This is a genomic window from Zhongshania aquatica (genome assembly GCF_027257955.1).
GTDB lineage: Bacteria > Pseudomonadota > Gammaproteobacteria > Pseudomonadales > Spongiibacteraceae > Spongiibacter > Spongiibacter aquatica.
Genome location: NZ_JANZNQ010000007.1, coordinates 1 through 220,496 on the forward strand (window position 1 = coordinate 1; position 220,496 = coordinate 220,496).

Below are 220,496 nucleotides of genomic sequence, written 5' to 3' on the forward strand. Positions count from 1 at the left end.
CCAATCCCTTGCTGACCCTCATCCTTGAGATTACCTTCCATGCTGTAGACTCATCCAGAGCCTGTAGAAAACTATAGGTGCATTATCTGAGTTTGCAAATAATTAATTAGGTGGGGTTTGTTGAGCGCTTACCGGTAGTCCGCACAACGTAGAAGTTCACTGCCGCACAGGCAGCTTAGAAATGGTATACGTCGTCAGTCCCACCGGAGCCCGCGTTCACTGCCGCACAGGCAGCTTAGAAATGTTTTCGCGCCTAGCTCGGCGGCTTTGGTGTGTTCACTGCCGCACAGGCAGCTTAGAAAAGAAGACAACAATGCAATAATGGCTTTGTTCGGTTCACTGCCGCACAGGCAGCTTAGAAAAGTGCGCTTAACGGTGTAGAAACCGACGTAAGGTTCACTGCCGCACAGGCAGCTTAGAAATGTTCGCGGGTCAGAGTCCCAATCAACTTGATGTTCACTGCCGCACAGGCAGCTTAGAAATTCAGCAGCGCTTCGCTGGGATAGAGATACCGGTTCACTGCCGCACAGGCAGCTTAGAAACCACATTACGTGGGCCATGCCTGGCTTTTGTCGTTCACTGCCGCACAGGCAGCTTAGAAATTCCTGCATTTTCCGCGACACCTGACACGACAGTTCACTGCCGCACAGGCAGCTTAGAAATTTCATGCCCTGCCCCTTATTTCAATTTTGTCGTTCACTGCCGCACAGGCAGCTTAGAAATACAGCAGCTAGGCCATTATCCGGCCTTGACTGTTCACTGCCGCACAGGCAGCTTAGAAACTTGGGAAGAGCGCCACGCCACGAACGCGGCTGTTCACTGCCGCACAGGCAGCTTAGAAATCGTATATTTTGCGTGCTTGGGCCTCTGTCATGTTCACTGCCGCACAGGCAGCTTAGAAATAATCCGCTATCAACCACGATATTTTCTGTAGGTTCACTGCCGCACAGGCAGCTTAGAAAATCATACGCAGAATCGTTTGGCATCATTCCACGTTCACTGCCGCACAGGCAGCTTAGAAAATTATTGTGGCCAAAATTAAAGATAACTACATGTTCACTGCCGCACAGGCAGCTTAGAAAAATATTGTATTTTCCTAGCGTCTGCGTACATAGTTCACTGCCGCACAGGCAGCTTAGAAAGTATTCATTTGCTGTTTCTGCATCGGCGTCAAGTTCACTGCCGCACAGGCAGCTTAGAAAAAAATACCGCGTGAGCGCGTCCGGCGAGTGGGGTTCACTGCCGCACAGGCAGCTTAGAAACGAGGCGGCGAGCGCGTCCGCCTTTTTTCACGAGTTCACTGCCGCACAGGCAGCTTAGAAATACAGACAATGATGGTGAGCCGCAAACTCAGAGTTCACTGCCGCACAGGCAGCTTAGAAAGATTGTGAAACTGATCCATTCAAAGTTAACGAGTTCACTGCCGCACAGGCAGCTTAGAAACGAAACAGAGGAAGGGCCATGTGGCTATTAGAGTTCACTGCCGCACAGGCAGCTTAGAAAACTCCAAATTAATGACCACTCTAGCGGTAGGTGTTCACTGCCGCACAGGCAGCTTAGAAAAACAACGGTAAGGCCAGGTATTATCTCTTCGCGTTCACTGCCGCACAGGCAGCTTAGAAAGTTTCGGTGTACAGGGCGCCCACGTTGTTACGGTTCACTGCCGCACAGGCAGCTTAGAAAGATAACGACAAGGGCGAAATAAACCCGCATGTGTTCACTGCCGCACAGGCAGCTTAGAAAAAACAGGATAGCTTAGGCTGTCTTTTGCTCTTGTTCACTGCCGCACAGGCAGCTTAGAAAGGTAAATAGCGCCCCGCCGCCCGGGTCGCCTTGTTCACTGCCGCACAGGCAGCTTAGAAAGCTAAATGCTCGTGAAGTGCTCACGTCTAGCCGTTCACTGCCGCACAGGCAGCTTAGAAAACTCAGCTCACCGGCAAAGGCTTAGACAGCGTGTTCACTGCCGCACAGGCAGCTTAGAAATGTTTCGTCAGTAAGAAATGGGTTATCCAACGGTTCACTGCCGCACAGGCAGCTTAGAAATCATCAACCACCAATAAATCTATTTCTCCCAAGTTCACTGCCGCACAGGCGGCTTAGAAAACTAGGCGCAAGAGACGCCGAACCAAAAACAGGTTCACTGCCGCACAGGCAGCTTAGAAAACACCAGCGCGAGCTTGAAGAGGTCTTCAAAAGTTCACTGCCGCACAGGCAGCTTAGAAACGTAAAAATGGCCAAGTGGGCAGGTGAGGAAATGTTCACTGCCGCACAGGCAGCTTAGAAAATTTGACCAGTTTCCACCAGAGATTTAATGACGTTCACTGCCGCACAGGCAGCTTAGAAAATAATAGAACGGCGCAAATTTATCATAAAAAGGTTCACTGCCGCACAGGCAGCTTAGAAATTGTACACTCTCGCATATCCATCCAGTTTTACGTTCACTGCCGCACAGGCAGCTTAGAAATTTATCGTCCCTCGCCGGTAAAATCGGAATAAGTTCACTGCCGCACAGGCAGCTTAGAAAATTGTAATACCGGGTAAAGGCGCGCCGCTTGGGTTCACTGCCGCACAGGCAGCTTAGAAAGTGAATGAAAGCGCTTGATTTGAAAAAAGTGCGTTCACTGCCGCACAGGCAGCTTAGAAATCTCGAAGTAGGCGTAGCGCCCTGCCACCGCCGTTCACTGCCGCACAGGCAGCTTAGAAAAGCATGCATGAAGACACTGTTCAGATAATACTGTTCACTGCCGCACAGGCAGCTTAGAAATTCTTGACGATCAGTAGCGCAGCCACACCCGCGTTCACTGCCGCACAGGCAGCTTAGAAAAGCTTCTTTGCGCGGGGTGGTGTACAGGTTATGTTCACTGCCGCACAGGCAGCTTAGAAATGTCTGCAAATACTTAGACGTTGAAGGATTCGGTTCACTGCAGCACAGGCAGCTTAGATATTCTTGTTTGATGTACTTCAAAAGTTTAAAAGGATAAATTGTGTAGTTATAGAAGGGGCTTGCGTACTGCGCATTAATACTCTTTAGAGGTTGTTGATATGCTAGTAACTACTATTCGCATACAGACAGAGCTAGAGATGCCGTTGGAGGCGCTTTGTAAAAAGTTTAACAGAAGTAAAAGCTCTTTAATTAACCAGGTGCTTAAGGAGTTTATAGCTCAGGATCCGTTAGCTGAACTGCAATGGCAAAAAACTGAGCCTGCTTTAAGGTCTATGAAGTGGGGGAACGGTGTTCCCGCTGAGAAAGTTTTTAAGTGGATGCGGAGTTGGAGTGCGAATGAGAAGTTGCCAAGACCTAAATGTTGAAATTCTCTGTTGAAGATTTTTGTGAATATGTGTTGTAAAAAATTACCTTTTTGCAGTGGGTCGCTTGGTGTTTTAAGAAGCCGTTTTTTTATGTTTGTTGGGCGCGTTAATAATTTTATGTTGTCTAAATTCTGTGTTTAAACATATCCGTTTTGCATTAGTCGATCTCGAAACCACCGGTGGGCAGCACGCACATGACGAAATCATGGAGGTGGCTGTTCGCTTAGTTGGCGAGGGTGTGGATGATAGTTGGGAGTCTTTGCTTGATCCTCTTTGTTCGGTGCCAACCTTTATTCAAGGCTTGACGGGAATTTCTCAAGCCATGCTTAGGGGGAAGCCGACATTCGCAGCGGTGCAGGATGGGCTTTGGGATTTATTGCAGGATGCGGTGTTAGTGGCACATAACGCGCGATTTGATGCTGGATTTTTGCGTGCAAATTTTGCGCGTTATGGTCGCCAATATAGTCCGCCAGTGCTGTGTACGCTAAAGCTTGCGCGCACCCTTTATCCGGACTGGCCTAAGCATGGCTTAGAAGCCATCTGTCACCGGATTGGCTTTTATTCAGAGGTTCATCACCGCGCGATGGCGGATGTTGATGCGATGAAGGCCTTTCTCGACTACGCACGGAAGGACAAAGGCGCGGCGATATTTAATTTTGAGGTGGGCTTGCAGCTCGGTATTCCGGTGTTGCCGCCGTCAATTAGCCAAGAAGATATCGACGCCATTCCTTGTCAGCCCGGTATTTATCGCTTATTGGGTGAAGCCGGTGAATTGTTGTATATCGGCAGCGCGACATCACTGCAAGCTCAGATACTTGCGCATTTTAAAAATACGGCGGGTGACAGTAAGGCGGCGAAATTGGCTCGCAGGGTCGGCGGTGTTCAATGGCAGATGCTGGCGGGTGAGTTGTCTGCTGGGCTTCATGTCAGTTTCGCTCTGCGTCACGAAAAACCACAAATGCAGCGCCGTATAAAAGCGGCGGGCAAACCGTGCTGTGTACGATTTGTGGCTAATGACAAGGGTGACATACAACTGCGCTTGCGCTCTGGGCTACCTGCTAATATTGTGCAGACAGGCGAGATTGTTGCGCTATTTCGGGATCGTAAACAGGCGAAAGCACGCATTATTGAATCTGCGAGTCATTCTGATCTGTGCCTAAGCCGACTTGGCGTGTTGGCGGTCGGCGAGCATTGCGTGTGCAGTGTCTGTGACGCGCTAGCCGATTTATCTTTGCCCGCATCCACGGTGTCTGTGGCCGAGCCGGCTGCGTTTAATGCGGGTGTCACTGCCGCTTTCGCCGAATATGCTTATAGCCCATGGCCTTTTGATGAGCCGGTATTGATTCGTGAACAAAATGAGGCTGGCCATGAGGAGTGGCATTTAGTCGATGACTGGCGTCACTACGGCAGTTTTCATTGGGATACTAATCACCAGCGGTTAACTGAATACGCAGTTCATGGGGTAGATAATCGTACATCGATAAGTTTATTGGATGCACGGCGTCGCTGCGAACAAAGCAAAGACTTCCAATACGAGCATTACCGTTTGTTGCGCGCTTTTTTAAACGACTTGGAATGGCGGCGTTTATCCGAATTTTCAGCTGATATGCCGATATAAGCTCGGTTTCTAACAATCGAGAGTATTCGGGTATAATCACCGTCAACTTTACCGGCCCTATTTATTATTGCTTCGGTGCTATGGGTCTTAGCGGCAGATTTGTGAGATTTTATTATGGCAATTTCCTCTTTTCATCCTCCTCGTCGCACGCTGATGGGCCCCGGTCCTTCGGACGTACATCAACGTATTCTTGACGCACTTGGTCGTCCTACCCTGGGTCATCTTGATCCCTTGTTTATTGGCATGATGGATGAGACCAAAGCACTGCTTAAATACGCGTTTCAGACGAGCAATGAGCTGACCTTGCCAATTTCTGCGCCGGGTTCCGCTGGTATGGAAGCTTGCTTTGTGAATTTGGTTGAGCCCGGCGACAAAGTATTGGTCTGCGTAAACGGTGTTTTTGGTAACCGTATGATTGAGAACGTAACGCGCTGTGGTGGCATCGCTGTTCGTGTTGATTTCCCCTGGGGAGTCGCGGTTGATCCGACGGCTGTTGAGGCGGTCTTAAAAGAGCAGGGCGATATTAAGGTGTTGGCATTTGTTCATGCCGAAACCTCTACCGGTGCATTAAGCGATGCGAAGATACTTTGTGGCCTGGCGAAAAAATACAATGCCTTAAGTATTGTCGATGCGGTAACGTCGATGGGTGGTGTGCCCTTGCTGGTTGATGAGTGGCAGGCTGACGCCGTGTATTCAGGTAGTCAAAAGTGTTTGTCATGCACGCCGGGCTTGTCGCCAGTGACCTTTAGTGACGCTGCGGTGGCCGCTATTAAAGCGCGCAAGCATCCTGTGCAAAGCTGGTTCTTGGATATGAACTTAATCCTAGGGTACTGGGGCGAAGGCGGTAAACGCGCGTATCACCATACCGCGCCGGTGAATGCTTTATACGGTTTGCACGAATCGCTTGTGATGTTACAGGAAGAAGGCTTAGAAAATTCATGGCAGCGCCATGCCACTATGCATAAAGCCTTGGCGGATGGGTTAGAGGCATTGGGTATTCGCTTTGTGGTTGCGGCGGGGCAGCGACTACCGCAGCTTAATAGCGTGTATATTCCAGAGGGCGTTGATGATGCGACTACCCGTCAGTATCTACTTGCCAAGTTCGATTTAGAAATTGGTGCCGGCCTAGGCGACCTCGCTGGAAAAGTGTGGCGAATTGGTTTGATGGGATATAGCGCTAGGATGGAAAATATCACCTTGTTACTGAATGCCTTGGCTGAGGCAATGGGCGAGCAGGGTTATAGCTGCGACGCGGCTAAGGCCGTCGCCGCCGCAGAGGCGGTTTTGGCATAACTCCATCCGGTTGCTAGATTGGCAGTGATTTAAAACCGAGGCATCTTATAAATGTCTCGGTTTTTTTTCGTTTGCACATAAGTATTTTTAACACTAATAGTCTGGCGGAGCATCTGCTAGTCTTCTTCTCATGTCTAATAACGAGCGCGTTGATGTGTCTTTAAGTAATCCGCTAATAGAACAGGTACGGCTTGATTTATTAGAAGCTATTGAAAATGACTCGATAGTCTTACCGACCCTGCCAGAGGTGGCGCTAGAGATTCGCGAGGCGGCTAGCGATCCGGATGTGAATGTCGGTATGTTGGCCAATATTATAGAAAATGACAGCTCTATCGCGACGCGCATTTTACGTATAGCCAACAGCTCTTTGTTACGCGGTTTTCAGCCGATACCGGATGTTAAATCCGCTATTGGCAGAATAGGGCTTGGTTACACCAGCACGCTGGTTACCACCTTGGCAATGCAGCAAATCTTTTTGTCGACCAAAGAAGCGCTTAACCAGCGCATGCGTGCAATATGGATGCACAGCACTGACGTTGCCGCTATTTGTAATACCCTTGCTCGGTCTCATACAAGACTCAATCCAGAAATGGCCACACTGGCGGGGATTGTTCATCAGGTGGGGGCGCTCCCTGTGCTGTCTTACGCTGTTGGACGTGGTTTTTTACGTGACCATCCAGATTTACTCGATCAAATTTTAATCAGTCTAAGTCCGGAGGTGGGGAGCCGTATTCTTGAGGCGTGGGGCTTTGCGGATGAGCTTGTTATGGTGCCAACCGAGCATATGGATTTTGACCGCGAAGTGCCGGAGGCGGACTATGTGGATTTAGTCATGGTGGCTAATTTGCATAGCTACGTAGGCTCTGAACACCCGCTTGCCAGTGTTGACTGGTCTACGGTCAGTGCCTTTGAGCGCTTAGGTTTGCCGGTAACATTAGATGCTGATGATGGTTATCACCAGCAGATTGAACAGATGCAGAGTTTACTAAGGGGCTAGCCTTTACGCTTTTCCCTTTTCCTTTTCTAATTTTAGGACAAATAACCGCCGTCGACTGTTATGCAGCTTCCGGTAGTGTAGCTTGATGCGACTGACGCCAAATACAGCACCGCGCCAGCCATTTCGTCTGGCTGGGCGACTCGGTTTAGCGGTACATCCTTTAAAACGCTTGTTTTGATCGCTTCGTTGCTTACCAGCGCCGATGCAAATTTGGTGTCTGTTAAACCTGGTAACAGCGCGTTGACCCTAACACCCATCGATGCACATTCTTTAGCAAAGGCTTGGGTCATTGAAATTACTGCCGCTTTGCTGATCGAATAAATTCCCTGCAGTGCGCCGGGTTTAACACCGTTAATCGACGCCACATTGATGACGCTACCGCCGCCGTTTTTCGCCATCAGCTTTATACCGATAGACGACATGAAAAAGTAACCGCGAATATTCACGTCGACGGTTTTGTTGAACGCCGCTAAGTCAGTGTCGGTGATGTGGCCAAAATAGGGATTCGTCGCCGCATTGTTGACCAATATATCTAAGCGGCCGTGCTTGCTTTCTATGCTCTTAAAGACGGACTCAATTTGATCTAATTCACCAATATGGCAGGCCATGGCTTCGGCGCTGCCGCCTTCTTGACGAATTTCTTCCGCAACTTTTTCACAGTCCGCCGCTTTGCGGCTAGCTACAATAACGTGTGCTCCCTGCGCAGCAAGTAACTTACAAATACTTCTGCCGATGCCGCGGCTACCACCGCTGACTAGGGCCACTTTATTGCTTAGATCAAAAAGCGTGTCGGCGTTAGTGCTCATTTTATTTTTCCTTTACCTTGGCTTGTTTGTCGATGGCGGCGTTACCATATTTAGCTGCCGTTTTTTATTTTGGCTGCGCGTCGAACTGCTGACCGTTTACCTCGTTACTAGCGTCACTCATTAAATACAGGTAAAGAGGCATAATGGCTTCTGGCGGTGGGTTGTCCTGCGGATTTTCACCGGGGTAGGCAGTGCGTCTCATCACGGTTTGGGTGGCGCCTGGATTGATACTGTTGACACGGGTTTTGTTCAGTTCAAATTCTTCATCGGCCAAAATTTGCATCATGCCCTCTGTGCCAAACTTAGACACCGAGTATGCTCCCCAAAATGAACGGCCTTTGCGCCCAACACTGGACGAAGTAAAAATTATCGACGCATTCTCCGCTGCCGCTAACATGGGTAGCAAGGCTTGGGTCATCATGAATGGCGCTGTTAGGTTGACGTGCAGGACTTCGTCCCAGCTATCTACTGTTGTTTGCGCGAGGGTACGGCGCTGGCCAAGAACGCCTGCGTTGTGAAGCAGACCGTCAAGGTGGCCAAACTCTTTTTCAATGGTATTTGCCAGATCTTCGTAATCTTTCATCGCTGCGCCGCGCAGATGCATCGGGTAAATGGCAGCCTGCGGATATCCCGCTGCTTCAATTTCATCATAAACCGCTTCGAGCTTGCTCACTGTGCGACCAAGCAATATCACGGTGGCGCCGTGTTGCGCATAGCTAAGCGCTGCGGCGCGACCGATGCCATCACCGGCCCCAGTGACCAGAATAATTTTGTTTTGTAGGCATTGTGGCTCGGCGATAAATTCTGGGGGAAGGGTTAAAGGCACGTAAAATCCTCGGGTTTAAGACTGCTGGAGTTTGTTTATTAACGGAATGAGATCGACGGCGGTGTCGACAATGTAAGTCGCGCCCCAATTGTCTGCGCTGTCGTTTTCCAAAATATAGCCATAGCGACAGGCCACAGTTCTCATATTTGCGTTACGGCCTGCGTCGATATCGCGTTTATGGTCACCCACATAAATCGTATTTGCTGGTAGGCAGTCGATCTCTTTGCAGGCCAAGTAAATCGGTTCGGGATGGGGTTTTCGATTTGTCACGTGATCTGGGCAGATCGCCGTTGCGCAGCGCGCCGACAGTTGCATAGCCTTTAGTAGTGGCTCGGTATAGCGCGAGGGCTTATTGGTAACGATTCCCCATTTCAAACCCAGGGATTCGATATGGGTAAGTACCTCGTCCATGCCCGGAAAAAGGGTGGTGCTAATCGAGAGTTGTGCTAGGTAGCGATCGAGAAATTCATTGAGTAAATCTGCGAAACCATCACTACCTTCAGCTTGCTCAAAGCCGAGGCTGACCACCGCACGGGCACCATCGGAAACCCGTCTGCGCACTGCGTCATAGTTTTGTAGCGGACGATTGTGCTCTGCCAGCATGCTATTGAGCACAGCTGTAAAGTCGGCGGCTGTGTCTAGTAAGGTGCCGTCTAGGTCGAATAAGACTGCGTGCAGCATCAGGCGGGTTTCTTCACGTGAATCATATAATTTACGTCAACGTCTTTTTCATTCAGCCGATAAGTGCGCAACAGCGGGTTATAGGTCAGGCCTGTCATATGCTGCATTTGCAAACCGGCTTCGCGAATCCAGTTACCGAGTTCCGCCGGGCGAATAAAGCGGCTGAAGTCGTGGGTGCCTTTGGGCAGCATTTTTAGTAAGTATTCCGCACCGACGATCGCAAACATAAAGGCTTTGGGATTGCGGTTGATGGTGGAAAAGTAAATGTCGCCACCCGGTTTGCACAATGCCGCACAGGCACGAATAACGGAAGAGGGATCGGGAACGTGTTCCAGCATTTCGAGGCAGGTGACAACGTCGTAGGTGCCTGCTTCATCTGCCGCAAGTTCTTCCGCGGTGGTTTGAAAATACTCAACCTTAGCGCCAGATTCCAATTGGTGCAGTCGGGCCACGCTGAGTGGTGCTTCGCCCATGTCGATACCTTTGACTCGGGCGCCGCGCTGATACATGGCCTCGGAGAGAATGCCGCCGCCGCAGCCGACATCTACAACGCGACGTTCGGCCAGTGGCGAGCGCTCGTCAATATAGTTAACGCGTAGCGGGTTGATGTCGTGCAGGGGCTTGAACTCGCTGTTGCGATCCCACCAGCGATGCGCCAGTTCTTCAAATTTGGCGATCTCCGCTGGATCAACATTGTTTCTATTTTGTTTGTGCGATTCCGCGTGCTGCATTTTATTCTCCGCTAATTCTTGAGCGCCAGAGTTCTGCGCGAGCAATAATATCTCGGCGATCCAGCGTGGTCAGTTCGCCATTATCCAGTACCTTACGGCCCATGATCCAGCTATAGCGAACCTGATGGCTGATATTGGTGTACACCAATTGGGATACTGGGTTGTAAATCGGTTGTTGTTCTAAGCCGGATAAGTCGATGGCAATCACGTCGGCTTGCTTGCCAATCTCTAAGCTGCCGACTAAATGATCTATGCCAAGGGCTTTGGCGCCGTTTAATGTCGCCATGGTCAGTGCGTAGTGGTCGGGCAGTGCGCTGGCGTCACCGGCAACGATTTTGCCTAGCAGTGCCGCGCTTCGCATTTCACTGAATAGGTCGAGGTCGTTATTGCTTGCTGCGCCGTCAGTGCCAATGGCGACATTGATGCCTGCGCTGCGCATTCTTTCAACGGGAGAGAAACCGCTGGCTAGCTTCATATTCGATTCTGGACAGTGAATGGCATGGCAGCCGAAATTAGCTAGCGTCGCGATATCTTCGTCATTTAATGCCGCGAGGTGCACGCACTGGGTTTTTGGTCCAAGCAAGCCCAGATCGGCAAGGCGCGCGATGGGGCGTTTGCCAGTTTGGGCGACAGCGTCGTCTATTTCCTGCTGGGTTTCATGAAGATGAATTTGAATCGGCGCGTCTGCCTCGGCAGCGAGGGTGGCCACCCTTTGCATGGCGTCGTCGCCGACGGTGTAGGGCGCGTGGGGCCCAAAGGCGACGGTAATGAGTTTGCTGTGTTTTAGCTCGTCCCGCAGGGCGAGGCCCTTACGTAAATAATCGTCGGGGCCGCTACCCCAGGCGGAGGGGAAGTCAAATATAGGGAAGCTGAGCTGGGCGCGAATGCCCGCTTTGCGAATGACGGTGGCAGCGGCCTCTGGAAAAAAGTACATATCGCTAAAGGTGGTCGTGCCGCTGCGGAGCATTTCTGCAATGGCTAGCTCGCAGCCGTCGCGGACAAAGGCCTCGTCTACCCAGCGACCTTCTGCCGGCCAAATGTGGTCGTTCAGCCAAGTGTGCAGAGGTTTGTCGTCCGCCAAGCCGCGAAATAGGCTCATTGCTGCATGGCCGTGTGCGTTAATTAGTCCCGGCATCAGCACGTGGCTGTCTAATCGCAGTACTTCGTTGGCCTCGATATTTTCAGCGTCTACGGCGGGCAAAAGTGCGCAGATTTCGCCGTCGCGGATAGCTAGTGCGTAGTTGTTTAGTGGTGTGCAGTTAGGTGCGACGGGAATAATCCAGCGCGCAAATATCAGTGTATCAACGGGGTCTGAGCTTTGGGCAGGCATGGGGCTGTCCGTATCTGTTTATGCAAAGGCGCAAGTATACCTGTTAACACGGCCGCTGTGGTCGCCTTTTGTTGCGGTAGTACATTGATTTGCGGCGATTTTGAACTGTCTACGGGCTTGAGATTTATGCTATCATTCTCGCTTTATTTTCCGCTTAGACCAGCTGCGCCGTCGGCGGAGACGGAAGTAGTGGTGAGTTAAATACCGGATAAGGCCGATTTCGAGGCGACACTGCCGCGTGACGACTATCCATAATAAGGAATTACCCTGTTCATGGCTGATATAGCTAAAGAGATTCTGCCGGTAAACATTGAGGACGAGCTTAAGCAGTCCTATCTTGATTACGCAATGAGTGTCATCGTAGGTCGGGCGCTTCCCGATGTGCGTGACGGTCTAAAACCTGTTCATCGCCGCGTATTGTTCGCTATGAGTGAGCTGGGTAATGACTGGAATAAAGGCTACAAGAAGTCTGCCCGTGTGGTGGGTGACGTTATTGGTAAATACCATCCCCATGGTGACTCTGCGGTATACGACACCATCGTTCGGATGGCTCAGCCGTTTTCACTGCGCTATATGCTGGTTGATGGCCAAGGCAACTTCGGTTCTATCGATGGTGATAACGCGGCGGCTATGCGTTATACCGAAATTCGTATGCGCAAGATTGCCCATGAAATTCTCGCCGATCTAGACAAAGAAACCGTTGATTGGGTGCCTAACTACGATGGCACCGAGCAAATTCCGGCAGTAATGCCTACTAAAATACCGGCGCTATTGATCAATGGCTCATCAGGTATTGCGGTGGGTATGGCAACAAATATCCCACCACACAACTTAACCGAAGTGGTTAATGGCTGTTTGGCTTTGCTTGATGATCCAGATATTACTGTTGACCAGTTGATGGAGCATATCCCTGGTCCAGACTTCCCGACGGCGGCAATCATTAATGGCCGCGCCGGTATTGTTGAAGCCTATAGAACGGGGCGTGGTCGTATCTATGTTCGCGCTCGCGCAGAAGTTATCGTTGATGAAAAGACCCATCGCGAAACTATTCTTATTCACGAGCTGCCTTATCAGGTAAATAAGGCGCGCTTGATCGAGAAAATTGCCGAGCTAGTTAAAGAGAAGAAAATAGAAGGCATTTCTGAGCTGCGAGACGAGTCTGATAAAGACGGTATGCGCGTTGTTATTGAAATGAAGCGCGGCGAAAGCGGCGAAGTCATACTGAACAATTTATATGCACAAACACAGCTGCAAAATGTGTTTGGTATCAATATTGTGGCTTTGGTAGATAATCAGCCGCGCATTCTTAACCTCAAACAGCTACTCGAATACTTTATTCGTCACCGCCGTGAAGTTGTTACTCGTCGTACTGTGTATTTGCTGCGCAAGGCACGGGAACGCGGTCATGTACTTGAAGGTTTGGCGGTAGCGATCTCTAATATCGACGAGATTATCGCGACCATTAAAGCGTCTGCAACCACCCAAGAAGCGAAAGATAGCTTGATCTCGCGCCCATGGAAGTTGGGCGATGTGGCCGGAATGTTGGAGCGCGCCGGCGAGAATGCCTGCCGTCCAGATGATCTTGAAGATCAGTATGGCATGCGCGATGGCCAGTATTATTTGTCGCCTGTGCAAGTTCAGGCGATTCTCGATCTGCGTTTGCAAAAACTGACTGGTTTAGAGCATGAGAAGCTATTGGGCGAGTACCAAGAGCGTCTGCTGGAAATTGCGGAATACTTAAATATTCTGGCGAATCCCGATGTACTGATCGCCGTTATTCGTGGTGAATTAGAGCAAGTAGTTGCCGATTACGGCGACGAGCGTCGCAGTGAAATTGTGGCCTCACAGCTTGATCTTAATCACGAAGATTTGATTCCTGAAGAAGACCGTGTAGTGACTATTTCCAATGGCGGTTATGCCAAGTCGCAGCCTTTAGATACCTATCAGGCGCAGCGTCGCGGCGGCATGGGTAAATCTGCTACCTCGGTTAAAGACGAAGATTTTGTTGAGCACTTATTGGTGGTGAATACGCACACCACCATTCTGTGTTTCAGTAATATCGGTAAAGTATATTGGTTACGTGCCTACCAGATTCCCGTTGCGGGTCGTAATTCGCGCGGTCGGCCGATGGTGAATTTATTACCGCTGGATGAGAATGAACGTATCACCTCGATTCTGCCAGTAAACGAGTATACCGAAGGCTATTTCATATTTATGGCCACCGGTTTTGGTACGGTTAAAAAGACACCGCTAGAGGCGTTTTCGCGTCAGCGCAGTGTTGGTTTGCGCGCCATTGAGCTTGATGAAGGTGACGTACTTATCGGCACCGCAATCACCAATGGCGAAAACGATATTTTGTTATTAACCAGCGCTGGTAAAGCGGCTCGCTTCCCTGAAACTGCTGTTCGCGCCATGGGGCGTACCGCACGCGGCGTACGCGGTATTCGCATGGATGAAGGCCAATCCGCTATCGCGATGATTATTCCGCAAGAGGGTGGTCGCGTATTGACCGTCTCTGAGAATGGTTATGGCAAACGTACTTTGGTGGAAGATTTCCCGGCGAAAGGCCGCGGAAATCGTGGTGTTATTGCCATGGCCATGAGTGAGCGTAATGGACCCTTGGTTGGCGCAGTTCAGGTCTTTGAAGGTGACGACCTGATGCTGATCAGTGACCAAGGTACTTTGGTTCGTACTCGCACAGATGAAGTGTCTATTCTCAGCCGTAATACCCAGGGTGTTCGTGTTATTCGTTTGAAAGAAGACGAGCATTTAGTGGGTGTTCAGCGCGTCGAGGAAGAAGATGAAAAATTGCCAGAAATTGATGAAGATGCAGAAATAGCATCAGCTGATGATGTGATTGCTGGCGAAGCAGCTGTTAGTGACGATGATGCAGGTGCCTCTGCAGACGATAGCGCTGAGGAGTAATCCCACGCGCGGTAGTTTGTTTAGATTTGCAGATAAATAGTATGAGTAGCGGCGCCGCTGGCGCCGTTTGTTTTTTTATTTTTTAACTTTCGGAGTGGCGATTCAAGATGGCGCGTCGTTTTAATTTTTGTGCAGGTCCGGCTTCAATTCCTGAATCAGTGTTGGCAGAGGCTAGCGAGCAGCTATTAGATTGGCAGGGTCGTGGTTTGTCGGTCATGGAAATGAGCCACCGCTCCGATGAGATGGTCGGAATTGCCAATGAGGCCGAAGCCGATTTGCGCGAGCTGATGGGTATTTCTGACGACTATGCCGTGCTGTTCTTGCAAGGTGGGGCAAGCAGCCAGTTTTCTGCCGTGCCCTTAAATTTGATGGGCGAAGGCAAGGTTGTTGATTACGTCAACACCGGAGAATGGTCTAAAAAAGCCATCAAAGAAGCGAAACGCTACGCGACAGTGAATGTTGTTGCGTCCTCTGAAGATACCAACTTCACCACAATTCCGGCGTTTGACAGCTGGAAATTAAGTGATGATGCGGCCTATTTGCACTACACACCAAATGAAACTATTGGTGGCTTGGAGTTTTTCTGGACACCAGAAAGCAAGGTGCCACTGGTTGCCGACATGTCGTCTACTATTTTGTCACGCCCAGTTGACGTGAATAAATTTGGTTTGATTTACGCGGGTGCGCAAAAGAATATTGGCCCTGCCGGTTTAACGATAGTGATCGTTCGCAAAGATTTATTGGGTAAAGCCAGCGCGATTACGCCAACGATGTTGGATTACAAAACTGCTTTCGATAATGACTCTATGTACAACACGCCGCCGACGTGGGCGTGGTATTTGGCAGGCTTGGTATTTAAGTGGCTCAAAGCTCAGGGCGGTCTTGAGGCGATGGAAGTGGTAAACCGTCGCAAAGCTGAGAAGTTGTATAGTTACATTGATGCTAGCGGCTTTTATAGTAACCCTGTTGAAATTGCCAGTCGTTCTTTAATGAACATTCCTTTTGTATTAGCGGACGCGAGCCTGGATAAGGCATTTCTTGCTGGTGCAGAAGAAGCCGGTTTACTTAATTTGAAGGGCCATCGTTCAGTGGGTGGTATGCGTGCCAGTGTTTACAATGCGGTGCCTGAAGAAGCGGTAGACGCGCTAATCGCTTATATGAAAGATTTCGCACAACAACACGGTTGAGATTATGAGCGAATCCAACACGCCGCCAATTACTCTTGATGATTTGCGTCAGGACATCGACAGCATCGATACGCAGATTCACGATCTGCTGAATCGTCGTGCTAGCTGTGCTCAGCAGGTTGCCGAGGTAAAGCTTCGGGAGTTTGCCGCTGCCCAGCAGTTTGAGTCGAATGCTGATAGCAGTAGTGCGCAGCAATTACTGTTTTATCGTCCAGAGCGTGAAGCTCAGGTATTGGCGCGGGTGAAGGCAGCGAATAAAGGCCCCTTGGCAGACGACACGGTAGCCTTTATTTTTCGCGAAATTATGTCGGCGTGTTTGGCCTTAGAGAAGCCGATGGAAGTGGCCTATTTAGGTCCAGTGGGCACCTTTAGTCAGGCCGCTGCGCTTAAACATTTTGGCCATGCTGTCGTTAGTGTGCCGCAAACATCTATTGATGAGGTTTTTGCAAAGGTCGCTAACGGGCAGTGCCATTACGGCGTTGTGCCAGTCGAAAATTCAACCGAGGGTATGGTTTCAAATACCTTGGATGCCTTTATTAATTCTCCGCTAAAGATCTGTGGTGAGCTGGAACTGCGTATTCGTCTGCATTTATTGGTGGGTAAAGACGGTAAAGATAAGCCGATTACGCGTATCTGTGCGCATCAGCAAGCCTTGGCGCAAAGCCGCCGCTGGTTGGATGCTAACTATCCCGGTGTGGAGCGTTCTGCGGTAAGCAGCAACGGTGAAGCTGCCAGAATGGCGGCGGAAGAAGAGGGCGTGGCCGCTGTCGCTGGTGATATAGCAGAACAGCAGTATGGCTTATTGCAGGTGGCTGGCAATATTGAAGATCAGCCGGATAATACCACGCGCTTTTTAATTATTGGCCGCGAAGATGTAGCGTCCAGTGGTCGCGATAAAACGTCCTTAGTGGTGTCTGCCCGAAATCGTCCTGGTGCGTTGTTTAAATTGCTCGAGCCGTTTCAAAAAGCCGATGTCATGCTTACCCGAATTGATACGCGACCATCGCGAACAGAGCCTTGGACATACGTGTTCTTTATCGAGTTTGAAGGCCATCGCGATGATGCCATTATCGTTGATATTCTCAATGACATTGAGCAGCACTCCATTATGTTTAAAGTATTAGGGTCTTATCCCAAGGCCGCAATCTAGTTATGTTGTTTGGCCTATTTTGTGAGGGTGTAGCAAGTGACGTGTGATGTATTTGCGCTGGCAAATGTCGGCGTTCAGGGTTTACATCCCTATCAGCCGGGTAAACCTATTGAAGAGCTGCAGCGTGAGCTGGGCTTGGACAATATAGTTAAACTAGCGAGTAATGAAAACCCGCTTGGCCCGTCGCCGATCGCGATGGCTGCTGCGCAAGCGTCGTTGAAACAAATGCATCTCTATCCCGATGCCAGCGGCTTTGAATTAAAGAAAAAGCTCGCTGCTAAACTGGGTGTGGGCGAAAACCAATTTACCCTTGGCAATGGCTCCAATGATGTTTTGGACTTGATTGCGCGCACCTTTTTGGGCGCGGGTAGTTCTGCTGTATTTTCGCAATACGCTTTTATTGTTTACCCCATTGCCGTTCAGGCTGTCGGTGCTCGCGCTATTGTTGCGCCAGCAAAAGATTGGGGGCATGACTTACTTGAAATGGCGGCGGCTATTGAGGCAGATACCAAAGTTGTTTTCATTGCCAATCCAAATAACCCCACTGGAAATTACCTTGATCGCGAATCCCTGAGCGCATTCTTAGCCAAGGTTCCTGAGCACGTTATTGTTGTTCTTGATGAGGCTTATGTGGAGTTTGCGGGTGTTGATGATTTTCCTGACGGACTAACATTTTTAAACGATTACCCCAATGTTATTGTGACACGCACCTTTTCTAAGGCTTATGGTTTGGCTGGTTTGCGAATTGGCTATAGTATTAGCAGCCCGCAAATTGCCGATTTGTTAAACCGCGTGCGTGCGCCATTCAATGTCAGTATTCCCGCGATGTCGGCGGCTCTTGCAGTATTAGATGATCGAGATTATTTGCAACGTAGCCAGCAGGTCAATAGCGCGGGTATGGGTCAACTATGTGCTGGTTTCGATGAGTTAGGGCTGACTTATATTCCATCGGTCGGAAATTTTGTTGCTGTTGAATTACCCTGTGATGCGGTGCCTGTATACCAAGCCTTACTTCGCGAGGGCGTTATTGTTCGTCCCGTTGGTGTTTATCAAATGCCAAATCATTTGCGCGTATCAATTGGTTTGGAACACGAAAACGCACGTTTTCTTAGTGCCTTAAAAAAGCTGATAAATGAGGGATGTTTTGATCAATAAACTCACCATTATTGGTCTAGGCCTAATGGGGGGCTCATTGGCCAAGGCCTTAAAGGCGCAGGGTGCTGTTGGCCAAGTAGTCGCAACAGGGCGCCGTGCGGAGTCGCTTGAGCGAGGCCTGCAGCTTGGGGTGATAGATTCCTATACCCTCGATATGGCCGAAGCCGTCGCTGGTGCCGACGTAGTAGTGATCGCGACGCCGACATTAATCGCCGAAAAAGTCATGGCAGAAATAGCACCGTTGATGACCGCTAATATGGTGGTGACTGATGTTGCTAGCGTAAAAGGTAATATTCAAAAAGCAGCCGAACGAATATTTGGTGACGTGCCGGCGAATTTTGTGCTCGGTCATCCCATCGCGGGTTCAGAGCAAAGTGGTGTTGACGCATCGGCAGTAGATTTGTTTGTTGATCATCGAGTGATATTAACGCCCTTGGCAAACACTTCTGATTCGGCGCTTTCGCTGATTCAGTCAATGTGGGAAACCTGCGGGGCCGAAGTGGTGTGTATGGATGTGGAGGAGCATGATGCCGTTCTTGCGGCGACCAGTCATCTGCCCCATGTTTTGGCCTACACCCTAGTTGACGCGCTTGCTCAGAATGGCGCGGCGGCAGATATTTTTCGATTTGCGGCTGGCGGGTTTCGCGACTTCACTCGTATTGCGTCAAGTGACCCAACTATGTGGCACGACATTGCGCTGGCGAATCGCGATGCAATATTGCAGGGTATCGATACCTTTTCAGCGCATTTAAGCACTGTTCGAGAGGCGATTGCCGACGGCGATGGCGACGCTATTTTTGCCACCTTCGATCGCGCTAAGCACGCGCGTGATGAACATTTTTTGGGGCAGTATCTCGCCCGTCAAAAAAAACCTCTTTCATCGTAACTTCATATTTTCCTGATTAAATTAAAGAGAAATATTATCGTGGATTTCCTTTTGCAACCCGGTGGCCAAATGCGCGGTACTGCCCGTGTCCCAGGTGATAAGTCTATTTCCCATCGCTCTATTATGTTGGGCGCCATCGCAGACGGTGTTACCACCGTAGACGGGTTTCTAGAGGGCGAAGATGCGCTTTCTACTCTCAATGCATTTCGCGCGATGGGGGTAGAAATTGAAGGGCCAGAAAATGGTCGCGTGGTGATTCATGGTGTTGGGCGAGACGGTCTAAAAGCACCCGTTGGTGATGTGTATGTGGGCAACTCAGGTACCTCTATGCGCTTGCTTGCAGGTTTATTAGCAGGGCAAAAATTCGATGTCACGATGACCGGCGATGTGTCGCTGAGTAAGCGCCCAATGGAGCGTGTTGCTGCGCCATTAAGGCTAATGGGAGCGGTAGTAGAAACAGCAGAGGGTGGCCGCCCACCGCTAACATTACGCGGTGGACAATCACTGAAGGCTATCGATTACGTATTACCAATGGCGAGTGCGCAGGTGAAGTCTTGTGTGTTGTTGGCGGGCTTATATGCGGAAGGTGACACGCGTACCACTGAGCCTGCACCGACCCGAGATCACAGCGAGCGCATGTTGCGCGGTTTTGGTTATGCGGTAGATGTAGATGGGCCGGTAGCCAAGCTGACTGGCGGTGGTCGTCTAAGCGCAGTACATATAGATGTGCCGGCTGATATTTCTTCGGCGGCCTTTTTTATGGTCGCGGCGAGTATTACGCCAAATGCAGATTTAACTCTGGAACACGTTGGCATTAATCCAACGCGCATCGGGGTAATTAATATTCTTCGCGCCATGGGTGGCGATATTACAGTATTTAATGAGCGTGAAATCGGCGGCGAACCGGTTGCCGATATTCGTATACGTTATGCTCAGCTCAAAGGTATCAATATTCCTGAGGACCAGGTGCCGTTGGCGATTGACGAATTTCCTGTGTTATTTGTGGCTGCAGCCTGTGCCGAAGGGCAAACAGTATTAACGGGTGCCGAGGAGTTGCGCGTTAAGGAAAGTGACCGTATTCAGGTCATGGCTGATGGCCTGCAGGCAATGGGTATTAGCGCTGTACCGACTGAGGATGGCATTGTCATTCAGGGGGGGCAAATTACCGGCGCAACGGTTGAAAGCCATCATGATCACCGCATAGCCATGTCCTTTGCGGTCGCTTCGTTGCGTGCGAGCAAGCCAATCACGGTGACGGGCTGCGATAATGTGGCGACGTCATTCCCTAATTTTGTCAGTTTGGCCGCCGGACTTGGAATGAATATAGAGGTGCAGGTTTGAGTAATTTTGATTCCATGTTAGCCGCGCCGGTGATCGCCATAGATGGCCCAAGTGGTTCAGGTAAGGGTACCTTGTGCCAAAAGCTAGCAAGGCATTTGGGTTGGCATTTGTTGGATAGTGGCGCGCTTTATCGTTTAGTTGGCATGGCTGCGGATAAACATGGCTGCGCCTTTGATGACGAGGCTGCCATTGCCAAGTTGGCGGCAAATCTTGATGTTGAATTTATTGCGGGAGAGCCAGGAGAGCCGACACTTGTGTTTCTCGAAGGTGAAGACGTTAGCGGAGATTTACGTACAGAAACGACGGGTATGTTAGCGTCTAAAGTTGCTGTTCTTCCTGCTGTACGAAGAGCGTTATTAGGTCGCCAGCGAGATTTTGCTAAAGCGCCGGGTTTGGTCGCTGACGGTCGCGACATGGGCACGGTGGTGTTCACTACTGCGCCGGTCAAGATATTCTTAACCGCAAGTGCCGAGGAGCGTGCCGAACGACGCTACAATCAGTTGAAATCAAGCGGTGATGATGTTAACCTCGCGACCCTTTTAGGGGAGATACGCGCCCGCGATAAACGTGATTCCGAGCGTGAATTAGCCCCCTTAAAGCCCGCAGACGACGCTGTGCACATTGATAGCAGTGGTTTGGGCATAGAAGAAGTGTTTAACCGAGTGCTGGCGGAAGTCAACGCTCGTCTTGTTAGTTTGTAAAAAGACTAACTAAAAACCGTCGCATGCAGCGCAAACACCAGCTGGCGTTGTATTGAGGCAATATGAATTGACCCGTGTAAGCTGGATACGCGGCGATACGGTGGCGTTGCCACTACTTAATACTCAGGTAATGACTAATGAGCGAGAGCTTTGCTGATCTATTTGAAGAAAGTTTAAAAACCATTGATATGAAACCCGGTTCGATCGTAACCGGCGTTGTAATTGATTTTGATAGTGATTGGGTTACTGTTCACGCAGGCCTGAAATCTGAAGGTGTTATTCCCCGCGAGCAGTTCTTAAGCGACAGCGGTGAATTCACTCTGTCTATCGGTGACGAAGTGCAAGTTGCTTTGGAGTCGGTAGAAGACGGTTTCGGTGAAACTAAATTATCACGTGAAAAAGCCAAGCGCGCTGAAGCGTGGACTACTCTTGAAGCAGCGTTTGAGGCTGAAGAGTCTGTTATTGGTATTATCAATGGCAAGGTCAAAGGTGGTTTTACTGTCGATATCAACAGCATCCGTGCCTTCCTGCCCGGTTCTTTGGTAGATGTTCGTCCAGTTCGCGACACTGCGCACTTGGAAGGCAAAGAGCTTGAATTCAAAGTCATTAAGCTGGACCAAAAGCGCAACAACGTCGTTGTTTCGCGTCGTGCTGTTCTTGAGAGCGTAAACAGCGAAGAGCGCGAAGCGCTGCTGGAATCTCTGCAAGAAGGTATGGTTGTTAAAGGTATTGTTAAGAACTTGACCGACTACGGTGCTTTCGTAGATTTGGGTGGTATTGACGGTCTGTTGCACATCACTGACATGGCTTGGAAGCGTATTAAGCACCCAAGCGAAATCGTTGAAGTGGGTCATGAAATTGACGTTCGTATTCTTAAGTTCGACCGTGAGCGCAACCGCGTATCACTGGGTCTTAAACAGCTTGGCGAAGATCCATGGGTTGCTATCAAAGCGCGTTACCCTGAGAACTCTCGCGTTAAAGCTAAGGTCACTAACCTGACTGATTACGGCTGTTTCGCAGAGATCGAAGAGGGCGTTGAAGGTCTGGTTCACGTTTCTGAAATGGATTGGACTAACAAAAACATCCACCCATCTAAAGTCGTTCAAGTTGGCGATGAAGTGGAAGTGATGATTTTGGACATCGACGAAGAGCGTCGTCGTATTTCTCTGGGTATCAAACAGTGTCAACAAAACCCATGGGATGCATTTGGTGGCCAGTTCACTAAGGGCGACAAGATCAAGGGCGCTATCAAGTCAATCACTGACTTCGGTATCTTCATTGGTCTAGACGGCAACATCGACGGTCTGGTTCACTTGTCAGACATTTCTTGGAATGAAACTGGCGAAGAAGCCGTACGTAAATTCAAGAAAGGCGATGAGATCGAGACTGTGATTCTGTCTATCGATCCTGAGCGTGAGCGCATTTCTTTGGGCATCAAACAGCTTGAAGATGATCCGTTCTCTAACTACGTTGCTGAAAACGACAAGGGCGCCATTGTTAATGGTGTTGTTAAAGAAGTCGATGCGAAAGCCGCTATTGTTGTACTGAGCGAAGAAGTTGAAGGCGTGTTGAAAGCGTCTGAAATCAGCCGCGACAAAGTTGAAGATGCACGTAACGTGTTGAAAGTGGGCGATGCTGTTGAAGTTAAAATCATCAGTGTAGACCGTAAGAATCGTGCAATGACCTTGTCTATTAAAGCCAAGGACGTTGACGACGAGAAAGAAGCAGTTAAGTCACTGCGTGAGAAAGAAGTCGAAACTGCTGCTCCGGCAACAATCGGCGACTTGATCAAGGCTCAGATGGAAAATAAAGACTAAGGTCTTTAATCTGAGTCTAGGTTACGGGCATTTACTTTGAGTAATTGCCCGTAACTATCTGGCTTATATGCAAAAAAATGCTAAGCTAGGCTTGGGTGTTGGAAACAACGGGAACAAGCAATGACTAAATCTGAATTAATAGAGTTGATTACCGAGCGTCAGCCGCAGCTGTCTCATAAGGACGTTGAGCTGGCGGTTAAAACTATGATCGAACATATGTCGACGGTTTTAGCCACGGGTGATCGAATTGAGATTCGAGGATTTGGTAGTTTTTCTCTGCATTATCGAGAACCTCGTATGGGGCGTAATCCCAAAACGGGCGATACTGTCGAGTTACCCGGCAAGTTTGTTCCCCATTTTAAGCCAGGCAAAGAATTACGCGAAAGAGTGAATTTGAGCCTGCAGTCAGGCACTTAGCAACACTCACTGCTAGCGTTATGATTAAAGAAACGGTATGGTCTTTGACCATGCCGTTTTTTTTTTGGAAAAGGTTAGATGCGTCTGATCCGTTCGATTTTAGTGTTCCTCTTGTTACTCCTCGTGCTAGCTGTGGGGCTTCTGTTTACTATTCAAAATGATGTATTGGTGCCCTTAAATGTGCTCGTTGCAGATTTACCGGCTCAGCGCTTGTCAACGTGGGTTATTTTGGCATTCTTCGTGGGCGGGTTAGCGGGTTTGGCTGCAAGCTCCATAGTGATAATACGTATACAGGCCTCGCGGCTTCGTTTGCGTCGCCTCCTAACGTCCCAGAAAACCAAGATTGCACGCAGCCAGACGACAAGTAGTTAATCTGGAATGGGTGTTGAGCTAATACAATTTCTCTTGGTTCTCGCAGCGGTGGCCAGCGGTTGGTTGCTGGGTTATTTCTACCGCCCTAAAAAGCGAAGCCATAGCAGTGATGACAATGCTAGCTCTTACTATAAGGGGTTGAATTACCTCTTGGGCGAGCAGGCGGGCGCCGCGGTCATGACGGTGATCAATGAATTGCCGGTCAATATCGAAACTCTGCCGACACACCTAGCATTAGGTAATCTGATGCGCAGCAAGGGTGAAGTTGATGGCGCTATTCGCATTCATCAGAACTTATTATCGCGGCCGAGCTTGCCCAAAGAAAAGCTGTACCAAGTGAATCTCGAATTGGCGAGGGATTATATTTCTGCAGGCCTATTTGATCGAGCCGAACGTTTACTTCGAGACGTGGTGGATGAATCCCCGCAGTACCGTAGTGATGCCTTGGAGCATTTACAGGGTATTTATCAAAGCGAAAAGGAGTGGGATCAGGCTATCGCGGTAGCGTTGTTACGCCTGCCTCAGAGACGGTGGTTAAAAAAGTCTGCAGCGCCAACTGCCGCTGAGCGCGCGGTAGAGTGTTCTTTGAGTCATTATCACTGCGAGAAAGCTCAACCGTTGCTGGCCGCTCACGATATTAAATCCGCGTCTAAAGAATTGCAGATGGCACGCAGCTACGATAACGACAATGTACGCGCCTATTTACTTTTAGCTAAGGTTGCCATCACGCAGAAAAAACCACAGCAAGCTTTGGAATTACTGCATTCGGTCATTGAGCGGCAACCAGCTTTCGCTAAAGAGGTTTTACCTTTATTTCGTGAGGCATTTGTCGATTTTGGAAATCGAGCTGGTTATCTTGATGCGCTTAAGCGGATTGCGGAAAAAGTCAGCAGTACTGCGTTTATTACTGAGTGTGCTTTGCAGCTGGCAGAGCAGGCGAGTTCGGAGTCCGCATTAAGTTATTTGTATGATGCGGCGAGGAAGCGCCCGACCATTGTTTTACTTTTGTCTGTTCTCGATCAGCAGGATTCCGACGTAGGACAAAGTGCCGTATTAGTAACGCAGTTACTAGATCAGCTAAAAGCTGAGCGGCCAATTTATCGGTGTCGGCACTGTGGTTTTTCTGGCCAAAAGCTGCACTGGTTATGTCCCAGTTGTGAGCAGTGGGGTACCATTGCGCCAATCCGAGGAATACAAGGTGATTGAATTAAATTATGACTGATAAATCTCCACTCATCGTCGCGTTAGATTTTGCCGTGCGCGCCGACCTTGACGCCTTAGTAGATAGGCTGGATCCATCCTTATGTCGTTTAAAAGTAGGTAAAGAATTATTTACTTTGTATGGCCCCGAAATAGTTAAGGATTTGCACGCTCGCGGTTTTGAGGTTTTTTTAGACTTGAAATTTCACGATATTCCGAATACCACGGCGGCGGCGGTAGCGGCGGCAGCGGAGCTGGGTGTGTGGATGGTGAATGTTCATGCGTCCGGCGGTATGAAGATGATGTCTGCTGCAAAAACTGCTTTGCAGCCCTATGGTAAAGACGCTCCGCTACTTATTGCAGTAACGGTACTTACCTCAATGCAAAGTGAAGAGCTGGCGGCGATCGGTGTCCGTGATGATGCGCCGACACAGGTGAATCGTTTGGCATCGCTAGCAGTGGATTGTGGTTTAGATGGTGTGGTGTGTTCGGCTCAGGAGGCGCCGATGCTTCGTGGCCCTGTACCCGATAACTTTTTACTTGTGACGCCAGGTATTCGCCCAGAGGGCAGTGAGCAGGGCGATCAGCAAAGGATCGCAACGCCGAAAGAAGCGATGACCATGGGGAGTAACTATTTAGTGATCGGTCGGCCTATAACTCGCAGTGCAGATCCTTTGGCGGCCCTGAAGAAAATTAACGCGTCACTAGGTTATTAAGCAAATTTATAAAGACTTAGCAAAAAGGAATTAGTGGTATGGCAGTTATTGATGTATTCAACGGTGACGCTGATGGACTATGTGCCCTCGTTCAGCTGCGTAATGCAACACCCAAAGACAGCTTGCTTGTGACGGGTGTAAAGCGCGATATTAATTTACTCGATAAAGTAACAGCGCAATCAGGGGATCAAGTGACGGTACTTGACGTGTCGCTGGATAAAAACCGCGATGGCCTGCGTGCAGCTTTAGACGCTGGTGCAGAAGTGGTTTATGTCGATCACCATTTTGCTGGTGATACTCCTGAACATGCTAATTTGACTGTAAACATAAACCCAGCCGCAGATGTGTGTACCAGCTTATTGGTTAATGGCATGTTGAAAGGGCAGTTTGCGGAGTGGGCGGTAGTCGGTGCCTTTGGCGATAATCTGCGCAATAGCGCGATGTCAGTCGCAAAAACCTTAGAATTAACTGAGGAAGAACTAACGCAGTTAGAAAGCTTGGGTATCTATCTCAATTACAATGGCTACGGTGCCAGCATTGACGATCTGCATTTTGATCCCGCCGAGTTGTATCGCCGCATGGTGCCCTTTGCTAGCCCGCGGCAATTTATGAAGGACGCCGCCGATACGTTTTCACAATTGGAAGAAGGCTATACCAACGATATGCGTGCGGCGAGCCAATTACCTGCGGTACATGCTGACGAGGTAAGTGCCGTGTTTATATTGCCGGATGAGCGCTGGGCAAGACGTGTTAGCGGCGTTTATAGCAACGATTTAGCCAATGATTTTCCGGATCGTGCGCACGCTGTATTAACTGAAAAAAATAACGGTAACTATCTAGTAAGTATTCGCGCGCCGCTTAATAATAAGCGTGGCGCAGATGAATTTTGCCGGCAATTTCCTACAGGTGGTGGTCGAGCCGCCGCTGCTGGCATAAATGATTTACCGGTAACAAGTCTTAATAGCTTTGTTGAAAAATTCCAAGAGTTCTATCGGAGCTTGTCGAACTAATATGTTCACCCTTGATGCATGGATTGCCCTGAGTGTTATTGCAGGTTGTTTACTAGCGTTGATTTTTACCCGGCGGCCACCCGATATTATTTTGTGCGGTGGTGTTGTGATTTTACTCTTACTTGGTGTTCTCTCGCCTAAAGAAGCGTTGGCGGGTATGGCTAATGAGGGTATGGTCACTGTCGGTATATTATTTATTGTAGCGCAGGCGCTGTCTGAAACCGGTGCAGTGAGTTGGATTTCTCTGAATGTATTGGGCCGTCCAAAGTCCGTGCGCATGGCTCAGTTTCGGCTAATGGCGCCGGTCGCAGCATTCAGCTCGATATTAAATAACACGCCCGTGGTGGCAATGATGATTCCCGCAGTGCGAGATTGGGCCAAGCGCAATAATTTGCCGGTATCGCAGTTGATGATTCCCCTGAGCTATGCGGCCATTGTTGGTGGTACATGCACCTTGGTGGGAACCAGTACCAACCTGGTTGTTAACGGCATGATGTTGGATAGCTTGCCCGAGCAAACGTTGGGCATGTTTGACTTAGCGTGGGTTGGTTTACCCAGCGCGATTTTGGTTGTCGCGTTTACCATCGTAATGAGCCGCTATTTGTTGCCGGCGAGCAACGGTAAGACAGAGCGGTTTGGTGATACCCGTCAGTATATTATCGAAATGTTGGTTGAGCCCGGCAGTCCAATGATTGGGCAATCTATTGAACAGGCTGGCTTGCGGCAGTTACCGGCGATGTTCTTAATTGAGATTGTCCGCGACGAACGATTGATGACGGTAGTTTCACCCAAAGAAATTCTTATGGGTGGCGATCGGTTGATCTTTGCTGGAGATGTGCGCTCGGTTGTCGACTTGAAAAATTTTCATGGTCTAAGATTGGCTGAGGATCAGGCCTTCAAACTTGGCGATAATAATTTATCTCGCTGCTTAGTCGAAGTGGTGATATCACCCAACTTCCCTCATTTAAGTCGACCGGTGCGCGAAATGCGTTTTCGCAATAATTACGGTGCGGCGATTATCGCTATCTCTCGTAATGGCGAGCACCTCAAGGGACGAATTGGTGATCTTGAGTTAGAGCCAGGTGATACCTTGTTGCTTGAGGCCTATGAGGACTTTGTTCCCAATCAGCGTTACTCGCGTGATTTCTTGCTGGTCAGTGCTATCGAAAATTCACGCCCTGTGCGTCACGAGCATCGTGGCCGTGCTGGCATCATCATGGTTGCAATGGTGTTGGTGGTGGCAGTAGGTTGGCTATCAATGTTAAAGGCGGCTTTCTTGGCTGCGGGTCTAATGGTAGTGACAAGGTGTATTCGTGCTGCGGATGCAAGGCGTAGCGTTGATTGGCAGATCTTGTTGGTTATTGCCGCGTCTATCGCCCTGGGTGGATCATTGGAGTCCACGGGGGCGGCTTCGGTTATTGCTGGTAGTATCGTCGGCGCGGCTGCCGGGTCCCCTATGGCGACATTGGCTGCAATTTTCGTGGTTACGACCTTATTTTCCGCTGTTATATCGAATTTGGCGGCTGCGGTAATCGTATTTCCCATCGCACTGGCTGCAAGTCAGCAGCTTGATGTGAGCATGCTGCCCTTTGCTGTGACCTTGATGATGGCAGCGTCAGCGAGTTTTGCGACGCCAATTGGCTATCAAACCAATCTGATGGTTTATGGGCCGGGGGATTATCGGTTTAGTGATTTTTTCAAAATTGGTATACCGCTAACGGTAATAGTGGGTGTTGCTACCGTGCTAATAGCCCCACTTATTTGGCCGTTTTAGTTTATTCACACTGAACCTCTGCAAGCTGCGACCAGGTGTTGTGGCTTCGCAGTTCACTTTGATCAAAAATAATAATATTCACTTTTTGCGTCGAGAAACCATTGGCATTTAGAAAGCCACACACTTGTTTTGCATATTTCTTTTCGTTTATTGCGCCTTTTTCAACAGCGATTAATAAGGCGTTGTGACGAACCCAAATGGCATCACTGCCAGGGAACCCCGCGGAGCCTTCCAGTGCGCGCTCAATCTTTCTATGTGCAGCGCTGAAGTCTTGGGTTTGGGCGTGGATTGCTCCACAAAAGAAAAGTGTTAGTGAAATTGCAATGCCAGTGATTCTAACGCTCATATTTTATATCCGTTTTGCGGTCGGCAATGGTGCGCACCGTGATGTGTATGCGGAGTAGGGGTAGTATAGCGTGAGTTTCTGAATTTAAAGCGGCAATTTGTTGATGCGAAAAAAAAGGGCTTATGTTTGCACATAAACCCTTTTAGATATGGCTCCACCTGCTGGGCTCGAACCAGCGACCCAATGATTAACAGTCATTTGCTCTACCAACTGAGCTAAGGCGGAACAGCTTTAACAGCTGAGGACGCGCATATTAAGGATGTTTTTTCGGGGCGTCAACCCCTGGCGACAGATTTTCTTGTTTTGGCGATTTTGTGAACAATTTCCAGTGTTTAGGGTGTTTTATAAGAACTTGGCGGGCGCTTTGCGGCTAAGGTCTGCGCGCGTTACTATGGGGGCTTTTGCAGCGAGTATATCTGATGGGTAAGCCGTTTCAGGTCGTGTCGAAGTTCGCTCCAGCGGGAGACCAACCTGCGGCTATTGCAGGCTTGGTCGAGGGTGTGAATGCTGGTTTGCATGCGCAAACCTTGCTTGGCGTGACCGGCTCAGGGAAAACCTTCACGATCGCAAATGTTGTTGAGGCATTGCAGCGGCCAACCATCGTCATGGCGCCGAATAAAACACTCGCTGCACAGCTCTACGGTGAATTTAAAGAATTCTTCCCCAATAATGCCGTTGAATACTTTGTTTCTTATTACGACTACTACCAGCCTGAAGCCTATGTGCCTGCTTCAGACACATTTATTGAGAAAGATGCCTCGATTAATGATCACATTGAGCAAATGCGATTGTCGGCGACTAAGGCGTTAATGGAGCGCTCTGATGCGATTATCGTGGCGTCGGTATCCGCAATCTACGGTTTAGGTGATCCAGAGCAGTATTTCAAAATGATCTTGCATTTGGTGCGTGGGGAGCGCATTGATCAGCGCAAGCTTCTTCGCCGTTTAGCGGAGCTGCAATACACTCGCAATGACATTGCCTTTCAGCGTGGCACTTATCGTGTCCGTGGTGATGTGATTGATATTTTCCCTGCCGAGAGTGATAAGAATGCGGTTCGGGTGGAGCTGTTTGATGACGAAATAGAGTCAATTACAGGATTTGACCCCCTCACCGGAGAATCCTACGGCAAAATTCCACGCATCACTATTTATCCCAAGAGTCATTACGTAACACCGCGCGAAACTTTGTTAAAAGCGGTCGACTTCATTGAAGAGGAACTCGTCGAGCGCTTGGAGCACTTGCGCAGCAATGAGTTGCTAGTTGAAGCCCAGCGTCTTGAGCAGCGCACGCGCTATGATATTGAGATGATTCGCGAGTTAGGCTATTGCAACGGCATCGAAAACTACTCTCGTTATTTATCTGGTCGAGATCCTGGTGAGGCACCGCCGACTCTTTTTGATTATTTGCCCGAAAATGCCTTAGTCGTGATTGACGAATCCCACGTGACTATTCCGCAAATAGGCGCGATGTATAAGGGCGATAGATCTCGCAAAGAAACCTTAGTCCAATATGGCTTTCGTCTGCCGTCGGCGCTCGATAATCGGCCGATGAAATTTGATGAGTGGGAGCGCTTGGTACCACAAATTATTTTAGTATCTGCCACGCCTGGGAATTACGAGGCAGAGAATTCCGCCCGCGTTGTTGAACAGGTGGTAAGGCCGACGGGCTTGATTGACCCAGAGATAGAGGTGCGGCCGGCGAGTACTCAGGTAGATGATTTGCTGTCAGAAATTGTGTTGCGCACGGCGGTCGGCGATCGCGTGCTGGTGACGACGTTAACGAAACGCATGGCGGAAGACCTGTCTGAGTATTTGGATGAGCACGGCGTAAAGGTCCGCTATTTGCACTCGGATATCGATACCGTCGAGCGGGTTGAGATAATTCGTGATCTGCGCCTGGGTAAATTTGACGTCTTGGTGGGAATAAACCTGTTGCGTGAAGGTTTGGATATGCCAGAGGTCTCGCTAGTCGCCATTTTAGACGCGGACAAAGAGGGCTTTTTGCGATCGGAGCGCTCACTGATTCAAACCATTGGCCGTGCTGCGCGAAACTTGAATGGCAAGGCGATTCTATATGGCGATCGAATTACCGGTTCTATGCAGCGAGCCATAGACGAGACCACACGACGCCGAGAAAAGCAGATAGCGCATAACCTCAAAAATAATATCATTCCCATTGGCGTTATAAAGTCAGTGGAAGATATTCTCGACGCCGGCGCGATACCGGGTTCCAAGAAAAAGCAGCGTGGCAATATGCAGAAGGTTGCTGAGCCTTCAGGTGACTATTTGTTAGACGCGGCGGGTATGTCGAATGCCGAGCTGGCAAAACTGCTGAAAACCCTAGAGCAAGATATGCAGAAGCACGCTAAGAATCTTGAGTTTGAAGCGGCGGCGAATGTAAGGGATAAATTGTCAGAGATAAAGCAGCGCTTCTTTGCTAGCTGAATCGGCAATGTATTAATCTGGGTTAAAACCTTGTGCTGATGTAAGCGCGTGATTATAATGCGCGTCCTTGTTAGGCAAGCGATTCGACGATTGCCAGCACGCTTTGTACGACCGTAGCTCAGTTGGTTAGAGCATCACCTTGACATGGTGGGGGTCGGTGGTTCGAATCCACTCGGTCGTACCAATTTTATTTGAGTTCAAATTTAGGCTGCTCGCACTAGAGGGTGGGTAATATTTGTTCGCTATCAAGTCCCAGTAATTATTTCTACTCGTTTCTACCTGTGTGTTCTAGTTTCTACGCGTAGTTGCGCTGAAGTTTGATTTTCCTGCATCTCATCTTTCGATATAACTGTTATACTCGTCACCGAAATAACAACGACCCAGCCTGCCTCGGAAAAGGGATTCCCGACTCGCTTTTTTATTTATTAAAGTCGGGATTACACCAATTAAATTAGGTCAAGTTAGTAAGAGTTTTGTAGCTAGTCTCGCCTGCTTCTTGTGCGCTTTCCTCGTAACTATTGGCCTCGGTGCCGCCGAGTTTGGCAGCGCAACTGTGGCGGAAGTGCGTACTATCTACGACGGAGATACCTTTCGGGTAAATATTGCTGGTTGGCCGTCGGTGGTTGGCGAGAGTATGCCAGTGCGAATAAAAGGGGTTGATACGCCAGAGTTGCGCGGCAAGTGTCAGTCGGAAAAAGACGCGGCGCGAGCCGCCAAGCAGTTCTCGGTTGGTCGGCTTAGGGAGGGGCGAGTCATTGAGTTGCGCTCTATCGAGCGGGATAAATATTTTCGTCTACTGGCCGAGGTTTGGATAGACGGCATGAGTCTTGGTGATCAGTTAATAAGCGAAGGATTTGCGGTGCCTTATACTGGCGGCAAAAAGATCGTCTGGTGCTGAGTGTTAGTACCTTTTGTTAAAATTAGCCTTGCGGTGAGTGGGATTTATGGAGTTTGAAGCGGACTTTTGGTGGGATAGCAAATTTAGCGGTTTGAAATTTGCGGGTTCTATTCACGGTAAGCGCTATGTGTTTGCGATATCACGGACTGCATTGGTAGATTTTTTCCAGACCGCAGATACGGTTGAGCAGGCGATTGAGAACTTTGAGCAGAATCGACCTCGCTTTGAGAGTATGGTTGAGCGATTTGTTCTTGGGGAGCGCTTACCTCACGATGATGGTCCTGTCGTGGTTACCTTATTGCGATGCATCGAGTATCAACTTTAGCGGCGTCGGTTTGTCTGGATAAGCTTGCAGCTAGCAGCCACAATCCGCATAATAGTCGACCTAAAATTTCTATGATTTTCAATTACTCACGTGGCCTTTAGTAGGGGTCACCACTGAAAGGAAAGTGCAATGCCCGTAATTACCCTTCCTGATGCAAGTCAGCGTGTTTTCGATGCCCCCGTTTCTGTTGCCGATGTCGCCTTTGATATAGGTCCTGGTCTAGCTAAGGCTGCACTCGCTGGCCGGGTAAATGGCAAGCTTGTTGACACCAGTTTTGTGATTACTGACGATGCCGAACTGGGAATTATCACTGAGCGTGACGAAGAAGGTGTTGATGTTATTCGGCATTCGACCGCGCATTTGTTGGCGATGGCTGTGCAGGATTTGTTCCCTGGCGCACAAGTGACCATCGGCCCCGTTATTGAAGACGGCTTTTATTACGACTTCGCATACGAGCGCGCGTTTACCCCAGAAGATCTGGAGAAAATTGAAACGCGAATGACCGAGCTTTCCTCTGCGGACTTGGCGATATCTCGTGTAGTGATGAGTCGCGAAGAAGCAGTAAAAGCATTTAGCGATTTGGGTGAAGAGTACAAGGTAGAGATAATTAAAGATCTGCCTGGTAGCGAAGACATCTCTGTGTATAAGCAGGGCGACTGGATGGACTTGTGTCGCGGTCCTCATGTGCCAAGCACTAGTAAGTTGAATGCCTTTAAGTTGACCAAGGTAGCAGGCGCCTATTGGCGTGGTGATCAAGCTAACGCCATGTTGCAGCGTATCTATGGCACGGCGTGGGGTAATAAAAAGGCACTTAAGGCTTATTTGAATCGTATTGCCGAAGCGGAAAAGCGTGATCACCGCAAAGTGGGTAAGAAGTTGGATCTCTTTCATATGCAGGAAGAGGCGCCGGGCATGGTGTTTTGGCACCCAAAGGGCTGGAGCATATATCAGGCAATTGAACAGTATATGCGCGAAAAACAGCGCAAAAATGATTACCAAGAGATACGTACGCCGCAGGTGGTGGATATTTCCCTGTGGGAAAAATCGGGTCATGCCGATAAATTCAGTGACGGTATGTTTACCTTAACAGCGGATGAGCGCAATTTCGCCGTCAAGCCAATGAATTGTCCTTGCCATGTTCAGGTGTTTAATCAGGGTTTGCGCAGCTACCGCGATTTACCGTTGCGTTTGGCTGAGTTTGGTTCCTGTCACCGCAATGAGCCCTCGGGTTCGCTGCACGGCATAATGCGAGTGCGTGGCTTTACCCAAGACGACGCACATATTTTCTGTACTGAAAATCAAATTCAGCCAGAAGTGGCCTCGTTTATTGACTTCTTACATGAGGTCTACGAAGACTTTGGTTTTGATGAAGTTATTTATCGCCTATCGACTCGCCCTGAAAAGCGCGTAGGCAGCGAAGAGGATTGGGACCGTGCAGAAAAAGCCTTGGCCTTGGCGCTAGATAGCAAAGGTTTACCGTGGGAATTATTGCCCGGCGAAGGCGCTTTCTATGGCCCTAAGATAGAATTCTCCTTAAAAGATTGTATCGGTCGAGTATGGCAGCTAGGTACGATTCAGGTCGATTTCTCAATGCCGGGCCGTCTCGGTGCGCAATATGTTGATGAAGCAGGTCAGCGGCAAACGCCGGTAATGTTGCATCGCGCAATTTTGGGTTCTTTCGAGCGTTTTATTGGAATTTTGATCGAGCATTACGAGGGCGCATTTCCGCTCTGGTTGGCACCGATTCAGGCTGTGGTTTGTAATATTACGGACAAACAGGCTGATTATGTGACTAAAGTACAAGATTTATTGCGAGATAGTGGCTTTAGGGTCGATGCGGACTTGAGAAATGAGAAGATCGGCTTTAAAATCCGCGAGCACACAATTCAGAAGGTTCCGTTCTTGTTTGTCGTAGGTGACAACGAGGTCGAAACCCAGACTGTTTCGGTACGTGCACGTAGTGGCGAAGATTTGGGATCAGTAGCACTTACTGATCTCAGTAAACTCCTCGCAGACAGCGTAGCTAAACGCAGCCGCGCAAATTCGGAGAACTAGCAATTAAACGCGATAACGCAAAAGGGCGCAGCAAAAGAGCGCCGATAAACGAAGAAATTGAAGCTAATGAAGTTCGCTTAATTGACGCAGAGGGCAACCAGGTTGGTGTTGTTCCCCTTGCAGAAGCGCTGAAAGCCGCGCAAGAAGCGACATTAGACTTAGTTCAGATCACAGATTCAGACCCGATCGTCTGTAAAGTGATGGACTACGGTAAACATGTTTTCGAAGCCAAAAAGCAGCAAGCTGCGGCTCGAAAAAACCAAGTTCGAACTCAGGTAAAGGAAATGAAGTTCCGCCCGGGTACGGAAGATGGGGATTATCAGGTAAAACTGCGCAACCTGATACGTTTCCTTGAACACGGGGATAAAGCCAAGGTGACCTTGCGTTACCGCGGTCGTGAGATGGCCCACCAGGAATTAGGTATGCAGCTGTTGAAACGGGTTGAAGAAGACCTTGTTGAATATGGTGCTGTAGAGCAGTTCCCTAAAATGGAAGGCCGTCAATTGACTATGGTGATTGCCCCGAAAAAGAAAAAGTAGTGAGCTCTTAGGGCCTACTTGATTTAATTTACATTGTGAATGCGGAGTATCTAACGATGCCAAAGTTAAAAGTACACAGCGGGGCGGCAAAACGCTTCAAAAAAACCGGTAGCGGTTATAAGCGTAAAAGCGCTCATAAAAGCCACATCTTGACCAAGATGACCACTAAACGTAAGCGTCAGCTACGTGGTACTAGCGCTGTCCATAAGTCGGACAAAGTTCTAGTAGACCGCATGTTGCGCGCCATCTGATAAACGTCATCGAGATTAAGAGGAATATACTATGCCCCGCGTAAAACGTGGTGTGACCGCACACCGTCGTCATAAAAAGATTCTGAAACAAGCCAAAGGTTACTACGGCGCTCGTTCACGTATTTATCGTGTAGCGAAACAAGCGGTAATTAAAGCAGGTCAATATGCTTACCGCGACCGTCGTGCCAAGAAACGTGTATTCCGCGCATTGTGGATCACTCGTATCAATGCAGGATCGCGTGCTAATGGCTTAAGCTATAGCCGTTTGATTGCTGGCTTGAAAAAGGCTGAAATCGGTTTAGACCGTCGCGTATTGGCTGATCTAGCTGTACACGACAAAGAAGCCTTTGCTGTGATCGTAGAACGCGCGAAATCAGCCTTAGCTTAAAAAGCGTTTGACCGTTGCGTAGCGGTCATATTGCTTAGTTTTATTATAGGGAAAGGGCTTGCGCCCTTTCCCTATTTTGTTTTTAAGACACTAATTTACGTCGCCATGTTAATGCTATTAGGGCGGGAACAGGGTGGCAGCGGCGCAGAGATTGGGAGCGCGGAATGGAAAATCTTGAAGGTTTAGCGGCTGAAGCAGCGGCAAAAATAGGTGCCGCCACAGATGCACAGACGCTAGATCAAGTGCGTGTGGAGTATCTTGGTAAAAAAGGCCACATTACGGCGTTATTAAAAGGACTGGGTGGCTTATCCGCAGAAGAGCGGCCGGCAGCTGGTGCGGAAATTAACCGTGTTAAAGAGGCCTTATCTGAGCAGATTTCAGAATGTAAGCTTCGTCTTGATCAGGCTGCTGTTGATGCGCGGCTTGATGCTGAAAAAATTGATGTCACCCTGTCGGGCAGAGGCCAACACGCTGGCGGATTGCATCCGGTAACTCGCACAATTGAACGTATTAGCGCATTTTTTGGCAGCATCGGATTTGACGTCGTCGAAGGTCCTGAGATTGAAGACGACTATCATAATTTTGAGGCGCTAAATATTCCGGCTCATCATCCCGCGCGAGCCATGCATGACACCTTCTACGTTGATGAGTCAACTGTACTCCGTACTCATACTTCGCCAGTGCAAGTTCGGGTAATGGAGAGCAGTGAGCCGCCCATGAAGCTCATATGCCCGGGTAGGGTGTACCGCTGCGATTCTGATTTAACCCACACGCCAATGTTCCATCAGGTCGAGGGTTTGTTGATCAGTGAAGATACTAGCTTCGCCGATTTAAAAGGCATGCTCGAGTCATTTTTGCGTAGCTTTTTTGAGAAAGAGCTCAGCGTGCGTTTTAGGCCATCGTATTTCCCCTTTACCGAGCCCTCCGCAGAAGTCGATATTCAATGCGTGATGTGTGGCGGTGAAGGTTGTCGCGTGTGCAGTCAAACAGGTTGGATTGAGATATTGGGTTGCGGCATGGTGCATCCAAGTGTGTTTGCCGCTTCAAACATCGACGCTGAACGCTTTACCGGCTTTGCCTTTGGTCTTGGCGTTGAGCGCCTCGCGATGTTGCGTTACGGCGTGAATGATCTGCGGTTGTTTTTTGAAAATGATCTGCGTTTTCTCGGCCAGTTTAAATAAGCCAGCTTCCGTCAAGCTAGACAACGGAAGCGAGTATTGCCCAAAAGATTTAAGACGGAAAGAATATGAAATTCAGTGAGCAGTGGTTGCGAGAGTGGGTTAACCCAGCGGTAGATACCGAGCAATTAGCGGCGCGGTTGACCATGGCTGGCCTAGAGGTTGATGCGATAGACCCAGTTGCCGGCAAATTTACTGGAGTGGTGGTGGCAGAGATTGTGTCTGCAGAGTCACATCCAGATGCCGAGAAGTTGCAGGTATGCGGCGTTAATAATGGATCGGAGGTGGTTCAGATAGTCTGCGGTGCGGCCAATGCCCGTGTGGGTATAAAAGTTCCTCTTGCTACCTTGGGCGCGGTATTGCCCGGCGATTTTAAAATTAAAAAGGCCAAGCTGCGCGGTGTAGAATCCTTCGGCATGTTGTGCGCAGAGCAAGAACTTGGCTTGGCAGAGAAATCTGATGGCCTAATGGAACTGCCAGCTGACGCGCCCTTGGGTGTTGATATTCGCCAATACTTGGATTTAGACGATACGGTCATCGAGCTGGGTTTAACACCTAACCGTGCTGATTGTTTGAGCGTTCGCGGTATCGCGCGTGAAACTGCCGTATTGAGTGAGTTACCGTTTGTTGAAACACCGGTAGCGGCGGTTTCTGCAAGCATTGATGACATACTACCAATCACCGTAGCGGCTACCGAAGATTGTCCTCGCTATGTGGGGCGGATTATTCGTAATGTCGATGTCTCCAAGCCTAGCCCATTATGGTTGCAGGAAAAGCTTCGTCGCTGCGGTTTGCGCAGTATTGATGCGGTCGTCGATGTAACTAACTTTATTTTGTTAGAGCTCGGTCAGCCGATGCACGCTTTTGATTTAGATAAAATTCAAGGCGGTATCGTAGTTCGTCATGCGCAAGCGGGTGAATCCCTTACTCTGCTCGATGGCCAGACTATCGACGTCCGCGAAGGCTCACTTTTAATAGCGGATGAAAAACAGGCCTTGGCCTTGGCCGGTATTATGGGTGGCGAACCCTCGTCAGTTACCGATGCGAGCCAGCATTTGTTCCTAGAAGCCGCATTTTTTGCCCCGGATAAAATTGCCGGTCGTGCGCGTAGCTATGGCTTGCACACAGACTCTTCCCACCGCTTTGAGCGTGGTGTTGATTTTGAATTACCTGCGCGCGCTATCGAACGTGCGACAGCGCTGATTATTGAAATCTGTGGTGGTCAAGCTGGCCCGCTATCCAGTGCTAACAATCAGTTGCCGGCGCGTGATCCCATTATGTTGCGCGAAAAACGTATTGAGAAGCTGCTGGGTATGGCGCTGACTCAAGATGAAGTCGAGTCGATTTTGCGTGGTTTAGGCATGGCGGTGAGCGCGATTGATGGTGGCTGGTCAGTGACGGCGCCTAGCTGGCGTTTTGATATCAGCATTGAGGTAGATTTACTCGAAGAGCTGGCGCGGGTTTATGGCTATAACCGTCTACCGGTCACGCCAATGAGCGATACCTTAACCATTCGTCCGGCGCCAGAAAGTCTGCGCGGTATGCCGCAAGTTCGTCAGCAGCTGGTTGCTCGTGGCTATCAAGAAGCGATCACCTACAGCTTTATTGACCCAGTGATGCATCAAGCCATGTCAGAAGGGGAATCGGGCGTTGAATTGCTTAATCCGATCTCTGCGGATATGTCGATTATGCGCACAAGCCTGTTACCGGGCTTGTTAAAAACCGCGATGCATAACGCAAAACGCCAACAATCTCGTATTCGCTTATTTGAATCCGGTCAGCGGTTTATTAAATCTGATACGGGCTTGAAGCAAACTCCGACGCTCGCAGCGCTGTTAACCGGTCGCCGCGAGCCTGAAAGTTGGAGCGAAAGTGGCGAATTAGTCGATTTCTATGATTTGAAGGCAGATTTAGAAAGTCTCTTGTCTGTATCGACCGCTGCAATTTCCTTTGTGCCTGCGAAATACACTGCCTTACATCCAGGGCAGACCGCTGACGTTTATTGCGATGACAAGCGTATTGGTCGCATTGGTGCGCTTCATCCGAGCTTGCAAGCCCGTTGGGACTTTGTAAATCCGGTCTATCTATTTGAGATAGATCAGCAGCCTTTACTGCAGCGCGGTGTTCCCGTGTTTTCTGAGCTATCACGCTTTCCAGAGGTTCGGCGAGACTTGGCCTTAATCGTTGATCGCCAGTTAGCTGCGGCAGATGTGTTAACAGCGGTGAGAAATTCTGCAGGTGAACACCTTAGCGACTTGAAGCTATTTGATATTTATCAGGGTAAAGGCATTGATCCTGAACGAAAAAGTTTGGCGCTGGGCTTGACCTTCCGTCATTCATCGCGCACCCTTAACGAAGAAGAGGTGAGTCAATCTGTTGACGCGGTTGTTCACACCTTGAAGGAGGCATTTGGCGCAAGTTTAAGGAACTAGTGTGATGACGTCCCTCACCAAAGCAGAAATGGCTGAACGATTGTACGAAGAGCTGGGCTTTAATAAGCGCGAGGCCAAGGAGTTGGTCGAGCTGTTCTTCGAGCAAATTCGTCATTGCTTGGAAAATAACGAACAGGTCAAAATCTCCGGTTTCGGAAATTTCGATTTAAGGGATAAAAGTCAGCGTCCCGGACGTAACCCCAAAACCGGCGAGGAAATTCCCATCTCCGCGCGTCGCGTGGTCACGTTTCGGCCAGGACAAAAACTGAAATCCAGGGTAGAGGACTATGCTGGAACCAAGTCATAACGATGAATTACCCCCCATACCGGGAAAGCGTTACTTCACCATTGGTGAAGTGAGCGATTTATGCTGTGTTAAACCCCATGTTCTTCGCTATTGGGAGCAGGAGTTTCCGCAGCTAACACCGGTAAAGCGTCGGGGCAACCGCCGCTATTATCAGCATCAGGATGTGCTGATGATTAGGCAAATTCGCAGCCTGCTTTATGAGCAGGGCTATACCATTGGTGGTGCTCGCCAGCGCATGTCCGGTGAAACGGCAAAAGATGAATCATCACAAACTCGGCAAGTGATCCGGCAAATGCTAGGTGAACTAGAGGAAGTCGCTAAACTACTGAAAAGATAGTTCACTCAACAATCATCTTGGGGTATCATGCAGCCCCTCAAATCGGGGCGTAGCGCAGTCTGGTAGCGCACCACACTGGGGGTGTGGGGGTCGCAGGTTCGAATCCTGCCGTTCCGACCAGTTTAATAAAAAAGGCCACTCAATTGAGTGGCCTTTTTTATTTCTTGCAGAAAATACCGTAACCTCAGTTTTACGGGGCCTTTTTGAGTAGCGTTGGCTAAGTTTAAGTGTTTATTTTCACCAATTTCCGTTGTTAGCCTAGTCAAATGGACTGTATTGAAGCCGTCAGTAGCCTCCCGTATTTGTTTTGTATTTGGCCTTATTGATCAGTGTAAAGTGTAATTATGTCCTAGGTTTAGGTGTGCTCGTATCGAGTAGTATTGTCTAAGTGTCTGTAATGTCAACACTATTCCTTGTTGGCTGTTTTTAGAGAAACGCTAGACATTTGCTCTGGCAGCTTTTATTCTTCGCCGTGATATAAATATAAAAATAGCGTGGGTGCTTACTTCAAAGTATGACTTTCGATTTTAACTGGATCGCTGCTCATTCATTGTGTCAGTGATTGCTGTTGAACGAAAAGTGATACGCAAAATAATAAGAAGAGCTTTATGGTTCAAATGGGTGTGTCTCGCACTGTTGTGCGGGGGTTTTCTATGCAGCGTGTTATTGCCCTGTTAGCTATTACATTGGCTTTAGGTTTAATCACATTTCTATTATGGAAAACCTTGCGTAATCCCCTAGAAACGGGGCTGCATATAATTCGTCTCGAACAGCTGGATACAGCGGCAAAGGCGGACGCGGAGCTTAATCAGCAGATTGCACGCGGACGTTTGTCCCTTGACTCCGGCCCCCAGCAGTTGGAACTGGCACGCGACCGTTTTACTGTGGCGCAGGAAGCCATCAGCAGTGGTAAAGCGAGTTTGGCGGGCTTGTCTCAAGCGATTAGTGCGGCTCTCGATAAATACAATAGTGTGGCCTCCGCAAAACTCAGTTTACTGAATGATTACTCCGCAAAATTAGCGCGATTGGCTCAGCATTTCACTGTCTTACGGGTTGCTGGTATATCGCTTTTAAATGCCCCATCGGTGAATGATTCAGACGAGCTGCGTCAAAATATCATGTCTGTTCTCCGAGAGGCGACAGCCTACGGAATCCAGTCTGCGCCAACAAACGGCAGTTATATCGATGAGCTGGGTCGTGATCTTGTTGCCGCTGAGGCCCAGCTTGATTCTGACGCGGAGCGAGGTGCTCTTCGTCACATATTGAATACCGTTGATGCGCTGCGCAGTGCCTCGGATCAGTTGCAGGAGCTAACTGAGCAATTTGATACCTTGCCAACGGGCGGCGCGCTATACGATTTGCGTACCGCTTATGAAAACCACTTCCACAATTTGCAAAGTACGGCGCGTAGCTATCGGCAAACCCTCGCGGTTTATGCGGTGGCATTATTACTGGCCTTTGGTGTGATCGCTATCCGCCTTCGCTCAAGTTTTGCGGCACTAGATACACTGAACAGTGAGCTGCAAAACTCCAACGTGAATTTGGAGAAGATAGTCGATAAGCGCACCCAAGCATTGAGTAAGGCTCTTGATGATTTAAAAATGCAGCAAGGGCAATTGATTCAGTCAGAAAAAATGGCCTCCCTCGGGCAAATGGTCGCGGGCGTTGCCCATGAAATTAATACTCCCCTTGGGTATGCCTCAAGCAATGTTGAAATTGTCCGAGAGTCGATGCAGGCGATGGACGGAGAGGTGGATGCCGAGAGTGTCGCTGAATTTGACATGTTGCTAGCCGATACTGAATACGGCTTAAAGCAGATTGCCGAGTTAGTTATGAGTCTTAAGGACTTCAGTCGGGTGGATCGATCCCAGTCGCAGCTGTTTGATTTAAACGAAGGCATTGAGACGGCGCTTAAAATTTGTAATAGCCAGCTTAAAGATGGTGTGAAAGTGACACGGATGTTTGCAGACCTTCCTGAGATTAGCTGCGCGCCATCGCAATTAAACCAAGTCTTTCTCAATCTGATTACCAATGCTGCCCAAGCGATGGATGGCAAGGGGCAGATTTGCATACGAACTAGTATCGAAAACGATAATGTACAAGTCGCGATCAGCGATACCGGTAGCGGCATGGACGAAGAAACCCGTGCCCATATATTTGAACCGTTTTTCACCACTAAGCCAGTTGGTAAGGGAACCGGGCTAGGTTTGTCGATTGTGTTCCGAATTATTGAGGATCATGGCGGCACTATTAGAGTTGAGTCCGAAGTTGGCAAGGGAACGGAGTTCTTTATTAGCTTGCCGGTGGCAGGTGTGAATAAAAACACAGCCAGTTCATCGGAGCAGGATGTTGTCGTACTTGGAGACGCATAAAGTATGAATACCACCGTAGATAATCCGGCGGAAGAGCCCCGCGCGCGAATTTTGTTTGTCGATGATGAGCCGCGGATTCTTATCGCTTTAAAGGCGTTATTTAGACGGGATTACGACGTGGTTACCGCCGCGTCAGGCGAGGCAGCGCTCGAGATCCTGCGTCAGGGTGATGTTGATGTGGTCGTTAGTGATCAGCGTATGCCAGAAATGACAGGGGTGGAGGTTTTGCGTTTGGCAAAGGATCTTCGGCCTCGCGCGATTAGAGTGTTGTTGACGGGTTATTCTGATCTGAGTGCCATTCTCGCGGCAATCAATGACGGTGAAATCTTCCGTTTTATTAACAAGCCCTGGTCTAACGTCGATCTGCGGTCAACTATTGCGGCCGCTGTTAAAGCGTCGGCGATTGATTATGTGAAAGAAACAGTTGCTCCAGAAGAAGACTTGACGGCGCGGGTTCATGTGCCCGGCGTCGACGATGTCGGCACATTAATACTTGATGATGATGAAAAGACCCGCACTACCTTGCAGCGGGTGCTAGGTGCTGAGCGTTCAGTTTTCACCGCCTCAAATCTCGATGAAGGTTTGGATCTGTTGGAGCGCCACAAAATAGGGGTTATTGTTACCGAGATTGCCGTGGGGGGTGAAGTGGTTACTGATTTGTTGAGTGCCTTGCGTCAGCACCATCCAAGTTTGGTGGCAATCGTATTAACGGCGCAGTCAGATGCCGAGCAGGGCATCGATCTCATTAACCGTGGCCAAATATACCGTTTCCTCAGTAAACCGGTCAGCGAAGGCTTGCTGCGGGGCAGTGTAAATTTGGCCATGCGTCGCTTTGAAATACTGCAAAAACACCCCGCACAAACTCTGCGGATTGCAGCAGAGGCCACAGCGCCCCCGCCACCAGAAGCAGATCGACGCGGAATGTTCCAACGCATTGGACGTTTGTTTGGTTTGACGGCATGAGCACTGTGAGGGGGTGGCTGAATGAATGATGCGGTTGGCACACTGGAGCGTAAGCAGGGGCCTGGTCAGTCTGCCGAGTCTGTTATTGCGATTGCCTTGCTATGTGTATGCGCAGCGGCGGGACTAGCTGCTTGGTTATTGTCAGGCGATGATGCGCCAACGTTTACAGCTGAAAAAAATTCGGTCTCAAACGTAGCGTCGGTGCAGGGAGATGAAAAGCTGCAGTCAGAAGAACAGGCCGTTCTTGCTGAGTGGCAGAGCCGTTTGGAGGGGGAGTTTAGTCAGCGCGAGCAAAATTTACGTCAAGAAGCGCAAATGGCGACAATGCAGCAGCAGTCTGAAGCCTTGGCTTTAGCGCAAGCGGCGGCGCAGGCGGCAGCGAGGGCGGCTGAGGTGGCCGAAGCCCGAGCGCAAAATGCGGAAAAAGAGCGTCAATTGGCGCTGGCGACGGTTCGTGAAAAGGTCGCGAAAGTGAATGAGCCTACTATCGATTCACAGAAGTCGGTCGCAAAACCCTCATCTGCGAAAGAGTCGGCATTAGTGGTCGTGCCAGCAAGTATAGATTGGAATAGTTGCGAGCGACCTGAGTATCCAGAGGAGTCGGTGAGATTTGGGCAGCAGGGTACAGTAACAATGTCGTTTTCTGTTGATGCCGAGGGTAAGCCCAGCGATGGCGAGATTGTTGAGAGCAGTGGTACCCGTCGGCTGGATTACCGCGCCTTGTCGGCAATATCCCGCTGCCAATTTGAGCCCGCGAATCGAAATGGTGAAGCGGTACCTTCTTTAGCGCAGGTGCGGTTTACTTGGCGACTAAAGCGGTAACAGCATTCTTAATAGTTTGCTGGTATTTTATCTTTTAAGCGGTAGGCGAAGGCGATGATTTCGGCTACCGCGATATAGAGTTCCCTCGGTATTTCATTATCCAATTCAACCCGCGATAGCAATTGTATCAATTGGCTATTCTGATAGATTGGTATGTCGTGTTCGGTGGCAATTTCTAGTATTTGACGTGCAATCTCTCCCTCACCTTTGGCGCTAACAACCGGCGCATTGTGGCCGTCGTAATGCAATGACACGGCAATTTCACCTGGCTTGTTACTCATGCTTGGGTATCCAGTAGTGATTGAGAGTAAGAGGGTGATGAATCAACACTTATCGGTTCGCTGCGACATTCAATTTTTTGTGCGTTTATTCCCTGATCCTCTAATCGCTGTACGAGTTCATGGCATTGTGATTTTATGAGTTCAGTGGTATTTGAGCTATCCGCGCTAAAATGAATATTTAAATCAGGTTGCTGAGAGACGCGAGCCCGAAACGGACCAAGTCCGGGTAGATCGAAGCTCAGTGTTATCGTCCAGTTATGCTGGTCTTGTTTGTCTTTTTGAGGGGTATCTGGCGCATTTTGATCATCTTCTGCATGGCTAAACTTTTGAAGATGGAGTTGCCAAACATCAATACCGTCGCTGCCACGTACTGGCAGTTCAACCATATATTGGGTTTGTTGCTTGTCGCTTTGTTGCAAGTGCAATAGCTGATGAGATTCCTGTCTTGCGATAGTGCCGCGCACGTCGCGTAGAATTTGTTGCAGTATTTCAATGTCAGAATCGGAGTTGTTTAGGCTCGCGACCTGCCTGCCTTGGGGGTGAAGTTGGCCCGGCAGTTCCTCGCTCTTTGGTTTAGCTGTGGCGCTTTGCACGTAACTTTCTACTGCGGTCTTTGTTGCCATATGTTCGCTGGGTAGTGGCGCTAGACGTGTTTGCGGTGAGTATTCTTTGGCTAGTGGCGGGTGTTTGGTATCGGCTTTCTCGATATTGGTTTCGCTCTTTGCACCGTCTAATTGCTGACTAATTTGGTGGCTTAGACGGAGCAGGGCTCGCTTTAAATCTCGGTTAGACAGGGTATCTTTTATAATTTGGCTTTCTAAGAAGAGGCCGCTCTGCATTATCGCTTGGCGAAGACCGGCTGGGTCGCTTAATTGGGCTTTGTCAGGCAGAACGCCAATGAATTCTTTACCAAGCCCAGCGAGTGATTGTTGCTGCGGCATAGTGCTTAGTTTACTGAGATTGGCTAAGAGTTGGTTTGCGCTTTGTTGTTGTGGCAGTGTTGCACGCAATTGACTGTTAACTAAGCCAGTCTCTGCTTTTAAGATTTGTAGCTGCGGCCGTTGTTTGTGGTCTTTGCCAGTAACTTGGAGAAGTAGTTTTTCACCGTGGCGAAGTGCCGTTTGGCTTTCTGCCATCATTCGGAGATTACCGGAAGCCAGCTCATAGAGGTGCTCAGCGCGTTGGCCAACAACCACCGCTGTTAGTACTCTGTCTATTGCCAGCACGGGCGCGGGCCCAGAAGGGCGGTTGAGCGCAGCGGGTTGGGTGGCAAAGCTGGGATTAATAATAACCATACTGGATTGTGCGTCCAAAAACCGTGTGTGTCAGCTAGGTATATACCTTATCGACAAAGTATCTCCGTGCTTGAGTACTAATTTAATTATATCGTGCGCGATATAATTGCGTGAGATAGAATATTTTGCTTTAATGGCGATAGGCGGTAAGTGATTTTGCCCAGATAAACTTCAATATTGGAGACGGATATGACAACACTATACGATTTTGAGATATCTAGCTTGCAGGGTAAGCCTTTAGATTTGTCTGCTTATAAAGACAAGGTTGTACTTGTAGTAAACACAGCGAGCAAATGCGGCTTAACACCACAATATGAAGGGTTGCAGGCGTTGTATGACAAATATCAGGATAAGGGATTGGTAATACTGGGTGCCCCGTGTAATCAATTTGCCAACCAAGAGCCCGGCGATGCCAGCGCCATCGAAGGTAGTTGCCTGATGAATTATGGCGTCAGTTTTCCGATCACTGAAAAAATTGATGTTAACGGCAAGAACGCCCATCCATTGTTTGCTTATTTGAAAAAGGCGGCACCAGGTACTTTGAGTAATGCGGTGAAGTGGAACTTTACTAAGTTCTTAGTCGGTAAAGACGGTGTTGCTATTAAGCGTTTTTCGCCTACGACAAAGCCAGAAAGCATTGTTGCAGACATTGAGGCTGCGTTAGCCGCATGAGTGCAGAGGCTTCGGGGACGATACCGCCGCAGCTTCAATTGGATAATCAGCTGTGTTTTCCTTTGTACGCGGCGTCGCGAATGATGACCCGTTTGTACCAAGATAAATTGGCGCCATTGGGGCTAACGTACCCTCAGTATATTGTCATGATGATTCTCTGGGAGCGTGCGCCATGTGCTGTGAAAGTGGTCAGTGAGCGCGCCATGTTAAACACCAATACGCTGACGCCGCTATTAAAGCGGTTAGAGCAACAGGGTTTGATTGCCAGACGCCGCGATACGGCTGATGAGCGGGTTGTGGTGCTTTACCTTACCGAGTTAGGAAGAAGGCTGCGGGATGATTGCGAGTGTATTCCAGAGGCCTTATTGAGTAGCTTGGCGGTTCAAGAGGGCGATTTACTGCAGCTTAAGGAAATACTGCATCGCTTATTACCCGCATTGAGTGGTCAAGTAGACGAGGGTGTGGAGTAGAGCCTGCAATTTTTAGGGCAAAAAAAACGGGCTCCTAGGAGCCCGTTTTTTTCTAAGCTGAGCTTAGTTAAACGCTTTAATAATATTGCCTAGCATTTCTTTTGCATCACCGAACAACATCCGCGTGTTCTCTTTAAAGAATAGCGGGTTGTCGATACCAGCAAATCCAGATGCCATTGAACGTTTCATAACGAATACATTGCGTGCCATGTCGACGTTAATGACCGGCATGCCGTAAATTGGGCTGCCTTCCATTTCACGTGCGGCGGGGTTAACAACGTCGTTGGCGCCGATAACAATCGCCACGTCAAAGGTTTCCATGCGCGGGTTTATTGCGTCCATTTCAAGCAGCAGGTCATAAGATACGTCGGCTTCTGCAAGCAGAACGTTCATATGGCCAGGCATGCGGCCAGCAACAGGGTGAATAGCGTACACCACTTCGGCGCCATTCTTTTCGAGAAGCTCTTGCAACTCTTTTACCACGTGCTGTGCCTGTGCAACTGCCATACCGTAACCGGGTACGATGACAACGCTAGCAGCCGCTTCGAGCACGTAGTAGGCGTCTTCTGCGGTCATGGCCTTGGCTTCGCCTTCGATCTTAGCAGCTGCGCCACCTGCAGACACGGCGCTGAAGCCGCTGAACAAGACATTGCTCAGCGAGCGGTTCATCGCCTTACACATGATTTGCGTCAGGATAATACCGCTGGCACCAACCAGTGCACCGGCCACAATCAAGATGATGTTGTTGATCGCGATACCTGCCGCGCATGCCGCCAAACCTGAATAGCTGTTCAGAAGCGAAATAACAACCGGCATATCGGCGCCGCCGATAGGAATAACCAGCATGATACCGAGCAGCAACGACAAACCAATAACTAGATACAGGTAAAGGTGCGATTCTGGGTAAATAGTAAACATCGCTGACGACGCAATAATTGCGACAATCAAAAGGATGTTAAACACGCGCTGGCCACCAAATACCATTGGTTTACCAGAAATGCGCTCACTGAGTTTACCCCATGCCACCATGCTGCCGGAGAAGGTCACACCACCTATCAGAATCGACAGGATAATAGTGATCATCTCAAAGACATTGGCTTCAAAGCCATAAAGCGCGGCCCAGCCAACGAGTAAGCTGGCAACGCCACCAAAGCCGTTGAATAGGGCAACCATTTCGGGCATGCCGGTCATTTCAACACGACGGGCGATAACCGCGCCAATCAGACCACCAACCACAATACCGGCGAGAATCCATTTGTAATCAATGATGCTTTGATCGAGCAGCGTAATTACAACCGCGATAAACATACCTAGTGCAGACACTAAGTTACCTTTACGGGCGGTCGCTGGAGAGCCCAGCATTTTAAGACCAAAAATAAACAGAACGGCCGCGACCACATAGGCCAGGTTAACTAGTAATTCAATACCCATTACTTAGCGCTCCCTTTTTTCTTGAACATTGCCAGCATGCGGTCGGTAACCATATAGCCGCCGATAACATTGATGGTTGCCATTGCAACTGCAACGGTGCCAAGAATAGTGGCTAGACCAGAGTGCTCAGCACCTGCGGATGTTAATGCGCCGACGAGGGTAATACCCGATATGGCGTTAGAACCCGACATTAACGGCGTATGCAGTGTTGCGGGGACTTTATTGATCAGCTCAAAGCCTAAAAATATAGACAGCATTAAGATGAAAGCGAGAAATACTATTTCCATCATCTTCTCCTAGTTAATCAGGTTTTTAATGGTTTCGTTAACGATCTCGCCGCCGTGGGTAATCACACAGCCTTGCAGAATATCGTTTTCCATGTCGATAACCATTTTCTTGTCATCGCCGTTCCAGCCTTCATCAACGAGGTTGAACAGGTTGGCGGAGTACATTTGGCTTGCATCGCGGCTAACAAAGTTGGACCAGTTGCCGTCACCGATGATGGTCACGCCATCAACTACTACGGTTTTGCCGGCTACTGAGCCTTCAACGTTGCCACCACTTTCCGCCGCCATATCGACGATCACGGAGCCGGGTTTCATGCCCTTGATCATGTCGCTTGTGACCAGCACGGGTGGCTTGCGGCCAAATAGCTGTGCGGTGGTAATAACGATGTCAGATTCGGCAATTTGCTTTTTCTGACCTTCCAGCTGCAATTTCATCTGCTCGTCAGTCAAGGCGAGGGCATAACCATCTTTGGTTTGTCCGGTTTCGCCAAGATCGATTTCTAAGAATTTGCCACCTAGCGAGCGCACTTGCTCGGCAACGACAGAGCGCGTATCGAACGCCACAACCTTAGCGCCAAGACGTTTTGCTGTTGCAATCGCTTGCAAGCCAGCAACACCAGCGCCAATGATGAACACTGTAGACGGCTTCAAGGTGCCGGCTGGTGTCATCATCATCGGTAGGATGCGAGGCAGTTTAGTGGTGGCGAGTAATACCATCACGTAGCCGGCCAAGCTGGCTTGCGAGCTCAGTGCGTCCATCTTTTGCGAGCGGGTACTGCGTGGAATCATTTCCATGCTGATTGCGCTAACGCCGCCATCACGGAAGGCTTTGATCAAGCTGTGCTCGTTGAACGGATCTAAATAGCTGATGTGGATACAGCCCGATTTCATCTGTCCAATTTCGTCTAGTGTTGGCTTGCTGATACGTAAAATAATATCAGCACTGGCCAGCACGGCGTTGCGGTCAGCGGTAACAGTGGCGCCAGCTTCGATGTATTCCTCGTCGCTAAAGCCGCTGCCTAAGCCCAAGCCTGCTTCGATTTGAATCGTTGCGCCGGCTCTGATTAGCTTTTTGGCATCTGTCGGAATGATCGCTGCACGGTTTTCACCGCTCGCGAGTTCTTTTGGGATTCCTATGAGCATCTTTGTAGATCCATTGTGGTTAACAATTTGATTTTGGGTAAAGCCGCGTAGGATATTACAACTAGCCTAAAGATGCGATTAAAGTGTTGATTGACTGAGGGCTCAATGAGGATAAAACTGCTATAAATTAGTATGATAGCGCTATATCTTGGCGTGATAGTTGGCTTGTTAGAGCGCTTCTTAGGCAGATCTACTTATGGTTAAGTGCGGGGTTAGAGCACTAAACTGCTGCGGTAAAAGAATAAACGATTATTTGATCCGAGAGCACAAAATGTGTCGATATAGGATTTTGGCTAGGGTTCTGATAATGGGGTGTGCACTTTTAACGTCGGTGATGAATGCCTAGTGTTAAGTACGTCTCTATAGTAATTCTTGCTGCAGCATATTTTTTGTGCGGCAAATTGGCACTCCTACTTGCCATTCCCCCAGGTTACGCAACCGCAGTCTGGCCTGCGGCTGGAGTCGCTTTAGCTGCCATTTTGTTGCGCGGCTATGTACTTTGGCCCGGCGTTTTGCTTGGTTCATTTTTTGTTAATTTAAATGCACCGCCAGATACATCACAGTCCTTGCTCACACTATTGTCCGGATTTGTTGTACCAATTGTTATTGCCTCTGGAGCCGCCCTGCAAGCTGTCACAGGCGCATACTTAGTCAGGCGTTATGTTGGGTATCCCCTCTGTCTTGATAGTGTTCGCGACGTATTAAAATTTACGCTATTCGCCTGCGGATTTGGTTGCGCAGTGAACGCTTCAGTTGGCACCGTAACATTACTCCTTGCCGGATTATTACCCGCTGAGAATTTTATTTTTAACTGGCTAACTTGGTGGGTTGGTGACGGGCTGGGCGTAATGATTTTTGCCGTACTGATGTTTGTTTATTTTGCTGAACCTCGTGAAATTTGGCGAACTCGGAGTCGAATCTTACCGCTTGCCTTGGTCGGCGCCTCAGTACTTGTCGTCGCCTTGTATATATTGGGAAGCCGTTGGGAACTCGGTCGGCAACAAGACGAATTTAGTCGTTACAGTAGTCAGATAATCCACCGGGCACAGTCAGTTATAGATACCCACATTGAGAATTTATACGCGGTTAAATCGCTATTGGAGGTCTCGGACAAGGTCACAGCGACTGAATTTGAGGCTTTCACGAAAGGATTTTTAGAGCGCAATAAAGGCTTTCAAGCTATCGCCTGGACTCCTAGGGTCTCTTCCGCGAATAGATCAGCCTTTGAGTCGCTGATGAGCGAGGAGCGGGGTAGGCCAGTCATTATTACTGGCCGTAATAATGAGCAGAATCTGGTTCCGCAGCACAATAAAGAAGATTACGTGGTAATTCGATATATCGAACCAATGGCCAGCAACGCGAAGGCTTTAGGGTTTGATATTAGTTCGCGGGATACGGTTCGTAGTGCGCTTGCAAATGCCACCATCGGAAATCGGCCGGCAACCACCGCGCCAATTCACTTAGTTCAAGATCAACAAGACCAGTTAGGTTTGGTGGTGTACTTACCGGTCGTTAAGGTTGCTTCTGTCGATACGCCAGCGCTGCATGGCTATGTCTCTGGTGTGTTTCGTGTTCCTGATTTAATGAGCGTCTTGCTGTCAACGGAATCCTTAGGCGATATCTCAGCGTCGATATCTATCGTTGGTGGTGGACGCCTATTTGAAAAAAATGCTGATTCAGCAAGGCAAGCATTGTTTTCAGACGCAGCGGTACTGCATTTTGCAAATGCAGAATGGCTTCTTGAGTTGACGGCCGATCAGCGATTCATTGTTGGGAGTCGCTCAATGGTGCCGTGGATTTTGTTGGTTTCAGGATTATTGTTTACGGGGCTCTTGGGCATGGCGTTGCTGGTGCTGACAGGGCAAAAGTACGAGTCTGAATCTGCAAGGAAGCGGCTAAACGAGATGTTTTTAAAGCTTCAGGAGGCCCAAGACCATTTGATTGAATCGGAAAAAATGGCTTCGCTGGGTGGGCTTGTCGCCGGCTTCGCCCATGAGTTAAATACGCCCCTAGGCATCGCCATTACAGCTGAGTCTACGCTGCAAAATGATATTGCGAAATTGAACACGCTATTGCTAGATAGCGAAGCCCCCACTTCTGCAACTGAATTATTGCTGCGAATGCGAGATGCTTCGCACATAGTGTTAACAAACGTACAGCGTGCAGGCACGCTTATAAGCAGTTTTAAACTGGTCTCAGTGGATCAGGAGACAGTAGAGGCTAGGGCAATCAATTTACACGATTACTTGGCCGATGTTTTCGTGCATGTGGCACCTAGTTATCGTAAAAGTGGCCACGAAGTTATATTGGAGTGCTCTCCTGATATAACTATTCGAACGGTGCCTGGCGGCCTCGCTCAGGTAGTAATTAACTTGCTAAATAACAGTCTTATTCATGCCTTTGCTGACGGTCAGAATGGGCATGTAAAGCTTCAAGTCAGTCGTCACTCAGATGAGGTGGTGTTGCGCTTTAGCGATGACGGTAAAGGAATTCCAGTCCTGGACCAAAAGAAAATATTTGAGCCCTTCTATACTACGCGGCGTGGCAGTGGTGGAACGGGTTTGGGTTTGCACGTGGTATACAATATTGTGCGGCGACAATTGCGGGGACGTATTGCGGTGACCAGCGAGCCTGATCATGGCACGTGCTTTAAGATCACATTACCTGCAGCAATCTCTGAATGTAAGGAGCAGAGTGAGTCCGTGCCGGTGTCTGTGTAGTTTGTTAGGCAGGTTCGACTAGGGTTTTAGGCCGTCCAATAATAGGTCTAAAGACGCCGTCACATATTCCGTTGATAATCCCGGCGGGGGTGTGCTTAGGTGGTGATGGAATAGGCCGACGATGTGCGTACGAACGTGAATGGCTAAGCAGTGGGGGTTGAGTTCTGATTTGATCAGGCCAGCTTGCTGCGCATTACTTAGAAAGCGAGTGAGTCTGACAATGGCTAAGTCGCGGTCCCGGTTTATCCGAATGGTCAGTGCCTCTGTTTCATTGCAAAGGGAATAACGGAATACAAAACGAGTAATTTGTTCGAGCGCAGGGAGTTGATTTGTTCGTTCAAATGCATCGATTATGATGTCTCTTAGGCTGCTAAGAGACAATATCTCTGGGTTGTCTGTGTTACTGAGTGCCTCTAATGCGGCGTCAGTCGGCGCACCTACGCTGTCCATCATCGCTTCAATTAATGCTTCTTTATCTTTGAAGTGCCAATAGATCGCGCCTCGGGTTACACCAGCGAGGGTCGCGACATCACTTAATCTTGTGCGAGCGATTCCGTGGCTTGCGAAGAGCTTGCCAGCGGCATCGAGGATGCGAATGCGTGTTACTTTTGCGTCAGCTTTCGAGCGTCTCATTTTTTGGGCCTGATTTTATATTGTTCGCACAGCCTAATTTCTAATAAGCGCTACTTTACATACATACCTGTATGTATGTAAAGTAGCGCTTATTAAACCTTGCTCACGAGGCATATACTAGTGTCGGTATTTCCTTCCTCTTTTCGCTCTTATTTTATTTTCGCAACGATTCTTGCTGCAGTGACTTTAAGTGCCTGCGATAAAGAGGGCGTTGTTCAAATGAAAAACCCTCCCTTGGAGGTGAATGTTGTTAGGGCGGTAGAGCATTCGGTTCCTATCGGTGGCCAGTATCCTGGCCGAGCGGTAGGTTCAAAAGAGGTGCAAGTTCGCGCCCGTGTAGAAGGAATTCTTCTGAGTCGTACTTATACAGAAGGGCAGGCGGTGGCCGTTGGTCAGCCGCTATTTGAGATTGACGCGGCGCCGTTTAAAGTGGCGCTCAACCGCGCTAAGGCGCAGCTGGCTCAGGCAAATGCCAGTTTATCTGCGGCCAAACGCCGTTGGCAGCGCGCACAGGAATTGATCAAAACCAATGCCATCAGCGTTCGTGAGCGAGACGATACTGAATCTGATCTAGATTTTGCAAAAGCGGCGGTTCAGCTAGCGGAGGCCGAGGTGCAGGCCGCACAAATTAACCTTGATTATACCCATGTAAAGGCGCCAATTAGCGGCATAACAAGTCGTGAGGCCGTTTCTGAGGGAAGTTTGGTTGGTCCTGAAAATAGTCTGTTAACGACGATAACTCAGCTAGATCCTCTCTGGGTTAATGTATCCATACCTGACAAATTAGTGTTGGGCGTGCGTCGAATGATTGACCGCGGCGAGTTTGCATTTGAAGAGGGCAGTCGCAAAGTTGAAATACTGTTAGGGCAGGATGAACCCTACCCGTATATGGGACAGGTTAATTTTACCGAAAGTGCTATCGATCGCAGAACGGGTACAGTTCAGCTGCGCGCAATTATCCCCAACCCAGATGGTATTCTTTTACCCGGACAGTTTTTACGGGTTCAACTGCATGGTTTGATGAGCTTAAATTCCATCGTTGTGCCAGCGCGTGCAGTATTACAAGGCGCTCAAGGTAGTTACGTATACAAAGTTACCGAAGATAATCGTGCAGAAATCGCAAATGTGACCTTGGGCATGGAAGCGGCTAATGGTGTCATTATTGAAGAGGGCGTTAAGCCCGGCGATTTGATCGTTGTTGACGGGGTAGCCAGAATTCAGCCAGGCGCAGAGTTAGCGCCGAAGGAGCTTCCCGTTGAGGAAAGTCCGAGCAATGTCGAACCGCAGCTGATCAGTAAAAGCATTGACGTAGAAAATAGCGACACTGAAAAAGCGTCTGATATCGAGGGTGACGGCAAGTGAGTGCGCGCTTCTTTATCGATCGTCCGGTACTGTCTATTGTTATATCGTTGATGATTTTACTAGGCGGGGCTACTGCCATTGGTAGATTGCCCGTCGCCCTTTATCCAGAATTTTTGCCACCGGAAATTATTGTTTCGGCGACATACCCTGGTGCAAATGCCGAGACCATCGCTGAGACTGTTGCGGCGCCTTTGGAGCAGCAAATCAATGGGGTTGATGGCATGTTGTATATGTCTACCCAGGCATCTGCATCGGGTACGGTGAGTATTAGCGTGGTGTTTGCGACTGGCACCGATCCAGATCAGGCGGCAATAAACGTCAGCAACCGAGTTGCGGTAGCAGAAAATCGATTGCCTGAAGCTGTTAAACGTTTGGGTATTCAGGTCAGTAAACGTTCTACCAGCATTTTGATGATTTATGCGTTGACCTCAGACTCTCCACAGTATGATTCGATTTATCTAAGTAACTACGCGCTCTTAAATATTGTTGACGAATTACGGCGTTTGCCCGGTATTGGTGATGCGCGGTTGCTTGGCGCGAAAGATTATTCAATGCGTATTTGGCTGCAACCCGATCGTTTGGCGGAATTTTCTTTGACGCCTGCGGATGTCGCCCAAGCTGTTACAGAGCAGAATGCAAACTTCGCGGCGGGTAAATTTGCCGCGGAACCAATGGCAAAGGAGGCACCATTCACCTATACAGTCACGACTCAGGGGCGATTAGAGACAGTTGCCGAGTTTGAAAATATTATTTTGCGCACTGATAACTCGGGCGCAACCTTACACCTTGGTGATGTCGCGAGGGTTGAGTTGGGCGCAAAGGATTACGCATTTCAGGGAGCGTTTAATGGGCAGCCTGCGGTGCCAGTGGCAATGTATTTGCAACCCGGAGCGAACGCACTAGAAACAGCCGAGCAAGCTCAGAAGGTACTTGAAGAAGTTCGTCAAAAATTGCCCCAAGGCATTAAGCTATCTCTCGCATTTGATACAACTGTTTTTGTAGAGCATTCGATAAAAGAAGTTATTGTGACCTTCTTCGAGGCCCTGGTTCTCGTTGTGTTGGTTATGTTTATTTTTCTGCAGAATATTCGTGCCACTATTATTCCTTTGCTTGCCATTCCGGTATCGATTATTGGCACCTTTGCCGGGCTGTACGTGGTTGGCTTTTCTATTAATTTATTGACCTTGTTTGGCCTGATTCTCGCCATCGGTATTGTGGTGGATGACGCAATTATCGTTATCGAAAATGTTGAGCGAATAATGGAAGAGCAGCACGTCGACGCGGATACTGCGGTGAAGAGGGCAATGGAAGAGGTGGCAGGTCCACTTGTCGCAATTGTGCTGGTATTGTGCGCGGTATTCTTGCCGGTGATTTTCATGGATGGTTTAACAGGAGAGATGTATCGCCAGTTCGCCGTCGCTATTTCAGTCTCAGTAATATTATCCGGTGTTGTGGCATTAACTCTGACGCCAGCACTATGTTCTATGTTGCTCAAAAGTAAGGTTCATGCGCCCACGGACAAAGGCTTCTTAGGTGCTTTTAATCGATGGTTTGCTGTGCTTCGCAATGCCTATGTCTCGGCAACCAGTGCAATCTTAAATCACCGGTTCATAGGTCTTGGTGTGTTTGCCGCCTTGATGGGCGTGATGTGGTATTTATTCCAAATCGTACCTAGTAGCTTGGTACCTAGCGAAGATCAGGGCTACGTTATTATGGCTTATAAAACGCCGCCGGCCGCGTCTTTGTCTAGAACGGTGGCAGTGACCGATGTCATGAATAAGCGAGTTCTTGAGCAGGATGATGTACGCAGCTTGATGACATTTTCTGGTTTCGATCTATTGGCATCTGCGCAAAAAACGAACTCTGGTGTGTCGTTTATTATGCTAAAGGATTGGGATGAACGTATTAAGCCTAGTCAGAGCTCTGCGGAGCTAGCACATACCTTACCTAGGCTCGGTAGTGATCTCTTAGACGGCCAAATGTTTGCATTTAATCCACCCCCCATTATTGGGTTAAGTACCACCGGTGGGTTTGAGTTTTATGTTCAAAATCGTGGAGGTAGCGATTTTGCTCAGATGGATAAGCAGTTGCATGCTTTTATTGCACTGGCGAACAAGCAGCCGGAGCTTAGGGGGGTGAATACGACTTTTGATATTAGCACCCCTCAGTATCGTCTGATTCTGGACCGTGAAAAGGCTCTGAGTTTGGGTGTGCCGGTAGCTGATGTATTCAGCACTATGCAGGCAACGTTTGGCAGCCTTTATGTAAATGATTTCACCTTGTTTGGGCGTAGTTTTCAGGTCAATTTGCAATCTGAAGAGAGCTTTCGTAGCTCGCCAGATGATTTAGGAAAAGTCTATGTTCGCGCCGACTCTGGAAGCTTGGTACCGCTTCGCTCGCTGATACACGTTGAGCGTATTGTTGGGCCAGATACTGTTAGCCGATTTAATGGTTTTCCCGCAGCGAAAGTACTGGGCAACCCGGCGGAGGGCTATAGTTCAGGAGACGCCTTGGCAGCCTTGGAGCGCGTCGCGCTAGAAGCGCTTGGTCCAGAATTTAGCCTGGGCTGGGTAGGTAGTTCTTACCAAGAAAAAGCATCGGGTGGTTCCGGAAGTCAGGCATTTATTCTTGCCGTGTTGATGGTATTCCTAATTTTGGCGGCGCAATACGAGCGCTGGATTATTCCCGCAGCAGTTATTCTCGCCGTGCCATTTGCCTTGCTGGGCGCAATTTTGGCGACGTGGATGCGCGGTTTAGAAAACGATATTTACTTCCAAATTGGCTTGGTTTGCTTGATTGGTCTGGCGAGTAAAAATGCGATATTGATCGTTGAGTTTGCCATGCAAAAACAACGTCAGGGCATGTCTATCGTCGATTCTGCCGTCGAGGCTATCCGTCTGCGTTTTCGCCCAATTGTGATGACCTCCTTGGCATTTACCTTGGGCTGTTTGCCTCTGGCATTATCAAGTGGTGCTGGTGCGGCTAGTCGGATGTCGCTGGGTACGGGTGTGATAGGCGGTATGTTGTTGGCTACGTTTTTGGCGACGGTTTTTGTGCCGCTATTCTATGTGTTACTCGCGACCCTAAGGCAGAAATTAAACCGCAGTAAATAGATCTTAATTTTCATCAATACGCCTGCGGGGTAATTAATTACCCTGCATACGCTCGCTGTAGTTCCAAGTTGTCATTGTCTTTATTTTGAGTCGGACTGCAAATTCGTCTGCGCTGCGACTCAGCAACCACTTCGATAAGCCCGGCTGGGAGTCTCCAACATAGCGCTCTAGCAATTTACTGAGCACGAATCCGTCTGAATCGCTTTCAAGCTCTGCAATAGCTTTTCCTCGAACGCCTTTATACGGCGATTCGTTAACCGAAACCTCAAAGGCGCAATTGGGGTTTTTCTTTAGTACTTTTATTATTTTCGCTGAGGCATGGCTGGCGCAAAGCAGGTCTTCGCCGTCGACAATAAACCACAGAGAACAGACAATTGGAAAATTGTCATCGTCTATAACGGCAAGTCGTATTGGGCTACATTGTGCGTTTAAAAATGCGAAAGCATCCATTGATCTGTCCTTTGCTGCCATGCTGTTTATGCCTTGAGAACGAGAATCATCAATTGATTAAACGTATCCCGTCTTTCTCAATACTTATACGTTGTTGCTTGTAAAGACGACCAAGTGCTTGCTTGAAAATTTTCTTACTTACACCAAATTGAGCATATATTTTTTCCGGTGGGCTTTTATCCCCAACGTCTAGAAAACCGTTGTTGGCTTCTAGCTGGCTGATGATTTTACTTGAGATATCAGTGCCGCCTGCGGCAATTATCGGTTGAATACTCAAATCGACGCGACCGTCATCACGCACTTTTTTTACATAGGCGGTAAGTTGCTCACCTTTTCGAATAGGACGAACGAGATCACTGTCGTAAAGTAATCCCCAATACTCATTTTCTATTACCGCCTTAAATCCTAACTCGGTTTTGTTAGCGACCGTAACGACAAAGGATTGTCCGCGTTGCAAATGTGCGGCGGTGTCTTCAATGAACTCATCGAGTTTCATTGAAGCTACGATACGATAGCTTTTGTCGAGATAGATTTTAACCAGTACAGTTTTGCCAGCGGTAACTTCGCCCATATGCTCGGCATAGGGCAGAAGTAGTTCTTTGTCTAAGCCCCAATCTAGAAACGCGCCGGTGTCATTTACTTGTGAGACCTTCAGCGGCAAGACATCGCCTAGCTGCCCCCGGGGTTTTTGGGTGGTCGCGATCAAACTGCCGTCGCTATGGTGGAGCACAAATACGTCTAGATTGTCGCCAAGCTTGCAGGTTTCTGGTGCGTTTTTGCGACTCAAGAATATGTCGCCTAACTTTCCGCCGTCTAAATAATACCCTGCCTGAGTGTTGCGGGTAACTTTAAGGCTGCTAATACGACCGATTGCGGTCATGTGGTAGTCCTCATAACAGAGACAATAATAATGCGCGATTATACGCTAGGAGGCGATGTTAAATATGAAAATAGAAGGGGAAGTGCAGGGATGCTCGACCAGAGAGAATTCTGGCCGAGCAGGGCAGTTTACTTAAACCAGTTCAATGGCGACTGCTAGTGCCTCACCACCGCCAATACACAAAGAGGCAATACCGCGTTTTTTGCCGTACTGCTGGAGTGCATACATAAGGCTAATAATAATACGCGCGCCAGTAGAGCCTACTGGGTGGCCTTGGGCGCAAGCACCGCCGTGGACATTGACCTTTGCATGGTCAAGTTCAAGGTCGCGTATAGCCAGCATGGTTACCATGGCAAAGGCTTCGTTAATTTCCCAAAGGTCTACGTCGTCTTTACTCCAGCCAGTTTTGGCCAGCAATTTTTGCATCGCACCAACGGGGGCGGTGGTAAATAGCGCAGGCTCTAAGGACTGGCGGGTATGAGCAACGATACGGGCCATTGGTTTTGTGCCGGTTTCATTAAGTGCTTTTTCGCTCATCAATACCATTGCAGATGCGCCGTCAGAGATTGAACTGGCGTTAGCTGCGGTAATCGTGCCGTCTTTGGCAAAGGCTGGGCGAAGGTTAGGGATTTTTTCGATAGAGGCTTTTAGTGGCTGTTCATCGTCGCTGACAATGGTTTCGCCGCTACGTGATGTCACGGTTACCGGCGCAGTTTCTGCTTTCAATGAGCCGTTCTTAATTGCAGTGCAAGCACGATTAAGCGACTCAATGGCGTAGGCATCCATGGCTTCGCGGGTGAATTCGTTATCATCGGCAGTTTGTTGTGCAAAGCTACCCATCATGCGGCCAGTATAAGCGTCTTGCAGACCGTCAAAGAACATATGGTCTTCAAAGCTTTTGGCCCCAGTGCCAACGCCTTTCCGTGCGTTCAATACTATGTGTGGCGCATTGGTCATGCTTTCCATGCCGCCGGCAACAATAATGTCGCAGCTTCCGGCTTTAATTTGGTCGTGTGCATAAATGGTTGATTGCATGCCAGAGCCGCACAGTTTATTTACGGTAACTGCACCAGTGGATTTTGGAATACCGGCTGCGATTGCGGCTTGGCGAGCAGGCCCTTGTTTTAGGCCTGCGGGAAGCACGCATCCCATGATCACGTCTTCTATTTTATTCGGGTCGATATTGGCGCGTTTAACGGCTTCAGCAATAGCGGTTGTGCCGAGTTCTACTGCGGTCAATGAGCTTAATGAGCCCAGCATGCCGCCCATTGGTGTACGTGCACCGGAGACAATATATACGGAATCAGACATAGGATGTTCCCTGTTGGTGAGCCATTTCGGCGCGAAACTTACGCGATCTTGGGGCGTAATAGTAAAAAAAGGATTTTTAAGAGGCGGCATATTTAGCCACGTAAAGGCCGATTTTTCAAGGTTTCGCGCCATTTTCGAGACTAATAGCAGGTATCAGGATTTGTTTACTTCGAATAATTTTCGGCGAACTGCGCGACGATACTCGCCGGGGCTGGTGCTGCAGTGTTGCTTAAAGAGCCGACAAAAATAACTTGCGTCGCTGTAGCCACATTGCTGGCCAATTTCCTCAACGCTAAGGTTGCTGTTTTGCAATAGATCTTGGGCAAGTTCAACACGTAGCTTCTGTAAATACTGTAGTGGCGCTAGGCCTGTAACGAGACGAAAGCGACGGTGGAAACTACGTTCGCTTAAGCCGCTCTGTTTGGCCAACTCTGGAATGTTGAGTGGCGTTGCAATATTGCGCGCTAACCAGTTTTGCGCCAGAACAATAATTTCATCGCGGTGCAGATCGCTGCGGTTGACGCGGTAGCTGTTTCGTGAAAACGGCCGTCGACTTTCGGGCGAAAATTGTTGGGCGACGCGATTGGCGATGGAGGCACCCCAGTAGCGGTCTATGAGGTGAATAACAAGGTCTGCTGCTGAGTTAACACTGCCGGTGCAGTAAATATTATCGGCTTGGGTGATGAGGTAGTCTCGATGCAGCGCAACCTGTGGGTAGCGGGCGGCGAAATCGTCAAAATAATGCCAATGGGTGGTTGCGACTCGATCATCTAGCAAACCCGCTTCCGCTAGGAAATAACTGCCGTTACCGACAGCGCAGATCGCGGTGCCCCGTGCTTCGTGAGCGCACAGCCATTGTTTGACGTCGGCTCGCGCGGGCGCCCCTCGATGCGGATGCCGCCAGCGGCTGGGAATAATAATTAGATCGTAGTCGACCCCGCTATTTAAGTCTGCATTAGCCAGTATCTCAATGCCTCCCGACACGTTTATAGGGGACGGATCAAGGCCGACAATATCAGATTGAATAATAGTCTTGCGGCTGTCTCGTTGCGACACGCTATTTGCCGCCATTAACAGTTCATTTGGCAGGCTAATGCTGGTGGCAAGGGCATCATTAAAGGCAAGCAGGGCGACGTGTTTCACGGTTGGCGTAATCATCTTGTTTATTGGCAGTAATATTCTATTTCAATTTACTTAACGTCGATAGACTAGCGCACTAATAGATTTTGTCGCGTGTTAAGGATTTTCTGTGAGTAAGTTACCAGTAATAGTCGGTTTTGGTGGCGTTAATGCCGCTGGGCGTAGTTCATTCCACCATGGTTATCGTCGTACGGTTTTGGATGCTTTGCCCGGCGAAAAAGTGTCGCGTACTTATCGCAGTTTGGCGGCGATCATGGGTATTCCCGCCGATCAGGTAAATTCCGATGTGCAGCGTCAGTATATGCGTGATCACACGCTGATCCGCAAAATTGAAGGCAATATTTTCGATGTCGATAATGTGCCCTGGAACAAACGGATGGCGCTAAGCGGTGCCGAGGGTGTGTTGCAGTTTGTCACCCGTGCCCGGGATCTGCCAGATACCTTGCCCAGTGGCTGGGTGGTTAAAGAGTTGGGGGCGGGCAAAGTTTCGGTAAGCATAAACGAAGATTGTAATATGTTGCTGCCAACAACGCGCAAAATTGAAGTCTCAACAGCTGGCCAATTGCCTAGTGGTTTCGATCCATCAAGTTTGTATGCGTCTAGAAATCACCCTCGCGGTCTACAAATGGCTATCTGCGGTGCATCTGATGCCTTGAAATCTATTGGCTTAGAATGGCAAACGGTGATGGATAGCATCAGCCCAGACCAAATGGGGGTATATGCCAGCTCTGCCATGTCGCAGCTTGATGACAATGGTTTTGGTGGATTGCTAGGCGCACGCGCTAACGGCTTGCGGGTAAGTTCAAAACAGATGGCTTTGGGTTTACCCGATATGCCTGCTGACTTTGTCAGTGCCTATGTATTGGGGAATGTGGGTACCAGTGGCCCAAGCTTGGGCGCATGTGCGACGTTTTTTTATAATCTGCGGCAAGCAGTCAATGATATTCGCTCTGGCTCGGTTAAGGTTGCTGTTGTTGGTGTGGCGGAGTCGGGTGTTGACCCTCGAATTATCGACGGTTATTACACCATGGGTGCCTTGGCGTCCGACGCAGACTTACTTAAATTGGACGCTGATAAAGGCTTGTCTGAGCCTGATCATCGCCGTGCGAGTCGGCCGTTTAGCAGTAATTGTGGATTTACAATCTCTGAGTCTTCCCAGTTTATTGTGCTGTTTGATGATGAGCTGGCAATGCAGTTAGGTGCTCAAATACACGGCGCTGTGCCCAATGTATTCACTAATGCGGATGGCTATAAAAAGTCAATTTCCTCCCCTGGCGTGGGTAATTATTTGACCGTGGCAAAAGCGGTTGCCGCCGCCGCGGCCATTATTGGTGACAAGGCGATAAAAACCCGTAGCTTTGTTCAGTCTCACGGTACCAGCACTCCGCAGAATAGGGTTACCGAATCTCATATTTTAAATGAAACTGCTAAGTTGTTTGGTATCGAAAAATGGCCTGTTGCGGCCATAAAAGCCTATATCGGTCACAGTATTGGCGCCTCCTCCGGCGATCAGCTCGTGGCCAGTCTCGGTGTATGGAATGACAATATCGTGCCGGGAATAGCAACAATTGACCATATTGCAGATGACGTTCACTGCAGTAACTTGCGTTTGCAGAAAGAACATATGGAAGTTGAGCCAGAGAGCTTGGATGTTGCCATACTTAATGCCAAGGGCTTTGGCGGTAACAATGCCAGCGTCGCGCTGCTATCACCTTCGTTAAGCGAGAAAATGCTAAAGGGGCGGCACGGCGACAAAGCTTGGCAGGCATACCTAGCGCGTCGCGAACAAGTGCAGGCTGTGGCTTCGGCCTATGATGACGCCGCCTGTGAAACGGGATTTAGCGTGCATTATCAGTTTGGTGAAAACGTGCTCGACGGCGGCGATCTTGAATTAAGTCGTGATGGCATTGGCATAAAGGGCTGGGCGTCTAAGGTCGCTCTAGATTTTAAATCACCGTACGCATCATGGTTGCCAAGCGAAGACTAGTTTGCATTAGCTGTCGTCTTGCTTTGTAAGTTGACTTGAGCACGGGTAAATACGGATAGAGATGGATTTCTTTGCGTGCTCAAATTAAAGGTGGTTTGGTAATCAGCAGCACATGGAGAGCAGCGATGAGAGAATTTGTCCGTCACCCTAGCGATATCCCCGTCGCCGTCAAAGTGGCAATGGAGGCAGGCTCTCGCCGTGGTTACTTGCGTGATGTGAGTATTGCTGGGTTGTCTTGTGACGTCGCCAGAATAATTGATGTTGGCAGCCGAATTGAATTTTTTGTGCCTTCTTTGGCTGATGAGTCTGTTGGGCGCGGCAGAGTGGTGTGGTGTCGCCCACTACGAGCCAGTTATCGCATGGGTGTCGAGTTTGAATGTGAACAAGATGCTTACCGCACAAAAATGGTGGAGCAGGTTTGCCAGATTGAGAGCTATCGTCGCGAAGTACAGGAAATGGAAGGCCGTGAACTAGGCGCTGAAGAGGCGGCAGCAGAGTGGATTGAATCTCACGCGGCAGAGTTTGATCGTCGTTTTTCATAGTTCTTAGTCACCCAGATCATCGTTAGCGTTTTTTCAAGTCGCGACAGTTTTACGAATTCATGGTTGAATAGATCCCCCGCATGTTCGGGGGATTTTTTTTGCCCAGAGGAAATGGACGATGAAACATGAGGCGACCGCGCGAGTCGTTATAAATATGCCTAGGGAAGACGCGTGGAACTTGTTAAAAGACTTGTCGCTAGCGCATCACTACGTGCCAGGCATTACTCGCACAGAAATCACTACCGATAAAGCTGAGGGGCTAGGCGCTAGTCGCCGTGTGTATCAGGCCTCCGGTAAGGGTTTAGACGAAACCGTTACGGAGTGGAACGAGGGACACGGTTTTCTCATTCGCCTGCACAAAGACGACAAAGGCGCGCCGCCGCCTTTCGCTAAGGCCGCGTTTCGTTATCGTATTGACGATGCCGGTCACGATTGCACCGCACTGACTACCAGCCTAATGTTCGATATGCGCTGGGGCGTTGCAGGGCGACTTTTATATGAGCGCCTATTACATAAAGTTTTTCGGGGTGTTATCCGCGATGTCGCACTCAGTATGAAGCAATATTACGAAACAGGAGAGTCTGTGAGTCCAGCGCAATTAAAGCAACTCCGCATTGACGCCACACAGGGGGCTTAATGGACGCGATTACTTTACTTAAAAGCCGTAATTCGGCAAGTCGATTATGCGCGCCGGGCCCTGATGACGCGGCGCTAGCAGAAATTTTTGCGGCCGCAAGTCGAGCACCTGATCATGGTCGTTTACGCCCTTGGCGTTTTTTGCTGGTGCGAGAAGAAAGTTTAGTCTCCCTGGGTAATTTGTTTGCCGAGGCCGCCAAACAACGGGATCCGCAGGTGAGTGAATCCGACTGCCAGCGCTTTCGTCAGCAGCCACTGCGGGCGCCATGCATTATGGTGGTGATTGCGCGTATAGAAGATCACCCCAAAATTCCTCTAATTGAGCAGCGTATGTCTGCGGCCTGCGCTGCCTACGGTGCCTTGTTGGCGGCCGAAGCTCTGGGTTATGCCGGTATTTGGCGCACGGGTATAAATGCCTTCGACGCCACAGTTAACAATGGTTTAGGCCTGGCTGATAATGAAGAAGTGACCGGTTTTCTTTACGTAGGCACCCGAGACGGACAGGCAAAGCCACTTCCCGTCATAGCGCAATCAGATTTTATGAAAGAATGGAGAAAATAATGAATAGCGTCATTCCCCCGAGCTACACAACGCTGCAAGTCCAGATGGAAGATCATGTTGCATGGGTTGCTCTGAATAGGCCCGACAAGGCCAATGCGATGAACGAAGCTATGTGGCAAGAATTGCAGCTTTGTTTCGAATGGTTGGATCAAGAGCCAATTGTGCGAGCCGTGGTGTTGTGCGGAGAGGGGCGCCATTTCTGTGCTGGCATTGATTTGGCGATGTTTGCCGGCTTGGCGTCAACCGCAGAGGGTATGGAAAAGTCGCGATTTGTTGAGTGGTTCCGCGCGGTTGTTTTGCGATTACAAGGTAACTTAACGGCTATCGAACGCTGCCGTAAGCCAGTTTTGGCTGCGATCCACGGCAGCTGTGTCGGCGGTGGCGTTGATATCGTTAGCGCCTGCGATATGCGTTATTGCAGTGACGGGGTTAAGTTCTCTATCAAAGAAATTGATATCGGCATGGTCGCCGATGTAGGTACTTTACAAAGGTTACCCCATATTATTCCCGCCGGCGTTATGCGAGAACTTGCATACACTGGCCGCAATGTGGATGCCGAGGAAGCCGAGCGTATTGGCTTGGTAAATCGCCGTTTTGACAACTATGAAGAGATGATTGAGACGGTCTCTGCCTTGGCGCAGGATATTGCTCGTAAGTCACCCCTCGCCATTCGAGGCACTAAGCAGATGCTGCTGTATACCCGTGATCATAGTGTTACTGACGCACTCAACTATCAGGCTACTTGGAACGGCGGTATGCTCAGTTTTGAGGATGTCATGTTGGCAATTACCGCGAACAGTGAGGGTAAATCCGCCGATTTTAAAGATTAAAATTCGTTTAAATTCCTCTCCTTAACAGCAGGGCGCTTGTACTGGCTCTGCTTGTTGGTAAACTCCCTGTAACCAAAAATAAGTGCAGCGACGAGCTCGTGTCCGTCAGTTGTCGTAGAGTGATGCCAATCCATGCAAACCCGTACTATCTTCAGCACGCCTTACGTGAGCGGGTTTTTTCGAGTGGTGTTTAAACTACTGACGAGACTTCGTGGGTGGCAAGTCGTGGGTGAGAAACCTTCCGATAAAAAATACGTGTTAATTGCGGCGCCGCACACCAGTAATTGGGATTTCCCGACCATGATGGTGGCTGCCTTTGTGTTAGGTTTAGATCCGCATTGGGTGGGGAAACACACCTTATTTCCCAAGGGGATCATCGGCGTGATTATGCGCTGGTTTGGAGGCGTTGGTGTAGATCGCCGGGCTGCTCAAAACACCGTTGATCAAATGGTAGCGCAATATGCTACTCGCGATGAATTCATGGTCTTGATCGCGCCTGAGGGTACGCGCAGCAAGGTTGAAAATTGGAAGGCGGGGTTTTATCACATTGCAGTCGGTGCTGGTGTGCCAATTTATCTGGCATTTCTTGATACCAAAAAACGGCAAACTGGCGTCGGCAAGGCTTTCTATCCAACAGGCAACTATGAAAAAGACATCTTGGAAATTAAGGCATTCTATAAAGATAAAGTTGGATTTAACCCCGAGCTTTTTTAAGCCGAGTTTTTGCTTGAATTGATATTGTCTGAAAACTAAATATATAAAATATTGCGGGAAGTTACCATGTTAAAACTGCGAAGAAATATTGTGTCGGTGATTTTTGTTATCGCCGCGATATTCCATTCTGTATTTGCCTTAGCTGACGTTCCTACGACGGTTAACACCGAAAGTATTATCGCTAATTCGCCAAATAATTGGTTGTCTTATGGTAAAGATTATAAAGAACAGCGCTATAGCGAACTCGATAAAATTAATGTCGGCAACGTTGCAGATTTAAGTTTGGCATGGTCATTTGATACCGATTTTAACCGCGGTCTTGAAGCGACGCCTATTGTTATCGACGGCGTGTTATATGTGACAGGTAATTGGAGCGTTGTTTACGCACTCGATGCGCGAAGTGGCGAATTGCTCTGGAAATATGACCCGAAAGTACCTAAAGAATGGGCAAAAATGGCGTGCTGTGATGTGGTCAATCGCGGAGTGGCAGCCTACGAAGGGAAGATTATATTTGGCACGCTTGATGCGCGTTTAATTGCATTAGATTCAGTAAGCGGTGAAAAAGTTTGGGAAGTACCTACCGCCGATTTAACAGCTTACCCCTACACCATCACCGGAGCGCCTAGGGTTGCGAAGGGAAAAGTGTTCATTGGGAATGGCGGCGCGGAATACGGCGCACGAGGTTATGTTAGCGCCTATGATGTGAACACCGGTGAGCAGCTGTGGCGTTTTTACACCGTACCCGGTAATCCTGCAGATGGTTTTGAAAATGATGCCATGAAAGCGGCCGCTAAAACCTGGACCGGAAAGTGGTGGGAATATGGCGGTGGTGGCACCGTATGGGATTCCATTGTTTACGATGACGAACTAGACCAGCTGTATATCGGTGTTGGTAACGGTTCACCTTGGAACGCGAAAGTTCGCAGTCCTGAGGGAGGCGATAATCTCTATTTGTCGTCGATCGTTGCCTTGAATCCCGACAGCGGTGAATACATTTGGCATTACCAAGAAACGCCTGCTGAATCTTGGGATTACACCGCAACTCAACATATTATGTTGGCTGATATGGACGTTAAAGGTGAGCAGCGCAAGGTTATTTGGCATGCACCTAAAAACGGTTTCTTTTTTGTTCTTGATAGAATAAGCGGCAAGTTACTCTCTGCAGAGCCCTTTGTTGATGTCAATTGGGCGAGTCATTACGATCTTGAAACTGGGCGCCCCGTAGAGACTGAAAATGCTCGATACCTGGACGATCCGAAAATGGTTCGGCCCTCATCGATGGGTGCCCATAACTGGCAAGCTATGGCGTATAGCCCACAAACCGGTTTCGTATATATTCCCGTCATTAATAGTATTTTTGAATACAAGGCCGTAGATGATTATTTGCATCAGTGGGGTCAATGGAATTTAGGTGTTTATATTCAGCAGCAAGCCGTTGCCGATCCGATTTTATCCCAATTATTGACCAGTAAAATAACGCAAGGCTCATTGCTGGCGTGGGATCCCGTCAAGCAGCAAGCGGCATGGGAGGTACCACATAAGCTAACTTGGAATGGTGGTTTGCTGGCGACCGCCGGTGGTCTAGTGTTTCAGGGTTCGGCGGAAGGTGAAGTGCTTGCCTTTCGTGCCGACAACGGCGAGAAGCTCTGGTCATTTGAAGCGAATACTGGCGTGATGGCGCCACCCGTGACCTACACAGTTGATGGCGAGCAGTATGTGACTATTTTGGCTGGGTGGGGCGGTGCATTCGGTTTGATAGCTGGGCTAGAGAAAGAGGTTTCACCCCCGCCAAGTCGTGTACTGACATTTAAGTTAGGTGGCTCTGCGCCAGCACTGCCGGAAAATCCGTTAAAGCAAATGCATGAACCTCCGGCGCGCTTGACGGAAGACAAAGATGTTTTAGAAAAGGGTCGTAACTTGTATTACGCCTATTGCAGTGCCTGTCACGGGACTGAGGCTATTTCAAATGGCGCGATTCCTGATTTGCGTCATTTGCCTAAAGCGTTTCACGATAATTTTAATGCGATTGTGCTTGATGGCGTTATGAAGAAAGCCGGCATGGTTGGCTTCGCCGACGTACTAAGCGAAGAAGACGCATTTATGTTGCATGCTTTTATACTAGAACAGGCTAATATTGATAAGGAGAGCCGTGCGCAGTCGTCTTGGCTTATCACGATAAAAGAGTGGTTCTACGGTATCTTAGCGAAACTTATCGGGTTTGCGGTTAGCTTAAGTTAAGGCGCCGCATTTTACGCATGATTTGCGAAATGCGGTTGATAGGGAATAAGAAAATGTTGGACAAAAAATACGTGGTTATCTGTCTCAGGTAAACACGTATTTTTTTGAGTGGAGTAATCTACTGTAAGCGCATCCTCATGTGCTTATTTTTAGCGGGTTGTAGAGACGATAACGCCCGGGAGTCTGCTATTGATGATGGCGCGAATGTCTACAGCTAACTCTCTGAAAAAGACGCGATTCGGTGCGTTATTTCGCCACACTAGCGCGTGTTTACGAAGAATTTGAATATCACGTAGTTCACAAACATACAGGGCTTCTGAGTTATGCATTTCTGAATGAACGTATAAACCAGGTAAGAATGCGACTCCCATGCCCATGACGACCATCTGGCGCAGGGTGTCTAAGCTCGTGCCCTCGTAGTCGCGCTGAATATCCGCACCCCATCGCTCACAAATCTCCTGTACTTGCAGATGAAAGTGATGCCTTTTCTCCAAAGTTAATATTTTTTCGCCCCGTAATTTATTAGGAGTAATGCTTTTTTGACCTGCCAGTGGGTGGTTAATGGGAACCACAAACTTCAGTGGCTCGATAAATAAAGGCTCCATGGCTAGTTGAGGTATAGCTAGGGGGAGCGGGACGATGGCGATGTCGTAGACACCGTCAAGTAAGTCTTTTTGTAATTCTCTATGAGCCGCTTCGCGAACATACAATTTTAAGTTGATGTGTAAATCATGCAGATCAGGAAGTATGTGGGGAAGTAAATAGGGGCCAACGGTGGGTGGTACGCCTAGGCGATATGTTGTCTGGTGCCCGTCAATTTTAGCCGCAGCGATGTCTTCAAATTCCTTCATGCTAATTAACACTTGCCGCGCCGCATCAAGTAAATCTCTGCCGCTTGGTGATAGCAGGGTGCCTGCTCTGGAGCGTTCAAAAAGGGCGGTATTTAGAGTTGATTCAAGCAGGGCAATTTGATTTGTTAGCGCAGGCTGGCTCATGCCCAGTTCTTCAGCGGCACGTCGATAGCTGGCGTGTTTTGCTACCGCAACGAAATAATTTAACTGTTTAATACTGGGGGAGCTAATTTTTGACGCCATAGTTACATCCGAAATCTGATAACTAAAAGATATCAGCAAATGGTATAACATATTATAAAGCTATCAAAGGATAATCGCTTCCGTACTAAATCCTGTTTGTTAAATTACGAGGACGTTACCGTGGAAGAGCTTATTCAAGGTGTTGCTAGGTTTCAAAGTGATGTGTACCCAGATAAGGAAGTTTCTTTTCGAAAGCTTGCTAGCGGACAAAACCCCGACGTGTTGTTTATTACCTGTGCGGACTCGCGGATCGACCCGAGCATGCTGACACAAACTCAGCCAGGTGAGCTGTTTATTTGTCGGAACGCGGGTAATGTTGTGCCACCCCACAGTAATCAAACCGGTGGGATGACGGCATCCATAGAGTTTGCGGTCGCGGGATTGGGCGTGTCCGACATTATTGTTTGCGGACACAGTGATTGCGGTGCGATGAAGGGCGCCATCGACCCATCGGGACTGGAAAATCTCCCCCACGTCAAAGAGTGGTTAGGGCATTGCCGTGCAGCGACAGAAATCGTAAAAGAACGGCATGGTCACGTTGATAAATGTCATTTAGACGAAGTGGCGAGAGAAAATGTTTTGCTCCAACTACAGCATTTGCGTACCCATGCTGCGGTCGCTGCGAAGTTGGCCAATGGCCGCTTACGTTTGCACGCATGGGTTTACAACATCGGGACAGGCGAGGTGGAGTGCTACAACGAAGATCGCAAGCAATTTGAGCTAATGAACTCGGCCTATAGCCACCTGCTTGAGAAGCCGGCCGTAATTGCGCAAGAGGCGGCGGCATATGAAGTTTAATCGGGAAAACCTTACTGGTGACATCACCGGTGGTATTACCGCAGGTGTTGTCGCTCTGCCTTTGGCGTTAGCGCTTGGTGTGGCGTCTGGTCTAGGCCCAATGGCCGGGATTTACGGCGCGATAGCTGTGGGCTTTTTTGCCGCACTATTTGGTGGAACGGCATCGCAAATATCCGGGCCGACGGGGCCGATGGTCGTTGTGTTGGCGGGTTTGTTTGCCAGCTTGTCTGGCGATGTGGCACTTATTTTCACCACAGTTATGTTGGCCGGTGTTTTCCAGATTGTTTTTGGCTTTCTGGGGGTTGGTCAATACATACGCTTAGTGCCGTATCCGGTTATCTCCGGTTTTATGACCGGAATTGGCGCAATTATTATTATTCTGCAGCTCGGGCCTTTGCTCGGTCACGATTCTCCCGGCAATCCTCTGGGGGCCATGGCGAAGCTACCAACTGCGATTATGGATATTAATTTCGCAAACCTTGCCTTGGGCTTGGGGACGTTGGCCTTGGTGTACTTTTGGCCCGCGCGCGCCGGAAAGTATTTACCTGGGCCGCTAGCTGCGCTCATCGTAGGCACCATTTTAGCGTATCTAGTTTTAGACGTTCCGGTCCTTGGCGAGATTCCGTCAGGTTTACCGAGTATTCATTGGCCGGTATTTGAGCAGAGCAAGGCGATGCTGGTTATCGAGGCCGCATTTATACTGGCTGTGCTTGGTGCGATTGATAGTTTATTGACGTCGCTCGTTGCCGATAATATGACTCGTCAGCGTCATGATAGTAATCGGGAGCTTATCGGTCAGGGTATTGGTAATACGGTAGCAGGCTTAATTGGTGGTATTGCCGGTGCGGGTGCGACGATGCGTACCGTTGTTAATATCCGGTCGGGCGGCAAAACCCGTTTGTCTGGGATGATTCATTCCTTGGTGTTACTCGCCGTGGTGCTGGGTCTAGGTTCCTTGGCTTCGACTATCCCTCTTGCTGTGTTGGCGGGTATTTTGGTTAAAGTTGGCTTAGATATAATCGACTGGAGCTACTTAAAACGGGCTAATAATGGACCGCGATGGGATCTTGCCTTAATGCTGTTGGTATTATCATTGACTGTCTTTGTCGATTTGATCACAGCCGTCGCTGCGGGTGTGGTGCTGGCGGCCCTAGCTTTTGTGAAACAAGTTGGCCAGTTGCAGATCGCCAGTCTTAAAAATACCCCTGAGCATTTAGACTCCGAGGTTGAGAAAGCGTGTTTGTCTTCGTGTGGCGATCGCGTTGCGCTATTTGAATTCAGTGGGCCATTGAGCTTTGGTGCGGCGGCGGACTTAGGTCATCACGTCCGTGAGCATAGCGAGTTGGGGTCGAGAGTGTTAATTCTAGACTTCTCTAGAGTGCCATTTCTCGATGTATCTGCGGTTCTTGCGGTAGAAACGATTGCGACTGACGCGGCATCCAGCGGAAAGCTGTTGTATTTGGTTGGTATGAACGAGGAGGTGAGAGGTGTGCTGGAGGGGATGAATAGTGGCTTGCCCGGCGATGGTGTGTTTGCTAGCCGACTCCAAGCCTTGCAGTCAGCTGCAGCGAGGGTGAATTCTACCAGCGCCAATGTTGATGCGATTCCAAGCCTGTCTGCAACTTAGCTTAGTTCGTGTGAAGGGCTATATGCAGCTGAGTCGGGTTAAATCGGCTCAGCTGCATTACGTTTTGCCTTGGTAGCGTTAATGTAATGTATGCATAACTGTAGTTTAAGCTTCGTTTTAGAAGCGAAGTTCCATTCCTATCCCCGTTGTTTGATCTTTTAGTGTGCTATTCGTGTCGGTTTTGCTCGTGATTTGAGCGCTGTAGCCGTAGGCCATTAATGATTTGCTAATACGATAATCGATCCCGATAGCAATTTGATCCAACTCTTTTTCACTATTGAATAAATCGATTTCAGTGTGCCCGGTCTGCACTTTCAAATCGAGTTTATCAGTGGCGTGGTATTTAAGGCTAAGCAGCCCGGCTTCTTCCTCTTCCTCGTTATTGGCTACTGGACGGCTGATCTCTGCTGTTTGGATGAGTAGCCCAATACCAATACTCATAAAATCAACGTGAGCGATGGCGCGGTCTATATTCTTGCCGTTGATCTCATCGTCATGAGCGTAGGCGACGACAAAGTTATCGCCATCGTAGCGCAAGGACAGCGTTGAGCCGTCCGCAGGGCCGTCTTGGTCTGTGCTGCTGTTCTCACCTGGTACGACAGCGATGCTGCCACTTAGGTGATTCAATAGGCTGGGTGTGCTGTAGCGAATGGTGTTTTTGACTCTGTTTTCGCCGCTGATGAAGTTTTTGATATCGCCTAGTGCAAGGTCGTTAAACAAATCGACTTCACGGCGGATATTTTTCGTATCGGTGTCAACTTGACCGGCGATTATTGTTCCCCAACTGCCGGTTAAGCCAGCAAAGGTATTTCGCTGTTTGAAGGTTTGGTCTGTCGCCGATTCGCCATCGTCGAAGGCAACTTCATATTCGGCTTGAAAAATGGCGGTGATATTGGTGTCGTCAACGGGAATGGACCCCTTTACACCAATGCGAGAGGCGTTGCTATTTAATTCCCATTGGTCACTGTTTGAACCAATTTCTCGTGAGGTATTTTGATATGAGATATTTGCTCGACCGTAGAAGGATACTTCTGCCTGCGCAAACGATGCGGCAGAAAGGATGAGGGCGGGGGCGAGCAAATAGTGCTTCATATAATTCTCCACATTGTTTTCGGCAGATAGCGACGCTACTTATTATGGCTTTGATGTACTGGCGTAAATAACCTGACGCGAGTTCGCGGTGATTCTATGACATAAAGATGATGATTTCTGGGCCATTTGTGACGGAATTATTGCATTTCAATTACTTGAAAATTTGTTTGAAATCCAGTCGCTCGTCTGCAAAGTGATTTTTGGCAAAGTTTGCAATGTGTGTAGTAGTGATAATAAGGCGGTGCCGTGATCTTCGCGAAATTTAGCTTAAAATACTCCTTGTAGTAACGTTCCAGTACTGTTATTGGAGAATAATCTTGTCCACAGTATCTGTGGATAACTTGGTGGGTAACTTGTAGGTTATGGCAGGAGAGAGAGGGTTTGTCGGGGTTTTAACAAATTGTTCAAAAAATAGTCATTTTAATAAATATTAATAAAAACATATAGTTACAAGTATTTCGGTAGGTTTAACATTACCTTTGGATGCTAAGCTTTAAGTTCTCTACCTTCCGGCTCTATCTGTGAATAAGTGTTACGTCAAGGTCTATTTCATGTTACCTGTTACGTATTTTCACTTACTGCGAAACATTTACCAAATACTGCTCGGTTACAGTGCGTTACTAGTGACCTAATCGCCCCGGTAAACGCATCCGCTGGTGCAAGTTTCTCTAATTTCTACTTTACTTAGTGCACCTAATGAGGGCTTTAATTGATTCCAAATCCAAATTGCAATATTTTCGCTAGTCGGATTGTCGAGACCCTTTATGTCATTTAAGTAATGATGGTCGAGTTGTTCGTATATAGGTGCGAAAATTTTCTTGAGTTCTGAAAAGTCCATTAGCCATCCAGTGTGTGGATCGATGTCACCAGCAATAAATATTCTAACCAGAAAACTATGGCCATGAAGTCGGGCGCATTTGTGTCCCTCTGGAACATTGGGAAGGTGATGGGCGGCTTCAAAGGTAAATTCTTTGTATATTTCCACGTGCGGTCTCGGCGTTATAAAAGATAGGTCGGTGAGCTTGGGTTACTGAATTGGCGCCAATGTTAATCAGCTGCGGCTATGGTGTACAGCTCGTCTTAACTCCTTGATTGAATGGTGATTATTTTAGCCTCAGATTTTGGATAAAAAATGAGCAAAATCAGTGTTATAGCTTTTTTTCAAAGAAATTGTAAAAAAACGCCGCCCAGTGTTTGACACCGAAAGCGATTACTGTAGAATGCGCCTCACTCGATTGAGAGGGTGATTAGCTCAGCTGGGAGAGCATCTGCCTTACAAGCAGAGGGTCGGCGGTTCGATCCCGTCATCACCCACCATAATCGTGTAAAAGTATGCGGACCGGTAGTTCAGTTGGTTAGAATGCCGGCCTGTCACGCCGGAGGTCGCGGGTTCGAGTCCCGTCCGGTCCGCCAACTTTGCATTTAGACCTCCCCCCTGTTTTTCTCATATTTCGTATGTGTCGCCAGACACCGTTGCGATTTGTGATGTTTCTGGACCGGTAGTTCAGTTGGTTAGAATGCCGGCCTGTCACGCCGGAGGTCGCGGGTTCGAGTCCCGTCCGGTCCGCCAACTCCTTCACTTTTTTTATCCCTCTGTTTCCCGCTAAGTTTTCACTGCTTCGCCTAATTCTTTTCGCTTACCTAACGCTTTGTCTCCTATAATGTTGGAAAGACGAGTCTTGCCTAATGTTTTGTGACGGTTGTAAAAATAGTGGAGGTTTGATTGGGCACGTTAACTGAAGCGGTAGTATTCTTTAGCGACGGGAATGTTGTTAAGGAAATGTTTTTTGCCGAGTTTGAGGCTGTGCTCGACGACGTGGTTGGAATTCCTGATTTTGCTAATGATGAGATTCAAGCTGCGTTTACCCAAATTGACGATACGCTTCGTGTTACTGGTGTTGTTTTTTTTACCATTAGCTTTGATGGTCGAGGTCGTGTGACGGGGCATTGGAATATTCCACTTCGCCATCTTCTTGATCATGCTAGTCGCGGACCTGATTTGGGGGCTGGACCCATCCGCGTAGCCTGTCGTAGTGCTTGCCCGGTTGCTTGGTATAGACGGCAGTTGTGGGATCCGGATACGTCTACATCAGGGACTTTTAGCAAACTTAGCGCCGCAGCAGAGCGCAATCGCTTGGGTATTATTAGTGATAGCCATGACCGTGTTGCTTCCGTTGCGAGTGTCGCAGATTTTTTTAAATCCTCACCTTCTAATGCCCCGACGGCCAGTGCGCCTCAACTTGGACAAGGAAATGGCCCTGTTTTTAATCGTAAATACAGACAGAAATTACTGGCCATTCGCGGCGCTGAAAAATTAACGCTAGCCACCCAGACTGAGTTTTTTGAGAGTAAGTTAGACGCCCAGGCGGAGGAGTTTACCCGCCAACTTCGCGATCGAGAGTCACTCATTCAACAACAGAAAGCTGAGTTGGATGCGCTTGTGAAGGCAGAGGAAGACACTCAGGCACGCTTGCACCGTCAGCAACGTTTAATGCACCAAAAGACTGCGGAGCTAGAAACTCTATTAGAGCAGGGGGGGCAAGACTATCAGGCGCAAATGGCAGAACTTCGCAAAGAGTATGCCGATGAATTGCAGCGTCACCTTAAAGAGCAGGCAATAAAACTTGAAGACGCGTTACACCGTAGGGAGAGGGAGTTGTACGACCGAGCAACTGAGATAGTCGAATTGCGCGGTGAAATTAGTACCCTGCGTGATCAGAATCGAACGTTGATGCTGGATAGTGATGATAAGCTGCTTAAAACCATGGTTGAAAAGGGCGTGGTGTTCGTCGCCTATCATCCAGGTGTTGAGCACTTGGTTATTTCACAGGACGAAATGCCTGAATATCTTCGCGATCCACTGGCCTATGTGGCTTTCCGCTGCGAGGTGTCGGACACACAATATCGCGAGTGGTTGGCGCACTATCGTTTACCCATTTGTAGAGCAACGGACGAAGACTCGCAATATTGTGGTCAGCCCATCTCAAAGGTTATGCGCCCCATGTTGTTTCGTTCAGGTGAGAGCGATCGCTGTCATGAACATAGCGCGTCTGGCTTGGCGTGATTATTGTCGTTGAACATTTACGAGCATGCCCAAGGACATCGGCATGACTCGACCATGATCCAAAATTTGTATACCTCGGCGAATGGTGTCGAGGTCGACATCCTTCGGCTTGATACCATTGATAGTCTCGCCCCCGGTAATAAATGGTTTAAATTAGTCCCAAATTTAGTTGCCGCCCAACACGCAAACGCTACTCGCTTAATTAGCTTCGGCGGTGCCTACTCTAATCATCTTCACGCTTTGGCGGCGCTTGGTCATGTTAAGGGGTTTGAAACTATTGGCTGTGTGCGAGCTGATCGTGGCGATCCACTGACACCGACGCTGCTTGATGCGAAAAGCTGGGGAATGACACTTCATTATTTGAGTCGTAGCGATTATCGGCGCCGCAACGAGCGTGAGTTCATCACCGAAATTTTAGCGCAGTACCCAAATTCCTATCTCATTCCAGAGGGTGGGGCGAACAAGATAGGTGCTGGAGGCTGCGGGAAAATTGTTGACCTCATTCCGAATCGTGGAAGCGATTACACAGCACTTGTGTTGGCGTGTGGTACCGGCACAACCTTGGCGGGCATTGCATCTATGATTGCGGATGGGGTGCGCGTTATTGGTGTACCCGTGTTAAAGGCGGAGAAATTTATGGCCCGCGATATTTCAGCAATGCTGGCCGTACTTGGCGCAGACCGAGATAATTGGCAGCTTGATCATCGTTTTCATGGCGGAGCCTACGCTTGCTTGCCACAAGCTGTGTTGGAGCATATGCAAACTTTTGAATGCTATCACGGCATATTGCTAGACCCCGTCTATACCGCTAAGGCTAGCTACGCGGTTCAATCTATGGTCGATAATCAAGAGTTTCCCGCGGGAAGCCGGATCTTACTGGTCCACACTGGGGGGCTGCAGGGGCGGCGCGGTTTTAATTTGTAGTGGCACGCCTAAGAGCTTTAGTCGGCCCAGTCATTTGCGACTAAAAAACGGCGTTCGTGCTGGGCATTGATTAACATAATCGGTTTCTGTTCCGCCATTTTCATGTGCTTGCTTGAAAGTGGCGTTGCACTTGTAAAGTTCGCTCCCAGCCAGCTGGGTTTTTCTATGTATCGCCAGCTAGTGTATTGCTCGCGCGACGACTCTTGTTCCTCTTGAAAGTGGCTAATGCAGCGCCAATCTCCGCGTTGATGGCTGTGATTAAGTGTTGGATAGTCAGTCTCGTTGGCTAATGGGTGGAATAATATGCCGTTAACCAAAAGTTCTTGTTCTATATCGCCAATCCCTAATTCAGCGACGACCGCTCGGCCTGCTTCGGTGTGAATAAGTGGTAACTGGTGCTGTGTTAGTCTGGCGAGTTTTCGATCGAGTCTGTCGGCGCGATTAGGGCCAAACCATTGGTCGAGATTTGGTGCTGTGAGGGCGTTTGGAATACCAAGAAAAAATTTGACCGCTAGTTCAAGGTGAATGTGCTTTTCGCGATTTCTACAGTAGTAAATAAGGTCGAATTCACCTAGGGTAATTTTGTCGCGTCTGACCGGAATATTGTGTGCGATCAGTTCGGTTTGCTTGTCTTGCTGTAAGAAAAAGTGCCAGAGGCTCTCAAATACCAGCCCCAAGCGTGTGCTGTGGCAGTACTTGTTTAAATAGTCGCGCAACGGCTGATCGTCTTGATCGAGCTCGTACAGCCAGTTTTGTCGTTCTGGTGTTAACGGAAGGTTTGGGTGGCTAACAACACCGTTCGGTCCGGAGATTTCATTGATTAAGGGTTCGCTAAAGCAACTCCAAGCGAGTGCACGGACCAATGGTGAGTGAAATGCTGTGGTTTCGGTGGTGGCGATAGTCGGTCTCCATAAAATTTGGGGGGTTAAAGTGCCTTAGCGTGCTGCTCTTCCGCGGGGTTTTACTTGCGGCCGAGTATCGTTATGTTCCAAACTCCACGCATAGCGTCTCAACTAGCCCTCACTCTAGTATAATAATCTCCCGATAGTTGGCAGCAGGTATTATGGAACAGTTTCGCAATATAGGTGTGATAGGACGGGAAGGCAACGGTGTTGCAGAAACCCTCAAGCGCCTAATTGATTTTTTGCAGGCCCGTGAATTAGGTGTCGTACTTGATGAGGCGGTGTCTGAACTGCTGCCTGATCACTCTCTGCGAGTGAGTTCCCGTCGGATGATTGGTGAGGTATGCGATCTGATCATTGTGGTTGGTGGTGACGGCAGTTTATTAGGCGCTGCGCGAACTTTGGCGCGGCACAATGCCCCTGTCCTTGGTGTGAACCGCGGCCGGCTTGGTTTCTTAACAGATATTTCCCCCGACGAAATAGAATCTCAGGTTGGCGCTGTGTTAGACGGCCATTATCGATTAGAGCAGCGCTTTCTGCTAGATGTTGAAGTGCTGAGAGACGGCGAACCTGTGGGGCGCGGGGATGCCCTCAACGACGTTGTCCTTAATTCTGGTACGTCGGGTCATATGATGGAATTTGAGTTGTTTATTGATAGCGAGTTCGTCTATCGCCAGCGTTCTGACGGTTTGATTATCGCCACCCCAACGGGATCGACAGCCTACGCCTTGTCAGCAGGCGGGCCGATTATGCATCCGCGTTTGGATGCCATCGCTATTGTGCCCATGTTTCCTCATACATTGAGTAGTCGGCCGATAGTTATCGATGGAAAAAGCGAGATTAAAATGGTGGTAGGTCGCAATAATATGGTTCATCCACCGGTTACCTGCGATGGGCAGGTTAAAATCACTTCCCAGCCCGGCGACGTTATCAATGTGCGTAAAAAGCCGCATAAATTGCGCTTAGTTCACCCCTTAGATCACAGTTTTTACGCAAGTTGTCGCGACAAATTGGGCTGGGGAGCACATATCGGTAAAGAGGACTCTGATGGCTGAAGTAGTTGGATTGCGTTTGCCTTTAAGCGCAGATTTAAAGTGGTTTTCCCAGTTACTATGGCAGAGTTCCGTGCCTCACCGTATTGCAGAAGAGCGCGGAATGCAGGTGGTTTGGGTGGGTTCAGAACTTCATGCGGCGCAGGCAAAATCACTATACGAGCGGATACAGTCGGGTGATCCTGAGTTGGTGTCCGTGCGTATTGAACGACGTAAATTTCGACCTCAGGCTTCATGGGGTAGGCGGTTCTTTAATGTGCCTGTGGTTGCGACCTTATTGGTGCTGAGTTTGCTTGGCGCACTGTTGCCTGTCCTTGATCGCGATTTTCAATATGTCCGCTATTTAAGTTTTTATCAGCTTTATATCACTGGTGGTACATTGCATGGCGACTGGCCGGTAGGCCAATTGTGGCGGGTGATAACCCCTGCGTTTTTACACTTCGGCGTGATGCATATTGTTTTTAACAGTCTCTGGCTTTGGGAGCTAGGCGGCATGATTGAGCGTCGTCAGCGTGCGGTGCGTATTCTAGGCTTATTTGTGTTAGTCGCGGCGGGTTCGAATATAGCGCAGGCGATGAGCAGCGTGTCGTTGTTTGGTGGTATGTCCGGCGTGATCTATGGGCTTCTTGGTTACATCGTTATTTGGAATCGGCTTAGACCCGAGCAGGCGTTTCCCTTGGTCAAAGGCGTCGCCATTTTCATGATAGTTTGGCTGCTGCTTTGTATTGCGGGATTTACCGAATTATTGGGTGTGGGGGCGATTGCCAACACAGCTCATCTTAGCGGACTACTGCTAGGCGTTGTTTTAGGTTTTGCCGCAGCCATGCTGGATCGCAAGCCGGTATAAATTTTGGTATATAATCGCTGGCCGCAAGATCAATGCGTGACAGAACGATAGTGAGAGTAGTGATGGATTTTGAGCAGTTAGTCGACAATATTACCCCAACAATTTATGAGGGGCTCAAGCGCGCAGTCGAGATTGGAAAATGGCCTGATGGCCGCATGTTAACTCCTGAACAGCGTGAACATTGTATGGCCGGCGTGATTGCCTATGATTTGAAAGCTCATGCGGAGAATGAGCGCGTTGGCTATATTGATCGCGGAAGCAAAGCCGAAGGCGAGGTGTGTGGGGATGATCATAGCCACGATGACGTGAATGAAGATCAAGTGTTGAAATGGGCGGAATAGTGTTATGAGTCAATCCGTGCTGGTCGGCCCAACAGCCAAAATGAAAACCCGCTTAGTCGATGATCTTGCAATATATAGCATGCCAATTGGCGATGAGCGGGTTGATATGAATGCCTTAATTGGCAGTAAAGTGCGGATGGAGTTTCGTCAGCAAATAAATTGCGTGCATTGCGGTCGGCTGACGAAAAAGAGCTTTAATCAAGGTTATTGCTACCCGTGCTTTCAACGTTTGGCGCAGTGCGATAGTTGCATCGTTAGCCCCGAAAAATGCCATTATTTTGAAGGTACTTGCAGAGAGCCGGAATGGGGTGAAAGCCATTGCCTGATTGACCACATTGTTTATTTAGCAAATTCGTCGGGTGTCAAAGTGGGGATTACCCGTGGCACTCAAGTCCCGACGCGTTGGATTGATCAAGGTGCCGTGGCGGCATTGCCCATTTTTAGGGTGAGCAACCGCCTGCAGTCTGGCCTAGTCGAAACCTTGTTTAAGAGCCATGTAGCAGACAAAACCAGTTGGCAGGCCATGTTAAAGGGCGCGCCAGAACAGGTTGATTTAGCCGCGCGTCGAGATGAGCTTATCGAACTTTGTCAGTCGGGAATAAACGATTTGCAGGAGCGCCATGGTATTCAGGCTATCCAAGCGATTAACGATATCCCCGTGCAGCATATTCGTTTCCCAGTAGAAACGTATCCGCTCAAGGTGAAGTCTTTTAATTTAGATAAAGTGCCGCTTATTGAGGGTGTTTTAATGGGAATAAAAGGCCAGTATCTGATCTTTGACAGCGGTGTTATTAATATTCGTAAATACGCCGGATACCATATTGAATTAAGCAGTGAGTCATTGTGATTCAGGAGTAATTTCATGCGCGACGCGCAGCCTAGTACGATCTTTTTAAGTGATTATCGCGTTCCCGATTTTTTAATCGACAGCACCACGCTGCGTTTTGAGTTAGGAGAAGACAGCAGTCTGGTTAGCTCGGTATTAGCGCTTCGTCGCAATCCAGATGCTAAAACGTCGGACGCGCCGTTACAGTTGCACGGCACAGAGCTAGAGCTTATTTCGTTGTCTATTGATGACCGTTTACTCGCTGATAGTGAGTGGTCTCAGAGTGGCGAGCAGTTAACGATTGCCAACGTGCCGGCATCGTTTAGTTTGCGTTGCGAAACTCGTATTCGCCCGCAAGACAATACGTCCCTGGAAGGGTTGTACAAGTCTAGCGGTATGTTTTGCACCCAGTGTGAGGCCGAAGGCTTCCGGAAAATCACTTATTATTTAGACCGTCCCGACGTGATGTCGGTCTTTAGCGTTGAGATTATTGCTGATCAGTCCCGTTATCCCGTGTTGCTGTCGAACGGCAATCTTACCTCTAAAGAAACCTTATCCGATGGCCGCCATAAAACCATTTGGCAAGATCCCTTCCCCAAGCCCGCTTATTTGTTCGCTTTGGTGGCGGGTAAATTGTCAGTGGTGGAAGATCAGTTTGTCACCACAAGTGGTCGCCGTGTTGATCTTAGAATTTATGTTGAGGAAAAAGACCTCGATAAATGTGATCATGCCATGCTGTCCTTGAAAAACGCGATGCGTTGGGATGAGGATGTTTACGGTCGTGAATACGATCTCGATATCTTTAATATCGTGGCGGTAGACGATTTTAATATGGGGGCGATGGAAAATAAGAGCCTTAATATTTTTAACACTTCCTGTGTATTAGCTAAGCCAGAAACCACCACCGATGCTGGATTCCAGCGAGTAGAAGGCGTGGTTGCCCACGAATATTTTCACAACTGGACGGGTAATCGTGTCACGTGCCGAGATTGGTTCCAGTTGAGTTTAAAGGAAGGGTTTACAGTATTCCGTGACGCGGCATTTTCATCCGACATGGGATCGCCAACGGTAAAGCGTGTCGAAGATGTGACCCTGTTGCGTACCGCGCAGTTTGCTGAAGATGCCGGTCCTATGGCGCATCCTATTCGCCCTGATTCCTTCATCGAAATTTCTAATTTCTATACTGTAACGGTTTATGAAAAAGGCGCGGAAGTAGTGCGCATGATTCACACTTTGTTAGGACCGGAATTATTCCGCAAAGGCAGTGATCTATATTTTGAACGTCACGATGGTCAGGCGGTTACCTGTGAAGATTTCGTATTGGCGATGGAAGATGCCAGCGGTATAGATTTGACTCAATTCCGTAATTGGTATTCACAGGCGGGTACACCGCAGTTGGTAGTCAGTGGCAGCTATGATGAACAGGCGCAGACCTATCGTTTAGACGTTGCGCAATCTTGCCCAGCAACACCGGGGCAGGCGGTGAAAGCGCCTTTCCATATTCCGCTTGCGATGGCGTTGGTTGGCGAGGCAGGCCAGCTTCCCTTGCAGTTAGCCGATGCGCCAGCAAATACCGAAACCGCTGACAATACCGAAATGGTGTTGAGTGTAAATGAGCAAACCCAGAGCTTTGTATTTACTGGCGTAAAAGAGGCGCCGGTGCCGAGTTTGCTCCGGGGGTTTTCTGCGCCGGTTAAATTGAATTTTGAATATAGCCGTGATCAGTTGCTACGTTTGATGCGCAATGACACCGACGGTTTTTGTCGGTGGGATGCGAGCCAGCAATTAGGTTTGGCGGAAATCAAACGCGCAATAACGAATTTGGCGACGGGCAAGGCGGTCGCGCCTGACCCTGAATACATCAATGCCTGCCGTGAGCTGCTTGACGATACTTCCCTTGACGGGGCGATGGTCGCATTAATGCTCCAGTTGCCCTCAGAAGCTTATTTAGCCGAGATTATCCATCCAGTGGATGTGCATGGGATTCATCAGGCCCGAGAAGCATTGCGGACGGCTTTGGCCAGTGCGCTGTCTGGCGAGCTGCACGCATGCTATTCACGCTGTGAGAGCGATGAAGCCTATGTGCCTGATGCGGCGCAGATTGCCCGGCGCAGCTTAAAGAATACGGTTCTTTCCTACTTGATGTTATTGGATGACGAGCAGGTGGTTGCATTAGCCATTGGTCAATTTGAAAACAGCAGCAATATGACCGACCGTTTGGCGGCGTTAAACTGCTTGGTAAATAGCAATGCGGAATACAAAGCTAAAGCGCTGCAGCGGTTCTACCAGCAGTGGCAGCACGAGCCGCTGGTCATCAATCAATGGTTTCAAGTGCAGGCCATGTGTCGTTTGCCAGGTACATTGGAAACCGTGCAGGGGCTAATGTCGCATCCGGCCTTTGAAATACGTAATCCGAATAAAGTCCGGGCCCTGATCGGCGCGTTTTGTGGTCAAAATGGCGTCAATTTCCATCGCGAAGATGGCGCGGGTTATCGCTTTCTCGCTGACCAAGTTTTGGTGTTAAATCGCAGCAATCCTCAGATCGCGTCCCGCTTACTTGTGCCTTTAACAAAGTGGCGTAAATATCTACCGGCGGCTCAGCAGCTTATGCGCTCAGAGTTACAGCGAGTGCTCGCGGAACCTGAGTTATCTAGCGATGTTTTCGAGGTGGTGTCGAAAAGTTTACAGGAATATCAGTAGGGGCTGATCTTTTCAGCAATAAGGGAGGCTATTTACCTTGGTAATGCGCTTCTCTCTTGCGCGTTCCGAGTCTATTTTTTGTAGAGAGTGTCTGGTCGTAATAACTGATTAATTTGTTATAACAATATATGCTTAAGTTATAAGCATATGATTTTAAAGCTTTTTATTCTATTTTTTACAATCTTTGTGGTACAGTTGCGGCCCCGATTAGAATTGAATCAACGAAAAATGATGGATTTGGACCTAAACGCATTAAATGCTGAGCTTCGCCATAAATCGGCCGCTGATATTATTCGGTGGGCGGTTTCTTTGGGTGAGCCAATAATGGGTTCGACCAGTTTTGCGCCGAATGCAGCGGTGATGCTAAAGCTCATTACCGATGTTGCGCCGGAAACACCTATCGTTTGGGCGGATAGTGGTTACAACGTTCCAGATACCTACCGTGTTGCTGAGCAGTTGATTAAGTTGCTCAAACCGAATTTGAAATTGTATATTCCGACTATGACCGCAGAGCATCGCAATGCGATTATGGGCGGCATTCCACATCCTGATGATAATCCTGATTTGCATAAGGAATTTACCCGTCAGGTGAAGCTTGAACCCTTTAATCGTGCCTTCGCCGATTTAGCACCTAAGATTTGGGTGACGGGTATTCGTAAGGAAGAGACCGCATTTCGGCAGAATTTAGATATTTTGTCTTGGGATGGCCGCGGTATTTTGAAGGTGGCCCCCATTTTTTACTGGAACGAGGCGGACGTGCTAGCGTTTATGGCTGAGCATAAATTGCCCTCAGCTAAGCATTATTTTGATCCAACAAAGGTGGCAGAGAACCGCGAGTGCGGTCTACACACATCTGCTTAGCCATCAGGCTTGCGTTGCGGGCCTGTAACCCTTTCTCGATCCCTTAGTTTTCGGTATCCTGCCGCTTCCGCGTTAAGGTCTTTCGTCATGTATTCTGTATTGCGTCGCATTCTGTTTAGCCTGCCTACTGAAACCTCTCATCATCTGTCTTTAGCGTCGGTATCGCTACTCCATAAACTCGGCTTGAGTTCGCTGATCAGAGCTTCGGTGATACCGTCGCCGCGAACGGTGATGGGAATAGAATTTCCCAATCCAGTTGGCCTGGCGGCGGGTTTAGATAAAGATGCGAATCATATCAATGGCCTGTCGGCGCTGGGATTTGGCTTTATTGAAGTGGGCACAGTGACGCCTAAAGCCCAAGTGGGCAATCCGCAGCCGCGTCTGTTTCGATTACCCGAGGCTGAGGCGATCATCAATCGCATGGGTTTTAACAATCTCGGTCTTGAACGCTTAGTCGCCCAAGTTAAGGCGAGCGGGTTTACTGGCGTACTTGGTATTAATATTGGCAAAAACAAAGACACGCCAGCTGAGCGTGCGGTGGATGATTACTTGATTGGATTGCGCGCAGTCTACCCCTACGCTAGCTATGTCACCGTGAATTTGTCGTCGCCGAACACGCCGGGCTTACGTGATTTGCAATTTGGCCAGCCCCTAATCGATCTGCTTTCGGCCTTAAAAAAGGCGCAATTGGAATTGGCTGAGCAACATGGTCGTTATGTACCTATGGCAGTGAAAATTGCCCCAGATATGGCCGAGGACGATATCCGCCGTGTCGCCGAAGTATTTGTAGAGCAGGGCATTGATGGTGTTATCGCCACAAATACCACCATTGCCCGAGATGCTGTTGTTGGCCTGCGGCATGGTAACGAAACGGGTGGCTTGAGCGGCGCGCCGGTGCGTAAAAGTTCTACCGCGGTGATTCGTATTTTAGCTGATGCTTTACAAGGGCGCTTACCCATTATTGGCGTGGGTGGTATCAGCGATGGTGAATCTGCCGCTGAGAAGATCGCGGCGGGTGCGTCACTTGTACAAATATATACTGGCTTTATCTATCGTGGTCCCGCACTCATTGCCGAGGCTGCACAGGCTATTTCGAAACAAGAGGCCCGCTAATGGCACTTGATAGCTCGCTTGTAGAGGCCTTTAGCGTATCACTAGCGACGTTTTTTGCGACCATTGGTCCCATTGATGTGGCCGCGATGTTTGCTGCTCTAACAAGCGGCGTGTCGGCAAAGAAACGTCGCCATACCGCGGTGCGCGGCGTACTTATTGCGGGTGTAATTTTATTGGCTTTCGCGCTGCTTGGTGAGTTTATTCTAAACGCCATGGGTATTTCTCTTGCTGCTCTGCGGGCAGCGGGTGGGGTGTTGCTACTGTTGATCGGTATCGATTTGGTCACGGTGAAAGGCAGTGGAGCCACCACTACAACGACAGACGAAGATTTAGAGGCTGAGGAGCGCAGCGATATTGCGGTGTTTCCGCTAGCAACACCATTGATAGCGGGCCCAGGCGCGATTGGCGCTGTAATTTTATTGATGGCTCATGCTGATGGGGATTTTTTAGAACAGGCCGCAGTTATTGGGTCGTTGCTGCTGGTATTGACGATGACGTTGCTGTCCTTGTTGCTGGCTAGTCGCCTGCAAAATTGGCTGGGCGTGACCGGCATGCATATGATCAGTCGAGTTTTTGGTGTGTTGCTGTGCGCCCTCGCGATGCAGTTTTTGTTCGATGGCATCGCGCAGAGCGGTTTGTTATCCGGTGTGGCTATAGGCTAACAGCCGTAAATTGCTCATGTCGAAAATGGCCTGCCTATGTCGACTGCCTCTGGCCCGTCAAATTTCATCTTGGCGTGGCGTATCGAAATTGTGCACATTGGTTTTTTGGGCAGGCCTAAATCTCTGAGTACGCGTGCCAGTGGATGGATCTTACCGATGTCAGGTAACTTACCGCCCAGCTTAAAAGTAAGTCCTTCGCCTTCAGTAGTGCCTATGGTCTTCCACGCTTTGCCGTTTCGAATAGTCAGCGATGGTGCGGATTGGGGTTTTGCGCTAGCTGTGCCGCCAGTGGCCGCCTCAATGGAAAATACCAGTTTACCATCGTCGCTGAATTTACTTGATGCCGATGTCGGACCGAATTGAATATCGACATCCGTTACCCACTTTGGGAATCCCCAGATGAAGCGTCCTGCGTGGGTGGTAAAGCTTTGATTGACTGGCATGCGATACACGTAGGTGCTCAATGTGCCGCGCGCCATACGCCAAATTGAACCGAGTAATGGTAGAGGTTTTCGTTCTCCTGGGCTTGTGACCGGGAATACAATAGCGGCTTCGTTATAATCTCCGAGATCGTTTTGTTGATAATCAACACCAAGAAGTTGCAAAAGTGCTTTGCCTGGCCAGATTTCGACCACCTTAAACCCACTGTCGGCGATCAGTTGTTGGGCTTTTTTTGCGTCTACTACAAAGACATTCATCAACATGGAGGCTGCGCCAACCTTGACGGGGAGCGAGATCTCTTTTTCCGCAATAAGATAATTTGTCGCGCTGACTTTAGAACAATGTTCGTCAGTATTATCTTTTCCATTTGCGCTCGGAACCGGCACTTCCTGGCATATAATTGCGGTATTGTGCATTGGGCTTTTCTTCCTTTCTTATTCTCGTGGAGCGTGCTGCTCAATTTGGTAATGATAGTGTAACCTACGAGCGAATAAAGACTGATTACAATGGCGTAATTTCTCGTCAGTGAATGCGGCCTGAGTTTTGCTTTCTGCATGATGTATAGGTTGCTGGGGCGGTTCATTTTATTAAGAATACGGCGTTGTAGTGGGTGTTTAACCCCCGGCATATCTAGGAATTAGGAAAATTTGTTGTGACGCAAAGTTGCAATTACAGGAATGATTGATTATGGCGAAGACAATATCGGCGCGCGTCAAAGAAAACGTTATGCAGGCCGCAACGAAAGCCCGCAGTTTGAGCGCTGCGACGGACACATCAGGTCGACGAATCAGTATTGCTGAATTTGGTGTGAGGGGTTCTTGGCGAGTCTTACAAACCACAGTAGCGGTTTACCCAAGAGCCATGAAATGGCTGCTGCAGCGTCGCCAACCCACGCCAAAGGAGCTCCGTGAACTATTTGAATCGCTGGGAGCTACCTATATAAAGTTCGGGCAATTTATTGCCAGTTCCCCCTCGATTTTCCCGAAAGAATACGTAGATGAATTTCAGCTCTGTCTTGATCAAACGCCTTCGCTGCCATTTAGCAAAATCCGTCAGATTGTAGAGAAGGATTTAGGAAAGCCGATATCGACGGTATATTCCGAGTTTTCGGAGACAGCGTTGGCGTCGGCCTCGATCGCACAGGTTCACGCGGCGACATTGCTGACGGGCGAAGATGTGGTCGTGAAAGTCCAAAAACCCGGTGTTCATGCCATTCTCACTACCGATATGAATACTGTTTATCTGTTGGTGAGACTATTTGAGTTGATCTTGCCTAATACCGATAAAGACGCGGTTGCTGGGCTTGTCGAAGAAATGTATCAGTCGATGATAGATGAGTGTGATTTCTTCAAAGAGGCAGACAACCTCCGAGAATTTAGAAGATTCCTAAGCGACAGCGGCAATAAGGTAGTGATGGCGCCCAAGCCCTATACCAACGCCTCGGGTGCAAGAGTACTCACTATGGAGCGCTTTTATGGCGCGGCACTTACTAATGAAACGGCAATGGACAAGGGCGGGTTCGACCCTGCGAACAGCTTATTTAATGCGCTTAATACGTGGTTTGCTAGTCTCACCCAGTGCCCGTTTTTCCATGCGGACTTACATAGCGGAAATTTGATGATCATGCCTGATGGTAAAGTTGGGTTCATCGATTTCGGCATGGTAGGCCGAATTCAGCCAGAAGCGTGGCAAGCTATATTTAGTCTCTTCATGGCGATAAGCGAACAGAATTATCGATTGATGGCTGAATCCATGGTTAGCGTAGGCATCACGCGCGAAAAAGTTAACTTAGACGCGTTAACGAAGGATATTAGTAGCCTATTCGAAGGCCTGAACGCCATAGAGCCTCAGCGCGTTCTTGAAAATCGTAACGGAGAGGGGATTAACTCGTTGCTTACTGAGCTCGGTGATATTGCGCGCAAATACGGTATTCGTTTTCCGCGTGCTTTTACCATGTTATTAAAGCAGTTCTTGTATTTTGATCGCTATATGGAACTATTGGCTCCGGGCGCGGATATCTTTCAGGATGAGCGGGTCGATTTCTACTTGAACTGATTTAATACGTGCTAAAACCTGAATATCAGCTTGGCCTCACCTTGGGGTCAAGCTAAATGCCACCCGGTCGCTCTGGTGTTGCCAACTATGTTTGGTAGATGCTCTGCTTTTCGCCGCTGTTCGTAACGTAAACCGGGTGAATTCGCCCATTCTTTGTTAATTCCAGTAGGTAGATCACACTATTCATTCCCATCGTGTATTAGCTGTAAAGTGCGGCAATAGGGTTTTCGCTTGCACACGGAAAGTAAACTAGTATCAATGTTGAAAACTCCGATACTAATAAATAAGGAAAGTGGGAAATGATGAACTGGAAGTGCTGTAGTGACAAAGCAATCACTTAGTGCGACACCGCTGTTAAGAAAACTTATGGGTTTTTTTACAGCCTACGCATTGCTGTGCTTCGTGCTGACATTGTTGATGAGTGAGTTTTTTGTGGCGGGAATTAAAGGTAGGAGTCAGAGTTACGCCAACTACGGACTCTTAATTGAGGCCTTAGTTCGTCAGTCCGCCGCCGGTGTTGATGCTTTAGACGCTATTTCAAATTTGAATGTTGACAATAGTATTGACGAGATTTGTCTCTATCTTGTTGGCTCACATTCTTTAGATTTGGTTGCTAATTACAATCATGCTGAGAGTACCGATTCTTGCTCATTTCAGTATGTGGGACAAAAATCGGATTATAAAAAGACAATCATTTTGCAGACCGGTGATGGTGTAAAGAAAACCTTCCAATTGTTTATTGTATCTCGCTTGCTCGGCCAACCTAGTGCTTTGGTAATGAATTCGTACGTATGGTTATTACTGGGTTTATTTTTGTTTTTTGCATGGTGCTTCTCAATTTTTGCGTCGCGAATGATGTCGGCACCATTTTATCGCTTACTTGAGGTAATAAAGACAGTCACGGGAAAGCAGGATTATTCCATTCGTGCCGATGTAGTCACAGACGATGAACTGGGAGTATTGTCAGAGAATTTTAATATTATGATTGCGGACATTGAGACTCGTAACCATGAGGTAGTAAGTGCGCGGCGCGAACTTGAGGTGCGAGTGCGAGAGGTTGATATTAGCAACCGAGAACTGAGTTCCACACTTCAAAAATTGAGAGCGACTCAGCAAAAACTGATTAATAATGAAAAAATGGCATCGCTCGGTGGTTTGGTCGCTGGTATTGCTCATGAAATCAATACCCCTGTTGGTGTCGGTGTGACGGCTGCGTCTACATTGCTAGAAAGTACCCGCAGCGTAAGTAATAAATATGAACGCGGCGAACTCACTAATTCATCATTATTGCAATATATAGAACATGCGACATCCGCTGCGAATATTATCTTGGGCAACTTAGAGCGTGCCGCAAATCTTATTCAGAGCTTTAAGCAGGTTGCGGTGGATCAAAGTAATAGTGAGGTTCGTCAGATCGAACTAAAGAATTACCTTGGCCAAGTTTTGACCAGTCTTAATCCGCAGTTTCGCAAAACGAATTTACGTTACGAGTTTGAATGCCCGAGTGGCCTTAGCATTCGTTCTTACCCGGGTGCACTTTCGCAGATAGTGACGAATTTTGTGATGAATGCAATTATCCACGGCTATCAAAAAGGGGATAGCGGCAAGATATCGCTTGTGGTTTCGTCCTGTGATCCAGAGGGTGTTTGTATTTGCTTTTCTGATGATGGCAAGGGTATTTCTCCAGAAAATATTGGGCGAGTTTGGGACCCATTTTTTACGACTAATCGCGGTGGCGGAGGGAGCGGGCTAGGCTTGCATATTGTATATAACCTAGTGACGCAGCAACTGTGCGGCAATATTGAAATTGAAAGCTCACTAGGAAAAGGGACAGCAATTCGTCTGTTCCTGCCAATGGATGTTGGGAAGGTGGTTTCTTATGAGTAGTTCTGACGAACTGGCAAACGTTATGGTAAGCGATGCACTGAATTTAGCGGTGGAGTCGTCCAAAAAACATATTGGCGACAATATAAAACCTTGGAAATTGTTAATTGTTGATGACGAAGAGGTTGTCCACACTGTCACCCATCTCGCATTGGATGCCTTTAATTTGAGTGGGCGTGGCTTAGAGTTTGTTAGTGCGTATTCAGCGTCGGAAGCGCGTGATAAGTTGCGCGAGCACAGCGATATCGCCGTCATTTTGTTAGACGTTGTGATGGAGACTGATCGGGCTGGGCTGGATTTAGTCCATTTTATTCGTCGTGAACTGAACAACAAGCTTGTGCGTATTATCCTGCGTACTGGCCAGCCAGGGCAGTCTCCTGAACAGGAGGTTATTACCCAGTACGATATTAATGACTATAAAGAAAAGACCGAGCTGACCCGGCAGAAATTGTTTTCCGCCGTGTATACGAGTCTTCGCTCTTACAGTGATTTGCTCGCCCTTGAAGAAAATAGAAAAGGGCTGATGAAAGTGATTTCGTCATCGGCAACAATATTTGAGACTCGGGACATAACGCAGTTTTCAGAAGGTGTTTTACAGCAGTTAACCGCGCTTTTATATTTAAATAATGACGCTGTTCTTATTAACGCCTCAGGATTATTTGCGAACTCGAAAGCTGAAAAGCTAAAGGTGTTAGCGGGTATTGGAAAGTTTCAGCAACTTCACGGTGAAGTGGAGTTGGCATGCTTTGATAACGATGTGGTTGCGAGTATTCGTTCGGTATTAAAAAGTAAGAAAAGCCAGTATGGTGATAATTATTTAGTCAGTTATTACATAACGACATCTGGTTTAGAACAACTCCTGTATGTGTCTGCGAAAGATGTGTTTTCAGTGCCGGACATTGAAATGATTGAACTTTTTGTTAAAAACGTTGCAATTGCACATGAGACCCTTGCATTGCTGGAGCGTAATAAATCATGACAGATTTAAATAAGGTGCTAAATAAAGTGGCTGATAACGACGAGCTAAATCTAGCGAGCGAGCAAACAGCAATTTTAAGTAATACCTCTGCCTCGGAGAATAGTACATGGAAAATTCTCATTGTTGACGATGAGGAGGAGATTCATGTGGTCACTCGTCTTGCGTTACATGATTTTAATTTTGGCGGACGACATTTAGAATTTGTCAGCGCCTATTCTGGGCAGCAAGCGCGAAAGTTAATACAGGAAAACCCAGATACCGCGATTATTCTTCTTGATGTAGTGATGGAAACCGATGATGCCGGATTGGAAGTTGCGCGCTATATTCGCCAAGAGCTTGGTAATCACTTCGTGCGTATTATTTTACGCACGGGGCAGCCTGGTTTGGCGCCTGAACGTCGGGTTTTAAAAGTTTATGATATTAACGATTATCGTGCAAAGACAGAGCTTACTCAGGATCGCCTTTTCTCAGTTATCTACACTGCCTTGTCGTCATACAGGGACTTAATTGCTTTGGCGCGAAGCCGCCATCAGTTAATTGGATTGGTGAATGAAATTGAACAACTTTCACATCTCGCCGCGCGAGATTTACAAATGCCACTTAATGATGTGGTTTCGGCAATGCGCAGAATTGGCGGCAATATCCAAGAAGTGACGCCACCGAGCTTAGCTGAGGATTTTCTTGAGGTCAGAGATAATGTGTATGCGATGCAATCTGCCTTGAACAAGCTTGTCGCTTTGACGTCGGTTGGACGATTTAATGAGAGTAGAGAGCTAATCGATTGTAATTCAATTGTTAGCGATGTTGTGGCCAATTTGGATGGGGAGTTCAGAACTAGCCATGCGAATCTGCATTGCGAAAATTTACCGACTGTTTTTGCATGCCGCAGACAGTTTATGCAGCTGTTTAAAAATCTGATCAGCAATGCTATTCGTTTTACCGAGGGGCACGAACCTGAAATTTATATAAATGCCATGACCCACGAGCGAAATTGGTTATTTTCTGTTAGTGATACTGGCCTTGGTATTAGCCCAGAGAATCACAGCGGACTTTTTAATCTTTTTCATCGTGAGCGTAGCGATGGTGTTTCAGGTGAGTCAGGCGTTGGCTTGGCCATTTGCGAAAAAATTGTCCGTTGGCATGGCGGTAAGATTTGGCTTGAATCTGAGCTAGGAAAAGGATCAACGTTTTATTTTACAATCCCTCTCGCAGAGTGAAGGCCGTTTAAATGACAGTTCTAACTGACGTGCTTTTAGTCGATCCCAAATGGATCCTTGATAGTCTCGGGGATGCTGTAATTAGCATAGACCTTGAGGGCCGTGTAAGTTTTGCAAATTCTGCGGCTATATCTTTGAGTGAGCATGATTTTGGCCGAGGTTTAGCTGTGGCCACGTTTTTGCCCTTTGTCGATGTAGGTGGAGAAAGCATATTTGTAGAAGGTTTTTCTGTGAGCGGCAGTGATATGCTTTTGTCAGGCGCCTTGCTACCTCATACCGGTGATTGTCAGTATACGATAAAAATAAGGGACGTTACTGATGGGGACGGCGATGTTGTCGGTCGCAGTATTTCAGTTTTAAAAGATAGTTTGGCTGCGGCGGTTCATTATGGAGACGGTGAAAGTCATCTTGACCCGTTGACTGAATTAATGGGGCGCCAAGAGTTTGAGCGACGTTTAGAAAATTTGGTTAATGATGCGGCAAGTAGTTCACGAACCCACGCCTTACTTTATATTGATATTGATCAGTTCAAGCTAATAAACGACACAAGTGGGCATGTTGCTGGCGATAATCTTATTAAAAGCATCGCTGATTGTTTGCAGACCGAACTCTTTATCGGCGACATGCTATGCCGATTAGGTGGTGATGAGTTTGGTGTGTTACTTAGCAATGTGGACTCATTTGAAGCACGGTCTATCGCCAATCGCCTAATAAAGGCGATTAAGCGAATGCATTTTGTTTGGAGTGGTATTTCTCACAATACGTCGATTAGTATCGGTGTGGTTTTGATCGATGAGAATACGTCTGATAGAGAAAGTGTAATGAGTCAGGCTGATGTGGCCATGTACTCTGCAAAAGAGGACGGCCGCGGACGTGTACATCTCTATGATAAAAACGATAAAAAGCTCAGTCGTTTACACGACGATATGGATTGGGTTCACCGTATAAATATGGCGCTTGCGGCAGACGATTTCTGTTTGGTGACCGAGCGAATTATGCCTTTAGTAGACGAGAATAATCGCACAACTACCTTTAAAGAGTTGCTTGTGCGTATGCGCTATAACGGGGAAATGCTGCGGCCAGGTCAATTTATGCCTGCTGCGGAACGCTTTGGTTTAATGCCGCAGATTGATAGGTGGGTGATTAAGAATTTCTTTAACTATTTGCAGCGCAACACGGAGATTAATAATCAGGATGTAATGTTCTCGATTAATATTTCAGGGCAGTCATTGTGCCAGGAAGCTTTTTTAGAGTTCGTATATCGCTGTCTTCGCCGCGGCAATGTTAATCCTGAAATCATCTGTTTTGAAATTACTGAAACGGTCGCGATTACCAATTTTTCAGTCGTTACGCGTTTTATACATCGTGTTCATGAGCTAGGTGGTAAATTTGCCTTGGATGATTTTGGCACAGGTATGTCGTCATTTGGCTACTTGCAGGAACTGCCTGTCGACTTTGTAAAGATTGACGGGCTGTTTGTTCACGACATGGACAAAAATCCGGTGCACGAGGCGATGGTTCGCTCTATTAACGACATTAGTCACGTATTGGGTAAACGGACAATAGCTGAGTTTGTTGAGCGCCAAGAAGTCTTTGATCAATTACAACTAATGGGGGTCGATTATGCCCAAGGCTATCTCCATGGCCGGCCAACGGACTTGATAGATCTTTCCAGTTTAGTTACTTAAATCTGATATCTTGGCACCGGAATATCGTAGTTTAGTTATCCCAATTATAATTTTTATGCTAGTGATCCACTTATTTAATCACTACGCAATGCGACGTGAACTGAATTTTTAAGTTACACACGTCTATTTATGACCTATATCGTCAGTCGGTGATGTCATTTGTGTCATAGAGTGCTTGATTGAGTCGTGCTATAACCCCCTCCTGTTTTTTCGTTAAAGAGCTTTCTTATGTGGCTGAACAAGCAATATCGTACTTGTCGTAATTTAGTATTTCGTGGCATTTCTGTACCGGATGAACTAACGGGCTTGGTCGATATTGATCCCAAGGAAATCCCAGCATTACAACAAGGGCTTGCTCAGCCGGATATAGAGCGGCTTTGGGGGTATGCGGAATCGCTTTTCAAATCTGGCATGCATCCCATGGTCACAATGTGTATTCGGCGTGGTGGTGACGTCATATTGAATCGTTCAGTTGGTTATGCCGATGGTGCGACTCACACCCAACCCCGCATCGGATCGTTGCAAACGCCAGTGTGTTTGTTTTCGGCGTCGAAAGCAGTAGCAGCAATGTTGATTCACAAATTGGCAGAGGACGGTTTGATCGATTTATTAAACCCTATTAGCCATTACATTCCGGCTTTTGCTGCTGAGGGAAAGGCGCAAATTACCGTGCATCAATTACTGGCGCACCGGGCTGGCGTCCCGGGGATACCAGATGATGTGCCGATTGACGCACTGTTTAATCATGAGGCTGCAGTGGAGCAAATCTGTAAGCAACCGGGTTTACATAGTGATGGGCGCGTACTGGCCTACCACGCCATTACAGGTGGTTTTATACAGGCGGAATTGATTCGCGTAGTGACCGGGAAAACCCTGAATGAATATTTGGACGAGGTAGTTCGCAAGCCAATGGGAATGAAGTATTTTCGCTATGGCTTAGAGAAAAATGATCAGTCTAAAGTTGCTCGCAACTACTCGACAGGACTTCCCAATATTGGCGTCGTTGAGCGTCAGCTAACCAAAATTCTAGGAGTCGGCGTTGCGGAGGTGGTTGATATTTCTAACAGTGACGCATTTTTGAGCGCAGAGATAGCGTCAGCGAATTTGTACGCAACGGCAGAGGAGTCGAGTCGCTTTTTTCAAATGTTGTTGCAAGGTGGGCAGTGGGAGGGCAGGAGTATCTTTACACCTCTTACCGTTAGTCGTGCGATTAGAGAAATGGGTAAGCCCGCCTTTGATCACTCATTGATCGTTATGCCAATGCGTTATAGCGCCGGAATGATGCTCGGCATGAGTCCTGTCGGGTTGTATGGGCCAAAAACCCACCATGCCTATGGACACTTGGGATTTTCAAATATTCTTTGCTGGGCCGATCCAGAGAGAGATATTGCGGTATCAGTTCTAACGTCGGGTAAGCCGGTTATCGGGAGTCATATTCTCAGTTTATTGAGATTGTTGAATGGGATAAGCACGACGTGTAAACCTTGTGTTGATATGGAGTATATATACAGCAAAGTTCTGTGATATTGGCCAAGTTTGCTTTCTCAGTGTGATCACGAAAATTAATTATAAATGCCTATGGCCAGCGCCATGGCGATTAGTTAGAGTGGTGTTATACGCAAAAAGCTCTATATGTGCGAATTCCTGTTGGTATGACAAGTAGGTTCAATTGTGAAGAAACTGGAAAACAAATTGCAACTAGCCAGTAGCTATGAAGAGTGGAAAGCACTGGCGCAGGAGCACGATCGTTGTTCCGGTAGGGAACACTGGAAAAAGATAGATAAAACAAGTCTTTATGATTATGCGTCGATCCGGTCGCGTTTAGAGCGCTTGCGTTATTTTCGGGACAATAATGACAATATTGGTTTGTTGTTTACCTTAAATGAAGGTATCCATGGAAATATGGGGGGCATGGGTAAACCTGTTCTTTACGCCCGAGCTAAATTTGGTACCAAACAGCTGGTTCACGATTACGTTGACGCTATTCGAGATGCACTTGACCATTTGGCCCAGTTAGATTCAGATTCCCCGAATTTTATTGAGCGCCTAGATTTCTTCAGGAGAGCTAATAAGTGTTATGGCAAGTCAGCCTTGATGCTGAGTGGCGGTGCCGTACTGGGTAATTTCCATATTGGTGTTGTGAAGGCCCTTGTGGAGCAAAATTTATTACCGGATGTGATCTCTGGTGCCAGTGCAGGGTCACTGATAGCGGGCGTGCTGGGTACTCGCACTGACGAAGAGCTGCAAAACTTTCTAACAGCGGATAATTTGGGTAAATTGTTGCTCGCTGAAGTAGAGCTTGCCAATGGCCGCATGTCTACATCGTCTCCTCGGATAAACCATCAGCTTTTAAAAGAAAAAATAGCCAAGCTAATTCCTGATATTACCTTTCAAGAAGCCTTTGAGAGAACGGGAAGGCATATCAATATTTCCATTTCGCCCTCAGACGTACATCAAACGTCGCGTTTGCTCAATGCTATTGCATCGCCGAACGTCTATATTCGCAAAGCCGTTTTGGCGTCATGTGCAGTTCCAGGTATATATCCACCCGTTATGTTGGAGGCTAAAAATGTGCATGGTCATCCACAGCCCTATTTAGCTACTCGCCGTTGGATCGACGGTTCAGTGAGCGATGATTTGCCCGCGAAACGTCTTGGGCGTTTGTATGGCGTTAACCATTTTATTGTTAGTCAGACAAATCCACTTGTGCTTTGGGCGGTGCGCGACACTAAAACGGAGAATAGTGGTTTAGTCAATGCGATGTTTCAGTTAGGCGGACGGAGCATAAAAGAATTTTCTAAAGTTGGAAGCAGTATGGCGCGTAAGTATTTTAAAAATTCGCCTCGCGTGCGCCGTATTAGTAACATCGTATATTCGGTTATAAATCAAGAGTATACGGGCGACATCAATATCATCCCACGGTATCGTTTTTTTGATCCACGTAAATTGCTGACGGAGTTAACGCCCGATGAATTACAGTTTTTCATTGCTGAGGGTGAAAGGGCGACTTGGCCAAAAATCGAGATGATTAGGGCGAGTACCACGATAAGTCGCAAGCTCGCGGAGATCCTTGACGTTTACGAAGCCGAAGATTTTAATCGCTTATCTAAAGGTCATCATCATTTGGGTGCAGAGCTGCCACGGACCCATTTACGAGCCTAGGCCTTGATAAGGCGGGGAGGATTTTTTGATCTCCCCTCTGATTTGTTGCCCTGTTGATAGACGCCATTCCTGCAAGGCCCTTTGAATTTATCTACAGGGCGTTCCGCGGTGTCTTAAAAATATCAAAATATGTTTTTCTCCATGCTATGTTGGTGGGGGCTATTTGCTGACCACATTAAATATACCCTGTGGGGTATATTTAATGTGGTGTGGCGATTATTATTACCGCGATATTTTGAGCAACAAACGTGTTTTTAAATTAGGGAAGGTGTTGTCACTATGATCATAGAAACAGTTTTTACACCCATAGAGGCGATAGCGGGCGGCGCTCTAATTGGCCTTTCTGCTGTTGTACTTATGTGGTCGGTTGGGAGAATCGCGGGAATCTCGGGGATTGTTGCTGGCGCGATACTAGAGAGTGGTGATGAGCGATATTGGCGATTGATATTTTTGGGCGGTTTATTTCTTGGTGCTCTCATCGCTGCTGTCACTAGCGGTGCGTTGAGCGGCGTTACCCCGGTTGCAAATACTCCTGTGTTGATTGTAGCCGGTTTATTGGTTGGCATTGGCACGCGAATGGGTAGCGGATGTACGTCTGGTCATGGTGTTTGCGGTATTTCTCGGTTTTCATTGCGTTCAGTTGTAGCTACCTGTGTATTTATGGCCAGTGGCGTTGCAACTGTGTTTGTCATTCGTCATTTATTGGGAGAGGGTGTATGAATCGCTGGGTTGTACTTTTAGCGGGCGCGCTTTTTGGTGCGGGCATTACTATCTCAGGTATGGGTAACCCAGCTAAGGTCCAGAATTTTTTGGACATAGCGGGGGCTTGGGATCCAAGCTTAGCATTGGTAATGGGTACGGCCTTACTTGTGGCCACTCCGGGGTTCTTCTGGGTTCTTAAAATGTCGTCGCCAAGATATGCCGAAAAATTTTCTTTGCCAACTAAAAAGGACATTGACGGAAAATTATTATTAGGTGCGGTTTTGTTCGGTATGGGCTGGGGGTTAAGTGGTTTGTGTCCCGCTCCTGCGCTCGTGGCAATTTTGACGGGTATTCCCAGCTTCTTTATATTTTTAGCGGCGATGTTCGCCGGAATGTTTGTATTTCGCTTTGTTCTTGAGCCCCAGAAGTGAGATGCAGTCATATAGTGCTTTGAAGCGTAATAGGCTAATATTTACCGCTCGGGTGTCAGCAAATGCTCGTAAATAAAAATAATGATGTGGGGAGGTGGCATGTCTGTTACGTGCAAGTTTAACAAAAATATAGAAGAAGTCTGGGCGGTTTTGTGCGATCCCGATTTTCGCGTAGAGCGAAGCGTTGCGCTTGGCGAGCTAAGCGCCGAATGTGACATTGAAGAAGATGGCAGTACTGTCAAAGTTCATATGGTTAGGGAAGTTGTGCGTGAGTTGCCATCGGTCTTAGCAAAGATTTTCAATCCAAAACAAACACTGGAGTTTGTTGAGAATTGGCGCTCGTGTGCAAGTGGTTGGATAGGAGAGATGTTCATTGAAGTCAAAGGGCAGCCAGTAACGTTGTCCGCCAAGATATCGCTGTTAGCTACTGGTGAAGGCTGTGAGTACAGCGTTTCTCACCGATGCAAGGCAAAAATTCCCCTAGTTGGGGGAAAAGTCGAGAAGTTTGTGCTGTCGCAAACTGATTCCGGCGCGCAGGATGAACTTAATTATCTAAAATCAAAGTTTGCCTAGTAATAGTAATGGGCAGTAGACCTCAGGCCGCAGCGATCGACTGATAGTCGCGATGCTCTTCAAGCGCAGCACATAGATCGTAGGGGGTATTAAGGCGTTTTATCTGATTAAAAAGCTGCTCTGCTTCGGTGTATTCGCGACGTAAATAGCCAAGCCACTGCTTAATCGGGCCGCCAACATGCCTCGGTGCGCAGTTTGCCAGGCTATCCTCGAAAAGTGCCTCAAGTAGTAATAGTGTTGCGGGCCATTGCTGGCTCAGATATTCCTTGCCTGACGCAACGGACTTTATTTCAAGGGCGAGATCGGGTCTGGCCAGCAAACCACGGCCCAGCATTACGTCGTGGCATAAACTTTGTTGGCGGCACTCTTTAAAATCCTCTGGGCTCCAAACTTCACCGTTAGCGATAATAGGTATCGTGGTAAATTCATGTACTTTGGCGAGTTGGTGCCAGTGTGCGGGTGGTTTGTAGCCATCCATTCTTGTGCGGGCATGAATGGTTAGTGCGTTGGCACCAGCCTCACTGATGGCGCTTACAATATCAATTAGCTTGCTGTCGTCATTAAATCCAAGGCGTATTTTGGCGGTGACCGGAATTGATTTAGGTACGGCTCTGCGCATCGAATTGATGATCTGATAAAGTAGTTCCGGCTCGTCTAGCAGGACTGAACCGCCGCGGTGGCGATTCACGCATTTTGCGGGACAGCCAAAATTAGTGTCGATGCCGATAGCGCCTAGACTTGCCGCAAGCGCGGCATTTTCTGCCATTGGTCCGGGCTCGCCGCCAAGCAACTGAATATAGACAGGGGTTCCGGAAGGTGTTTTGCTCCCATTTTTAAGCTCGGGGCACAGGCGATGATAAACTCTAGCGGGCAATAACTGGTCAGTAATCCGTACAAATTCTGTAATGCAGCGATCAATGCCGCCAACGGCAGTTAGCAGCGCGCGCATACGTGCATTGACGACGCCTTCCATCGGAGCGAGGTGTATTTGCATAAGTTGGTACAATAAACAAAATGGTATTGTACCTCAGCTTGCTTGACGAGAATAAACTTAGCTATGGCAATTTGAGGGTCTAAAAAGGTGTGTTTATCGTACGTAACTCACGGGTTTTTCTTTGGCTCGCAATTAGGAGTTTGAAGTGTTGGTAAGTTTTTTGCGTGGATTGGTGTTCGCCAGCGCCACAGGAATGGTCATGGCTGCTGTCGCCTTTCAGTTTCCATCGATGCGTGCCGTATCAGAGGAAGAGCGAATTTTTAATGCTGAGAATGCCGATTTATTCGGCGAAGATCCGTATTTTTACACGCACCTTCAGTTACGGGACTTGGCTGCTGATGAAGGGGGCGAATACGCCATTGTGAATATTGACGGTGTTGATCATCAATTGCGTTCGGGGGATATGTTGGTTGCTCCTTGTCTGGCGATCAGCCAATTTTTAAAAGACGCGGTGCTATTAGATCATTGTGGGAGCTATGCTTTGCTTTGGCTCAATGGACGTGCTTCTGGCTCCTCCGGCATGAAACTGCGTATTGAAAGTGCTGGGGCGGTAAAGACGCCAAGGGATCGGCCGCATATTGTTGATTTAAGAGGGGAGTCTAGTATTCAGCAATTGGTGTCTGATTACCGCCGTCGTCTGTATGATCGTCCATTGTCCTTGGTCGGTGCAGTCAAGGTGGATGTGTTAAAAAGCGAGAATTCGCGTGAATACTATATTTCTCCCGGGCGAGATAAGGCAATATTTCCAGCGCTCGCCTTGGAGCCAAAAGATAAAATACGGGCAATTGATGGTGTGGATTTATCCGAGGGCGAGGCGCTCACGGATGTGTATGAGCATTTAGACGATAGTGAACACCTGGTGCTGACGTTGGAGCGAAATCGGGAGGATTGGGTCATTTTGCTAGACTTTGATCCATCTGACGGGGTCTTGAAATAAAAGTCATATCATTGAATTTACTTAATATTTTGATATTGAGTTAGATAGTATACTCTGTCACGTTGTGGCGCATAGTGCGTCTTAATGTATTGGTGTACGCCTAGAAAAATCGATTTTAAAAAATGGGGGCAGTGAGTTGTGAGCGAGTTTAGTAAGTGGGAATGTGTTATTTGCGGTTTTATTTATGATGAGGCTGAAGGTTTGCCGGAGGACGGTATTCCCGCTGGCACCCTGTGGGCGGATGTGCCGGAAGATTGGGAGTGTCCAGATTGCGGCATTAGTAAGTTCGATTTTGACATGGTTCCCGCTTAAGTTTGAGATTTGCTTGGTTCTGGTCGATAGATGCTGGCTTTTTGTCGAAAAATGCGATGCCCCTGTGCCTGACCAAGCCAGCCTCTGTTACACTTCGGGGATAGATTAATAGCTAGGGGTAAATTGATGAAAACAATAAAATTGTTTGGGCTGCTAAGTGTGGTTTTTTGGATCTCGGCTTGTGCGCCTGAAGTAGGCAGCGATGCATGGTGCGCAGGGCTAGATAAGAAGCCAAAAGGTGATTGGTCGGGCAATGAAACAATGGATTATGCGAAACATTGTGTTTTCAAATAACATCCGCTGTATTTTAAGTAATTTATATGAGCAGTACTGGTCGCCGTGATACGACATTATTGTGACTATAAAAATGGATTGTGGTCCTCGGTGACGGTTTTGGTAAGAAAAATGTCATATTGTTCGTCTACTATTCGGCGCTTCGCGGAAAATTTGGGGAAAGTCTGACACGTGGATCGATCCGTGACATTAACAAGGTTGTTTCCTCCTCGCGCTGCAGGCTTCGTGAATGTGGTTCTATGGGCAATATTGATAGCTTGCTTAGCGAGCTTATGCTGGGATGTTTCTGCATGGCTCCGTGATCCTAGCCTTCCCGCCTCGGTTGTTACGAATGAGCGTTTAGATGGCGATGGATCTCGGCCAAGCAGTACTTCTTACGACGTTCAGAGTTTGCTTGCGGTACCTCTTTTTGGTGTGCCGCCGGTTAGCGATGTGGTTGCTACAGAGACTGGAAAAGATATTCGCCGCAGCGCACTGAAAATTACAGTTATTGGCTTAGTTTCCGGCAATGATGAGCTGGGCGTGGCGGTGCTTCGCTACGGTAGCAAAACAAAAGCCTATAGCGTGGGTGAGAAAATAGAAGTGCCAGGGGCTGTACGTTTGCTTGCGGTGCTGTCTGACTACATTATTATTGAGAATAATCGTAAGCGCGAGAAAATAGAATTAGACAAAAAATCCGCTTTAGCAGGTATTAGTAGTGCCGCGTCGCCAAGTGCAAACGATAATACAACGGTCGATCTAAATACTCCCGAAATACGGTCCCTAATTGGCGATGCGCGCGATACTGTGCAAAATAGCCCGCTCATGCTAGCGCGGTTTTTCTCCGCAAACCCAGTAAATGAAAACGGCAAATTGCTCGGCTACGAAATTAAGCCGGGACGTGATACACGTCTTTTTGAGCAACTGGCACTCCAACCCGGTGATGTCGTGCTTTCTGTTAACGGTCAGTCTGTGGCCGATTTACAGCCCCAAGAATTGTTTAAACTCATGCAAAACACAACGTCCTTTGAGCTACTAGTTCAACGTGCGGACACCATACTCACCAAAAGATTTGATATATGAAATTCTTATTACGTAAATCCTGTCTAGCCATAGGCATTTGTATTGCGCTCTCTGGCAGTGTCTCGGCGGAAACCTTTGATTTGGACATGCAGAATGTCGATATTGGTGAGTTTATAAATACTGTCGCCAAGCTCACCGGAAAGACAATTGTTGTAGATAGTCGTGTAAAAGGCAAAATAAGTGTAGAAAGTCATCGTAAATTAGATGCTGACGAGCTTTATCAAATCTTTTTACTTCAACTGGGTGTTGAGGGCTATTCAGCCATAGAAGTCGGCGATGGCCTGTTAAAAGTTATACCTAATCAGGCAGCAAAAATTGAAGGTATTAATGTACAAGGTGACCGTTCGACAATGGGCCGAAGTGAGTCAATCATTACCCGAATAGCTCAGTTACAAAATGCAGATGCGGATGAGTTAGTGAAGTCTTTGCGTCCGCTGGTTGATAACAAGGTTGGTGTAATCACCAGTTATGCAGATTCGAATATCATTTTAATTACTGATCGCGAATCTAACGTTCGTCGCTTGATGTCGATTGTGCAGGCCGTGAATGCGGTGGACAGCCAGTTGATGGAAACCGTGGTGCTACAGCACTCTTCGGCCGAGGAAGTTGAGCGTATTCTGACTAAAGTTCTGTCTCAGCAAACTAGAAAACGCGGCGCGGCTAAACCGGTTGTGGCGGCGGATCCGCGGACAAATACTTTAATTCTTTTTGGCGATGATGATGCGCGCTCTTATTTGCGTCGCCTTGTTGAAGACCTCGATAGCGAGGTAAGTAATCAATCGAATATTCGCGTTCACTATTTAAAGTATGCCAAGGCCGCTGATTTAGCGCCGGTCCTGAAAAGTATTAGTGATACCTTATTGAAAGGTGATGAGGCTACTAAGCCCGCTGCGGGTTCCATGTCGTCAATGATTAATATTGAAGCTCACGATCAGACGAATTCGATTGTCCTTTCGGGAAGCCCCCATATTATTGATGATTTAGAGTCGGTAATTAACGACCTCGATATACGTCGTGCTCAGGTTTTGGTTGAAGCCATTATTATTGAGGTGTCTGACAATCGTGCCAAAGAGTTGGGCGTGCAGTGGTTATTTAGGGGTAATTCCTCCGGTAATACACCAGCTGGCGGTATCAATTTTGGTGGTGGCGCTTCGGGAAGTAGCAGCAGTACACCGGGAATTATCAGCTTGCTGGCGGGAGAGGAAGCCGCTGCGGCGGCCGCCAGTACCGTCAGGGGTGCCGCATTTGGTTTGGGCAAGCTCAAAGATGGCGCATTTAGTTTTGCCGCCCTGCTGACGGCGTTGGCGAGTGATACGGAATCTAATATTTTGTCGACGCCAAGCTTGTTGACTTTGGACAATGAGGAGGCGTCGATTCTGGTCGGGCAGGAAGTTCCTGTTGTCACAGGCTCAACGGCAAGCTCAACTAATGCCAACCCCTTCCAGACCATTTCCCGTCAGGAAATTGGTATAAAACTCTTGTTTACACCACAAATCAACGAGGGGGACGCGGTTCAGTTGAATATTGAGCAGGAAGTGTCATCGCTCAGTCGGTCGAACCAAGCGGCAGACATAATAACTGATAAGCGAACGATCAAAACCGCCGTATTAGTGAACGATGGTGCGACCATTGTGCTTGGTGGTCTGATTGATGACCAGGTGACGGAACAAGCAGCAAAAGTACCAATACTCGGTGATATCCCAATATTAGGTCGTCTGTTTAGAGCGGATAACACTAGTAAGGTTAAGCGTAACTTGATGGTGTTTATTCGCCCAACTATCGTTCGTGATCAGGGCACTTTGTCCGAATTGAGTGCACGAAAATATAACTATATTCGCGCAGAACAATTGGTTAAAGCTGAACAAGGAATCAATTTGTTCCCGTTCACCGAGCTGGCGGTACTACCTGAGTGGACGGGGATGGACGCGTCACCGCCGGGAATTCTGCCGAACAAGCCAGTGCCGCCGCCAATGACTCCGGCCGAAGAAGCCGTTGAGAAAAAACTACGTGCGGCGCCGACGTCTGAAAGACAGTCCGCTCCGGTCGCTAACTAATATGTCGCAGCCTCTGACTTACGCATTTGCACGTAGTAATCGCGTGCTTGTTGAGGAGCGCGAGAGCGGCGTCTTTGATTTGTTGTGCTGTAAAGAAACCCCCGCGTCTGCTGTTGCAGAAGTGCAGAGGGTACTTGCCGGCAAGGTGTGTTTAACGCTTTGCGATGAAAAAACACTGCAAGATAAAATCAATGAGACATTTCAGCGTCAGCAGGGCGATGCAATGTCGGCAATGGGCGATATTTCTAGCGAAGTCGATCTGGATCGCCTAGCGGAAGAGATTCCAGAATCCCAAGATCTGCTTGATGCACAGGACGATGCGCCCGTTATTCGTTTGATCAATGCACTATTTGGTGAAGCATTGAAACGTGACGCCTCTGATATTCATATCGAAACCTATGAAAAAACCATGTCGGTACGTCTGCGTGTCGATGGCATATTACAAGAGGTGTTGACCCCCAGCAGGCGTCTGGCTCCGCTGTTAGTGTCACGTATAAAAGTCATGTCTCGGCTCGATATCGCGGAGAAGCGTGTTCCTCAAGATGGTCGGGTTTCACTGCGTATTGCGGGTCGCTCGGTCGATGTGCGGGTTTCTACTATTCCGTCGAATTATGGTGAACGTGTTGTTATGCGTTTACTAGACAAGCAAGCCGCACGTATCGATATTGATCAGCTGGGTATGCCAGATAGAACCCTGTCAGCGCTCAAAGATTTGCTCCAGCAGCCTAACGGGATACTCCTGGTTACCGGCCCGACTGGTTCTGGTAAAACCACAACGCTATACGCTGGCTTGATGTCGCTGAACGACCGCCGCAGAAACATCCTTACAGTGGAAGATCCCGTTGAATACGATATCGACGGAATCGGTCAGACCCAGGTGCATGCCAAGGTCGGTATGACGTTTGCCCGTGGTCTGCGTGCCATCCTTCGGCAAGATCCCGATGTGGTGATGTTGGGTGAGGTTCGTGACCAAGAAACTGCCGAAATAGCGGTTCAAGCATCCTTGACTGGTCACATGGTGCTGTCAACGTTGCATACTAATACCGCGGTAGGCGCGGTGACACGCTTGGTTGATATTGGTGTCGAGCCCTACTTGATCGCTTCAAGCTTGAAGGGTGTCTTAGCCCAGCGCTTGGTGCGTAAACTCTGCCAACATTGCCGTCATGAAATTGTGTTAGATAAAACAGAGGCACGTTTGCTCGGTGATCCGACGCTAGAAGGGCATAAGGCCTATAACGCCGCGGGCTGCGACGAGTGTCAGCACACCGGCTATAAAGGTCGCCAAGGCGTATACGAATTACTTGTGGTTGATCGCGAGGTGGCAGAGCTAATTCACAATCGTGCGAGTGAGCAAGATATTTTGCGCAAGGTTGGCAACGACATGCCGTCGTTGATGGGCGAAGGTCGGCGGCTAGTTTTAGCAGGTCAGACCAGTCTCGATGAATTATTAAGAAGCGTACGAGAGGGCGGTGATGCCGGCCTTTGAGTATCGCGCCCTTGATGCAAATGGCGCTAATAAGAAAGGGATCATAGAGGCTGATTCTGGTCGGCAAGCGCGTCAGTTATTGCGTGATCAGCAATTATTTCCCCTTGATGTAAAACAAACCCGAGAAAAAACCCGCGCGGAAAATGCTCGTCGTAGTTTTGGTCGGTCGAGAGTCAGCATTGCTGATTTAGCGCTGTTTGTTCGGCACTTGGCGACACTTATTCAATCCGGTATTCCTTTAGAAGAAGCGTTGGCCGCGACGGCCAAGCACACGCGTAAAGCCTATTTAAAACGCGTTGTATTGGATTTAAGAGCAAGAGTTTTAGAAGGGCACTCTTTGGCAGATGGTCTAAATGAGCATCCACGGGTGTTCAATCCGGTATTCCGAGCGCTGGTCAGCTCTGGTGAAAAGTCTGGTGACTTGGGCTTAATTTTAGAGCAACTTGCCGAATATACCGAAGACAGTCAAAAGCTGCGTGGTGTTATCGTACAGGCAGCCATGTATCCGCTCGTGTTGATGTTTGTCGCCCTGTCGGTAATCGCGGCACTAATGACTTATGTGGTCCCCAAAGTGACGGCGCAATTTGCGCATTACGACCAAGCTCTGCCACTGTTGACGCGAATACTCATCACCTTGAGTGATGGTTTGTCTGAGAACTGGTTATACATGCTGATTAGTATTGCAGCCATTGTGTTCGGCGCAGCTTGGTGGCTACGGGATCCTGGCCGGAGGCTCAAAGCAGACAAGGTAATATTAAAAATTCCCCTTTGGGGGCTGCTAATGTTGGAACTAGATTCCGCGCGAATGCTCAGAACGCTGTCTATTCTGATGTCGTCAGGGGTGCCGTTTTTAGAGACCTTGAAAGTGGCGTGTGACACGCTCGCGAACCAGCATTTGAAAGAGAGTATGGCAACTGTTCGTGAACAGGTGCGTGAGGGCAAGAGTTTTAGCCGCTGCTTGCAGGAAGAGGCACAACTCCCGCCATTGGCGATTTATATGATTGCCAGCGGAGAGGCTAGTGGCGAAATGGAAGCCATGACTCAGCGCGCAGCAAGTAATTTAGAGCGCGAATTACAGGCCCGAGTACAGATGTTTGTGAGTTTGTTTGAGCCCCTGTTGATAGTAGTACTGGGCGGCGTAGTGTTATCAATTGTATTGGCGATTATGCTGCCGATATTACAGTTAAATAATCTGACACAGTTCTAGGAGGTTTTACCGGTATGCTGGGATCTGAATTAAAGGGAAACGCTCGTCAGAGAGTCGGTGGCAATAATTTGAGAGTGGGAAAACAGGCTGGTTTCTCTTTACTAGAAATCATGGTTGTTATTGTCATTATGGGTTTATTAGTTGCCGTGGTGGCGCCAAACGTTTTGCAAAACCAAGACCGGGCCATGGTAGAGAAGGCGCGCGCAGATATTTCCGTGTTAGAGCAAGCTCTGGATATGTACAAACTGGATAATCATTTTTATCCCAGTACCGACCAAGGCTTACAGGCGCTTGTAAAGCGTCCTGAAACAGGGCCGGCACCTAAAAGCTATCGCAGCAACGGATATATAAAGCGCCTTCCGGAAGACCCGTGGGGCAACCCCTATATCTATATTCAGCCGGGAGAGCATGGCGCATTTGACCTCTATTCAACGGGCGCAGATGGAGAGGAAGGTGGTGAAGAACTTGCCAGTGACATCGTTAATTGGCAGGAGTAGTCAGCGCGGCTTTTCATTACTTGAGCTGATGGTTGTTATTTTTATTATCGGTCTACTTAGTGGTGTCGCCGCATTAACATTACCCTCCAAGGACGGCGGTGCGTTGCTGCAGGAGCAGCGGTTTAAATTGCTAGGCAGTTTGCGGAGCGCGCGGGCTGAGGCAGTTTTTAGTGGCCGTAGCCTGGGTTTGGCGTGGCAACAAGAGCGAGGACGTTTTTACGTTTTAACTGCGCAGGGTTGGCAAAGTATTCAGCAAGGTGTGTTAGCAAAAGAGTTGGCCTTGGATGAACGTGTGAGTTCCGATATTAGCGTCGGCGGTGAACCCTTGAAAAGCGCGATGGATACTGACGAAGACGAAGAAGGTCAACAAACGACACCACAATTGGTATTTCTTGGCGATGGTCAGATTTCACCATTTGAATGGCGTTTATCGGCGGAGGGCGCTGAATCCTTGGTCCTTGATGAACAATTAACGGTTGAACCGTAAACTCGATGTTCTTTACTCGCAAACGTCATTTTCACCAAACGCTGCGCCGTCACAGTGCGGGGTTTACGCTGTTAGAAGTTATGGTTGCCCTTGTTATTTTTGCGACTGCCGCCGTAGCCTTGACTAAAAGTTTGACCGAAAGTGCAAATAGCGTGGGCGCCATTGAGCAGCGCCAGTTCGCTGATTTAGTGGCTCACAATGTGTTGGTTGATATTTTACGAGATGGGTATGGCAACGCCAATAGTGGCAAGGTCACGTTAGCGGGGTTTGATTTTCGCTGGCAGCGAAATGTTGAACAAACCCAGCACCCTGATATCCGTCGAGTCGATGTAGAAGTATATTTGAGTGCTGGCAAAGACATACTCGCTAGCCGCTCGGCGTTTCTCGGAAAATGAAGATTTCTATGCGAGATTCTCGCCAACATGGTTTTACGATGGTTGAGCTGCTCATCGCCGTCGGTATTATGGCTTTATTGGGTACGGTGGGGTCATTGCTTTTAAATACCTCATTGGAAAATCAAGCTGCAATTGAAACGCGACAACAGGCTTTGGAGCGCATGGCCTTAGCGCTAACTGTATTTAGACGAGATGTGGAGCAGATTACACCGCGAATTCCCCGTGACTCTCAGGGTGATCCAATGGCTGCTAATATAGTCGCTGAACAAGTGGGCGCTGACAGTGAGGTGGAATTTGTTCATGCGGGCCGGCGTGTTTTGCCCGGTCGCGGTTTAGGTAGCACGCTGGAGCGAGTGCGCTATGTGCGTGAAGAGAAAGAATTTATTAGATACAGTGCGGCGGTAGCGGATCCGACAACGAACACGCCATGGCAGCGTCAGGTTTTAGTAAGTGACGTGAGTGAGTTTGTGGTTGAACTGTATGATGGTAATCGCTGGTCTACATTTTGGCCGCCGAGTACGCAGGTCACGGCTGCACAGCCAAAGTCCTTGCGAATGACAATATCCACAAGTATTTGGCCGGATATTCAGTTGAACGTCTTGCTACCTGAGTTGACGCAATGATGTTTCGGCAAAAACAAGATGGTGCGGCGCTGATTATGGTGTTGCTCATTGTGGCGATTATGATTGTGCTCGCGGTCGGCTTAACCGATGGTGTGCGTTATAGCAGTCAGCGTTTGCTAAACCAACGTTTGATGGATCAAGGTTATTGGTATGCCTTGGGTGGCGAACGCATTGCGGTGTTTGCGCTTGAAGACATCGCCAATGATACGGTGACAGCCTTAAACCAGGATTGGGCCAGGGAGGATATCGTATTTCCCATTGATGGCGGCTCTATAGCGGGTTTAATCACCGATGAGCAGGCCTGTTTTAATATGAACTCCCTGTATCGGGCTGAGCCCGCTACCGGGGCAGAGGAAGACGTGTTGGCAGCGGAGTTGGTGTTTACGGCGCTGCTAGAGAACTTGCAGATTAGTCCGCAGCGAGCGGAGTTTATTATTGGCCGGACCCAAGATTGGATTGATGATGATTTTTCGCCAGAGGGGATCTACGGCGCGGAGGACTTAAGCTACACGGCGCTAGATTATCCGTATTTGCCGGCGAATAATTTACTCGAATCCGTCAGTGAAATGGCTTTGTATGCAGAGTTTGAAGAGGATGAGAAGGCGCTAATCACACCCTATGTTTGCGCGGTACCGGCGGTGAATACCGTTATCAATGTGAATACCTTGCCGATCAATAAAGCGGCGTTATTAGCGGCGGCGATCGGCAATGTACTGACTGTGGAACAAGTAAAAGTAGTATTGGAGAATCGACCTGAAAATGGTTGGGCGGATGTGGCTAGTTTTGTTACCGCACTTGAATTGCCATTAAGCGAAACCGTGCCTACGAAGCTGCTGCAAGGGCTTGGGGTGAAATCACAGTATTTTAAAGGTTTAGCCGATGTATTTTATGAACAGCGTCAAATGCGATTATTTAGCCGAGTAGTATTAAAAAATGGCAAGGCAATTGTGTATGCCCGTGAGTATGGAGAAGTTTTTTGACTGCGTTGTTGTTAATAGATTTACCTCTTAATGCCGAAGAGCCCGTCGCTTGGTTGCACTGGGATAGTGACAGCGCCCGTGTTATTGCAGAGGGGGTGTTGGCCAATGTGAGTGAACTTTCAACGCTAGCCAGTCGCGCGGAAGGCCTGCCCTGTTATGTCCTTATACCAGGTGAAGCGGTGAGCGCGCACCGAGTTGTGTTACCTAAGGGTGGCCGTGTGGGGCTGTCTGCCTTGCCATTTCAATTAGAAGACAAGCTCTGCAGTGATCTTGAAAGTGTGCATATAGCCACAGGCACGATAAAAGCAAACCAACCAGCAGATGTGTTGATTCTCGCCCGAGACCTGGCTGCTTATTGTTTAGATGTTCTTCGTCATAGCGGTTTGAAGATTAAAGCGTTACTCCCAGATTATGCCGTGTTGTCAGAAAATGCGGTGGTGGTGACAGCGGATCAGGTTGCAGCAAATTTTCAAGCTAAATCTGCTGGATTGAAGACTGATAACTTTCCCGTGTGGCAGCAATTGGCGGGCATAGGTGATACGCCAGATCAGGAGGTGAAGTGGTATTTTGCCGGAGATTATCACGGCGAGCTACGGGATCAGGTTTCCGGCAAGGCGGTAGATTGTGAAAACCGACTACAGGCCTTTGCGCGTGATTTCAAACCGTGGTCATTGTCCCTGTTAAGCGGTGCCTATCTGTTAAAAGACGACAGTGGCGAAGCTATGGAGCGTCTGCGGTGGCCCCTTATTTTGCTGGCCAGTCTATTGTTATTGCATTGGATTGGTTTGGCGATTCAAACAAGCACTATGAGCCGCGAAGCGGAAGCTCTAGATAAAGGCATGATTGAGATATATCAGCAGGTTTTCCCTGGCGCTCGGGTAGTTAATGCGCGAAGTCAGATGCGCAGTCAGTTGAATGCGCTTGAAAGCGCTGGCACCAGTGGTGCCATGATGCCGTGGTTAGACAAAGTTGCGGCGGCTACCCGTGGTCGCAATAATATTAGTCTGACCCAACTTAATTATGAAAATGATCCGCTAGTTATGAAACTTCTGGTTAAGGCTGCGTCGTATGAAGTTGTCGATCAGTGGCTTGCGGCGTTAAAGGCGCAGGGGCTAGACGTTGATCGTGGCGCCTTTGGTCAAGAGGGCAGTGGTATTGCTGGTCAGGTTAGTATTCGGGGGGCGGCGAAATGAAATACATTAACCGCCTCTTAGAAGGGCGCAATGAGCGCGAACGTCAGATTTTACTTATCGGCGGTAGCGTTGCTATACCCTTACTTATTTGGATGTTGATTTGGCAGCCCTTGCTAAAAGCAAACTCTACTGCGGAGGCGCGCTTGGAACAACGGCGTCAGTCGTATACGTGGATGCAGCAAGCGGCCTCGCAAATTCAATCTATGCGCGGCACTGTGCCTCAGGCGGCGGCACTGAGCGGTTCGCCACAACAGCAAATCACCGGTGCTGCTGCAGCGCTTTCGGTGAATATAAATCGTATCGAACCACAATCTTCTGGTCGATATAGTATTTGGATCGCGAAAACAGATTACAGCAGCGCGGTCCAATTTATAGAAACTTTATCAGTGGCGGGCATGACCTTATATTCTGCAAATATCACCTTACTTGACGTTCCCGGAAGCGTATCGTTACGTGCATCTTTGGGGACGACTGAATGAAGCGCAGTGTATGGGTTTTTCTTGCCGTTATATTCTTCGCATTGTGCTTAATTATTGCGACGCCAGCCTGGATAGTGAGAGACATCCTTGTTAAACAGCAGCCTGCTATGGCGGTGGGGAATGTAACTGGGCGTGTTTGGAGCGGTGAGCTTGATGTGGTTCAGTATCAAGGTATCACGCTAAGCGGTATTAGCTGGACGTTAAATCCCATAGGCTTTTTTAGTGGCGTGCCTTTAGCTATCGCCGTGACCGAGCCAGTGAATGGTGCTGGTGACGTCGGCATTGGTAGTGAGGAAACTCTGCAACTGCGTAATGTTGAAGTTGAGGGCAAGTTGGCTAGGTTATTGAATGCCATGAATTTCCCTAGTATGGGCTTCGATGGCGGCATATCACTATCTTTGAGTGAGGCAAAAATCAACGCCGGAGGCTGCATTTCAATGGCGGGAGCCGTAACCTTGAATGCGCTTTCTGGGGATATCGAAGGTGTCGAAACTATTGCACCGGTAATGGCAAATTTAAGCTGTGAAAATAAACGTATTGTATTGACGGTAGATGAAAATAACGCCGCTAAAGTAAGGGGGATTGTGCGAATTTCCGTGAATGGCCAGCTGAATGGCCAGCTTCTTCTTTCCCCCGTTGCTGGAACGCCGCTATTTAAGAGTTTGACCCAGTTTATGGGCCGGCCATCTAATGGCAAAGATTTTATTCTGCGTTTGTAATTAGCCTTTTGCTAACCAGCAGACCTCGTAACTACAAGTCTGCTGGTTGGGCTAGTAACCACACAAGCTTGCGTAGCGATCGCGATGAAAACCACTGTTCCCCAGTATTTGTGTGGCGCTTCGTGACCTCTTGAGAAAAAAGCCAATCTCTAATTCGTCCGTCACCCCAATACCGCCATGCATTTGCACTGCTTCGTTGGTGACCAATTCAAAAACGTCATTCAATCTGGCTTTGGCAAGACTTGCTAGTTGAGGTAAGTCTGCCCGTTTGTCATCAATGGCGGACAGCGCATCTAGTACCACAGATTTCGATAGCTCTAATTCAATAAACATTTTTGCGGCGCGATGTTGCAGCGCCTGAAAACTACCAATTTTAACGCCGAATTGATCACGCTCTTTTAAATAGGCTACCGTGCGTTCAAAACACTCTATTGCACCGCCGAGCATTTCTGCGGCTATGCAAACGCGTCCATAGTCCATGGCAGTATTAAGAATATCTTGGCCCCGTTTAGCATTAGCGATGAGTGCCGAAGCCTTCACGCGAACTTGGTCGAAACTAATCGTTGCAACGTTGCGGCTGTCGATCATGTGGTGACGACGACGTGAAATACCGGTGCTATTCGCATCTACAATGAATAGCCCTACACCCGTCTCCAATTGAGTTGCCACAATCAATTGCTCTGCGCTGTGGCCGTCGAGTACAAACAGCTTTTCACCCTGAATAATAAAATCGTCGCCATCGGCGATTGCGGTGGTAGTAAAACCGCTTGGTTGGTGGTGTGGTGATTCCTCTAAGGCCAGCGCCATGTTCAGATCACCAGCGGCGATACGCGGTAACAATATTGATTTTTGCTCTTCATTACCGCCCTCAACAATAATGGTTGAACACAACACAACGGTTGAGAATAAAGGCGAGGCGGCGAGGGTGCGGCCGCTTTCTTCAATAACCGCGCCGAGACCCATGTAGCCGAAATCGAGACCATCGTAAGCCTCTGGTAACACCATACTGGCCCAGCCAAGCTCTACCATTTGTTGCCAGTGTTCGCGGCTGTAACCCAGGCTGTCTTTTTTATCTCGTAATTGCCGCAGCGCCGATACGGGCATTGCGCTGTTTAGAAAATCTTTGGCGGTATCTTTGAGCAAGCGTTGCTCTTCGTTTAATACCAAGGTCATGGTTGTTCTCCGGTTTGTTCACGGTATGAATCTTAAGTCGTCGCTGAAAATTTCTAATTATCTGAGAACTTAATCGGGTAAGCCCAATACCCGCTTAGCGATAATGTTTAGCTGCACCTCAGAGGTGCCGCCAGCGATAGACAGCGCTTTCGAAAATAGCCAGCCGCGATTGGTGAGCAGTTCATCGACATTGAATTCGTCGTCATACCATCCCAAGGCTCGATGCCCGAGTATCGCCATTAATACTTCTTCTTTACGTTTACTTTCCTCTGTACCGACATACTTCATTATCAGTGGCACATTGTTGTCGGCAACCCCATTCATGCGTTCTTCAAAGCTGCGGAAGTGGGTGAGGCCAATCGCTCGAAAAGCCATTTCGTGGCGGACTAATTCATCACGTATGCCGATGTCTTTCAGGCGGCCAGATTGATCGAGGCCAATATATTCAATTGCGGCTTGGATTGGACTGAAGCTCGGCCCTGGCGTGTCACCACCTATTTCCGCCATCAGTTTGCGCTCATGTTTTAATAAGGATTTGGCGACTGACCAACCTTTATTAAGTTCCCCGATAAGATTAGCTTTTGGTACCTTTACGTTGTCAAAGAAGGTTTGACAGAATTCAGATTCACCGCTTATCAGTTCAATTGGCGTCGTTGAAACACCAGCATCGTCCATGTCAATTAATAGGAAACTAATACCTTCCTGTTTTTTTGCGTCAGGGTCGGTGCGTACCAAACAAAAAATCCAATCTGCTTTGTCGGCATTTGTGGTCCATATTTTTGTGCCATTCACTAAGAAGTGATCGCCTTTGTCCTCTGCGCGAGTTTGCAGGCTGGCGAGATCTGAACCTGCTCCGGGCTCAGAGTAGCCCTGACACCAGCGCACCTCACCGCGTGCGATTTTGGGTATATGTTGTTGGCGCTGTTCATCTGTACCGTATTCGAGGACGGCAGGCCCTAACATCCAAATGCCAAGATCGAATAATGGTGTGCGACAGCCCAAGCGTTTCATTTCTTCTTTCAAAATTTTCGCGTGTTGTTCATCTAGGCCGCCACCACCGAGTTCTATTGGCCACTCAGGCACTGTCCAACCCTTATCACGCATGCGTTCAAACCACAGTTTGGCATCACTGCTTGGGAAGGTTTTGTTTTTCCCTGCCCAGACTTGTTCTTCACGCGTTATTGGGATGCGCTGTGACGGTGGACAGTTTTCTTCTAGCCATGCGTTAACTGTTTGGCGGAATTGATCGAGATCGCTCACGTCGGTCTCCTTAAATTTATTAATGGTGTAATGTTATGGGTCGCGGCGGAGCACGTTTAAATGGTTTGCAGATGCTGCGATATTTGTGGAATCAGCTTAGCGGACGAGAGGTTAAAGACAAGGACGAAACACGTCAGACTGACTATCAAAAGCGGTCATGATTAACTGGCAGGGTATTCTCTTGGCGATGTTTGTGCGCCTAGGTGGTTTGTTCAGTTAAACCTTTGGGCGGAGTCAATCGCAAGGGGTAGACGTCCTTATGCAATGTCTGCCATCTTACTGCTATGTCATTCTGTGCGTATTTAAAATAATAATAGGTTGAAATTATGAAGCGATTTGAGAATAAAGTGATTTTAGTGACGGGTGCGGGGTCGGGTATTGGCCGTGCTAGTGCGGTGCGTCTGGCTGCCGAAGGTGGAAAGGTCTGGTGTACAGATATAAATGAGAAAGAACTAAAAACCCTCGTAGACGAGATTGAGACTGCGGGCGGTACGGCATTCGCCTATCGATTTGATATTAGCGAAGTCGGCGCCGCAGAGCGATGCGTTGAAGACTGTGTCGGCCAATTTGGTGGTCTCGATGCGGTGGTGAATATGGCGGGAATCCTGCGTTTCTCCAATTGCCATGAGCTTGGTTTGGATATTTGGGAGCAGGTAATTGCGGTTAATCTCACTGGCACATTTATGCTGTGCAAAGCGGTCTTACCGGAATTACTGAAATCCAAAGGTAATATTGTTAATGCGGCTTCGACAGCGTCGCTACAAGGCTTGCCTTGGGGAGTTGCCTACGCGGCAAGTAAAGGCGGTGTGCTTTCTATGACACGTAGCATTGCCGTGGAGTATGCTAAGCGCGGCGTTAGAGCAAATTGCGTTTGTCCTGGCGATATCAATACTAATATGGCCCAAGGTGTGACGTTTCCGGCCGATGCAGATTTCGATTTATTGTCGCGGATTACCTCTCTTACGGGGGCGAAAGGTCCTGAAGTTGTCGCCGGTGTTATTGCGATGCTAGCGTCTGACGATGGCTGCCACATTACCGGTGAGCATATTCGCGTTGATGGCGGAATACTGGCCTAGCCAATTAAAAGCTCAGTTATTGTTCTCGATGACTGAGCTTTCCAATGGCGATACCAAATATCGCTAAACGAGTCTAACGTCTGGTCGCCACCTAAAGTCTCTGCCATCATAGTGCGGAGACATGTTAAAGGAGGCGATTTTCCCAATGGATACTTTCATTCTGGCCATTGATCAGGGCACTACCAGTTCGCGCGCGATTGTATTTAATGCAGCGGGTGAAATTTGCGGCGTTGGTCAGCAGGAGTTTAATCAGTTTTACCCGCAGGACGCATGGGTGGAACATGACCCGGAAGAAATTTGGGAAACGACGCTAAATAGCTGTCGAAAAGCCATGAGTGCCGCAGGTATTTCGGCGGCAGATATCGCTGGTATAGGTATTACTAACCAACGTGAAACAACCATTGTTTGGGATCGCAAAACCGGTAAGGCGGTTTATCCTGCGATTGTTTGGCAGGACCGGCGCACCGCTGCGCGCTGCGCTGAACTCAAGGGGCAGGGTGTCGAGGGTATTGTGTCGAAGCGCAGCGGCCTATTACTGGATCCGTACTTCTCCGGCAGTAAGGTCGGCTGGATATTAGATAATGTTAGCGGTGCGAGAGCTCGAGCGGAAGCCGGTGAACTGGCGTTTGGTACCGTCGACAGCTTTTTGCTCTGGCGGTTAACGGGTGCTAAGCAACATGCAACTGACGCCACCAATGCCTCTAGAACTCTGCTTTTTAATATCCATACGCAAGAGTGGGATGCCGATCTACTGGCATTGTTCAGTATCCCTGCATCCATGCTGCCAGAGGTTAAAGACAGTTGTGATGATTATGGCCGCTGCGACAGTCAGTGGTTTGGTGCGGAGATTCCAATCTGTGCGCTTGTTGGGGATCAACAAGCTGCGACTGTAGGTCAGGCTTGCTTTAACCCTGGCATGGTAAAAAGTACCTACGGTACGGGCTGTTTTGTGGTTTTGAATACCGGCTCGGTGGCCTTAAGTTCTGAGCATAGATTACTGACTACGGTTGCGTATCGTATAAAGGGTGAAGTCTGTTACGCCCTTGAGGGTAGTATTTTTGTCGCTGGCGCCGCAGTGCAGTGGTTGCGCGATGGCTTGAACTTGATTGGCTCTGCGGCAGAAACACAGCCATTGGCCGAAAGCGTTGACAGCTCAAATGGTGTGTATATGGTGCCAGCCTTTACCGGGCTGGGTGCGCCGTACTGGGATCCCGATGCGCGGGGCGCGATTTTCGGTATCACCCGCGATACGGGTATTGCTCACATTGCTCGGGCAGCTTTGGAATCAGTTTGTTACCAAACCCGCGATTTACTGGAAGCTATGCGAGGTGACGGCGCTGATTTTGAAACACTTCGTGTTGATGGTGGTATGGTCGCCAATAATTGGGTGGTACAGCGCTTGGCTGATATGTTGGATTGCCGCTGTGAACGACCTCAAATAGCTGAAACTACAGCATTGGGTGCGGCGTATTTAACTGGTTTACAACTCGGTATATATAGTTCTTTGGAAGAAATCGCCGCATTGTGGCGTTGCGAACGCGGGTTTGATCCGGCGATGAATGAGGTAGATCGCGCGCGACGTTATACCGGTTGGAAAAATGCGGTGTCGCGTGTTCGCACTACCCATTAGTTTTTAGCCAATCGCTGAGATACTAGTGTTTTACTGGCGCAGGTGAAGTGAGAGATCCAAGGCGCTTATCGGCATGGGGCGGCATACGTGGTAACCCTGCACGTATTCAACGCCCATATCTTTTACTATGTTTAGCGCTATACGATTTTCAACGCCTTCAACAATGACTTTTTTCCCGAGACTATGGCTCATATCGATCATCGACTTTACCAATACTCGATCTTGCTCGCGTTCGTTAATGAAGCGAATAAAGGATTGGTCAATCTTAATAAAGTCGACTGGCAAATCGCGGACATATTCAAAGGACGTGAAGCCGATACCAAAGTCATCGAACGCAATTTTTGCGCCAATGGATTTGAAGTGATTTAGCAGGTCGTGAGCAATATTTAAATTTGAAATCGCATCCGTTTCGACAATTTCAAAAATTAGTCTCTTAGGGTTTGCCCCCGTTAAATGAATTAATGACTCGATGCGTTGTTTAAAATCGGCTTGTTCTAGCGTTGGCGCAGTGACATTTATGCTTAAGCCGGTAGTAATACCCGATTCTTCCCAGAGTGACTGCTGGCGCATAGCTTTTTCAATAACAGAATAATCGAGCTTGGGAAGTAAGCCAGACTCAGATGCGATACCAAGAAATTTCGCTGGCGCAATAAATTGTCCCTCTTCGTCAAGTAATCGAACCAGACATTCGCAATGACTGATACGGTTGCTGCGGAGATCGAGAATCGGCTGGTAAAATAATACCAATCTATTTTCATTAAGCGCAGACAGCAGCTGTTCCTTCATTTGATATTTTTTGTGTCGAGATGATCGCTTGCCGTCATCGTGTTCGCCAGCCGCGTAATACAAATGTCCTCGAAGTTTGTTTTTGACTCGTATCATGGTTGATGTAGTGTTTGAAATTAACTCATCAATCCCTGTTAGACTTTCATCGTAGGCGTCAATCACACCAGACAAACAAACTTCCTCTTCATCGCCATCGTATTTGAATGCAAAACGAGTAAGGTGGTCGAGATCTAGGTCTTTTGCACATTTTTGTGAATTATTTTTGTGGCAAATCAGCGCGCAGAATTCGCCAGAACCTGTTCGTGAAAGTATCGTGTCTAAGGGTAGCGACTTGTGTAAATGCGCAGCTAAATCATTGAGAAGTTTATCGCCCGCATCAAATCCATGACGATCGTTAAATGCCGCAAAATCGTCAATATCTAACATAAGCAGTTCGATTAGCATAGAGTTGTGGTGGATATCGATGTAATTATTCGCGTCTTCGGTAAAACTGCTGCGATTGAGTAAGCCTGTAACTCGGTCGTGTTGTCCTAGCCAGCTCAGGCTTTCGTCGGCCTCGCGTCGTTCGGTAATATCAATGCCTAGCGAGAGTATTTTTCTATCGCCACCGACACAGAGGCTGCTGTGTGTCCAAAGGAAGTCGAGCTTTCTTCCATCCGCGGTAAAAAATGTGGTCTCACTTTGAATTTTTGTTCCGTCGCTGCTTAAGATCGGGAGAAGTTGGGTACTCAGGTTTTTGGTTTGTCTCTCATTTCTAAGCCAGCTGTTAATGTTTGCTGACTGTGGCACTTGCTCTGTCAGACCAGTTAGTTCACGACCTAGCTTATTAATATTGCGAATTTTTCCATCTGCGTCATGAATGATGATTGCAAGTGGTGAGGTGTCGAGCAGGGTTTCGTTAAAGATCTTGGCCTCAGTGAGCGCGTCTATTTTTACCGCAAGTTCATTTTTGTGCTCAATGACGATTCTGTCCATGCTGTCTAGCGAGTCGATAACCTTGTCCACCGTGTTGGCTAATATGTCAATCTCGTCTATCCAATGGGAGTTAGATTCTAACTTTTTGAGTAATTGCCTCGCATTGTCGAACCGGCCCAAGGGTAACAATGGCAAAATTTTTGTTAGCTCGGAAAGGCGATTCAGTGGTGGCTTGAGGATGATTGCAATTAAAATAAGAATGATGATAAGTGTGATAAAGGAGGTAAGTAATAATTCATTAGTAGCCCTAAAAATTTGCCTGTAGACCTTGGCGTGGTCTTTTACAATTGCAATATAGTGGTTGTTCGACTCATCAGAACTTAAGGCTAGGAAGCGCGTACTATAAAAATTTGTTGAATCAAAAAAGCTGTTGTTTATATAGTCGTGAACATCGATTTTATCAGAAATTTTTTGCAGTATTTTCGGCGTTGTTGCTGCAGGGCTAGCGAGTAAAATATGCTCTGCTGTTAATTTCTTGGAAACCTCAGGCAATTTGATAATCGCAATATTTGCACCGCTAATGCCAGAAAAATCATTCAATAGTAATTCTGCCGAGCGATGGATAACGAGGATTACTTTTTGCGCATTGATGTCTTGCGTTGGAATAAGTAGGCGTTGATAGCATTTTTCCTCGCATACTATGGTTGCTACCGCCCGGTTTCTGTTTTGCACGGCTTTTATTATGCTCTGTTTTTGTTCTGATGTGATCTTATGCTCGGTTGTGCCGATGCCTGAGCTGGTTACTTCTTCGCCGTTGTAGTTTAGGTAGTAAGCCGATTCAATACTCGATGAAAATGATGTTGCTGGTTTCTCTGGGAGACCAGTTTTGCCCTCGAATATTGACGGCTTATTAGACTCTGGATTTTGGCGCTGTTCGGGGCTGATAAGGTAATGAAGGTTCTGGCTATTGGTTAAATTAAATAGCTCGCTGTTTGCATTATTGGAGATTGATTTAAAGCTGGCTTCTAAGTCTAGAAGATCTTCTCGGACAGTTTCACGGTAAAGCGCAGTTGTTTGGGTGTATGTGTAATACCCTCGGCCTGCCATAACCAAAGCGATTGTTAAAAAGAGTACGCCACTGAGTTTTCGTTGCAGACCTAGATATTTCCCTTTGTTCGCAATGTGGTGGGTATCCGATGTCGATTCGTTATGTTTCAGAGTGTGTGCCCAGTATCGGTGGTTATTATATCAGCGCTGACGTAAATGCTCCGTACAGCGACGTCCTCAGATTTACATGCGGTTTTATCTTCAAGGGCAGAAGAATATATTTCTTTTCACCTACTACTCATTTTTAACCTACTGAATATTTAACGTTTTTTCGTTTTCTTTTACTTTCTAAGGCCAATAGTAAAGGCTCTGTTGTAGCGGGTAAATGGCAAAATCACCTTTATATAAATTAATGCGATAGATCTTTTTTTATTTACTTGGTTGCTCGTTACTTTAGGTACAGTTGTGTGAATTGTCTAATGCGTCGAGCATTGACACCTAAATCACCTTCACCAACGCGTGAGGCTGAGCGAATGTCTACCATAGATCCACTTGATGTTTCGCTAATACGAATAACAATGTCGTCAGTAAACCCGAACCAGAAACTCCTCTCTATGGCTTCGATATGTCCCCGTTCTTGGTATTCCACTTTCCAACCAATACTCTCAGCAATATCGAGCGCTTTCTTTTGTGCCGCGTCGACGGACAATAAGGTTGGGATGGTATTAATGTCTGGATACGCCTGTTGTTGTATCTGTCGATTGCGATCTGTGTATTCAAGTCTATTGTCACTGGGGCTCCGTTGTTGAACAGCCATAATAAACTGCGGGGGACGTTCGGTGTTTGTGCTGATGTCATGTATCAGAGGCGACCCGGCGCCTCGATATAGGCTTAGACCGAAAAAGATAATAGCCGGTAGCGCGATGATTGATGCTTGACTGAGTTGGCGGCGCCCCCTGAGACTTTGTACTCGCCGAGTGAACAGAGCGGAGGCGCAAATGCAGATAAAACTGAGTAGCCCGGCAAGGCTGAATAGGAGTAAGCCGATTTGAAAGTTAAAAATATGAAGGCGTACACCGGCGGCGCCCAGCACCAAAAAAATAACTGAACTAATCGCGACTTTGTGAGTAATTGAGGGAATATTCATAGCGGCTCCGAATTGGCGTATTGCTAATCTTACCAAAGGGTAATTCATATGCGCTTTTTTTTTACTCGAAGTCGTGATTTACTGTGGTTAGTATTCTGTAACTTTTCCGGGTTCGGTCGGTTACTTAGTCGTCATAAATAGATCAATAAAAATCATGGGGTAAGTTATGGGCCGTGTCGAAGGCAAGGTATGTATTGTGACTGGCGCTGCCAGTGGTATGGGACGTGCAGATGCAATAATGCTAGCTCAGGAGGGTGCGTCGGTTGTATTGACGGATTTAAATGAAAAGGACGGCTTAGCGGTTGCTGAGCTTATTGGTGAGCGCGCGATCTTCGTTAAACACAATGTGACCAGCGAAGAAGATTGGCAGCGTGTGGTGAAGACGGCGGTAGAGCGTTTTGGTCGTTTAGATGTTTTAGTTAACAACGCCGGTATGATGACGCTTGGCAATGTTGTCGATTGCACTTTAGAAGATTATCGTCGGGTTAATGCGGTCAATAGCGAAGGTGTGTTTCTGGGCTGTAAAACAGTGATTCCGGCTATGGAGGCGTCTGGAAATGGCGGCTCGATTATTAACATGTCGTCGGTAGCTGCCATGCACGGGATGTCGTTCGTAGCCGCTTATAGCGCCAGCAAGGGCGCGGTGATGGCTCTGACTAAATCAGTTGCATTATATTGTCGCGAAAAACGCAATGGTATTCGCTGTAATTCAATACACCCCGACGGGGTCAAGACGCCCATGGTGTTCAAGGTTGCAACAGGACAAGAGTCGGCTACCCGCGAAGAGATTGAGTCATTGTCTACTGAAGCACATCCTATGTGCGAGCCTGAGGATGTTGCAGCGTTAGTGCTTTATTTGGCTTCTGATGAGTCACGCTTTGTTAATGCGGCAGAAATGTTAATTGATAATGCGTCTACGGCAACGCCTCCTATCGGCGTGTAGTGCTTTAAATAGGGTGACGTATATAGCGCGGCGCTAAGGAGTAGGTATTAATGCGTAAAGTTATCTATTTAATGTGGTCTGACACGGCGAGCGAGGAGTTCGTCATGGCTTTGCATAGTAATTTACTAACAACGTTAAAAGAAAACGCAGCGATTAATCGTGTGCAGCTTAATGTACCTGATCGCGATGTTGCCGCGGCGGCGTCGTTGCGGATGGAAAATTCCGCACCGGCGTTTGATGCAATGTGCAGTATATGGTTGTCCACTGAGCTTGAATTGGATGTTATAGATGGGCTGATTGATGGCTTCTGCGTTCAGTTTAGTCGCTACCATGTAGATGAAATAGAACGTTTAGAAAATACCGAGCATCGAGTAGCACTTGGTGCTCGTACCCCGGGCTTTAGTCAGATTGCCATGCTGCGTTGTCCGCAGCGTTTGGAGTATCAGGATTGGTTGGCCTATTGGCAAAATACCCACACCCGTATTGCTTTGGAAACCCAGTCTACGTTCCGTTATGTGCAGAACATTATTACTGGCGTTGCTGGAAAAGATATCGCGTGCTATCACGCGATTGTTGAAGAGTGTTTCCCCTCGCAGGCGATGACAGATTCCGGCGTATTTTATGATGCGATTGGCGACACGGAAAAGCAGCAAAGTAATATGCAGAAAATGATTGATAGCTGCGTAAAATTTATTGATTTTGATGAGATTGATGTCGTTCCTACTAGCGAGTACTGCTATTAATAGTTTGCTATGCTTGCCCCGCAGCTAGGGCTGGGTTTAGTTTGACTATAGTGGTGGGTAATAATATGACAATTGATTTAGATGCTTCGTGGCACGCCGCCTTGGGGCAGCAGTTTCAACTGGAATATTTTCAAAATCTGATAAAATTTATTGATCGACGTTTAGCTGAGGGGGTGCGAGTTTTTCCACCAAGAGACGAATGGTTCGCCGCACTTAACAGCACGCCCACTGAAAACGTTAAGGCGGTAATTATTGGGCAAGATCCCTACCATGGCTTCGGTCAAGCGCACGGGCTTAGCTTCTCTGTGCCGCGAGCGACTAGAATTCCGCCTTCCTTAAGAAATATTTATAAAGAACTCCGCTCAGATTTGGGTATTGATATTCCTCAGCATGGTTGTTTGCAAGCATGGGCTGAGCGCGGCGTACTACTATTAAATAGTGTGCTGACCGTGGAGGAGGGGGCCGCCGGATCTCATCAGGGAAAGGGTTGGGAGCTATTTACTGACGCGATTATTGAGCATCTTAATAACGAACGAGAAGGTGTTGTTTTTTTATTGTGGGGCAGTCACGCGCAAAAGAAAGGCGCTGTGATTAATCGGCAGCGCCATTTGGTATTAGAAGCGCCACACCCATCACCATTGTCGGCTCATCGTGGTTTTTTGGGCTGCGGCCATTTTTCTAAAGCGAATGTGTATTTGGAGGCTCGCGGCGAGACGCCCGTCAATTGGCGTCTATAAAGCATCGTTTATTGGCGGCTGCGCCTTGTACGGAGAGTTTTTGGGTAAATCATCCATAATAGACTCTAAGGTGTCCGCTAGGAATTGACTGGCGGCAATCTCCATCGCTCGGCCTAGCTCAGCATCGACTACTTTTTCGGCAAGTGGCCTAAGTTTCCATATAAGCTCCGCGATCTTTGGTAGTTCTTCCGGCGGTGGCAGTTTCTGTTCTGCGTAGGGTTCTAAAACGTGTCGCGATACCAGTTTAACAAACTCGTTGGCCACCCGTTGAACGTTGCCCCGCATCATGCGCAAAATATCCAGTAGCTCGTCCAAAGGGATACCGGTCGCACATAATTCTTCCGACACCTTAAGGGTATTCATACTAGAGACTCTTAATTGAGTGCCTGAAATACTGAACAAACCTAAATCGTGGGCTGTTTTAACCGCTGACGGAGTGAGCTTAGTACCAAACATCTTAACTAGTTCTGTCATGGAGATGGTTGTTGGTGCTTCGTTCGTCCATGGTGAGTTGAGTGCAGACTCTATACCGAGTACTTCACTAAGACCGATGCCTTCTTCTAATGCCGAGATCAATTCCTTGATACTCGAAAGTGTGTAGCCGCGGTCTAATAAATTGGCGATTAGGCGCAACCTAGAAAGGTGGAAGTTGTTATATATACCTTTTCGGCCTTGCAGTGTTGGTGGCGGAAGTACGCCTCGATCTTGGTAAGCACGAATATTACGAACGGTAGTATTCGCCGCTATTGCAAGCTCTTCAACGGAGTAATCACGCTGATGCTCGGTAGTCGCAATCGTATTCGAAAAGTTCGTTTGCGGCAGTAGCTGTGCCATATTACTTATGGTGTCTTCCGGAAATTTCATACTTCTCACTGCGCTTGACGCCCTCTAAATGTGAATGTGGTCTGCCGTAAACATATCAATGTTACCGTTTGATTTTCTCTGAGGCTTCCGCTGAATACAATTTTGCGACGGCAGACACAAATATTTAAGCTAAACTATTTGCAATGGTGTCATCGTCAACATTTTTCTTGACATATTATGGGTCTCAGATTAATGTCTCATCATTCGATGTCACATAGTGGCATGTAGTATAACAATAAATTTGGATAACAGGTCTCAAATTATGAGTAGTCGCAGTACATCCGTCTCGTTTTGTTTTTTGGCATTAGTCTTGGCTCCGACAACATTAATGGCGGCTATGCTCGAAGAGGTCGTGGTTACCGCACAGCATCGAACTCAGAATCTCCAAGATGTTCCAGTTTCGGTCAGCGCCATTAGTGGCGAAAAAATGATGGAGGCAGGCATCAACCGCATGGAAGACCTGCAAGCCTACGTGCCTAACCTAACTGTTACGGAAAGCGGGATCAGTACCGATATTTACATTCGCGGCATTGGCACCGGAATGAATCAAGGTTTTGAGCAGTCTGTCGGTATGTATGTTGACGGTATTTATTACGGGCGCGCTCAGTTAGCGCGGGCACCGTTTCTAGATTTGGAGCGCGTTGAGGTACTGCGCGGTCCGCAGAATATTTTACAAGGTAAAAACAGTATTGCGGGTGCGATTAACATCATTACGGCTTCGCCTAGTAGTGAAGTGGAAGGGCTGTTTTCTGCGCTGTACGAGCCGGAGATGGAAGAGAAAGTCCTTGATTTAATGCTGTCTGGACCGATTACCGACAATTTTGGTCTTCGTTTCGCGGCGCGCTTAAGAGACTACGGTGGCTTCATGACCAATGAGCTGAATGGCGACGTTGGACCGCAGTATGACCAAGGGACCTATCGTTTAAAGGCGTTTTGGGACGCGAGTGATCGCACCTCGGTGACTGCCAAGCTTGAACTGGGGCGGTTTGACTCGGTGGGGCGCCAAGCGGAGATAATAAATGATGAACCTTCGACGTCCAGTAACCCAGTATTGGCCGGGCGGACTCAAGCTGAAATATTGGATCGCACTTTTATTCCGGGCATTATTGATGTCGACGTTGATGAATCGGTAAATAATAATTTTCAGGATTTCAGAAACTCAACTAACGGTAATTACAGTAATAACGATACCAAGAATCTGACTATTAACGTCACTCATCAGACCGAGAACGATCATATCTTTACGTGGATAACTGGTCTGATGGGGTATAAGTATGACGATCTCTGTGATTGTGATGCGACTTCGGCTGAACTATTTAAGTTTGAATTGGCGGAAGATTATAAACAAATCAGTCAGGAGCTTCGGTGGATATCGCCTGCAGGCGGAAAAATTGACTATATAGGTGGTGTTTACTTTCAGTACAACGACTTGAAGTTCAACGATAAATTGATCCAAGACTCGAATCTCGTTGTTAAACTGGTTAACGCGCTTGATCTTGCGGAGGCAGGCGCTCGAGGTGATATCGATCCTTTGGGTTCGGGCTTGGGGTTGGCGCCTGAAGAGATTTTGGGTGTTGGTGATGCGGGCAACGCGATTGCTAATATTGAGGGGCCTCGGGAGTTTTTAAGTGAAACAAAAATAGCATCAGCTTTTTTGCAAGCAACCATCAATATGACTGAGGCCCTGCGTTTAACGCTCGGTGGGCGCTATACTTATGAGAATAAAACCGGTTCGCGGCACTTAACGCTTACTGACCTAGAGGGTAATGAGCTGCCGCTGGGGGAGATTGATACAGTCGTTGCAAATACGTTTGCGGTAGAGCGACACAACTTAAAAGGCGAGCGTAGTGAGGCGCAGTTTTCTCCGCTGATTAATCTTCAGTGGGATTTTTCGGTTGATGGAATGGCCTATGCGACAGCGAGCCGCGGCTACAAATCCGGCGGTTTTGACGCCAGATCGAATGCTACCCCTGATGACGAACTTACCCCTAGGAACCCTTCGGCATTGATTCCCAATCAAACGGTATTGATAGGCACCTTTGAGTACGGTGAAGAAGAGGCAACGAGTTATGAGCTAGGTATTAAAACAGGGCTTTTAGATGGCGCGGCTGAACTTAACGCGGCGTTGTTTTATACCGAGTACGACAATCTCCAAATTAGCATATTTGACGGTACCGTTGGGTTCAAAGTGGGTAATGCTAAAAAAGCGGTCAATATGGGCTTGGAGTTGGATGGTCGCTGGCAGATAACCGACTATTTCCGTATTGGTGGGGCGCTGGCTCTGCTAGATTTTGAATTCAAAGATTTTACCAACGGCCAATGTCAGCAGGATCAGGTACCGAACTCTCCGAACGGTAGAGATTGTGATTACACTGGCATGACTAATCAGTACGTGTCAGATTGGTCAGGCACATTATTGGCAGGTTTTGAGGCGCCAATTACAGACACATTAGGTATCGGTTTGGGACTGGACGTGGTTTTCACTAGTGATTACAACCCGTCGTCGAATCTTGATGCGCGAGTGCAGCAAGATACATTCTTTAAGGTGAATGCGCGGGCAGGTATCGGTGCGATTGACCGGAGCTGGGAGCTAGCCTTGGTCGGTAAAAACCTGACAGATGAAATTATCATGGTTTACGCTGCAGATACGCCCTTAGCCAAAACCCTTTTTGGCACTACTAGTCATACCGGCTTTTTTGACGCTCCTCGTTCTGTAGCGATGCAATTTACTTATAGGATGTAAATAATTCCTGACGGCCGCCAGAACTTTATCTTTCTGGTGGTCCTCTAATTTATGTGGCTCGCTGAATGTTTTGTCGATGGAGACAAGGATGAATCAATTTAAGAATCAATGTGTGGTGCTGCTTGCGTTTTTGCTACTTAGCCTTTCGTCGGTGGCGTCAGAGTGGAAGCTCGAGAAAGATAAAGACGGTATTCAGGTATATACCCGCGAAGTGGAAGGCTCAGCCTATAAGGCGTTTCGTGGTGAGTCGGTTATCGATGCTGAGTTAAATCAAGTGATGGCCTTGCTGGACGATACCAAGGGCTTTGTACATTGGATGTTTAACTGTAAAAATCCGACACTTCTTTACAAGGCGAGCTTACTGGATCGATATCAGTATTTGGTTAACGATTTTCCTTGGCCTGCTGCAGATAGAGAGATGATCTTGCGTAATGAGATATCTCAAGATCCTGTTAGTCGTAAGACAATAGTTAAGCTTACTGGGGTGACGGCAGACGCTCTGCCTGAATCGGCAAAATCGACCTTACCTACAAAAACTGATGCGGTAAGGGTGGAAGAAGTGGAGGGCTTTTTTGAGCTAACTCCGCTTAGTGATACTCAGACTAAAGTTGTATTTCAGTTGCACTTAAATCCGGTAGGTGCACTCCCTTCAGGTTTAGTGAACGCGATGATCGTGGATAATCCCTTTGAGACTCTGAAAGCCATGCGTAAAAGGGTAGTACTACCTGAATACGCTAATTTTAATCCGTTTTAAATAGTCCGCTGTTACATCGCTACGTTCAATTTCATTCTCTGTGAGATTTTCACTATTGGAGCGCTCTATGAAAATGAAGATAGATGATGAGCGTAGCGAAGGTGGTCGGACAGCAAAGAACCCCCCCTATCTACAGTATTGTGATTCTGGCGATGTACGTCTCGCTGTTTATTGTCAGGGTGACCCAAGTAAACCAAATATTGTCTTAGTCCATGGTTATCCCGATGACAGCCAGGTTTGGGATTTATTGGTAAACCAGCTTGCGGATCAGTTTTATATTATTCGATATGATGTTCGCGGCGCAGGAAATTCGACTACACCCGCAAATAGAAGCGACTATTTATTAGCCTATCTCAAGGCTGATTTACAAGCGGTAACGACTAAGTTTTGTAGCCGTACACGTTTCCATTTGGTTGGCCACGATTGGGGTTCAGTACAAAGCTGGGAGTCGGTGACTTGCCCCACATTCCGGGAGAAAATTCTTTCTTACACATCGATATCTGGTCCCTGTCTCGACCACGTTGGCCACTGGTTTAGGCGGCGTTGGAGAGAGTCAGGAGGACCTCGTTCTGTTATTCAGCAGATTTTTCAGTCTTGGTATATATGGCTCTTCAAACTGCCTTTCCTTGCGCCTTTGCTTTGGCGAACGGTGTTAGGTCGGCATTGGCTGAGGATAATGAGGGCACTAGAAAGCATTAATACCCAACATGTTACCTTGGCTCAAGGTGTTCATCGTCAACGAGATGGTATTAATGGCATCGAGTTATATCGTGCAAATTGCCTACGATATTTTCGATCACCGCGCGAGCGTATCAGTAACCGGCCAGTGCAGCTTGTTATTCCTACTCGAGATCGGTTTCTAAATGCGGATTTATACTCGGAGACCGCGGCGTGGGTTTCGAACATCGTGATTCACCGTATTGACGGGGGGCATTGGCTGCCTTTGTCACATCCCCACATTTTGGCAACCTTGATTGGCGATTTTGTCACTAAAACCGAGCCCTAGTGGTCGATTTTCTTTAGTTTGTTTTCTAATGAAAGTTTCAGATAAATTTACTTGACATTAAATGATGTCAAGATTAATGTTACATCACTTGGTGTTACATAATAAAATGATTCATAAGGGGATGCTTTATGAAAGCTATAGTTCAGCCTGTACGTCGTAATCTTGAATTTAATCTGCCTAAAGATCGTATCGGCGATTGGCACGCCGGTGGTGCACACATCACTCACTTTTTTAATGCCTTGTCTATTTTCTTTCCTGATGGCGAACGCTTTTTTATAGACAGTGTTCGTAACTACCGAGATCGCATTCAAGATCCCGAGTTGAAGGAGTCTGTCCGTGGTTTCATCGGTCAAGAGGCAATGCACGGACGAGAGCATGAAGAATACAATGATGCTTTAGTGCAGAAAGGCATGCCGGCAGATCGCTATGGCCGCATTGTTGTTCGTTTACTAAAGTTATCTGCCCGCTTTACGCCGAAGTCGGCGCAGCTTGCAGTCACCATAGCGCTGGAACATCTCACTGCTATTTTAGCCAATATGGTATTAAGTGAGCCACGTAGCCTTGAAGGCGCAGAGCCACGGTATGCCGCAATTTGGAAGTGGCATGCATTGGAAGAAACCGAGCACAAGGCGGTGGCTTATGATGTGTATCAGAAGGTATTGGGCGGAGGTATTGTTGGGTATTTACACCGCTGTTTTGCTTTGATAACAGCAACAACTATTTTTTGGATGATGGTTATCCCGTTTCATATTGGTTTGGTGCGTCGCGAAGGTCAGCTATTTAACCTTGTTGGCTGGTTTAAGGTGATGAATTTCTTGTGGGGTTCTCCAGGCATGCTGCGTAGAACTATTCCTGACTGGCTGGACTACTTTAAGCCCGGTTTCCATCCCTGGGATCACGATAATGCACAGTACCTAGATGAAGTCGATTCTTTGGTCGATGAAGTCGCTGGCTACGATAACAAGGTGGCGGGCGCTGCAGCATGAATGCGGTGAGTGAGATTGCAGATAGAAACACTGCAATTTTGGCAGAAATAGATGTAATGCGTGATCGATATTTGGCAACGCCATTGGCGAGCATCGATAAAGATGCGCTAGCAAAATGGCGCCCGAAAGCCACATTGTGGCAACGTCTGCAGCCCTTAATGGGTATGCAGGCGGGTTTGAAGCGCAGGGTGGCGCAAGTCGGTGATCACGATATTTGTTATTGGGCCGGCGGTAATAGCGCTGGGCCGGTAGTAGTTCTTCTTCATGGTTTCGGCTCTAGCAAAGAAAATTGGAGCTATTTGGCGGCAAAGCTACGTCGAGACTACTATCTGTTGGTGCCCGATTTGGCCGGATTTGGTGATAGCAGTTTTCACGCCGATTCAGATTATCGAATGGCTGAGCAAGCTGACCGTATCGCCGCATGGTTGCAAATTTTAAGAGTAGATAAAGCGCATGTCTCCGGTAGCTCGATGGGCGGGGCAATTGCTGCCCAGCTTGCGTCGCGTCATCCGCAGCTTGTCGACACGCTATGCTTAATGAATTCTGCGGGCGTGCCGGGTAGACACCTTAGTCAGTTGGAGAGTGGTTTGGCGGCGGGCGTTAATTATCTTTCGCCGGCGCAGCCACATGATACTTTGCTAGTTTTCGCAATAGCTTTGCATAGGCGTCACCGGTTTTTTGGGATGGTGTTGAGCTTTTTCATGGCGGGTGCGATGAGTCATCGTAAGCAGGTAAATGACTACATTTTTTCCCATTTGGTTGATTCTCTAAAACACACTTATCTTTGTTTAAACAAGATTAAGGCGCCGACCTTAGTATTGTGGGGCGATTCGGATCAGGTGTTAGATGTCACCTGCGCCGATCAATTTTGTGAGCAAATTGTCGGTGCTAAAGCGATGATTTTGCCCTCTGTTGGCCACTTACCTATGTTAGAAGAGCCGGGACTGACGGCAAGAGTGCTGAGTGACTTCTGGCGTGCTGGAACGAGAGTGATTTAAGTAATGAGCAACTATAAAAATAAAACAAACGAAACATTTAATGTAGTGATCGACGATGTAGCAATTATTGGTGCGGGTTTCGGTGGCCTAGGCGTCGCTATCCGTATGCAACAGCAAGGTCTTAATGATTTTGTTATTTATGAGCGGGCGAGTGATGTTGGTGGGGTTTGGCGAGACAATGTCTATCCTGGTGCGGCTTGTGATGTGCCGTCGCATTTATACTCTTTTTCGTTCGAGCCGAATCCAGATTGGGGCAGAGCGTTTGGTCCTCAGGAAGAGATTCATCGCTACCTGCAGCACTGCGCAGACAAATATAAGTTACGTGACAAAATAAGGTTTAATTCGTCGCTGAGCGACATGGCATTCTGCGAAACAAGCGGTGTGTGGAATCTCAACTTTGACGACGGAAGTCAACGTCAGGCGCGCGCCGTAGTAATGGCAATTGGTGCGTTAAATATTCCGCAATATCCTGAAGTCTCAGGTATCGATGACTTCACGGGCAAAGTAATGCACACCGCGGAGTGGGATAAAAATTATAGTTTGGATGGAAAGCGTGTAGGTGTTATTGGAACTGGCGCAAGCGCGATTCAAGTAGTTCCATCTATTCAAGCTAAAGTGAAATCATTGAGTCTTTTTCAGCGCACGCCGCCGTGGGTAATGCCAAAGTCTGATCAGTCACTAAGTCCGGCTCGCCAGCGCCTATACCGGCGCTGGCCCATCTTGCAGCGAGCAGTACGCAATTTTCAATACATAATGATGGAAAGTGTTTTACCTGCGTTTATTTGGGACAGTTTCCTGACGCGCATAGGTGAGTCTATTGGCCGCCGTTACTTGCGAAAGGTCGTACGTGATCCTATTTTGCGAGAAAAGCTATCTCCCAAATACTCTATGGGCTGTAAACGGGTGTTGCTGTCGGATGATTATTATCCAGCCTTAACGAGAGGCAATGTCAATGTGTGCGTGGAAGGCATCGATAAAATTGATGAAACAGCGATACACACCAGTGATGGTCAGCGTCATGAAGTAGATGCCATCGTTTTTGCCACTGGTTTTAAAGTGCCTGTGTCTGGCGCGCCAATTCCCATTCGTGGAGTGGGTGGGCGCTTGCTCGAAAAGGACTGGGCAATTGGCAGTGAGGCCTATAAGGGTGTAGTGGTATCTGGCTACCCGAACATGCTCTACGTTATGGGGCCTAATACTGGGCCGGGTAATACGTCGGTAATTTTTTATATCGAGTCGCAAATAACGTATATTTTGAAGTATTTGAAAGCGCTTCGAAAAAATCAAAATACGTATTTTGATCTTAAGCCAATGGTGCAGCGCGAGTTTAATGCGGATATTCAGGAACGATTCAAAGGTACAACGTGGATGTCGGGCTGCAATAGTTGGTATCTGACTAAAGACGGAAAAAACACTACCTTATGGCCCGGTTTCTCGTGGCAATACCACTTCACGACCAAGCATTTTTCTGCTGCAGAGTATGAGTTTGTTAGTGTTAAAGGCGGAGCAGAAGAGTTTGGTAATAGCGTGGCTACCGCTAGCTAATCATAGGTATTAACAGTGAAAAAATTTAACAATAAAGTTATTGCTGTGACTGGCGCCGGCTCAGGTATTGGCCGAGCCTTGGTTATTGGACTTCGCACGGCTGGTGCAAGAGTTGCTGCTTCGGACGTAGTAGAGGGCAGCTTGCAGTCTCTACGTGAGTATGGTGATGAGTCCGAGCTGTTTTTAGCTAAGCTGGATGTGAGTGACAATGTCGCTATGAAGGCGTGGGCAAAGTCGGTGAAAGACCACTTTGGGGTGGTGGACGGTGTTATTAACAACGCCGGTGTTGCCCTTAGTTGCCACGCCGCCGAACAGCCCCGAGAGCAAATGGAATGGCTTTTTGGGGTCAACTACTGGGGCGTTATTAATGGCGTCGAGGCATTTTTACCCGAGTTATTAACACGGCCGGAAGCGTGTGTGGTGAATATTTCGTCCTTGTTTGGACTGATGTCCGTGCCCTCGCAATCGTCATACAACGCCGCTAAATTTGCGGTAAGAGGCTATTCTGAGTCTTTGCGCCAGGATTTACGCGACACCAGTGTCAAGGTGGTTACTGTGCATCCCGGCGGTATTAAAACCAATATCGCGAACAATGGTCGGCACCTAAACTCCATCACCGGAAACGATGCTGATCTGGGAAAAACCGCCGATATTTTCAATCGTATTGCGGCGACTACTCCCGAAAAAGCGGCGACAGTTATCATGCGTGGCATGCGCAAGTCTCAAACCCGAGTGCTTATTGGTAGCGATGCAAAATTTCTAGATGTAATCCAGCGCTTGTTTCCGGGCTGTTACGATCGCTTGTTAGTACCGCTTATGAATGTGGGTACTAGAATGGTGTTAAAGCGAATTTAAACTATAAGGGCTTGTGGTTAATGGCGCGTATAGCCTGCGCCATTATCGCCGTGGGCTTTCGGAGTTAGCCCGCGCTTGGCAGTTCGTAGGGTAAGCTTGTTATTTCTAAACACGTGGAGTCATCGGCAAAATGAATATTGTTAGCGGCAACCGCTTCCTCGGTTAGCACAGCAAGTATTTCTGTTTCATCCCCAATAGTCGCTGCCGATACTAAATTCCCAATGCTTTGCGGCTCGTCACCGTTGTACAAATCTGTTCCTGGTATATGGCTGAAGCTGTGTGAGCTATTGCGCAAAGTTGCGCGATACAAGCGACGCTTCAGTTTGCCGCGATATTGCATTCTCGCGACAACCTCTTGGCCCGTATAACAGCCTTTGTTAAAGCTAACACCGCCGATAATCTGGTAATTCAGCATTTGCGGAATAAACGTGTCTTGGGTGTTTGCACAAATTTCGCCAAAGCCAGCGGCAATGTTTTGCGCTTCCCATTGCGCTGAATCAATAATGTTTGCTGTCTCGCTGAGCTTTGTCCAAAGAGCTTTTGCAGCTTCCATAGGCGCCCAGCATTCAAAGCGCTCACCGTTTTCGTCCAATTGTACAATGATGGTTTGGCCGTCGGTGACCTGTTTCAGTAAATCAGAAGGCGCCATTCCGGCGTGTTCTATAAGTAGCTGGCGGGCATGTTTTCCCGTTACGCCAATGGCGATATATTCGTCTGTTGCACTGCGAATCTTAGCCTTTGAAAATACGATGTACTTTGCCAGTGTCGCGCAACCGGTATCGACCGTATCAGCTCGGAGCCGGAGTAAGACGGCGTCGCTAGTCTGCATGCCGGCAACGAAGCTAATCACCATGCGACCTTTTATATTGCAGTAGCTTCCGATCGCAGCTGTCTCAACGTCAATTTTTCGCCAGTCGCAGGTGGTTTGGCCCTGTAGAAACTTACTGCTGTCAGGGCCTGCAACGGCGAGGAAGCCGTATTGACTCAGCGCAGTGATGCCGCAGTCGCCCACGTCAATGGCGGCTGAGGCGCCAACACGCCAGTATTGGTCTGTTGAAATACTGCTGGCGGGATATTGGTTGTGTAAAAATGTCCAAAATGTATTCATAGACTCTCAAAATAGATGTTGCTGTTAGTGCGGGTACGTTTGGAATGATAAAAATCATCTGCACTGTGATTGCTGCATTTTGCCGCTATAATACGCTTTTTTGTAGCGGCTTATAGGGCTAGCTACCATAACGAAGTGGAAAATAATGGTTTCAGAAAACGAGTTCAAGCGAATTTGTTGGGCTTGCCGCCGTGGCATGCTGGAATTGGATTTGGTAATGGGGCCCTATGTGGAACATCGTTTTAGAACGTTAGACGACATAAACCAGCGGCGTTTTATTAATTTGCTGGAAAGTGAAGACACGGAGTTATTTGCTTGGTTTCTTGCTAAAGGTCGACCGGATGACCCTGAATTGGCGATAATCGTCGATGACATCATTGCGTTCACCAAAACCCCTCGATCTTAAGTTTCGCCCTTCGCGTTGGTTGTGTGGGTATTTTGTTGCCCTGCACAGTGCGGTGCTAGCTGGGTTTTGGCTTGTTTTACCAACGTTATTGGCCTTCATATCGTCGATATTGGTAGCTGCAAGTGCTTTTTATTATATGAGGCGTGACGTCTATTTTAGGCTGCCGCAATCGATAGCACGAATTGCCTTTGCCGATAACGATTGGCGTATTTATCGTGGTGATATTCGCCATTTAGCGAACGTGAAAACTCAGCACGTTGATCTGTTGGAGGGGATAACGCTCCCTTACGGTGTGGTGTTGCGCTTTAGGTTAGCGAACGGCCGCGCGGTGTCGATCGTGGTACTACCAGATAATATCGGCGTAGATCAGTATCGACGCTTGCGTCAAATTAGCAATTTTTCACGTGTGAGCTAAGACGGCTTAGCTCGCGAGGCTTAGTTAGCGCCACCGACGTAATTGTTTGGCGTTAGAATCGTATCTTCGGCAACGTCTAGTTGCTCAGGGTAGTCCAAGGTGTAATGCAAGCCGCGGCTTTCAGTGCGCTGCATTGCAGATCGAATGATAAGCTCAGCGACCATGGCGAGATTCCGCAGCTCCAACAAATCGTTGCTGACCTTGTAGTTAGAATAGTATTCGTCAATTTCTTGCTGCAGGAGTGCTGCTCTGTTGAGCGCTCGCTGAAGGCGTTTATTTGTGCGCACGATTCCCACGTAATCCCACATAAAACGGCGCAATTCATCCCAGTTGTGGGAGATTACGACATCTTCGTCTGAATCGGTGACCTGTGATTCATCCCAGGGAAGCGCGATTTTGGGCGCAGGCAGATCGCTCAGGCGTTGGCGTATGTCGGACGCAGCTGAGGTTCCGTACACAAAACATTCTAAAAGTGAGTTGCTGGCAAGTCGGTTGGCGCCGTGCAAGCCGGTAAACGAGGTTTCGCCTATTGCGTAAAGTCCTGGGATATCGGTATGCCCATATTGATCGACCATCACCCCGCCGCAGGTGTAGTGAGCAGCGGGTACGACCGGAATTGCTTCGCGGGTGATATCGATACCTAGCTCAAGACAGCGCGCCTTTATTGTCGGGAAATGCTCTAGCAAAAATTCAGGTGATTTGTGGCTGATGTCTAAATAGACGCAATCACTGCCTAGGCGTTTCATCTCATGGTCAATGGCGCGTGCTACCACGTCACGCGGCGCTAGTTCACCGCGTTCGTCATAGCGATACATGAAGCGTTCACCGTTGGCGGAGATCAGTTTGCCACCTTCACCCCTAATGGCTTCAGTGATAAGAAAAGATTTCGCTTTCGGGTGATATAGGCAGGTCGGGTGAAACTGGTTGAATTCCATATTTGCCACCCTACATCCTGCGCGCCACGCCATGGCGATACCGTCACCGCTGGCACCATCTGGGTTGCTCGTGTACAAATAGGCTTTGTTTGCACCTCCGGTAGCTAACACAATGGCTTTTGCGTGGAACAATTCGACGTGGCCGCTGTCTCTGTTCAGCACATATGCACCGTGGCAGTGATTGTCGTCGATAATGAGGTCTACTGCGACGTGGCGAGTAAAGATTTCAATGTTTGAATTTTCTCTTGCGCGCTTGGTTAGTGTTTCTGATACTTCCCGGCCAGTCGCATCGGCTGCGTGAATAATGCGACGCTGGCTGTGGCCACCTTCGCGGGTAAGATGAAAAGCGTCGTTGCTGTGTTCGTAACGGCTAAATTGAACACCCTGTGATAGTAGCCATTTAATGCTGTCACTGCTGTTTTTAACAGTAAAACGCACGCTGTCTTCGTGGCAGAGTTGTGCGCCAGCGACTAGGGTATCTGCGACGTGTGCATCAACGGTGTCACCGTCATGGAGTACAGCCGCTATGCCGCCCTGTGCCCAATAGGTAGAGCCTGCGTTTAGTTCACCCTTGCTAATAACCGCAATGCGTGCGGTATCGGCAAGCTGCAGTGCCAGCGTCAGACCTGCGGCGCCGCTGCCTATCACCAAAACATCGTGTGAATGGTAGTGGTTCATGCTGCTATTTGCTCCTGCCGCGGTGCGGTTATAATATGCTGCTCGGGATGTGAAGTGGCGCAAAGTATACTGTTAGAAAGTCGCCTTACCAATATTTGCCTGCATTGCTGTCGCACAAAGCGAAGTAGATGCTCAAAAGGGATACGATGATAGAACTTCTTTTAGCACCGGTGGTCTACTCCACAGATGCTGCCGAAAGGCTTGTGGTGAGGCAATATGGCCGAGCCTAAGCAGACGGACCAGCAGCTGGTTGAGCGGGTACAAAAAGGCGATAAGCGTGCATTTGACTTGCTCGTTTTAAAATACCAGCACAAGATTTTTGGCTTGATTTCACGGTATGTGAAGGATAACGACGAAATTCAGGATGTGGCGCAGGAGGCATTTGTAAAAGCCTATCGTGCCTTGCCTAAATTTCGAGGTGATAGCGCTTTTTATACGTGGCTTTACCGGATTGCGATTAATACCGCAAAAAATTATCTGGTTGCCCGGAATCGTCGTCCACCAGGCGTTGATGTTGATGTTGCGGATGCGGAGTATTTTCAGGGCCCCTCTGGTCTAAAGGATATTGAAACACCGGAAAATCATCTTTACGGTGAAGAGCTTAAAAAAGTAGTACAGGACGCGATAAAGTCTCTGCCAGAAGATCTTCGTTCGGCGCTTAGCCTGCGAGAGTTTGATGGTTTGAGTTATGAAGATATTGCATCGGTAATGGATTGTCCGGTCGGTACGGTTCGGTCGCGTATTTTTCGCGCCCGAGAAGCAGTCGATCTGCGAGTTAAAGCCCAGATAAGTGGCGAAGAGGTGGAAGTATGAACGATACCGTCAGAGAATCCCTATCAGCATTGATGGATGGCGAAGCCACTGAGTTGGAACTGAGGCGTATTCTCAGTGCTGACCAAGAGGCTATCCGTACCGAATGGGCTGATTTACACCGCTCGCAATCCGTACTCAAAAACGAGGCCAACCCGTTTATAGGTTGGGATATTTCGTCGCGGGTAATGGCGGAGATCGCCGACGAGGAGTTGGCAAACAGTGCTGGAACGGGCTGGAAACAAGCCGTGTCAGGCCTTGCTATCGCCGCTAGTGTCGCAGCAGTGGTGGTTATCGGTTCGCTGGGCAGTAATATGTTCAGCGGCTCTAGTCAAATGGTGGCTGATAACAACGGTGTGAGTGGCCGAGTTTATCCAGCGCAGGCGTCATCTTCCGCAGTTGGCGGCGTAGCCGTTAGTGCGCAGGCACAGGCGTCACCAGCAGGTCCATTACTGAATGATGATGCAGAGGCGCGTAAGCGTTTTGAGGCGTATTTGCGCAAGCATACCGACCGGGCAGCGTTTAATAATGGGCAGGGCATGGTGTCTTATGCCCGCGTAGTATCTCAGGAGTCCGAATAGCGTGATCTTTCGGCTTGCCTGTACGGCCTTGGCCGCGGTGTTGTGCAGTAGCCCTGTACTGAGTGTTGAGTCAGGTAGCGAGCTGCTCAGCAAGATGACACATAGTCACCGCGAGCTAAATTATCGCGCTATTGTTACCTATCAATTGGGTGATCAACTCAGTAGTTATCGCATCACCCATACAGTCCATGATGGTAAAGAGTTCGAAGCCCTTCAATCCCTCGATGGCGATCATCAAGATTTAGTTCACCACGGCCATGACGTCAATTGCGTTCACCCTGGGCCACAGCTAATACAGCTTTTCGGAACGGATGAAGAGCAGGGGTTTTATCGCTACTACGATATAGATGTAGGCGGTGAAGATCGCGTTGCTGGTCGCGATGTAGTTACTTTGTCGATTAAGCCCCGCGATGTCTATCGTTTGGGTTATAAGTTATCTCTAGACAATGAAACTGGTTTATTACTGCGTTCAGATATTGTCAATCAGCAGGGCAAAGTATTAGAGCGTTTTCAGTACGTGATGTTGGACTTGAATATCCCTGATGACGAGCTGGCTGTTGAAGGGGCTATTGAAGTCCAGCATAAAGATATAGAAACTGATAATTCTTCTCCGATACAAATGCGAGTGTGGCGGCCAAACTGGATCCCCGCTGGCTTTACGCAGCTGAAAGACAGCGACGATGGCAGTGTCTCGATGACCTACACAGACGGTTTGGCGGTGATGTCGATATTCGTTGAACCGTTGCTTAAATCGGAAGCAGGGGCAGTGTCCGTTGCTGAGGGTGGCATGCGTCGTGGCGCTTCAGTTAGTTATACGGTTGCGTTTCCGGAAAACGGTATGTTTGCAACGGTAGTTGGTGAAGTGCCGATGTTAACAGCCAAGCAAGTGGCAAAATCCTTGAGTTGGGATCAATAATGATTACTGAAACTGGGCGCGTTGTCGGTATTGAAGATAAGGCCCTCTGGGTAGAGACAATTCGTCGCAGTACCTGCGGCACCTGTGCGGCACAAAAGGGTTGCGGTCAGGGTTTGATGAATAAGGCGACTGATGGTCGTCGGAATCAACTTAGGGTGTTGCTGGGCTCCCAGTCTGCCCATAACTTCGAATTAAATGATGAAGTTGAAATAAGTATTCCAGAGCGCGCGCTCATTGCGGGTGCAATGATGGTGTATCTGCTCCCTTTGATAACCATGATTGCAGGGATGGCTCTTGGCTCACAATACGCAGCTGGTGATATAGCTGCAGCCACGGGTGCATTATTGGGTTTTGTTGTAGGAATGGCCTTAGTTCGTCTACACGCTACGTATATTCAGAACAAACCGTCCTTTCAGGCCACCGTTGTTGCAAAATGTGGCCATGCTTTGATTAATTCCGTTGCAATTACCGCTACACCATACTCTGAGTGAGTCTATTCATAGCCTAGAGCTGTGGCTTTGCGATACAATCGCGCCTCTGAAATTTCATCATTTTTGTTTCTCTGAGGTATAAGCCGAGCGTGTCTAGTCTCGATTTAATTCGCAATTTCTCAATTATTGCCCATATTGACCATGGCAAATCTACTTTAGCTGATCGTTTTATCCAAACCTGCGGTGGTTTGACTGAGCGTGAAATGTCAGCTCAGGTGCTTGATTCTATGGATATCGAGCGTGAGCGCGGTATCACGATTAAAGCCCAATCGGTCACGCTTAATTACACCGCGCTGGATGGTAAGACCTATCAGCTCAACTTCATTGATACGCCCGGGCATGTCGACTTTTCCTATGAAGTATCTCGTTCTCTCGCCGCCTGCGAAGGTGCCTTGTTGGTCGTAGATGCGGCTCAGGGTGTAGAAGCGCAGTCGGTTGCTAACTGCTACACCGCAATAGAACAGGGACTGGAAGTACTGCCTATTTTGAATAAAATGGATTTGCCGCAGGCTGATCCAGATAAAGTAAAACACGAAATTGAAGAGATCATTGGCGTTGACGCGAGTGAGGCCGTTGCCGTTTCGGCTAAGTCGGGTATGGGCATTGTTGATGCGCTGGAGCATTTGGTTGCTAAAATTCCGCCACCGGTGGGTGATCCAGACGCACCTCTGCAGGCCTTGATTATTGACTCTTGGTTCGACAATTACCAAGGTGTGGTTTCTTTGGTGCGTGTTAAACACGGCACAATGAAGCGCGGCGATAAAATAATCACTAAATCACTTGGTAAGGCCCAAGTGGTGGACTCGATTGGTATTTTCACCCCTAAGCAAACAGCGACAGGTATATTGCGTGCTGGCGAGGTTGGATTTGTTATTGCGGGTATTAAAGATATTCATGGTGCGCCAGTAGGCGACACCTTTACTCATGCCTCAACGCCAACAGTCGCATCGTTACCGGGCTTTAAAAAAGTGAAGCCGCAGGTATATGCGGGATTGTTTACGGTGTCGACCGAAGACTATGAAGATTTTCGAGTGGCTTTAAGCAAATTAACGCTGAATGATGCGTCTTTGTTCTATGAGCCAGAAAGTTCTGATGCGCTTGGTTTTGGCTTCCGTTGTGGCTTCCTTGGCACCCTGCACATGGAAATTATTCAAGAGCGTTTAGAGCGAGAGTACGATCTTGATTTAATTACTACGGCACCGACAGTTATTTATGAAGTGCTGAAAAAGAATGGCGACGTGGTGATGGTTGATAACCCGTCTTCTATGCCAGATCCCGGCGAAGTTGAAGAAACCCGCGAGCCAATTGCGAGAGTTAATATTCTGGTGCCTCAGGAGCATTTAGGCAATGTGATCAGCTTGTGTGCCGAGAAGCGCGGTATTCAAAAAGACATGCAATTCTTAGGTCAACAAGTCTCGCTAAACTGGGAAATCCCAATGAGCGAGGTCGTATTAGACTTTTTTGACCGATTGAAGTCGGTTAGTCGTGGTTTTGCATCCTTGGATTATAGTTTTGACCGTTTTCAAGCGGCAAACTTGGTCAAACTGGACGTATTAATTAACGGTGATAGAGTAGATGCTCTGGCGTTAATCGTGCATCGAGACATAGCGCAAAGTCGCGGACGTTTGTTAGTTGATAAAATGCAGGAATTAATTCCCCGGCAGATGTTTGATGTGGCAATACAAGCCGCAATTGGTGGTCATGTTATTGCAAGACAAACGGTGAAAGCCCTGCGTAAAAATGTAACGGCTAAGTGCTACGGCGGCGATGTTTCTCGCAAACGTAAATTATTAGAAAAACAAAAAGCCGGTAAAAAGCGCATGAAGCAGGTGGGAAATGTCGAGATTCCACAAACAGCGTTTTTAGCAGTACTTAAAATTGATAGTTAAAGGATAAATAGCCGCATGGTTAATTTGATACTTTTAGTCGTCGCGGCGATTTCGCTAGTCGTTTGGCTTATTCAAGAAGTGAAAGGGCGTCGTCAAATACAGCAAGCGTTAGATTGGTGCGCAGAAAAACGTACTGCCAACGACGCCGCCTCGCTTCGCCAGCAGGTTGTTCCCGGTTGGCTTGAATGGACATATCGCTTGGTTGTATTCGGCTGGTTTGTTTGGATTGCCAGTGTGGTGCTACTCAAAGATGGTGATTTTGCCTTAGCCTTAGTGGTGCTGACGATCATCGCAGGTATTATCGCCGGCCTTGATCGATTTGTGTTCGAAAAAGCGCGGCAAGCCTATGTAAGTGCGGGTAAGGTAGCCGTTTTCATTACCTACTTTGTAAAACAAGATCAAGACACGCTTAAATCCGAATTTGGCGGCATGTTACCTATTGCTGAAAATGCACGTTCGTTTTTTCCGGTGTTGCTAGTCGTGCTGGTCTTGCGCTCTTTTGTGATTGAGCCATTTCAGATACCGTCAGCATCGATGGTGCCAAGCTTAGAGGTTGGCGACTATATATTAGTGAACAAATTTAAATACGGTCTGCGTTTACCTGTCGTCGGGACAAAAATTCTTGAAGTCGGTGAACCCAAGCGCGGTGATGTTATGGTTTTCTTTCCGCCGAATGACAGCCGCTATTTTATTAAACGTGTTGTAGGTTTACCTGGCGATGAAATTCGCTATATTAATAAGCAGCTCTACATTAATGGTGATTTGATTCAACAAACACTGATGGCCGAAGTGCCGCCGTTGCAGCCAGTTACACAAGTGTTGAGCGAGCAATTGGGTAACGTCGACCATTTGATTCATCACGACAAGCGCATTTATCGCGGTGATTTTGTTACGACAGTTGAAGCTGGTCATTATTTTATGATGGGCGATAACCGAGATAACAGCAGTGATAGCCGCGTTTGGGGTCAAGTACCACAGGAAAACATAGTTGGGCAGGCTTTTGCTATCTGGATGCACTGGCATTCCTTTAGTGATTTACCAAGTTTTAATCGAGTTGGTCGTATACGTTAGCGATAGGACAAAATGATGAAAGCAAAACAAGCCGGCATGGGGATGATCCCTGCACTTTTGGTATTAGGTACAGTGATCATATTTGCAACGGTCGCAGTAAAACTCATGCCAATCTATGTGGATTACTGGACCTTAACTCGAATCCTTAACGATGTGGCCAATGAAGAACGTAGCAGTGATCCAAGCCCTGCGGGTATTCGTCACGATTTATCTAGCCGATTTATTACTAACCGTGTTGAAGCGATTTCGTTACGCGATATAAAAATTAGCAACGATAAAGATGGCGTTGTAATTGACGCCCGCTATGAGAAGCGAACCCCTATCATGTTTAATATCGATGCGGTTGTTCGATTTGACGATGCGATTTATGTGGTGCCGCGGCGTTGATTTTGAAAAACCCTGACGAGCTATGTCAGAAGATTGGCTACAAATTTAAGGATGAGTCATTGTTAACAATGGCCATCACCCACCGTAGTTTTAGCGCAGATAACAATGAGCGTATCGAGTTCTTGGGAGACTCTTTACTCAATATGATCATTGCAGAAGCGCTGTACAGCCGCTTCCCTAAATTGCGAGAGGGCGATCTAAGTCGCATTCGAGCCTTGCTGGTAAGCGGTAAAACTTTGGCTGAATTAGCGACAGAGTTTCAGTTGGGCGCGTTTTTGCGTTTAGGTGCCGGTGAAAAAAACACCGGCGGTCATCGACGAGACTCAACACTCGCTGATGCAGTAGAGGCACTCATTGGCGCTATATATAGTGAAGCTGGATTTGAGGTTTGCCGAGAACGGGTGTTGTCTTGGTTTGAGTCTCGTCTTGCGGTACTGAATCCCGAGTCGAGTCATAAAGACGCCAAAACCCGTCTGCAAGAGTTTTTGCAGGCCCGAAAGCTGCCATTACCTGATTATCAATTAGTCGATACCGAAGGCGCCGACCACCAACAAACATTCATAGTGAGTTGCTCGGTGCCATTATTAAAAGCAAAAATTTCAGCCTCTGGGACAAGTCGTCGCAAGGCTGAACAGGCCGTCGCAGAAAAGGTGCTGATTGCCCTAAAGGATACCAAATGAGTACTGAAGAACCCATGGATATGAATAAACAACGCTGCGGATTTATTGCGATTGTGGGGCGTCCCAATGTAGGTAAATCTACGTTGTTGAATCATATTCTAGGGCAAAAAATCAGCATCACTTCCCGTAAACCTCAAACAACGCGCCATCAAGTCTTGGGAATAAAAACCGAAGGTGAAAATCAGTTTATTTATGTAGATACGCCAGGTTTGCATTTAAAAGAAGAGAAGGCTCTGAATCGGTATATGAATCGGGCGGCGAGCTCAGCGATGAAAGACGTTGATTTAATCTTGTTTGTAGTGGATAGAGATCGCTGGACCGATGATGATGAGTTAGTGTTACGAAATATCAAAAATGCCCACTGCCCGGTTGTTCTGGTGATAAACAAAGTTGACCGCCTCGATGATAAGGGACAGCTATTACCACTAATCGAGACCTTGCAAGCGAAGCACAGCTTTGCTGACGTCGTACCAGTCTCTGCGTTGCGTGGCCATAATCGAGAAGAGTTAGAAGCGGTTATCGCACGATTTTTACCTGAAACTGTGCATATGTATCCCGAAGATCAAATCACCGATCGGAGTGAGCGTTTTTTAGCGGCTGAGTTAGTTCGTGAAAAGATTATGCGACAGCTAGGAGAGGAAATTCCTTATTCTATGACGGTGGAGATTGAAGAGTTTAAAGCGTCGCCCCGGTTATTGGAAATCAGCGCGCTAATACTCGTTGAACGCGCTGGCCAAAAGAAGATTATTATTGGCGAGGGCGGTAGTCGCTTACGGCAAATTGGTACCGAGGCGCGTAAGGATATGGAAATTGCCTTCGATAATAAAATCATGTTGCGATTGTGGGTGAAGGTGAAGTCTGGTTGGGCTGACGATGAGCGTGCATTACGCAGTCTTGGCTATAACGATTTTAAATAAGTATGAATCGGGTTGATGGCGCACCGTGTTTTGTATTGCATTTGCGCCCTTATCGCGATTCGAGTGCCTTAGTTGATTTATTTAGTTTAGAACACGGTCGATTTACCTGTGTGGCGAAGGGACTGCGTGGTTCTGGTCGCTCCCGGCAGCAATGGCGGGCGGCGCTCCAAGTGTTTAATTTGGTGTCTGTCTGCTGGCAAGGTAAAGGCGAGTTAAAGTCTCTTCTTGATGCACAACATCAGCAAAGCTACAGGCTTATGGGTAGAGCGCTGTACTGTGGCTTTTATATTAACGAACTGTTAGAGCGGCTACTTTACCGTCACGATCCCCATTCAGATATATTCCTTAACTACACCCATTGTCTAAGCCAGCTCGAAATTGATCAGCCCCTTGAACCGATATTGCGACGTTTCGAGTTTAATTTGTTGGAATCGTTGGGATATGGGGTCAATTTCGGGTTTTGCGCGCATAATAATGAGCCTGTGCAGAAAGATTGCTATTATCGATTTGATAGCAGCGAAGGACTCTTCTTAACGTCGGAAACTGCGTCTGGATTAATATTTCGTGGTGCTGACTTGCTGCAGTTGATGGCCGAAGATTATAGCGGTGGCGCCTTGCTAGCGGCAAAAAAAATAACCCGTTTGGCATTAAATCCATTGCTGGGTGATAAGCCTTTGAGAAGTCGATCATTGTTTTCCTCAACTGCTACCGAGCAGTTTGCTACTCATCGGGAGTAATAGTATTGCTAGATAACATTCGTTTCATATTCTCCCTATTTTACGACTGCTGAAAATTAAGTATTTATAGGTCAAACACGATTGAAAGGTCATGTTCGTCGCGCCACGCCAGTAAACCGTCAATCGCGTTTATTAATGCAGAGAATTCGGTTTGGCAGGGACTGGCGTTTTCTAATTTCAGCTCTAGTTCTATGACCCGCTGTTTAAGGATGGGTGTTCCCGTATAGCAGCAGGCTCCCTTAAGTGTGTGGGTGATTGTGCTAACTTCGTTTAAATCATCTTGTTCCCATGCATTGTATAAGTCTTGTTTTTGATTCGGTAATGCCTCTAAAAGCATGTTTAGCATATCAGTCGCGAGTTGAGGTCTGTTTTTCGTCAATTTTAAACATTCGCTAATATCAACTGGCCGTAACGGGCCGAGACTATTATTGGGCTCGGCTTTTGGTTTGAGGTGTTTACTAAGGAGTGTGGCGAGTTGTCTTTCAGAAATTGGCTTGCTGAAATAGTCATTAATACCTGCATCTCGCAGTTGTGTTGGGTTTTCCGGTGATAAATACGCGGACAGCGCGATAATGGGCGTATTTTTGTTCAAACCGCTGTCGCGGATATGTTTGCTGGTTTCAATGCCGTCCATCTGTGGCATTTGTATGTCCATAAAAATAAGATCGAAATGCTTCTCGCGACATTGTTGTAGTGCCTCTGCACCGTTTTGCGCATAGTGTATTTGTATTGCCATGTCGGACAAAAAGCTGCCTAAAATATGTAGATTCGAGGGATTGTCATCTACTGCTAAAATATGGGTGTTTGGAAAATTGACGGCCTGTGGGAATGTCTGCGAGTTATGTTTTAGACCTTTGTATAAAGCGTCGAATAATTTGATGTGCGAAAATGGTTTGCTGAGATAAATTCGGTCAGCATTTTCATCATGCGGCTCTGAGTAAGGCGTAATAATAACCGCAGGTTGATTTAGCTCGCTAAGCAAATTGCGGGTATCTGAATTACTATCCGTGCAAATCACGCAGTAATCAGCTTTGCTCAGATCACTTATTTTGTCACAGCGACTTACCTCGAGTCCCCAAGATATGAATAGTGATGTTATGGCCTGCGAGTGGAGTTCACTGCTGTCATATAATGCGACGGTTTTTCCATTTAAAACATTAAAATCACGAAGTTTTATCGTATTGCTAGTAGCCGGTAAGCTAAGGGTAAACCAAAATGTAGCGCCTTGGCCGGGCTCACTCACAATACCAATTTCCCCGCCCATTTGTTCAATAAGGCCTTTGACAATGACGAGCCCGAGTCCTGTGCCGCCGTATTGGCGAGTAATAGAGGCATCAGCTTGGCTAAAATCCTTGAATATTCCCTGTTGCTGTTCTTTAGATAAACCGATTCCTGTATCGCTTATTTGAACGGTTATTTTGGCTTCTTGGTCACCGGTATAGCTACTAGATATCACCACTTTTATATGGCCGCTGGGGGTGAATTTTATGGCATTGTTGATTAGGTTGGTAAGAATTTGTCTTAAGCGCAGGCCATCTGCTAGTACTGTTTCTGGTGTTCCTGGCTCAATGATTAAGACCAGCTCTAGTGCTTTTTCATTTGCACTTGGTGCTAAAAGTTGCAGAGTATCTTCCACCACTTCGCGCAGATTTACCGGCGCACTATCTAAGACCAGTTTGCCAGCTTCCAACTTAGAAAAATCCAGAATATCGTTGATAATAGTCAGTAGACTATTTGCAGAATTATGGATTGTTTCAATGGCTTCACGCTGACTTATTTCTAGTTCTGATTTCAATAGAATTTTACTAAAGCCTATGATGCCGCTCAGTGGTGTACGGATTTCATGGCTAGTATTGGCTAAAAATTCGGACTTGATACGGCTGGCATTGAGGGCTTCACGTCGTGCCAAGTCCAATTCAATATTTTGTACTTCTACTGTTTCTAAGGTTTCACGAAGATCGATATTCGTTTGCTCAATACTCCGTTGTAGTTCTTGTAGCTCTTTTTGATGCGCATTGTTGAGTTGATTTAGCTCGTCTGCAATCTCATTGAATTCGTCATTTTCAGGAATATGCGCGTGGAAGTTACGCGCGCCAGTTACCATTTTCCGAATAGTTTGACGCAGCGATGCAAGGTCTGCAGCCAGAGATTGGTTGATATAGCTCGTTAGACTGATACAGAGAATTAAGGCGATAACTAAAAATATGGTTCCGACCAACAAGGTTTGATATTGGTGTGTTTTTAAATGACGCCAGTCGAATTGCATGGCGACCCAGCCGACAATGGACGATGCTATTTGCGAGTCTCCGGGTGACGCCAATACGGGTTGAAGTATTAACAGGCCATCGTCCAGTGTTTCGAACGTTGCATTTTGTTGGCCTGGCGACATCATGTTCGCTGATAAATTGGATTTTGGTCCCGCTTGGGCAATAAGTTGCATGTCTGCGGAATAGATTGCGATGGCTTTTACCGCTGTTTCTTCGAGTGCTGTGGTAGTGATGCGTGCCAGCGTGTCGGCATGACCGTTTGCGAGTACATCTTCGGTCAGAATCGCGAGTTGTTCGCTGGAGGTCTTTGCACGCTCGGTCATGAGCTTGCGCAGCTCACTGATTTGGCTGAACATCAGATAGGCACTGAGTGCCAGAGACAGAGCGAGTATGGGCAGCAGACCCATAACCAAAATCAACTTTCTTATTCCCAATCGCGCACGCATTGGTTGATGGAGCCTTCTAGTGTTGCGGTGGTATTATCATGACCGAAAATAGCGCTCGCTGCCATTAGGGCGCGCCTAGTGTGGAAGCATTAATCAATTTAGCTAGGCCATTTAGGTGGTAAGCGGTGTTAAAATGGCTGAGCGATAAACAAATATAAGGTTCAGGCTGGATTTATGAGTGAATTTCCGACGATTGATCAGTTTATTGGCAACACGCCTTTGGTGCGATTGCAGCGCCTTGGGGGTGACTCAAGTAACTCGATTCTAGTCAAACTAGAGGGTAATAATCCTGCCGGATCAGTGAAGGACAGGCCCGCTATGAGCATGATAGTGCGGGCTGAACAGCGCGGCGATATTATCCCCGGTGATACTTTAATAGAGGCGACTAGCGGTAATACCGGTATTGCGCTGGCAATGGCGGCCGCCATCAAGGGCTATAAAATGATCTTAATTATGCCCAGCCATATGAGTGCGGAGCGCAAGCTAGCCATGGCAGCCTACGGCGCGGAGCTGGTGGAGGTATCAAAAGAGTCCGGCATGGAAGGGGCGCGTGACTTGGCATTGGCGATGCAAGCAGATGGCAAAGGCAAGGTGCTTGACCAGTTTTCAAATACAGATAATCCACAATCACATTACGAGGGAACCGGCCCGGAAATTTGGCGTCAAACCAACGGGCGAATTACCCACTTTGTCAGCTCAATGGGCACTACTGGTACGATCATGGGCGTGTCTAGGTATTTAAAAGAACAAAATCCTAATATTGAAATAATTGGTTTACAGCCAGACGGTTGTTCGAGCATCCCTGGAATTAGGCGTTGGCCTGAAGCATATTTGCCGAGTATTTACGATGCCATCAAGGTTGATCGCGTGATTGATATGGATCAACACAGCGCGGAGACAACAATGCGTGCGATGGCTGCTGAAGAGGGGATTTTTTGCGGGGTTTCTTCGGGCGGTGCTGTCGCTGGCGCACTTCGCATTAGCGAGACTGTTGAAAATGCAGTCATTGTCGCCATTGTCTGTGACCGGGGCGATCGATATTTGTCTACCGGCGTCTTTGATGCGGCATTAACAAATTGACTTAAGCGGGATGGATATGACCGGGATGGCTAGTGCAAAGAGCAGGGTGCGATGGTTAAAGTAAGGGAAGACTTTCCGCGATTGGACAATGGCAGTGTCGATATTGCTGCGTGGATAGCGCGACTGCCTATGGACACGCAGGTCATTCAAACGGATGAATTACAGCGCGCGTTTGAATTGGCCGAGCGCTGTGCCGCGTTACCTGCCCAGCCCAGCGGCCATACAGACGAAGGGCTAAGCAGCTTTTACACCGCGTTAGAAATGGTCGAGATATTAGCGGATCTTCATCTTGATCAAGACAGCCTCATTGCTGCGACCTTATTCCGCGCGGTTCGGGAGAATCGACTCTCGATTACTGATCTTGAGAAAGAGTTTGGTCGATCAGTGGCTAAGTTGGTTGACGGTGTGCTGGGCATGGCCGCGATTTCGCGAGTTAATGCTGAGTTAGATATGCCAGTGTTGGGGCAGTCTGAAGCGCAGAGTGAAACGATTAGGAAAATGCTTGTTGCTCTAGTTGATGATGTGCGCGTAGCACTGATTAAGCTGGCAGAGAGAACGTCGGCCATTCGGGCTGTGAAGAATAAACCTGATAAACGCTATCGGGTTGCCCGAGAAGTTGCAGATATCTATGCGCCACTTGCCCATCGCCTAGGTATTGGTCATATCAAATGGGAGCTTGAAGATCTTTCTTTCCGGTATTTACAGCCGCTAGCGTATAAAAAAATTGCCAAGCTGCTGGATGAAAAACGGCTGGATCGTCAGCACTATATAGAGGATGCGATAGATATTCTCGACAAGGCCCTAAAAGCCGACAATATACAAGCCGATATCGCCGGTCGCGCAAAACATATCTATAGTATTTGGCGAAAAATGCAGCGTAAGGGCATCGGCTTTTCTCAGGTCTATGATATCCGCGCTGTGCGGATTTTGGTGCCTGACGCAAAATCCTGTTATGCCGCCCTAGGCTTGGTTCATGGTCTATGGCGCAACATTCCCAATGAGTTTGATGACTACATTGCCAACCCTAAAGAGAATGGCTATCGCTCGCTGCATACAGCGGTGATTGGGCCCGGCGGCAAAGTGTTGGAAATACAAATTCGTACCCGTTCCATGCATGATGAAGCTGAGTTCGGCGTTTGCTCTCATTGGATGTACAAAGGAACTGACCGCAGCGCTAAAACTACCAATAGCTACGACGAAAAAATCGCGTGGTTGCGTCAAGTTTTAGATTGGCATGAAGAAAGTGGTAGTAATAGTGATGTTGCTGAGCAATTTACCAGCACGCAAGATCGGGTTTATGTATTTACCCCAGAAGGTCATGTGGTCACTCTGCAAAACGGCGCGACGCCCTTAGATTTTGCTTACCATATTCATACAGAAGTCGGTAACCGATGCCGAGGTGCAAAAGTTAATGGTCGGATTGTGCCGTTAACGTATACCTTGAAAACAGGTGAGCGAGTTGAAATTCTTACCGGCAAAGAAAGTGAACCGCGAAGGGATTGGTTGCAAAGTAATCTTGGTTATTTAAAGACCTCTAGAGCTCGAACTAAAGTTCAGCACTGGTTTAGACAGCAAGCAAAAGAAGACAATATCATTGCCGGACGGGCATTGCTCGATAAGGAATTTAAGCGTCTGGCATTGAATAGTATCGACTTTAAATATCTTGCCGATCAGATGCACTGTGCAAGTGTCGATGATATGTATGCATCTGTGGGCGCGGGTGAGATCAGTATGTCTCAGCTGATTCGTGCGGCCTATAATCTAGCCGGACGTGAGGACGAGAACGCCCAATCTATACTCCGCTTGCGGCCAGCAAGTACGAAGAGTAATGATGGTAGTCAGGTTAGGATTAGCGGCGTTGGTAATCTGATGACCTATTTTGCCCGATGCTGCAAACCGTTACCTGGTGAAGCGATTGCTGGCTACATTACCGTTGGCCGCGGCGTCAGTGTTCATCGGCAGGATTGTAATAAATTATTGCAGCTACAGAGCGTAGAGCCGCAGCGGATAATTACAGTTGACTGGGCTGATGCGCAAATTGACACGTATCCTGTTGATATCGAATTGGAAGCCTATGATCGCCAAGGCTTACTGCGAGATATCACACAACAGCTTGCCACGGAAAAGGTAAACGTCGTGTCTTTGAATACCATTACTGATACCGCCAATCATATGGCGACGATGAAAATCCGCTTGGAAATTCGAGATCTTGCCACCTTGTCAGATGTCCTGAGTCGTCTTAACGGATTGCCAAATGTTATTGGTGTAAAGCGCATTCGGGAGAATTGAGGGTGAGTTACACCATAGATGATCTGCTATATTTGATGGCGAGGCTGCGCGACCCGGAAACGGGTTGCCCTTGGGATTTGAAGCAAACATCTGTAACCGTTATTCCGCATACGCTTGAAGAAGTGTATGAACTAGTTGATGCCATTGAACTTGGTGATACTCCCCAAATCCAGCAGGAGCTTGGCGACGTGTTATTCCAAGTGATTTTTTATAGTCAACTGGCATCCGAGCAAGGACATTTTAACTTTGCCAATGTGGTAAATGACATTGTTGCAAAGTTGCTACGTCGTCATCCACATGTCTTTCCAGCTGGCACATTAGATTCGCGTCGCGATAGTCAGGCACCAAATGACGCGGCAATTAAAGCGCGCTGGGAAGAAATTAAGCAGGGCGAGCGCCAACAGAAATCGCAGTTTAGCGTTTTAGACGACGTGCCTCAGGCATTGCCTGCGCTAACACGGGCGATGAAACTACAAAAACGCGCATCCCAAATCGGTTTTGATTGGAGTGAACTTGCCAAGGTTATTACAGCCCTTAGAGACGAGCTTGATGAGCTAGAGGAGGCCATCGCGGAGGGCGAAAAGGCTAACATTGCAGATGAAATGGGCGACGTGTTGTTTTCCGCAGTAAACCTCAGTCGGCATCTCGGTTTAGACGCGGAAACGACAACGCGAAATGCGTGCAGAAAATTTGAACGGCGTTTTCGTTTTGTAGAGCAGCGCTGCAAGGAAATGGATATTTCGGGGGATGATGGGACTGCAGAGCCTCAGTTAGATCTGTTTTGGAACGAAGCTAAAGCGGCGGGGCTTTAAGGTCGTTAAGCCCCTAGCATAGTCTTAGTGATTGTCCTGTCGCTTGTAGCGGTTCAGGTGTTTTTCAGTTAAGGACAAGTATTTCGGCGTTGGACCGATATCCTCATAAACGGGATCACCTTGCTCATCTCTCGCCACAATCTTTGAACCCTGACAATATGGCATTACACTTTCCATCTCGTCGAGCGCGGCAGTCAACAAATCAGTGATGAGCTCCTCAATATTGCGTCGGGGATATAACTCAGCCAGCGCATTGAGCCTAGCAGCGTCTTTGATGGGCAGTTTTACGTTGTAACTATCGGCAGTAAGTGTGCCGCCAGCGGTATCTTCCCATATTGATAACAATTCTCGTACGTTCATAACAAGGTTCCTGTCATCCAGAGACATCTGAGAAAATAGACGTCTACGGAGAAATAATACCTAGCCGAGTAATGCATTTACTAGCTTTATCGATGTAAATAGTGTCTTGGATTACAATTGAACCATTTTAGACCTAGGTATTGGTCAACTTGCGCGCTTAGTACAATGTAATGCCTTTGCTTTATATTGTATGGTTAGCGTTTAGGCTTTTAGGACGGTGAGCGAGCTGGCGGCGTTTTTCTGATTTTGCACAGCAATTGCGGTTCTCGCTACGCTAGTTAGTGTTTATTTTCTTGAAGGACAGCTATCTGTAGTGGTTAGTGGGGCGCTAAGTCTTGTATGGCGAGCCATTGCTGTGTATCGTTGTGCGCTTTTGCTGCAGCGGCCCCTACGCTGCAGGCTATGGTTTTGTAACTTTTTGGGGAGTTTCCCGCTATGCGCGTTATATTGTTAGGGCCTCCTGGGGCAGGTAAAGGCACTCAGGCTCAGTTTATCTCTGAAAAATTCGCTATTCCGCAAATCTCCACGGGGGATATGTTGCGCGCTGCTGTCAAAGCAGGGTCTCCCCTTGGTTTGCAAGTTAAGGAAGTTATGGCATCAGGCGGTTTGGTGTCGGACGAAACGATCATTGGGCTCGTAAAGGAACGTATTACAGAAGACGATTGTAAAAACGGCTTTTTGTTTGACGGTTTTCCGCGCACGATTCCTCAGGCCGAAGCCTTGATTTCCGCCGGTGTTATTATCGACAACGTAGTCGAAATAGCCGTCGCAGATGAGGAAATCGTTACTCGGATGAGTGGTCGTCGTAGTCATGAGGGCTCTGGACGGACCTACCATGTTGTCTACAATCCGCCAAAGCAGGACGGGGTTGATGATATAACGGGTGAGGCACTCATTCAGCGCGAAGATGACCAAGAAGACACTGTTCGCAATCGTCTTAAGGTCTATCACGAGCAAACTAAACCCCTAGTGTCTTTTTATAGTAGCTTAACGGGCGACCACGCCCCGAAGTATTCACGTGTTGAAGGTGTCGGATCCGTCACTGAGATTACACAGCGAGTACTTGCCGCGCTAGACGCCTAAGCAATATTTGACCTGAAAAAGGCACCTTAGGGTGCCTTTTTTTGTTTTAATAAATCGATTACCCCTCATAATTCGTAGAACCTCAAAAATTTAGTAGAGTAGAGATGAAAACAGGCATTATTTTTATAAATCTGGGAACGCCAGATACACCTGATGCGGGTGGCGTTAGAAAATTCTTGCGGGAGTTTCTATCAGACCGTCGCGTCGTCGAAGTGCCACGTGTCGTTTGGATGCTAATACTTTATTTAATTATTTTGCCTTTTCGATCGCCGAGGGTAGCGGGTAATTATAAACAGGTTTGGATGAACAATATTTCGCCCTTGCGTTATTTCTCTCAGAGACTGGTCGATGGTGTTACTGAAAAACTGACTGAACGATTTCCAAGTGCGGAAATTCACACCCGCTTGGCAATGACCTATGGCGATTTATCGATTGCGGGTGCAATCGAAGAATTGTCAGTTCTTGGCTGCGAGCGTTTATTTTTCATACCTATGTATCCGCAGTATTCTGCGACAACGACAGCAGCGGTGCATGATCAAATTGCTAAGGTATTTTCTAAAGCTCGAAATATACCGCATTGGTCTTGGGTTCGTAGTTACCACAATCATCCAGCCTATATTTCGGCATTAGCGAATACGGTTAGGCAACATTGGTCTGAGCACGGAAGAGCTTCATTGTTACTTATGTCTTTTCATGGAATACCCAAGAGAAATGTCGAGCTTGGGGACCCATATCAACAACATTGCGAAGAGACTGCGAAGGCTTTGGCCGAGGAGCTCGGATTATCGAAAACCGAATGGACGCAGACTTACCAGTCTCGTTTAGGTAAAGCGGAATGGTTGCAGCCCTACACCGACAAAACGGTGATTAAACTTGCCAGCGAAGGGACTGAAACCTTGGATGTAATTTGCCCAGCTTTTGCTGTTGAGTGTTTGGAAACACTTGAAGAAATTGACGGAGAGGCGCATGAGTTTTTTATTGTAAACGGTGGAAATGCGTTCCGTTACGTTCCTTGTTTAAATGACAGTGATGAGCACCAAAATCTGATGATTTCGCTTTGTGAGTCTTTTTTAGAAGAAAAAAACGTAAATTTTGGATAAATATTAAGAAAAAGCCGTTATTTAAAAGACTTTTTTTTGCGTTGGTTATTTTATGTGCTATTTTTATCAACATAAATACCAGCATCGTCATCGTCAAGGAGAATAAATGATGCCATCAAGTAAAACGAGTGTTAAAAAGACGCCCGCAAAACGTAAACCCCGCGCTAAAAATGTGATCTTAACAAACCCAATTGTGACTAAAGCAGAAGAGGGATTGAAAAAGGTTGAGGCGATGGTGGCGAATGAGCGTAAAGCGGTTGCTGCTGCAAAAGCTAAAGTTGATGCGGCTCGCGCAAAGGCTAAAAAGACAGCGCGCGCAGCGGATAAAAATGCTGTTAAACGTGCTGCCGCAGCAGCTGAAAAATTGAATGCGAAGCTGAAAGTGACACGCGCTAAAGTTGCTGAAACTAAAGCCGCTGTTGCTAATGCAAAAGCATTGGCTCGAATTAAAGCATCTGAGGCTGCGGTTAAGCAAAAGATTGAAGAACGCTCTACTGCGTTGGCAAGTAAAGCGGATGCAGATCTTGCTAAAGCTGTAAAACTGTTCGAGCAACGATTCAAGAAAAAGCGTCTTGCTGCAAATAAACTCAAGTTAGCGTCTATCGAGAAAAAATTGGTAGCTAAGCACAAGCAAGCTGTTAAACAGCTCGGTACTAAAATCAGTGACCCCAAAGTAGCAGCAGTAGCCAAAGTTAGTGCAAAAGCACCGGCTATTAAAAAGGCACCAGCTAAAAAAGCAGCTGCCGTAAAGGCTCCAGCCAAGAAGAAAGCTGCCGCTAAAAAAGTAGCTGTCAAAAAGGTTGCGGTTAAGAAAGCAGCGCCTGCAAAAAAGGCAGTGGCTAAGAAAGCTCCAGCTAAGAAAGCAGTAGCTAAAAAGGTGGCGGCGAAACGTGCTCCAGCTAAAGCTAAAGCTAAAGCAGCTCCTGCACCCGCAGCAGCTCCGGCGCCAGCAGTTGAGGCGCCTAAGTCAGAGTCATAATTTTATATTGTGCTTTGAAGTAAAAAGGGAGGCGAGAGCCTCCCTTTTTTATGTCCTAATTCAGCTCATCAAGTTCATCAATGGTATTACAGTTTTTAAATGAGCCCTGTCGATCGCTAAAGCGTACTTCCACCGTGTTATGTTGCTTGTACCAGCGGTTTACCTGCCTGTTTCCCGCCTGTATGTATTCTTGAAGCGAAGATTTTAATTCCGTACGCATTAAGGCGAATAAATATTGTTCCCGCTCTCCATCGTTCACATAGCAAATGTCAGCATCGCTTTCATTTAATGTGGTAGCTAATTGGTAGTAAATATCGGCCGGCACAAGTGGGCTGTCACAGGGAAGAATTAACATCAATGGCTTGGATGTGGTCTGCATTGCGGCGGAAATACCCGCAAGAGGGCCTTCAAATGTTGGATTTGCATCTCGAATAGTGTCGCCGTATACCTCGTACTGTTCGAAATTACGATTACAACTTATTAGAATTGATGAAACCTCGCTTGGAACAGCCTCTAGTACGTGTTCGATTAGTGGCCGGCCCTTCCAAACAAGCAAGCCCTTGTCTTGGCCATTCATGCGTCGACCTTCACCGCCTGCCAGAATAAGCGCTGTAACATCGCGTATGCAGATTGAATTCTTCAGCATTATTTTCCTTGGCAAGTTTGCTTCACAATATAAAATATCAGTCCGCACATAAGTGTAAACTGCTAAGCCTCGTATTGTGCAGTATGTTATTATTCCGCGGCATTAGTATTTCAAACTGTATCCGCTTCCACGGCTGAATTAATGATAAGTTTACTCGCGATTGAGGCTTCAACTGAAGCGTGTTCGGTTGCATTGCTTCATAAGGGCAAGCAACGAGAAGATTTTCGTCTTTTACCCCGCGCTCATACCCGTTATCTACTTCCGATGGTGGATCAGATTTTATCTGAGGAAGGCATTAGTCTCAGTGACGTGGATGCAATTGGATTTTCAGCGGGTCCCGGTTCGTTTACCGGCTTGCGAGTGTGCGCTGGTGTTGTTCAAGGTCTTGCGTTCTCCGCTGAGAAGCCAGTAGTGCCGATTTCCACCCTACAGGCTATTGCGCAAGCTGAAGCAGACCGCTTGCAGCTGTCGAACGGTGATTTACTGCTTCCCGCCATAGATGCCCGCATGGATGAAGTCTATTGGGGCCAGTATCGTTATAGCCACGGTTTTGCAGAGCAAGTGTGTGAAGATAGTCTGCGCAGGCCAGAATCAGTTTCTTTGTCTGCCGCGGAAAGCCGTGTATTCGGATTTGGTAGCGGCTGGCTTTACGAGTCGCGCTTTGCGCTTGGTCGGCCAGTTAACGAAATTCACGTAGATGCCTATCCGCGTGCCCAAGCAGTATTAAAACTCGCAAAACGAGCATATGAACGCGGAGAGTTTGTTGTTGCTGAACAGGCTCAACCGGTTTATTTACGGGACAACGTTGCGTGGCAAAAATCTTAAATTTAATCTAGGGCTTAAACGATCATGGATTCATTTCGCGCTGTAATCCTCGCCGCAATCCAGGGCTTAACCGAGTTTCTTCCGGTGTCGAGTTCCGGTCATTTGGTATTACCTCAAACTCTATTGGGCTGGGAAGATCAAGGGCTCGCCTTTGATGTTGCCGTTCATGTTGGCTCCTTGCTGGCGGTTCTTTGGTATTTTCGGGCAGAAGTAGCGGCAATATTAGGTGATTGGTTTGGTAGCCTGTATTCCCGTAAACAAACTGACAATAGCAGGCTTGGCTGGTTGGTTATTGTTGCTACGATCCCAGCGGTGCTGGCGGGTCTTATATTCAACGATTATATAGAGCTGCATCTAAGATCTGGATATGTCTTGGCGACCACCACGTTGTTGTTTGGGGTGTTACTGGGCATTGTTGACAGATATGCAAAACACGGTAAGCAAATGGCGGATATCGGCCTGCGTATTGCCATTATTATTGGTATTGCTCAGGCGATAGCATTGATACCCGGAACGTCCCGCTCTGGTATTACGATTACCGCGGCACTGATGCTGGGAATTAATCGCAGTGATTCGGCGCGATTTTCGTTTTTGCTTTCAATGCCCATTATTGCGGCGGCGGGTTCTTACAAATTATTAGAGTTGATTGAAAGCAGCGATCCTGTTGCGTGGAACTATTTGGCCATTGGCGCGGCGGTTTCTGCAATTACGGCTTATGCCTGCATTCACGTTTTCATGAGCTGGGTTGAGCGCATGGGAATGATGCCGTTTGCTATTTACCGTGTACTGCTTGCCGGCGTTTTGTTTGCCGTATTAGCGTCGTAGATAGCCAAAGAGGGAGGCTTGCAATGAAAGTAGCGTTTATTGGCTTGGGCACAATGGGCTACCCGATGGCTGGACATGTGTGTCGTGCTGGAATTCCCTTATCGGTTTTTAATCGGAGTGCTGAAAAGGCAGAAAAATGGTCAGCAGAATTTGGAGTTAACGCTAGTAAGTCCATAGCGGGGTCAGTCAAAGAGGCAAACGTTGTTGTTGTCTGTTTAGGTGCTGATCAAGATGTGCGCTCGGTGCTATCTATGCAGGAGGGGGTTTTCCAATCTATGCCTGCTGGCGGTATCGTCATCGATCACTCAACAACATCAGCTGAACTCGCTCGGGAAATGGAAAACTGCGCACGGGAGTATGGTCACCGTTTTATCGACGCGCCAGTGTCCGGTGGTCAGGCCGGCGCAGAGAAAGGCTGTTTGACGGTCATGGCTGGCGGATGTGCTGAGGCGTTTGCGGCTGTTGAGCCGGTGTTGGCAGCCTATGCGACACGATATCAGCGTCTGGGTCCAGTGGGTTCAGGGCAATTAGCAAAAATGGTAAATCAGATTTGCATAGCCGGGTTACTGCAGGGTTTGGCTGAGGGCTTACATTTTGGTGAGCAAGCTGGATTGGATATGCACGCTGTTGTTGATGTTATTAGCGGCGGAGCCGCTCAGTCGTGGCAAATGGATAATCGTGCTAAGACGATGTTAAACAATGAGTTTGACTTCGGGTTTGCGGTAGATTGGATGCGTAAGGATTTGGGTTATGTTTTAGACGAGGCTCGCAAGCGCCAGATTAGTTTGCCGGTAACCGCCTTAGTTGATCAGTTTTATACCCAAGTTCAGAATTTAGGCGGTGGTCGTGGCGATACGTCTAGCTTGCTATTGGCCTTAAAAAATTCGACAGCCGATGGTTGGCGTGGGGAAAAAGATAATGAGTAATGTGGATCAATTTAATAACGATTTGCGCGGGTTTTTAGACGCAAGCCCAACGCCATTTCATGCGGTCGAAACCATGCGCTTGCGTTTGGATAACGCTGGATTTATTTCCCTTAACGAACGCGGTGAATGGCAGTTGGAGGCCGGGAAGGGCTATTACGTTATTCGTAACGGTTCGTCCATTGTTGCTTTTCGTTGCGGTAACACTCCCGTTCGCGAGAGCGGTTGGCGTATGGTGGGTGCTCATACCGACAGCCCGAACTTGAAGGTGAAACCAGCGCCAGAATTACATCGTCAAGGGTATTTTCAGCTCGGTGTTGAGGTATACGGCGGTGCGCTGCTCAATCCTTGGTTTGACCGAGATCTCGGTTTGGCCGGACGGGTAAATTACGAAAATACCGATGGTGATTTGTGTAGCGTCTTAATCAATTTGAATAGACCAGTCGGAATCGTTCCCAGTTTGGCGATCCATCTTGATCGCGAAGCGAACAACAGTCGCTCGGTGAATCCGCAAAAAGATTTACCCGTTGTGCTGCTACAAAGTGATGAGCCTAAGAATTTTCGCGATTTACTTACGCAGGTTTTAAGCCAGCAGGGTGCGAGCGATGTCGCTACAGTATTAGATTACGAGCTGAGTTTTTACGATTGCCAGCCATCAGCAATGGTCGGTTGGAACGAGGATTTCATCGCCAGTGCACGTTTAGACAATTTGCTGTCCTGTTATATCGGGCTAGATGCGTTGTTAGCTGCGGATGTGTCTCAACACAGTGTGCTGGTGTGCAACGATCATGAAGAGGTGGGTAGCCAGTCAGCAGTCGGTGCTCAGGGCCCAATGTTGGAGTCGGTACTGCGCCGCATTACGGGCGATGAAGTGTCTTGGCAGCGCGCCATTGCTAACTCAATGATGATTTCAGCCGATAATGCCCATGGTATTCATCCTAATTTTAGTGACAAGCATGATGGTAATCATGGCCCCTTGTTAAACGCAGGACCGGTTATCAAGAACAATGTTAATCAGCGATATGCGACTAATAGCGAAACCAGTTCAATATTTCGTCGTCTCTGTGCCAGTCAAGGTGTGGCGGTGCAGTGTTTTGTGGTGCGCAGTGATATGGCTTGTGGCAGCACTATTGGGCCGCTTACCGCGTCGGCAATCGGTGTGAAAACCTTAGATATTGGCGTGCCAACGTTTGCTATGCACTCGATTCGAGAGTTGGCAGGTAGCCATGATGCGTTTAATTTAAGTAAGGTGTTAGCCGCTTTTTACCAACTAGAGTCTGTTTCTACTGGTAATTGAGTCCGGTCTTTTTTGCCACTGAATGCCCTTGTTACTTTGGGTATTCAGTGGAGTCCGCCAATCGGTTTATGTTGCCGATACAAAGTCAGGTTTACGTTTTTCTGTAAATGCTAATAGACCTTCTCGGCCCTCGGGGCTACTCACGCATTTAGCGATACCACGACTCTCTAGTTCTAATTGGGTTTCTAGTGAGTTTGAATAGCTACCAAGCAGTAATTCTTTAATCTTACCGTGGGCCATTAATGGGCCATTGGCGAGTTTGTTGGCCAAGGCTTCTGCTTCGGTCATTAGCTCGTCCGGCGCGACTACCTTGGTTAATATGCCCCACTCTAAGGCTTCTTGTGCTTTTAACACTCGGTTGGTCAGCATAAGCTCTTGGCTGCGCCGCAAGCCAATAAGCCTTGGCAGGTAGACGCTGGAACCGCCGTCGGGGCTGGCGCCAATGCCAGTATAGGCCATGGTGAATTTTGCGGTGTCAGCGGCGATAACGATGTCACCGGATGCCGCGAGGCTGAAACCTGCGCCAGCGGCGGTGCCGTTGACGGCGATAATCAAGGGTGCGGCCATTCGCGCAAATCGGGCGTTGGCGGAATGTAGACAGGCGGTTACTTCTTTTAGCAGTATACCGATATCGTCGCCAGCGGCATGGAAACTCGGCACATCGCCCCCTGCACAAAACATATTGCCGGTGGCCGTGAGAATGACCGCGCGAATACTGCTGTCTTCATCGCATATCATCGCGACGTGCATCAATTCCTGGGCCATTTCTAAATTAACGCTATTGGCTGCGTCAGGGCGATTTAAGGTGATTTTGGCGATGCCGTTGGTATTTTCCCAGAGTAAAGTATTGTATTCGCGCATAGCAGTAGGGTAATCCATTTAGTTTAATTCAGGCGAAGAGGGTAATGGAGGCGTAACTATGCGTCAATTCTCAACGCCACTGTATTTTGGGGCACGGCTTAAAATATGAAAATATTGGTATTGTCTGCGTATCACGCAGATAGCCATCGCAGTTGGCTGGATGGGCTTACGGCACATTTGCCAGATATTGAATGGACAGTGTTAACCCTGCCACCGCGCTATTTTAGCTGGCGTATACGAGGTAATAGTTTGTCTTGGGCGATGTTGGAGCGAGAGACTTTACTCGGTCCCTATGATGTCGTGCTTGCAACCTCAATGACGGATTTATCGGCGTTGCGGGGGTTGGTGCCTGAACTCGGTCGAATTCCGACGGTGGTCTATTTTCACGAGAATCAATTCAGTTATCCGCAAAGCGCTCAGCAGCGAGCTGGCGTCGAGCCACAAATACTGAACCTGTATACCGCTCTTGCGGCGGATAAAGTGCTGTTCAATAGCGAATATAACCGCAGTACCATGCTCAACGGCGTTGACAGTCTATTGTCGCGATTACCTGATTTTGCTCCCCGTATAGAGGTTATGGCTAAGCTTTCCCTCGCGCAGGTGCTGCCCGTTGGTCTTAATTTTGTAGACGCGAGTTCTGTTTCAGCAGAGGCTATGATTGCGGGAGAAAAGTTTGTAGGTCAGCCGTTTGAAGAGGACGGTTTTGACGGGGGATGTGCTGACGGTCTTAGCTCCAGACAGCGACTTAGCGTGCTTTGGAATCACCGATGGGAGTACGACAAGGGCCCCGACAGACTGTTAGCGCTAGTTAAAAATTGTGCAAAGTTTGAGTTGCCAGTTGATTTATATATTGCCGGTCAGCAATTTCGGGAGCGCCCCACGGAATTTGCCGAGATTGAATCGATAATACTTAGCACTAAGAGCTTGGCCTTGTGTCAGTTCGGCTACGTACCAGATGCTCAGAGCTATCGGACTATGCTGTCGAGTTGCGACGTTGTTCTATCAACGGCGATACATGATTTTCAGGGGCTGTCAGTATTGCAGGCTGTCGCCGCGGGCTGTGTGCCCTTGGTTCCGAATAGGTTGTGTTACCCCGAATGGTTTGCCGCTGAATATTGCTATGAGTCCAGCGATGATATTGCGATTGAGGCGGCGGCTGCTCGCATCGAGATACAGCGACTGATACAGAAAAAGAGGGCGGGCGCTTTTTCTTATGCGGATGTATCTGCACTGAGTTGGCAGCGGCTGGCAGCGCAGTATATGGCCGTGTTTGAAGGGATGGTAAAGTTGTAGCGGATGACAATAGCGTAGCCAATACTGACAGCATGGATACGAGCCAGTATTATATGCGGCTTTATTGGCTGCAGTGGCGATATTACGCAGTCGTAGTGTGTGAATTAAACAGGGAAATAACATGGCAAAGCAGCGGGTACTCACGGGTATTACCACCACCGGAACGCCGCATTTGGGGAATTACGTTGGTGCAATTCGACCAGCCATTGCTGAAAGCCAACGCGGTGAATTTGATGCGTTCTTTTTTTTGGCGGACTATCACGCCTTAATCAAAAGCCATGACCCTGCAATGGTTCATCAGTCTAGCCGCGAAATTGCTGCCACGTGGCTGGCCTTGGGCTTAGATACGGACACGACTACGTTTTATCGTCAGTCAGATGTGCCCGAAATTACCGAGTTGAGTTGGATACTAACCTGTGTTTGCGCCAAGGGACTTATGAATCGCTCTCATGCTTATAAAGCGGCGGTGCAAGCTAATGAACAAAGCGGAGAAGATCCAGATTTTGGCGTAACTATGGGCTTGTTCAGTTACCCCATTCTTATGGCTGCGGACATTTTGATGTTTAACGCTAAAAAGGTGCCGGTTGGCCGTGATCAAATTCAGCACATAGAAATGGCACGTGATATGGCGCAGCGTTTTAATCACCTTTATGGCGATACATTCGTGTTGCCAGAGGCCGTAATCGCTGATGACGTAGCGGTATTAAGCGGGCTCGATGGCCGGAAAATGAGCAAAAGCTACGGCAATACTATCCCGCTGTTTTTACCAGAGAAGAAGCTGCAAAAGCATATTAATAAAATCAAAACCAATTTGCTCGAGCCTGGCGAAGCCAAAGATCCTGCAGACTCAACAGTGTTTGAAATTTGGCAGGCGTTTGCTACTCCTGAGCAAACAGCAGAAATGCGTCAAAAGTTTGCAGATGGTATCGCTTGGGGGCAGGCCAAAAAGGACTTGTTTGAGCTGATTAATAGCCAACTCGCACCTGCGCGTGAGCGCTACGAGGCAATATTAAACGACGGTGAATATTTAGAAAGTGAGTTAAAGAAAGGCGCTGAGAAGGCCCGTGCTCAAGCGGCAATCATGTTAGCTAAAGTGCGCAAAGCGGTAGGTTTGGCGGCGTTTAAATAGGGCTAAATGGCTTAGAATTTTGAGCTGAATGACATTCCGACAGGACTAACAGTAAAAATTACCCTGTCACCTTTACTCAAATTGAGTTGGGCGGGGAGTGTTTCTATATGAAACCGCGCGTCAATCTTGCGTAGCTCCGGCCAGGCAGTGTCATTGGCGATGGGTTTTAAGTCCCGAACCCAAGATGACCACATTGCAATCAGTGCCTGGGTTTTTGTTTCTTGTTGGCGTTCCGCAAAGGCACTGTTGTTTAAAATGAGCGCTGAAACGATAGCGATTATTTTTATTAGACCCATTGCCGTGACCTAGCGTCGGTGATTGAGTCTCTAATATAACGCTATTGCTTAGCGGCTACATGTGTCTTTGCGAGAGCTGTGAACGCAGTCACACAAACAGTAGTAATTAGGCGCAAAATTTTACTGTTAAGCACCAAATTAAAAATCTATACCGACTTCAATATAGGCTGCGCGCGGCTCTCCTACGAAATAGCGGTAATTTCCGAAGGCATAATCCGCACGTTCAGCGTAATCAATGTCGGTAAGATTGTTGATTCTAACTACTGAGTAGAGTTGCTCTCCGTACTGCTGGCGCCAACGTAAATTGGTTAATGTGTGTCCTGGATACCGGTGAAGGTTATCTTCTTCTAGGAAGTATTCGCCTTGGTGCTGAATCTCTAATTCAATGCGTGTGCTAGCGAAAGGCGACCAGCGAACGAGCGTTCCTGCCAATTGACGCGGTGCAGTGTCTACTTCATTGCCATCTGCGGTCAGTGCATTATTGGCATATTGGTGTTTGCTGTAACTGGCTTGTAGTTGCCAAAGTAGCGTAGGCGTAAGCTGCCAGCTAAAGTTAGCTTCTAGTCCTCGGTCAATCGTTTTGCCGCCATTGATATTGCTGCGGTTGCTATCTTGGATGATCACGTCGTTTTTGTGCATCCAGTAAATCGACGTACGATATTGGAAGGTATTCCAGTCTCCACGGAGTCCGAACTCGATGCTATTCAATGACTCCTCGTCTAAATTAGCGCTTAATTGTTGGGTTTGAAGACGATAGAGTTCGGCGGCCTGCGGCGCTCTAAAGCCGTGACCGGCATTGGCGGTTAGATCAGTGTGCTCACTTAGGCTGTGAACTACCCCAAGATTAAATGAGCTATTGCGAAAGCGCTCTTTGTCGTCTGCGGGGCGCGCGTAACGGCAGCCATTGGGCATACAGGCGCTGCCATCCGCGGCGGTATTGCCGTCGATCATCAAATTGTCATAGTCGTAAAATTGTATGTCGTAGCGGCCGCCAAAATTGACTTTTGTGCTGCTAGTCGCTTGCCAGTCACCACCTATAAACCATGCGCTGTACAGGGCGTCTACCTCATAGTCGTAGTGTGGGCCGGTGGGGAACGGGCCTTTGGTGGGCTCACTTTGGGATTGCTTCAAATAGGCTTTGGTCACTTCCATGTCAAAGCCGTTATAGAGCGTGACGTTCTCGCTGTAATTCTGATAAAAAGCGCTTTGTAAACCCACGGTGCGTTCGCCATTTTCTTCAAGGGGCGTTTCCGGTAGGAAGTGTTGGAGGAATTCCATTTCGGTGTAGCGTAAATACGGTGTAACAACAAAGCGACTGTCTTTCTCGCCCTCGCGTTCAAATCGGCTGTAAAAGCGTGCGCTGCTACTATTGCGGAATGCTTCCGGGTTAGGGTTTTCGCGTTTGCGGTCGTCATTTTTATAGGCGTCTTTGCCTAAAATATAACCCGCCGTTTCTTGGTTTAGATTGCTGGCTGCCAACATGGATTGAATGGTCCATGTCTCGCCGTGATAGTCGTGGCGTAAATTCATTTTTTGCTGATCAAAACCAGACTCGTCTTTATAGCCGTCGTCGTGATTGCCTTGCAGACTGATTCGGTAGCCGTGTTTGCCATTAGTATCGCTGTGGCTGGCTTTTATACGGCCGTATTTGTCTGGGCCGCCCTCAAATGATAAATGTGACTCTGGCTCAGTAGAGGGGGCTTGGCTTATAACATTGATAACGCCGTTCAATGCGTTGGATCCATGCACCGCAGTGCCGGGGCCGCGGATAATTTCTATTCTAGCCGCTTGTTCGGCATTCACATCGAACAATTCGTTGACGTTGCAGAAGCCGGGGGCGCGCAAAGGAATACCGTCTTCGGCAAAATAGAATGCGCCGCAGCTACCTGTGCCAGTTAACACGCCGGATCGAATGGCAGTTAAGTTTTCCTGCCCATTGCCGCGACTAATAGATACGCCGGGAACTTGGTTTAATATTTGGCTTATGTGGGTATGGCCGATGCTTTCAATATCTTCTTGGCTGATAATACTCAGCGCCACGCTTTGTTCGTTAAGTTGTTTTTCAATTCTGTCTGCGGTCACCGCGACGGTTTCAGGTGCGGTGCTGCTATTTTCAGCTGCAATGGTGGAGCCAGATACTAGGCTAATAGTCATCGCTAATGGGGTAGCGTATTTTTTAATCATGTTTTAGCTATTCCTTAAGTTCTTCGCCGCTTAATTTTTATACAGAATAAAAAGCCCTTCGGCATTACTCAGCAGTGTGTCACCACTATGGCATTCGCCATGGATAACTATTTGCCGATCTTTTTGCTTTTCTAGCCACGTTGTAAAGCGAAGTGGTGTAAACAAGGGTGTAGGTTTACGATATTTTATCGTCAGGCTAGCAGTTAAGCCGGGCAATTGATTGGCCAGTGCCGTAAAAGCTAAAACTTGATCGTATACTGCGCTGATAATACCACCGTGAACACAGTCAGGTGGCCCTTCGTGAATTTTGCCGAAGCTGCCTTCTGCGTATACGTTGTTGTTTTCCTGCCAGATGTTGAGGTCTGGTGCAATCGGATTGAAATAGCCGGTTATTGGGCTGCACGGTAATATATTGCGAAAGTCCCCTTGGTAATCTGGGGTGTAATATTCAACCATTTTACGACCAATTAAGGTCGACATTTGCTGGTTAAGGCGTAAAAGTGTCGCTTCTATCTCGGCAAGCTCCTCTGTACTGCCGCCCAGAGTTTGGCTGCTTTCCAGAGCGGTGCTGAGTTGCAGGCAAATATTGCGAAGTCGTTGACGTTGTTGATCGTTGGCCAACATCTGCTTAGTGCCCCATGGCGGTACGAAGTAGCGCAAGAGTGTAATAGGAGCTAGCGTTGATGGAAAGCAATGCAGCCTTAGAATGCGTAATTTTAGTGAAGCTAGGCAATTTCGCTCATTGTGACAAAAGGGCAATTGGTGGTTTGCGAACTATTATCCGTTGATTTCAATACTGAGTCCGGTTGGTATCTGATTTCCGGGTCTTTCGATTGGCAAACACAGTAGCCTTTCTGGAAAGGAGGGGGTTAGTAGCTCGTCAAATTCTGCCGTGTCGACAATATCTTTAGATAGCCAGCGTTGAAGTATGCTTGTCTCAGGAGGTAGGAATAGCGGTGTTGATTTACTGTGTATACCTACCCATTTCGGGCGCGGAGCAAGTGTGATGACGCTACAGGAACGTATTAATTCGCCGGTTTTCTTGTTTACCCATTCTCGGTATAGGCCTGCGAGTGCAAAACCCGTACTAGTCGGTTCAATTCGATGGTAAAGCCGCGATCCCTTAGCACCTTCACCCTCGACAATATAACTAGCGGGTATGATGCAGCGGCTTTCACGGTAAGCGTGAAAGCCTGCGCTATTGGGCGTGTTTAATTTATCTGATCGAGTGTTAAAACTTGTGTACTTCGATGGTTTTGTGCCGTGCGGCGTTTGCTCAAGCAGTAGCCACCAAATCGCCGGCGCAACAATATTCTGGCCATTGTGATTTAGAATAATATCGATACTTGCGGCGGGGCCGGCGCCTGGGTTGTCTCGCAGTGCCGTGAGATCAATACCTAAAATAAGCATCAAGGTTTTAGTGAGTGGTGAATCTATGGCATTGCCGAGATAGCCGCACATGAGTCAATCTCTGTTTAGAATTGTGCAAGGCTAAGTCTACTTTAGCTAGATCGCAAATAGCTAAGGGCGTCTAAACAATGAGGGCGTTTTTTAATTTAGAATTTCCGCGAGCTGAATGCTCACAATCGTCATTAAGTTCTTGTTTTTATAATCTTACATGGTACCAGTGGGCGGACTCGAACCGCCACTCCCGCAAAGGAACCAGATTTTGAATCTAGCGTGTCTACCAATTTCACCACACTGGCATGTAAGTGGGGCGCGATTATAACAAGCTTTTCTGCGGGGTCAATCGACTGAGGCATTTAATTTAATAATGTGGCAGAAGCTGCTTACATATTGATCTACTCTGGTGGAGTCCCGTGCCATTTTCCGCTAATCTTGCGCCCTTCCGAATGAAAGCAGAGATTATGCGGCGCAGCGATTTTAATTTTGAGCTTCCCGATAGCTTAATAGCCTATCACCCCATGCCTGAGCGCGATGGCAGTCGGCTGTTGGTCCTGGGTGAAAATCAGCGCTGTGAGCATCGTCAGTTTAAAAATTTACCGTCCTATTTACGCGCTGGGGATTTGCTGGTTTTCAATAATACCCGCGTCATTCCCGCCCGAGTGTTTGCGGTTAAATCTACTGGCGGCCGCATAGAGATTTTAATCGAGCGTGTGCTTGATGAGCATCGGGTGCTCGCACATGTGCGATCGAGTAAATCGCCGAAGGCGGGCGCTACCTTATTCCTTTGTTCAAGCGCTGAGGCAGAGCAGGGTGATGATGTTGTGACGGTACTTGGGCGTCACGACGCTTTGTTTGAGCTCGCCTTTGCATTGCCCGTGTTAGATGTGCTTGACCGAATTGGCCACATGCCGCTGCCGCCGTATATAGAGCGGGAAGATGCATTGGATGATCGCGAGCGCTATCAAACAGTGTATGCCAGTCGCGACGGCGCGGTTGCTGCACCCACAGCTGGTTTGCATTTTACCGATGCTTTGATGCAACAGTGTCGGGATCTCGGTGTCGATATCGCGTTTGTGACTCTTCATGTTGGTGCTGGCACGTTTCAGCCGGTTCGCGCAGACGATATTCGCGACCATCAAATGCATGCCGAATATATAGAAGTGAGTGAAGAGGTTTGTGAGCAGGTGCGAGCGACCCGTGCACGTGGTGGTCGTGTTGTGGCGGTTGGCACAACCAGCGTGCGCAGTTTGGAGTCCGCTTCGCAGGCCGGTGAGATTGCACCGTTTTACGGTGATAGTCGGATATTTATCTATCCTGGTTATCAGTTCCGCAGCGTCGATGTGATTGTGACCAATTTTCACTTACCTGAGTCAACGCTCATTATGTTGATTAGCGCTTTCGCGGGTCGAGATGCTGTATTAGCCGCCTACCGCGAAGCCGTCGCCGAACAATACCGATTTTTTAGTTATGGTGATGCCATGCTGGTATTTCCGCCGAGCAATATAGAGACAGGATCTGTTTTATGACCGAGTGTCGAATGCGTTTTGATGTTACGGCCAGTGATGGCTTAGCGCGTCGCGGAACCCTAGATTTCCCCCGAGGCAAGGTGGAAACTCCTGCATTCATGCCGGTAGGAACCTATGGTACGGTTAAGGGTATGCTGCCTCGTGATATTAAAGAAATTGGCGCCCAGATAATTCTAGGTAATACCTTTCATCTGAGTTTGCGTCCCGGTACCGAAGTGGTAAAAGCCCATGGTGATTTGCATGACTTTACCGGTTGGCAGGGACCTATTCTGACTGACTCGGGCGGCTTTCAGGTTTGGAGCTTGGGCAAGCTGCGTAAAATTAGTGAAGCCGGTGTGTCTTTTAAATCACCTGTTAACGGCAGTGATGTCTATCTCGATCCCGAAACCTCCATGCAGATACAGCGTGATTTAGGCGCAGACATAGTAATGATCTTTGACGAGTGCACGCCGTATCCAGCGACCGAGACAGAGGCCCGAACGTCAATGGAGCTGTCGTTACGTTGGGCGGCGAGAAGCAAGGCGGCGCATGCGGGGAATGACGCGGCCTTGTTTGGCATTGTTCAAGGCGGCATGTACCCTGAGTTGAGGCGAGAATCTCTGCAAGGTTTAAAGGACATTGATTTTGACGGTTTTGCTATCGGCGGCTTGTCGGTGGGCGAGCCTAAAGACGAAATGTTGATGGTCTTAGATTCACTCGCTGAACATATGCCGCAGGATAAGCCGCGGTATTTGATGGGTGTGGGTAAGCCGTCTGATATCTTGGAAGCGGTTATGCGCGGTGTAGATATGTTTGATTGCGTTATGCCAACCCGCAACGCCCGCAATGGTCATTTGTTTACATCCACTGGCGTCGTCAAAATTCGTAACGCCAGCCATCGTTATAATAACGCCCCCTTGGATGCGAAATGCGACTGCTATACCTGCCAGAATTTCTCTCGTGCCTACTTACATCATCTCGATAAATGTAAGGAAATTTTGGGCGCGCAGCTTAATACTATCCATAACCTTCGTTATTATCAGAATCATATGGCGGCAATTCGTCAGGCGATTGAAGAGGGGCGTCTGGCACAGTTTGCCGACGAGTTTTATCGTGAGCAGGATGGTAGGGACGATGCTTAAACTCGTTTTCTTTGTGCCAGTAAGTCACTGTGAACAGGTCAAGCTTGCGGTTTTCGCCGCTGGAGCCGGCAGTCAGGGTGATTACGGTCAGTGCAGCTGGCAAGTGCTGGGGCAGGGGCAGTTCATGCCCCTGGCGGGTAGCCAGCCATTTATTGGTGAGCAGGATAGTCTTGAGAGTGTTGATGAGTATAGGGTTGAAACGCTTTGTCCAGAGACGAGCGTTAACGATGTCATTGCGGCGCTAAAAAGCGCGCATCCCTACGAAGAACCCGCCTTTGAGTTTTATCAACTGGCGGCAATCTGAACGACGAGTCGATACGACTTGTATACAAGGAGATTGGATATGTTGTACCAATTGGGTGAGCGTCGCGTTCAACTTGAGGGGAGCGGACATTTTGTCGCCGACAATGCCACCGTGATCGGTTCTGTGGTGTTAAAAGAGAATGTCAGCGTGTGGTTTAACGTTGTTATTCGCGGTGATGTTGATGACATTGTGATTGGTGAGCGGACGAATATTCAAGATGGTTCCGTCTTACATACCGATACTGGCTTCCCGATGCATATCGGTGATGATGTCACAGTGGGCCACAAAGTCATGTTGCACGGTTGCACGATTGGCCAAGGCAGTTTGATCGGTATCAACGCGGTTGTGCTCAACGGTGCAAAAATCGGTAAAGGCTGTTTGATTGGCGCCAACGCACTCGTCACTGAGGGTATGGTAATCCCTGATGGCTCGATGGTGCTCGGTTCGCCGGCGAAGATACGCCGGACTTTAAGCGAAGATGAGCAAGCTGCGCTGATGCTGTCTGCTTCCCATTATGTTGAAAACGGTCACCGCTTCGCCGCTGAGCTCAAGCCACAGGACATGGCATGAGCGGAGCGAAAGAAAAGCCGGTGTCGTCGCCCTGTGTATCTGTGTGCGCACTGGACGACGAAGACGTTTGCACTGGCTGCTACCGCACATTGAAAGAGATTGGTGAATGGTCTGAGATGGATAATTCGCGTAAGCGCGAGGTGATTGTGCTGGCAAACCAGCGTTGCCGTAGTCGCTACGGCGATCTAGGCTAGGCAAAAAGCCGGCGAATTATCGCCGGCTTTTTGCCTTGCTGTAGGCGCGCACTGATTGAATCAGGTTGCCCTTCATTTCAATAATTTCAAAGTAATAACGACCAATGGTCAGACCTACCGAACCTTCGGGGAAGGATTCTAGTTTCTCTAGCAGTAAGCCGTTGAGTGTTTTGGGCCCGTCCGTCGGTAAATCCCACTTCATACTTTTATTGATATCGCGGATGGTAGTTGTTCCATCGACGAGATAGGTGCCGTCTGGCTGATGCACTATATCTTCGGTATCGGTACTGAGGTTGGAGGTGAACTCACCAACAATCTCTTCAAGCAAGTCTTCTAAGGTAACAATACCCTGCATCACGCCGTATTCATCGACCACGATACCCATGCGACGCTTTTGTTTTTGAAAGTTAAACAGCTGGGTATTTAGTGGTGTGCCTTCCGGTATGAAATAGGGGTCTCTTATGGCTTGTAGTAGGGCATCACGCTGCACGCGACCCTGCTCGTCGACACTGTTTATGATGTCGCGTTGATGCAATATACCGACAATATTATCGATGTCGTTTTGATAAACGGGGATCCGCGTAAATTCCGCGTCGCGTAGTTTACGGATAATGGTGTCGGTGTCGGCATCAACATCAATTCCAAAAACCTCGTTGCGGGGGATCATAATGTCATCCACCGTAATTTGTTCAAGATCGAGGATGTTCATTAACATCCCTTTGTGATGCTTGGGAATTAAATGACCCGCCTCACCAACAATGGTGCGTAGCTCTTCTAGGCCGATATGTTCAGAGCCGTCATTTTTCTCTATCCGGGTAATGCGCAATACAAATTGAGTAACATGGCTGACCAGCCATATCACTGGAAACATTAGCTTCTTCAGGGGCAACAGTACATGGCTGACCGCATAGGCCACGGGCTCGGATTTATACGCTGCAATGGTCTTGGGGATAATTTCAGCAAATATCAGGAAAACGAGGGTAAGTAATATTGATGCGGGTACAACGGCGTTATCGCCGTACATGCGAATAGCCACAATGGTGGCTATGGATGCCGCTAAGTTATTAACCAAGTTGTTGCCGATCAGGATAGTACTGATCAGACTGTCTGGTTCCTCAAGCAGTTTTGATGCGCGCTTTGCGCCGCGATGACCCGATTTGGCGCGGTGACGCAGGCGATATCGATTGAGAGACATCATTCCGGTTTCTGAACCGGAGAAAAACCCGGACAGGACGATTAATGTAGCTAATATGCCAAAAAGAAGACCCAGCGGTGCCTCGTTCAAAAAGCCCAAAACTCCTTAGTAAAAAAAGATGCGCCAATCTTGACTAAAAAAGGGGGGCGCGACAAGCGTAATATCACGCGGTGGTGGTATGCATGATAATGGTGAGAGCAATTTTGGTGCCGAGATAGCCGAGCAATAAGCACGCAAAGGCCCAGAGCGTCCAGCGGATGGCGACCTTGCCGCGCCAACCAAGTGCAACGCGGCCGCAGAGTAAAATCGCTAATAATACCCACGACAATACTGAGAAAACGGTTTTGTGGATGAGGTGCTGAGCCAGCATATCGTCTACATAGATGCCGCCAGTCAGTATGGCTAGGGTAAGTAGCCCGAATCCCGCCCAGATTAATTCAAACAGCATGGCTTCCATCGTTTGTAGCGGAGGAAGAATACTGGGCAAGCCTTTTAAATGGTGTTCACGAAGCATGCGGTCTTGCAGGGCGAGCACAATAGCCTGTGTGGCGGCGATGGTGAGCACGCTATAGGCAAGAATCGACAGTAATATATGACATAGTACGCCGAGTGGCTGATGCTGTAATAACTGTTGGCGTTCAGGAATTAATAATTCCGCGGCAAGGCTAATGGCCGCTAACGGATATAAGGGGATTAATAGATTGTGAAGCGGTCTGTGCAGGCTGGTGCTGACGGTAATTAAACAAACTAGCCATGTAATTAGCGACAAGACCTGTATAACACCAAGATCCATACCCTTGGCGGTATGGATTGCAGTGATAGCCGCGACGGCATGAAAGAGCATTGCGGCTAAGCCAGTAATGAGGCTGCTTTTGCTGAGGCTGCGATCAAGCGCGCGATATTGCATGCCAGTGGCAACAACATATAGAAGGATGGCGGCGATGCTACTATATAAATTCATTGGTATGTTTGGCCGTTATATCCGTATTGTGTGTACTGAGCGTTGGGTCTGCCGGATGACTCGGTTATACTGCGGCATTATTTGCTGCGGCATAGATGATAGTGTGCTGCACAGCGACCAGATTGTAAGCGGGTTCGCGACAGAATGTCGACTCGAACCGTGTTTTCAAATTAATAACCGCAGATTTAGAGAGTCTACCCATGTTTGAGAATTTGACCGAACGCCTTTCCCAGACCCTACGCCATGTTACCGGTCAGGCGCGGTTGAGCGAGGACAATATTGCCGACGCGATGCGCGATGTGCGAATGGCATTGTTGGAAGCGGATGTTGCGCTGCCGGTTGTTAAAGACTTTGTCGAGGCTGTAAAAGCCCGCGCAGTAGGGCAAGAGGTGAGTAAAAGCCTGAGCCCCGGTCAGATGTTCATTAAGATCGTCCAGCAAGAGCTGGAGCGGATTATGGGCAGCCAAAATGAAACCTTGAATCTGGCGACTCAACCGCCAGCGGTTATGTTGATGGCGGGCTTGCAGGGTGCGGGTAAAACCACCTCAGTAGCGAAGCTAGCTAAGTTTTTGCAGGAAAAGCACAAAAAGAAAGTACTTGTGGTCAGTGCCGATATTTATCGTCCTGCGGCAATTAAGCAGCTAGAAACCCTCGCAAATGACATTGGTGCAGGTTTCTTTCCCAGTAATATCGAACAAAAACCCGTTGATATCGCCAAAGCGGCGATTGCAGAAGCAAAATTACGTTTTTACGATGTGGTCATAGTGGATACCGCTGGTCGTCTTCATATCGATACCGATATGATGACTGAGATACAGGACCTGCATGCGGCTATTAATCCGATAGAAACGTTGTTCGTGGTTGATGCTATGACTGGGCAGGATGCCGCCAATACCGCCAAGGCATTTGGTGAGGCGCTGCCATTAACTGGTGTGATCTTGACCAAGGCTGACGCAGATAGCCGTGGTGGTGCCGCTTTGTCGGTGCGTCATATTACCGGCAAGCCCATTAAGTTTATTGGTGTCGGTGAGAAGACGGACGCCCTCGATCCTTTCTATCCCGACCGTATTGCATCTCGTATTTTGGGCATGGGCGATATTCTCTCGTTGATTGACGAGGCGGAATCGAAGCTCGACAAAGATAAAGCAGAAAAACTCGCTAAAAAGCTCAAGAAGGGTAAAAAGTTTGATTTGGAAGATCTGCGCGACCAGTTACAGCAAATGCAGAATATGGGCGGTATGAAAGGTCTGTTAGACAAACTGCCGGGTATGGGTAATATGGCGCAAATGGCGCAGAGTCAGATGGACGGCAAAATGTTCACGCGTATGGAGGCTATCATAAATTCCATGACGCCAGCCGAGCGCCGCAACCCCGATTTGTTAAATGGCTCGCGTAAGCGTCGTATCACCGTCGGTTCTGGTACCGAGATCCAAGATTTGAACCGTCTGCTGAAACAGCATAAGCAGATGGCCAAGATGATGAAAAAGATGGGCCAGAAGGGTGGCATGACAAATATGATGCGCGGCATGGGCGGGATGATGCCTCCTGGTGGTGGTCGTTTCCCTGGCATGTGATGTATTGTTAAAATTGAGCGCACTGCGGTCTTGAGTTTACTCGGCTTGTAGTGCGCTCGATTTGGTAATAGTTTGCCTTAAGATTCTTTTATAACTCATTGATAAAAATAACTATAAGTAAATATTTAATTGCGCTTTGTCATGTTGTTTTTTCTTGTCTTACCGTAGGTTTTACCGGTGACAAGAAAAAGTCTGCTAAGTGTTTCATATATCATCAATTTCCCTTATAATTCCGCGCCTTTATGGCCTCGGTCATATAATCGCTTCGAATTTTTCGATAAGCAGGTGTTAAAGCCTGCCCAAATGCTAGGAAATGAAACAAGAATGGTCACTATTCGTTTGGCACGTGGCGGCTCTAAAAAGCGCCCATTTTATCATCTGACAGTTACTGACAGCCGCACTTCACGTGACGGTCGTTTTATCGAGCGCGTTGGTTTCTTCAATCCAGTTGCTCGTGGCAACGAAGAGCGTTTGCGCGTAGATGCAGCTCGTGTTGATCACTGGATCGGTCAAGGCGCTCAAGTATCTGATCGCGTTGCAAAATTACTTAAAGACGCATCAGCTGCCGCTTAAATGACAGCATTTACCCCGGAAAATCGAGTGGTAATCGCCAAGATTACGGCGGTGTACGGGGTGAAGGGGTGGGTGAAAATACATTCTTTCACTGATCCGATTAGCAATTTTTTTGATTATAGCGACGTCTACTTTTGCAAGTCAGGAAAGTGGCAGCGCGCAGAGTTTGACGAGTGTCAGTCACATGGCAAAGGCATTGTTGGGCACCTAAAAGGTGTCGATGATCGCGATGTGGCGGCAGGCTTTTGTGGGCTGGAGTTAGCGGTCCCAGAAGACGGGCTACCTGAATTAGCGGATGATGAGTTTTACTGGCATCAACTGATTGGTTTAAAGGTTGCGACACTGTACTCGTCGGACGAACCCGTTTTGCTAGGAGAGGTTAGTCATCTTCTAGAAACCGGTGCGAATGACGTACTTGTAGTGCGGCAATGCGCAGGAAGCTTGGATGATAAAGAGCGATTAGTTCCTTATGTACCAGGTCAGTTTATAAAAGATATCAACCTTGAAACGGGGGTGATATTGGTCGACTGGGATCCTGAGTTCTAGTTTAAAGGGCAAAGGAGGCGGCAGCGTGGACATATCGGTGGTAAGTCTGTTTCCCGAAATGTTTGCAGCGGTCAGCGATTACGGTGTAACCGGTCGCGCAGTCCAAAACGGTTTATTGAATATATCGTGTCGTAATCCCCGTGATTACACCACGGATCGCCATCAAACAGTGGACGACAGGCCTTACGGCGGTGGCCCAGGAATGGTGATGAAAACCGCTCCGTTGGAGCAGGCAATTCAGGCTGCAAAAGCGTCGGTGGCGCCTGGTGCGACGGTGATTTATCTGTCTCCCCAAGGTCGACCCTTAGATCAAGCGGGCTTGGCTGAGTTGGCAGCGCGTCCTTCGCTGGTGTTATTGGCGGGGCGTTACGAAGGTGTAGATGAGCGCTTAATCGAAAGCGAAGTCGACGAAGAATGGTCGATTGGAGATTACGTGCTTAGCGGTGGTGAGTTAGCCGCCATGGTAATAATTGATGGCCTTAGCCGCTTATTACCAGGTGTGTTGGGGCATCATTTGTCGGCGGAGCAAGATTCCTTCGCTGAGGGTTTGCTGGATTGTCCGCATTACACGCGGCCTGAGCACTACCGAGATAGGGGGGTGCCAGATGTGTTGTTAAGCGGTAATCATGAAGCGATACGACGCTGGCGACTAAAGCAGTCCCTAGGTCGAACATGGTTGCGGCGCAGAGATTTGCTACAAAACGTAGAATTGAGCGACGAACAAAATACATTGCTGGCGGAATTTATCCGCGAGCTTGACGATTAACTGACATCTAGCTGTGAAGCTATAAACTTTTGAATTTAGGAGCATGCCATGAGCACCAACAAAATTATTGCCCAACTGGAAGCAGAGCAGGCCACCAAAGAGCTGCCAGATTTCAGCCCCGGTGACACCGTTGTCGTTCAGGTAAAAGTGAAAGAGGGTGCTCGTGAGCGTCTTCAGGCTTTTGAGGGTGTTGTTATTGGCATTCGTAACCGTGCCCTGAACTCTGCCTTTACTGTACGTAAAATCTCTCACGGTGTTGGTGTGGAGCGTACGTTCCAAACCTATAGCCCGCTGATCGACAGCATTGAAGTTAAGCGTCGCGGCGATGTACGCCAAGCTAAACTTTACTACTTGCGTGAGTTGAGCGGCCGTGCAGCACGTATCAAAGAAAAACTTGGCGCAAAAGCATAAGCTTTTTAGCGTTATAAAAAAGGCAGCCAATGGCTGCCTTTTTGCTTTCTGGGGTTTAGTTAAACGGTGTAATTAGCCGTTATCTCCACTTTGTTGGCAAATAATTAGGGCCAGCTTAGTCAAAAGTGAGTGCCATGTTGTGGCTTCCATCGCATACTTACCTGCGCAGTGGTCGGTAAACGTGGGTCAGTTTCTGTGATAATTTGCTAGGTATCTCTCGTTTACGCGGCGTTAGCACTGGAGTTGATGAAACTTGTTGTGCCAAAATTGCTCTCATAAGAGTAATCGATATTGTCAGTGGAATTTGGAGAATTTGTTTGAATAATCATATCAAAATCATTTTGCGCCGTGGCCTCCTTGTGTTGGCTTGTGGCGGTGCTTTACTGCCATTTTCTGCCGAGGTATCTGCCTCCGTTGTTGTGGATAAAGCAGCTGAAACAGCGATACGCGCTTCCTTTAAGGCAACTCGTCCTGACATTGTTATAAGCCAAGTCGAAGCCAGTGGTATTCCCGGTGTGTATTTGGTCACCATGGAAAATGGTCCAACGGTGCATGCTAGTGCAGATGGCCGCTATTTTATCACCGGCGATATGTTTGAAATTAGTGCCGCCGGTATTGAAAGCGTTGCAGAAAAGCGCCTCAAACCCCTGCGTAAAGAATTGCTTACTCAGATTAAGCGCGAAGACATGATTATTTTTAGCCCCAAAGGTGAGGTCAAGGGTGCTATTTATGTATTTACCGATGTTGACTGTGGCTACTGTCGTAAGCTTCATCAAGAAGTTCCGCAGCTGAATGCCATGGGAATTGAAGTGCGATACCTAGGTTATCCTCGCGCCGGTTTAGGTACGCCAACCTACGATAAAATGGTATCTGCATGGTGTGCAAATGATCGTAAAGCTGCCCTCGATTCTTTAAAAGCGGGTGCTGCCGTTGATCCTAAAAAGTGTACTAACCCGATCGCCCAAGAATACCAGCTTGGCGCGCAAATGGGCGTGACGGGAACGCCAGCTATTGTCTTGGAAGATGGTAGTATGATTCCCGGTTACAAAACTGCGGCGCAGTTAGGGCCCTTGGTTCTCAATAAATAGCGCTGACTGCGTATTGAAAAGGGGCGTATGCCCCTTTTTTTTCGACCTAATTTTCTATATCACTCTTTTATCAATTTATTGCACCATAGACCCTCGATGTGAAATGTAACCAAATGTCAGTTAATTTGTTGCGAACCGACATGGTTCCTTCTGCCCTCTTTGTACCAGAATACGTTTCTATTTTTGATGGCTATCGTTAGCTGCAGATATTTTCTGCCCGAGGTGGCTGCAGGTTTGGAGCGCTGGAGTATCTATGCAAAGAGAGTGTTTTACAGAGGATCAACAACAGTTCCGTGATGCCTATCGTCGATTTTTGGAGCAGGAAGTGGCTCCTCACCGGGAAGAGTGGCGCAAAGCGGGTATTGTCCCTCGCGATATCTTCCTCAAGATGGGTGCGCAGGGGTATCTTTTGACATGGGCCCCCGAGGAACTGGGCGGTCTGGATCTTGAAGACTTCCGTTATCAGCAAATTATGATTGAAGAAGACGGTCGTCGTGGTGAGGTTGGCTTATTTCATACATTGCATAGTCGCTTAGTCGCACCGTATTTAAAACACTTCGGTAATGCCGAACAACAGCAGCGATTTATTCCTAAGTGTGTCAGTGGCGAATGTATTCTTGCCGTTGCCATGACGGAACCCGATGCGGGTTCTGACTTGGCGGGTATGAAAAGTCGAGCTGAAGACAAGGGCGATCATTGGCTGTTAAATGGCTCCAAGGTCTATATTTCAAACGGTATTCTCGCTAATGCGGTAATTGTCGCCGCGAAATCTAATCCTGAAAAACCCCGTGAAATGACACTCTTCATTGTAGAAGAAGGGATGGAGGGCTTTGAGCGAGGTCGCAACTTAGATAAATTGGGTCTAAAAGCGCAGGACACCGCAGAACTTTTCTTTAACGACGTGAAAATTCCTAAAGAAAATGTCTTGGGTGAAGTGGGGCGAGGTATGCACCACCTTATGCAGGGCCTAGCAGAGGAACGTTTGATCACGGCGTGTATCTCTTTGGCTGCTGCGCAGTGTGCCTTCGATTTAACGAAAGAATTTGTCGAAGAACGTAAGGCCTTTGGTAAACCATTGTCTGAGCAACAAAACACCCGCTTTAAAATGGCGAATTTACGTACCGAAATTGATGTTGCGCAGGCATTTATCGACCAGTGTGTCGCTCAGCATAACAAGGGTAATTTAACTGCAAGCTCGGCATCACAAGCTAAACTCTACTGTTCTGAAGTGGAGGGCCGGATGGTCGACGAGGGTGTGCAGCTTCATGGTGGTGCTGGCTATATGCAGGAGTACGAAATTTGTAACTTGTATGCCAATGCCCGGATAAGCCGGATTCTGGCCGGCACCTCAGAAATTATGAAAGAAATCATTGCGCGTTCAATTTTTGAAAAACGCTAAGCCTTAAAATTTAAACTAACTAACGCAGGAGAAATACTCATGGATATCAACGGTAAAGTTGCAGTTGTTACAGGTGGTGCATCAGGTTTAGGTGAGGGCACAGTGCGCGCTTATGTAGCTAAAGGCGGCAAGGTTGCTATTTTCGATATGAATGCCGAGCGTGGCAATGCCATTGTCGCTGAGCTAGGTGCAGACAATGTCAGTTTCCACAATGTGAATGTTGCCGACGAAGAATCGGTGTCAACTGCGATTGCAGAGGTTATGGCAAAATTCGGTGCTATCCATATTTGCAATAACTACGCAGGTATTGGTAGTGCGGTCAAAACCTTGAGTAAAAACGGCGCTTTCCCATTAGATGCCTACAAAACCGTGATCAACGTGAACTTAATTGGTACCTTTAACGTTGCCCGTCTTGTTGCTGAGCAAATGGCGAAGAACGAACCGTATGACGGTGCCAATGCGCGCGGCGTTATTATTAATACAGCGTCAGTTGCCGCTTATGAAGGTCAGGTAGGTCAGGTTGCTTATAGCGCTTCTAAAGGCGGTGTAGTGGGTATGACTCTGCCAATGGCACGTGATTTGGCATCCTACGGTATTCGTGTAAACACGATTGTTCCAGGCCTGATCCATACCCCCCTGTTCGATACACTTCCAGAGGTGGCTTACAAATCACTGGAAAGCAGTGTTGTTAACCCTCAGCGTCTAGGACGTCCAGATGAAATTGCGCACTTGTCAGTCATGATTGCTGAAAACGAGTATATGAATGGCGAGTCTATCCGTTTGGATGGCGCAATTCGTATGCAGCCTCGTTAATTAAGGCGTTCGTCCACAGTGTGGCTGCTTCTTGCGGCCACCGGACATATTTTACTGGAGGGTGTATGACATCTCGCCAAACACTGGAGTACAGCAAGTCGGGCGCAGTTGCCCAGATATTGCTGAATCGTCCAGAGTCGCTGAACTCTGTTAACCGTGAAATGCGTACTGAGCTGTTTTCTGTACTGGAGGACGCAAATGCAGATGAAAGCATTCGCGCTGTTGTGCTGGGTGCCAATGGCCGTGGTTTTTCGTCTGGTGCCGATCTGGCTGAAGGTTTTTTGCCGGGGCAAACCGTAGAAGATCAAATCGTCGATGAATACGGTCCGATTCTGAGTTTACTTGGCGCTATGAATAAACCTGTTATAGCAGCATCGCCGGGTATTATGGCGGGGGTTGGTGCTGCAATCGCCATGCGCTGTGACCTCATTGTAATGGCAGATTCGGGCAGTTTAATAATGGCGTTCAGCAATGTGGGCTTGGTGCCAGATGGCGGCGCCAGTTGGCTATTGCTTCGTCATCTCGGTTATCAGCGCAGTTTTGAATTGATGGCAGAGGGTGGCCGATTAGATGCGAATTTGTGTTTGGCCGCGGGCATTGTCAATAAATTGGCTCCTGCGGATCAAGTACTGGCAACCGCGCAGGCGTGGGCAGAGGCACTTGCTCTTCGCGCCCCAGTGGCATTGCGAGAAATGAAGAAGCTACTTCGTCAAGTCGCAAATACCAGTTACGACGATGCAGTAAAAATTGAGGCGAGAGCACAAAAGATCTGTGTGGATACCGCCGATGCAAAAGAGGCCATGCAGGCTTTTTTTGAAAAAAGACCGCCAGTATTTCGTGGCGAGTGATCTCCAATTTCAATGATTTTAATAACGGCATAGACCGCCGGACGAGGGTATCGAAATGAGCGATGAAGTATTAGTCAGTGTTGAAGACGGCGTGATGATTGTCACTATCAATCGTCCCAAAGCTAAAAACTCAGTCAACCTAGCAGTTGCAAAAGGTATTGCAGCAGCCATGGATGAGCTGGACAGCAATAGTGATATTCGCGCGGCCATTTTAACGGGCGCGGATAATACCTTTTGCGCTGGTATGGACTTAAAGGCTTTTGTTACTGGCGAATTGCCGGTTATTAAAGGCCGAGGGTTTGCCGGCCTGTGCGAGCAGCCGCCGAAAAAGCCGTTAATTGCGGCAGTAGAGGGTTTTGCCTTGGCCGGTGGTTTTGAATTGGCGATTTGCTGCGATCTGATTGTGGTCGCAGACAATGCAAAATTTGGTATTCCAGAAGCAAAGCGCGGTTTGGCGGCCGCGGCTGGTGGCTTAATGCGTTTGCCACGTCAAATTCCGTCACGCATCGCGATGGAGATGGCATTAACCGGCGACTTCATTAGCGCTCAACGTGCTTATGATTTGGGTTTGGTGAATAAAGTTGTTGAAGCCGGTGGCGCGCTTGAAGGTGCAAAAGCCTTTGCACGCAGCATTGCCGCGAACGGCCCCATGGCTGTGATCGCGAGCAAGAAAGTGGTTATTGATTCACAAGATTGGCAGCAAAGCGAGATGTACCGAGAGCAAGCCAAAATCGTTGACCCAGTATTTAGTAGTAAAGACGCCATTGAGGGCGCAACCGCATTTGCAGAAAAACGTGCTCCAAACTGGAAAGGTTGTTAATCGCCCATAGGGCTAATACGAGGATTACATTATGAAAGAAGCATGGATAATCGACGCTTGCCGCACACCCCGTGGCATTGGTAAAGCAGGCAAGGGTTCCTTGGCAGGTATTCACCCTCAGCAACTTGGGGCAACGGTATTAAAGGCACTGGCTGAACGCAATAATTTAAACACTGCCGATGTTGACGATATTCTTTGGGGTACTAGCTCACAGCGTGGCGAGCAATCCGGTGACCTTGGTCGCATGGCCGCGTTAACGGCTGGCTACGATGTGAAGAGCAGCAGCGTAACTTTGGATCGCTTCTGCGGTTCTGGTATTACGGTCGTTAACCTTGCGGCCGCATCGATCATGTCTGGCATGGAAGACGTCGTTATTGCCGGTGGCACTGAGATGATGTCTAACTACGGCCAAAAAGGCAACGATCCGTCGATGTTCTTAGACAACGGTAATATGGTTTTACGTGAGGCGCATCCCCAGCCTCACCAAGGTGTGTGTGGTGACGCTATTGCAACCCTTGAGGGTATTACCCGTGAAGATCTAGATAAGCTCGCACTTACGAGTCAGCAGCGCGCGGCGCACGCGATTGCAAACGGTCATTTTGATAAGAGTCTGGTGCCTGTTTATCGTGAAGATGGCAGCTTGGCTTTAGACAAGGAAGAATTTCCACGTCCAAGTACAACATTAGAAGGTTTGGCGGCGCTTAAGCCAGCTTTTGGCGAGTTGGCGTATTACCCGCTTGACGAAGAGGGTACGACTTATGCTGGTCTAGTAAATAAAGTCTATCCAGACCTCAAGATTAGCCATGTTCATCACGGCGGCAACTCGTCTGGTGTTGTTGATGGTGCTGCGGCAATTTTGATCACATCGCCTGAATACGCTAAAGCGCACAACTTAAAGCCTCGTGCGAAAATTGTTGCTATGGCAAATATGGGTGATTCACCAACCTTAATGCTAAATGCACCGGTTCCAGCAACCTTAAAAGTGCTGAAAAAAGCTGGCTTAACAATTGACGATATCGATCTATTCGAAATAAACGAAGCCTTTGCTGTTGTGGCAGAAAAGTATATTCGCGATTTGAAACTGGATCGTGACAAGGTGAATGTGAACGGTGGCGCAATGGCCCTGGGTCATCCTATCGGTGCAACGGGCGCAATTCTGATTGGTACTCTTTTAGATGAGCTCGAACGTCGTGACCTAAAACGCGGACTTGTAACAATGTGTGCGGCTGGTGGCATGGCTCCCGCCATTATTATTGAGCGCATATAAGTTACTTGTTAATAAAGGACGTTCCCAATGAAAACTCGTATTACCGAAATGCTGGGAATTAAATATCCCATTATCCAAGGTGGTATGCAGTGGGTAGGACGCGCCGAGCTAGCCTCGGCGGTGTCTAATGCCGGTGGTTTAGGTATTTTGACCGCGTTGACGCAGCCAACCCCTGAAGCTCTGTATAAAGAAATACTGCGCTGTAAAGAAATGACAGATTTACCCTTTGGTGTAAATCTCACCATTTTACCGACCATTAATCCCGTGCCATACATGGAATACGCCGAAGCAATTATTCGTGGTGGCGTCAAAATAGTGGAAACCGCTGGGCGTAGTCCTGAGGATTTCATGCCGCTATTTAAAGCGAATGGCGTGCGGGTTATTCATAAATGCACCTCGGTTCGACACGCGCTGAAAGCCGAACGTATTGGCTGCGATGCCGTTAGTGTCGATGGTTTTGAATGTGCCGGTCACCCCGGTGAAGACGACGTCACTAATATGATTCTGTTACCTGCCGCTGCAGCTAAGTTGAGCATTCCTATGATCGCCTCAGGCGGCATTGGCGATGCACAGGGCTTAGTTGCCGCGTTAGCACTGGGCGCAGAAGGTATTAATATGGGCACCCGCTTTGTAGCCACCAAAGAAGCGCCGGTTCACGAAAATGTGAAGCGCGCGATGGTTGACGCAGACGAACGCCAAACCACCTTGATTTTTCGCAGCCTCAACAACACTGCGCGGGTTTTCCGCAACGCAATTGCTGAGCAAGTAGTGGAGATAGAAGGGCGCGACGGTAAAACTGATTTTGCTGATATTCAACCATTAGTCGCTGGCGCGCGTGGCCGTGAAAATGTGTTGGAGCAAGGTGACATCGACGACGGTATTTGGACCGCGGGCATGGTGATTGGTCTTATCAATGACATTCCTAGCTGCCAAGAACTGTTGGATCGCATGGTGAGCGAAGCAGAGGTAATTATCCAGCAACGCTTGCTGGGTTTGTGTAGCGCGGATTAAGCGGCGACAGCTCTGATGCTTTGAGAAATTAAGCGCCAAAATGTTAAAGCCCTGTTGTTTTTGGTTAGTCCAAAGCGCAGGGCTTTTTTATTATTTACAATAACCAAGCTGCGGTTATTTTGAATTCTCAAGCCAGAAAGACCATATTTTTTCGCTCATGTGAGGCTTGATCGCGAATAAACCTGTTTCAATCCCCATAGACCATAGCCTTAGCGCTCCAGCTTGACTAAAATGCACTCCATTCGGCTTGGAATAATCAGTTTCCGTGCCAGTCCCAGTATTATCGGGTTTTCAGCGCCCGAAATATTGCCTGATGTATAAGGAGCAATAGTGGATTCGGTCAAAGTAGGAATATGTGGTTTAGGAACCGTAGGCAGCGGTACGTTTGCGGTATTGAAGCGCAACGCAGCGGAGATATCTGCTCGGGTTGGTGCCGACATCGTAGTGGCGCAAATCGGTTCGCGTCGCGATAACCCCAAGTGCGACACAGGTGATGTGGCGATTAATCGCGACGTGTTCGCGGTGGCTGAAAACCCCGAAATCGATATTCTGGTGGAATTGATCGGCGGCACCACTGTAGCCAAAGAACTGGTTTTAAAAGCGATTGCCAATGGCAAACATGTGGTCACCGCCAATAAGGCACTGATCGCGGAGCACGGTAATGAGATCTTTGCGGCAGCAACAGAGAAGGGCGTTACCGTCGCCTTTGAAGCGGCTGTAGCCGGCGGCATTCCCATCATCAAGGCGCTGCGTGAAGGTTTGGCGGGCAATAAAATTCAGTGGCTGGCCGGTATTATCAACGGCACGGGTAACTTTATTCTCTCGGAAATGCGTGAGAAGGGGCGTGACTTTGCTGATGTATTGGCCGAAGCGCAGGAATTGGGCTACGCCGAAGCCGATCCGACGTTTGACGTGGAAGGCATCGACGCCGCTCACAAGCTAGTCATCCTTGCCTCCTTGGCTTTTGGAATTCCCCTGCAATTCGACAAGGTCTTTACCGAAGGCATTAGCCGTATTGCCCAAGAAGACGTGATTTACGCCGAAGAGCTTGGTTACCGCATTAAACATTTGGGTATTGCTAGAGATACTGCTGCCGGTATTGAATTGCGGGTTCATCCGACGTTGATCCCTGAGAAGCGCTTGATTGCCAATGTAAATGGCGTAATGAATGCTGTTTTGGTTCAGTCCGATGCCGTTGGCCCCAGTCTATACTACGGTGCAGGCGCTGGCGGCGAGCCGACCGCTTCTGCTGTGGTAGCTGATATTATCGATGTAGCGCGCACCTTAAGCTCGTCGCAAAATAATCGCGTGCCATATTTATCATTCAAAACGGAATCACTCAGTGCCCACCCGATTCTGCCAATCGACGCAGTGGAAACCGCCTACTATTTGCGCATGACTGCGGTGGACAAACCCGGTGTGCTGTCAAAAGTCGCCCAGATCCTCAGTGACGGCGGCATCAGTATTGAAGCTTTGATTCAGAAAGAAGCTGCGGACGATGCGAACCTAGTGCCGATGATTATTTTGACCAACCGTACCATTGAAGCCAAATTGTCGGCTGCAGTAAGCCAGATCGAAGGTTTGGAAAGCATCGTGGGTGAAGTGACTCGGATACGAGTGGAGTCATTGGCGGGTTAAGGCCGCTTTACGCGGCACGGGAGACGCCAGTGCGACTTTTGCGTCTCTCGTCTCCCATCAAGCGTTTAACTACTATAATTTAACGAACATTGAGAGCTAAAAGCACGTGAAATACATAAGCACCCGTGGCAAAGCGCCCGCCCTGAATTTTGAAGATGTGTTGCTTACTGGTTTAGCACCAGACGGCGGTTTGTATGTGCCCGAGTCCCTGCCTAAATACAGCAAAGAGCAAATTGCCGCCTGGTCTTCACTGTCTTATACCGATTTAGCCTTTCAGATTATTAAACCCTTCGTCGGTGGATGTATTCCCGATGACGATTTAAAAGCGATCATCGAAGATACCTATGTGGATTTTCGCCACCCAGCGATTGCGCCGTTGGTGCAGCTTGATCGCAATGAATGGGTGCTGGAATTATTCCAAGGGCCGACATTAGCCTTTAAAGATTTTGCGCTGCAGATGTTGGGTCGCTTGTTGGATTACGTTTTAGAGCGTCGCCAGCAAAAAGTTGTCATCATGGGTGCGACATCCGGCGACACCGGTTCGGCGGCGATTCAAGGTTGCAAGCGTTGCAGCAATATCGATATTTTTATTTTGCATCCCTACCAGCGAGTGTCTGAAGTGCAGCGCCGCCAGATGACTACCGTCGTCGGCGATAATATTTATAACATTGCCGTGCGTGGACATTTCGACCACTGTCAGGCAATGGTTAAAGCCAGTTTTGCTGATCAAAGTTTCTTGCCTGAAGGCCGCCAATTAGTGGCGGTAAACTCGATCAACTGGGCGCGGATTATGGCGCAGATCGTCTACTACTTTTATGCCGCCTACGCGGTTGGCGCACCTGATCGCTCGGTGAGTTTCTCGGTGCCCACCGGAAACTTTGGCGATATTTACGCCGGTTATCTGGCTAAGTGCATGGGCTTGCCCATAGATCAGCTGGTAGTTGCGACTAATCAAAACGATATTTTGCACCGTTTTATTAGTGGCAATAAATTTGAGAAGCACGAGCTGCAACACACGTTGTCTCCCAGTATGGATATTGTTGTGTCTAGCAATTTCGAGCGTATGTTGTTTGATTGTTATGACCGCGACGGCGCTGCCATTGCAGACTTAATGGAGCGAATGAACACCGAGACCGTGTCTATTCCAGATAGCGCCTTCGCTAAAGTGCGTGGTCTGTTCGATAGCTACGGTGTGGACGATGCGGCAACGGTTGAAACTATTGCATCGGTCTATGACGCTAGTGAATATCTGCTCGATCCACATTCAGCGATTGGTGTTAAAGCCGCGCGTGAGTGTCGCCGTGATATGTCTACGCCGATGATTACCTTGGCGACGGCGCATCCCGCGAAATTCCCTGAAGCAGTAATGAAGGCCGGTTATCCCACTGCGCCGGCACTGCCACATCATATGAGCGATTTGTTTGATCTAGATGAGCGTTACGAAGTTATCGACAATAACATTGGGGATGTTCACGCGTTTATCGCTGCCAACGTCCGCGCCTGAGTCGGTGTCTGATTTTCCTAAGATAATTCTTCGTACTCCCGCCGCTACAGCATTTTCTGCGGCGGTTCCTCCTTTGCTGCAAAAGTTATACGGCGCGCGCGGTGTGCTGAGCGACGCCGACATCGAAACAGGTTTAGAGCGTCTTCCCAAACCTGATATGAAAGGTTTGCCTGAGGCTTGCGCCTTGCTCGCCGATGCCATTCAAACGCAAAAGCGCTTGTTAATAATTGGTGATTTTGACTGCGACGGCGCCACCAGTACTAGCGTTGGCATGTTGGGTTTTAGGGCGCTTGGTGCCGCGCATGTTGACTATTTAGTCCCCAATCGTTTTGAGTATGGCTACGGTTTAACACCGGAAATTGTCGCAGTGGCGGCGGATCGTGAGCCAGATTTAATAATCACCGTTGATAATGGCATTTCAAGTATTGAGGGCGTCGCCGCCGCGGCGAAACTTGGTATTCCTGTTATCGTTACTGACCATCACTTGCCCGGCGATGCCTTGCCGGCAGCGGCCGCCATTGTTAATCCAAATCAGCACGGCTGTCCCTTTCCTGCAAAGTCATTGGCTGGCGTGGGGGTAATGTTTTATGTCTTACTTGCACTGCGTAGCGAGTTACGCGAGCGAGGCTGGTTTTCAAAAGAGCGTCCAGAACCAAATTTGGCGGAACTCTTAGACCTTGTTGCCCTAGGCACGGTGGCCGATGTTGTGCCGCTTGAACAGGCCAATAGAGTGTTGGTAACACAGGGTTTGCGGCGGATTCGCGCTGGTCGCTGTCGTCCCGGTATTCAGGCGCTGCTCCGCGTGGCGGGCAAAGAAGCGTCTCGTATAGTCGCCTCTGACATGGGCTTCGCCCTTGGGCCGCGCCTAAATGCTGCGGGCCGTTTAGATGATATTAGTCTGGGTATTCGCTGCCTATTGACCGATGACGAAGATGTGGCGCTGAGTTTGGCGGCGGAACTTGACGATTTGAATCGTGAACGTCGCTCGATTGAGCAGAGTATGAAAGACGACGCCATGCGGGTGTTGGCACATTTGCAGTTAGATGCGAGCAATATTCCCAATGGTATTTGTTTATACGACCCAACATGGCATCAGGGTGTGGTCGGTATTTTAGCCTCGCGTATTAAAGACCGTTATCACCGGCCGGTGATTGCTTTTGCTGACGCTGATGATCATGAAATGAAAGGGTCTGCCAGATCGATTCCGGGCTTACATTTGCGTGATGCCTTAGATTTGTTGGCTAAGCGAAATCCTGGCTTGCTCAACAAGTTTGGCGGTCATGCGATGGCTGCGGGCCTAAGCTTGGCCAAGAAAGATTACGCGCGCTTTGAAGCTGCCTTTGACGCGATTGTGGCGGAGTTGGCCAGCGAAGAGCAGCTTACCGCCGCCGTGCACAGCGATGGTGAGTTGCAGCCAGAGGACTTTTCCATCGACCACGCCGAATTGCTGCGCAGTGCGGGGCCTTGGGGGCAGAATTTTCCGGAACCAAAATTCCATGGTCGCTTCGGGCTGGTTCAGCAGCGTATCGTTGGCGAACGTCATTTAAAAATGGTCTTGGCGCCCATCGCTGCCGACGGTCAACTTAGCCAACAGATCATTGATGCCATCGCCTTTAATATCGACACCGCGATCTGGCCAAATCAGCAAGCAGATCAGGTTTATGTGGTGTACAAGCTTGATAGTAATCTGTTTAGAGAGCGTTTGACGGTGCAGTTATTGGTCGATCATCTTCAGGCGGTCGTCGAATAAAGCCAGTTACCGGCACAGATTCTCGTTTGGATTGATTTATCGGTGCCGACTCATTACCCAATTCCTCGCTGCGCTTTGCTCAGTGCCCCGCATCAGGTAAAATGCCGTCCCTTTTCCACGTCTTACCGGATGTTGCTCAATGTTAGAAGTTAACGCCATACGCCAATCTCTTAAAAGCATGAGCGATAGAACCGACGTGCTTCGGGGGTATCTTTGACTACGCCAACAAAAAAGAGCGTTTAACTGAGGTTGAGTTAGAGCTGGGTGATCCAAAGGTGTGGGATGACCCAAAACGCGCGCAGGATCTTGGTCGCGAACGCGCGTCCTTAGAGGCGGTTGTCGCTACTATCGACGAGCTAGATAGCGGTGTAGCCGATTGCAGTGAACTGCTGGATATGGCGGTGGAAGAGGGTGACGACGACACCATTAGCGGCATGCAGTCTGACGTTGATCGTTTAGAAACGTCGTTGGCGACCTTAGAATTCCGCCGTATGTTTTCTGGCGAGATGGATCCAAATAATTGTTACCTGGATATTCAATCTGGCTCAGGCGGCACCGAGGCCCAGGATTGGGCCAATATGGTTTTGCGCATGTATTTGCGCTGGTGCGAGAGCCGTGGCTTTAAAGCGGAACTGGTTGAACTGTCAGACGGTGAAGTGGCGGGTATTAAAAGCGCGACAATCCATATTCAGGGTGAATATGCCTTTGGCTGGCTACGCACAGAAACCGGTGTTCACCGTTTAGTACGTAAGTCGCCTTTTGATTCCGGTAATCGCCGTCACACGTCGTTTTGCTCAGTGTTTATCTCGCCGGAAATTGATGACGATATTGAAATCGATATTAATCCTTCAGATGTGCGTACCGACACATACCGTGCTAGCGGCGCGGGTGGTCAGCACATTAACAAAACCGATTCGGCGGTGCGTTTAACCCACGTACCCACTAATATTGTGGTGCAGTGCCAAAACCAGCGTTCGCAGCATCAAAACCGTGATAGCGCATGGAAAATGCTAAAGGCAAAACTCTACGAATTGGAAATGCAAAAGCGCAATAGCGCGGCCCAAGAGCTTGAAGACAGTAAGTCTGATATCGGCTGGGGCAGTCAAATTCGCTCCTACGTTTTAGATGATCAGCGCATAAAAGATTTGCGTACCAATGTGCAGACCAGCAATTGCGGCGCGGTATTAGACGGTGATTTAGACCTGTTTATTGAAGCGAGTTTGAAGAGCGGTTTGTAGGCATTGAGCTGAAACAGAAATTAACAAAACCATTTTTATTTAATGTCTAACGCGATTGAAGGCGTTTGACCCAAGGATTACACCATGTCAGAGCAACACAACGAAGCTGAACACGTTCAGGAAGAGAATCGCCTTATCGCAGAGCGCCGCGCAAAATTAACGGCGATTCGCGCGAAGCGTAATGCCTTCCCAAATCATTTTCGTCGTGAGGATTATGCCGACCGCTTGCAAGCTGAGTTGGGCGAGAAGGGCAAGGAAGAGTTAGAGGCCTTAGATCGTCAAGCGAGCATTGCCGGGCGCATTATGGCAAAGCGTGGGCCGTTTATGGTGCTGCAAGACATGACTGGCCGCATTCAGGTCTATGTTGATAAAAAACAGTTTCCAGAAGAATTAGCCGACGAAATTAAAACCTGGGACATTGGTGACATCATCTCTGCGACTGGCCCCGTGCATAAGTCTGGCAAGGGCGATTTGTATGTCTACATGAAAGAAACGTCGCTGCTGACCAAATCCCTGCGCCCGCTGCCAGATAAGTTTCATGGCCTGCAAGATCAAGAGATTCGTTATCGCCAGCGCTATGTTGATCTCATTATGAATGAGTCTTCGCGTCGTACTTTTGCGATCCGCTCAAAAATGATTAGCTCGATTCGTAATTTCTTGCAGCAACGGGACTTTGTCGAAGTTGAAACCCCGATGATGCAAGTGATTCCTGGCGGCGCAAGCGCGCGTCCCTTTGTAACTCATCACAATGCGCTGAGCATGGATATGTATTTGCGGATTGCGCCAGAGCTGTATTTAAAACGTTTGGTGGTGGGCGGTATTGAACGGGTGTTTGAGATTAACCGTAATTTCCGTAACGAAGGCTTGTCTACCCGTCATAATCCAGAATTCACCATGATCGAATTCTATCAAGCTTATGCTGACTATAAAGACATGATGGATTTGACCGAAGCCATGTTGCGCAATACCGCCCAGGAAGTGTTGGGCACTACTACGATTAATTATCAGGGCAGCGAATACGATTTTGCTAAACCCTTTACCCGCCTGTCGGTTTTCGACTCTGTGCTGCAATACAACGCGGATATCACCGCAGAGCAACTGTCTGACATGGCTCAAGCGACCGCCATCGCTAAAAAACTCGGTGTCGATGTGAAAGACAGCTGGGGCCTAGGTAAGATTCAGATCGAGATTTTTGAAGAGACCGTTGAGCATAAATTAGATCAGCCGACGTTTATTACCGAATACCCAACAGAGGTCTCGCCACTTGCACGTTGCAATGACGACAATCCTTTTGTCACAGATCGCTTTGAGTTTTTTGTTGGCGGTAGAGAGTTGGCAAATGGTTTCTCGGAATTAAATGACCCAGAGGATCAGGCAGAACGCTTTATGGCGCAGGTGGCAGAGAAAGAGGGCGGTGACGACGAGGCTATGCATTATGACGCTGACTTTATCGCGGCCCTTGAATACGGCTTGCCGCCGACAGCTGGTGAGGGTATTGGTATTGATAGGCTGGTGATGTTATTTACCGATGCACCGTCGATCCGTGACGTTCTGTTATTCCCGCATATGCGCCCAGAGTAATCTCTATTTGTGTGTTCAGGTGGTCGTAGCGTCACCTGAACGCATCTCCTAAAAGACTATTTTCTCCCCATTCCTCTCCTCAACACATTTGATATAAATCCCGCCTAGACAGCAACTTGGGCAACTATGTTATAGTGCTGGGCACGCATTTTAAGCACTGGGGATTTATACGATGAGTATCGAAAACGTCGATTTATTTGACGGTCTGATGCCGGAAGAAATTCAGATTTTACGTGACACCAGTGTGGTGCGTGAATTTGCAAAAAATACCGTACTGATTCACGAAGGCGATGTAGCTGACTCCCTTTATGTGGTCGAATCAGGTCGAGTTAAAGTGTATTGCAGCGACAAAGGCGGCAAAGACTTTGTACTGAATATTTTAGAGCACGGCGATTATTTTGGTGAGCTTGCGTTACTCGACGACGATAAGCGATCTGCCTCAGTGCGCGCGATGGAAGTCAGTAAAGTTCGTATTATCTATAAAGAAGACTTCAAGGCGATTCTGGATCTGCATCCGAATATCACCCGTATTCTTAATAAAAACCTCACCCGCCGCATTCGCAAGCTGACCAATGATGTGAAGAGTTTGGCGCTGCAAGACGTGTATGGTCGGGTGGTGAAAGTGCTGACCAGTTTGGCGGTTCCTGTTGGCGATGATGGCAGCATGCGTATCGATGAAAAACTCACTCAGCAAGAGATCGCAGATAGGGTTGGTTCATCTCGCGAAATGGTCGCTCGTATATTGAAAGATCTCACCATTGGTGAATACATTGACGTTGATGGTCGTCATATTATTATTAAGAGAAAGCTCCCAGAGAGTTACTAACTTTACTCGTTATACCGGTTTGCCAATAAGCTGAATGTGTTGTTCAGCGTAGTGTCTATGATGCGCCGTATACCTTCAATGGCCTCACCATGTATATGTAAGGCCGAAGGCGAACCAATGGGCACCGCAGGTTTCTTCCGCGTCGCTTCCTAGTGGCAGTTGCGTATTTGTGTACTGGCGTTTTATTTTTGGCACGTAGACATACCCTATTGATGTTTCCCAGTGTGGGGCAATTTCGTGATTTACGCCCGCGGTGAAATGCCACTTGGCGAGGAGGTTGTTTAGTGGAGATTCGTAGCCGTGTTTTATGATATTGCCAAGGTGATTGATCCCCGCAGTGATTTGCGTTTGATCGTTTAGTTTGAATTTTGCACCAATTGACCTTGCGAATTGGTTTTGCCCACCAAAATCATTCGTTAATTTTATGCTATCTGGTGCGCCAGTTGTTTGCGCTTCTGACAGCGTGGTTGAGACCTTTCCTAGAGCTTTGCGCCAACGATAATAATTGAAGTCAGCGCCAAGGGTAAGTTGCGGACTTACTTGCCATGCTAACCCAATGCCTAGCTCACTCGGTAATGATAAGCCGTCGATCTTGGCTGAGTTGTATTTAACACGACCGAGACCCATCGCTTCAAAATTAGCGGTTGCATTGCCATTTTTTAATACCAGTTTTGTGTCGGAACCATAAGCTATTCCGAGGGTAAGTTGCTCGTTAATATCGTATTGCAAGCCCGCGCGCCACGCGTAACTAACGCCGCTGAGGTCCTCTATTTCTAAGCCGGCAAAGCCACTTCCGGCATCGGATGTGTTTGGAAATATCTCTTGTTCGGCTTGGGAATAGTTTATAGATCCGCTAAAGCCAATTCGTAACTTGTCGTTCACGTTCCATGCTATTGCGGGCGCTAGCCGAAAGACCCCGAACATGGCGGTAAGGTCGTCCGTGGTGCCGAAGGCAGTATTTAGGTTCGTATAGTCAAAGCCAACTCCGCCCTGGGCAAAAAAACCTAAGCCGACGGTTATATCGGAATGATTCTCAAGTGGTGTTGACCAAGCGCTACTTATAAGTATCGCACGATCATTACCTGAGCGGTCGTCGTTGTTTAAGGAGTCTGCGTGGCGAATACCGTTCATAAAAACGGGTTCAATTACGGTGCTAAATTGAGCTTGCTTAGAGATAGCGATACCAGCAGTGTTATTGTTGATACTGAGTGGGTCGCCGGAAAATCCCATATCAGTGCCAGCCATTGAAACGCTATCTGTCCCGAAACCAAGGGGTAAAGATCCGATGCCTGCCCAACTGTGAAGTGGCAGCGCAGCTGAGAAAAAGATCATGCAATGTCGGCAGATTCTTATTTTTTGATTTAGATTAATAGGCACTGCGTCTTCCGATTAAAACATACTAAGTGGTATTTAAATTGATATTATACCAGGTGGTATGTTGCTGCAAGGATTTACTAACGGTGTCGCATGGGTAAAAAGATCTCTCTCAATAACTCAAATTGGCTGGCTTGATGGCAAGTGATGCGCGCACGAGAGATGATGTTTTTTCGGCGATTATCAATTGGGAGGTAAATGATTTAGGCAGTGAGCCGACGCAGATGATTACTTATAAAGTCATTAGCTCTCAAACTGTGGTGCTGTGCTGTGCTGTGCTGTGCTGTGCTGTGCTAAGTTGAAGTTGGTAAACACAGGCTTTGTTATAAGATTATTTATTAACGATAAGTTCTGCGCTTCCTCGCCCAAACTTGGCGTTTAATTCTTGGCCTTTCTGTAAGTTCGCCGCGTCGCGAACAATAGCGCCACTTTCGTCGCTAATAATGGCGTAGCCTCGGTTTAAAGTTTGTTCTGGCCCAAGGGTCTTGAGTTGTTGCTCCATATTTTTTAATGCAATTCGTGGCTGCTGTAGTCGTAGTTTGATGGCGAGTTGCATCCGTCCACGCAGTGCATTCAGTTCTTTGTATTTTGTTTTCAATTGGCGTTCGGGGTTGAGTAGGGCGAGTTGTTGATTTGCCGCATGTAGGCGCTGTTTGCGCTGCCGCTGGGCTTGCAGCCACTGCCGCTGTAAACGCATCTCTAAATCATCTAGGCGCTGACTTTGTTCGCGTAATTGACTGCGCGGGTCGCGCACTCGGCGGGTAATCGATAGCAGCTGTTCGCGCCATCGCGCAAATCTGCGCAATTGGCTATTGGCGAGGCGGCCCTTGAGTAAATGTAGTCGTGAGATCAACTCACCTTGGTCTGGGCTTAGCAGTTCGGCGGCAGCAGACGGGGTGGCGGCGCGGACGTCGGCGACAAAGTCGCTGATACTAAAATCTACTTCGTGCCCAACGGCGCTAACAACCGGCAGCGCGGAGTTGTAAATCGCAGCTGCGACCTCACGCTCATTGAACGGCCATAGATCTTCCAATGAGCCACCGCCGCGCGATACTAAAATGACATCGAAGTTTTGCAGCCCCTGACTAGCCCAAATATTGGCTTTTAGAATTGCATCGGCGATTTGCTGTGCAGCCTGCTCACCCTGCACTAGTACCGGTAATACGCTAATTTGCATGCTGGGCCAGCGGCGCATTAATACCGATAAAATGTCGTGAATGGCGGCGCCTGTGGGTGACGTGACTACGGCGATATGCCGAATGTTCTCCGGCAGTGTCTTTTTGTTCTCGGCGTCAAACCAGCCCGCTGCCATCAGTTCTTGTTTGAGTTGTTCAAATGCTTGCGCTAAGACGCCAGCGCCAGCAGGTTGCATGCTGTCTACAATGAGCTGGTAGTCACCGCGCCCCTCATAAAGACTAACTTTACCGCGTACGTTAACTTGCTGGCCTGGCTCAGGGCTAAAATTGACCCTCATATTCTTACCCTTAAAGAAGGCGCAGCGAATTTGAGCGCGGTCGTCTTTTAAGGTGAAATACCAATGGCCGGAGCTGGGCCGAGACAGGGTAGAAAGCTCGCCGCTAACGGTGACTTGCGCGAAGCAGTCTTCTAATAATTGTTTTGCCAAGCCATTTAACTGGCTGACGCTTAGGGTTTGTGGCGGTTCTTGTGTAGTCATTGGTGCATTATACCGATATATGGTATTCGGTCGCTAAGAATCGGTTTACTCGGCGGCGCCCATGAATTAAAATTGCGAGGATTCTAGCCACAGGCACCGGAATCAAAATATGTTACGCATTGCCCAAGAAGCTCTCACCTTTGATGATGTACTTCTACTCCCCGGTTACTCCGAGGTCACCGCGAAAGACGTTAGCCTTAAGACCCAGCTGACTCGCAATATCTCCTTAAATATCCCGTTGGTTTCTGCCGCGATGGATACAGTTACCGAAAGCGCGCTTGCTATTGCACTCGCGCAAGAGGGCGGTATAGGCATTATTCATAAAAGCATGACCATCGCTCAGCAGGCGCAAGAAGTGCGCGCTGTTAAAAAGCACGAAAGCGGTATTGTTAAAGACCCCATCACCATTGAGGCCAGCGCACCCCTTAGCGAATTGTTTGAGCTGCGTCGTCGCCACAAAATCTCTGGCGTGCCGGTTTTAGATAAAGGCGAGCTGGTTGGTATTGTTACTAGTCGAGACGTGCGCTTCCAAGAAGAGTTGGATGTGCCTGTGTCGAGCATGATGACCCCCAAAGAAAAACTGGTCACTGTGAAAGAGGGCGTCGACATGGCGGTTGCCCGTGAGCTACTGCATCGTCATCGCATCGAGAAAGTGTTGGTGGTTAATGATGATTTTAAGCTCACCGGCATGATCACTGTGAAAGACATGAACAATGCTCAGACCTATCCCTTCGCGTGTAAGGACAGTGCTGGCCAATTGCGCGTTGGCGCATCGGTTGGCACCAGCGCCGATACTGATGACCGTGTTGCAGCCTTAGTTGCTGCAGGCGTCGATGTATTGGTGGTCGATACTGCTCACGGTCACTCAATGAACGTACTTAATCGTGTGCGTTGGATTAAAGAACGCTATCCACAGGTAGACGTGATTGGCGGCAATATCGCAACCGGCGCTGCGGCGCTTGCCTTAATAGAGGCGGGAGCAGACGCGGTTAAGGTCGGTATCGGTCCAGGGTCAATTTGCACCACCCGTATTGTTACTGGTGTGGGTGTTCCGCAGATTAGTGCTATCGCTAATGTCGCCGAGGCATTAAAAGGCACGGGTGTCCCGCTTATTGCCGATGGCGGCATTCGTTTCTCTGGTGATTTGTCGAAGGCTGTTGTTGCTGGCGCCAGTGCCATCATGATGGGTTCGATGTTTGCGGGTACAGAAGAAGCACCGGGCGAAGTTGAGCTATTCCAAGGTCGTACTTACAAATCCTATCGCGGTATGGGTTCACTTGGTGCCATGACTAAAACCCAGGGTTCGAGTGATCGCTATTTTCAAAGTGCCGATGACGGCGCGGAGAAACTGGTGCCCGAAGGTATTGAAGGCAGGGTTGCTTACAAAGGCCCGCTATCAGCTATCGTCCATCAGTTAATGGGTGGACTGCGCTCGGCAATGGGCTATACCGGCAGCCTCGATATGGAAGCGATGCGTACCGTTCCCGAGTTTGTCCGGGTGACGTCTGCGGGCATGAACGAGAGCCATGTTCACGACGTAAGTATCACCAAAGAAGCGCCAAACTACCCGACCTAATGCTTAAATTTACGTCGCATTGTTAAGCACAGAAACCCGCTGCAAAGTTTTTCGAACCAGCGGGTTTCTGTTTATTTGAATTGTCAGTAAATCCTGCTGAAATTATTGAGAGAGCTGCTGTGTCCATCCCTGATATTCATGCCCACCGAATTTTAATTCTCGATTTTGGTTCACAATATACCCAGCTTATCGCTCGCCGTATTCGCGAAATCGGGGTGTACTGTGAAATTCGCGCCTTTGATATTGACGATGCCGACATTGAAGAATTTAAACCCTCTGGTTTTATTTTGGCAGGTGGTCCTGAATCGGTAACGGAAGCGGGTTCGCCACGGGCACCGCAAAAAGTATTCGAGCTTGGTGTGCCAGTTTTAGGTATTTGCTACGGTATGCAAACCATGGCCGAGCAAATGGGGGGCAAAGTAGAAGGCTCGCCGGTACACGAGTTTGGTTATGCGCAAATTAAATTAGAAACTAACAGCGCGTTGACCTTAGATATTGCCGATCACATTGACAGTACCGATGGTAAAACACTATTAGACGTGTGGATGAGTCATGGCGATAAAGTGATTCGTCTGCCCGAAGGTTTTGAGGTATTGGCTTCAACGCCGTCTTGCCCAATTGCTGCGATGCAGTGCGAAGCGAAGAAGTTTTACGGCGTACAATTCCATCCAGAAGTTACCCACACTCTGCAAGGGCAGCGTATTTTCGAACACTTCGTACTAAAGCTATGTGGCTGCGAGGCGCTGTGGACGCCAGCCAATATTGTTGAAGACGCCATTGAAAAAGTACGTGCTCAAGTTGGTGATCAAAAGGTGTTGCTGGGTTTGTCTGGTGGCGTAGACAGCTCTGTGGTTGCCGCCTTGCTGCATAAAGCGATAGGCACCCAGCTGACTTGCGTATTTGTTGATAACGGCCTGTTGCGTAAAAATGAAGGTGATCAGGTCATGGACATGTTCGCTAAGAATATGGGTGTAAAAGTTATTCGTGCCGATGCCGAACACGCCTTTTTGAGTCAGCTTGCCGGGGAGTCAGACCCAGAGAAAAAACGCAAAATAATAGGCAATACGTTCATCACAATATTCGATGAAGAAGCCACTAAACTTAAAGACGTTAACTTTCTTGCGCAGGGCACCATCTACCCAGACGTCATTGAATCTGCAGCATCAAAAACCGGCAAAGCCCACGTTATTAAATCCCACCATAACGTGGGCGGATTGCCAGACGATATGGCAATGGATTTAGTAGAACCGTTGCGCGAACTCTTTAAAGACGAAGTGCGTCGCATTGGTTTAGAGTTAGGTTTGCCCTACGACATGGTATATCGCCATCCATTCCCAGGCCCGGGCTTAGGTGTGCGAATTTTGGGCGAAGTTAAAAAAGAATATGCCGATATTCTGCGCGAAGCGGACGCCATCTTTTTGGAAGAATTGCACCGCGCCGATTGGTATCACAAAACTAGCCAAGCGTTCGCCGTGTTTTTACCGGTCAAATCTGTCGGTGTAGTAGGGGACGCACGTCGTTACGAATACGTGATCGCTTTACGTGCAGTAGAGACCATCGATTTCATGACCGCGCGCTGGGCGCACTTGCCTTACGAGCTATTAGAAACCGTATCTAACCGTATTATTAATGAGATAAAACAAGTGTCACGGGTTGCCTATGACGTGAGTAGCAAGCCGCCTGCGACAATTGAGTGGGAGTAGTCGGTGTTCTTAGCTTGTTGATATATAAGAAAAATAAATATAATTGACAAGTTGTTCTGCATTATCAATATTATTTTTCATGGTATTGCCTAAGACCTAGTTAAGGTCAAGCTTCAATACCATGAATAGTATATTCAATGGCCCATGGTATTGGAAATATATAGTTTATTGATTTTAAAGAGCTTTTATATAGATTAAGGGCTTTGTAAAATCATGGTGTTGGGCTAACAAATAAACAGGCGGTGTTATGTGCGCTGAAAAGGTAAGTAATACTTAGGTTGAATTCTAACTCGTTATAAGAGGATTCATGCGATCCCTCACCCGCAAACTAGGCGGGTGAGGGGGCTTAATATTACAGTGACAATTGCGTGCGAATTGATATCACATCTATGTTGTCGGGCTCACCACCGCCGATTTGTATTACGGGGCTAGACTCAACATCGTAAGAGCGACTATAGCCCATTAAAACGCGTAGATTGTCGTTCAGATACCAATTTAGGTTTAGGCTCAAACGCTTCTGGCTACCACCCTGAATGTCTTCGTCGCCAAGATCCAGCTCGTCCATTCGCAGCGCTAGTTCCCAAGCGCCCCAGTTATTTTGGGAAGGGTTAAAGTTGTTGCGCGCTTTTAATTTTTTAAACTCGCCATCAGATCCTTTGTAGGTGCGTGCTTCGCCAGTTAATGACCAACCAAATTGGAGGTAGTGAGCGTCGAAGCTCAGGTCGCTTCCTCCGTCTCGTGATATGTCAGCTTGGCCAAACTCGGCTTGTGCTGAGAAACGTCCTAGCATGGCTGCGAGTTCAAATCCTGACAGCTGAATTTCGTCGAAGCCGGCAATGCTGCCAGTATCTGTTAGATAGAAGTCCGACATATTGGTTGTTTCATAGCGTAGACGCGGTGTTTTACTGTTGCTCAAGCTGTTGTTGTCATTGGCTTTGCGCATACCGAGGTTGGCGCCAATATGTAGTAATTTACCTGCTTCGTTGATGGGGGCGAAAGTGCCGCGCATGGCCACGCCGCCGCCTTCATCAGCGCCGTTGCCGCTTGATGAGATCGCATCGCCATAAATACCGCCTTGCAAAGACCAGTTCTCGCCCATTGTTTTGGCATTCAAGCCGATAGCACGATCAAAGTGAGGTAGTGTTAAGCCGGTAAGCAAGGAACGCTCATTGAACATAATATCGTTTGAGCTTTCCTGAACTTCCATGCTCAACGCGTGCTTCTGGTTACCAACCGTAAACTCCAAATTTGGGGTGGCGTGATAGACCACAAAAACGTCTTTCATCGAGACACTATTTCCGCCCCAATCGCCTTCAATCACATATCCGAAATCTCGGTTGAACGTGCCTTTTAACGCAAGGCGAGCCCGTCGAATCTCTGTGCCAGAAACGGCTTCAACTGGGTCGCCATTACTGCGTTTTTGCAGGTCATCATTGCTGTGAATGCTAGCGTCAGCTTGGATACGACCACCTAGGTTCATGCTGAAGTCACCGTTTCCCGATTTGACCACCAAGCCTTTTTTACCAACCTCTAGCTGGCTTTGGGCTTTTTGCTGTTCTTCCAGCTTGGTAATACGTTTCTGGCTCTCTTCTGAAACAGCTTCGAAGGTGCCTAGCTTTATGCGGTTAGGCCCAGGCTCGGTGAATACCTGCTTGGTATTGCTGTCCATATAGAGGTTGAAAGAGGTTTGCGGAGCCGCAAACGCCGTAGAACTGATGGCTAAAAGACCCACAGTCGCTAGTAGCTTAGAAAAACCTTGGCCGTGTGTTGATTCTGGTTTAGGTACAAACTTAGATATCAGATTTGTCATTGCGTCCTCGTTCAACGGTTCGTTGCGTAAGCGGATATCTTAGGTAAGGGTATCCTTGGATTGGACGCAAGTTTGCTACATAAATATGACATTAATGTGACAGAGTGACTTTAAGATGACAAAAATGTGTCAATTAGATGTCATTTTTAAGTCTAATACGCCGCTTGATATGGTTTTGGTGGGTTGCTGTCCTAAATAGTAACCAAAGAGACTGGGTGATAAGTGTGCGATTGTACGGCAGGTAAATGGATATCTACGCTGGTATTTGATGTATTGAGTTTGACAGAATAGGTGTATTTTAAATCACTGCTAAGTAGCCCAAATTTCCAGCGAATATTAGGTATTTCGACATGATATTGATCATGAAAACCGAATTTGAAAACCTTCAAAAGAACTGTGCCCATTCATTTGAAACGGATACCAATACCGATAAACAGGTGGTAAAGGTATATCGTGACGATGCTTTGATTGCTAAGAAGATAAAGATTAAAAAATCGATTCGGTATTTTGGTGTGCAGGGTTACAAGGCGTTTTTGAGCCTGTCTTAACCACGTACCATTTCACCTATTTGGAGTCGAGACTCCCTCGTCGACTATAGAGTATAGGTACCTGCTCTAGGGCGACACAGGGGGTTTTTAGTTGCCATATTCTTTAATAATGTCCTCATAGTTTCGAATACGTTGTACATAGCGCACTGGCTCTAAGCCCCGCGCGTAGCCATATTTAAGGTCTTTGTAAAACCGCTTATCCGAAAGCAGGGGGAGAACGTCTCTTAGGTCGGCCCATTTATAGGGATCTTTGCCCAGTTTACGGGCTAAAGATTGCGCGTCATGCATATGCGCACGACCGATGTTGTACGCCGCTAAGGCCATGTAAGTTCGGTCTGGCTCCGGAATTTTTTTGTCGAATTTTTCTCTCATTTGATTAAGGTATAGGGCGCCAGCAGGGATCGCTTCTTTTGGGTTTAAGCGGTCTTTAACACCTAGAGATTTAGCTGTATTTTGAGTCAGCATCATTATGCCTCTGACTCCAGACGGGCTTTTTGCCGAGGCATCCCAGTGCGACTCTTGGTAAGCCTGAGCAGCCATCAGGGATTCATCCAAATTGTGTTTTTTTGCCGCTTTGGCAAAGATCGACTCGTATTTGGGCAGACGATCCTCAATTCGGGTAATCAGCGTGCGAATATCGACGAAATCAAATTGTTGTATGAAACTATAATAGCGGTTGTGAACAAGCTGTGAGGTAGCCTTAGCAGATGCACTTTTTAACCAGCGATCTACTTCAGATTTAAGTGATTTACCATCGGCAGGCATTACCCATGCTTGCGACTTCGGTTTACTTAGGTCGAACATAACAGTCAGTTCTGGCATAAAGCGTCGATTTACATCGACAATAGTTGAGTCTGCCACGGTGCAATCAATTTTACTGTCCCACACCTTTTGCAGTAAGGCTTCGGTGCCGGTTTGGGTATTACTTTTCCAACTGATATCTGGGTTCTTAGATTTTAGCGTTTGTAGGGTTTCTTCGTAGCTGCTGCCGGCGACAATCTCTAAGGAAATGCTTTGTAGTTGATCAATTGACTTAGCGACATTGCCACCGCGCCGACAAACTAGCTGCTCGGTAACGCTTTCAGTTTGACTGGAAAAGAGAAAGCGTTTTTGTCGTTGATCAGTAATAGTAAGTCCAGACGCCGCCATATCAGCTTTTCCGGCTTCTAGGGCTTGCAGCGTGTCATTGACCGTTTCTTCGAGCACAACGGTCAGCTTAACCCCAAGATGGTCGGCAAAGGCTTCAGCCATCTGGTACTCAGGCCCAGCCGGATGATTATCTTTATCTAAGTAGTAAATTGTAGGGGCGTTGCGCATCAGAACCCTCAGTTCGCCTGAGGCTTTGATATCAGTCACTGCGCGGACTTTGGCAGACACGCTATCCTTACCGCATGCTGCCAATATCATGCATGCCAAGCTAGTGATAATGAGTTTATTATTCATAATTAAGCCTTTTCAGTTACTTACTAAAGGGTACGGCAAATTTCCCCGTTCCGATTCCACCCCCATTGAAACATGAACTATTTATGGCCCTTCATTATCTGTTCTGCATTTGGTCGTTTGTGTCGTCTAATTTATTCCGTTAGAAATATTGGGCATTGCCCCTGCGTCATCACTTTACTCGTCGGTAAGTGTTTTCTCTTTTGATCTGATCCACACGTCCCGCTGCGGAAATGGAATCTCTATTCCGTGTTGTCTCAATGTTGCTTCTATCTCTACGTGGATTTCATGAATTAAGGGCATGATATCTAACATACTCGGTACAAACACCCGCAGTTCAAAGTCGAGGCTACTGTCCCCAAACCCGACAAAAAATACGGACGGCGGGGGATCTCTGGTGATCCGACGGTTTACCTCAATGACTTTAGATAGCAATTTATGTACGGCTAGAACATCTGAGCCGTAGGCAACACCCACTTTGATGATCTGCCTGGTAATAGAATCACTTAAGGTCCAGTTTGTGAGCTGCTCAGTAATAAAGGTTTTGTTCGGAATTATCTGTTCCTTGCGATCCCAGTCAGTGAGGGTTGTCGCGCGAATACGAATACGGGTGACGGTGCCAGTGTGGGTGCCTACGGTAACGGTATCTCCCACCCTAATGGGGCGTTCGAATAAAATCAGCAGGCCAGATACAAAGTTGGCCACAATTTCCTGCAGACCGAAGCCAAGGCCGACACCGAGGGCGGCTATTAGCCACTGAAGTTTTGACCATTGAGCACCGATGATATTGAGGGAAACGATGATTCCTACCATGACTATAATGTACTTCACCACGGTGGTGATCGCGTAACTGCTTCCTGCTGCAAGCTGCATTTTACGAAGGATCGAGATTTCCAAGATACCGGGTAAGTTTTTGGCGCCCAAGTAGGTCAATGTCATCATGATGATAGCAATCATCCCGTCAGTCAGAGTGATTGCCTGATCTCCCATGGCAGGGTTGGTGCCCGCAACATGCCAAAGTTCAACATTATTGAGTACGCTAAGTGCCGGTAGTATTTCGGCCCATAAGTCCCATACTAGGACGATAGCAGCAACGCCAGTTAACAAACCCAAAAATCCTCTGGTTTGTTGGCTAATTGTGTTCATATCGTACTCAGTCGGTCCAATGTCTTCAGGTATTCCTTCGCCCGCGTTTTCCGCTGCCTGCCGATTTGCGCTTTGTGTTTGCTCGGCTTTGCGCTTAATACGAAGCCGTTCGAGTGTCATACGCCGTTCAATTACTGAGAATACTCGTAAAGTGAGGGAATAAAATATGAACAGTACAGCGAGTAAACAGGCAGTAACAAATAGCTTGTTTTGAATAGTGAGTGCCGAAAAGTGATAGCCGTACCAAGATAGCCCTAGAAGTATTAAAGGAATACTGACAGCGAAACCATGAATTATATATTTAAAGCTGATTTGTCGACGAGAAATATGGTTTCGCAAAAGAAAAAGTTGCCATAAAACGCGATGCAATACATAAGCCAAGGCCAGTGACGAGATACCGAAAAGTAGACGGCTAATAATGGTATCGCCATCTGTTGCGTGTTCTGAAATCGGTATAAAGAGTGTTACAAAAACCAGTGTTAAGGTAAGCCAGTTTAAATTTTTCCTGGTGACGTCCAGTATGTCGAGACGCCATTTAAAGTGGAGTTCGGCAACACCATTTTTCCTGCATACTTCTCGAAAAATATTAAGTAATAGCCAAAGTCCAGCTGCATTCTTCAGTCCTTCGTGAATTTGCTGGGTAACTGCGCCGCCGTCGGCAGTTAAGTTTGCTAGAAATGCCAGAACTAGTGGGCCAGGCGCCGCGAGTACGAGTGACACTAGCAAGGCGGCGGCGGTATGAGAAAATCGATCTCGATTTACGTTGCCGACGTTTTTGGCTAAGGCTTTTATCAGTCTAAGTAATCGCTGTTTGAAAAAAATGATAAGTCCAGGTATGAGCAGTAAAAAAAATTGCCATTTATTATTCCACTGCTCACCATTCCACATTGCGCTTGGCTGCCACCGCGGTAATTTGCCAGACCAGGGATCCTTCTGCGTCATGGCCTGTTGTACTTGAAGCCATAGTGGTGTCGTGCTGGGTATCCACAAAAGACGACTATTGAGCAGTTCAATGTATTCAGCAGTCTTTGTATTCAACGTGATATTTTCACTGCGCGTAGTCATTATCGCTTCAACGTATCGACGATAGATTTTGATGCCGTCCTGAAGCAGCTTAGTTTTTACTTCGCGCAAGTTGTCTAGCGGTGACTCATAATCAGTGAGGTCTGTTTTGGTCATTAAATATTGCTGATCTTCCAGACGAAGCTTGGTTAGTTGGGCGCGGGCGAGCTCTTCATCTAACTCTTTGGGTTTTAGTGTTAGGGAGGCGCGTTGAAAAAACTGTTGGCGCTGCGCTAATAAATCAACGCCTAATGAAGAAAGACGGTCGGCGCCCGTAATAGCAAGTTGTTGTGACATACTGTTGGAGTAGCGTTCAACGTAAGCCCGTTCATCACGCAATACAGCGAGTTTGTTCAATAATTCATCTGTACGTGCGGTAACGTTGGCGATATCTGTTGCGAGCTCAGCATTGTCTTTGGCAGTGGCCTTAACATTCTCGTTCGCATTTTCCAGTTGAATAAGACGCTGCTGGGCTTCTTTGGCGACGGCCTCTGCTTGATTTCGGCGGGAGCTGCTAACGGCGTCTTGTAATTTCCCGATTGCTTGATTTGATATATTGATTTTGCGCACGATCAAATGTTGCTGCAGATCAAGAATTTCAAGTCTTGAATCTCTGGAAATAAGCCGTTGTTGCAATAATTCAACCTGCGCATTCGCAGCACGGCTTTCGCTTAAGTTGAATGCTCTGCGTGCTTTGGCAAGTTCTGTTGTGTCACTTTCTGGTGTCTCGGCCAATTGAGCTTCGGCGGCAGACTGTTTCTGTAAGGCCGCTTCAATCAGTGGCGATACATCTTGCTGCGCGCTCAAAATCTGAGCATTTATGTCGGTTTCTTCGCTGTGTAGTTCTAATAATGTTGTCTGCTGATTGAGTAAGTGTTTTTCCAGAAGTTCTAGCTTGCCACTCATGTCAAGCTTTAGGGGAGCTTGGTCCAGTTCTCGCTGCAAGCCTGCGACGCGTGAGGGGGCGCTTGCTACTTGTTCTATATACCGCTGGGCCTGATTGCGGTCGTCGTTCGCGAGAGTCAGATTCTCAATCGTTTTCTGATAGAGCTGAACGATTAGATCACGTTGGTCTGCGCTGAGTTTGTCAGAGGACTGAGCGGCATTCAGTCTAAATTGGATGTCATTGATACTTTGTAATTTGATGTCCGAGTCAGCGTAAGCCGCGCTGGCGAGGCTACTCAGTAATACGCAAATTATGCCTAGTGTGCTCAATAGATGCGGGCGCGACTGATGAGTCAGTTGAATTGACGTGTTATCTCCATTGGTGATCATTTTGCTTAATTTAGCTACGGTCGTGACATCGAAATACGTCTTTCTGAAAAGTAGGAGCGGGTGTTTAGATATTCGATAATTTAGCAGTCGAGATAACATGTGTTGCCTTTTTGATGTTTAGAGCGTGGTTTATACATTGAGCCAGGCTAAGCAACCAATATGTAGACCTGATCATTCCGGCTTGGAGATGGATATTGGGCTGCCGCAAGTATCAGAACAACTGACGTTAGCAGAAATGAATACTGACACGTAAACAAACCAGTGTTGATGCGCCAAACGTGTCACTGCTAAGTGTAGGGGGTTATCTAAACATTTCAATCTATGGATAACGCTGCGCAGTCAGGTGTGCTGTTTCTGCAAGTTTAACACGGGACTACCCAGGATATTATGTAGATAGCTGTTTCTTCAGTTTGGCCATATTGAGATTAAACGTAATAGATTGAATCCTTGCGCTCGTCACCGGCAGTTTAAGATGTCTCGTTAGGTCGTTATGGTGTAATTGGCTGAGTGTATAAAACACCGTTGCTGTGCAGTGGTTACTAGATTTCTATTTTTACTCTGGGTTTGGTGGTGTGGGTGTGGGTGTGGTTCTTGAATAGTCAAATATTGTGTTAAATGCGGAAGTAGATGGCATTTCTAGGTAGCTTAGCTCGTAACCCCCATGATCCCATTAGGGGCTTTAAGTCTTTCTTTCAAATTTGAATCCCGATGTTCGGTGGCTTGATCGTTATCTGTGCTGGAGTTCGAGTAAGCTTGGGAGTAACGCTATGACGCTTGATCTGCATCAACTCCCATTTTTGCGAAACAATATACATTGTAATTGACCGTCGTATTGGTGAGTTCTTAGACCTCATCGTTATCGACTAGTTATCGTTTTACATTCTCCATTTATCAATTTCCGCTCATCTACTTTTAGGAAGCAGTGGGAAATATTGATTTCATCGCGTTAAGGCTGGTGATCAATAGTATTTTCAACGTAGATGAATAGGGAGCCTATATAAATTATCGGCAAGGTATTCACTGTCCAGCTTTTACGCGGCGCGAGTTTGTTTAGCAACATATTAGTGACGATTTTCAGCTTTCACATTGGTAAGTCGTCGCAGCCGGATCAATTGCTCTCGCGGCTGGATGATAATGAGCAATACTTGATCAACTAGATCATCCGATCGTCGTACTCTGTTATCAAATGTCAATCGCAAAGAGACATTGAGTCGAATGAGGAATATTTTTGGTGTTTCCCAATATAGTTTGCGGTGTTAGGCCAATAAGGAAAATTACATGCTGGCAATTTTTACAGAACTGGCTGACTTTCTTGCTTTTACCCTTTTTGGCTTAACGCCGAATTCAAAGCTAGGTGATGCGGTTCACTTCTTTATTGAGGATACCAGCAAGATATTTTTCCTCTTACTGGTGATGATTTACTTTATTGCACTCATTCGTGCCTCGCTAAATATTGAACGAGTTCGCGATTATTTAGCGGGTAAGAATAAGCTTGTCGGCTATGTTATGGGGTCGATATTTGGCGCTATAACCCCGTTTTGTTCTTGTTCTAGTATTCCCATATTTTTAGGCTTTACCTCTGGCGGTATCCCCGTCGGAATCACCATGGCATTTCTATTAACCTCACCGCTCATTAATGAGGTTGCTGTACTACTTTTGTTGAGTATAGTTGGCTGGGAAATAACACTTATTTATGCGCTGGTTGGTTTAGCAATCGGCATTGCCGGCGGAATGTTTCTCGACCTTATCCATGCGGAGAGATTACTACAACCCTTCGCTCGTAAGGCGTATGAATCGGCAAATCCGGCGCTAAGTAAAGTTACAGGCAAGGCAAGTATTTCCTTTAAAGAACGACATGAGTTCGCCAAACAAGAATTACAGGATATTTTTAGTCGTGTATGGAAATGGGTATTTATCGGTGTGGGTCTAGGCGCCGCGCTGCACGGGTTTGTGCCAGTTTCATGGGTCGAGGGCAATCTCGGTGACGGCCAGTGGTGGTCTGTTCCCTTAGCGGTTGTTCTCGGTATTCCACTCTATTCAAATGCGACTGGGGTTATCCCGGTAATGGAAAGTTTGATTGGCAAAGGGCTGCCCATAGGAACCACATTGGCCTTTTGTATGAGCACCGTAGCAGCAAGTTTTCCGGAGTTTATCTTACTCAAGCAGGTAATGACCTGGAAGCTACTGGCGACTATTTTCGTTCTGTTGCTCGCGTCCTTTACCGTAGTGGGATGGATACTAAATGCAGTTAATGTCAGTTAGGAGAGAGATATGAAAGAAATTACCGTGTTGGGTAGTGGCTGTGCCAAGTGTATTAAAGCCGCTGATTTGATTAAGTCGGTAGCTGCGGAATGTAAGGTAGCTGTTAATGTCACTAAAGAAACGAGTCCAGAGGTGGTAATGAGCTATGGGGTAATGAGTACGCCAGCGATTGTTATCGATGATGTCCTAATGCACTCGGGATCAATTCCTGAAAAAGAAACCATCAAAAGCTGGTTGGTTTCTAATTCTTGATCCTTTGATCGAAATCAATTCATGGAGGATGTTTAGGACTTATGATCTTGAATCATAGGTCCTACGTTGCCTTAGCGTAGCGTCGACGAAAATTGATAATAACGTCGTCAACTAAGTAAAAAGGAGAGTTTAAATGAAATGCAATGTAGGCAAAACAGATCGAAATATCAGAATTATTGTAGGTCTTTTTGTTATTGCGGTTGGAGTCTTCTTTAAATCTTGGTTAGGCCTTATCGGCGCCATTCCGCTTGTCACCGCCGCGTTGGGGTGGTGTCCAATTTATGTTCCTTTCGGCCTTACAACCTATAAGGACAAAACGCTATAAATTGCGTCTTCGTTTGACCACGCTATGCTCGATACCAGTAGGGCGTAGGTAGCCGCGTTTTGAAACTGGTGGCTTTTCGAATTTATTTTAGCTGGGGTAAGAGTAACAAATGTAGTAGTAAACGATCATATCTTGGCTGCTTGGAACTTATCATGGTTGAACGCGGTTATTCATATCCGACATATGCAAAAGCAATTCATTTGGGGATTGCGGTATTTGGTATTACGGCTTATCTAACCGGTGATTGGGCAGAGGGTGACGGTACTTCCTTGGGTTACTTGATGCATACCTATTTAGGTCTGTCATTGGCGGCCTTTATGTTGCTTAGAATTGGGGCGGGGTTTCCTGGGCATCACGTGGTTACTTTTAAAGGGTGGTCGCCATTTTCTCGGCAGCAATGGTGTTTGGCTATAGAGGACGTATACACACTCTTAAAGCTTGGTGTACCTGAGCGAGAACCCCATCAAGGGCTAGCAGGTATTAAGCAAGCATTTGGTCTGATTGTATTTGCATGGATGGGGGCTACCGGCACGGCGATATATTTGTTGAACGACGGCCTAAAAAGCGGTGCGTTTAAGTTTGCCGAAGAAGTTCACGAATTAGGCGAGGCACTAATTCCAATCTATCTGGTGATGCATGTGGGTGCTGTCATTCTTCATACTCTGAGTGGAAAGCCGATTTGGAAGAAAATGTTTACGAGGTAGGTATTAAGTATCAAGGGAGCAGACCCTCTAAGTTTTTCGCTAATGTTCAATTAATATAGCGTTTGAAACTAGCAATTACAGGCTGCCAAGGAGGGCGCTATGACTAGATCGCCGCAACAATATTGAATTAAACCTCCTGCTGGAATAGTGAGCGCGCCAAGTGAATATCCGTGGTTGATACGCCATAACGACGCCGCTTTAAGTATCATGCGCTATTTTCACGAGTTTGGTGCGGAAGCACTCGATAAAAGAAACACCCAATGAAATAAGACCTTGCACAGATAAAGCACGGATACTCAGAAGCTCTAGCGTCAAAGCGCAGATTTATTTGGTGGCAAATCGACCTTAAGAGTCATGGGGGGGATGAGAAATCAAGGAGTCTGAGGACCCCTTGATTCACTTACGCGCTAATACGGTGATCGCCGCTCATTGCGCGATTAGGTATATCAAGAATTCCATGATGAAAGGCAATTACTGCCGCCATCGAACGATTGTGGACGCCCAATTTCCGATAGATATCTTTTACATATCCATCAACGGTGTGTGCGCTGATAGATAAGATTTTTGCAATTGTCTTATTGCTATTACCTAGCGCAAGTTCTCTGAGGACGTCATGCTCCCGTCGTGTGAGGGGAAGTGCTTGTGCTTCAATACGCTGATGGTTAGGGCTGTCTAGTGGCATTTGGCTATCACCTTATCGGTTGCGATTGCCAAGTATCTTCCCCCTGAAACACGGGGCTGACAAATGAAAAAATACGATGTTTCGAGTTAGTTTATCTTATCTGACCACTCTTTTGAGATAATTTCTTTCAGCCATTCGTGAAAAGCCATAATCACCTCATCGTTGGAATCGCTATTGCAATAAGTCAAAAAGCACTCGCCGTGCGGTGTAACTTTGTTGAGCATGGGTAGCACAAGATCGTTATCGTTTCTCATGAATTGGTAGGTCGTGGGCAGATAGCCCATGGCCACGCCAATATTGTTTTTCACTGCTTCAATACTAGCCTGTACAGTGCTAACTACGAGCTCATCTTGCGTATCTGGGGCCAGACTCCATTGCGTCTGCCAGCGCGGCCATTGGTAAGTGTCTCCTGATATTTTGATGAGTCGGCAATTGCGGAAATCACCATCGCTTAATCCTGGGTGTTGCTCCAGATAACTGCGACTACACAGGGGCGTTAAGGCAATTTTTACCAGCGGATGATAAGTCAGTTCAGGTTCATTGCCGCATTCATGCCGAATGGCTACGTTGGCTTCTGATGTTTCCAAGTCTATTCTTGCCACGTCGGAGTCAATCTGAATATTTAGTTCCGGGTGTTTGGCTTGAAAGTCGTGAATATTCGGGAACAGCAGTAGGCTGGCAATATTGGGTAAGGTGTTGATTACGAAACGACGTTTTTTCTTTTCCTTGCGCACTGCTAGCGTCGCGGTATCAATTAAGTCCAAGCCGCGTTTTACATGCAGGTAATAGCGTTTGCCCTCTGCCGTTAAGGAGATTTTTCGGTTTTCTCGTTTGAATAGCACGATCCCCAGGTTTTCTTCTAAGGCTCTAATCTGATGACTTACCGCCGGTGGTGATACAAATAGTTCGTCTGCAGCGTCTTTAAAACTCATTCGGCGAGCTGCCACTTCGAAAACACGGATTAAATTCAGGGAGGGTAGATGTTGACTCGGCATTACTTGGTGAGCTCAAATTTAGGACACATAGATCAATTCAAAAACTTCAGGGCTGACGTTGGATGGTATTGTAACTTTGTCTGTTAAGGTTTTATAGCAACTAATCAGGCAGTTATGTTTCAATTTTCGGCATAGTTACAAGGGGCGATACGCAGATTTTAATTTAATGGATCTACTTTCAGTTTCTTGAGTGGTATGAGCAGTTGTTTTCAGTGCAGCTAATTCAGTCGTCTCGCGGTAAAATTGGTGTTCACCATAGTTTCATTGCATTTACACGCAGTTCTGACCGGCTATTATTTGAATTCGAGATATGTTCTTTACACATTACTCCCCGAAATGACATCGAACATTTCCGCATCAATCCCTGCTTGTCTTAGGCGATGATAATTTACTTCCAGTTCGCTCAGTAATTCGCTGATGTTTTTTTCAGCTCTTTGCATGGCGGATAATCGGCTAGCATTTTCACTGGCGAGGGATTCAGCGCTGGCGCGAAAGAGAGATACAAAAAGGTACTCGCGAATAAATGCGCCTAAAGTGGCGCTGCTTTCACCAAGTAGTTCTGGCGCGTTGTTGGTGGGCCACTGTTTTTTGGCAAGTTCTTCACACCATGGTTGGTTGAGGGGGAGAAGGTTTTGGTTTACAGGTGCGTACACTGCGCTATTGCCGGTTTGGTTATAAAACAGCTGGACGTCACTTTGTGCGCTTAGCGGGTATATGGACTCAATATCAAGCAGTACTTCCCCGATCAGTGCTGTAATCGCTTTGACAGAATTTGGTACATCAAAATGTCTTTGTGTCGTAATCCCCATGTCATTGAGCCGCTCGTTTAACCGTTCGCCAATCACCCAGACGAGGGCTTGTGAGGTTTCTGACTTTTGAGGGGAGATGAGTGATGGCGATGTTGCTTTTGCAAGCTCGGCGATGCGGTCGTTGAACTGCCCAACGAGTCCTTGGTCAGTGCCGAATAGGATAATACAGGCGGGCTGATTGGTATGCGTTGCCGAGTTATTCACTGGAAATAAGCCAGGCTGTCGGAAGCACGCCCCCAAGCCTCGTTCTACCGTTTGGTAATAATCAGCTAGTGCCGCGACTGCGCACTCGTAGTCGCCAATACTGGATGCCGCGACCGCTTTCATGGTGCGAACCACCGATTGTAGGCTAGCGGCACTGCTGATTTTATGCTTTAAACTCGCGGTAGTGTCGATAAGTTTGGCTCCTATTCTGGCGCTGTGCCAGCGTTATCTTCAGTGTTTTTTTGTGGCTCAGTGATGTCAGTTTCGCTGACGATAAACCTCGCCAACGCTGCTTTTGCGAGATCGACAAGGGTTTGAGTTTCTTCGTCGCTAATGCCTTTAACTGATTCGATGTTATCTCGTATGGTTTTGGGGATATCTTTCGCAGTGATTAGTAGACTATTTTCTGCCTTGGGCATACTTGCTAGGGGTATGGTGTCGAAAAGGCCTTCTTTGACCGCGAGTAATATTAAAATTTGTTCTTCGACTGAGAAGGGCGTGCATTCCGCTTGCTTAAGACTCATTCGTACGCGCTGACCGTGATCAATTACTTTTTGGCTTGCCGTGTCTACCCGAGCGCCAAATCGCGAGAAGGTTTCCAGTTCTTCAAATTGGGCGTAGGTCAGTTTTAAATTGCTGGCCACGGTGCGATAGGCTTTGCGCTGTGCCTTACCGCCAACCCGAGATACAGATCTGCCCACATCCACAGCGGGTAAAATACCGAGCTCAAAAAATGACGGTGATAGGTAAATTTGGCCATCGGTGATGGAAATAAGATTGGTGGGGATATAGGCAGAAATATCCTGTGCTTCGGTTTCTATGATCGGCAGTGCAGTTAGCGAGCCGCCACCGTGATCGTCATTTAGATGAGTAGCGCGTTCCAGCAAGCGGGAGTGGAGATAGAAAATATCACCGGGGAAAGCTTCGCGGCCGGGCGGACGTTTGAGCAGTAATGAGAGTTCTCGGTAGGCGCGGGCGTGCTGGGTTAAGTCATCGTACACAATGACGACGTCTCGTCCCGCTTCCATAAACGCTTCGGCGATGCTGGTTGCCGCATACGGTGCTATATAACTGAGTCCCGGTGGTGAACTACCTTCGGCGACGACTACCACAGTGTATTCCATCGCGTCATGTTGTCGAAGCGTGGCAATGACCTTGGCGACGGATGCGCCGCGCTGCCCGATGGCGCAATACACACAAAGGACGTTTTTACCGCGCTGGTTCACAATGGTATCAATGGCCAGTGCGGTTTTACCGGTTTGTCGGTCGCCTAGAATGAGCTCGCGTTGGCCGCGGCCTATAGGAATTAAGGCGTCGATGACTTTTATACCGGTTTGCAGTGGGGTGGTTACCGGTGCCCGATCCATAATGGGGGGGGCGGGGCGCTCTATGGGTAAACGGATGTCGCCATTGATAGGGCCAGCGTTATCCAATGGCTCCCCCAGTGGATTTATTACTCGCCCGAGTAGGGCGTCACCTACGGGTACGTCCATCACGCGGCCACTGCGCTGAACTTGGTCACCCGCCTTGAGCTTCCAGTAATCGCCGAGTAGTACCACGCCGACTTCGTCTTCGTCGATATTAAATGCGATACCGAGTAGACCGTCGCGGAAGTGAATAAGCTCCTCAGAGCCTACGTTGGGGAGACCGGAAACGGTGGCGACGCCGTTCGCGTTGTGGATGATACTGCCAACCTCTCGCGGACGAAGTTGCATCTTGAAGTCTTTGGTGGCTTGTCCAATATTCGTAAATGTGTGTTCCAACATATTTTCAAGGTCGTCGGATGTCGCTGTGTTTGGAAGCGTATCGCGTTCTGCTGACGTCATATTAGAAAACTCACGAAGTGCTGTTTGATACGTTTGTTTCAGGTTTAGGCTTTTCTTCCGGTTTGGGGTTCTCCTCGCTCGACGATATCGCTAGCGTCTGCTGCTCAATCCGAGCTCTGTCTAGGTGATTAGTAATATCGTCTGTTACGGCGGCCTCTAAGGTGTGGAGATATTCAGCAATGCTCCAGCCTACTTTAAAGCCATTGGCAGAAAGCTCGATACCACCGACTAAGTCTGGGGATTGCTCAAATATAAGCTGATTGTTCTCGCCCAAAAAATTATTCAGGGTTTGGGTTATGGTGTTTTTTTGTTCCGCCGGTAGGGCGTTACTGGAAATGACTTTGATCAGTGACGTGGGATGTTCGGGATGAGTGCTATCTGGATCTTGCTTTGTGGATAGCGTAAAGGCCGCATGCAATGCGCTTTTCTGCTCCTCATCCATATCGCGCAATTGTTTGGCAAATACCGCCACCATTTGTGATTCAATATCGACCGCAGCAAGATCACGCAGGGCTTTTTCAGCGATGGCGAAAATTTCCTTTCGCGCCGTGTTGCGCACCGATTCCTGTAGCGCTTGCATCTTGTTTTGCAGTGCACGCTGTTGTTTGGCTTCTAGAGCGGCTGCGTTTTCACGGGCTTCTGCCATCAAACGTTGACGCTCTGATTTTGCTGCGTCAGTCGCCTCGCTCAACAATTGCTCGCGCTGTTGTAAAAGCGCTCTGTTCTTGTCGTCAAAGCTGACTTTGGCCTCGCTTGCCTCGCGACTGATTTTATCTGCGCGAGCCAATTCATCGGCAATTTTTTTCTCGCGAGCATCAATGGCATTGAGAATGGGGTGGTATAGAAAACGCTTCATCAACCACACCAAAATAATAAAGTTGAGGACTTGCGCGCCGACCGTGAACCAATCAATAAGCATGACCTATTGTCCCGCAGTCCAAAAAGGGTTGGCGAAGAGCAGTATCATTGAGACCACAAAACAATAAATCGCGGTGGACTCGATCATGGCCAAACCAACAAATAAGGTGCGGGTAATGGTGGCGGAGGCATCGGGTTGCTGCGCTAGAGCGGCTAGGGCACTGGCGACGGCTTTACCTTCACCTAATGCGGGCCCCATGGTGCCAAACCCTGTGGTTAAGCCAGCCATCACAATGGAGGTAACGGCGATAATAGTCATACTATCCATAAAAAATCCTCAGCTTGAAGTGGGAGTTGTACGCGCGGTTGTGCGCGCAGCAGCGGCGATATACACCGCGGCCAGAATACTAAAAATATAAGCTTGTACCATGCCAGTGAGCAGCCCTAATAAGGTCATAACAATCGGGAAAATAAACGGTGTGATAGTGAGCAGAATGGCGAGAATCATCGCGCCACTCATCATGTTGCCAAACAGGCGCACAGCCAGCGCCAAGGTGCGAGATAACTCGCTAATCAGGTTGAAAGGCAACATGATAATGGTGGGTTTGGTATACGATGATAAATAGGCTTTGATTCCTTGCTCGCGAATTCCAAAAAACGGCACAACCACGAATACACATAGTGCTAATGCGGTGGTAGTTGAAAGTGATCCGGTGGGTGGCTCAAAACCGGGGAGAATAGTGCACAGGGCCGATGAGGCTACAAATAAAAATAGGGTGCCTAAAAATCCAAGATAGTATCTGGGTTTTGGCAGTCCTACTTCCTCAATTTGGCTCACAATATTGGTGACAATAATCTCTAATAAATTCTGCCAGCGGCTGCGTTCGTGCGTTGTCGATAAGTGCCGAGTGATAAGCAGCGAGCCGAGACCTAAGCCGAGCATGATTAGCCAGGTAAATACAATGGTTGCGTTAAGCTTGATCCAGCCTAGTTGCCAGTAAATGATTTCGTCTGGGCTAAGGTGCATGGTGGGTGTTTCCCTGTTCGCTGATTTTGTCGCCAGAAGGCGGTATTTTTTTCCACATCGGAAATATCACACCGACGATCATAAAGGCCGTCACGCAGCTGACGAGACGTTGCCAGTGGCCATCGTTGACAAAATAAAATCCTGTTAGCACCACAGCTACGCGCAGGACAAAGCTGGTAAAAAACCACAGGGCAGGGCGTTGCGAATTTAGGCCACGGCTTACGGTAAGGTAAAGACCGCCATAAAAAAACAATCCGAGACCAATACCGGCGACAGCGGCCAAACATAATGCTGCAATACTATTCATCGGGCCTTTTTCCCCTGTTTTGCGTGGTCTGATTGGCTTGATCATGCATGTCCCGTTGCTCCTTTCCCACCCAATGCCAGGCATTGAAACAGCCTAGACATAGTCCCACCATGAGTAGGGCCAACGTGTAGGTGTGGTCACCGGGATAGTGTTTGTCTAGCCACACGCCGAGGGTGGCACCCAGCAGTGTGGGAACAGCTACCGACCAACCGACTAAGCCCATCATACCGAGACCAAACCAAATACCCGGCGTATCTACTTGTTGTGCTCTCAATTTACGCGCAGCCTTGCTGCCTACGGTGTCTGAAAACGGTGTTCTTGCGTCGCGCGGTTCCTTAGGTGTCATTACGGAAGGCCGATAGTCGATGAATAAAATCACTTTCCATTTTCTGGTAGACGGAGTGAACGTTTTTGTCCTGTATGCTCTGTTGTAAAAAATCGCGTTCAACGGTGTTGTGCAACTCATTAAGGTCGTTGCCGGCAACAGCATGTCGCACCGAAATTGACACGTCCTTACCTGTTTTTACTAACACACCTTCATCTACTGCGACATAGACATCCTCTTCGCCGCGACGTTGGTAGGTCAAGATGCCGGGCACAATTGAGGCAACACAGTCGAGCCGCTTAGGAAGTAAGCCGAAACTCCCTTGATCAGTTTCGACAACGATGCGTTCGATCTCATCAAGGCTTTTGAAAACCCCAAAGGGCAGCAATACCTTAAGGTTCATCATGGGTGGGCGTCACTTTTTCGAGCTTCGTCTTGTTGGGTTTGGATTCTGGCTCAAGATTGGCTTCGTCGATGGTGCCGATCATATAAAGAGCTTGCTCCGGTAGGTCACTGAACTCATCCCGCAGGATTCGTTCGCAGCCTGTTAGTGCGTCTTCAAGAGCCACTAATTTCCCCGACATGCCGGTAAATTGTTCGGTGGTAAAAAAAGGTTGGGTAAAGAATCGTTCCAGTCGTCTGGCGCGGGCTACTACCTTGCGATCTTCCGCCGACAATTGCTCTAAGCCGAGCATGGATATGATGTCTTTTAGCTCCGCGTATTGCGCTAGGGTGCGGCGAATTTCTTGCGCCAAATTGTAATGCCGCTCGCCTAAGATACCTGGCGTCGCCATTTTTGAATTAGACAGTAGTGGATCGACCGCTGGATAAAATCCTTCGCTAGCGCGTTTTCGAGACAGGACAATAGACGCCGAAAGGTGGGAGAAAGTATGTACCGCAGCGGGGTCGGTAAAATCGTCTGCGGGCACATACACTGCTTGAATCGACGTAATGGCGCCGGCTTGGGTATTGGCGATGCGTTCTTCTAAGCTGGCTAGCTCTGTTGCCAACGTAGGCTGGTAGCCGAGACGCGAGGGCATTTGTCCCATTAACCCCGAGATTTCCGCACCAGCTTGAATAAAGCGAAATATATTGTCGATCAATAGCAGCACATCGCGGTGTTCTTCATCGCGAAAGTGCTCAGCCATAGTGAGCGCGGCGTGGCCGACGCGAAAGCGACTGCCGGGCGGCTCATTCATTTGGCCAAACACCATCACCATATTAGGCAATACGCCAGCTTCACTCATTTCTCGATGCAGTTCTTCCCCTTCGCGGGAGCGTTCACCAATGCCGCAAAAGATACTGACGCCGTCGTGATGGCCCACCATATTGTGGATCATTTCTGCCAGTAACACGGTTTTACCCACACCGGCACCGCCAAATAAACCGGCCTTGCCGCCGCGCTCTAAGGGGGCTAGCACATCTATAACCTTTATACCGGTGAGAAAAATTTCGGCTTGGGTTGAGCGGTTAATAAGTTTAGGCGGGGTGTTGTGTACGGACTTCCACGTGACGTTATCTAGCGCAGGGCCACTGTCGATGGTGTTGCCAAACACATCAAACATACGAGAGAGAATTGCGTTGCCGACGGGCGCCAACAATGGTCCGCCGCTGTCGTCTACCGTCATGCCTCGCGCTAAGCTTTGGGTCGGTGTTAAGGCAATACCACGAACGGTGTTGGCATCTAGATGAGTTCTCACTTCTATGCGAACACTGGCATCGCTGGTGTTCAGTAGTGTAAAAATGGGTGGTAGAGATTGAGCAAAGCGAATATCCACCACGCTGCCGCGCACCGAAATGACAGTGCCTTGGTTTAGCGGGGCGACCTCTGTGTTCATTCGCGAAATCCTTTGTCCGTTTACATGACACTGCGTGTTTAAAAGCACAGTGTGTAATTGCAAATTATGGAAGATATTCGGCGGCGATCAGTTATTTCGCATCGATGTTCGTATTGCGGTGCTATCTCATCAGCGCACTTAACTATTAACCCGGCGGATTTTGGTATCTGTTATGCGGCATAACGAATTTTCTCGTGCTTAAAATATTTGCGGACACGATGTGGCTTCCGTTGCAGCATACGCATGTGCTTCGATACCTTCTGTTTGAG

General features: G+C 48.1%; 202 protein-coding genes, 7 tRNA genes and 1 CRISPR repeat array. Of the genes, 152 read left to right on the forward strand and 57 right to left on the reverse strand.

Translation table 11 applies throughout. The features are described 5' to 3' along the window. The first annotated feature begins 154 nt into the window (after positions 1-154). A CRISPR array of direct repeats spans positions 155-2,944; the repeat unit is 28 nt; unit sequence GTTCACTGCCGCACAGGCAGCTTAGAAA. Between the two features lie 137 nt (positions 2,945-3,081). From O9X78_RS21055 to O9X78_RS08650, 4 genes are all read left to right on the forward strand, one after another. After that, positions 3,082-3,309, forward strand: coding sequence for a hypothetical protein (locus O9X78_RS21055; RefSeq protein ID WP_492220226.1), 228 nt, complete (start codon positions 3,082-3,084; stop codon positions 3,307-3,309). A 133-nt stretch (positions 3,310-3,442) separates the two neighbouring features. Further along, the gene (locus O9X78_RS08640) at positions 3,443-4,927 is read left to right on the forward strand and encodes a 3'-5' exonuclease family protein (RefSeq protein ID WP_269619239.1); all 1,485 of its coding nucleotides are present in this window, start codon (positions 3,443-3,445) and stop codon (positions 4,925-4,927) included. Between the two features lie 114 nt (positions 4,928-5,041). Then, positions 5,042-6,220: a pyridoxal-phosphate-dependent aminotransferase family protein gene (locus O9X78_RS08645; protein ID WP_269619240.1), complete on the forward strand. Its 1,179-nt coding sequence runs from the start codon at positions 5,042-5,044 to the stop codon at positions 6,218-6,220. A 130-nt stretch (positions 6,221-6,350) separates the two neighbouring features. Then, a complete protein-coding gene (locus tag O9X78_RS08650) occupies positions 6,351-7,217 on the forward strand; it encodes an HDOD domain-containing protein (protein WP_269619241.1) in 867 nt (288 codons plus the stop codon). A 32-nt stretch (positions 7,218-7,249) separates the two neighbouring features. On the opposite strand, the gene O9X78_RS08655 is transcribed toward O9X78_RS08650, so the two are convergent. The 5 genes from O9X78_RS08655 to O9X78_RS08675 all read right to left on the reverse strand — a co-directional run bounded on the left by O9X78_RS08655 (position 7,250) and on the right by O9X78_RS08675 (position 11,591). After that, positions 7,250-8,023, reverse strand: a complete 774-nt coding sequence (locus O9X78_RS08655) for an SDR family oxidoreductase (RefSeq protein ID WP_269619242.1) — start codon at positions 8,021-8,023, stop codon at positions 7,250-7,252. Positions 8,024-8,087: 64 nt separating this feature from the next. Continuing rightward, a complete protein-coding gene (locus O9X78_RS08660) occupies positions 8,088-8,849 on the reverse strand; it encodes a YciK family oxidoreductase (protein ID WP_269619243.1) in 762 nt (253 codons plus the stop codon). 15 nt (positions 8,850-8,864) lie between these two features. After that, positions 8,865-9,530 carry an HAD-IA family hydrolase gene (locus tag O9X78_RS08665; protein ID WP_269619244.1) on the reverse strand — a complete coding sequence of 222 codons (666 nt, stop codon included), beginning with the start codon at positions 9,528-9,530 and terminating at the stop codon, positions 8,865-8,867. Beyond that, entirely contained in the window at positions 9,530-10,261 is a 732-nt protein-coding gene (ubiG, locus tag O9X78_RS08670) for a bifunctional 2-polyprenyl-6-hydroxyphenol methylase/3-demethylubiquinol 3-O-methyltransferase UbiG (RefSeq protein WP_269619245.1), read from the reverse strand. Before ubiG ends, O9X78_RS08665 begins: the two co-directional genes overlap by 1 nt. Position 10,262: 1 nt before the next feature. Next, positions 10,263-11,591, reverse strand: coding sequence for a TRZ/ATZ family hydrolase (locus O9X78_RS08675; protein WP_269619246.1), 1,329 nt, complete (start codon positions 11,589-11,591; stop codon positions 10,263-10,265). 273 nt (positions 11,592-11,864) lie between these two features. Between O9X78_RS08675 and gyrA the strand changes: the two genes are divergently transcribed. The 14 genes from gyrA (at position 11,865) to O9X78_RS08745 (ending at position 28,242) form a co-directional block, all read left to right on the forward strand. Continuing rightward, the gene (gene gyrA, locus O9X78_RS08680) at positions 11,865-14,516 is read left to right on the forward strand and encodes a DNA gyrase subunit A (RefSeq protein WP_269619247.1); all 2,652 of its coding nucleotides are present in this window, start codon (positions 11,865-11,867) and stop codon (positions 14,514-14,516) included. Between the two features lie 107 nt (positions 14,517-14,623). Further along, the gene (gene serC, locus O9X78_RS08685; RefSeq protein WP_269619248.1) at positions 14,624-15,703 is read left to right on the forward strand and encodes a 3-phosphoserine/phosphohydroxythreonine transaminase; all 1,080 of its coding nucleotides are present in this window, start codon (positions 14,624-14,626) and stop codon (positions 15,701-15,703) included. Between the two features lie 4 nt (positions 15,704-15,707). Then, positions 15,708-16,853 carry a prephenate dehydratase gene (pheA, locus tag O9X78_RS08690; RefSeq protein WP_269619249.1) on the forward strand — a complete coding sequence of 382 codons (1,146 nt, stop codon included), beginning with the start codon at positions 15,708-15,710 and terminating at the stop codon, positions 16,851-16,853. A gap of 36 nt (positions 16,854-16,889) precedes the next feature. Then, complete coding sequence (gene hisC, locus O9X78_RS08695) at positions 16,890-18,008, forward strand: histidinol-phosphate transaminase (protein ID WP_269619250.1); 1,119 nt, start codon at positions 16,890-16,892, stop codon at positions 18,006-18,008. Then, a complete protein-coding gene (locus tag O9X78_RS08700; protein WP_332108520.1) occupies positions 17,998-18,894 on the forward strand; it encodes a prephenate dehydrogenase/arogenate dehydrogenase family protein in 897 nt (298 codons plus the stop codon). Before hisC ends, O9X78_RS08700 begins: the two co-directional genes overlap by 11 nt. 39 nt (positions 18,895-18,933) lie before the next feature. Continuing rightward, the gene (gene aroA / locus O9X78_RS08705; RefSeq protein ID WP_269619252.1) at positions 18,934-20,235 is read left to right on the forward strand and encodes a 3-phosphoshikimate 1-carboxyvinyltransferase; all 1,302 of its coding nucleotides are present in this window, start codon (positions 18,934-18,936) and stop codon (positions 20,233-20,235) included. Between the two features lie 14 nt (positions 20,236-20,249). Then, on the forward strand, positions 20,250-20,936 hold the full coding sequence (gene cmk / locus O9X78_RS08710; RefSeq protein WP_269619440.1) for a (d)CMP kinase: 687 nt from the start codon (positions 20,250-20,252) through the stop codon (positions 20,934-20,936). Between the two features lie 137 nt (positions 20,937-21,073). Beyond that, positions 21,074-22,753 carry a 30S ribosomal protein S1 gene (gene rpsA / locus O9X78_RS08715; protein ID WP_269619253.1) on the forward strand — a complete coding sequence of 560 codons (1,680 nt, stop codon included), beginning with the start codon at positions 21,074-21,076 and terminating at the stop codon, positions 22,751-22,753. Between the two features lie 120 nt (positions 22,754-22,873). Next, a complete protein-coding gene (ihfB, locus tag O9X78_RS08720; RefSeq protein ID WP_269619254.1) occupies positions 22,874-23,170 on the forward strand; it encodes an integration host factor subunit beta in 297 nt (98 codons plus the stop codon). Between the two features lie 78 nt (positions 23,171-23,248). After that, a complete protein-coding gene (locus tag O9X78_RS08725) occupies positions 23,249-23,542 on the forward strand; it encodes a lipopolysaccharide assembly protein LapA domain-containing protein (protein WP_269619255.1) in 294 nt (97 codons plus the stop codon). Between the two features lie 6 nt (positions 23,543-23,548). Further along, on the forward strand, positions 23,549-24,748 hold the full coding sequence (locus tag O9X78_RS08730; protein WP_269619256.1) for a tetratricopeptide repeat protein: 1,200 nt from the start codon (positions 23,549-23,551) through the stop codon (positions 24,746-24,748). An 8-nt stretch (positions 24,749-24,756) separates the two neighbouring features. Continuing rightward, positions 24,757-25,458 (forward strand): orotidine-5'-phosphate decarboxylase, encoded by a 702-nt coding sequence (gene pyrF, locus O9X78_RS08735; protein ID WP_269619257.1) that lies wholly within the window; start codon positions 24,757-24,759, stop codon positions 25,456-25,458. A 38-nt stretch (positions 25,459-25,496) separates the two neighbouring features. Then, positions 25,497-26,468, forward strand: coding sequence for a DHH family phosphoesterase (locus O9X78_RS08740; protein WP_269619259.1), 972 nt, complete (start codon positions 25,497-25,499; stop codon positions 26,466-26,468). Between the two features lies 1 nt (position 26,469). After that, positions 26,470-28,242 carry an SLC13 family permease gene (locus O9X78_RS08745; protein WP_269619260.1) on the forward strand — a complete coding sequence of 591 codons (1,773 nt, stop codon included), beginning with the start codon at positions 26,470-26,472 and terminating at the stop codon, positions 28,240-28,242. A 1-nt stretch (position 28,243) separates the two neighbouring features. On the opposite strand, the gene O9X78_RS08750 is transcribed toward O9X78_RS08745, so the two are convergent. After that, the gene (locus O9X78_RS08750; protein ID WP_269619262.1) at positions 28,244-28,588 is read right to left on the reverse strand and encodes a hypothetical protein; all 345 of its coding nucleotides are present in this window, start codon (positions 28,586-28,588) and stop codon (positions 28,244-28,246) included. Between the two features lie 149 nt (positions 28,589-28,737). Beyond that, positions 28,738-28,813 (reverse strand) — tRNA-Asn (locus O9X78_RS08755). A 194-nt stretch (positions 28,814-29,007) separates the two neighbouring features. Here O9X78_RS08755 and uvrB point away from each other — a divergent pair. The 16 genes from uvrB to O9X78_RS08835 all read left to right on the forward strand — a co-directional run bounded on the left by uvrB (position 29,008) and on the right by O9X78_RS08835 (position 43,899). Continuing rightward, positions 29,008-31,032: an excinuclease ABC subunit UvrB gene (gene uvrB, locus O9X78_RS08760; RefSeq protein WP_269619263.1), complete on the forward strand. Its 2,025-nt coding sequence runs from the start codon at positions 29,008-29,010 to the stop codon at positions 31,030-31,032. Positions 31,033-31,139: 107 nt separating this feature from the next. Next, positions 31,140-31,216, forward strand: a tRNA-Val gene (locus tag O9X78_RS08765). A gap of 369 nt (positions 31,217-31,585) precedes the next feature. After that, entirely contained in the window at positions 31,586-31,930 is a 345-nt protein-coding gene (locus tag O9X78_RS08770) for a thermonuclease family protein (protein WP_269619264.1), read from the forward strand. A gap of 46 nt (positions 31,931-31,976) precedes the next feature. After that, positions 31,977-32,255 (forward strand): DUF1488 family protein, encoded by a 279-nt coding sequence (locus tag O9X78_RS08775; RefSeq protein ID WP_219041919.1) that lies wholly within the window; start codon positions 31,977-31,979, stop codon positions 32,253-32,255. A 129-nt stretch (positions 32,256-32,384) separates the two neighbouring features. Further along, positions 32,385-34,310 carry a threonine--tRNA ligase gene (gene thrS / locus O9X78_RS08780; RefSeq protein WP_269619267.1) on the forward strand — a complete coding sequence of 642 codons (1,926 nt, stop codon included), beginning with the start codon at positions 32,385-32,387 and terminating at the stop codon, positions 34,308-34,310. A 2-nt stretch (positions 34,311-34,312) separates the two neighbouring features. Then, positions 34,313-34,849, forward strand: a complete 537-nt coding sequence (gene infC, locus O9X78_RS08785; protein ID WP_269619441.1) for a translation initiation factor IF-3 — start codon at positions 34,313-34,315, stop codon at positions 34,847-34,849. 56 nt (positions 34,850-34,905) lie between these two features. Next, a complete protein-coding gene (rpmI, locus tag O9X78_RS08790; protein ID WP_269619268.1) occupies positions 34,906-35,100 on the forward strand; it encodes a 50S ribosomal protein L35 in 195 nt (64 codons plus the stop codon). Positions 35,101-35,131: 31 nt separating this feature from the next. Beyond that, the gene (gene rplT, locus O9X78_RS08795) at positions 35,132-35,488 is read left to right on the forward strand and encodes a 50S ribosomal protein L20 (RefSeq protein ID WP_159238438.1); all 357 of its coding nucleotides are present in this window, start codon (positions 35,132-35,134) and stop codon (positions 35,486-35,488) included. Positions 35,489-35,652: 164 nt separating this feature from the next. After that, on the forward strand, positions 35,653-36,669 hold the full coding sequence (gene pheS, locus O9X78_RS08800) for a phenylalanine--tRNA ligase subunit alpha (protein WP_269619269.1): 1,017 nt from the start codon (positions 35,653-35,655) through the stop codon (positions 36,667-36,669). 65 nt (positions 36,670-36,734) lie between these two features. Continuing rightward, a complete protein-coding gene (pheT, locus tag O9X78_RS08805; protein WP_269619270.1) occupies positions 36,735-39,098 on the forward strand; it encodes a phenylalanine--tRNA ligase subunit beta in 2,364 nt (787 codons plus the stop codon). Positions 39,099-39,102: 4 nt separating this feature from the next. Next, positions 39,103-39,405 carry an integration host factor subunit alpha gene (gene ihfA, locus O9X78_RS08810; protein WP_103685879.1) on the forward strand — a complete coding sequence of 101 codons (303 nt, stop codon included), beginning with the start codon at positions 39,103-39,105 and terminating at the stop codon, positions 39,403-39,405. Continuing rightward, entirely contained in the window at positions 39,386-39,742 is a 357-nt protein-coding gene (locus O9X78_RS08815; RefSeq protein WP_269619271.1) for a MerR family transcriptional regulator, read from the forward strand. The genes ihfA and O9X78_RS08815 overlap by 20 nt, the downstream gene beginning before the upstream one ends. A gap of 43 nt (positions 39,743-39,785) precedes the next feature. Continuing rightward, a tRNA-Pro gene (locus O9X78_RS08820) sits at positions 39,786-39,862 on the forward strand. 488 nt (positions 39,863-40,350) lie between these two features. After that, on the forward strand, positions 40,351-42,114 hold the full coding sequence (locus O9X78_RS08825; RefSeq protein ID WP_269619272.1) for an ATP-binding protein: 1,764 nt from the start codon (positions 40,351-40,353) through the stop codon (positions 42,112-42,114). Between the two features lie 3 nt (positions 42,115-42,117). After that, a complete protein-coding gene (locus O9X78_RS08830) occupies positions 42,118-43,077 on the forward strand; it encodes a response regulator (RefSeq protein WP_269619273.1) in 960 nt (319 codons plus the stop codon). A gap of 21 nt (positions 43,078-43,098) precedes the next feature. Next, positions 43,099-43,899, forward strand: coding sequence for an energy transducer TonB (locus O9X78_RS08835; RefSeq protein ID WP_269619274.1), 801 nt, complete (start codon positions 43,099-43,101; stop codon positions 43,897-43,899). A gap of 8 nt (positions 43,900-43,907) precedes the next feature. Here the strand turns inward: O9X78_RS08835 and O9X78_RS08840 are convergent, their stop codons facing one another. Then, positions 43,908-44,180 (reverse strand): EscU/YscU/HrcU family type III secretion system export apparatus switch protein, encoded by a 273-nt coding sequence (locus O9X78_RS08840; RefSeq protein WP_269619275.1) that lies wholly within the window; start codon positions 44,178-44,180, stop codon positions 43,908-43,910. Next, positions 44,177-45,475, reverse strand: a complete 1,299-nt coding sequence (gene fliK, locus O9X78_RS08845) for a flagellar hook-length control protein FliK (protein ID WP_269619276.1) — start codon at positions 45,473-45,475, stop codon at positions 44,177-44,179. The genes O9X78_RS08840 and fliK overlap by 4 nt, the downstream gene beginning before the upstream one ends. Positions 45,476-45,664: 189 nt before the next feature. Here fliK and O9X78_RS08850 point away from each other — a divergent pair, with 189 nt between their 5' ends. Further along, on the forward strand, positions 45,665-46,147 hold the full coding sequence (locus O9X78_RS08850; RefSeq protein ID WP_269619277.1) for a glutathione peroxidase: 483 nt from the start codon (positions 45,665-45,667) through the stop codon (positions 46,145-46,147). Continuing rightward, entirely contained in the window at positions 46,144-46,617 is a 474-nt protein-coding gene (locus tag O9X78_RS08855) for a MarR family winged helix-turn-helix transcriptional regulator (protein ID WP_269619278.1), read from the forward strand. The genes O9X78_RS08850 and O9X78_RS08855 overlap by 4 nt, the downstream gene beginning before the upstream one ends. Positions 46,618-46,680: 63 nt before the next feature. Here O9X78_RS08855 and O9X78_RS08860 read toward each other — a convergent pair whose 3' ends face one another. Genes O9X78_RS08860 through O9X78_RS08870 form a run of 3 tightly spaced genes read right to left on the reverse strand, consistent with a single transcriptional unit; the run spans position 46,681 to position 49,478 of the window. Then, positions 46,681-48,048, reverse strand: a complete 1,368-nt coding sequence (locus O9X78_RS08860) for an NAD(P)(+) transhydrogenase (Re/Si-specific) subunit beta (RefSeq protein WP_269619279.1) — start codon at positions 48,046-48,048, stop codon at positions 46,681-46,683. Continuing rightward, positions 48,048-48,335, reverse strand: a complete 288-nt coding sequence (locus tag O9X78_RS08865) for an NAD(P) transhydrogenase subunit alpha part 2 (RefSeq protein WP_269619280.1) — start codon at positions 48,333-48,335, stop codon at positions 48,048-48,050. Before O9X78_RS08865 ends, O9X78_RS08860 begins: the two co-directional genes overlap by 1 nt. Before the next feature lie 9 nt (positions 48,336-48,344). Continuing rightward, positions 48,345-49,478, reverse strand: a complete 1,134-nt coding sequence (locus O9X78_RS08870; RefSeq protein ID WP_269619281.1) for an NAD(P) transhydrogenase subunit alpha — start codon at positions 49,476-49,478, stop codon at positions 48,345-48,347. 338 nt (positions 49,479-49,816) lie between these two features. On the opposite strand from O9X78_RS08870, the gene O9X78_RS08875 reads away from it, so the two are divergent. Then, entirely contained in the window at positions 49,817-52,198 is a 2,382-nt protein-coding gene (locus tag O9X78_RS08875; protein WP_269619282.1) for a CHASE domain-containing protein, read from the forward strand. An 18-nt stretch (positions 52,199-52,216) separates the two neighbouring features. On the opposite strand, the gene O9X78_RS08880 is transcribed toward O9X78_RS08875, so the two are convergent. Then, positions 52,217-52,831: a TetR family transcriptional regulator gene (locus tag O9X78_RS08880; RefSeq protein WP_269619283.1), complete on the reverse strand. Its 615-nt coding sequence runs from the start codon at positions 52,829-52,831 to the stop codon at positions 52,217-52,219. A 219-nt stretch (positions 52,832-53,050) separates the two neighbouring features. Between O9X78_RS08880 and O9X78_RS08885 the strand changes: the two genes are divergently transcribed. Together O9X78_RS08885 and O9X78_RS08890 are read left to right on the forward strand one after the other, a co-directional pair. Beyond that, positions 53,051-54,193 carry an efflux RND transporter periplasmic adaptor subunit gene (locus O9X78_RS08885; protein ID WP_269619284.1) on the forward strand — a complete coding sequence of 381 codons (1,143 nt, stop codon included), beginning with the start codon at positions 53,051-53,053 and terminating at the stop codon, positions 54,191-54,193. Continuing rightward, positions 54,190-57,306 (forward strand): efflux RND transporter permease subunit, encoded by a 3,117-nt coding sequence (locus O9X78_RS08890; RefSeq protein ID WP_269619285.1) that lies wholly within the window; start codon positions 54,190-54,192, stop codon positions 57,304-57,306. Before O9X78_RS08885 ends, O9X78_RS08890 begins: the two co-directional genes overlap by 4 nt. Positions 57,307-57,339: 33 nt before the next feature. Here O9X78_RS08890 and O9X78_RS08895 read toward each other — a convergent pair whose 3' ends face one another. The 4 genes from O9X78_RS08895 to O9X78_RS08910 form a co-directional block, all read right to left on the reverse strand. Beyond that, positions 57,340-57,756 carry a pyridoxamine 5'-phosphate oxidase family protein gene (locus O9X78_RS08895; RefSeq protein WP_269619286.1) on the reverse strand — a complete coding sequence of 139 codons (417 nt, stop codon included), beginning with the start codon at positions 57,754-57,756 and terminating at the stop codon, positions 57,340-57,342. A gap of 49 nt (positions 57,757-57,805) precedes the next feature. Beyond that, on the reverse strand, positions 57,806-58,636 hold the full coding sequence (locus O9X78_RS08900) for a CvfB family protein (RefSeq protein ID WP_269619287.1): 831 nt from the start codon (positions 58,634-58,636) through the stop codon (positions 57,806-57,808). Between the two features lie 132 nt (positions 58,637-58,768). Beyond that, positions 58,769-59,947, reverse strand: a complete 1,179-nt coding sequence (locus O9X78_RS08905) for a thiolase family protein (protein ID WP_269619289.1) — start codon at positions 59,945-59,947, stop codon at positions 58,769-58,771. Between the two features lie 153 nt (positions 59,948-60,100). Continuing rightward, positions 60,101-61,105, reverse strand: coding sequence for a GlxA family transcriptional regulator (locus tag O9X78_RS08910; RefSeq protein ID WP_269619290.1), 1,005 nt, complete (start codon positions 61,103-61,105; stop codon positions 60,101-60,103). A 91-nt stretch (positions 61,106-61,196) separates the two neighbouring features. On the opposite strand from O9X78_RS08910, the gene O9X78_RS08915 reads away from it, so the two are divergent. From O9X78_RS08915 to O9X78_RS08945, 7 genes are all read left to right on the forward strand, one after another. Next, positions 61,197-63,074 (forward strand): beta-ketoacyl synthase, encoded by a 1,878-nt coding sequence (locus tag O9X78_RS08915; protein ID WP_269619291.1) that lies wholly within the window; start codon positions 61,197-61,199, stop codon positions 63,072-63,074. Positions 63,075-63,199: 125 nt separating this feature from the next. Next, a complete protein-coding gene (locus O9X78_RS08920; RefSeq protein ID WP_269619292.1) occupies positions 63,200-63,616 on the forward strand; it encodes a PilZ domain-containing protein in 417 nt (138 codons plus the stop codon). 118 nt (positions 63,617-63,734) lie between these two features. Next, positions 63,735-64,253, forward strand: a complete 519-nt coding sequence (locus O9X78_RS08925) for an SRPBCC family protein (RefSeq protein WP_269619293.1) — start codon at positions 63,735-63,737, stop codon at positions 64,251-64,253. Next, positions 64,253-64,813, forward strand: coding sequence for a nitroreductase family protein (locus O9X78_RS08930; RefSeq protein ID WP_269619294.1), 561 nt, complete (start codon positions 64,253-64,255; stop codon positions 64,811-64,813). The genes O9X78_RS08925 and O9X78_RS08930 overlap by 1 nt, the downstream gene beginning before the upstream one ends. Beyond that, the gene (locus O9X78_RS08935) at positions 64,813-65,643 is read left to right on the forward strand and encodes a crotonase/enoyl-CoA hydratase family protein (RefSeq protein WP_269619295.1); all 831 of its coding nucleotides are present in this window, start codon (positions 64,813-64,815) and stop codon (positions 65,641-65,643) included. Before O9X78_RS08930 ends, O9X78_RS08935 begins: the two co-directional genes overlap by 1 nt. A gap of 132 nt (positions 65,644-65,775) precedes the next feature. After that, a complete protein-coding gene (locus O9X78_RS08940; RefSeq protein ID WP_269619296.1) occupies positions 65,776-66,357 on the forward strand; it encodes a lysophospholipid acyltransferase family protein in 582 nt (193 codons plus the stop codon). A 66-nt stretch (positions 66,358-66,423) separates the two neighbouring features. Then, positions 66,424-68,595 carry a PQQ-dependent dehydrogenase, methanol/ethanol family gene (locus O9X78_RS08945; RefSeq protein WP_269619297.1) on the forward strand — a complete coding sequence of 724 codons (2,172 nt, stop codon included), beginning with the start codon at positions 66,424-66,426 and terminating at the stop codon, positions 68,593-68,595. 149 nt (positions 68,596-68,744) lie between these two features. Here O9X78_RS08945 and O9X78_RS08950 read toward each other — a convergent pair whose 3' ends face one another. Then, positions 68,745-69,689 carry a hydrogen peroxide-inducible genes activator gene (locus O9X78_RS08950; protein WP_269619298.1) on the reverse strand — a complete coding sequence of 315 codons (945 nt, stop codon included), beginning with the start codon at positions 69,687-69,689 and terminating at the stop codon, positions 68,745-68,747. 120 nt (positions 69,690-69,809) lie between these two features. Between O9X78_RS08950 and O9X78_RS08955 the strand changes: the two genes are divergently transcribed. Together O9X78_RS08955 and O9X78_RS08960 are read left to right on the forward strand one after the other, a co-directional pair. After that, positions 69,810-70,487, forward strand: coding sequence for a carbonic anhydrase (locus O9X78_RS08955; RefSeq protein WP_269619299.1), 678 nt, complete (start codon positions 69,810-69,812; stop codon positions 70,485-70,487). Then, a complete protein-coding gene (locus tag O9X78_RS08960) occupies positions 70,477-72,114 on the forward strand; it encodes a SulP family inorganic anion transporter (RefSeq protein ID WP_269619300.1) in 1,638 nt (545 codons plus the stop codon). The genes O9X78_RS08955 and O9X78_RS08960 overlap by 11 nt, the downstream gene beginning before the upstream one ends. A gap of 117 nt (positions 72,115-72,231) precedes the next feature. Here O9X78_RS08960 and O9X78_RS08965 read toward each other — a convergent pair whose 3' ends face one another. Together O9X78_RS08965 and queD are read right to left on the reverse strand one after the other, a co-directional pair. Beyond that, positions 72,232-73,206 carry a porin gene (locus O9X78_RS08965; protein ID WP_269619301.1) on the reverse strand — a complete coding sequence of 325 codons (975 nt, stop codon included), beginning with the start codon at positions 73,204-73,206 and terminating at the stop codon, positions 72,232-72,234. Positions 73,207-73,834: 628 nt separating this feature from the next. Beyond that, positions 73,835-74,191: a 6-carboxytetrahydropterin synthase QueD gene (queD, locus tag O9X78_RS08970; protein WP_269619302.1), complete on the reverse strand. Its 357-nt coding sequence runs from the start codon at positions 74,189-74,191 to the stop codon at positions 73,835-73,837. Positions 74,192-74,447: 256 nt separating this feature from the next. Here queD and O9X78_RS08975 point away from each other — a divergent pair. The 5 genes from O9X78_RS08975 (at position 74,448) to O9X78_RS08995 (ending at position 77,194) form a co-directional block, all read left to right on the forward strand. Beyond that, positions 74,448-74,523: transfer RNA gene (locus tag O9X78_RS08975), tRNA-Val, on the forward strand. 19 nt (positions 74,524-74,542) lie between these two features. Continuing rightward, positions 74,543-74,619, forward strand: a tRNA-Asp gene (locus O9X78_RS08980). Between the two features lie 80 nt (positions 74,620-74,699). Then, positions 74,700-74,776, forward strand: a tRNA-Asp gene (locus O9X78_RS08985). A 153-nt stretch (positions 74,777-74,929) separates the two neighbouring features. Then, complete coding sequence (locus O9X78_RS08990; protein ID WP_269619304.1) at positions 74,930-76,270, forward strand: hypothetical protein; 1,341 nt, start codon at positions 74,930-74,932, stop codon at positions 76,268-76,270. A gap of 3 nt (positions 76,271-76,273) precedes the next feature. After that, positions 76,274-77,194 (forward strand): 1-aminocyclopropane-1-carboxylate deaminase/D-cysteine desulfhydrase, encoded by a 921-nt coding sequence (locus O9X78_RS08995; RefSeq protein ID WP_269619305.1) that lies wholly within the window; start codon positions 76,274-76,276, stop codon positions 77,192-77,194. Positions 77,195-77,211: 17 nt separating this feature from the next. Here the strand turns inward: O9X78_RS08995 and O9X78_RS09000 are convergent, their stop codons facing one another. After that, positions 77,212-78,057, reverse strand: a complete 846-nt coding sequence (locus O9X78_RS09000) for a DUF1853 family protein (protein ID WP_269619306.1) — start codon at positions 78,055-78,057, stop codon at positions 77,212-77,214. 200 nt (positions 78,058-78,257) lie between these two features. Here O9X78_RS09000 and O9X78_RS09005 point away from each other — a divergent pair, with 200 nt between their 5' ends. The 8 genes from O9X78_RS09005 (at position 78,258) to O9X78_RS09040 (ending at position 86,498) form a co-directional block, all read left to right on the forward strand. Next, the gene (locus O9X78_RS09005) at positions 78,258-79,151 is read left to right on the forward strand and encodes an NAD(+) kinase (protein ID WP_269619307.1); all 894 of its coding nucleotides are present in this window, start codon (positions 78,258-78,260) and stop codon (positions 79,149-79,151) included. Continuing rightward, the gene (locus O9X78_RS09010; RefSeq protein ID WP_269619308.1) at positions 79,144-79,995 is read left to right on the forward strand and encodes a rhomboid family intramembrane serine protease; all 852 of its coding nucleotides are present in this window, start codon (positions 79,144-79,146) and stop codon (positions 79,993-79,995) included. The genes O9X78_RS09005 and O9X78_RS09010 overlap by 8 nt, the downstream gene beginning before the upstream one ends. Positions 79,996-80,027: 32 nt before the next feature. Next, positions 80,028-80,336, forward strand: a complete 309-nt coding sequence (locus tag O9X78_RS09015) for a YeaC family protein (RefSeq protein ID WP_435056052.1) — start codon at positions 80,028-80,030, stop codon at positions 80,334-80,336. 4 nt (positions 80,337-80,340) lie between these two features. Continuing rightward, positions 80,341-81,183, forward strand: coding sequence for a DUF2797 domain-containing protein (locus O9X78_RS09020; RefSeq protein ID WP_269619309.1), 843 nt, complete (start codon positions 80,341-80,343; stop codon positions 81,181-81,183). Positions 81,184-81,198: 15 nt separating this feature from the next. Then, the gene (pepN, locus tag O9X78_RS09025) at positions 81,199-83,862 is read left to right on the forward strand and encodes an aminopeptidase N (RefSeq protein WP_269619310.1); all 2,664 of its coding nucleotides are present in this window, start codon (positions 81,199-81,201) and stop codon (positions 83,860-83,862) included. A gap of 231 nt (positions 83,863-84,093) precedes the next feature. Next, positions 84,094-84,723: a phosphoadenosine phosphosulfate reductase domain-containing protein gene (locus O9X78_RS09030; protein WP_269619311.1), complete on the forward strand. Its 630-nt coding sequence runs from the start codon at positions 84,094-84,096 to the stop codon at positions 84,721-84,723. 87 nt (positions 84,724-84,810) lie between these two features. Beyond that, positions 84,811-85,836 carry a quinone-dependent dihydroorotate dehydrogenase gene (locus O9X78_RS09035; RefSeq protein WP_269619312.1) on the forward strand — a complete coding sequence of 342 codons (1,026 nt, stop codon included), beginning with the start codon at positions 84,811-84,813 and terminating at the stop codon, positions 85,834-85,836. After that, positions 85,836-86,498 carry a MarC family protein gene (locus O9X78_RS09040; RefSeq protein WP_269619313.1) on the forward strand — a complete coding sequence of 221 codons (663 nt, stop codon included), beginning with the start codon at positions 85,836-85,838 and terminating at the stop codon, positions 86,496-86,498. Before O9X78_RS09035 ends, O9X78_RS09040 begins: the two co-directional genes overlap by 1 nt. A gap of 14 nt (positions 86,499-86,512) precedes the next feature. Here the strand turns inward: O9X78_RS09040 and O9X78_RS09045 are convergent, their stop codons facing one another. Beyond that, positions 86,513-87,355, reverse strand: coding sequence for an acetoacetate decarboxylase family protein (locus tag O9X78_RS09045; protein WP_269619314.1), 843 nt, complete (start codon positions 87,353-87,355; stop codon positions 86,513-86,515). Between the two features lie 271 nt (positions 87,356-87,626). Here O9X78_RS09045 and O9X78_RS09050 point away from each other — a divergent pair, with 271 nt between their 5' ends. From O9X78_RS09050 to O9X78_RS09095, 10 genes are all read left to right on the forward strand, one after another. Then, positions 87,627-88,994 (forward strand): ABC1 kinase family protein, encoded by a 1,368-nt coding sequence (locus O9X78_RS09050; protein WP_269619315.1) that lies wholly within the window; start codon positions 87,627-87,629, stop codon positions 88,992-88,994. A 366-nt stretch (positions 88,995-89,360) separates the two neighbouring features. After that, entirely contained in the window at positions 89,361-90,881 is a 1,521-nt protein-coding gene (locus O9X78_RS09055; protein WP_269619316.1) for a sensor histidine kinase, read from the forward strand. Then, the gene (locus O9X78_RS09060) at positions 90,874-91,857 is read left to right on the forward strand and encodes a DUF3369 domain-containing protein (protein ID WP_269619317.1); all 984 of its coding nucleotides are present in this window, start codon (positions 90,874-90,876) and stop codon (positions 91,855-91,857) included. Before O9X78_RS09055 ends, O9X78_RS09060 begins: the two co-directional genes overlap by 8 nt. After that, complete coding sequence (locus O9X78_RS09065) at positions 91,854-93,074, forward strand: sensor histidine kinase (RefSeq protein WP_269619318.1); 1,221 nt, start codon at positions 91,854-91,856, stop codon at positions 93,072-93,074. Before O9X78_RS09060 ends, O9X78_RS09065 begins: the two co-directional genes overlap by 4 nt. Positions 93,075-93,085: 11 nt before the next feature. Continuing rightward, positions 93,086-94,762 (forward strand): putative bifunctional diguanylate cyclase/phosphodiesterase, encoded by a 1,677-nt coding sequence (locus O9X78_RS09070; RefSeq protein WP_269619319.1) that lies wholly within the window; start codon positions 93,086-93,088, stop codon positions 94,760-94,762. Positions 94,763-94,990: 228 nt separating this feature from the next. Continuing rightward, positions 94,991-96,286 (forward strand): serine hydrolase domain-containing protein, encoded by a 1,296-nt coding sequence (locus O9X78_RS09075; RefSeq protein ID WP_269619320.1) that lies wholly within the window; start codon positions 94,991-94,993, stop codon positions 96,284-96,286. A 147-nt stretch (positions 96,287-96,433) separates the two neighbouring features. Further along, positions 96,434-97,924: a DUF3336 domain-containing protein gene (locus O9X78_RS09080; RefSeq protein WP_269619321.1), complete on the forward strand. Its 1,491-nt coding sequence runs from the start codon at positions 96,434-96,436 to the stop codon at positions 97,922-97,924. Between the two features lie 279 nt (positions 97,925-98,203). After that, on the forward strand, positions 98,204-98,644 hold the full coding sequence (locus tag O9X78_RS09085; RefSeq protein ID WP_269619322.1) for a YeeE/YedE family protein: 441 nt from the start codon (positions 98,204-98,206) through the stop codon (positions 98,642-98,644). Beyond that, a complete protein-coding gene (locus O9X78_RS09090) occupies positions 98,641-99,057 on the forward strand; it encodes a DUF6691 family protein (protein WP_269619323.1) in 417 nt (138 codons plus the stop codon). Before O9X78_RS09085 ends, O9X78_RS09090 begins: the two co-directional genes overlap by 4 nt. A gap of 99 nt (positions 99,058-99,156) precedes the next feature. Beyond that, positions 99,157-99,630: a DUF2505 domain-containing protein gene (locus tag O9X78_RS09095; RefSeq protein ID WP_269619324.1), complete on the forward strand. Its 474-nt coding sequence runs from the start codon at positions 99,157-99,159 to the stop codon at positions 99,628-99,630. A 22-nt stretch (positions 99,631-99,652) separates the two neighbouring features. Here the strand turns inward: O9X78_RS09095 and O9X78_RS09100 are convergent, their stop codons facing one another. Continuing rightward, complete coding sequence (locus O9X78_RS09100) at positions 99,653-100,624, reverse strand: tRNA-dihydrouridine synthase (protein WP_269619325.1); 972 nt, start codon at positions 100,622-100,624, stop codon at positions 99,653-99,655. A 145-nt stretch (positions 100,625-100,769) separates the two neighbouring features. Between O9X78_RS09100 and O9X78_RS09105 the strand changes: the two genes are divergently transcribed. The 15 genes from O9X78_RS09105 to gspN all read left to right on the forward strand — a co-directional run bounded on the left by O9X78_RS09105 (position 100,770) and on the right by gspN (position 113,349). Then, positions 100,770-101,561 (forward strand): hypothetical protein, encoded by a 792-nt coding sequence (locus O9X78_RS09105; protein WP_269619326.1) that lies wholly within the window; start codon positions 100,770-100,772, stop codon positions 101,559-101,561. A 138-nt stretch (positions 101,562-101,699) separates the two neighbouring features. Continuing rightward, positions 101,700-101,873: a rubredoxin gene (locus O9X78_RS09110; protein ID WP_269619327.1), complete on the forward strand. Its 174-nt coding sequence runs from the start codon at positions 101,700-101,702 to the stop codon at positions 101,871-101,873. Between the two features lie 126 nt (positions 101,874-101,999). Next, on the forward strand, positions 102,000-102,167 hold the full coding sequence (locus O9X78_RS09115; protein ID WP_269619328.1) for a DUF3012 domain-containing protein: 168 nt from the start codon (positions 102,000-102,002) through the stop codon (positions 102,165-102,167). A 183-nt stretch (positions 102,168-102,350) separates the two neighbouring features. Beyond that, positions 102,351-103,229 carry a type II secretion system protein N gene (locus O9X78_RS09120; protein ID WP_269619329.1) on the forward strand — a complete coding sequence of 293 codons (879 nt, stop codon included), beginning with the start codon at positions 102,351-102,353 and terminating at the stop codon, positions 103,227-103,229. After that, the gene (gene gspD / locus O9X78_RS09125; protein WP_269619330.1) at positions 103,226-105,283 is read left to right on the forward strand and encodes a type II secretion system secretin GspD; all 2,058 of its coding nucleotides are present in this window, start codon (positions 103,226-103,228) and stop codon (positions 105,281-105,283) included. Before O9X78_RS09120 ends, gspD begins: the two co-directional genes overlap by 4 nt. A gap of 1 nt (position 105,284) precedes the next feature. After that, the gene (gspE, locus tag O9X78_RS09130) at positions 105,285-106,769 is read left to right on the forward strand and encodes a type II secretion system ATPase GspE (protein ID WP_269619331.1); all 1,485 of its coding nucleotides are present in this window, start codon (positions 105,285-105,287) and stop codon (positions 106,767-106,769) included. Continuing rightward, complete coding sequence (gspF, locus tag O9X78_RS09135; protein ID WP_269619332.1) at positions 106,756-107,976, forward strand: type II secretion system inner membrane protein GspF; 1,221 nt, start codon at positions 106,756-106,758, stop codon at positions 107,974-107,976. The genes gspE and gspF overlap by 14 nt, the downstream gene beginning before the upstream one ends. Positions 107,977-107,990: 14 nt before the next feature. Further along, entirely contained in the window at positions 107,991-108,473 is a 483-nt protein-coding gene (gene gspG / locus O9X78_RS09140) for a type II secretion system major pseudopilin GspG (RefSeq protein WP_269619333.1), read from the forward strand. After that, positions 108,448-108,960: a type II secretion system minor pseudopilin GspH gene (gene gspH / locus O9X78_RS09145; protein ID WP_269619334.1), complete on the forward strand. Its 513-nt coding sequence runs from the start codon at positions 108,448-108,450 to the stop codon at positions 108,958-108,960. The genes gspG and gspH overlap by 26 nt, the downstream gene beginning before the upstream one ends. Before the next feature lie 5 nt (positions 108,961-108,965). Further along, the gene (gene gspI, locus O9X78_RS09150; RefSeq protein ID WP_269619335.1) at positions 108,966-109,355 is read left to right on the forward strand and encodes a type II secretion system minor pseudopilin GspI; all 390 of its coding nucleotides are present in this window, start codon (positions 108,966-108,968) and stop codon (positions 109,353-109,355) included. Positions 109,356-109,363: 8 nt separating this feature from the next. After that, positions 109,364-109,978 (forward strand): type II secretion system minor pseudopilin GspJ, encoded by a 615-nt coding sequence (gene gspJ, locus O9X78_RS09155; protein ID WP_269619336.1) that lies wholly within the window; start codon positions 109,364-109,366, stop codon positions 109,976-109,978. Continuing rightward, the gene (gene gspK, locus O9X78_RS09160; RefSeq protein ID WP_269619337.1) at positions 109,975-110,958 is read left to right on the forward strand and encodes a type II secretion system minor pseudopilin GspK; all 984 of its coding nucleotides are present in this window, start codon (positions 109,975-109,977) and stop codon (positions 110,956-110,958) included. The genes gspJ and gspK overlap by 4 nt, the downstream gene beginning before the upstream one ends. Next, on the forward strand, positions 110,955-112,151 hold the full coding sequence (gene gspL, locus O9X78_RS09165; protein ID WP_269619338.1) for a type II secretion system protein GspL: 1,197 nt from the start codon (positions 110,955-110,957) through the stop codon (positions 112,149-112,151). Before gspK ends, gspL begins: the two co-directional genes overlap by 4 nt. Further along, positions 112,148-112,630: a type II secretion system protein M gene (locus O9X78_RS09170; RefSeq protein ID WP_269619339.1), complete on the forward strand. Its 483-nt coding sequence runs from the start codon at positions 112,148-112,150 to the stop codon at positions 112,628-112,630. The genes gspL and O9X78_RS09170 overlap by 4 nt, the downstream gene beginning before the upstream one ends. Further along, the gene (gspN, locus tag O9X78_RS09175; RefSeq protein WP_269619340.1) at positions 112,627-113,349 is read left to right on the forward strand and encodes a type II secretion system protein N; all 723 of its coding nucleotides are present in this window, start codon (positions 112,627-112,629) and stop codon (positions 113,347-113,349) included. Before O9X78_RS09170 ends, gspN begins: the two co-directional genes overlap by 4 nt. Positions 113,350-113,400: 51 nt before the next feature. Here gspN and O9X78_RS09180 read toward each other — a convergent pair whose 3' ends face one another. Continuing rightward, the gene (locus O9X78_RS09180; RefSeq protein ID WP_269619341.1) at positions 113,401-114,522 is read right to left on the reverse strand and encodes an acyl-CoA dehydrogenase family protein; all 1,122 of its coding nucleotides are present in this window, start codon (positions 114,520-114,522) and stop codon (positions 113,401-113,403) included. A 69-nt stretch (positions 114,523-114,591) separates the two neighbouring features. Next, the gene (locus O9X78_RS09185) at positions 114,592-115,782 is read right to left on the reverse strand and encodes an acyl-CoA dehydrogenase family protein (protein WP_269619342.1); all 1,191 of its coding nucleotides are present in this window, start codon (positions 115,780-115,782) and stop codon (positions 114,592-114,594) included. A 326-nt stretch (positions 115,783-116,108) separates the two neighbouring features. Here O9X78_RS09185 and O9X78_RS09190 point away from each other — a divergent pair, with 326 nt between their 5' ends. Both O9X78_RS09190 and glpK read left to right on the forward strand, forming a co-directional pair. Next, entirely contained in the window at positions 116,109-116,858 is a 750-nt protein-coding gene (locus O9X78_RS09190; protein WP_269619343.1) for an SDR family NAD(P)-dependent oxidoreductase, read from the forward strand. 145 nt (positions 116,859-117,003) lie between these two features. After that, on the forward strand, positions 117,004-118,488 hold the full coding sequence (glpK, locus tag O9X78_RS09195) for a glycerol kinase GlpK (RefSeq protein WP_269619344.1): 1,485 nt from the start codon (positions 117,004-117,006) through the stop codon (positions 118,486-118,488). A 30-nt stretch (positions 118,489-118,518) separates the two neighbouring features. Here glpK and O9X78_RS09200 read toward each other — a convergent pair whose 3' ends face one another. Both O9X78_RS09200 and O9X78_RS09205 read right to left on the reverse strand, forming a co-directional pair. Next, complete coding sequence (locus tag O9X78_RS09200) at positions 118,519-121,296, reverse strand: putative bifunctional diguanylate cyclase/phosphodiesterase (protein WP_269619345.1); 2,778 nt, start codon at positions 121,294-121,296, stop codon at positions 118,519-118,521. A 388-nt stretch (positions 121,297-121,684) separates the two neighbouring features. Beyond that, positions 121,685-122,383 (reverse strand): DUF1499 domain-containing protein, encoded by a 699-nt coding sequence (locus O9X78_RS09205; protein ID WP_269619346.1) that lies wholly within the window; start codon positions 122,381-122,383, stop codon positions 121,685-121,687. 166 nt (positions 122,384-122,549) lie between these two features. On the opposite strand from O9X78_RS09205, the gene O9X78_RS09210 reads away from it, so the two are divergent. The 3 genes from O9X78_RS09210 to ung all read left to right on the forward strand — a co-directional run bounded on the left by O9X78_RS09210 (position 122,550) and on the right by ung (position 124,806). Continuing rightward, positions 122,550-123,326: a glucose 1-dehydrogenase gene (locus O9X78_RS09210; RefSeq protein WP_269619347.1), complete on the forward strand. Its 777-nt coding sequence runs from the start codon at positions 122,550-122,552 to the stop codon at positions 123,324-123,326. A 50-nt stretch (positions 123,327-123,376) separates the two neighbouring features. Then, positions 123,377-124,069, forward strand: a complete 693-nt coding sequence (locus O9X78_RS09215; RefSeq protein ID WP_269619348.1) for an EthD domain-containing protein — start codon at positions 123,377-123,379, stop codon at positions 124,067-124,069. Between the two features lie 65 nt (positions 124,070-124,134). Continuing rightward, on the forward strand, positions 124,135-124,806 hold the full coding sequence (gene ung / locus O9X78_RS09220; protein ID WP_269619350.1) for a uracil-DNA glycosylase: 672 nt from the start codon (positions 124,135-124,137) through the stop codon (positions 124,804-124,806). Here the strand turns inward: ung and O9X78_RS09225 are convergent. Then, a complete protein-coding gene (locus O9X78_RS09225; RefSeq protein WP_269619352.1) occupies positions 124,801-125,670 on the reverse strand; it encodes a MerR family transcriptional regulator in 870 nt (289 codons plus the stop codon). The genes ung and O9X78_RS09225 overlap by 6 nt on opposite strands. Before the next feature lie 262 nt (positions 125,671-125,932). Between O9X78_RS09225 and O9X78_RS09230 the strand changes: the two genes are divergently transcribed. The 7 genes from O9X78_RS09230 to O9X78_RS09260 all read left to right on the forward strand — a co-directional run bounded on the left by O9X78_RS09230 (position 125,933) and on the right by O9X78_RS09260 (position 134,557). Then, positions 125,933-128,413: a TonB-dependent receptor gene (locus O9X78_RS09230; protein WP_269619353.1), complete on the forward strand. Its 2,481-nt coding sequence runs from the start codon at positions 125,933-125,935 to the stop codon at positions 128,411-128,413. A gap of 88 nt (positions 128,414-128,501) precedes the next feature. Continuing rightward, complete coding sequence (locus O9X78_RS09235) at positions 128,502-129,167, forward strand: START domain-containing protein (protein WP_269619354.1); 666 nt, start codon at positions 128,502-128,504, stop codon at positions 129,165-129,167. Between the two features lie 67 nt (positions 129,168-129,234). Then, positions 129,235-130,173 (forward strand): alpha/beta fold hydrolase, encoded by a 939-nt coding sequence (locus O9X78_RS09240; protein WP_269619355.1) that lies wholly within the window; start codon positions 129,235-129,237, stop codon positions 130,171-130,173. A gap of 128 nt (positions 130,174-130,301) precedes the next feature. Beyond that, on the forward strand, positions 130,302-131,159 hold the full coding sequence (locus O9X78_RS09245; protein ID WP_269619356.1) for a metal-dependent hydrolase: 858 nt from the start codon (positions 130,302-130,304) through the stop codon (positions 131,157-131,159). Further along, entirely contained in the window at positions 131,156-132,157 is a 1,002-nt protein-coding gene (locus O9X78_RS09250) for an alpha/beta fold hydrolase (RefSeq protein WP_269619357.1), read from the forward strand. The genes O9X78_RS09245 and O9X78_RS09250 overlap by 4 nt, the downstream gene beginning before the upstream one ends. A 3-nt stretch (positions 132,158-132,160) precedes the next feature. Then, complete coding sequence (locus O9X78_RS09255) at positions 132,161-133,702, forward strand: flavin-containing monooxygenase (RefSeq protein WP_269619358.1); 1,542 nt, start codon at positions 132,161-132,163, stop codon at positions 133,700-133,702. 15 nt (positions 133,703-133,717) lie between these two features. Beyond that, on the forward strand, positions 133,718-134,557 hold the full coding sequence (locus O9X78_RS09260; protein ID WP_269619359.1) for an SDR family NAD(P)-dependent oxidoreductase: 840 nt from the start codon (positions 133,718-133,720) through the stop codon (positions 134,555-134,557). 64 nt (positions 134,558-134,621) lie between these two features. Here O9X78_RS09260 and ygfZ read toward each other — a convergent pair whose 3' ends face one another. Next, a complete protein-coding gene (gene ygfZ, locus O9X78_RS09265; RefSeq protein WP_269619360.1) occupies positions 134,622-135,665 on the reverse strand; it encodes a CAF17-like 4Fe-4S cluster assembly/insertion protein YgfZ in 1,044 nt (347 codons plus the stop codon). A gap of 145 nt (positions 135,666-135,810) precedes the next feature. Between ygfZ and O9X78_RS09270 the strand changes: the two genes are divergently transcribed. After that, positions 135,811-136,071: an FAD assembly factor SdhE gene (locus O9X78_RS09270; protein WP_269619361.1), complete on the forward strand. Its 261-nt coding sequence runs from the start codon at positions 135,811-135,813 to the stop codon at positions 136,069-136,071. Continuing rightward, positions 136,034-136,486, forward strand: coding sequence for a protein YgfX (locus tag O9X78_RS09275; RefSeq protein WP_269619362.1), 453 nt, complete (start codon positions 136,034-136,036; stop codon positions 136,484-136,486). Before O9X78_RS09270 ends, O9X78_RS09275 begins: the two co-directional genes overlap by 38 nt. Before the next feature lie 20 nt (positions 136,487-136,506). Here O9X78_RS09275 and nadB read toward each other — a convergent pair whose 3' ends face one another. Next, entirely contained in the window at positions 136,507-138,099 is a 1,593-nt protein-coding gene (nadB, locus tag O9X78_RS09280; RefSeq protein ID WP_269619363.1) for an L-aspartate oxidase, read from the reverse strand. Positions 138,100-138,315: 216 nt separating this feature from the next. Between nadB and rpoE the strand changes: the two genes are divergently transcribed. The 10 genes from rpoE to recO all read left to right on the forward strand — a co-directional run bounded on the left by rpoE (position 138,316) and on the right by recO (position 146,578). After that, on the forward strand, positions 138,316-138,912 hold the full coding sequence (gene rpoE / locus O9X78_RS09285; RefSeq protein WP_269619364.1) for an RNA polymerase sigma factor RpoE: 597 nt from the start codon (positions 138,316-138,318) through the stop codon (positions 138,910-138,912). Then, positions 138,909-139,490 carry a sigma-E factor negative regulatory protein gene (locus O9X78_RS09290; protein ID WP_269619365.1) on the forward strand — a complete coding sequence of 194 codons (582 nt, stop codon included), beginning with the start codon at positions 138,909-138,911 and terminating at the stop codon, positions 139,488-139,490. Before rpoE ends, O9X78_RS09290 begins: the two co-directional genes overlap by 4 nt. Position 139,491: 1 nt before the next feature. After that, a complete protein-coding gene (locus O9X78_RS09295) occupies positions 139,492-140,406 on the forward strand; it encodes a MucB/RseB C-terminal domain-containing protein (protein ID WP_269619366.1) in 915 nt (304 codons plus the stop codon). After that, positions 140,406-140,897, forward strand: coding sequence for a SoxR reducing system RseC family protein (locus O9X78_RS09300; protein ID WP_269619367.1), 492 nt, complete (start codon positions 140,406-140,408; stop codon positions 140,895-140,897). Before O9X78_RS09295 ends, O9X78_RS09300 begins: the two co-directional genes overlap by 1 nt. An 89-nt stretch (positions 140,898-140,986) precedes the next feature. Next, entirely contained in the window at positions 140,987-142,786 is a 1,800-nt protein-coding gene (lepA, locus tag O9X78_RS09305) for a translation elongation factor 4 (protein WP_269619368.1), read from the forward strand. A 15-nt stretch (positions 142,787-142,801) separates the two neighbouring features. Further along, a complete protein-coding gene (gene lepB, locus O9X78_RS09310) occupies positions 142,802-143,857 on the forward strand; it encodes a signal peptidase I (RefSeq protein ID WP_269619369.1) in 1,056 nt (351 codons plus the stop codon). A gap of 15 nt (positions 143,858-143,872) precedes the next feature. Then, positions 143,873-144,244: a DUF4845 domain-containing protein gene (locus O9X78_RS09315; protein ID WP_269619370.1), complete on the forward strand. Its 372-nt coding sequence runs from the start codon at positions 143,873-143,875 to the stop codon at positions 144,242-144,244. Positions 144,245-144,246: 2 nt separating this feature from the next. After that, entirely contained in the window at positions 144,247-144,924 is a 678-nt protein-coding gene (gene rnc / locus O9X78_RS09320; protein WP_269619371.1) for a ribonuclease III, read from the forward strand. Next, on the forward strand, positions 144,921-145,841 hold the full coding sequence (era, locus tag O9X78_RS09325) for a GTPase Era (protein WP_269619372.1): 921 nt from the start codon (positions 144,921-144,923) through the stop codon (positions 145,839-145,841). Before rnc ends, era begins: the two co-directional genes overlap by 4 nt. Before the next feature lie 2 nt (positions 145,842-145,843). Next, positions 145,844-146,578: a DNA repair protein RecO gene (gene recO, locus O9X78_RS09330; protein ID WP_269619373.1), complete on the forward strand. Its 735-nt coding sequence runs from the start codon at positions 145,844-145,846 to the stop codon at positions 146,576-146,578. A gap of 64 nt (positions 146,579-146,642) precedes the next feature. On the opposite strand, the gene O9X78_RS09335 is transcribed toward recO, so the two are convergent. Beyond that, a complete protein-coding gene (locus tag O9X78_RS09335) occupies positions 146,643-149,291 on the reverse strand; it encodes an ATP-binding protein (protein ID WP_269619374.1) in 2,649 nt (882 codons plus the stop codon). Between the two features lie 174 nt (positions 149,292-149,465). Between O9X78_RS09335 and cysM the strand changes: the two genes are divergently transcribed. From cysM to mazG, 3 genes are read left to right on the forward strand one after another with little or no spacing between them, the layout of a single operon-like run. Then, the gene (gene cysM / locus O9X78_RS09340; protein WP_269619375.1) at positions 149,466-150,371 is read left to right on the forward strand and encodes a cysteine synthase CysM; all 906 of its coding nucleotides are present in this window, start codon (positions 149,466-149,468) and stop codon (positions 150,369-150,371) included. A 51-nt stretch (positions 150,372-150,422) separates the two neighbouring features. Then, the gene (gene relA, locus O9X78_RS09345; RefSeq protein WP_269619376.1) at positions 150,423-152,660 is read left to right on the forward strand and encodes a GTP diphosphokinase; all 2,238 of its coding nucleotides are present in this window, start codon (positions 150,423-150,425) and stop codon (positions 152,658-152,660) included. 2 nt (positions 152,661-152,662) lie between these two features. Next, a complete protein-coding gene (gene mazG, locus O9X78_RS09350; RefSeq protein WP_269619377.1) occupies positions 152,663-153,472 on the forward strand; it encodes a nucleoside triphosphate pyrophosphohydrolase in 810 nt (269 codons plus the stop codon). Positions 153,473-153,496: 24 nt separating this feature from the next. Here mazG and O9X78_RS09355 read toward each other — a convergent pair whose 3' ends face one another. Then, positions 153,497-153,832: a type 1 pili tip component gene (locus O9X78_RS09355; protein ID WP_269619378.1), complete on the reverse strand. Its 336-nt coding sequence runs from the start codon at positions 153,830-153,832 to the stop codon at positions 153,497-153,499. A gap of 435 nt (positions 153,833-154,267) precedes the next feature. On the opposite strand from O9X78_RS09355, the gene adk reads away from it, so the two are divergent. From adk to O9X78_RS09370, 3 genes are all read left to right on the forward strand, one after another. Further along, positions 154,268-154,915, forward strand: a complete 648-nt coding sequence (gene adk, locus O9X78_RS09360; RefSeq protein WP_269619379.1) for an adenylate kinase — start codon at positions 154,268-154,270, stop codon at positions 154,913-154,915. A gap of 104 nt (positions 154,916-155,019) precedes the next feature. Further along, the gene (gene hemH, locus O9X78_RS09365) at positions 155,020-156,015 is read left to right on the forward strand and encodes a ferrochelatase (RefSeq protein WP_269619380.1); all 996 of its coding nucleotides are present in this window, start codon (positions 155,020-155,022) and stop codon (positions 156,013-156,015) included. A 106-nt stretch (positions 156,016-156,121) separates the two neighbouring features. Continuing rightward, complete coding sequence (locus O9X78_RS09370; protein WP_269619381.1) at positions 156,122-156,994, forward strand: hypothetical protein; 873 nt, start codon at positions 156,122-156,124, stop codon at positions 156,992-156,994. A gap of 55 nt (positions 156,995-157,049) precedes the next feature. Here O9X78_RS09370 and mobA read toward each other — a convergent pair whose 3' ends face one another. Next, complete coding sequence (gene mobA / locus O9X78_RS09375) at positions 157,050-157,640, reverse strand: molybdenum cofactor guanylyltransferase MobA (protein WP_269619382.1); 591 nt, start codon at positions 157,638-157,640, stop codon at positions 157,050-157,052. A gap of 141 nt (positions 157,641-157,781) precedes the next feature. Here mobA and tsaB point away from each other — a divergent pair, with 141 nt between their 5' ends. The 4 genes from tsaB to O9X78_RS09395 are packed head-to-tail and all read left to right on the forward strand — an operon-like array spanning position 157,782 to position 161,510. Further along, positions 157,782-158,465, forward strand: coding sequence for a tRNA (adenosine(37)-N6)-threonylcarbamoyltransferase complex dimerization subunit type 1 TsaB (tsaB, locus tag O9X78_RS09380; protein ID WP_269619383.1), 684 nt, complete (start codon positions 157,782-157,784; stop codon positions 158,463-158,465). A 24-nt stretch (positions 158,466-158,489) separates the two neighbouring features. After that, positions 158,490-159,290 (forward strand): undecaprenyl-diphosphate phosphatase, encoded by an 801-nt coding sequence (locus O9X78_RS09385; RefSeq protein WP_269619384.1) that lies wholly within the window; start codon positions 158,490-158,492, stop codon positions 159,288-159,290. 23 nt (positions 159,291-159,313) lie between these two features. Further along, positions 159,314-160,216: an NAD(P)-dependent oxidoreductase gene (locus O9X78_RS09390; RefSeq protein ID WP_269619385.1), complete on the forward strand. Its 903-nt coding sequence runs from the start codon at positions 159,314-159,316 to the stop codon at positions 160,214-160,216. Beyond that, complete coding sequence (locus O9X78_RS09395; protein ID WP_269619386.1) at positions 160,209-161,510, forward strand: M18 family aminopeptidase; 1,302 nt, start codon at positions 160,209-160,211, stop codon at positions 161,508-161,510. The genes O9X78_RS09390 and O9X78_RS09395 overlap by 8 nt, the downstream gene beginning before the upstream one ends. Before the next feature lie 66 nt (positions 161,511-161,576). Here the strand turns inward: O9X78_RS09395 and O9X78_RS09400 are convergent, their stop codons facing one another. After that, on the reverse strand, positions 161,577-162,389 hold the full coding sequence (locus tag O9X78_RS09400) for an enoyl-CoA hydratase/isomerase family protein (RefSeq protein WP_269619387.1): 813 nt from the start codon (positions 162,387-162,389) through the stop codon (positions 161,577-161,579). A gap of 87 nt (positions 162,390-162,476) precedes the next feature. Between O9X78_RS09400 and O9X78_RS09405 the strand changes: the two genes are divergently transcribed. Together O9X78_RS09405 and O9X78_RS09410 are read left to right on the forward strand one after the other, a co-directional pair. Further along, the gene (locus O9X78_RS09405) at positions 162,477-163,664 is read left to right on the forward strand and encodes a tRNA-queuosine alpha-mannosyltransferase domain-containing protein (protein ID WP_269619388.1); all 1,188 of its coding nucleotides are present in this window, start codon (positions 162,477-162,479) and stop codon (positions 163,662-163,664) included. Positions 163,665-163,785: 121 nt separating this feature from the next. Continuing rightward, a complete protein-coding gene (locus O9X78_RS09410; protein WP_269619389.1) occupies positions 163,786-164,793 on the forward strand; it encodes a tryptophan--tRNA ligase in 1,008 nt (335 codons plus the stop codon). A gap of 11 nt (positions 164,794-164,804) precedes the next feature. Here O9X78_RS09410 and O9X78_RS09415 read toward each other — a convergent pair whose 3' ends face one another. The 5 genes from O9X78_RS09415 to O9X78_RS09435 form a co-directional block, all read right to left on the reverse strand. Then, complete coding sequence (locus tag O9X78_RS09415; protein ID WP_269619390.1) at positions 164,805-165,089, reverse strand: hypothetical protein; 285 nt, start codon at positions 165,087-165,089, stop codon at positions 164,805-164,807. 138 nt (positions 165,090-165,227) lie between these two features. Then, positions 165,228-167,273 (reverse strand): TonB-dependent receptor, encoded by a 2,046-nt coding sequence (locus O9X78_RS09420; protein WP_269619391.1) that lies wholly within the window; start codon positions 167,271-167,273, stop codon positions 165,228-165,230. Positions 167,274-167,303: 30 nt separating this feature from the next. Further along, a complete protein-coding gene (locus O9X78_RS09425; RefSeq protein WP_269619392.1) occupies positions 167,304-167,897 on the reverse strand; it encodes a PaaI family thioesterase in 594 nt (197 codons plus the stop codon). 153 nt (positions 167,898-168,050) lie between these two features. Next, on the reverse strand, positions 168,051-168,734 hold the full coding sequence (locus O9X78_RS09430; protein ID WP_269619393.1) for an SOS response-associated peptidase family protein: 684 nt from the start codon (positions 168,732-168,734) through the stop codon (positions 168,051-168,053). Between the two features lie 158 nt (positions 168,735-168,892). After that, positions 168,893-168,979, reverse strand: a tRNA-Leu gene (locus O9X78_RS09435). A 162-nt stretch (positions 168,980-169,141) separates the two neighbouring features. On the opposite strand from O9X78_RS09435, the gene queA reads away from it, so the two are divergent. The 5 genes from queA to O9X78_RS09460 are packed head-to-tail and all read left to right on the forward strand — an operon-like array spanning position 169,142 to position 172,395. Beyond that, complete coding sequence (gene queA / locus O9X78_RS09440) at positions 169,142-170,206, forward strand: tRNA preQ1(34) S-adenosylmethionine ribosyltransferase-isomerase QueA (protein WP_269619443.1); 1,065 nt, start codon at positions 169,142-169,144, stop codon at positions 170,204-170,206. Positions 170,207-170,217: 11 nt separating this feature from the next. Further along, positions 170,218-171,327 carry a tRNA guanosine(34) transglycosylase Tgt gene (tgt, locus tag O9X78_RS09445; protein WP_435056053.1) on the forward strand — a complete coding sequence of 370 codons (1,110 nt, stop codon included), beginning with the start codon at positions 170,218-170,220 and terminating at the stop codon, positions 171,325-171,327. Beyond that, positions 171,320-171,631, forward strand: a complete 312-nt coding sequence (locus O9X78_RS09450; protein ID WP_269619395.1) for a YqfO family protein — start codon at positions 171,320-171,322, stop codon at positions 171,629-171,631. The genes tgt and O9X78_RS09450 overlap by 8 nt, the downstream gene beginning before the upstream one ends. Before the next feature lie 39 nt (positions 171,632-171,670). Next, entirely contained in the window at positions 171,671-172,201 is a 531-nt protein-coding gene (locus tag O9X78_RS09455) for a gamma carbonic anhydrase family protein (protein ID WP_269619396.1), read from the forward strand. Then, the gene (locus O9X78_RS09460; RefSeq protein WP_269619397.1) at positions 172,198-172,395 is read left to right on the forward strand and encodes a DUF1289 domain-containing protein; all 198 of its coding nucleotides are present in this window, start codon (positions 172,198-172,200) and stop codon (positions 172,393-172,395) included. Before O9X78_RS09455 ends, O9X78_RS09460 begins: the two co-directional genes overlap by 4 nt. A gap of 16 nt (positions 172,396-172,411) precedes the next feature. Here O9X78_RS09460 and O9X78_RS09465 read toward each other — a convergent pair whose 3' ends face one another. Together O9X78_RS09465 and O9X78_RS09470 are read right to left on the reverse strand one after the other, a co-directional pair. Then, positions 172,412-173,680 (reverse strand): HlyC/CorC family transporter, encoded by a 1,269-nt coding sequence (locus O9X78_RS09465; protein WP_269619398.1) that lies wholly within the window; start codon positions 173,678-173,680, stop codon positions 172,412-172,414. A gap of 73 nt (positions 173,681-173,753) precedes the next feature. Beyond that, positions 173,754-174,551 carry a cytochrome C assembly family protein gene (locus O9X78_RS09470; protein ID WP_269619399.1) on the reverse strand — a complete coding sequence of 266 codons (798 nt, stop codon included), beginning with the start codon at positions 174,549-174,551 and terminating at the stop codon, positions 173,754-173,756. A 200-nt stretch (positions 174,552-174,751) separates the two neighbouring features. On the opposite strand from O9X78_RS09470, the gene ffh reads away from it, so the two are divergent. The 18 genes from ffh to O9X78_RS09560 all read left to right on the forward strand — a co-directional run bounded on the left by ffh (position 174,752) and on the right by O9X78_RS09560 (position 194,204). Continuing rightward, positions 174,752-176,125, forward strand: a complete 1,374-nt coding sequence (gene ffh / locus O9X78_RS09475) for a signal recognition particle protein (RefSeq protein WP_269619400.1) — start codon at positions 174,752-174,754, stop codon at positions 176,123-176,125. A gap of 324 nt (positions 176,126-176,449) precedes the next feature. Beyond that, the gene (gene rpsP, locus O9X78_RS09480) at positions 176,450-176,698 is read left to right on the forward strand and encodes a 30S ribosomal protein S16 (RefSeq protein WP_269619401.1); all 249 of its coding nucleotides are present in this window, start codon (positions 176,450-176,452) and stop codon (positions 176,696-176,698) included. After that, on the forward strand, positions 176,699-177,244 hold the full coding sequence (gene rimM, locus O9X78_RS09485) for a ribosome maturation factor RimM (protein ID WP_269619402.1): 546 nt from the start codon (positions 176,699-176,701) through the stop codon (positions 177,242-177,244). Positions 177,245-177,269: 25 nt separating this feature from the next. Next, positions 177,270-178,010: a tRNA (guanosine(37)-N1)-methyltransferase TrmD gene (gene trmD, locus O9X78_RS09490; protein ID WP_269619403.1), complete on the forward strand. Its 741-nt coding sequence runs from the start codon at positions 177,270-177,272 to the stop codon at positions 178,008-178,010. 48 nt (positions 178,011-178,058) lie between these two features. Further along, positions 178,059-178,421, forward strand: coding sequence for a 50S ribosomal protein L19 (gene rplS / locus O9X78_RS09495; RefSeq protein ID WP_269619404.1), 363 nt, complete (start codon positions 178,059-178,061; stop codon positions 178,419-178,421). 317 nt (positions 178,422-178,738) lie between these two features. Continuing rightward, complete coding sequence (locus O9X78_RS09500; RefSeq protein WP_269619405.1) at positions 178,739-179,509, forward strand: thioredoxin fold domain-containing protein; 771 nt, start codon at positions 178,739-178,741, stop codon at positions 179,507-179,509. Between the two features lie 253 nt (positions 179,510-179,762). Then, the gene (locus O9X78_RS09505) at positions 179,763-180,908 is read left to right on the forward strand and encodes an acyl-CoA dehydrogenase family protein (protein ID WP_269619406.1); all 1,146 of its coding nucleotides are present in this window, start codon (positions 179,763-179,765) and stop codon (positions 180,906-180,908) included. A 39-nt stretch (positions 180,909-180,947) separates the two neighbouring features. Further along, positions 180,948-181,721: an SDR family NAD(P)-dependent oxidoreductase gene (locus O9X78_RS09510; RefSeq protein ID WP_269619407.1), complete on the forward strand. Its 774-nt coding sequence runs from the start codon at positions 180,948-180,950 to the stop codon at positions 181,719-181,721. A 65-nt stretch (positions 181,722-181,786) separates the two neighbouring features. Then, positions 181,787-182,569 carry an enoyl-CoA hydratase/isomerase family protein gene (locus O9X78_RS09515; protein WP_269619408.1) on the forward strand — a complete coding sequence of 261 codons (783 nt, stop codon included), beginning with the start codon at positions 181,787-181,789 and terminating at the stop codon, positions 182,567-182,569. 55 nt (positions 182,570-182,624) lie between these two features. Further along, the gene (locus tag O9X78_RS09520; protein ID WP_269619409.1) at positions 182,625-183,389 is read left to right on the forward strand and encodes a crotonase/enoyl-CoA hydratase family protein; all 765 of its coding nucleotides are present in this window, start codon (positions 182,625-182,627) and stop codon (positions 183,387-183,389) included. 31 nt (positions 183,390-183,420) lie between these two features. Next, a complete protein-coding gene (locus O9X78_RS09525) occupies positions 183,421-184,656 on the forward strand; it encodes an acetyl-CoA C-acetyltransferase (protein ID WP_269619410.1) in 1,236 nt (411 codons plus the stop codon). A 27-nt stretch (positions 184,657-184,683) separates the two neighbouring features. Next, entirely contained in the window at positions 184,684-185,667 is a 984-nt protein-coding gene (locus O9X78_RS09530) for an NAD(P)H-dependent flavin oxidoreductase (protein ID WP_269619411.1), read from the forward strand. A gap of 330 nt (positions 185,668-185,997) precedes the next feature. After that, entirely contained in the window at positions 185,998-187,305 is a 1,308-nt protein-coding gene (locus tag O9X78_RS09535) for a homoserine dehydrogenase (RefSeq protein WP_269619412.1), read from the forward strand. A gap of 106 nt (positions 187,306-187,411) precedes the next feature. Next, entirely contained in the window at positions 187,412-188,809 is a 1,398-nt protein-coding gene (gene thrC / locus O9X78_RS09540) for a threonine synthase (protein ID WP_269619413.1), read from the forward strand. Next, complete coding sequence (gene recJ, locus O9X78_RS09545) at positions 188,736-190,559, forward strand: single-stranded-DNA-specific exonuclease RecJ (protein ID WP_269619414.1); 1,824 nt, start codon at positions 188,736-188,738, stop codon at positions 190,557-190,559. The genes thrC and recJ overlap by 74 nt, the downstream gene beginning before the upstream one ends. A gap of 139 nt (positions 190,560-190,698) precedes the next feature. Continuing rightward, positions 190,699-191,797 (forward strand): peptide chain release factor 2 gene (gene prfB, locus O9X78_RS09550; protein WP_269619415.1). Its coding sequence is split into 2 segments (ribosomal slippage): positions 190,699-190,773 and positions 190,775-191,797, totalling 1,098 coding nucleotides; the frame shifts between segments, so codons are not numbered across the junction. A gap of 84 nt (positions 191,798-191,881) precedes the next feature. Next, on the forward strand, positions 191,882-193,378 hold the full coding sequence (gene lysS, locus O9X78_RS09555) for a lysine--tRNA ligase (protein ID WP_269619416.1): 1,497 nt from the start codon (positions 191,882-191,884) through the stop codon (positions 193,376-193,378). A 172-nt stretch (positions 193,379-193,550) separates the two neighbouring features. Continuing rightward, a complete protein-coding gene (locus O9X78_RS09560) occupies positions 193,551-194,204 on the forward strand; it encodes a Crp/Fnr family transcriptional regulator (RefSeq protein WP_269619417.1) in 654 nt (217 codons plus the stop codon). An 84-nt stretch (positions 194,205-194,288) separates the two neighbouring features. Here O9X78_RS09560 and O9X78_RS09565 read toward each other — a convergent pair whose 3' ends face one another. Next, positions 194,289-195,536, reverse strand: a complete 1,248-nt coding sequence (locus O9X78_RS09565; RefSeq protein WP_492220227.1) for an OmpP1/FadL family transporter — start codon at positions 195,534-195,536, stop codon at positions 194,289-194,291. 373 nt (positions 195,537-195,909) lie between these two features. After that, on the reverse strand, positions 195,910-197,253 hold the full coding sequence (xseA, locus tag O9X78_RS09570) for an exodeoxyribonuclease VII large subunit (protein ID WP_269619419.1): 1,344 nt from the start codon (positions 197,251-197,253) through the stop codon (positions 195,910-195,912). A gap of 109 nt (positions 197,254-197,362) precedes the next feature. On the opposite strand from xseA, the gene guaB reads away from it, so the two are divergent. Together guaB and guaA are read left to right on the forward strand one after the other, a co-directional pair. Then, a complete protein-coding gene (gene guaB / locus O9X78_RS09575; RefSeq protein ID WP_269619420.1) occupies positions 197,363-198,829 on the forward strand; it encodes an IMP dehydrogenase in 1,467 nt (488 codons plus the stop codon). 119 nt (positions 198,830-198,948) lie between these two features. Next, a complete protein-coding gene (guaA, locus tag O9X78_RS09580) occupies positions 198,949-200,532 on the forward strand; it encodes a glutamine-hydrolyzing GMP synthase (protein ID WP_269619421.1) in 1,584 nt (527 codons plus the stop codon). Positions 200,533-200,884: 352 nt separating this feature from the next. Here the strand turns inward: guaA and O9X78_RS09585 are convergent, their stop codons facing one another. Continuing rightward, entirely contained in the window at positions 200,885-202,342 is a 1,458-nt protein-coding gene (locus O9X78_RS09585) for an OprO/OprP family phosphate-selective porin (RefSeq protein ID WP_269619422.1), read from the reverse strand. A 350-nt stretch (positions 202,343-202,692) separates the two neighbouring features. Here O9X78_RS09585 and O9X78_RS09590 point away from each other — a divergent pair, with 350 nt between their 5' ends. Next, the gene (locus tag O9X78_RS09590) at positions 202,693-202,890 is read left to right on the forward strand and encodes a hypothetical protein (RefSeq protein WP_269619423.1); all 198 of its coding nucleotides are present in this window, start codon (positions 202,693-202,695) and stop codon (positions 202,888-202,890) included. 87 nt (positions 202,891-202,977) lie between these two features. Here the strand turns inward: O9X78_RS09590 and mltF are convergent, their stop codons facing one another. Together mltF and O9X78_RS09600 are read right to left on the reverse strand one after the other, a co-directional pair. Further along, positions 202,978-204,333, reverse strand: a complete 1,356-nt coding sequence (gene mltF, locus O9X78_RS09595; RefSeq protein WP_269619424.1) for a membrane-bound lytic murein transglycosylase MltF — start codon at positions 204,331-204,333, stop codon at positions 202,978-202,980. 174 nt (positions 204,334-204,507) lie between these two features. Then, positions 204,508-207,912, reverse strand: a complete 3,405-nt coding sequence (locus O9X78_RS09600) for a mechanosensitive ion channel domain-containing protein (protein ID WP_269619425.1) — start codon at positions 207,910-207,912, stop codon at positions 204,508-204,510. Between the two features lie 1,179 nt (positions 207,913-209,091). Between O9X78_RS09600 and O9X78_RS09605 the strand changes: the two genes are divergently transcribed. The 4 genes from O9X78_RS09605 to O9X78_RS09620 all read left to right on the forward strand — a co-directional run bounded on the left by O9X78_RS09605 (position 209,092) and on the right by O9X78_RS09620 (position 211,356). Next, positions 209,092-210,075: a permease gene (locus O9X78_RS09605; RefSeq protein WP_269619426.1), complete on the forward strand. Its 984-nt coding sequence runs from the start codon at positions 209,092-209,094 to the stop codon at positions 210,073-210,075. A gap of 9 nt (positions 210,076-210,084) precedes the next feature. Next, a complete protein-coding gene (locus tag O9X78_RS09610; protein WP_269619427.1) occupies positions 210,085-210,327 on the forward strand; it encodes a thioredoxin family protein in 243 nt (80 codons plus the stop codon). A 133-nt stretch (positions 210,328-210,460) separates the two neighbouring features. Beyond that, positions 210,461-210,652 (forward strand): YgaP family membrane protein, encoded by a 192-nt coding sequence (locus tag O9X78_RS09615; RefSeq protein ID WP_269619428.1) that lies wholly within the window; start codon positions 210,461-210,463, stop codon positions 210,650-210,652. Between the two features lie 152 nt (positions 210,653-210,804). Next, positions 210,805-211,356, forward strand: a complete 552-nt coding sequence (locus O9X78_RS09620) for a cytochrome b/b6 domain-containing protein (protein ID WP_269619429.1) — start codon at positions 210,805-210,807, stop codon at positions 211,354-211,356. Positions 211,357-211,756: 400 nt separating this feature from the next. On the opposite strand, the gene O9X78_RS09625 is transcribed toward O9X78_RS09620, so the two are convergent. The 11 genes from O9X78_RS09625 to atpD all read right to left on the reverse strand — a co-directional run bounded on the left by O9X78_RS09625 (position 211,757) and on the right by atpD (position 220,227). Beyond that, on the reverse strand, positions 211,757-212,038 hold the full coding sequence (locus tag O9X78_RS09625) for a response regulator transcription factor (protein WP_269619430.1): 282 nt from the start codon (positions 212,036-212,038) through the stop codon (positions 211,757-211,759). A gap of 86 nt (positions 212,039-212,124) precedes the next feature. Beyond that, the gene (locus tag O9X78_RS09630; protein WP_269619431.1) at positions 212,125-213,033 is read right to left on the reverse strand and encodes a LysR family transcriptional regulator; all 909 of its coding nucleotides are present in this window, start codon (positions 213,031-213,033) and stop codon (positions 212,125-212,127) included. Positions 213,034-213,350: 317 nt separating this feature from the next. Next, on the reverse strand, positions 213,351-214,253 hold the full coding sequence (locus O9X78_RS09635) for a F0F1 ATP synthase subunit gamma (RefSeq protein WP_332108522.1): 903 nt from the start codon (positions 214,251-214,253) through the stop codon (positions 213,351-213,353). Continuing rightward, the gene (locus O9X78_RS09640; protein WP_269619432.1) at positions 214,250-215,872 is read right to left on the reverse strand and encodes an alternate F1F0 ATPase, F1 subunit alpha; all 1,623 of its coding nucleotides are present in this window, start codon (positions 215,870-215,872) and stop codon (positions 214,250-214,252) included. The genes O9X78_RS09635 and O9X78_RS09640 overlap by 4 nt, the downstream gene beginning before the upstream one ends. 10 nt (positions 215,873-215,882) lie before the next feature. Further along, positions 215,883-216,791 carry a F0F1 ATP synthase subunit B family protein gene (locus tag O9X78_RS09645; RefSeq protein WP_269619433.1) on the reverse strand — a complete coding sequence of 303 codons (909 nt, stop codon included), beginning with the start codon at positions 216,789-216,791 and terminating at the stop codon, positions 215,883-215,885. 3 nt (positions 216,792-216,794) lie between these two features. Next, positions 216,795-217,058, reverse strand: a complete 264-nt coding sequence (locus tag O9X78_RS09650; protein WP_269619434.1) for a F0F1 ATP synthase subunit C — start codon at positions 217,056-217,058, stop codon at positions 216,795-216,797. A gap of 9 nt (positions 217,059-217,067) precedes the next feature. Beyond that, positions 217,068-217,757: a F0F1 ATP synthase subunit A gene (locus tag O9X78_RS09655; RefSeq protein WP_269619435.1), complete on the reverse strand. Its 690-nt coding sequence runs from the start codon at positions 217,755-217,757 to the stop codon at positions 217,068-217,070. Continuing rightward, positions 217,747-218,064 carry an ATP synthase subunit I gene (locus O9X78_RS09660; protein WP_269619436.1) on the reverse strand — a complete coding sequence of 106 codons (318 nt, stop codon included), beginning with the start codon at positions 218,062-218,064 and terminating at the stop codon, positions 217,747-217,749. The genes O9X78_RS09655 and O9X78_RS09660 overlap by 11 nt, the downstream gene beginning before the upstream one ends. Then, the gene (locus tag O9X78_RS09665; protein WP_269619437.1) at positions 218,057-218,410 is read right to left on the reverse strand and encodes an AtpZ/AtpI family protein; all 354 of its coding nucleotides are present in this window, start codon (positions 218,408-218,410) and stop codon (positions 218,057-218,059) included. The genes O9X78_RS09660 and O9X78_RS09665 overlap by 8 nt, the downstream gene beginning before the upstream one ends. Beyond that, entirely contained in the window at positions 218,400-218,795 is a 396-nt protein-coding gene (locus tag O9X78_RS09670) for a F0F1 ATP synthase subunit epsilon (protein ID WP_269619438.1), read from the reverse strand. Before O9X78_RS09670 ends, O9X78_RS09665 begins: the two co-directional genes overlap by 11 nt. Beyond that, entirely contained in the window at positions 218,782-220,227 is a 1,446-nt protein-coding gene (gene atpD, locus O9X78_RS09675) for a F0F1 ATP synthase subunit beta (RefSeq protein ID WP_269619439.1), read from the reverse strand. The genes O9X78_RS09670 and atpD overlap by 14 nt, the downstream gene beginning before the upstream one ends. Positions 220,228-220,496 lie beyond the last annotated feature (269 nt).

Coding starts and splice junctions, on each gene's coding strand:
- O9X78_RS09650 (WP_269619434.1), bottom strand. CDS start 217,058: ATGGATAGTATGACTATTATCGCCGTTACCTCCATTGTGATGGCTGGC.
- nadB (WP_269619363.1), bottom strand. CDS start 138,099: ATGAACCACTACCATTCACACGATGTTTTGGTGATAGGCAGCGGCGCC.
- O9X78_RS09275 (WP_269619362.1), top strand. CDS start 136,034: ATGACATCATTGCGTTCACCAAAACCCCTCGATCTTAAGTTTCGCCCT.
- O9X78_RS09040 (WP_269619313.1), top strand. CDS start 85,836: ATGGCACTTGATAGCTCGCTTGTAGAGGCCTTTAGCGTATCACTAGCG.
- gspJ (WP_269619336.1), top strand. CDS start 109,364: ATGCGAGATTCTCGCCAACATGGTTTTACGATGGTTGAGCTGCTCATC.
- O9X78_RS08950 (WP_269619298.1), bottom strand. CDS start 69,689: ATGGCGTCAAAAATTAGCTCCCCCAGTATTAAACAGTTAAATTATTTC.
- O9X78_RS08825 (WP_269619272.1), top strand. CDS start 40,351: ATGGTTCAAATGGGTGTGTCTCGCACTGTTGTGCGGGGGTTTTCTATG.
- O9X78_RS09315 (WP_269619370.1), top strand. CDS start 143,873: ATGAAAGCAAAACAAGCCGGCATGGGGATGATCCCTGCACTTTTGGTA.
- uvrB (WP_269619263.1), top strand. CDS start 29,008: ATGGGTAAGCCGTTTCAGGTCGTGTCGAAGTTCGCTCCAGCGGGAGAC.
- ffh (WP_269619400.1), top strand. CDS start 174,752: ATGTTTGAGAATTTGACCGAACGCCTTTCCCAGACCCTACGCCATGTT.
- O9X78_RS09590 (WP_269619423.1), top strand. CDS start 202,693: ATGATATTGATCATGAAAACCGAATTTGAAAACCTTCAAAAGAACTGT.
- O9X78_RS09455 (WP_269619396.1), top strand. CDS start 171,671: ATGTTGTACCAATTGGGTGAGCGTCGCGTTCAACTTGAGGGGAGCGGA.
- gspG (WP_269619333.1), top strand. CDS start 107,991: ATGCTGGGATCTGAATTAAAGGGAAACGCTCGTCAGAGAGTCGGTGGC.
- O9X78_RS09385 (WP_269619384.1), top strand. CDS start 158,490: ATGGATTCATTTCGCGCTGTAATCCTCGCCGCAATCCAGGGCTTAACC.
- relA (WP_269619376.1), top strand. CDS start 150,423: ATGGTTAAAGTAAGGGAAGACTTTCCGCGATTGGACAATGGCAGTGTC.
- O9X78_RS08650 (WP_269619241.1), top strand. CDS start 6,351: ATGTCTAATAACGAGCGCGTTGATGTGTCTTTAAGTAATCCGCTAATA.
- O9X78_RS08960 (WP_269619300.1), top strand. CDS start 70,477: ATGAAGTTTAATCGGGAAAACCTTACTGGTGACATCACCGGTGGTATT.
- O9X78_RS09250 (WP_269619357.1), top strand. CDS start 131,156: ATGAATGCGGTGAGTGAGATTGCAGATAGAAACACTGCAATTTTGGCA.
- pepN (WP_269619310.1), top strand. CDS start 81,199: ATGCGCGACGCGCAGCCTAGTACGATCTTTTTAAGTGATTATCGCGTT.
- O9X78_RS09235 (WP_269619354.1), top strand. CDS start 128,502: ATGAATCAATTTAAGAATCAATGTGTGGTGCTGCTTGCGTTTTTGCTA.
- O9X78_RS08665 (WP_269619244.1), bottom strand. CDS start 9,530: ATGCTGCACGCAGTCTTATTCGACCTAGACGGCACCTTACTAGACACA.
- O9X78_RS09065 (WP_269619318.1), top strand. CDS start 91,854: ATGACAGATTTAAATAAGGTGCTAAATAAAGTGGCTGATAACGACGAG.
- O9X78_RS08835 (WP_269619274.1), top strand. CDS start 43,099: ATGAATGATGCGGTTGGCACACTGGAGCGTAAGCAGGGGCCTGGTCAG.
- O9X78_RS09425 (WP_269619392.1), bottom strand. CDS start 167,897: ATGTTGGCCAACGATCAACAACGTCAACGACTTCGCAATATTTGCCTG.
- ygfZ (WP_269619360.1), bottom strand. CDS start 135,665: ATGAATACATTTTGGACATTTTTACACAACCAATATCCCGCCAGCAGT.
- glpK (WP_269619344.1), top strand. CDS start 117,004: ATGGATACTTTCATTCTGGCCATTGATCAGGGCACTACCAGTTCGCGC.
- O9X78_RS08865 (WP_269619280.1), bottom strand. CDS start 48,335: ATGGAAATAGTATTTCTCGCTTTCATCTTAATGCTGTCTATATTTTTA.
- ihfB (WP_269619254.1), top strand. CDS start 22,874: ATGACTAAATCTGAATTAATAGAGTTGATTACCGAGCGTCAGCCGCAG.
- ung (WP_269619350.1), top strand. CDS start 124,135: ATGACAATTGATTTAGATGCTTCGTGGCACGCCGCCTTGGGGCAGCAG.
- gyrA (WP_269619247.1), top strand. CDS start 11,865: ATGGCTGATATAGCTAAAGAGATTCTGCCGGTAAACATTGAGGACGAG.
- O9X78_RS09525 (WP_269619410.1), top strand. CDS start 183,421: ATGAAAGAAGCATGGATAATCGACGCTTGCCGCACACCCCGTGGCATT.
- O9X78_RS09585 (WP_269619422.1), bottom strand. CDS start 202,342: ATGACAAATCTGATATCTAAGTTTGTACCTAAACCAGAATCAACACAC.
- O9X78_RS08645 (WP_269619240.1), top strand. CDS start 5,042: ATGGCAATTTCCTCTTTTCATCCTCCTCGTCGCACGCTGATGGGCCCC.
- atpD (WP_269619439.1), bottom strand. CDS start 220,227: ATGAACACAGAGGTCGCCCCGCTAAACCAAGGCACTGTCATTTCGGTG.
- O9X78_RS08925 (WP_269619293.1), top strand. CDS start 63,735: ATGAAACATGAGGCGACCGCGCGAGTCGTTATAAATATGCCTAGGGAA.
- O9X78_RS08860 (WP_269619279.1), bottom strand. CDS start 48,048: ATGGGTATTGAATTACTAGTTAACCTGGCCTATGTGGTCGCGGCCGTT.
- rimM (WP_269619402.1), top strand. CDS start 176,699: ATGACAGCATTTACCCCGGAAAATCGAGTGGTAATCGCCAAGATTACG.
- O9X78_RS09085 (WP_269619322.1), top strand. CDS start 98,204: ATGATCATAGAAACAGTTTTTACACCCATAGAGGCGATAGCGGGCGGC.
- O9X78_RS09615 (WP_269619428.1), top strand. CDS start 210,461: ATGAAATGCAATGTAGGCAAAACAGATCGAAATATCAGAATTATTGTA.
- O9X78_RS08750 (WP_269619262.1), bottom strand. CDS start 28,588: ATGAGCGTTAGAATCACTGGCATTGCAATTTCACTAACACTTTTCTTT.
- O9X78_RS08730 (WP_269619256.1), top strand. CDS start 23,549: ATGGGTGTTGAGCTAATACAATTTCTCTTGGTTCTCGCAGCGGTGGCC.
- O9X78_RS08655 (WP_269619242.1), bottom strand. CDS start 8,023: ATGAGCACTAACGCCGACACGCTTTTTGATCTAAGCAATAAAGTGGCC.
- O9X78_RS08745 (WP_269619260.1), top strand. CDS start 26,470: ATGTTCACCCTTGATGCATGGATTGCCCTGAGTGTTATTGCAGGTTGT.
- O9X78_RS09565 (WP_492220227.1), bottom strand. CDS start 195,536: ATGATCTTTTTCTCAGCTGCGCTGCCACTTCACAGTTGGGCAGGCATC.
- O9X78_RS08875 (WP_269619282.1), top strand. CDS start 49,817: ATGCCTAGTGTTAAGTACGTCTCTATAGTAATTCTTGCTGCAGCATAT.
- O9X78_RS09190 (WP_269619343.1), top strand. CDS start 116,109: ATGAAGCGATTTGAGAATAAAGTGATTTTAGTGACGGGTGCGGGGTCG.
- O9X78_RS09170 (WP_269619339.1), top strand. CDS start 112,148: ATGAAATACATTAACCGCCTCTTAGAAGGGCGCAATGAGCGCGAACGT.
- O9X78_RS09070 (WP_269619319.1), top strand. CDS start 93,086: ATGACAGTTCTAACTGACGTGCTTTTAGTCGATCCCAAATGGATCCTT.
- O9X78_RS09230 (WP_269619353.1), top strand. CDS start 125,933: ATGAGTAGTCGCAGTACATCCGTCTCGTTTTGTTTTTTGGCATTAGTC.
- O9X78_RS09060 (WP_269619317.1), top strand. CDS start 90,874: ATGAGTAGTTCTGACGAACTGGCAAACGTTATGGTAAGCGATGCACTG.
- xseA (WP_269619419.1), bottom strand. CDS start 197,253: ATGACTACACAAGAACCGCCACAAACCCTAAGCGTCAGCCAGTTAAAT.
- tgt (WP_435056053.1), top strand. CDS start 170,218: ATGCGTTTTGATGTTACGGCCAGTGATGGCTTAGCGCGTCGCGGAACC.
- ihfA (WP_103685879.1), top strand. CDS start 39,103: ATGACGTCCCTCACCAAAGCAGAAATGGCTGAACGATTGTACGAAGAG.
- fliK (WP_269619276.1), bottom strand. CDS start 45,475: ATGGTTATTATTAATCCCAGCTTTGCCACCCAACCCGCTGCGCTCAAC.
- O9X78_RS09410 (WP_269619389.1), top strand. CDS start 163,786: ATGGCAAAGCAGCGGGTACTCACGGGTATTACCACCACCGGAACGCCG.
- O9X78_RS09630 (WP_269619431.1), bottom strand. CDS start 213,033: ATGCCGAGTCAACATCTACCCTCCCTGAATTTAATCCGTGTTTTCGAA.
- recO (WP_269619373.1), top strand. CDS start 145,844: ATGAATCGGGTTGATGGCGCACCGTGTTTTGTATTGCATTTGCGCCCT.
- O9X78_RS09015 (WP_435056052.1), top strand. CDS start 80,028: ATGCGTGACAGAACGATAGTGAGAGTAGTGATGGATTTTGAGCAGTTA.
- O9X78_RS08940 (WP_269619296.1), top strand. CDS start 65,776: ATGCAAACCCGTACTATCTTCAGCACGCCTTACGTGAGCGGGTTTTTT.
- O9X78_RS09290 (WP_269619365.1), top strand. CDS start 138,909: ATGAACGATACCGTCAGAGAATCCCTATCAGCATTGATGGATGGCGAA.
- rpoE (WP_269619364.1), top strand. CDS start 138,316: ATGGCCGAGCCTAAGCAGACGGACCAGCAGCTGGTTGAGCGGGTACAA.
- O9X78_RS09430 (WP_269619393.1), bottom strand. CDS start 168,734: ATGTGCGGCTATCTCGGCAATGCCATAGATTCACCACTCACTAAAACC.
- pyrF (WP_269619257.1), top strand. CDS start 24,757: ATGACTGATAAATCTCCACTCATCGTCGCGTTAGATTTTGCCGTGCGC.
- O9X78_RS08740 (WP_269619259.1), top strand. CDS start 25,497: ATGGCAGTTATTGATGTATTCAACGGTGACGCTGATGGACTATGTGCC.
- lepB (WP_269619369.1), top strand. CDS start 142,802: ATGGTTAATTTGATACTTTTAGTCGTCGCGGCGATTTCGCTAGTCGTT.
- cmk (WP_269619440.1), top strand. CDS start 20,250: ATGTTAGCCGCGCCGGTGATCGCCATAGATGGCCCAAGTGGTTCAGGT.
- mltF (WP_269619424.1), bottom strand. CDS start 204,333: ATGAATAATAAACTCATTATCACTAGCTTGGCATGCATGATATTGGCA.
- O9X78_RS09075 (WP_269619320.1), top strand. CDS start 94,991: ATGTGGCTGAACAAGCAATATCGTACTTGTCGTAATTTAGTATTTCGT.
- O9X78_RS09035 (WP_269619312.1), top strand. CDS start 84,811: ATGTATTCTGTATTGCGTCGCATTCTGTTTAGCCTGCCTACTGAAACC.
- O9X78_RS09050 (WP_269619315.1), top strand. CDS start 87,627: ATGGCGAAGACAATATCGGCGCGCGTCAAAGAAAACGTTATGCAGGCC.
- O9X78_RS09510 (WP_269619407.1), top strand. CDS start 180,948: ATGGATATCAACGGTAAAGTTGCAGTTGTTACAGGTGGTGCATCAGGT.
- mobA (WP_269619382.1), bottom strand. CDS start 157,640: ATGCTGAAGAATTCAATCTGCATACGCGATGTTACAGCGCTTATTCTG.
- thrS (WP_269619267.1), top strand. CDS start 32,385: ATGCCCGTAATTACCCTTCCTGATGCAAGTCAGCGTGTTTTCGATGCC.
- recJ (WP_269619414.1), top strand. CDS start 188,736: ATGAGCGTTACGAAGTTATCGACAATAACATTGGGGATGTTCACGCGT.
- O9X78_RS09470 (WP_269619399.1), bottom strand. CDS start 174,551: ATGAATTTATATAGTAGCATCGCCGCCATCCTTCTATATGTTGTTGCC.
- gspN (WP_269619340.1), top strand. CDS start 112,627: ATGAAGCGCAGTGTATGGGTTTTTCTTGCCGTTATATTCTTCGCATTG.
- O9X78_RS08880 (WP_269619283.1), bottom strand. CDS start 52,831: ATGAGACGCTCGAAAGCTGACGCAAAAGTAACACGCATTCGCATCCTC.
- O9X78_RS09095 (WP_269619324.1), top strand. CDS start 99,157: ATGTCTGTTACGTGCAAGTTTAACAAAAATATAGAAGAAGTCTGGGCG.
- O9X78_RS21055 (WP_492220226.1), top strand. CDS start 3,082: ATGCCGTTGGAGGCGCTTTGTAAAAAGTTTAACAGAAGTAAAAGCTCT.
- gspF (WP_269619332.1), top strand. CDS start 106,756: ATGCCGGCCTTTGAGTATCGCGCCCTTGATGCAAATGGCGCTAATAAG.
- gspE (WP_269619331.1), top strand. CDS start 105,285: ATGTCGCAGCCTCTGACTTACGCATTTGCACGTAGTAATCGCGTGCTT.
- O9X78_RS08840 (WP_269619275.1), bottom strand. CDS start 44,180: ATGAGTAACAAGCCAGGTGAAATTGCCGTGTCATTGCATTACGACGGC.
- rpsP (WP_269619401.1), top strand. CDS start 176,450: ATGGTCACTATTCGTTTGGCACGTGGCGGCTCTAAAAAGCGCCCATTT.
- O9X78_RS08965 (WP_269619301.1), bottom strand. CDS start 73,206: ATGAAGCACTATTTGCTCGCCCCCGCCCTCATCCTTTCTGCCGCATCG.
- rplT (WP_159238438.1), top strand. CDS start 35,132: ATGCCCCGCGTAAAACGTGGTGTGACCGCACACCGTCGTCATAAAAAG.
- O9X78_RS09205 (WP_269619346.1), bottom strand. CDS start 122,383: ATGAATATTCCCTCAATTACTCACAAAGTCGCGATTAGTTCAGTTATT.
- O9X78_RS08900 (WP_269619287.1), bottom strand. CDS start 58,636: ATGACCGCAATCGGTCGTATTAGCAGCCTTAAAGTTACCCGCAACACT.
- O9X78_RS09245 (WP_269619356.1), top strand. CDS start 130,302: ATGAAAGCTATAGTTCAGCCTGTACGTCGTAATCTTGAATTTAATCTG.
- O9X78_RS09200 (WP_269619345.1), bottom strand. CDS start 121,296: ATGGCAGGCCGAGGGTATTACACATACACCCAAACAACTGCGCTTTAC.
- O9X78_RS09665 (WP_269619437.1), bottom strand. CDS start 218,410: ATGACACCTAAGGAACCGCGCGACGCAAGAACACCGTTTTCAGACACC.
- gspK (WP_269619337.1), top strand. CDS start 109,975: ATGATGTTTCGGCAAAAACAAGATGGTGCGGCGCTGATTATGGTGTTG.
- O9X78_RS09180 (WP_269619341.1), bottom strand. CDS start 114,522: ATGACCTTGGTATTAAACGAAGAGCAACGCTTGCTCAAAGATACCGCC.
- pheS (WP_269619269.1), top strand. CDS start 35,653: ATGGAAAATCTTGAAGGTTTAGCGGCTGAAGCAGCGGCAAAAATAGGT.
- pheT (WP_269619270.1), top strand. CDS start 36,735: ATGAAATTCAGTGAGCAGTGGTTGCGAGAGTGGGTTAACCCAGCGGTA.
- O9X78_RS09600 (WP_269619425.1), bottom strand. CDS start 207,912: ATGTTATCTCGACTGCTAAATTATCGAATATCTAAACACCCGCTCCTA.
- O9X78_RS09420 (WP_269619391.1), bottom strand. CDS start 167,273: ATGATTAAAAAATACGCTACCCCATTAGCGATGACTATTAGCCTAGTA.
- O9X78_RS08775 (WP_219041919.1), top strand. CDS start 31,977: ATGGAGTTTGAAGCGGACTTTTGGTGGGATAGCAAATTTAGCGGTTTG.
- O9X78_RS09300 (WP_269619367.1), top strand. CDS start 140,406: ATGATTACTGAAACTGGGCGCGTTGTCGGTATTGAAGATAAGGCCCTC.
- O9X78_RS09520 (WP_269619409.1), top strand. CDS start 182,625: ATGAGCGATGAAGTATTAGTCAGTGTTGAAGACGGCGTGATGATTGTC.
- O9X78_RS09090 (WP_269619323.1), top strand. CDS start 98,641: ATGAATCGCTGGGTTGTACTTTTAGCGGGCGCGCTTTTTGGTGCGGGC.
- O9X78_RS09660 (WP_269619436.1), bottom strand. CDS start 218,064: ATGAATAGTATTGCAGCATTATGTTTGGCCGCTGTCGCCGGTATTGGT.
- O9X78_RS09640 (WP_269619432.1), bottom strand. CDS start 215,872: ATGACGTCAGCAGAACGCGATACGCTTCCAAACACAGCGACATCCGAC.
- O9X78_RS08725 (WP_269619255.1), top strand. CDS start 23,249: ATGCGTCTGATCCGTTCGATTTTAGTGTTCCTCTTGTTACTCCTCGTG.
- O9X78_RS08885 (WP_269619284.1), top strand. CDS start 53,051: ATGAAAAACCCTCCCTTGGAGGTGAATGTTGTTAGGGCGGTAGAGCAT.
- O9X78_RS08930 (WP_269619294.1), top strand. CDS start 64,253: ATGGACGCGATTACTTTACTTAAAAGCCGTAATTCGGCAAGTCGATTA.
- O9X78_RS08945 (WP_269619297.1), top strand. CDS start 66,424: ATGTTAAAACTGCGAAGAAATATTGTGTCGGTGATTTTTGTTATCGCC.
- O9X78_RS09395 (WP_269619386.1), top strand. CDS start 160,209: ATGAGTAATGTGGATCAATTTAATAACGATTTGCGCGGGTTTTTAGAC.
- guaB (WP_269619420.1), top strand. CDS start 197,363: ATGTTACGCATTGCCCAAGAAGCTCTCACCTTTGATGATGTACTTCTA.
- O9X78_RS08910 (WP_269619290.1), bottom strand. CDS start 61,105: ATGATTACGCCAACCGTGAAACACGTCGCCCTGCTTGCCTTTAATGAT.
- O9X78_RS09100 (WP_269619325.1), bottom strand. CDS start 100,624: ATGCAAATACACCTCGCTCCGATGGAAGGCGTCGTCAATGCACGTATG.
- O9X78_RS08935 (WP_269619295.1), top strand. CDS start 64,813: ATGAATAGCGTCATTCCCCCGAGCTACACAACGCTGCAAGTCCAGATG.
- O9X78_RS08895 (WP_269619286.1), bottom strand. CDS start 57,756: ATGGATGCTTTCGCATTTTTAAACGCACAATGTAGCCCAATACGACTT.
- O9X78_RS08675 (WP_269619246.1), bottom strand. CDS start 11,591: ATGCCTGCCCAAAGCTCAGACCCCGTTGATACACTGATATTTGCGCGC.
- gspI (WP_269619335.1), top strand. CDS start 108,966: ATGTTCTTTACTCGCAAACGTCATTTTCACCAAACGCTGCGCCGTCAC.
- O9X78_RS09460 (WP_269619397.1), top strand. CDS start 172,198: ATGAGCGGAGCGAAAGAAAAGCCGGTGTCGTCGCCCTGTGTATCTGTG.
- O9X78_RS09625 (WP_269619430.1), bottom strand. CDS start 212,038: ATGCCACTAGACAGCCCTAACCATCAGCGTATTGAAGCACAAGCACTT.
- O9X78_RS09515 (WP_269619408.1), top strand. CDS start 181,787: ATGACATCTCGCCAAACACTGGAGTACAGCAAGTCGGGCGCAGTTGCC.
- O9X78_RS08850 (WP_269619277.1), top strand. CDS start 45,665: ATGACAACACTATACGATTTTGAGATATCTAGCTTGCAGGGTAAGCCT.
- O9X78_RS09670 (WP_269619438.1), bottom strand. CDS start 218,795: ATGATGAACCTTAAGGTATTGCTGCCCTTTGGGGTTTTCAAAAGCCTT.
- O9X78_RS09045 (WP_269619314.1), bottom strand. CDS start 87,355: ATGCACAATACCGCAATTATATGCCAGGAAGTGCCGGTTCCGAGCGCA.
- hemH (WP_269619380.1), top strand. CDS start 155,020: ATGAAAACAGGCATTATTTTTATAAATCTGGGAACGCCAGATACACCT.
- O9X78_RS09620 (WP_269619429.1), top strand. CDS start 210,805: ATGGTTGAACGCGGTTATTCATATCCGACATATGCAAAAGCAATTCAT.
- O9X78_RS08830 (WP_269619273.1), top strand. CDS start 42,118: ATGAATACCACCGTAGATAATCCGGCGGAAGAGCCCCGCGCGCGAATT.
- pheA (WP_269619249.1), top strand. CDS start 15,708: ATGAGCGAATCCAACACGCCGCCAATTACTCTTGATGATTTGCGTCAG.
- era (WP_269619372.1), top strand. CDS start 144,921: ATGAGTACTGAAGAACCCATGGATATGAATAAACAACGCTGCGGATTT.
- O9X78_RS09370 (WP_269619381.1), top strand. CDS start 156,122: ATGATGCCATCAAGTAAAACGAGTGTTAAAAAGACGCCCGCAAAACGT.
- O9X78_RS09055 (WP_269619316.1), top strand. CDS start 89,361: ATGGGTTTTTTTACAGCCTACGCATTGCTGTGCTTCGTGCTGACATTG.
- O9X78_RS09335 (WP_269619374.1), bottom strand. CDS start 149,291: ATGCGTGCGCGATTGGGAATAAGAAAGTTGATTTTGGTTATGGGTCTG.
- rpsA (WP_269619253.1), top strand. CDS start 21,074: ATGAGCGAGAGCTTTGCTGATCTATTTGAAGAAAGTTTAAAAACCATT.
- O9X78_RS08920 (WP_269619292.1), top strand. CDS start 63,200: ATGAGAGAATTTGTCCGTCACCCTAGCGATATCCCCGTCGCCGTCAAA.
- O9X78_RS09390 (WP_269619385.1), top strand. CDS start 159,314: ATGAAAGTAGCGTTTATTGGCTTGGGCACAATGGGCTACCCGATGGCT.
- gspD (WP_269619330.1), top strand. CDS start 103,226: ATGAAATTCTTATTACGTAAATCCTGTCTAGCCATAGGCATTTGTATT.
- O9X78_RS09115 (WP_269619328.1), top strand. CDS start 102,000: ATGAAAACAATAAAATTGTTTGGGCTGCTAAGTGTGGTTTTTTGGATC.
- O9X78_RS09210 (WP_269619347.1), top strand. CDS start 122,550: ATGGGCCGTGTCGAAGGCAAGGTATGTATTGTGACTGGCGCTGCCAGT.
- O9X78_RS09505 (WP_269619406.1), top strand. CDS start 179,763: ATGCAAAGAGAGTGTTTTACAGAGGATCAACAACAGTTCCGTGATGCC.
- O9X78_RS09010 (WP_269619308.1), top strand. CDS start 79,144: ATGGCTGAAGTAGTTGGATTGCGTTTGCCTTTAAGCGCAGATTTAAAG.
- O9X78_RS09020 (WP_269619309.1), top strand. CDS start 80,341: ATGAGTCAATCCGTGCTGGTCGGCCCAACAGCCAAAATGAAAACCCGC.
- lysS (WP_269619416.1), top strand. CDS start 191,882: ATGTCAGAGCAACACAACGAAGCTGAACACGTTCAGGAAGAGAATCGC.
- O9X78_RS09415 (WP_269619390.1), bottom strand. CDS start 165,089: ATGGGTCTAATAAAAATAATCGCTATCGTTTCAGCGCTCATTTTAAAC.
- O9X78_RS09605 (WP_269619426.1), top strand. CDS start 209,092: ATGCTGGCAATTTTTACAGAACTGGCTGACTTTCTTGCTTTTACCCTT.
- O9X78_RS09005 (WP_269619307.1), top strand. CDS start 78,258: ATGGAACAGTTTCGCAATATAGGTGTGATAGGACGGGAAGGCAACGGT.
- rplS (WP_269619404.1), top strand. CDS start 178,059: ATGAGCACCAACAAAATTATTGCCCAACTGGAAGCAGAGCAGGCCACC.
- ubiG (WP_269619245.1), bottom strand. CDS start 10,261: ATGCAGCACGCGGAATCGCACAAACAAAATAGAAACAATGTTGATCCA.
- O9X78_RS09240 (WP_269619355.1), top strand. CDS start 129,235: ATGAAAATGAAGATAGATGATGAGCGTAGCGAAGGTGGTCGGACAGCA.
- rpmI (WP_269619268.1), top strand. CDS start 34,906: ATGCCAAAGTTAAAAGTACACAGCGGGGCGGCAAAACGCTTCAAAAAA.
- serC (WP_269619248.1), top strand. CDS start 14,624: ATGGCGCGTCGTTTTAATTTTTGTGCAGGTCCGGCTTCAATTCCTGAA.
- O9X78_RS09400 (WP_269619387.1), bottom strand. CDS start 162,389: ATGGATTACCCTACTGCTATGCGCGAATACAATACTTTACTCTGGGAA.
- tsaB (WP_269619383.1), top strand. CDS start 157,782: ATGATAAGTTTACTCGCGATTGAGGCTTCAACTGAAGCGTGTTCGGTT.
- O9X78_RS09530 (WP_269619411.1), top strand. CDS start 184,684: ATGAAAACTCGTATTACCGAAATGCTGGGAATTAAATATCCCATTATC.
- O9X78_RS08905 (WP_269619289.1), bottom strand. CDS start 59,947: ATGTCTGATTCCGTATATATTGTCTCCGGTGCACGTACACCAATGGGC.
- O9X78_RS09355 (WP_269619378.1), bottom strand. CDS start 153,832: ATGAACGTACGAGAATTGTTATCAATATGGGAAGATACCGCTGGCGGC.
- queA (WP_269619443.1), top strand. CDS start 169,142: ATGCGGCGCAGCGATTTTAATTTTGAGCTTCCCGATAGCTTAATAGCC.
- O9X78_RS09645 (WP_269619433.1), bottom strand. CDS start 216,791: ATGCTTATTGATTGGTTCACGGTCGGCGCGCAAGTCCTCAACTTTATT.
- cysM (WP_269619375.1), top strand. CDS start 149,466: ATGAGTGAATTTCCGACGATTGATCAGTTTATTGGCAACACGCCTTTG.
- O9X78_RS09270 (WP_269619361.1), top strand. CDS start 135,811: ATGGTTTCAGAAAACGAGTTCAAGCGAATTTGTTGGGCTTGCCGCCGT.
- O9X78_RS08815 (WP_269619271.1), top strand. CDS start 39,386: ATGCTGGAACCAAGTCATAACGATGAATTACCCCCCATACCGGGAAAG.
- O9X78_RS08855 (WP_269619278.1), top strand. CDS start 46,144: ATGAGTGCAGAGGCTTCGGGGACGATACCGCCGCAGCTTCAATTGGAT.
- O9X78_RS09255 (WP_269619358.1), top strand. CDS start 132,161: ATGAGCAACTATAAAAATAAAACAAACGAAACATTTAATGTAGTGATC.
- O9X78_RS09405 (WP_269619388.1), top strand. CDS start 162,477: ATGAAAATATTGGTATTGTCTGCGTATCACGCAGATAGCCATCGCAGT.
- O9X78_RS09560 (WP_269619417.1), top strand. CDS start 193,551: ATGAGTATCGAAAACGTCGATTTATTTGACGGTCTGATGCCGGAAGAA.
- O9X78_RS09030 (WP_269619311.1), top strand. CDS start 84,094: ATGGATTTGGACCTAAACGCATTAAATGCTGAGCTTCGCCATAAATCG.
- O9X78_RS09610 (WP_269619427.1), top strand. CDS start 210,085: ATGAAAGAAATTACCGTGTTGGGTAGTGGCTGTGCCAAGTGTATTAAA.
- O9X78_RS09450 (WP_269619395.1), top strand. CDS start 171,320: ATGCTTAAACTCGTTTTCTTTGTGCCAGTAAGTCACTGTGAACAGGTC.
- O9X78_RS08870 (WP_269619281.1), bottom strand. CDS start 49,478: ATGCTCATAGGAATCCCAAAAGAACTCGCGAGCGGTGAAAACCGTGCA.
- O9X78_RS09225 (WP_269619352.1), bottom strand. CDS start 125,670: ATGAAATTTCCGGAAGACACCATAAGTAATATGGCACAGCTACTGCCG.
- O9X78_RS09655 (WP_269619435.1), bottom strand. CDS start 217,757: ATGCACCTTAGCCCAGACGAAATCATTTACTGGCAACTAGGCTGGATC.
- adk (WP_269619379.1), top strand. CDS start 154,268: ATGCGCGTTATATTGTTAGGGCCTCCTGGGGCAGGTAAAGGCACTCAG.
- O9X78_RS09215 (WP_269619348.1), top strand. CDS start 123,377: ATGCGTAAAGTTATCTATTTAATGTGGTCTGACACGGCGAGCGAGGAG.